This is a genomic window from Lacticaseibacillus thailandensis DSM 22698 = JCM 13996 (genome assembly GCF_001312865.1).
Lineage (GTDB): Bacteria > Bacillota > Bacilli > Lactobacillales > Lactobacillaceae > Lacticaseibacillus > Lacticaseibacillus thailandensis.
Genome location: NZ_BBER01000002.1, coordinates 173,014 through 338,391, shown reverse-complemented (window position 1 = coordinate 338,391; position 165,378 = coordinate 173,014). Strand labels below are relative to the sequence as shown.

Genomic DNA, 165,378 nt, shown 5'->3' with positions numbered 1-165,378 from the left:
CCGTTGTTGTTACTGTCAACACATTATTACGAATAAATATTCGACAACCTGCATCAGCAGTTCAGGAAACCACCGTCCAGGGCGCGACCGAAGTCGCTCGCCCTGAACAACATAAAATATCTTACCAGCCACCAGGCGGACCGTCAAGCACTCTTACGCACTTATTTGAACTTTAGCGCAAAGCCGAACGGGGAACTAAAAAAAACAGATAATCATTCGATTATCTGCATAAAAGTGCCGCTTTTAATTTTCTTTTTCAATAATCGTTTGTCCACCCATGTACGGAACCAGCACATCGGGAATTGTCACCGTGCCATCTTCATTTTGATAATTTTCCAAAATGGCGGCCACCGTCCGCCCAACAGCCAATCCAGATCCATTTAAGGTGTGCACAAATTGCAGGCGACCCTGGTCATCACGGTACTGGATGTGCGCACGCCGTGCTTGGAAATCGGTACAGTTACTGCAGCTAGAAATTTCCCGGTAAGTATTTTGCGCAGGAATCCAAACTTCAAGGTCGTAGGTCTTCGCCGACGTGAAACTAGCATCGCCCGTCGCCAACGTAATGACGTGATACGGCAAGTTCAACTTTTGCAGCAAATCTTCCGCGTCGTGCGTCAAGTTTTCGAGTTCCTGCCAGGAATCTTCCGGCTTCGTCACCTTGACCATTTCCACCTTATTAAACTGGTGCATCCGAATCAAACCACGTGTGTCACGACCGGCACTGCCCGCCTCGGACCGAAACGCCGGCGTCAACGCCGTAACGTTAATCGGTAGCTGGTCCGCATCAACAACTGAATCACGATAGTAGTTGACCAGTGGTACTTCAGCGGTCGGAATTAACGTGAGGTCACTATCTTCGTTGGTAACCGTGTAGCTATCCCCCACAAACTTAGGGAACTGGCCCGTACCGAACATCGACTCATTGTTGACAAGGTATGGTGGCAAGACTTCCGTGTAACCTTCCTTGTTGTGTTCATCCAGGAAGAAGTTATACACCGCTCGTTCCAACCGGGCACCGGAACCACGGTAATACACAAACCGACTACCGGAGACCTTGGCGGCATTCTCAAAATCAAGGATGCCCAGATCTTCACCAATATCCCAGTGGGCCTTCGGGGTGAAACCAAAGTCTCGGATGTGGCCCCACTTACGTTCCTCACGGGCGTCATCCTCATTCAAGCTAGCTGGCGCCGAGTCATCAGGAATATTGGGCAACCGTACCAAGATGTAGTTAGCCTTCTCTTCCAACTCCGCCACGGCTTTGTCCTGAGCACTAATCTCTTGACCCACCTTGCGCATAGCAGCAATCTGCTCGTCAGCGTCTTCATGTTGCCGCTTCATCTGCGCGATGGCAGCCGAGACCCGGTTTCGTTCTGCCTTCAGTTCCTCAACTTTGGTAAGCGCCGTGCGCCGCTGCTGGTCATAAGACAACAACTCGTCAATCTCTTCTGCCTTGATACCGCGCTTAGCCAACTCCGACTTAGCCCAATCTGTTTTCTGCCGCAACAACTTAATATCTAGCATGTTCGTTCCTCCACGTTTACCATCACACCAACAGGTACAAATGTTCTTTCCCACAGGTACGACCTGCTAACATTGCATACCGCTCCAGTCGTCCTCACTCTTATTATAGAAAGAAACGCCTGCCTGGCCGATACCTTTGTATACAAAAAGCCCCTCGTTGATTGGGACGAAAGGCTTTTTCCGCGGTACCACCCAGATTCACTGATCACAGCGACCAGCACGCTCTGTACGGTTAACGGACGTATCCGTGTGGCTCTCACCACCCACTATCACGCTGGACCTAGCAATACGGACGTCACAGCACCTGTCCGCTCTCTGAATTGCCTATATGCGCTTAATCACGTGTTTGCTTATTGCACTTAAAGTACCGCAAACATCCTGAAATTTCAAGTCCTGGCCCCAACCGCCCGCCAAAGTGTGAACCTGAGGCGTAATGATAACACCCACCAAGCTTTTCTGATATAATTGCTGTTGTATAATCCGTGTCAACGAATCATTAATTGGGGGAAGTAAAGCCATGCTGTTTGAAGACGCCTTTCTAGAAAATGCAGACATCCAAAAGCTCCGCATGTTCCGCGTACTCAAGACCATGGACGCCTTTGGTTTTACCATCACCGACCTGGGTAACCACCTACATATTTCGTACCAGCAAAGTTACAATGTTTTTCAAGAACTGCTTAACGACCTCGAGACCATCACGGGTCGTTCCGGTCCCGCCGTCAAAAAGAACGTTCTGGCTGGTGACAACCTCCCTGTGACCATCGACCAATACCGTCTCTACCTATTACAGAGCTCCATTCAGTTTCAGTACCTCGACTACATTACGCAAAACCGCACTGCAAACACCGACCGCTTCTGCCAGGATCACTTCATTTCCCGTTCCACGCTGACTCGGAAAACCACTTTGCTACGGACATTGCTGGAAAACCATGGCCTCAAGCTGTCGTTCACCAAGCCAGGTATTACCGGCGCGGAACCAACCATCCGCCAGTTCCTGTATATTTTCTACTGGCTGAGTTTTCGCGGGGTGGAGTGGCCGTTTACTACTGTTCCTAAAGAACGTATTGCCGAACGCTACGCCCAGATCCAGGAGCCAGGTGTCAACACGGTCAGTCACCTCCACAACTTGCTGATGCTGGCCGTCAATGACCTCCGCATCAACCATGGGGACGCTCTCGGCGCTATGCCTACCCTTGAGCGGCTACACGGTGTCATCCCCCTGCTGGATACTAAATTAATTAGCCATCAGTGGTACCCGCGCCTCAGTACACGGCAGTTGGCCCGCGAAAATCACTTTTTCGTTTTCCAACGGCTCATAGAGTACAACTTTACCCAGGACTATCGGGTCTGGGCGCCTCTGTATGATGCCACAATGCGTAGCGACAACATCATCCACCGCTACATCGACCAGCTGGCTATCCGTCTGGAACAACACCAGCGGCCGGGTGCGGGGTTACGTTTCAAAGATGATCCGCTGTTAGTGACCAACATGGTACGCGTGGCCCTGGCCAACCTCTGCGGTGGCGCCTGCTTCCCTAGCATTACCAGTTTGGATGACCCCGAACAGGACTTGTACATGCATAGCAAGCTTTATCAAATGCTCTTGAGCGCCCAACCCCAAATTATGCAGGATCTAGGGGTGGCGGGCCGGTTCGGCGACCGCGCTTACCAACAAATAGCCACCCAACTGTGCTACCTGCTGGCGCCACACCTAGCCGACTTTGAATGGCACCAGCTGGTTAACTGCCGCATCCTGCTCACCAACAACGACTTCAATAGTCGCCGGCTCGCCACCTTTGTCGGCAACATGAGCTTTGTCCATATTATGCCGGAAACCGAGGCCGCCCAGCATCCGGCCGACCTCATCATTACCGGGGTGGACGACGCCAAATTATTCCAGCAACCAGGCCATACGCACCCGCGCGTCTTTGTGTGGAGCACCGACGTGAGCAGCTCGGACTTTTACCGTTTGTTCCTGACCGTCGAAGAACTGATGTTCAACAAGCTGGGCGTCAAGTTTTCCGCCCACCAGATTCTATAATTGCAACCAAAAATGGTCCCATTACCACACACCGGTAATGGGACCATTTAGCTATTAATCAGCTTGTACGGCTTTGTAAATCCTGCCAATACCGTGTTCCGCATCCATCACGGTCACGGTGAAACCAAACTTTTCAAAAATATGCTTAGTCTTGGCAAACTTGTCTCGATCGAAGGAACTAATGTTACCGTCTACGGATTGCACATCGAACTTTTTGATCAAGTTCATGAGCGCCGTCAACGCCAACTGTGCGAGGCCCAGGTTCTGGTAGTCAAAGAAGGCCAGCCGGCTCTCACTGCCTAACGTTTCCAGCACCGTGATGTGCACCGCGTGGTCCCAACCGTTCAACTCGAACAACAGCTGTGACTGGTAATCGGCTTTGGAGTGGCCATACTTATCGACGTTCTTGTACGGCGTGTAGACAAAGATGGACGCTGTTTTGTGCTTCTGGTCATCACGCTTGATGTCGGTATACACGATATACTGGGTTACACGTTGATCGCCATCGGACATCGGCTGATTCATGCTCGCCAATACCGTATATTGCGGGTTGCCTTCAATCATGGCTAACCGCTTTTGGTATAACTCCGTATATTCTGCCTGCGTGGTCATTATAATTCCCTCCATGTCGCTATTTACGTTCATTATACCATTCTTTCAGGATTTCTCGCGGCATTTTCGCAAACGGTACCATCGCTCCCCCGTTCAAACCATCCACCAGCCAAACAAAGAGCCGCCCGGAAATTGATCTGGACGGCCCTTGTTCGTAAGTATCAATTACTTAACTTCAGTGAAAACCACGCGCTTACGCAGCTTTGGAGAGTACTTCTTCAGCTGCAGTTTTTCTGGTGTGTTGCGCTTATTCTTAGAAGTCAGGTAGATACGTTCGCCGGTTTCGGCGCATGCGAGTAAAATGTTGTTCCGCATTTCGTTCACCTCATTGTGTTTTAGTAACTCATTAAGTTTACCGAATCCGGGGCAAAAGTCAAGTGGCCTGCCTTGACGAAGATGAAGTCATCTGACCCAGTCGCCGGTTAAAACTGTCTGGCACTGGTGCCTGTACGTCGATGTGTTGCCGCGTAAACGGATCGGTGAACGTGAGGCGTTGGGCGAGCAGCATTTGCCCGCCGTGTGCACGGGCACTGCCCCCATACAACGCATCCCCCACTAACGGATGCCCCAAGTACGCCATGTGTACCCGAATCTGGTGGGTCCGGCCGGTCCGAAGTACGCAACGAACCATTGTTGCTCGTTGTCCGCGACGAACCACCCGATAATCCGTACGGGCATACTGGCCGTCCACGTCTACCCGCCGATGAATGCCGTCATCGGCCCGCCCGAGCGGCACCTCGACGCGGCCCCAATTTTGGATCAGCACACCGTCGACCACCGCCAAATACTCTTTGTGCACCACCTGATCCACACCCGCGCGGTCCAAGCGGGCCTGCGCTAGCGGGTGCTTAGCAATCAAGACGACGCCCATGGTATCGCGGTCCAACCGCGTAATGATTGCCGGCTGGACGGCCCCGTAGCCTTGCTGCACAAGGTACCCCGCCGCCATGTTCAACAGACTTGCACCCGGATGACTCGGCCCCGGCACGCTCGCACAATTCGCCGGCTTATTGACCACCAGCCAGTTGGCATCCTCATACAGCACATCCAACTGACCAGGCGCTGGCGCAACGGGCTTATCGGTAGGCAGCGTAAACGTTACTTGATCTCCAGTCACCAGGGGAATATTGCCTACGGGGCGATCGCCCACGATAATGGCGTGCGCCGTCACCAGTCGTTTAAACAACCGGTGACTCACCCCGAAACGGTCCAGGAGGCGCTTAGTGGTTGTGGCCGCCGTCGCGGTGACCCGAAACGTAAATTCCATGTCTGTCTTCCTCCCGTTCACTGCCCTATTTTAACATGGGTAATCACCGACCCCACACTATTACCACTATTTAAGTTGTGCGCGTACCTTAGCCGGAATCTTCTGCCAGCCGACACTGAAGGGACCCTTCGTGACCCGCGTTTTGCTGACCTCTGCCTTCACGTAACTGCCCGGCTTGAAGGGAGTGGGATGTACCCCGGATTGTTCAAAGGCAACCGTGCGCTTTTGTCCGTCTACCATCACCCACTTAAAGGTGTGATTATATGAATACTCTTGGCGTCCCTGGCTATCAGTGATCTTTTTGCCGTCACTGCCCCGCGTAATCGTCTTGCGTGGTGTGGGTGGTACCACCGCGTACGCCGTCTGCGCCCGATAAACGTTTAAGTACTCGCTGAGCCCGACCGCACCGGCACCGCCAATAATCACTACGGCAATGACCGCCCAGATGATCTTCTTCATATTGCGCTCCTCCATTTTTGTGCTACGTAATCAACCATGTTTATTATCACTAAGAACGGGGCCCACCACACTGGACCTGAGACCGATTTGCACAACTTTTTTTTGCTTGCCTCTACGAACACATGTTCGTATAATGAAGAGCAAAGGGGGCGTAACTCTTGGATTACCAATACGAACCACACGGCGTCTTTTTTTTCTGATTGATAGCCGCTCCTTTTATGCCTCGGCCGAGTGCGTTGTCCGTGACCTGCATCCCCTCAAAACTGCCCTCGTCGTCATGTCAGAACAGGAAAACACCAATGGTGGGCTAATTTTAGCAACATCGCCCCGCGCCAAAGAGGAGTTCCACCTGCAAGCCAACGTATCCCGCCAGCGCGACCTCCCGCAAAGCGAAGATTTGATCGTCGTGCCCCCACGGATGAACATGTACATTCAAAAGAATCTCCAAATCAACCAAATTTTTCAGCGGTATGTGGCTCCCGCCGATATTTGGCCATACTCCATCGATGAATCAATTCTCAACCTGACCCATTCCTGGCGCCTCTTTGGCCCCAACCCGTGGGCCGTCGCACGGCAAATCCAACGTACCATTCATGATGAAACCGGCATTTATACAGCCGTGGGGATCGGCAACAACCCGCTCCAAGCCAAAATTGCGCTCGATATTTACGCCAAGCACCAGTACGACTTAATTGCGGAGATCAACTACCAGAACATTCCCCAGCAGCTGTGGACCATCACCAACATGGAGGACGTCTGGAGTATCGGCAAACGAACGGCGAACCACTTACGCCGCATCGGCATTAATAATATGTGGGAACTGGCACACGCCAATCCGTACGCCCTGCGCGCCGAATTTGGCCTGATTGGCGAGCAACTCTACGCCCTGGCGTGGGGTATCGACCGCGCCCACCCCGGACAGGTGGAACCAATCAAATCACCGAGTATCAGCAATTCTCAAGTACTACCACGGGACTATATCCATCGGGACGAAATTCGCCTGGTCGTCAAAGAAATTGGTGAGCAAGTGGCCGCCCGGTTGCGCCACCGCCACTTACTGTGCCACAAGGTCAGCCTGGGCATCGGCTTTAACTATGCAACTGCTACGGCCACCAACCGCGGCGGTTTCGGGGCGGAGATCACCGTCAGTGCCACTAACAGTAACCACGCCATTGCGGCGGCCCTTCTGCGCATCTTTGACCACTACTGGGACGGTGAAGGAGTCCGCAACATTGCCGTTAGTTGCGGCCAATTGGGACCGGATAACGGCCAACAACTCGAGTTATTCCAACCAGTAAAACAACAAATTCAGGACTACACGCTGGAACGCACGGTCGATGCCATCCGCTCACGTTTTGGGTTTACCGCGCTCGTTTACGCTAAAAGCAAGCTGACCGGAGGCACGGCCATTAACCGCGCCAATCTGGTCGGCGGACACAATGGGGGTAATAGTTATGAGTAAAGATGGCGACATTATTAACGCGCGGATCGATCAACTCTTCCTTCGGCGCAGTCATACCCGCTACTGGATCACGCTAGTTGATGACCGCTATAACCACAGCTACAACTTCTTCTTCAACATCATTCCGCAAAAACAGCGGCACCGGTCCATCCCGCTGCACTCGTTGCCTAGTGGTGACCTAGCTCGCCTTGAAGCTACCCTGACGGCGATTCGCCACCACACCCAACTCAGTATTGAAATTCGCGGTTTTCAAGGGTTAAGGTGGCCGAGTGATGGGAACCTCATCCAAAAACGCCGCCGTGCAGACGAGGCCTAGTCACCCCACAAACTTAATTAGGTCGTCACGCACAATTATATTTGGCCTGCCCGCCAACACGTTGTAAACTAGAGCTAGTACAAAAAAACAGTCATGAAGGGCGGCGCTTGCATGCAACCAAACCTACTTAACATTCATCATGGTTTTAATTTTCGCGACCTAGGCGGTTACACCACCACCGATGGTCGGCGTATCCGTAGCCACCGGTTGGTGCGCTCCGGCAAACTGGACCAACTGTCTGATCGGGACGTCCACTTTCTCGGGGAATACGGCGTGCGCCACGACGTCGACTTCCGGTCCCCAGACGAACAAACTAAAGCTCCGGACCGGCCATTGCCAGCGGCACACTACCACTCCTTACCAGTGTTCATCACCGACCAGACCCAGGTGTCTAAAACCTGGGAGGAAGAGCAGGCGGAGTTTTCACAAGACCCACGGGGTGGGTTCAAAAACATGGTGATAACCTACCGTAATTTGGTGATGCAAAAACCGGCCCAGCACGCTTACCAGGAATTCTTCCGGATCCTCCTAACGAGTCCGGACCACGTTACGTTGTTCCACTGCACCGCCGGCAAGGACCGCACCGGGATGGGTGCTGTATACCTACTCAGCGCCCTAGGGGTAGACGCCCACACCATTCGGGCCGATTACCTGGCGGCCAATCAGTTCATCCAGACACCACTAGATGACATCATGCAGGAAACACGGGCGCACGGCGGTAACGCTAACCTATTGCAAAGTATCCACGACCTATGGACGGTGCACGGGGCCTTCTTGGACAGCGCCCTCAACACCATCCAGTCGGAATACGGCAGTATGGACGTCTACCTGCACGACGTTATCGGGCTATCTAATTCAGACCGGCGTGACCTTCAAGAGTTGTACCTGGAAGATGCCAGCTGAAGCCGTCACTATGATTACGCTATTAACTAACACAGCGGGAAGGAATAAGTATGAAACTATACCAAGGACTTACACAAGTAACCGTCAACGACGCAATGATTGACGACGCTCCTAACTTTGATATCACCACCGATTTGGTGGCCCCATTGCACTACACGCCCAGCGAACTGTACCACTACATCGACTCGGTGTTGCGACCAGGCAGTCGCCACGACGAAAACAACCTGCGTTACGTCACTGACGCGCCCTTCATCGCGGAAAACTACGACTTTAAAGCCTTTCCGCCTGACACAAACGTCACGACCTTCGAAGGTAAAATGAAGGTGGCCCGGGCCCTGGTCGATGACCTCAACCGGCACGTTTCCATTAACGTGGATACTGCCAGCCACCATTTTGTCATTATTTTCGTGGATTAATAGCCACCGTCTGTTTGGGCCTGAACACTCCCATGGAGCTTCACGGCCCAATTTGTTTATTAACAGCTTACACACAGGAAAGTGAAACCTCATGAATCAGAAACACAGTCAACACCAGTATCCCGCCATGCGCAACCGGGTTTTACCGAAGCGGCCCACCAGCGGCCTCACTGCCCCTACCGCCATCGAGACTGCCGTCATTAAAACCGCACCCAGTCTGCGTAACAAACGGGTCGCCGTCATTAACGCGACCACACCCTGGCTGACTCAATACGCAGTCAACGCCGGGGCGGATGCAGTCATCGGCATCAGTCAGCATCGCCACCAGATTGACACAGCCCGCCACCAAGCGGATAGTGCGCAACTGCGCTACCAGTTATTGCCACCTAACCGCTGGGCCCTGCTGGGGGGCACCTACGATATTTTGGTTGCCCGCGTCACCAGCAACACTGAACTGACCGGTGCCGCGGCGGCCAGCGGCATTATCGACGCCAAGCATGGTTGTGTCATCATCATCAATGAGGGCCTCAACGTGGCAACTATCCGCCGGGTACTGACCGATCCCCTCGAATGTAACGGCCGGGCCTGGAACAACACCCAGACTACGGGTTCACTGTTAGCATTCCGGCCGCAACGGTGACCAGATAACGGCTAGCGCCGTAATTAAACTAATAATTGAGCTGTTTTTATAACTTAATAGAACGTCAACACTTAATTCATGATAGAATAGTGCCAGTTACCAAAATAAGAAATGGGGAATGAACATATGGATAGTGGCCAAGTCGCCGCGAATTTACTGGTGATGGTCGTTACCTTCGTCTTCGCGGCGTTTTTCGTTGCGAGTGAGTTTGCGTTGGTACAAAGTCGTCCCAGCGCGCTGGAGGAATTATTACAAAGTGGTCAGGGCAACAAGCGGCGCCTGACCCGCGCCCTAAAGATGGTGCACAACCTCAACGAGTACCTCTCGACCACGCAGGTCGGGGTCTCACTGGCGGGCATCATTGTTGGTTGGATCGGTGAGGAAACCGTTGAGTTCCTACTGATCGACCTCATGGGGTTGGTACACCTTCAATTACCTGAAGGTGGCCTCCGTGCGGTCGGGGCGGTGCTTGGTGTCATCATCCTGACCTACTTTGAAGTGGTCCTGACCGAAATCGTGCCCAAAAATATCGCCATCGACTTTTCCATTAAGGTGCTCATGTTTGTGGTCACACCGCTGCACTACTTCCACATCCTCTTCTACCCGTTCGTCTGGTTACTAAACAAGTCGTCCGTCGGAATCGTCAAAATGATGGGGATCAAACCCGCCGACGAAAGCAACGAAGCCTTCTCACAGGCGGAAATCCTGAATCTTAGTAAAAACGCAATTACAACCGGTGACATGGACAAAAACGACGTGGTCTACATGGAACGCGCGTTTGACCTGAACGATAAGACCGCCCGCGACATCATGGTTGACCGTACCCGGCTGATCGTCGTGGACGTCACCGACACGGTACACGACGTCTTGCGGCTGTACCTCAAAGAAGGTTTCAGTCGCTTCCCCGTCGTAGCCAATGGTGACAAGGATAAAATTCTCGGTTACGTGTACGTGTATGACTTGATTCGGCAATCACTGGCGGACGACAGCATCACAATGTCCAAAGTCTTGCGGGCCATCGTCACCGTACCAGAATCAACACCCATCCATGACATTCTGCAACAAATGATTCGGCGTCAAGCCCCGATTGTGGTGGTGGCCGACGAATACGGTGGTACGAGCGGGATTGTCACGGACAAAGATATTTACGAGGAACTGTTCGGCACCGTTAAGGATGAAATCGACGACGTGTCTGATGAATACATCCTGGCCACCGACCAGGACAACGTTTACAAGGTTAGTGGTAAGACCACGATGTACGACTTTGAGCGTTTCTTCCACACCGACATCCCCGACTTTGAAAACTCCGACGTTGTAACGGTTGGTGGATCCATCATTGAACTGTACCCGAACCTCAAACAAAACGACGAGGTCGAGCTGGGGCGGTTCACCTTCAAGGTCATTGATTACGACCCTGGTTTCTTCGACTGGTTTGAAGTGACCGACCATGATCCGGACGGTACCAAAGCCGCCGCGGCATCAGCGCGGCCGCCGATGCCGACGAAGCTGATTAATCAAGTACGTACCCAAACGGCCCCGAGCAATGACTCGAGGCTTTTTTTTGTTGGGTGAATCGCGAGCCTGCTGGCGCCTCCCGACGCGGCAACACTGCCCCGCAATTACGCACGGCACTATTGGACCACACACCAAAGCAGCCGGCATCTTGTCCACAAATACCCAAGTGCAGGCATAAATAAACCCCGGACAAACCAATAATTGGTCCGTCCGGGGTTATTTGACGTCAAAATGTTTAGTTGACCAACCACATTAATGCGCCCTGCGAATGTTCTTTGCACTCCCTGCCTGGCCAGCACCTTGTGACGGCCGTTTTACTCCAAAAACGTACAGGTCGCAACCGTTGCACGCCTACAATATAGATGGAGTGAACCGGATAGGCATCATTGCAGGTATCGGTGTAAGAATTTCAGTACGTGCCGGCGATAGGCAACGGGATGGGTGGCCAGGCTCTTCGCGTGGGCGGCGCCTGGCACCACCCACAGCTGCTTGGGTCCCTTGGCGGCCCGGTAGTTCGCGTACACCATCCGTGTCGGCACAAAGTTGTCCTTGTTGCCGTGAATGAACAGCATTGGTCGATGGTTGTGTGCCAATGTGGCACTAGTCCGGGCGGCAGCAAAGTTGTTGTGGGTAATCAGGCTGGCCGTCGCGATGACCCCGGGTACCAGCGGCCACCGCGGTAGGTGATACATCGACTTGGCCTTTGCGGCTAACTCATCGCTAATACTCGTGTAGCCACAATCCTCAATGAAGGCCTTGACCTGGTGTGGTAGCTTGAGTCCCGCCGTGTACATGGTGGTGGCCCCACCCATGGAAACCCCGAACATGGCAATCTTGCTGCTCTGCCCGTCACGGGCAATCACCTGCTTGATCCACCGGCGGTAGTCAAGGCGGTCGGGCCAACCGTAACCAATATAATTACCATCAGATTGGCCGTGACCCCGGTCGTCGGGTGCCAACACGTTATAGCCCGCTGCATGGAACATGCGAATATAGCTGGCCATATCCTCCTTGGTGTTCATATAGCCGTGCGCAACCACCACCGTTTTGTTCGTATGGTGTGCGGCGGGCACGTAGTCGGCTACCAACTGCCAGCTGCGGTGACCCGTCGCCGTTTCGTGCCAGGTCTGCTTGTGGACGCGTTGTAACCACGCTTTGTCCACCCGCTCCTGCCGGGTATCCCCACTACCAAGAAAACTCTTCTTGCTAGGCACAAACGCGTAATTATAGAAGTACAGGCACGCAGCACAGTAGGCGGCGAGGATGAACACAATCAGGCCACCTAACCACCAACAGAGTCGTTTGTGTCGTTTAAACCATTGCTTCATTGCTAAGTTCCTCCATCTTTGCCACCGTCGTTAACGCCGTGACGGCCACAAAGTGTGGCGCCACTCACTTTAGGAGGCATCATTATGAACACTGATCAAGCTATGACCGCCTTCATCGACAGTTACTTTCACGCCGTGAAGGGATTCACGGCAGCACTACAAGCGGCGGTCAGTCCCTACAAAATTTCGTTTGAACAATATCAAATCATGCGGGATATCGCGACGGGGCGGATCGAGACCCTGACGGACATCGTCAAGCTCCGGGGCGTCACCAAACCAGCAATTGCCCGCCAAATTGGTTCGTTGCTCCGGCTGGGCTACGTGCAGCAAAAAAACCGCGCAGGCTGATCACCGGCGGCGGCTCCTCGCCCTCACCCACACGGGCGCTAACGTGGAACAAACCATCACGACCAGTGCGCGCCGGCGGTTTCAAGCCATCACGCGCCACATGGGTGCCACACCCCTCGCCGAGCTAACGACCTTACTGGGCCAACTCAACGCCGCGCTAGAAGCGACCGCATCCGCATAAGTACGTTACCATTATCCCGCAAGCCACCCGTGACAGACAATGTCCAGGTGTAACGGATACGCCAACCGCAAAAAAAACGGGCCCCACGGCCCGTTTTTTTGTACCACTCTTTGTGATTACTGTTCGTGCGCGTAAATGTATTCACGCGTCATTGGCAAAGTCTTACCCGATGGTCCCTTCGAAACCAGGTACTGGATCACGTCAATGTTACCCGATTCAAAGGAAGCAGCGGCGGCCTGCAGGTACAAATCCCACATCCGGACGAATTCCTTGCCCATCTTGGCACGAACCTCACCACGCTTGGCGTTGAAGTTCTCGTCCCAAATTTCGGTAGTCTTCTGGTAGTGACGGCGCAACGGCTCAAGGTCGTTCAGCTGCAAACCAGCATCCACAAAGTGCTGAGTCATTTCCGTCAAACCAGGAATGTACCCACCGGGGAAAATGTACTTAGTCAACCACGCGTTAGTCGCGCCACCTTGCTGCCGGGTGATACCGTGGATCAAAGCCACACCGTTATCCGTAAGCAAGTCCGCAACCTTCTGCGTGTATAGACCCAAGTTTTCCTGACCCACGTGTTCGAACATCCCCACGGAGGTCACGTAATCAAACTTCCGGTCCAACTCACGGTAGTCTTCCAGGATGACTTCCGCCACGTCTTCGAGACCTTGGTCCTTAATCTGCTGCTGAACGTACTTGTACTGTTCCTTGCTGAGCGTGATCCCAGCAACCTTCAATCCGTACTCCTTGGCCGCCGTCAGCATCAACGTACCCCAGCCACAACCGATATCCAATAGGGTTTTGCCCGCTTGTGGGTGCAACTTGTTGATGATGTGGTGGACCTTGTTGATTTGTGCTTGTTCCAGCGTGTCCGTGTCGTGTTCAAAGTAGGCACAGGAGTACGTCATCGTGGGGTCCAGCCAAGCCTTGTAAAAGTCATTACTGATGTCGTAGTGGCTCTGCACATCCTGCTTACTCTTGGACTTGGTGTGCGACTGCTTGGGCAGGAACTTGATGAACTTCTTGTTCCGCATGAAGCTGCCCGCACTCTCATACGCCGCAGTCAACACTTGCTGAATTGGACGCTCGCTCGTCCCGGTCACGTCAATGTCGCCGGCCATGTAGGCCTCGCCCAACGCCAGGGACGCGTTTTTGGAAAGTTCCTTTAATGAAATGGCCTTTTTGATATCGATGGTTGCCTGGGCGGCGCCATCACCGTAGGTCTCACTAGTACCATCCCAGTAGTTTACCGTCACCGGAATGTTAAACGAGTGGGCAAACATTGTCTGGTACAATTTCTTCTCTAACATAGGATCCTCCGTTTAACAAAATTACTAACTAGTATACAGCAGTACATAACATAATGCACACGCAAGCGCTTTCGTCAACCGCCATTAATCGTCAAAGTGACCCGTGTGCACGTCGGTCAGGTACTCGCCCAAACCGGCAAAGTAGTCATCGGGGTTGTCCAACATTTGCCCGTGGCCCGCATGCGGCGTGATGTGCAACCGGGCGTGCTGGGCTTCCGCCGCCATCCGTGAAGCAGCACCCAGTGGCATGGTCTCGTGCCCACCAAAGGTCAGGTACATTGGCACGTTGATCTTCTGAATGTACCCGCGCCGATCCCAGTTCTTCAGCGCTCCCACCATAACAAACTCGTTGTCGCCCTGGAAATAATTGTATACCGGCGTGGCCAACGTGTTGATCAGGTGCCGCGGCTGGGGATCACTCGCGTGGTGCAGATACTGCTCCCCGAGCTGGGCAACCAGTTCCTGGTAATGCGCATCGCTAAAGTCATGGCGGGCTTCCACATCGTGCATGTAGGCCACCTCGTCAGCACTAAACATTGACTCACGAATCTGGTTGACACTGTCGATGTATTCCTCGAGGTTATCGATCATGGAACTCAAAATCACGCCGGCCAGGTGCTCACCGTACTTGAGTGCATACTCGATGGCAAGCACGCCACCCCAGGACTGTCCGAGTAAGAAGAAGTGCTCGAGGCCGAGTTGCTGGCGGACCTCTTCAACTTCGTCAACGTAATATTCAATGTTGAAGAAACGCTTGCGGTTCTCCGGGTCATTAAAATCGGGTTGGTCTGAGAAGAATGAACCCAGCTGGTCATACCGACTGACCCGGACGTGATAAGGTGCCAGTCGCTCAGCAAAGTTTTCAAACACTTCATTGGTACCACCAGGACCACCGTGCAGGCACAAGAGTTGAATATCGCCCTCACCCTGGGTCTGGGTCCAAAGGTGGTAACCGTTACTTAACGTGATAAAGCGCGTTCCGTTAGGATTTGTTTTCGGCATGATTTTTCTCCTTCGTCTATAGCGTTACTACCATTATCGCACTCACCGCCACAAAGTTTAAGCTACCTGGACTATATGGTGGACCAGCCTACTCGAGTCGGGTGGACAGCGGTTTGGTGAGTCATTCCCCGATGACCATCTTTTCCGAAGTTTGTGTGAAGTCCGCCCCCAGTCTGACGACAATCCTCTAAGGAATCGTTACAATAAGAACAAAGTAACCGTAATCTGACTGATTCGAGGCGAGACCATGCGAACTGACCCCAAAATTGGATTAAAACAGAGCTACGTTGATGCGCAAATCGCCGCGGGCGCCCATAACGTGGAACAAGCCCCGCTGACCCGCACCGTGGGGCAAATTGTCGCCGGCAACACCTTGACCCTCTTCAATTTGATCAACGTCGTCATCGCCGCCTTCATTATCACCACGGGTTCGTACAGTAACCTGCTCTTTCTCGGTGTTGCCATCGTGAACACCGCCATCGGGACCTTCCAGGAAATTCGCGCCAAACACCAGCTGGATTCCCTGACCATCATCAGCGCCCCGCAAGCAACGGTCGTCCGTGACGGCCACGTCACCACCATCCCCGCTGATCAGTTAGTGGTGGGTGACGCCCTACAACTGCACCGTGGTGACCAGGTACCCGTTGACGGTGTCGTGTTGACCCATGGTGGCCTCGAGGTCGACGAAAGTGCGCTGACTGGGGAACCAAACAATATCGTCAAGCAACCGGATGATGCCGTACTCTCAGGAAGCTTCATCGTTGCCGGCAGTGCCACCGTCATGGTCACCAAAGTCGCGGGGGACACCTTTGCCGCTCGCCTCGCCGCCACTGCTAAAGCTGAACGTCCCAACAAAGATAGCAGTAGCCAGCTCCTCAACACCATTAACCGCATCATCAAGGTGCTGACCTACGTCCTCATTCCGTTGGGATTAGCCCTCTTCACCGTCTCGATGATCCGGCGAGGGGCGTACAACCGGGCCATCTTGACCACTAGTGCTGCAGTCATTGGCATGATTCCCGAAGGCCTGGTGCTCATGACTAACGTCGCGCTGGCAGTAGGCGCCCGCAACCTCGGCCAGCGCCGCGTCTTGGTACGCTCCCTCACCGCCATCGAGGCGTTAGCGCGCGTCGATACCATCTGTCTTGACAAGACGGGGACCATCACGACCGGCCGTCTCAAAGTCAACCAGGTAGTGCCAGCGCCGGGTCACGATGAAGACGACTTGGCCACCGCTGTTAGTGCCGTCACCTTCGCCTTAAACGACGACAACGAAACCGCCCTTGCCATTAAGGAATACTACCCGCAGCCACCCCAGTGGGCGGTCACGCACACGGTACCGTTTAGTTCAGCCCGCAAGTGGTCTGGCGCCACCTTCAGTGATGGCGTGAGCTACTTTATGGGTGCCCCCGAATTCACCTTTGGCAACCAACTCGACACGACCGCCACCACAGCCATTGATAAAGCCGCCACGGCAGGACTGCGCATGCTCGCGGTGGGTCGAACCACGGGTGCGTTAACCACCCCACTCATCCACCCCGAGCTCATCGGTTTTGTCCTCATCGCCGACGAAATCCGGCCAGCCGCGGCGGAAACCTTCGCTTACTTTGCCGGCCAAGATGTGCAACTCAAAGTGATTTCTGGGGATAACCCCGTGACCGTAGCCAGCGTTGCCCGGCGTGCCGGCATTGCGGGTACTGACCGGTTGATCAACATGAGTACCGTCGGCAATACACCCGACTACGCCGCCCTAGTGCGGGATTACAACGTCTTTGGCCGCGTCACCCCTGACCAGAAGCAGCACCTCATCGCCGCTTACCAGGCAGCCGGGCACACCGTCGCCATGACCGGTGACGGCGTCAACGACGTCCTGGCCCTACGCCAATCTGACTGTGCCATCGCCATGGCGAGCGGCAGTGAGGCGGCGAGTGCCATTGCCGATTTTGTGCTTCTCGACGCCAACTTTGACGCCATGACCGGCGTGTTGAATGAAGGCCGGCGCGTCATTAACAACATTGAAAGTGTCGCCTCGCTGTTCCTCATCAAAACCATGTACTCCGTGGCGCTCATCATCATCTTTATCTTCCTGAACGCCGACTACCCGATCATCCCCATCAACCTGACCCCCGTGTCGGCGGTCACGGTCGCCATCCCGTCGTTCTTCCTGTCACTGGAACCCAACTTTGCGCGGGTGACCGGTCAGTTTATGAAGAAGGTCATGACCTTTGCGGCCCCGGCCGCGACGGAAGTCGTCCTGTACACCCTGCTGATGACCTGGCTGGAGTCCTTCTTACACCTTTCGTTCTACGCGACCGGTACCATCGTCGCGTTGCTGATTACCTGCGTGTGCTACAACGTGCTGTTTCGCGTCTCGCGTCCCTTTAACCGGCTCAAAGTGGGCATGCTGGCCCTAATTGCCGTGGTCATGTTCGGTGTCTTCTTTGTCACCAACCGCGCCTTCTCGTTGGTCTCGCTGTGGCACTGGCAGTTGCTACTACTTTACGCGCCCCTAGCTGTATCCACGTACCCGGTCTACATCATCCTGCAGGAATTCCTGGGCCGCCGCGTACTCGGACGGATCAACTGGCGGTCGTAACGCCGCGCGGTCGAACCGCCCGATACTGTTATAATGGGTGGTAGGTAATGATTAGAAAGAAGCGAACAAACCCTTATGCACCCACAAATTGGTTCCGTGATCCACAAACTACGTACTGCTCAAGGCTGGTCGGTCGACGACCTAGCCGCGGGCGTCTGTCCCGCGACCACCCTTGCGGCGATTGAGGCCAATACTCACGTACCGAGCATCGAGACCATTATTGGCATCAGCCAGCGTCTAGGTATCCGCCTTAACCGCTTTGACCTGGCCGCCAACTACCCCGTGGGCAAAAATGCGCGCCGGAACCTGGAACTCAGCAGTCATATCGCTGATCACGACTATGGCGCCGTCAAGAAGATGCTCAACTCCGCAGCTTACGCGGATGCCGCCATGTCAGACGTACAGGCGCAAGCGTACTACTTCTACCTGGGCCTAGCTGACCTAGCCGTCGACGCTAACTTGGATGGGGCACGCTACAACCTGCACATGGCGTTAGCCGTGAACCACCAACGCTCGGTGCTGACCGCATTGTGTTACGCCTACGTCGGCTTGGTCGCTGCGCAAGCACGCAAAGTCGCACCGCTCACCGACGCGGTGACGAACGCGACCCAAATGGCGGATACAGTTCCCTTTAACGGTGACGTTAACGCAGTCAACTACGTCGGGGCACTTGCTTACTTCCAAGCTCAGGATGTGTCCCGGAGCGCGGAGTTAGCCGTCGCAACTTTACAGCTCGCCGCCCAGCACCAGCAACCGGCGTTACTAATGCACACGTACACGCTACTCGCCCAACTCATTCGCCGGGTGGCCGGCCAGCCACAAGCACTACGCACCCTCAATACCATCACGGATTGGGACAATATTTTGCAATTCTAAAACCAAATGTGAAAAAAAGCCAGTTAAATTTAACTGGCTTTTTGTTTAATTTTAATTTACACTCAATGTAGGCGGATACAGGGACCGCCAACGTATGAGGGAAGTGATTGCAATGTCAGCAAACTGGCGTCGTGAGTACGATGATGAGGCCCTGCTGTTCGGGTTGTTGACCGGTATCAAGCCCATCCCGGACGTTGTCCCGACTAAGTCATCGTTGCCACAAACGGGAGCACCAAATGCACAAGTAACGCACAAGCAGGAGTCAAAACCAGATGCCAAACAGTCAGTTACCCACAAATAATCCACATTGAACACCCACCGGGAGCCATGCGGTGGGTGTTCAATGTTTTTTTGATCAAGGAGGTACATTATGTCATCAGCCTTACCACCACGCAGTGCCGTTGATCCAGCCAATACGTGGGATCTTACCGCCATTTTTAGTGACGCTAATGCGTGGCGTGCCGCCACGCACCAATTGGTGGATCAAGCCCGCCAATTTAGTCACCGGTACGCACACCACCTCGACACAACTACGAACGTGGTCGCCGCACTTGACGACCTCAATGGTATTGAAACGTTACGCGAACAAGTCGCTTGTTACACGGAATTTCCGCAAAGTGCCGACAGTACCAATCCCGAACTAAACGCGCGCGTTGCCACCAACGCGACTGTCCAAGCCAACGTTGATAGTGCCCTCAGTTTCTTGCACCCAGCACTGGCCCAGTTGCCCACCACCGTCCTGGATACGGTGGTCCGGGAACGACCCCAATACGCCGGTTACATACGCCACCTAGTTGCCACCCAAGCCCACGTCCTCAGTCCGGAGTTAGAAAGCACCCTGGCTACCTTGGCGCCAGCACTCAATACCTTCCGTAACATCCGGCGACAGGCATTGCGGCAGACATGGACTTCGGCACCTTCACCGCACACGGGCACACTTACCCGCTCGACTTTGTGAGCTATGAGGAAACATACCAAAAACACCCCGATCCGGCGGTGCGGCGAGCCGCATTCCGGCAATTTAGTGCGACCCTCGCACGGTACCAACACACCTTTGCCACCGCCTACCTCGGCCAGGTGACCCGTGAAAAAGCCGCAGCCACATTGCGGGGTTATGATTCTGTCATCGACTTCTTGCTGGCCGACCAGGAGGTACCGCGGCCGCTGTTTGACCGCCAAATCGACGTTCTCATGAACCGGCTGGCACCCGTGATGCGCCGCTACGTCCGGCACGTGGCCCAGGTGCGCGGGCTTGACCACTTGGAGTACACCGACCTGCAAATCGACATCGACCCCGACTTTGCACCTCAATACACACGCTGATGCGACCACCATTGTGGAACAGGCGACCGCGGTGCTAGGACCGGACTACCAGCAGCTGATGCACCAGGCCTTGACCCAGCGGTGGGTCGACTGCGCACCTAACGTTGGTAAAGATTCCGGGGCCTACACGGAAATGCCTTACGGTGTGCACCCCTACATCATGATGACGTGGACCGACACGTTGCCGGCGCTGGACACCCTCATCCACGAGCTCGGCCATGTGGGGCAAATGCACTACTCGGCTGACGCCAATCCGGCGTTAACATGGGTCATGCCCATTTACCATTGTGAGGCACCCTCAACCTTTAACGAGTTACTACTCACTCGCTACCTGACCCAGCAGGCAACGGATAATCCGCGCTACAACGTTTTGCACTGTCACGGTTGCTGAGTGACACCTACTTCCACAACTGTGTCACTCACCTACTAGAAGCAGCCTTCCAGCGGGAAGTTTACACGCTGATCGACCGTGGTGAAAGCTTTGACGCCGCCCGCCTCGACAAGCTAAAGTTGCAAGTATTACGCCAATTCTGGGGCGACACTGTAGACTTAACGGGCGCGGAAACCACCTGGATGCGCCAGGATCACTACTACCTCGGCCTGTACTCGTACAGCTATTCGGCCAGCCTGACCATTGCCACGCAGGTGTGGCAAGATCTGGAACACGACCAAAGTAGCACGGTGCAACGCTGGCGAAAGTTCTTGGCCCTGGGTGACAGTGCCGATCCCGTGGCGGCAGCGGCCGTGGCCGGCGTGGATGTAACCACCGATGCACCGTTACAACACATGGTGGACTTCCTCGACGGGACAGAACGGCGCATTGAACAACTATCCACAACCATTGCACAGCAGTAGTTAAAAAAAAGCCGGTTACCCAAAAACTGTGGGTAACGGCTTGACTGTATTATCGTGTTATTGGTGCGAGGCCCTTAAACGTAACGGGCCCGGTTTTCAAAGTTCAGTTTACCGATGACGACGTCGCTAGAATGCGCCCCACCTTCAACCAGGAGACCCTGGTTATCGAGCATTTTGACCATGAAGTTCTGGGTGGCCAGGGTCAGGTTGATCCCCGAGGTGATTTCAACACCCTGGGACTTCGCGTAATCAATGGCACCCTGCACGGAGAGGGTCAGGGAATCATGAAAGGTGGTGTTCAGGCGGTCGTACAAAACATCGAGTTGCTGATCAACGTATTCGCCAATTGCGGCAAAGTAAGTTTTGTGGGCAGCCTGTAGTTTCATGTAGCGGGATACGAGTTGATTATTGTCAATTGTCATCTTAGGGCTCCAATCTAAATTGTGGGAAAGGCAATGGGTTAAGTGTATCACAGAGCGAAGCCCCACGGGTAGAAAGCGTGAGCGTAAGCTACCCTAATGCTCACAATATCACAGCGCTTTGATAAAGAACCGATCCATCTCAGTATGCGGCCCCGCGGCCAGCGGCGCTGATAGCGCCTTGTACCCCAGTTTAGTACAACAGACAAGCCACAGTCAGGACGTGGTGGGTCTCCAAATAAATCCGCCGGTATCCCGCCACGCGCGCACCAGCCTCCGCGCAGGCCACCAACCGGCGACTAGCGCCCTGGCCTTGCGCGGCAGGCGCAATGTACAGCTTTTGCAGTTCGGCTGTATCGTCACAATACTCACCAAAGCCGCAGCCGCCGACGACCTCATCCGCGTCGTTCACCAAGACAAAGTACCCACGCTGGGGTTGTGCGTAAAACGTCGCCAGATCATCCAGTTGCGGATCAAAGTACGCCGTCCCGGGCACATCCAAGCCAAAATGTGCCAAACTATCGCGAATCAGGTGGGCCACCGCCGCGTTATCCCCCGCCCGTATTGGTCGAATCTGCATGTTGTCACCCCACTACACTAAATTTACTCACCATTATACTGCTACCGGACAAGTCAGGAACAACGACTTTGTTACCCCAAACAAAAAGGAGCCAACCACCAACGTGGTGAGCTCCTTGTCGTTAATTTTAGTCTTTAGTCCGAATTGTGAAGCTATTACGCTTCTTGCCGGCACCGGAACGGTTACGGTCATCGCGACGGTGATCATCCCGCCGGCCGCCGTTACGGTGGTCAGCACCATTACGGTCGCGTGAACCCCGATAACCGCCACGGCGTTCGCCACCACGGTTACCACGGTAGCCACCGCGGTTATTCCCACGGTAACCACCACGACCGCCATTACGGCTCCGGCCACCACCGTGACCGCGCCGTGGTAATGGACGTTCTGGTGTGATCTTAACCGGTACGGAGGACGCGTCATCTGGTGCAACGCTCTTCAGCAGGGCAGCCGCAATCTGTTCTGGCGTGTATTCCTTCAACAGGGCTGCAGCGTCATCCTCAAACTTGCTGAGGTCACCGTCCATGATTTCCTTAACGTTGGCCAACGCTGTATTCAACTGACCACGGAACGCCTCGTCGGCAGTTGGTGGCTTCATTGGTAGCATCCGCTTCTTCGTCAGGTCTTCAATCGTCCGCAGGTAGTCAATTTCACCCGGCGTGACGAAGGTTACGGACACCCCGGAGTGACCGGCACGGCCAGTACGGCCAATACGGTGCACGTAGCTGTCGGGGTCCTGGGGAATGTCGTAGTTGTAAACGTGGGTCACACCCGAAACGTCAAGTCCACGAGCGGCAACGTCGGTGGCAACCAGGAAGTCCAGCTCGCCACTCTTAAACTGCTTCAGCACCTGCGAGCGCTTCTGCTGGGTGAGGTCACCGTGAATTCCTTCGGCTTTGTAACCGCGGGCCTGGAGACCCTTAGTCAGTTCGTCGACACGGCGCTTCGTCCGCCCGAAGATCAGGGCCAGTTCAGGACCTGCACGTCAAAGATGCGGGTCATGATGTCAAACTTTTCAAAGTCCTTAGCGCGAACGTAGTACTGATCGATATTGTCGGCAGTCAGCTCTTTGCTCTTGATCTGCACAGTCTCAGGATTGTGCATGAACTTGTTGGCAATGTTCATGATGGGCTTAGGCATCGTCGCGGAGAACAGCAAGGTCTGACGACCCTCCGGTGCGTTCTGCACGATGCTCTCAATGTCATCAATGAACCCCATGTCCAACATCTCGTCGGCTTCGTCCAGGACCAAAGTCCGGAGGTTAGCCAGCTTCAACGTGTGACGGTTGATGTGGTCAAGTAAACGACCTGGCGTACCCACAACGATTTGTGGATGATCTGCTAAGCCACGAATCTGGCGCCGAATGTCGGAACCACCGTACACGGCTTGGACCCGTGCATGCTTGTCGCGACCCAACCGGTAAAGTTCTTCCTGGGTCTGAATCGCCAGTTCCCGGGTTGGTGAAATGACCAACGCCTGAACGGAACGGTCACTAAAATCAATGTGTTGCAGTAATGGCAGACCAAAAGCCGCGGTCTTACCAGTACCCGTTTGGGCCTGCCCAATAACGTCCTTACCCGCTAAGACCAGCGGGATGGTGGCTGCCTGGATTGGGGTTGCTTCTTCAAACCCGGCACGGTCAATCGCCTTGAGCAAATCTTGGTCCAAACCTAATTCTGTAAACTTCAAATGAGTCCTCCTAGTGTGTGCATATGCACACCACAAAACCGGAGTAAATCCACCCATGAAGGTACCGTTTTGTAACGTGCACAATGTGTTATCAAAAATGCGTTCTTACTATTATAGCGTGAATCGGGTCAAAACGCAAAGAAAGGCCCAGACGCCCTAGGGTTTCACAGCCAGTTTTCATAATTGCAACATGCTCAACGACCAGAAATTGCGTCTCCTCGGGTTCGCGGCCACGTGACCGCAATGGTTATCTTCATTAACATCTGCCCATAAAGAAAGGGAGTGTGTGCGGTAGCACCACTCCCAAAAATTGTCATAACGTTATTCTCGTGAACCGTTCAGTAACGCGCTCAACACGTTTTCTAGGTGCATCCCGTGGCTACCCTTGATCAAAACGAGATCATCCGAGTACACCCCATCCAGTAGCTGCGACTCCAGGTGACTTTGATCATCCTCGGCAAAGTAGAACAGGTGCTGGCCGTCATACTTAGCCTGCAGGGCGGTATACAGCGCATGCATTTCCGGCCCGTATAGGTAGACACAGTTAACTTGGTCAGGATCCAAGGCATCGGCCAAACCCGCGTGTAGGTCATGGCTCGCCGTGCCTAGTTCCAGCATGTCACCCAGCACGGCAATGCGGCGCCCCTTGGTGGGCACCTTCACAAAGTCGTGCAACACGGCACGCACAGCGGTCGGGTTAGAGTTATAGACGTCACTGAGGATGGACTCCCCGGCGTCACCCTTCAACCACTCCGTCCGGTTATGCGTGGCCTTGAAGTGCGCCAACGCATCACGCATGGCTTCCGGCTTCACATGGAAGCGCCGCCCAACTAAAATCGCCGCAAGGGCGTTGTTAACGTTGTACTCCCCCATCATCGGAATGGAGAAGTGCACGTCTGGCCAGCGGGAAACATCAAACTCCGTGTGGTCACGGAACGGCTGCACGTGTTCCGCCGCCAGGTCGTTATTTGGTGCTAGGCCAAAGGTGACCTGGTCCTGCGTCACTTTGGCGGCCCGCTCCCGCAATAACGGTTCATCCCCATTATAAACGAACAGGCCATCGTCTTTGAGCCCCGACACGATTTCCATCTTGGCATCCGCAATCCGGTCGCGCGTCTTAAAAAAACTCAATGTGTGCTTCGCCAATCATGGTAATAACCGCCACATCCGGTTCCGCCAGGGTGCTGAGGGCTTCAAGTTCACCAAAGTGATCCATACCCATCTCGACCACTAGCACCTCGGTATTTGGTTCCATCGACAGAATCGTGATGGGGACCCCGATAGCATTGTTAAAGTTATCCTGGGTCTTAACCACCCGGTACTGGCTGGCCAAAATTGCGGCCGTCATGTCCTTGGTGGTCGTTTTCCCGTTACTACCCGTAATGGCAACCACTTTGGGGTTCACTTTAATCAGCAGATAGTAACGTGCCCACGCGTGTAGCGCCTTGAGTGGATCATCCACCACCAGTAGCGGCGCAGTACCCACGCGGCTTTGCGTACTCTCTGCATGCGCGTGGTCACAGAAACTAGCGACCGCGCCACCGGCAAAGGCCTGCTCAATAAACTCATGACCATCACGGTGACCCTTCAATGGTACAAACAGGTCGCCCTGTTGCACCTTCCGGGCGTCAAAACACACGCCAGTCACCGTCACCTGGTCAGCGTTAGCTGGTGCTGTGGCACCCACCACGCTGGCAATTGTATCCAGAGTCATTTTCATGACAGTATCTCCCCTATATAAAAACGTAGGCACATCAACTGCACGTACCCGTTTTTGATTAGATCGTGATCCGCACCACGATCAGGTAGCAACGTGTTACTACCCACAACTGATTTGAACCCATCAATTTTACCGCGAATCGGGCCCCGATGCCACTACTTTATCCGCCGCAGCATGTAAGTGTCGAGCCAGTGCCGATTCCGCCGAATACCAAAGTACCCGACGATGCCCAGCGCCAGGCTCCCCACAAAGTCCATGCACAGGTCGCCCATGGTGTCCATGAGCGCGGCCCGACCAGCCAACAAGTGTCCACCGCTCATGTACCGCTGCATGTCGAGGCCGAACAAACCATCACCGGTAAACTCGTAAAACTCCCAGCAGACACCGACCATTGTCCCGAATGCCACCGCAAAGATGCTCAGTAATAGCGGGCTGACCTGGTCACGCTGGTCGGCGGGCGTCAGGGCCGCAAAGATCATGTACCCGAGTCCGGCTAACATGGCCGCAGAGAAGGCGTGCTCAACTTTGTCCCAGTACGGCACCGAGTACATCCCCATCCCGGTACCTAACAGGATCGACATTAGGATAAACAACTCGTACAGCGCCACCAATAACGGTGGCAACTGCACGTGCAACCACTTGGTCAGTGCAAGCGGCACGGAGGCCAACACCAGCCCAGCGGCAACCTGCCCAATCAGGCCCAGCTGGCTACTGCGCCACGGATGGCCCATAGCTAGCAACGTCCCACAGATAATGACGTACAACAGCATGCCGATAATATTCAGGTAATATAGGTACTGGCTAAATTTACGCATATTCTGCCCTCCAATCAGCAGAGCGGAGCGTTCAGAGACAGAATGGGACGGGCTGGGATGCCCAGGACCACTTTGGCCTCGACATTCCAGCTCGGTACCTGGCAGTTTCAGCCCCGCGCAAATCGACTAACATGAACAGTTTAACAGAAGCATTTCCTCACCGTGAGGATTTTGGCGCGCAAATGGCAAAATGCATTTAGTTTCGCGCCGGGAAAGGTCGCTGATTGTGTAGTTAGCTGTCCTGGCACCGAGATGTCTCCCAGTAAGGACAATGTCCCTAATGGCCATCGGTATTCCTATTCTTTTCCATCATCAGCCATCTAGTCAGCCAACGCTACAGTCTCGGCCATTGTTCCGAGTTAGCTCCCAGTAGGGACATAAAGACAATGTCCTTACCAGGCATCGCCATTCCGCTAGCTTTTCGCCATCAGCGGTCAAACCAGCCAATGCTACAGTCTCTCGCAATGGCTTAGCCATTGCTCCGAGTTAACTCTCAGTAAGGACAATGTCCTAACTGGGAGTAAAAAAAAACCTCCGCAAGCGGAGGAAAGTTTGGGGGAACTTTTTTTGGGGAGTGTAAGTTTAGGTTTGAGATAGGCTGATGCCTCTCTACAAGTTATATAGTACCAAATCTAACAAGCTGTGCTCAGCAACATCAATAAATATATTTTTTTATTTTGGCGAACTTTATAATAATTTATTTATAGTACCATTAGTTAAATAATGCTGTGGCGGACACTTCTGTCACCCTTGTCAATAAACGTTGCAAATACAACGATTATCCCTGTGTAACGTCGACAGCGCCACCAAGAAATCATATTCGTGACGGCCATCCGTCCGTAAACGATACCACAACATTGACACATCTGGCTAGTTATAATAAACGTAAATTTATGTGATTTACTTCACACATAAAAGTAGTCACACCATTAATACCCCGACAAACAGCGCACTGACTGTCTTTAACGACAACCTAACAATCCTACAATCTTGTGTCACCCACCCACAGCGGGGGGCATCATCATCAGTCCTTGGGGTGCGTGGCAGGGATTCAAACTTATCCTCACCTCACCGAGCGATCACAGATAATTTTCCTAGTAAGGACAATGTCCGTACTGGGCATCGCCATTCCGCTAGCTTTCAGCCATCAGCGGTCAAGCCAGCCAATGCTACAATCTCTCGCAATGGCTTGGCCATTACTCCGAGTTAACTCTCAGTGAGGACAAAGTCCTAACTGACCATCGACACTCCGCTAGTTCTTCGCCATCTGCGCTCAAGCCAGCCAATGCTACAGTCTCTCGCAATGGCTTGGCCATTGCTCCGAGTTAACTCTCAGTAAGGACAAAGTCCTAACTGAGAGTAAAAAAAACCTCCGCTAGCGGAGGAAAAGTTTGGGGGAACTTTTTTTTGGGGAGTGTAAGTTTAGGTTTGAGTTTGGCTTGCGCCTCTCTACGCAACTTATAATACCAAATTATTATCCGTGAACGCGCCAATTTATCACAGGATAATTTTTATTTTTTTGGCCGTTCATTAGCAAGAGCTTATTGACATATAAGTAAAGCTAAACGTGATTTAATAGCCAGACGCGCTACCTTTTTTTGCCCAAACAAAAACCCCGGCGCTAACCGGGATTTTATAAGTACATCATTACTTGCTCGTAAAACCGTACTTCTTGTTGAACCGCTCAACACGGCCATCCGCCTTAGCAAACTTCTGCTTGCCAGTGTAGAACGGGTGGGAGTCAGACGTCGTTTCAACACGAACCAATGGGTATTCCTTACCATCGTCCATGGTGACAGTCTCGCTGCTGGTCTTAGTGGAGCCAGCAATAAACTTGTAACCAGTCGTTGAGTCCATGAATACGACCTGGTGATAATCTGGGTGAATTCCTTGCTTCATGATCATTTCTCCTTCGCCCTGAGCCATTGCCTGACCCAGAGATTCTTATTATCTTAACTGTAGTATGTTAACACGAATGCGCACTTTTGGCAATTTTCAGCTGGCGCTGTCCACTAGCTGAACGTCCGCGCCCAAGCCTTGCAACTTCATTACCACACGGTCATAACCGCGGAGAATGTTATCGACTTTGGTGATGGTCGTTTCGCCCTGCGCCATCAACCCGGCCAGCATTAAGCACGCGCCGGCCCGAATCTCTTCAGCCGCAACCGTCGCGCCGGTCAGTTGGTCGCAGTGACGAATCTTGATGTGATCATCCTCCACCCTGATGTTAGCTCCCATCTTGAGGAGTTCCGGCACGTGCCGGGTCCGTTTGGGATAGATGGTGTCGATCACCATCGCCTCCCCGTCGGCTTTCATCAATAACGGAGTCAACGGTTGCTGGAGGTCAGTGGCAAAGCGGGGTATGGCGCAGTCTTAATCGTCACGCCGTGAAGCTCACCGGAAGGGTATACAAAGATGGAATCTTCCCCTACATCCATGACCACACCCATTTCCTCTAACTTGGCCAAAAAAAGAATCCAGGTGTTCCGCAATGATGTTCTTGACCAGGATACCGTCACCCTGGGCTGCCGCAATGGACAAGTACGTGCCCGCCTCAATACGGTCAGGAATGATGGTATGCGCGTTGTTCGCCGCCAACCGACTGGCACCTTCAATGCGAATCACGTCAGTACCGGCACCACGAATCGTCGCGCCCATATTGTTGAGGTACGTAGCGAGGTCAATAATTTCCGGCTCCCGTGCAACGTTCTCAATAACCGTCTGTCCGTGGGCAGTGACCGCCGCAAGAATGATATTGATGGTTGCCCCCACCGACACCATGTCGAGGAAAATATGTGCTCCATGCAGGCCGTCTTCAGGCGCATTTAAAACAATGGCCCCGTTATGGTCCGCCACTTTGGCACCCAGGGCCTCGAACCCCTTAATGTGTTGGTCAATTGGCCGCGGCCCAATGTCATCACCACCAGGCAACCCCACGACCGCATGTCCAAAGCGGCCCAACATGGCGCCCATAAAGTAATAAGACGCCCGCAGGCTCTTGATTTTCCCACTGGGGAGATCGGTCATCACGATCTGCGTCGGGTCAATGCGTAGGTCATTACCACTGAAGTCAGAGGTCACATTCATCTCAGCCAGGATACTCATCAAGTTGTAAACATCCTGGATATGTGGCACCCCAGTTAGCAGTACTGGTGTCCGGGACAGGATGGCAGCGGGAATCAGCGCAACAGTGCTGTTTTTAGCGCCACCAATTGTGACCTCGCCAGACAGTCTCTTCCCCCCATGAATCAGCATTTTTTTCCATCAAAAAAATTCCTCGTTGAAAATCATTTCGTAACGTTTAATTGTTGAATTTATCCGTGAACCCGCTGACGGGCGCGATAACCAAATGAGCAAGATGACGATTCGCCACCCTGGGCGGCCTGCAAGCGTTTACCTGTGGCCGTTCTTTAATGTCAGGTTACCAACTTCACTCATTATTCCAGTTTATAGAAGGGCGGCGCTAAAAGCAAGCGCCGCCCCTCTTAAACAAAACTACAGATTAATTATTTAACTTTCTTTAGAAGTTCCCCGCGGCCTTGATGAACGCCTTGAATAGTGGTTCTGGCTTCGTTGGCCGAGACTGGAATTCTGGGTGGTACTGACTAGCAACAAAGAACTTGTTGGTCGGCAACTCGATGACTTCCATCAGCCGGTTATCAGGACTCGTACCGGAGAACACCAACCCTTTGGCCTCAAGCTGAGCGCGGTACTTCGTGTTGAACTCGTAACGGTGACGATGACGCTTCTGTACTTCCTTAACGTTGCCGTATGCAGCGGCGGCAACTGAACCCGGCTTCAGGTCACATGGATACAGCCCCAAACGCAAGGTACCGCCCATGTTTTCCACGTTTTCCTGGTCAGGCAGAATATCAATAATTGGGGTACCGTGATCCGCAGTTTCGGTGCTGATGGCATCCTTGATTCCAACCACATCCCGGGCAAATTCGATCGACGCCATCTGCATCCCCAAGCAAATGCCCAGGAACGGGACGTCATGCTCACGTGCGTAGCGAATAGCAGCAATTTTGCCTTCCAGACCCCGGTCACCAAAGCCACCAGGAACTAGAATGCCATCCGCATCCCCCAGCAACTCGTCCGCGTTTTCATCGGTCACGTCTTCAGCCTGGAGGGAGTTGAGCTCAATCTTGGTGTTGAAGCTGTATCCGGCAGCCCGCAGCGCTTCAGCCACGGAAATGTAGGCGCCTTTGAGGGAAACATACTTACCGACGAGGGCAATCTTAACGCTCCCCTGCAAGTTCTGCACCCGGTGCTCCAACTCAACAAAGTCGCTAATGTCAGCCGGCTTCGTCTTCAAGCCCAGGTGGTCAACCACGTATTGGTCCATGCCCTGTTCGTTCAGCTTGCGCACGATTGAGTAAATGGTGGGCACATCCCGCGACTCAATAACGGCTTCCGTCGGCACGTCCGTAAACATGGCAATCTTCTGCTTCATTTCGTCGGTGACGGGCTTTTCCGTCCGCAAAACCAACATGTTCGGCTGAATCCCGATGCTACGCAGTTCCTTGACGGTGTGCTGCGTTGGCTTGGTCTTGAGTTCAGCGGCAGCCCGCAAGTATGGTACCAAGGAAGCGTGGATGTAGAAGGTGTTTTCAGCGCCCACATCCGCCTTCATCTGACGAATAGCTTCCAAGAATGGTTCACTTTCAATGTCACCCACGGTACCACCGATTTCGGTGATGATAACATCCGAATCAGTGTGCTTCGCGGCACGCATAATCTTTTCCTTAATCATGTTAGTGACGTGTGGGATTACCTGCACCGTCCCGCCCAGGTATTCACCGTGACGTTCACGCTGCAAAACTTCCGAATAAATTTTACCAGCCGTGAAGTTACTGTATTTGTTCAAGTTGATATCGATAAACCGCTCGTAGTGACCCAAATCCAGGTCCGTTTCGGCGCCATCGTCGGTCACGAACACTTCACCATGCTGGTAAGGGTTCATGGTACCGGGATCGACGTTCAAATATGGATCAAACTTCTGAATGGTAACTTTGAGACCGCGACTCTTCAACAGGCGGCCAAGTGATGCGGCAACAATCCCCTTGCCCAGGGAACTAACAACGCCACCAGTGACAAAAATATACTTGGTCATATCAACTCTCCTATCCTAGACTGCGTGTCGCCACGACAGCCAACAACGACTTTACCGCGGGGAAAAACAAAAACAAAAAAAACAAGCTCCCCATTCACAATGGAATAGGGAGCTTGTAACCGATTGACTCTACATAGGTTCTGCAGAGTGCCCAATAAGTATATTACCGGGATGACATGCCAAAGTCAAGGGATTACCGGCAGGGATATCAAGGACGGTCAACCCCATACCGGGTTGGTCGCCTGCTGCAGACTCACAGCACCAATAACGCCTAACCTGCGCATAATAATAGGGCCACGTCCATTACGCGGCCCCACAGTCATACTATCTAATCATCATAATCAGTATCATCATCGTCATCGCTAAACTCAGCTAACTGACCTTCGATACCATCTGGCAGCTTGTCTGGCGTGTCGTCCGTTTCGTCGGCATCATCATCGACAGCCGCATCGTCGTCGTCCGCATAACCAGCTTCACCGTCATCGTAGTCATCGTCAGTATCGTCAAGATCATCGTCTTCAGGATCATCGGCGTTGTAATCAATGACGTCATCGTCATCAGCAACGTCAGCCAAGAAGGCGTTGACCTTCTTACGCTTCTTGCGCTGGGGCGCCCCTTCTTCGTCTTCGGGGTGGTTAACCTCTTCGTCGACGGATTCGTATGGATACCAGGAGCGCAGCCCCCAGACGTTCTCACCCAGCGAGATAAACTCACCATCTTCGTTCACATCAGTATAAAACTGTGGCAAGCGTTCACGAATTTCTTCGTCACTCCGGCCCAAGTAGGTCTGAATTTGATTGACCAGATCAGCAAACGCAATTGGTTCGCCCTTTTCATTTAAGATTGCGCGTGCAACCTCAATTAAGGACAGCTCGCTTTTGTCGGCGTCTTGGAATACTTCCAGTTTCAAGTTAGTCGCGCCCCTTTCCCGTTTTCGCAGATAGGTTCAATGATACCAGCGAACCATCTACATATCAATAGTAGCATACCACATTTGTGACATTTAGCTGCGCGTTCACGTTAATTTAATTGGCTCCAGTAAAGTTCAGGTGCAGGCGGTAATCACCCAAGTGTTGCTTGTTCGCATCAAGCCGGTACTCGATGTACACCTCACCATTCAGTGGTGCGCTGGTATAGGCCACATCCATCCGTGGCGTAATGGTCTGCACGGGAATTATACCGTACGGGGTCGTGTACCGTGCCACCACGGCTTTTTCGGCTTCGAACTGTAGCTGCAGCCGGGTGTCGGTTTCCGCGTTACCACGGGTGAGCATCACGGAGTCAGCCCCAGCGATCTTAAAAGTAACGGGATGGTGGAATCATCGTCCGCCTGTTCACGGTAGCGTATATATAATGTGTCCCCCATTTGGACGAGTTGTCCGGGTTCATTAAATTCATGGTGTTCATTGTTTCCGTCCTGGTTGACCCACGTTTCAAGGTGAATTTGAACCGGGACGCCGCGTGTCATGTCCATACTTGTCATCCTCTCTGCCCTGTATTATATGCCAAAGCCGCCGCAACGGCTACCGGGGGATGGTGTGACCCCGACAACTGCCTCCGCCACCCATCCGCTCACCAGCTATGAGGCACAACACCCTGCATGGTGACGCAGACTGCTAGTTTGGCTATACTTAAAGTAGTAGAAACGTTTCCAGGAGGGGACTACATGGCAAATAAAAAAAATTACCGCGCGAAAAAGTCTTTCGCGACCCGGTCCACAATTATATCCACGTGCAAGACAGCGTTATTCTCGATTTGATCAACTCACCCGAAATGCAACGCTTACGCCGCATTCATCAGCTCGGTGTCAGTAGCATTGTCTTCCAGGGTGCCGAGCACACACGCTTCACCCACTCACTGGGCGTATACGAAATTGCGCGTGAGATCTGTGACAACTTTGCCGCTAATTACCCCAGCCGCACACCCGGAGATGGCCTGTGGGACAATTCCGAACGGCTGCTCACCCTGTGTGCTGCGCTACTCCACGACATCGGCCACGGCGCTTATTCGCACACCTTTGAACACATCTTCCATACCAACCACGAAGATATTACCCGGGAAATTATTACTAGTCCAGATACCCGCGTGAACGCCATCCTGCGTGGTGTGAGCCCCGAGTTCCCTGACCAAGTGGCTAGCGTGATTGACCACCAGTACCCTAATCCCCAAGTGGTCCAAATGATCAGCAGCCAAATCGATGCCGACCGAATGGACTACCTGCTGCGGGACGCGTACAACACCGGGACCAACTACGGTCTCTTTGACCTCACCCGGATCCTGCGCGTAATGCGGCCCTACGCGGGTGGCATCGCCTTTGAACCCAGCGGGATGCACGCGGTGGAGGACTACATCGTGAGTCGCTTCCAAATGTACCAGCAAGTTTATTTCCACCCCGTGTCCCGCGGGATGGAAGTAGTTCTCACTGGCGTCCTCAAGCGCGCCAAGGAACTGTACGAAGCCGGCAGCGTCAAAAAGGAATTCCGGCCGCGGCTACTGATTCCGTTCTTTGGCCAAGACTTTAATCTGGATGACTACCTCCAGCTGGACGACGGCGTGCTCACCACCTACTTTCACTACTGGCAGCGGTACCCCGATCCGATTTTGAGTGACCTAGCTGACCGGTTCCTGAACCGCCGGCCGCTGAAGTCATTACCGTTTTCGACCGGGACGGCGGACCTCCTGCCCGCAATGCGCCAGGCCGTTGCGGATGCCGGCTTTGATCCCGCGTACTACACGGCCATCAACAACAGCTTTGACTTGCCATACGACCAGTACGACCCGACCAGCGCGAGTCCCAAGACCCAAATCGAGATTATGCAACTCGACGGCTCACTAGAGGAATTATCCACATTGAGCCCGCTGGTAGCGGCCATTACCGGTAAGGTCAGCGGCGACCAGCGGTTCTTCTTCCCCAAAGTCATGCTGACGAGCAAAGACGACCCGGATTGGCAGCCCGCGTACGGCGAATTTCAGCAGTACCTTGCCCACGGACAGATCATTGATCCGCGTATCAACCGACTACTGTAACGGGAGGTAGTAACATGACGATCAAACTCATCGCAACCGATATGGATGGCACCTTGCTCAACCACGACAACGCAGTTAGCCAGCGCAACCGTGAGGCTATTCGCGCCGCCCGGGCCGCGGGAGTCCGAGTCGTGCTGTGTACCGGCCGGCCCCTACCCGGCATTGCCACCTACCTCGAGCCGCTGGGTCTGACCACCGACGATGATTACGCCATCGCCTACAACGGCGCGTTGGTACAAAGTTGCGCGAGTGGAACCGTGCTGCTACAACACGAGGTGACCCTTGCTGACTACGCCCGGTTCTACACCCTGAGCCAACGCTTCCACGTAGACATTCACGCTGAAGACAACCAGACATTGTACGCGGGACAGTCACCAACATCCGCCCTCACCCGGACGGAAGCACGCCTGACGTTTATTAACTTGGTGGTGCGTACCCCGGACGACTTTGCACCGGACACCCGCTTTGCCAAAATTATGTTCATTGACCAACCCGCACAGATTGACCGGTTACAAGCCCACCTAGCCCCCGCCACCCGCGCTGCTTACACCATCGTGCGCAGTGAACCCTACTTTCTGGAAGTGCTGAACCAAAGAGCCAGCAAGGGGCGCGCCCTCGCTGGCTTAGCGGCCAAACTGCATGTTCAACCCGACGAAGTGATGGTGCTAGGTGACCAGGCCAATGACCTGTCCATGTTCAATTATGCCGGCTGGGGCGTGGCGATGGGTAACGCCATCCCCGCGTCAAAGCCCAGGCCAATGCCGTGACCGGCACCAACGCCGAAGACGGCGTCGCTCAGGCCATCGAACGGTATGTATTGCGTTAACCCTCGTGAATATGCGCCTGCAGTTCCAACCAGCGTGCGACCGCCCACCGGTGGGTCGGCCGCTTCAACTGGCCAGCTGCCACGCTAATGGGCATCAACATCAACGTGTTGAAGTTTTCCAGTGGTGGCGCCACCTGTTCGATCCCATGACACGCGTAAAACGTTGCGGGGTGGTAATAGGCCGTTTGCCGGTGATGGGAGTAAAAGTACTCCGCCGCCGCGCCCAGTTTGTCATCAATTGTGACCCGCACGCCAAATTCTTCAAGCAGTTCCCGTTGCAAAGTCGCCTGGTCATCTTCGCCAGCCTCAACGCCGCCCCCCGGCAGGAAAATTGCCGAGTTAGGTGCGCCCAACATGAGTAGCCGCTGGCCCGACGCATCCGGAATAACGGCGTACACGCCGCGGCGCTCGACGTAGTCCAACTTGGGATCCTTAGTACCAAAAACTGGGTCGGTCATTTTTATCACCACTTTCTAATTTGCTCTCATTATAATCTATTCGGCACTCGACTGAAAGGCGGAATGCACATGAACTGGTTTCTTTTTGGCGTCTTCCTGATTGCTGCGGGTTGTTGCGGCCTGGCTACGTACAGTTACCTCAGTGAACCTCGCCGGCTCGTCAACGGGTTGCTGATCAACCTAGCTTTGTTCAGCCTGCTCACCCTCGCCGCCGTAATCGTCATGGTGGCCAATAGTACCACGCTCCTCGTCGTGGCTCTCATCGCCCTCGTAATCGTCGGTGTGCCCGTGATCATGCTGGTGGCCTTCCACCTAGTGTGGTTATTATGGAACGCTTTGCTCGTGTGGCGCCGTGAAGGCCATAGTCTGGGCAACATGCTCACTTTAATGATTGCCGCGGGTTTGGTGCTACTCAGTATTTTGGATACCGTCGGCCACCAACTGTTGCCAGCCTGGTTGGCCTACTCACTGACGGTCTTGGTAAACTGTTGCTGGTTGTACATTGCCATTACCGGCCTGAACTTTCTCACCGCCCTCATCGCTTACAATTGCTGGCGGACCCGTCAGCCGCTCCAGTACCTGATCGTCCTCGGGGCCGGACTACTGGACGGCCACCGGGTATCCCGTCTGCTGGGCGCCCGCATTGACGTAGCCATTGCCCGCTACCAGCGGCAAGTGGCGCAGGGACTGCCAGCACCGACCATCATCTTGTCTGGCGGCCAGGGCCCCGATGAACAGGTCAGCGAAGCCCAAGCCATGCAAGCGTATGCGGTGGCCCACGGCATTCCGGCTACAGCGACCCTCCTCGAGGATCAAAGCCGCACGACCCTGGAGAACATGCGCTTTTCACGCCGCATCATCGATCAACACCAACAGGGACGGCCTTATCACGCGATGTTTTGCACGAATAATTATCACTTACTGCGTGCTGGTATTTTTGCCCGCCGTGCTGGTATCGACGCGAACGGAATCGGGGCCAAGACCCGTCTGTACTTCCTGCCCAACGCCACCATCCGTGAATACGTTGCCATGATGGTCATGAACAAACGCCGCCATTTTGTCGCCGGCGGCCTCATCCTAGCCTACACCATCCTCACCATGATTTTGGGCGCTACCCACACGATAGCCTTCTAACCATGCTAAAATATTCCTTGTAATGGTTACGCTGACTGAGCATCCAGGAGGAGGAGTACTATGCTGAAAGAGTTTCGAGAATTTATTAGTCGTGGCAACATGGTCGACCTAGCTGTGGGCGTTATCATTGGCGGTGCTTTCACCAGCCTGGTGAAATCCCTCACCACTAATTTGATCAGCCATTACTGTCATTGTTTATGGGTAAAGCAAACTTAGACGGATTGTACTTCACCGTGTTCAGCGCTAAGTTCACTGTCGGGACGTTCATCAGTGATGTGATCAACTTCATCATTATGGCGTTCGTCGTGTTCCTGTTGGTCAAAATCATCAACCGACTCACCCACCGTGCTAAACCTGCGCCCGCGGCCCCGTCGGCAGAAGAAACCTACCTCAAAGAAATTCGGGATATGCTCGCCGCGCAGACCCACCAAAATGACTGACAAAAAAAACCACACAATCAAAAAGGAGCAACCACGCGATCGTGGTTGCTCCTTTGCTATCTATACGTACTACTCAGCGTCCCGACGGAACCGATTCTGGAACAATGGGGACACTGGCCGGTTTTCGTGAATGTGCTTGATGGCCCGGCCAATCAGTGGACCAACTGAAACGGTCACCAACTTGTCGAACTTCTTGTCCTCCGGCTGCTGGATCGAGTCGGTCACCACGACCTGCTCAATCGGAGAATTCTTCAACCGCTCAACGGCTGGGCCAGAGAACACGGCGTGGGTTGCGGAAACCAGCACGGACTTGGCGCCGGCTTCTTTCAACGCCGCCGAAGCCAAGGTGATAGTCCCCGCGGTGTCAATCATATCATCGATAATGATACAGTGCTTGTCCTTGACGTTACCGACAATGTTCATGACCTCAGCCACGTTTGGCCGTGGCCGCCGCTTGTCGATGATAGCAATCGGCGACTTCAGGAACTCGGCCAGCTTCCGGGCACGCGTCACCCCACCATGGTCAGGAGAAACGACCACGGTATCGTCACCAACAAAGTGGTTGCTGAGGAAGTAGTCCGCCAGCAGCGGCGCCCCCATCAAGTGGTCAACTGGGATATCAAAGAAACCCTGGATTTGTGCCGCATGGAGGTCCAGCAATAACGCCCGGTCGGCACCGGCACGTTCGAGCATGTTAGCCACCAACTTGGCGGTAATCGGTTCACGGCTCCGCGCCTTGCGGTCTTGACGGGCGTACCCGTAGTACGGCATCACCACGTTAATGGTGTGGGCGGACGCACGCCGCAGGGCATCGATCATGATGAGCAATTCCATCAGGTTGTCGTTAACCGGCGCCGAGGTGGACTGGATCAAGTAAATATCATCCCCACGGATACTTTCCTCGATGTTAATCTGAATTTCCCCATCAGAGAAACGGTTCACGGACGACTTACCCAACTCAACACCAACCTCAGCGGCAATCTTTTCCGCCAACGGCTTGTTGGAGTTCAGGGCAAAAATTTTTAATTTCGGGTCAGCGTAATGCGCAGACATGGTGGCCTCCATATGTGTATTTGTTCGGATTCTGCTTACGTATTAAGTCTAGACGATTAATCACAAAAAGCAAGTGACGTTGACTGGCTCTCATGAAATTATTTCTGAAAGTTCCTTGGTTCAACACCGCAAATGCCATAAAAAGTTGGTTAGGAACGGGCCGGCAAGACATGAAAGTACACCACCAACTGAGGTGTGACAATCAGAGTGTCAGGACGAAGACCGCCCCCACAGCAAACGCGCCCAATTAATGCGATTAGTGGCGCCAGTACGGACATTTAGTGATCAAACTATTGTTTTCTTTACCATCAACCAACTGGCGTAGATAAGAAAGGGTGGCCACAATGCTTAAGGGCCACCCTGTACTTATTTGATTTAACCGCGCTACACACTACCGTAACCACAACGGCCTGCGTTGCGCTCGCTACTGCCAGTCCTCCGAGTCGGACAATGGCAGCCGGTCCCAATAATCTGGCTTCGTCGTCTGCCGTGACCGGGCAATCGCCATGGCGTGGAACGGCACGTCGTTCGTGATTGTCGAACCCGCCGCAATGAAACTGTGATCCGCCACGTCCACCGGTGCCACGATGTTGGAGTTGCTGCCGATAAAGGCGTCATCGCCCACGTTCGTATGCCACTTCTTGACCCCATCGTAGTTGACAAAGACCACGCCACAGCCAACGTTGATGTTCTTGCCCAGGGTCGCGTCACCCACGTACGTCAAGTGCCCCACCTTGGTGCCAGCGCCAATCGTGGCCTTCTTCACTTCACAGAAATTCCCGATGTGGACGCCCTCACCAATATCACTCTGTGGACGTAGGTGGCTGTTCGGACCAATATCACTGTTCTTGTGCATAATACTGTCCTCAATCGTCGAACTCGTGACGGTCACGCCGTCTTCAATGGTACTGTTGACGATGGTCGAACCCGACCTGATGTGGCAATCATTACCAATCACGGTCTGACCCTTCAGGTAAACGCCCGGCTCAATGACCGTATCGTTGCCGATCTGCACGTCCGCATCAATGTACGTCCGCTCAGGGTCAATCAGGGTCACCCCGTCACGCATGTGCTCCTCGTTGATCCGGTCGCGCATCACACTCGCCGCGGCGGCCAAAGCCACCCGGTCGTTCACGCCCATACTTTCGTTGAAGTCTGGCATTTTGTATGCGGCCACCACATCACCGCGCCGCTTCAGGATTTCAATCACGTCCGTCAGGTAATACTCACCCTGCGCGTTATCATTCGTCACTTCGTGCAAGGCCGAGAACAAAGCCTTGTTGTCAAAGCAGAACACGCCGGTGTTAATTTCGTTGATTTTGGCTTCTTCCGGCGTGGCGTCCTTTTGTTCCACGATTTTCTGGACGGTACCCAAATCGCCACGGATGATGCGCCCATAGCCAGTCGGATCTGGCGCTGCCGCCGTCAAAATTGTGGCCTTGGCGCCCTTGTCCGCGTGGTAGGCGAACAACTTCTCAAACGTGGCGGCAGTCAACAGCGGTGTGTCACCACTGACAATCATTGTCACCCCGTCGCGACCACCCAAAATGCTTTCAGCCTGCAAAACAGCGTGCCCAGTCCCCAACTGTTCCTTCTGTTCAGCAAACTGCGTACGGTCCCCCAACTCAGCTTTGACCGCCTCAGCGTCGTGACCAACCACAGTGACCACGGCTTCGGGATGAATTTGCTCTACCTGGGTCAACACGTGGTCGACCATCGACTTGCCCGCAACACGGTGCAACACCTTGTGTAGCTTGCTCTTCATCCGCGTACCCTTACCCGCGGCTAAAATAATCGTGTATTTTGCTGTCATGTATACTCTCGCTCCTGTAAGTTTTGGTTTTGGTGTCACCTGTAATGATAGCATAGTCACCGCGCACTTGCCGTAATTGGTATAGGCCCTGCCATCTCCGTTCTAACGTCCCAACCACACAACAAAAGGGACCCCGCCCAGGTGGTCCCTCACAGTACATTTCAATTATCGTTGCTGAGTATCATTTACTACCATCACTTTGCCGCGCGTCTGGCGTTAGCGCAACTGGTGTTGGTACCGCGGTGCGTGGTTTGAGCGCCACTTGTTCGGTACCCGCCCACGCTTCGTAGAACAACCGCTCCCGACGCCGCAACAACTGCCAGCAAAGGTTCCAGACCACGAACAGCACGCCCACGCTGAGTAGGCCCAACGCTAGCAAGTTGAGCTGCGTCCGGGCACCCACATTAGCCAATACACCAGTTAGTTCGTGCGTCCAGACCCGCAACAGCGGCAGCGTAATCAGGTACAGTACACCCTGACGTAACCCCAGCCGCCACCACGACAGTGACGTCCCATTCACGCCCACGATGCGTATCCGTAACAACTTTTTGCCCAGCGTCTGGCCGTGCAACCACAGCGGAGTCAGGTACATTAAGCACAGGACTGGCACCAGGTACGTCACCAGCCAGCTTGCCGCCAGCCCGGCGTGACCCAACCACCGGAGTACGGCACTCAACAAGAACGCCACCAGACCCCGAATAATCACAAAGTCGACCAGCCACGCCGCAAAACGCCGCAGTGGCCCGACCCGGTCAGCCTGGGCAAAACTTTGAGCATCCATCCGGGCCCGGTTGGGAAAGGCCACCGCAATCAGGGGCGTCAACCCAAAACCGAGGACCCCGCCGGTGGTGTTGATCAACAAGTCGTCCACATCGAACAAGCGGTAAGGCCGGGGGTAGATCAGGTACAACCCCGACAACTGGGTCAGTTCAAAGAAGAGGCTCAGGCCAAACGTCAATAACACTGCCTGCCACCACGAGCGCCTAAAGTAGTAGCGCATGTAGAAGCCAAACGGCACGGTCAGCATTAGGTTAAACGCAGGTTGCAGGAACGACGCTGCTTAAGCGTCGCCAACCAGGTGTGCCAATTAGTGAGCTCAAACCCAGAATACTTCATGAATTCCCGCACAAACATCAACGGTACGAGGTTGTACCGCGGCGTTTGCAATGCCGCCACCACGTGGATGGGTGGCAACGGCAAAATAATCAGGAAGTATGCACACAGCATGTAAAACACGAAGAAAAACAGGACGATAGTACGGCTCCACAAAAAGCTGCCGTAGCGTCGGTACTGCAAAATGACGAACGGTAAACTCAGCAAAGCAGCCAGGAACGGAAAGACGAAGATGGCCGTCTTGATGGGTTCCAAGTAGGATGACATTAATTACCCAACTCCTTGAGCAGATCCTCGTTGCGCTGCAGGTAGTTCCCGGCCGCCGCGTGGATGCTCTTTTCCTTACCGTCGACCGTGTCAACTTTCAATAGCGAGGTGTAATCATCGACCATGTGGTCACCGTTGAACGTCCCTTCGGCAAAGACGGAAACGCCGACCGTTTCAGCATCAAATTCTTCAATCAGACTCTTCATCCCGTTAACGGTGCCGCCGCCCTTCATGAAGTCGTCCACGATCAGGACGCCTTCGCCGGCACGCAAGGAACGCTTGCTGAGTTCCATCTTCTGGACACGGTCCGACGAACCCGAGACGTAGTTGACGGATACGGTGGAGCCTTCCGTCACCTTAGAATCACGCCGCACGATCACAAACGGTACGTTCAAGTACTGACTGACACTTTGGGCAATCGGAATTCCCTTAGTGGCCACCGTCATGACGGCATCCACGCGGGAATCCAGGTACTGGGTCGCAATTAGGCGACCGATTTGGCGCAAAACTTCCGGCGTGCCGAGAAGGTCACTGAGGTACACGTACCCACCAGGTAGTAACCGGTCAGTGTCCGCCAAGCGACCAGCCATCTCGCTGATAAACTCGTTAGCTTCGTCGATGCCAATCATGGGAATGTAGCGCACGCCACCAGCGGCCCCAGGGACGGTCTCCAAAATGCCAGTTTGCCGCTGCTTAAAAGTACGGCGAATGATGGCCAGGTCTTCACTGATGGACGATTTAGCTGATTCATAGCGCTGCGAAAAAAAAGGTTAGGGGCACCAGCGTGTGGGGCCGCTCTAACAAGTAGCGGGTCATATCAATCAGTCGATCACTACGACGGGTTTTCATGTTGTTATCTCCTCTGAGTTTCAATGTTTTACGTATTTTATCAATCGATTATAACCGAATATCCGTCTTTACGCTAGCCATTTCCACCCATTATTCAACAATGTTCGCCTATCGTCGACGGTTTTTTTCCCACTGGCACCCGGTGTAGTGACTAGTAGACTAGTAGTCGTTATCACCGTCATTATTGCCGTACTCGACCTGGATGGTGATGTGGGTGATGCCGCACTGTTCCCGGATTCGTGCAGCGAGTTCGTCCAAGAACGCGTCGTTATGTTCGTGGGTGTTCCGCCGCACGTGTACCGTCAGTGCCGTGTCGGCCGTGCTAATGGCCCAGATGTGCAGGTCGTGGTAGCTCACCACGCTCGGGCAATGCGCAATGACTGCCTCCACCTGCCGGGTGTCGATACTACGGGGAACCGCCGCCAACGCCATGTTGAGGGCATCACGTAACAATCCCCACGTTAATCCGAGCACTGCGCCCGCCACTACTAACGAGGCTACCGGGTCCACCCAGCGCCACCCGGTGACGATCATGATGATACCGGCGACGACCACGGCTAGCGACACGCCGGCATCTGCAGCCATGTGCAAAAAGGCCCCCCGCACGTTGAGGTCCTTGTTGCCCCGACCAAACAGCAGCGCCGTGGCCCCGTTGACGAGGACCCCCGCGCCCGCGATCAGCACCACGGACCACCCCGCGACCGGGGCTGGATGATGCAGTTTATTGACAGCTTCCGCCACGATCAACACCATGGCAATCACCAACATGAGTGCGTTGACCAACGCCGCCAGGATGGTGGTACCCTTCAAGCCGTATGTCCGTCGTAACGTGGGGTGCCGCCGCGTCAACAGCTCCGCGCCCCACGCCAACACGAGGCCCAGCACGTCACTCAAATTGTGCAACGCGTCCGCAATCAACGCCACGGAGCCCACCATGGCTCCCAATACCAACTCCACGATGGTGTAACCCGTGTTCAAAAAGGTGCCCCAGGCAAAATGGTCAGCGGTCGCGTGCCGCCCTGAAGATTCTTTATTCATCTTCTCCTCCACTTCTTCGGCACGACCGCGCCGGTCGGGCGTTAATCTCAATGATACGTTGGTAGTCCCCCACCACCTGCATCATTCAAACGAACGCGCCGTCGTGGCCGCATTACTGGTCCATCAGCGCTGGGCGTGCTAACCCAGTCTCAATGGCCGCACTAAATACACCTCCTTGCAGAAACCACGCATACTGTTGTAGACGCGCTCCGCCCGCGAACGGGTGGGGCACAAGCCAAAGACGGTCGGCCCGGTGCCGCTCATCTGTGCCACACTGGCCCCATACTTAACCAGACGCTGTTCAAGTTCTTTGATCACCGGGAACCGGGTGGCAGTCACGTCTTCGAGTGCGTTGCCCATCCCGGACACCATCAGGTCAAAGTTGCGCTGGGTGATACCCTTAAGCACGCGGTCAGTTTGCGGCCGGTGCAGAACCTGGTCGTAGTCCACCATGCTTAAAATACGGGCCGTAGTGACCGAAATAGCCGGCTTTACCAGAACCACCCAAAAGCTGGGCAGGGTGCCTAGCGGCGTCACCTGCTCGCCACGACCCGTAACCAGTGCCGGTTGCGAATACACACAAAAGGGCACGTCCGAGTCCACTTTGAGACCGATCCGTGCAAGTTGTTCCTGGCTGTAGTGCAGCCCCCACAGTTCGTTCAGGCCGCGCAAAACCGCCGCGGCGTCCGCGGAGCCACCGCCCAGGCCCGCCGCTACGGGAATGTGTTTTTCAATGTAGATTGATGCACCGGCATTAATACCAGCCTCTTGACGCAAAATACGGGCCGCCTGGAACGCGAGGTTGCGCGCATCCTCAGGGACAAAGCCGCTGTCCGTGCTGACCCTGATTTTACGGGCACCCGGGCGTATGGACACGTAATCCGCCAGGTCGATGCTCGTCATGACCATGCGCCACTCGTGCTCACCATCGCCATGGCGGTACAGCGCGTCGAGACTAAGATTGATTTTGGCCGGAGCTTTCTGGGTAATTTCCATAACCCTCACCAGTCTTTACCTGTTCATTGTCGTGCTTGTTAGCATTAGTATACGCAATTATGCACAACTTTGCACGAACCAAGTGCTGGCCCACTGACGGGGTTTACAGTGCGGACACCCCACCATCCACAAAGATGGTCTGGCCGGTGATGAAGTGATTGTGCATCAAGATAGGTAGGCCGTTGCCACCTCGGTCGGTGTGCCCACGCGCCCCAGCGGAATTTGCTGCGCTTGGGCCTCTACCTGCGCGGCGACCTCGGCGTCGCTCAGGTTCCGCCACAAACCCGTTGGCGTCCAGTACGGCGCCACGGCGTTAACGCGTTGGTGCGGCGCAACCTCCACGGCCAGTCCTTGCACCAAAGTCATCAGCGCCTGGTTGCCCACCACGGCGCCCGAGGCATTATACGGGCGACCACCAGCGCCGGCGGTCAGCGTTAAACTGCCCTGCTCGTTCAGGTGGGGCAACACGCGCCGCGCGACCCGCATCCCCGTCGTAAACTTACCCGCCACTGCCGCAACCTCTTCGTCGTCGGTGTGATCCAAAAAGCCGCCACCCATGGCGCCACCGAGAGTCGACACCACGTGGTCAAAGTTGGCCTGATCAGCCAGCCAACTTTGTAACTGGTTCCCATCAGCTACATCCAGACAGACACCTTGCGCTCCCGTGAGTTTGCCCAGTGCGGCCGTTAGGTGTTGCTGCGTACGGCCAATGATTGTCACCTGGGCACCCTCATTGAGGGCAAGTTGGGCAACCGCCTGGCCAAAACCCGACGTGCCACCAATCACCAGCACCCGCTGTCCCGTTACCGTTACCATGTTGTATTCGCTCCTTTCGCGCCACCATGTGGGCGCACCGTTGCACACATTCGGTTAACACAAAGGGCCGACACCAACGAGAATGTTGGTGTCGGCCCTCAGCCGTAATGCATGTTGTTGCTGGCTTCACCACGCCAGGTAGTCATCCTACCTAAGCCGAAGCAGCCTCATCAAACGAAATTTCAATTGACTTAGTCAACAGATCTGCATAACTGTACGAAACCCGCTCAAAGTCGTTTTCTTCTTGATTCAGTTCCACCACGAAAATGGCTGGGAAAGTTTCGCGCAAAATACCGTTGCGCCGGGTGACTTTCTTCCGCCCTGCCTGGGCAACCACGGTGATTGGCTCACCGATTTTAGAGTCAAGTTTGTTCTTGATACTAGCAAGTGTTATTGGCATGTGCTCACCCCTTCGGTTAGTTATGATAGCACAAAAAGGCCTAATTGCAAGTGTGGCAAGGGCCCGGTGCATCCCGGTATGAGTGGGTTTCACTGAAAGATTACAAAATTGGTCTGATTTTTTTTCTGCTCACGCAACATGGTGTTTCTGTAAATTATTGAAGAGTAGCGCAAAGTCGGTGATGGTCAGCCGCTCCGCTCGCACCCCCGGTTCAATACCACTATCCGCCAGGGCCGCGGTCATGGCTGCCTTTACGTCTGGCGCCTTGCCGTACAGCTGCTGGAGGTTGTTCCACAGCGTCTTGCGCCGTGAAGCAAAGCTGCCCCGGACCAGCCGGTCAAAACCGGCCGGATCATTAACCATCGCGAGGGGTTGCGGCCGCCGTTGGAGCACAATGATGGCCGAATCCACGTTGGGCGCCGGCACAAAGGAATGTCGATTGACCGTCATGGCCACACGCACCGTCATCTGATTCTGAATCGCGATGGACAGGCTACTATAATCCTTACTTCCGGGTTGGGCGGTCAAGCGGTCGGCAACCTCCCCCTGCATCATCACGGTAATCGAACTAAAGTCCACCGTCGTGCGCATCAGGTGCATCAAAATGGGTGTAGTGATGTAGTACGGCAGGTTAGCCACCACTTTGACGTCGTGCTGACCATCAAAGTGGGTGTTGATCAACTCCTGCAGGTTCGCCGCCAACACGTCCTGATTCACCACCGTCACGTTGGGGTACGGTGCCATTGTGTCAGCCAGTACCGGCAACAACGCTGCGTCAATCTCCAACGCTAACACTTGGTGAGCCGCTTCGGCCAAGTACTGAGTGAGCGAGCCGATGCCGGGGCCAATTTCAATCACGTCGCTATGGTCATCGATGGCCGCCGCGCGCACGATGCCACTCAACACGTCCAGGTTCGTTAAAAAGTTTTGCCCCAGGTGTTTTTTTAGTGTGGAAGCCGAAACGCTCCATGATGGCATGGGTGCGTGCCGGAGTAGCAATACGGGGAATATCAGTCATGCTTGATCCTTTCATTAACGCGACGGAGGGCCGCCGCAAACTCGTTGGTGGTAATGCCAAAGGCCCGCAGTCGCCGCAACAGCTGTTTACCGTTGGCATAACCAATGTTGAGTTCGTCACCCAACAGCTCACGCCGCCGCTGCGCATCCCGGCCGCCCAACAATCCGGCCGTCCATAGATCCTCACGCGTAATGACCTCGGGGGCCGCGGTGCTCAGGGTAAATAGGTGCCCCAACACCGCCTGCAGGTCAGCTACCCGCGCGTGTTCCACGCCTAGTGACCCACCGCTGCGTGCCGGTACGGCCTGCTCACGCGGTAAAAAAAGCGTGCTGGGCATCCGGCACGGCGGCCATGATCTTCTTGCGGATCCGCTGCCCCTGAAAGTCGGGGTCCGTCAGCACGATCACGCCACGGGTAGCCTGGGCGTGCTGAATCCGCCGCAACGTAGCGTCGTCAATGGCACTACCGTGCGTTTCAATCGTATCAACGTCGCCGAATGCCTCGCGCAACCGCTTGGTGTCGTCCCGACCCTCAACGACGATGATTTGTTGTATACGTTTCATTCAATCTCCTAATTACCTAAACCAAACAACCGGTGGGCGTTGGCCTGCGTGACCGCGGCAATGTGTTCTGGTGTCGTGCCCCGCAACCGGGCCACCGCCTCCACGACGTAACGGGTAAACCCGGGCTGGTTGGTCTGGCCGCGGTATGGCTCCGGTGTCAGGTACGGCGCGTCGGTTTCGACCAGCAGCCGGTCATCGGGCACTACCCGTACCGCGTCATGCTCTGGCGCCGCATTTTTGAAGCTGACAATGCCGGAAAACGAGACGTACATCCCCAGCGCCAAAAACCGCCGGGCCCACACCGCGTCACCGGTAAAACTATGCATCACCCCGCCAAAGCGGCGAATCTGGCTGTTATTCAGTAGCGTGTACGTATCCATAAAGGCGTCACGACTATGAATTGATACTGGCATGTCGAGTTCGTCCGCCAGCGCCAACTGCTGGACAAAGACGCGGCGTTGCACCGCCCGGGGCGATGTATCCCAGTGGTAGTCGAGGCCAATTTCGCCAATCGCTACCGTTTGGGGTAGCGCCAGCTGGGTTCGCAACTCCGCTGCAGCAGCCGGCGTATAGTCCTTCGCCGATTCAGGGTGCCAGCCCACGATGGCGACTAACCCCGGGTAACGGGCCGCTAACTGCACTGCCCCAGCGTTAAGCGTCGTGTCCGACCCCACAATGGCCATTTCGTCGACCCCCAGTGCGTGGGCTGCCGCTACGCAGGCGTCCTCCTTCCTGGCGTAAGCCGGATCATTTAAATGTGTATGGGAATCAAAAATTTGCATAGTTACTCCGCTTCTTTGTACCCCGCTCCGTTCATCTTGACCCATTGTACAGCATTCCCCGAAACCTACCAACTACGGTGACAGCAACTTGGTGAAAAACTCGTCGTTCTGCGTGGTAAACTAAGCGTGTTAAACGTTGGGTTCGAACGAGTGAAAGGATGATCACTGTGAATAATATTCCGACAGATATGGATCAAGTCGCCAGCATGGTGCAGGCCGCAGCTGCAGCGGGCCACCCGACTACGGCAACCGACGTCATCAACAAGGGTTTACAGCAATCCGCCCAGGACTACATGGACGAAGCCACTGAAGGCAGCTACTTTAGCGCACACCTCAGCGGTAACCAGATTACCATTGACGACATGAACGGTAAGCAGGTGGCCACTATCAGGACGCCAGCCGCCTCGTACGCAGAGGCCTTCAAGGCCAACCCACGGCAAACACTGACCAATATTGATAACGACTTGCGCCACTTGATCGACACCCGCCAGATTGCTTTGTAAACCGGATGCGGATAAATAGTCAATCGGCCACGAAAAAAATCCCGTGCTTACGCACAGGATTTTTGTTTGCCTACACAATTAGCCTAACAGTGCCCCGTTGGCAACGCTCGGGTCGATCGTCAGTAAGGTGATCTTCCCCGCCGAGTCCTCACTCGACAGTAACATCCCCTGACTCTCGATGCCCAGCATCTTGCGTGGCTTCATGTTGACGACGGCCATGACTTTCTTTCCCACGAGGTCCTGGTAGTGCGGATAGTACTTGTGAATACCGCTCAGAATCGTCCGTTTGCCCTCGTCACCAGCGTCCAGCGTGAACTGGAGCAATTTGCTGGAGCCTTTGACTGGTTCCACGGCCAAAATTTCAACCACCCGAATCTCGGTTTTATCAAAGTCATCAAAGCTGATTTCCGGTTTGCGGGTCCCAGCAGCCGCAACGGCCGCCTTCTTCTTGTTGCCCTCAACCTTCTTGTCCTTACTCTTGGCCATGGCGCCCTTGATGTAGGCCACCTCGGTCTCCACATCTAGCCGGGGGAAGATGGGCTGCCCCTTCTTCACAACGGTGGCATCCGCTGGTAAGTGACCAAACTCCGGCAGCTGCTGGTCAGCCGCGCTCTGGTCCAATCCCAACTGGTCAAAGATGTCACCTGAGGCCTTAACCAGCACCGGCTTAGCCAGGACCGCGATCACGCGCAGACTTTCAGCCAGGTGCGCCATGACGGACGCCAACTGGTCGCGTTTGCTGTCATCTTTAGCCAGTACCCATGGCTCCGTCTCGTCAATGTACTTATTGGCCCGTGCCACCAGCTTCCACGCGGTATCCATCGCGTCAGAGAATTGCAAGTTGTCCATCTGGGTGGCGTAATCCGCTACCGTCTGCTTGGCGGTGGCCTCTAGGCTATCATCAAAATCAGTCCGACCGGCACTCAACGCAGGAATGTGGCCATCACAGTACTTGTTGATCATGCAACGGTCCGGTTCAGCAGGTTTCCGAGGTCGTTTGCCAGATCAAAGTTGATCCGATCAACAAAGTCTTCCGGCGTGAACACCCCGTCGCGGCCAAACGGAATCGCGCGAATCATGTAGTACCGTAGCGCGTCCAAACCGTAGCGGTTGATCAAAGTCTCGGGGTACACAGCGTTGCCCTTGGACTTACTCATCTTGCCATCCTTCATCAGTAGCCATCCATGCCCGTATACCTTCCGTGGGATCGGAATACCCAACGCCATCAGGATGATGGGCCAATAGATGGTGTGGAACCGCACAATTTCTTTGCCGACAAACTGGACGTTTGCCGGCCAGTACTTCTTGAACAGGCTGTCATCGTCACTACCGTAACCCAACGCCGTAATATAGTTGAGCAGGGCGTCCACCCAGACGTAGACCACGTGCTTGGGGTTACCCGGCACGGGCACGCCCCAGTTGAAACTGGTTCGGCTCATGGCGAGGTCTTCCAGGCCCGGCTTAATGAAGTTGTTGATCATTTCGTTCTTACGGGACTCCGGCTGGATAAAGTCGGGGTGATCCTCGTAGTACTTGAGCAGCCGGTCAGCATACTTGCTCATACGGAAGAAGTAACTTTCTTCCTTGACTAGCTGTACTTCGTGGCCCGACGGTGCTTTGCCGCCGATAACCTTACCGTTATCGTCACGGTAAACTTCGGCCAACTGGGTCTCAGTAAAGTATTCTTCATCCTCCACGGAGTACCAGCCGGTGTATTCACCGAGGTAAACGTCACCCTGATCGATCAGACGCTGGACGATCTTTTGCACGGCTTTGACGTGCTCCGGGTCCGTGGTGCGAATAAATTTATCGTTGGTAATGTGGAGGGTCTGCCATAGCTGCTTGATCCCCACGACCATCCCGTCGACGTACTCCTGCGGTGACTGGTGCAGCTTTTCCGCCTTCTGCTCAATCTTCAATCCGTGCTCGTCGGTCCCAGTCAGGAAGAAGACGTCGTAGCCGGTCTGCCGCTTGTAGCGGGCCAAAACGTCGGCCACGATGGTCGTATAGGCGTTCCCGATGGTCAGTTTGCCGGACGGATAATAAATTGGTGTTGTGATGTAGTACGTTGGTTTTGTAGACATATGAGCCTAGCCTCCAGAGATGTAATTGTAACGCTCTGTGCCGCAAGCGAATGCGCACAGTCGTAATTGTGACCAGTATACCACGCATACCCAGCACGTTCTATGCAGGCCTCACCGGTGGTAGCTGGGTTGGTGTGATGGAGGTGGCTGGGGTGTTGCAGTACAATGGTCGTAACAAAGAATGCAAAGATGAGGGTAACATAATGGCGGATTACGCAGAACCAGTACAAGGATTATTAGATGAACTCAGCCGCGTCCTCGGGCACCAAGTCCAGGTCAACGCGGAAGGCCCCAGCAGTGGTGTCCTGAACCACGACCAGGGTGACCTGACCGTCAACAAGGACGGCCAAGTGGTCGTGCACATTACCGACACCACCGACGTGGACTACACCTTGAGCCACGAACTCGTTCACTTCATGATGAACATGAAGGGCTACCTAATGATGGAAATGCCCCTCCACAGCGACGACCAGGAATACGACGCCATGCGCATCTCCACCGCTAAGCTACTCGAAATGGCCGCACAACACGTGATGGTCGTGGCCTGGCAGCGTGAAAATGGCCTGCTCAACGACGGCGTGGACCAATCGGTCATCGCCGGCTTTGAACAACAACTCGATGATGAGGATCCGCAACACCCTGACGACATGATTGCCTTCCGTACCCTGTTGTTGCTTGACGGCCTCGTTTACGTGCACCAGATGCCGCAACCAGACAACACACTGCGTGCTTGGCGAAACCGGTACCCGGCGGCGATGGCTGCAGCGGAGCATCTCTTTGGCTTGATCAGCGAACATGAAACTGACACCCCGCGGCGGTTACGGGGGGTCGAGGTCAAACTTCTCGCTAGCTTTGAACAATTCCTGATCGACCAGGGGTACGCCCAGCTGAGCTGCCCGACTTTGTGGTCTTGCCACCAGTGCTGTCCAAGCGCCAGTTGCGCCTCGAACTGACCCAGCTCTACACGCTGAGCGAGACCTCGTTAAGCGTCGACGGCGACGACCTGACCGGCTTTATCGCTCAGGGTAACACCGACCATCAAACCGCCTTTGTATTGTCATTACCCAAAGATGCGGCGTCCAGTGAGGCGTTACAAGCCCTCTACCAGCGGCCCGTTAAGGACGTCCTCGATCAGTTCGATATTACCTATAGCGAGCGGTAAGCACCGCTACCAGTGAGGTGTGCGTATGGACAAATCACGTTTGGAAGCCTTCACGGATGGCGTCATTGCCATCATTATTACCGTCATGGTCTTGGAACTCCACGTTCCGCACGGCGATGACCTGCACGCGTTACTCGGTACCTGGCACCAGTTTGTCGTGTACTTGGCCAGCTTTGTCACCGTCGCCGTTTATTGGCACAGTCACCATTACCTCTTCAGCCGTGTACAAACGGTTTCCCGCGCAACGCTGTGGCTCAACACCATGTTCTTATTAGCGCTATCGTTCTTTCCGTTTGCCACGGCCTGGGTTGGTGACACCAACCTGATCGCGCTGGTACCCGAACAGCTCTACGGCGTAGTGCTCCTCATCGCCGACGTGGTCTTCACCCTCATGGTGGCCAGCATACTCCGTAATGGCGCTAACCCGATCCTAACCACGACCCTACGCAAAAGTGAATGGTCCATCACCGGCAACGTGGTCGCTATCGGCGTCGGATGGATTTGGCCACCACTCACCTTGATTATCGACGTACTGATTCTAACCAATTGGCTGTTGCCGGACCGCCTGCTATTACGAAAGGACAACCAAAAATGAAACGTTACACTGTCATTGCGTTACGGACTCCTCAAGGTGTCGTTGGCATTAACCGGCGTCAACCACCATTTCGGGGGATGTGGAACCTCATCGGCGGCAAAATTGAACCAGGGGAAACGGAGCGGCATGGCGCCATGCGTGAGACCTTTGAAGAAACCGGCGCGGAACTCCCCGAACCCACCTTTGACTTTGTGGGTACCCTCGACTGGGTCGTCGACGGTGACCGTATTGGCATCATGTACCTCTACGTCGTTGACACCGATGAGCGCTTGCACCTGCCCTGCGATACGCGGGAAGGCATTCTGGCCGCACTGGACCCGGACTGGGTCACCCTCACCGACAATCAGGGCATCGTGCCCGACCTGAAACCACTATTGCCGCAGATGCTGCACGGCCATAATCTAGACCTAGTCGCCACTTACCGTGGCAACAATTTAGTCAGCGTCATCCCCCGCCCCAGCGCCGATTAACGTGCTCGGCAAGGGCGCGTTCGCATGCTAAAAACGGGTATAATAAAGGTACCGAGTAAAGGAGGTGCACATAATGCACATTGCTGTTGATACACCTAACGGCTACCTACCAGACAAGTACGGTAAGTACGCTACGGGCGATGATATGCGTAACGGCTTTCCCGTAACCAGTTTTCCGTTCCAAGTCACCGATATTCCGGCCGACACTGTGGCGCTAGCCTTGACCCTGACAGACTATGATGCCATCCCGGTCTCTGGCTTCATGTGGATTCACTGGATTGCCGCCGACATTCCGTTAAGTTTGGCCAACATACCCGCCAACGCGAGCCGCGACCTCGCCGGACAGTTCGTCCAGGGCCGCAATTCGAACGCTGGGCGGTACGTGAATAATACCGACCCCGAGATCTACCAGCGCTACACTGGACCAACGCCACCTAACGCTGACCACGACTACACGTTTACCATGTACGCGCTGAACGCCACGTTAGACCTGCCTGAAGGCTTCTGGATGAACGAACTTCGTCACGCCCTGCCAGGACACGTACTGGCGCAGGCTAGTCTTGAGATTACTAGCCGCGTATAGCCAGAGCTGGTTTGCACAAAGACGGTACGGTGACGTCACCTACACCAAAATCACCATGTCGACGTTTGATCGACATGGTGATTTTTATCTACAATTTCATCCACGTTTACCCACTATCACTGGCTACAATTGTTCCCCCCGTGTGGTCCGTGGCGCCGGGGCGGTCGGTCCAGTTGGCGGGTGACCGCGTGCCGGTCGATCAACCCGTCAGCGGTGCCCCACATGGCCCAGCCAGTGAGCACCATCACGAATATGGCCCCAATTATCCACATCCAGATCAACATCACCACCCCATCCCTACGTGTGGTTCTATTCTCCAGCCGGGTCGTCGCCGGGTTGTAACGAAATCAACTTGCCGGTAGCCCGTAACACCGTCAGTTCCGCGATACTAACGGCGCAATCACCGCTTTGGGCCAACAGGCGGGCCACTGCCAGTGCCGGTTCACCCGGCGTGATTGGCCCCAGCAACGCCTGAATGCGGACGTTCAGCCGGTCTACCTCGCGATCACTCAACGCGACCTCTTGTGCCACGCTAGCATCACGGCGCACGAAAGCATGAACTGCCATCCCCAGCGTCTTGCCTACGCGGTTCAACATCGCCGTCAACCACACATCCGCTTGGCTGTCCGTGGGGTGTCCCGGCTGGGTAAAGCTACTGGTGGTGATTGCGGCCAGCACGACGGCGTGGTCGCCTACCCGTTCGAGCGCATCCGTAACTTTGAGTAAAGTGGCCACGTCCTGCCAGTCCTGCCGCATATCGCTCAGCGCCGCCCGTAACGCCGCACGGTCGATCCGGGCCTCCACCGCGTTAAGTTCCGCATCAGTATTGAAAACCAACCGCGCCGCCGCGGGGTCTTGCCGTAAAAACGCACCGCCGGCCAGCACCAATTGGTGGCTAGCCCGCGCCGCCATCCGGATGAGCGCTGCGTTCACGTCGTCATCATCCATCCCCATACTCATCGACCCACATCCTTTCGGGAAACCCAACCCGTCGATTGACTACACTGTTAGTGTAGCTAGCACGTGTAAAGACCCACACAACCTTTGGGTAACCTTTGTATGCAGTCCGTAAAACTTTGGTAAAAATCGGCTGAATCTGAGCCAATACCAAAAAGCCACCAACGCGTTGATTGCGTTGGTGGCTTTTGGTTGGTACCGGTATCGAGTTAGAACAAACTCAATACCCAATTGTAAATGCTGGTAAAAAAAAGTTGACGATGCGCTGCCAGAGGCTACTCCACCAGCTACTATCGTGATTGCCAACCGACCCCTTGATCTTATTGAACAAGCCCTTGGCGGAACTCTGGATACTGTTGGCCAGGTCGCTGGCTTGTTGCTTAAAACCGCTACCCTTCAAGGCCCCCGAATTTTGGATCTTGACCATCAGGTTAATAATCTGGGTCCGCTGGTTGTTGTTGATAATTGTGCCTAAATTATTATTTTTCAACTGACTGTCCACAATGTTCCCAATCTGATTTGAGGAGAGCGTCTGTTGACCGTTGTTGCTGTCAGTCGCCATTTGCTTTTTGATGCCCGCAATGGCGTTATTCAGTTGTTTGTCACTATAACCGTCTTTGTTCTTGTTGGCCTGGGTAATACTACTCAGAGTGTTGACCTCGTCTTGGGCAGCCGTCACCTGTGACTGGCTCAACGTACTGCCATTAGCTGCAAAGGCAGCGTACACCCCCGCCAACGCGCCGGACCCGTCGATTGAGACCGGACTCGTGATGTAAATATTGGCGTTAGTGACCCCCGCCGTAACGGCCGCATTACGGTACTGGTCAGCGGTAATGGTGGTGATGTTGTTCGCCCCGTTATAGTTGACGATCTTGACGTTAATACCGCCGCTACTGGTTTTTTTGTACCAACGCGGACGACCAGACCCCTGAACTGGTGGTGAAGTTATCACCACTCGGGTTCAGGTATTTCACCAATGTCGCCCCGTCAACGGTCAGCGTGTTGTAACTGTCACCCGTCCCTGCGGCGTCGGTCAGGGTGTCAATGACACCCTGCCGCTGACTACTTGTGAGTGATGACCCTAACGTCACCACTGGCTTATCCCAGGCGCTATCGGTGGCAGCCGCTACGTGCTGCGTACCCAAACCAATTACGGCCACGACCACTGCCGCCAGGGCCCAAAAAAAGCTTCTTCATGTTGTTGACCATCCTTTATTATCGGAGTTATGACGCTACCATAATTTTACCAGCACGGGGGCAGGCCGGCCGCCCACCCCTGTTTCTTTACTAAAACACATGTTTTGTGACTAGCCCTCACTGGTATGTGGTGGCTGCGGTGCGTACACCCACTGCTCGAACGTATGGGTCAACTTGGGGTCCGCCGCTATAACCGTCCGCGCCGAGTCACGCCGGTACTGCGACCACGGGAGGAGGACCATCTTGGTATCCCCCTCAAACGCCCCATGTATCCGCGTCACGTAGAGCTTGTCGGGGTTGCCAACCGCGGTTAAAAAGCTGGTGAACACCCCCGCCCCGCCGATAACAAAGGCGACATCGTGGTCGCCCGTGTTAGCGGCATTGAGCGCGGCCTCCATAGAGTGCACCACGACGACCCCATCCGGAGCCTGAAAATCAGCTTGGTGAGTCAACACAATGTTTTGCCGCTGCGGGAGGGCCCGACTGCCCATACCGGCAAAGGTGCGGCGGCCCATGATCACCGCCTGGTTTAACGTTGTTGCCTTAAAAAAATTTGAGGTCATCGGCTAACCGCCACGGCAGTTTGCCGTCACGCCCAATTACCCGGTTGCGGTCCTGCGCCCAAATAAAGGCTGTTTCCATACCCCGTCATCTCCTCGTACTCCGTTGGTCGCGTTATCGCCGTTAATTATACTGCTACCGGAGCCTTGATGGCCGGTAGCGGGTCATAGTTGACCGCTTTAATATCATCCATGCCAAACTCATCGAGGTCATGCTTGTCGGGGTTCAACCACAACTGCGGTGCTGGCCGCGGCGTCCGGCTCAACTGTTCACGCACCTGGTCTAAATGGTTCTTATAAATATGGGCATCCCCTAGCGTGTGGACAAAGTCGCCCACCTGCAGATCCGTTGCTCGCGCCACCATCGAGAGCAACAGCGCGTAGCTGGCAATGTTAAATGGAACGCCCAGGAAGACGTCTCCCGAACGTTGATACAACTGTAGTGACAGCTTGCCATCATTCACGTAGAACTGGAACATGGTGTGGCATGGTGGCAGCGCCATCGTCGGCACGTCCTCCGGGTTCCATGCGGACACGATCAGCCGCCGAGAATCGGGGTTGTGCTTAATTTGTTCGATTACATGCCCAAGCTGGTCGATTGTTCCACCAGTACTGGTACGCCAAGCACGCCACTGACTGCCATACACATTACCCAGATCCCCATAGTGGGCGGCAAAGTCGTCGTCGTGCAAGATACGGTCGTCAAAGGCACGCTTTTGTTCCTGGTACTGGGCGTTAAAATCCGCGTCCACCAGGTGCCGCCGGCCAAAATCAGTCATGTCCGGACCGTGGTACTCCGGCGACTCGATCCACTTTTTAAAGGCCCACTCATCCCAGATGTGATTTTTGTGTTGGAGGAGGAAGCGAATGTTGGTATCACCGTGCAGGAACCACAGCAATTCACTTTTAATCAGCCCGAGAGGTACCTTCTTGGTGGTCAGCAGCGGGAACCCTTCCTGCAGGTTGAACCGCATTTGGTAGCCAAAGATGCTATAGGTGCCAGTCCCGGTCCGATCATCTTTATAATGGCCATCGTCAAGAATGTGGCGGGCCAAATCTAGGTATGCTTGTTCCAGCATGATGGTGCCTCCTCGATGTTATTCATTGCTACCATCATACCGCATCATCTGCACACCGACCACTGGATGATTAGTGGTATGCGTCGTTAGTTGGCGACGCCTGCCCAATGCACGGGAACGCCGGCTGCCACAAAGAGACACCGAACTGGCTCCACGACAATCCACCTACTGACACTCTCGTGACTAAGGCAGCATATCTCTCCATATCCTTTAGGAGCCAAAAAGTTGCCCACCTAATTAGTGAGCAACTCTCGCCGTAATTTACTTATTGTGCTGCGGCCTTCGCCAACTCCTGCTCTTTCAACCGCCGCATCGTCCGCAGATAACTGGCAATCAGAACGGACACCGAGCCAATCCAGCCAACGGGTTGGCCATCGCCGCCCCCGTGAAGCCGAGACTCGTAACCAAAATCACACCCGCAAAGATCCGCATCACCAGTTCGAAGACCCCTGCCAGCGTTGGCACCAACGTCTGACCCAGGCCCTGCAACGTGTAACGGACCGTAAACAGAAGTGCTAGGAACCAGTACATGCTGGCGTTGAAGTGGAAATACGTTTGCGCCAGCGCGGTCACGTGCAGCACCCCGTTACCGAGAAAGAGGTTCACCAGCGGCCGTCCAAAGATGATGATCAACGCCCCGAGGATCGCCGACGTCGTCATGTTCAGGGCCATCGTTTGGTGGATACCTTGCCGAATCCGTCCGAATTCCCGCGCACCTTTGTTCTGCGCCGCGTACGTCGCCATGGTCACCCCAAACGAGGCCGCCGGTAGTGACGCCAACTGGTCGATTCGTCCCGCCGCGGTGTAGGCCGCGACCGCATCGGTCCCCAGCGTGTTGAGCATTACCTGGATGATCACCGCGCCAATGGCAATGATTGACTGCTGAAAGCCCATCGGCAACGCGATGGTCATCTGCTTACGCACTTCCACCAGGTCGAAGGTCATGTCATGCCGCCGCACCACCAGCATCGGGATGCGCCGACGAATGTACCACCAACAGCACAGCGATGAAAAGACCTGGGCCGTCACCGTCGCCCAGCCAGCACCAGCAACCCCCATGTGCAACTTGAGGATAAACAGCAATTCCAGCAAAATGTTAACAATGGTGGACAATACCAGGAAAATCAGTGGTGTGCGTGAATCACCCAGCGCACGAATCTGGTTACTGAGCACGTTAAACGCCATGGAGGCACCGAACCCCATAAAGATGACACGCACGAAGGATGCCGACTGGTGGACGATGCTGGCCGGTGTCTGCATCAGGTGGAGCAGCGGCACCGTGAACGTTACCGACAGCGCCGTGCCGATTACCGTAATGATAATGGCCAGCCAAATACTAGCGACAAAACTCCGCCGCACCCCGCGAAAGTCGCGCGCACCGTACGCCTGGGCGGTGGGAATCGCCAGCCCCGAGGAAGTCCCCTGGGCAAAGCCAATAACCAAAAACGTCAGGCTACCCGTGGCCCCCACGGCCGCGAGTGCGTTCACCCCAATCGTCCGCCCAACGATCAGCGCATCCATGAAACTATACAGTTGTTGGAATACGTTCCCAATCAGGAGGGGGATGGTAAATAATACCACCAATTTGATTGGGTTACCCTTCGTCAATGTGCGCAAACTAATGCCTCCTTTGTCCATATCAACGCCATTATACTCATCCCCAACTACAAAAAAAAGCCCTCGGTTAACAATCACCGGGGACAAAACCAACAACGTTAACGGTGGTGCGGATGCCAATGTATACGCGTCTGGGCAAAGTCGTGGACGCGGCCCTTACTGCCGTGAATTTGTCCATAAAAGTATTCGTAGACACACGCGTTCAGCACGGCGCCCACCATAACGATGAACGAATTCACAAACAGCCACAGTAGCAGCACCACGAAGGCTGCGAGTGTACCGTACGCGCTGAAGCCACTACCAAAGTAGCGCATGTACAGGGAAAAAGCGTACGACACCACGATCCACCCCACGGTCGCAAAAACCGCTCCGGGCATGATGGTCCAGAACCGCATTTTGGCGTTAGGCATGAGGTAGTAACACAAGGTGAAAGCCACCACCAACACCACGATGGTGATCGGCCACTTGACCGACTGAAAGGCACTCACCCAGTAATTACGAATGCTGGTATTTTCTACCACCCATTCGAGCACTTGCCGCCCAAAGGTAAACACCAACACCACGGCCAAAACGACCGCAATTAGGATCACCGTGAGCACCATTGATACCAGACGCGAAATGAAAAAAAATTCTGCACGGTTGCCCGAATACCATACGCCCGGTTGAACCCCGACCGCATGGAGGCGATACACAGACTTGCCGCCCACAACGTAAAGATAGTCCCAATGCCCACCCACGTAGTGTTGGGCTTTGCCGCGAGTGATGCGAGCACGGGTCGAATCGTCGCCATCACGTTGGCGGGGACCACCTGCGTCACGGTCGTGCGTAGGCCAAAACTAGAGACCCCGATTCGGGATACTAGGTTAAACACGATCAGCGCGGCCGGAAATGCCGATAGAATCGCGTAGTACGCCATTGCTGCAGCCGTTTGGTCGATTTGTGCGGCGTTGACCCGCCGGCCCAGCAGGTCGAGTATTGCCGCCCAGCGTTGTTTAGGCGTTAGGTGCTGGCGGTGAATTGGCTGATGTCTTTGTTCATTACGGTCATGTAGCTCTTGCCACGAGGCTGCACTGACCCGATGCCCGAAAACCGTGCGCTTAGGCATGGGCTTCCTCCTTTATCACTGACACGACCGCCACTGCGGCCATGCTTTTACTACCCTCAGTAAACAAATAAACGGCCAACCGGCGCGCAATGGGCAATAACCCACCACCGCACAATTGGCCGCCAGTACCACCACCAAGATGGTCGCGGCACGTTATTTGCTAAAGGTACTTAGCATCATATTCTGGATCTTGGCTAGTCAGGATCTTAGGCCCATCGTTGGTAATGGCAATGGTGTGTTCGTACTGCGCACACAGGGAGCCATCGGCCGTAACGTAGTATTCCCAGTTAGTCTTAGGGTCTTCTTTGGCAACAATTTCCCAGGTGCCGGTAGTAATCATCGGCTCGATGGTAATGGTCATGCCGGCCTTGAGGCGCAGACCATGACCGGGCTTGCCGTAGTGCGGCACGTTAGGTGCTTCGTGCATGGTCGGCTGAATGCCGTGACCAATCAGTTCGCGTACGTCGCCGTAACCATTTTCGACTTCGGTGTACTGCTGGATGGCGTGGCCGATGTCACCGATACGGTTACCGACAACGGCCTGGTCAATACCCAGGTACAAAGCCTTTTTGGTCACGTCCATCAGCTTTTGGGCTTCGGGACTGATGTTACCAACGGCGTAGTTCCAGCAAGAGTCGCTGATGTAGCCGTCTTTGTCCACACACATATCGACGGCCACGATGTCACCATCGTGCAGGATCAGGTCCTTGCGCGGTTCAGCGTGGGCTACTTCGTCGTTAACGGATACACAGGTCGCGTACTGGTAACCCTCAAAGCCCATTTCACTCGCGTGGGCGTGGTGGTCACTGATGTACTGCCGGGTAAATTCTTCAATCTCCCAGCTAGAAATACCGGGCTTGATGATGTTACGCAAGCCACGGTGCACGCCGGCCAAAACGGCGCCAGCGCGACGAATACCGTCAATTTCACGGTCTGTCTTAATGGTAATCAAATTCTCTACCTCCATTTGCTATCTCCACCATGATACACCAAAACATATCCCCATTGCGATGTTCGGGGCGCCCACGTGACTGAGCGGGCATGTTGAACTATCCTTGCTTGCTAAACCACGCCACGATAGCCGCTTTCTGGCGCAGGCTTCAACCCGCGACGGTGCTGCCGTATTGCCCCCCTGCTTGTTGTGACTAAACGCTAACAGTGCACACGCACCATCAATCTAGACGCCACCGGCACGGGTCACACCCCAGCTATCGGAGCCACGCCGGCACCACGCACCGTGTTTGGAGCACACTGTGACCATGGAGCACAAATCTGCTATACTGTTTGGGAACATTTAATAGGAGGTAGCGCACACATGGCTACAGCACGAATTGTTTACGCCAGCATGACTGGTAATACTGAAGAAATTGCCGAAATTATCGAGGAAGAGCTGGAGAAACACAACGTGTCCGTGACCACCACCGAGGTGTCACAAGCCATTGCCGACGACTTTGCCGACGTCGACATCTGCATCGTGGCCACCTACACGTTTAGCGACTCCGGTAGCGGCATGTTGCCTGACGAAGCCGTTGACTTCTACGAGGAACTCAAGGACGTCGACCTCCACGGCAAGGTGTTCGGTTGCGCCGGTAGTGGCGACCACTTCTACACCGACTTTGCACCAGTGTTGATGACTTCGCGGAAGTCCTCGCCGCCGATGGAGCCGTGAAGGGTGCCGACAGCGTCAAAGTTGACTTAGCCCCCGAAGCCGAGGATATCGACCGCCTTGAAGAGTTCGTCAACCAAATCGTTGCCAAGCAGCAAGAAATCGCAGCTCAATAATTGCACCACCTCTGGGGCCAGCTTCTGGGCCCCGTTTTGCTACCCTGGGCGACTTTGCGGGCATTAAAAAAAAGGGCCATGCTAGAAAGCATCGTCCTTAATCGTATCGTACCCTTGAATTAGTTGGCGCGAGCCATGGAAATAATGTTGTCACTATCTGCACCATCGAAACGCTTGTTCTCAATAAAGTCCTTCAGTACCGACTGTAAAATCTCGATCATCTGGCGTGGGAGATGTGGATGAAGCCGGCAGACATCAAGTCCGCAATCCCTGTAGCACGATCCAGGCGCCAGTAATGACGTTGTTCTTCTGAGATTCAGTCAACTGCTTAACGGAGTCGTACTTGTTGAGGCGCTTCAAGGCGGCACTCATGGCAAACTGGCGCATGTCGTCAACACCGAGGTGATCCTCAACGAACACTGACTGGTACAAGCTGTTGTTCTCGATGGCAAAGTCGATGTAAGTCAACGCCATGTCGATCAGCGGGTCATCAGTATAGGTGCGCTGGAACCGTTCCGTCAGTTCTGACTTGATGCGATCAACCACCGCCTGCCGCAAATCTGCCATGTTGGCAAATTCGAGGTAGATAGGTTGCGTGGAGCACCCCATCGATGCAGCGATGTTACGAGCGGTGAACTTCTTAAAGTCCTCCGCAATGACTAAGTTGTACGCAGCGTTCAAAATGTGATCGCGCGTAATGGTTTTCTTTCGTGCCATGTTATGCCTCCCCAAATAAAGTTTGATTCATCAAAAAAAACGATGCTCCCCTAAGCATCAGCAGTTACAAAACACATTGTATCAGAATCGGCAAATAAAACAATAGTCACAAAATAATAAAAATGATTTCTGTTGTTTAATACCTGGTGATAAGGCTATCGGCACGGGCGTTGAGCCCCACCCACCGGTCGGTATGCTAAAATGGTTGCAATAACATGCACAAGTTGTTATGTTCCCGGCCTGCTCCTTAACAATAGGAGGAATGAGTTAGGACCTGACCAAATTTTGCACGTAACTTGGCGAAATACACTGACCTGGCCGTTGAGACCGGCGTCGCGGTTAAACCTAGTGATACCGTCTACCTCCAGACCAACGTCACCCGAGCTCAGCTGGCCCACCTCATCGTCGCCGCGGCCTACCGCGCCGGGGCTGCCAAGGTGAATCTGGCCGACACCCACGTGAACTTCATGATGGGGTCTGCACAAATGAATATTGCTGGCATCGCCCGCGACAGTCAGCGGGTCGCGCTTTTCCGCAACGGCGACTGGGCGTAATCACAAAGAAAGCGAAGGCATACTGAATATGACAACGAACCTGATTTTTGACCTCGACGACACCCTGCTAGACTTTACCGCCAGCGAACTGCACGGCCTGCAACGCGTTTTTGTGCAGTACGGTATCCCCTATACCGATGAAACTCAGCGCACCTACCAGCAGATCAATACCCACCTCTGGAACGAGCTGGCGCGCGGTCACGTCACGCGTGAGCAGATTTTTGCGCGCCGTTTCGCAACGTTTCTGGACGCCATTGGCCGCGACCCGGCACCCGCTCACGATATGGAAGCGGCGTACCGCGTGGAACTCAACCACGGCTACGACCGCGTACCGGGAGCCAAAACGCTCCTGATCGACCTCCACCAGCACGGCTTTCGCATCCTGGCTGGTACCAACGGTCTGGCAACCACGCAACACCAACGATTGCAGCACAGTCACCTGGGGCCGTTGTTTGACGGGGTCTTTATTTCGCAGGAAATCGGGTTCGATAAGCCGTCCCACCAATTCTTTGACGCCATCTTTGCCGCGGAGCCCCAGGCCACGCGGCAAAACACCATCATGATTGGCGACGGCCTCAACTCGGACATCCGGGGCGGCATTAACTACGGGCTACGCACCGTGTGGGTCAACCTGCACGGCCAGCAAAACACCACACCATTACACCCGACCCGCGAGGTGCACTCGTTGCCAGAGCTTGACCAAATTCTTGTACAATCCGCATAAAACGTTGGGAGGAAACGCAATGAATGTTATTTTTCATATTGACGAAATGGCCAAGTGGCCAATGGTACTGAACAACGTGATGCACTACCATGAGTGGCTCACTGCGCACCAGCAGACGGCACACGTCGAGATTCTCGCCAATGGTGACGCCGTAAGGGGCGCCGAGACCGGTAGTGACGTCCAGCTAACGCCAGTAGCCCAAGCTGGCACCGTCGTGGCGGTCTGTGCCAACTCGCTGAACCAGCGCCACATTGATCAGCGGCAACTGCAAGCAGGCGTGACGGTGGTACCGGTCGGCGTTATTGAATTAGCACAAAAACAACAGGCCGGTTACGCCTATATTCGACCATAAATTAGAAAAATAATATTAGCGTAGATTACTTATGGCCCGGACAGAGGATTGTCCGGGCCATTTTTTTCGGTGGGAAACATTATTTTACCAAAATTAGGGGTATACATGGCTGTTGTTTTCTGTTTGATTTTCGGAGTTAGGGAGCAGTGGTACTGGCGTTGCCAAACATATAAACTCCTCACTAATGCGCAATCGAGGGCAGAACCCTACACCTAACACAAAATCGCCTAGCCATCCCTCAAACTAGATGACTAGGCGATTTTACGTTAATCTGCGGATGCTGACCGCCCTTGCTTGCGCTCTGCACCCCATCGGAATCGAACCGATGACCTACCGCTTAGGAGGCGGTCGCTCTATCCTGCTGAGCTAGGGGTGCGGGAAAAGCTCACTAGATAACTGTGCCACAACGCACTGTGAGCGTCAATCAATCCTAAATATTTGCGGCCGCTAACCGTTGGTACACCGCCTGGAACTCCGTTGCGACCGCCTGCATCGTCGTGGCGTTGGTCAAGTAGTTCTCCGCGTGCACCAACAGCAACTTGACCTGAGGTAGTTCACCGCGTGCCTCTAGCGTCAACAAGTGGTTGTGCGCGTCCTGCGCCTGCTGTACAAACCCAGCCACGAGTTTAAGCCGCTTCTCGGCCTGCGCAAACTTACCCGCACGGCTAGCCGCCATGGCTGCCACCGCCGCGTCCCGGGCGTTTGCCCCGGCCGTAATCAACGTCATCATCTCATCCGCACTGGATTGCGCCATCGTCACTACCTCCTCTACCGACCACTACTTCTTGGGCTTACCCTTGTTCTTACGGTTCCGCGCCCGGTTCTTCTTGTGTGGGCGCCGCTTGGGTTCTGATGCTGTCACACCCGCCGTGAGCGTACGGCGCTCGCCATGGTTGCGCGTATTCGTCGCCGCAACACCGGTCGTGGCTGTCTTAGCGGCTGCCGACGCCTTCCGTACTGGCGGCGTCTCACTCACTGGCCGCTCCGTCGTCAATCCGTGGTTGCCCACGTAAGCGCGCTGAACGTTATATTGAGGAACCAGCTTCTTCAAATCACGGAAATCGTGGTCATCCCCCATCGTGATGACCGTCCCCGGATTGCCCATCCGGCCGGTACGGCCAGCCCGGTGGATGTACGCCGTAGCCGTCCGCGGCACTTCAAAGTTGATCACGGCGGGCAACCGGATCAAGTCCAAGCCACGACCAGCCAGATCGGTGGCCAGTAGCAACTTGATTTTGCCCTTGCGGAAGCCGACCATCGCCTGCTTGCGTTCTTGCGCCCGCGCGTTACGGGACAGCACCGCAAACTTGATGTGCTGGTGCCGCAAAATGCTAGCAGTGCGCTCCATGCTGGCATTCTTGTTGAAGAAGACCAACGCCTGGAAGCCTTCGGTGTGGGCTAACCGCCCCAACCAGGCCACCTGGTGTTCACGACCGCCACGCAGGAAGTAGTGTTGCACTGCGCCCTGCGTATGGTCGATGGCCCGTACGTCAATCACTTCGGGCTCGATACCAAACCACTTGTGCAGTTCGTGCAGAATGGGACCGTCCGTAGCCGAGAAAAAGGCCAGCTGCAGTTCACCCGGAGCGTGTTCCAACAGGTCACGCACTTGACCCAAGCCGGGGTCGCGTAACAACTCATCGGCCTCGTCAATGACCATCGTTTCGAGGTTGTGCAGCTTGGCGACCCCGTCGTCAGCCAGTTCCAATAACCGACCTATCGTCGCCACGATGACCTCGGGATGCTTTTTCAACTGTTCCTTTTGTCGCGCCACGTTGGCACTACCAGTAATGGCGGTGACGTGCACGTTAATTGCCTGCGCGTATGGCTGCAGGACATCCCGCGTCTGCATTGCTAATTCCTGGGAGGGCGAGAGGATGATAATCTGAATACCATCACCCGGCGTGACCTTCTCCAGTAATGGTAACCCAAAGGCCAGCGTTTTCCCCGAGCCGGTGGGGGCCAGGCCAATGACGTCCTGATCGTTGCGCAAAGGTGCCGCCACAGCCGCCTGAATGGGCGTTTCGGCCTTAAAGCCGGCCTTAGCCCAGAGTGATTGAAATGGTGTTGCTACTGTCATAAATGCTCCTTATAGACAACGCACGCGGCGTGGCGGATCCCTTCCGCCCGGCCGCGTGCGCCTAGTTCCGTGTTGCTCCGGCTCTTATTCTACCAGAAAATTACTGTTTGTCGCCCGGAAATTTAACGCCGGCGGCTAAGCGCATATCCGTCATCACCTGGTGCACCTGCCGCGCCAGTTGTAACTGCCGGGCTGCCGCCGCGTGGTCGCCACTAGTGATGGTGTCGCCAAAGAACGCCGCTTCGGGAGCCATTGGGTTGTCTTCCTGGGGACCAGCCAGTTGGGCCGTACCTTCCGGCGTGGTGAAGTCCATCTGGGTGATGCTTTCGGGTGCGTCCAGCCGCAGCGTATCCTTGCCAAAGTAGATTTCGGAAGGCAAGTAGCTCTGCGTGGTCTTGCCACAAATCATGTTGACATCAAAGTCAGGGTAGCTCAAGTGCATCACACCGGTACCATCTACCCCACTTTGCAACATAGTCGGCAGGTAGGTGGCGTGCGTCGGAACACCAAACCAACCAATGGCGGCATAGACCAGGTAAACCCCTAGGTCCATCATTGCACCCCCCGCAAACTTGGTGGTAAAGACGTTCGGCTCCTTACCGGCGAGGTAGGCATCGTACCGGGAGGAATACTTCATGTAAACCAGTGTGGCCCCCGTGACCTCGTGGCTATCCACAAATTGACGCACGCGGTGGAAGTTGTCTTCGTAAATGTGACGTGCAGCCTCAAACACAAAGACGTCCGGGTGGGCCGCCATGGCCGCATCCAGCGCGTCAAAGTCCGCCACGTTGGCCACCATCGGCTTTTCCACGATGACGTGCTTACCGGCATTCACCGCCGCCAGCGTCTGCTGTGCGTGCAGACTGTTGGGGCTGGCAATATAAACGACGTCGAAATCAGGGCTACTGAAAAAGGCGTGCAGGTCGTCAAAGAGCCCGACTTCCTGCTCGTACTGGGCAGCAAATTCCTGGGCTTTGGCTAGGCGGCGTGAATATACAGCGGTTAGTTCAAACCGGCCCGTCCCTTGGGCAGCATCAATAAACTGCTTGGTAATCCAATTGGTACCAATGATACCTAAACGTAACATACGTGCTCCTCCTCTAGGTACATCCGTTGTTGTAAACGCATTAATTTTTCTCTTATTGTAACAGTTTACACAACCTCCAGAATAGGCTTAAACAAACAAAGCCGCCGTTTACAACCACCAACTTTCACCGATCACGACGACAGACACGAATCTGTCAAAAATATTTAATGAAATTGCCGTCGCAAATAACGGCCATGGTGCTATCATGATGAAGAAGGAGGTATAAATTCATGGTCAATATCTGGCGCTCTTTACGATCGATTAACGCACATCGGAATCACCACGCTAGTGACGCGGACAGCAATCCCGCGTTGGCGCTAGCCCAGATCTATGAAGGCAGCTTTGATTTTATCGACAGTGCTACTAACCGCCGCCACCGTTTGGCCGTGAACGCAAACCTCGATATCATAATTGATAACAAGCAATTACCCGGACAGATTGTTGGTGTCACCCGGGACGCGCTGACCTTTATTGATCACTTCGGTTATCACCTCATCATTCGGTGCACCGGGGGTATCCCCGAGACCATTTACGATGAGGCCGAGGACGAAACGTACGCCATCATTTACCCGGATGCCGTCGATGAAGACGCCACGGAGTGACGTTCAACCGTAGTACGTTAATTATTTGATTTGTACCCACACCCACTTGATGCGTAGCGTCAGGTGGTTTTTTTATGCCCAACGCCATCCTGCTTTACCCAAAATGTGGTGTTACTAACCGCACCTATCACAAGATAAAAACAAAATTTAATAACGGTGAGTAAAAGATATGTGGCCATTTGGTGCCGTTCAGCGCACAAAACGCATAATAAAAATAACGCCACCCAGCCTTTTCGACCCTTGCAAACACTTACAAAAAGATTCATTATGTACTTGGAATAGTCTACTAATATGTATCTTTGATGGAGGAGGAGCGGTAATGGCAAAACCTGAATCACGAAAAGAACTATTGGTTGCAGCGCGTACAGAATACGACAAAATTTGGAACTTGATCAACTCGCTACCGGAGCAAGGGGCGACGGGCGAATTCAACTTTAACATCCCCGAGCGGAACGTTCGCGACGTTTTGGTGCACCTCTCCACGTGGCAACAAATGTACCTGAAGTGGAGTAACAGTAATCTGGACGGCCACCACGTGCGTTTCCTACCACGGCCATACACGTGGCAAGATTACGCCGCCCTCAATCAGCACATTCTGGCTGAGCATCAGGACGACACGTTAGCCGATGCCAAGACTGCACTGGAGGAATCCCACGCGAAAGTTATCCAGCAGATCGAAGACCTGATCAACGAGCAACTCTTCATCCCTGGCTTTTACAAGTGGACTGGGTCCACGGACCTGGGTGCCTACGCAACAGCCATCACGTACGGAAACTACGTCTGGGCCGTAAAGATTCTGCGCCTCTTTAAACGCCAGAAGCGGGCTACCACCCAAGCATAAGGACTACGTAATAGGGCGTTGCCACTACCAACTATTTACCGGTTGGTAGTGGCAACGCCCTATTTGTTTGTTCAACCAAATTTAGCGTAACTCGCGCCGCTGGTGGTCCACCAAGTCGTACACTTTGCCCCGAGCCTGGTGTGGGCGCCGAGAAAGTACTCGGCCACCGTCGCATTGATCAGCGCGCCGATAATCAGCAGCATGGCGGACAGGTCGAGCCACAGCATCAACACCATGACGGTCCCAATCGTCCCGTAAGAACTGTAGCGGGTCCCAAAGTAGCGCATGTACAACGTGAACAGTTGCGCTACCGCCAACAGCGTCACCACGGAAAAAGCCGCACCGGGGAGGACGAAGCGTAACTTGATTTTCACGTTAGACAACGCGTAGTCGGCGATCACGATCACCACCACGATGGCGACCACGGTGACCGGCCAGCGCCAATCGTTGAAGGCGCGGATCCAAGTGTCGTCCAGGCCCAGCAACGGGATGAGCCACTCCAAGAACTGGTTGCCAAAGGTAAAGGCCAGCAAGACCGCGCCCATGACGACAACCAACGTCAGTAACAGCAGCATGGACACCAGCCGCTTAATGATGAAGTTCTGCGCCGGTTTTACGCCGTACACACGGTTAAAGCCGTTCTTGAGTTCCGTGATGCCCAAACTGGCGGTCCACAACGTGGCGATTGCCCCCACGGACAGCACGCTACCACTGGTGCTCGTCAGTAAACTCTTGATGATGGGATTGAGCCAAGTCATAATGCGCGCCGGCACCACCTGGACCAAGTACTGCGAGATGTTGTTGTAACTCAAGCCAAAGAGGGGCAAGAGGTTCCCCACCGTGATGAGTAACGGAAAGAGACTCAAGACCGTGTAGTACGTGACGGACGCCGAACGCGTACTGATTTCCGCATCGCTATAACGTCGCCACGCCCGGACGAGAAACGCCCAGACTTTGGCCCGCCGCGCCGCTGCTACTCGTGCCAGTGGCTGCGGACTTTCGCGCACCCGTCGCTGGTCATCCGCAGAAATTCCCATTTTACGGATAACGGCCGTGCGCGGAACGCGGCGCAAATGCCACCGTCGCTGCTTACGCATGGATCCCACCTCCCTACCAATTTAATCACTGACTTAATTATATCAGAGCCGCCCCACCATCACAGCCATGACGGACAACACTGGGACCATAAAAAGACGCGGCCCCTTGGCGGGATAACCGCGTCTTTGCGGCACCACCTAATTACAATGGCGCCATTCGTTATCGCTAATAATTCGTGCTGCGGCGAGGCCCAGCGGCAGGGCTACGACCATCAGCGCAGCTTTGATCAACCAGGAACCCCCGACCGCAAAGTTGTTCAGGCCCAGGTTATACACGGCCCGGTACATATACAATCCCGGCACCATGATGACGATGGCCGGCACCGTTAGCGAAATCCGGGGATAACCCATGCGCTGACGGATGAGCGATGCTAGGAGTCCAGCGACCAGTGCGCCAATAAAGGCGGCCGCCGCTGCCGGGACGTGCCCGTCGCTTAGTTCCAGCCGCAGCGTGTTCGCAACAGCCCCAATGCACCCCGCCACGGTTGCCATCTTTACGGGGCTGTTAAACATAATCGAGAAACCAAACACCCCACAAAAGCTGGCCAGCAACCGGAATACCAGCAACGTCCCCGTACTGAGATCCAGGGCGATGAAGTTAGCCGGCTGGAAGTGAACCAGCATCGCGACTACCCAGCCAGTCAGGGTCGCCACGACGATAACGTTAATGGCGTACGCCATGCGCTCAAGGCCCGACCGCATGTCCTGCTTGGCGATGTCCAGCCCGCTGGTAATAAACGGAAAGCCGGGAATTACGAACAACATCGCGCCAATGTAACCAGCTTCATGCGCCGGTGCCACGTGTAGTCCGAGCCGCAACGCGCTAAACAGCAGCAGGTAGGAGATGCAGGCGGCAGCCACGCTGACCGCCGTGCTAGCGATGTAGGTAATGCTGTGCTCGCCCATCAGCCGACGCAGGTAGTTACCGACGCCCGCCCCAACGAAGCAGCACAGCATTTCGATGGGCCCACCACCGAGCAGAAAAACGAAGGCACTACATGCCAAAGCTGAAGCTAACCCTACCTGCCAGGCGCTAAAGTTGCCTGGCTTTTGCTGAATACGGTCCAACTGGAGATGTATCTCATGAGCAGTCAATCCCAGCGATTCATCGCCAAAGTGGGCCACAAACTGGGCCACAGCCGTGAGTTTGTCGGTGTTCACACCACTCTTAGGTAGAGACAGAGTTTGGGAATAGTGGCGGTGGCCTTCAAAACAGGTGTACTGGATGGATACTAACCCGACGTCCGCTGCACACGTGAGGCCAAGATGCCGCGCGATGGTATTCATGGCTTCACGGACCCGCCAAGCCCCCGTCCCACACGACAGCATAATAATGCCGACGCGCCCAACGATGCTGGAGCGCTCGGTCAAACTGCTCTCGGTCACGGGTGCGTGGGGGTTCACCACCAAGTTATGCCAGGGAATCGACATGTGGTGGTGCTGTGAAAGCGGCACGTGATAATGTGGCTCATTATCCGATGAGTGGTCCATGATTAACCTCCGAATGAAAACTAGACTGTGAAAATGGCAATTACTTGTAATTTACCACTAATCGCCCTCATTGGGAAAGCCGCAGTGCCCCAGACCACTCCCCCTACCAGTGCCGGTATACAGTAATCACACAGTTGTGGCGCGGCCGGGGCGAACATGGAGTAGAATGGGGGCATATATTTTTGTTGGAGGTATCACAGTATGACTAGTGTAATGATTCGTCTGGCCGCCACCACTGATGTGCCCGCCATTATGGACATCATCCAGCAGGCGAAGCACCTGCTCGCCGCGGACGGCATCCCCCAGTGGCAGGGCGCCTATCCCACCAAGGACGACGTGACCCGAGACATTGACCGCCAGTACACCTACCTGCTCATCGCGAACCACGCAATCGTGGGCACCGCTACCTTATTCCAGGCTGCCGACCCTAACTACGCCACCATTTACGACGGCGCCTGGCAACCCGGCACTAGTGACCACTACGCCACCATTCACCGCATTGCTATCGCCCCTGGTCACGCGGGTGCCACTTGGGTGACCTCTTTTTCAGCAATCTTACCAGTGAGGCGTACCGCTTAGACTTCCGCGAAATGCGCATTGACACCCACGTTAAAAATAAGCGGATGCAGCACGTACTGCTCAAAGCCGGTTTTACTTACTCAGGCGTGGTGCGCATGGATAACGACCCGCAAGATCTGCGCAATGTGTACCAATTAATGCTTTAATTTCCTACTGATTAGCCGCATCCATTCATTTGCTCGTTTACATACCGCTGGGAACGAGTAGATTTAGAACTAGACACTACATCGTTGCTAAGGGGGAAAAACAACATGCTCAGCATCTGGCTTGGCCACATTTTGTTAGGTTCCTTTTTTTGTGGCTGGGTACATGGCCATGTGCAACGCCCCCTGGTACCGTCGGCTCACCCCCGTTCCGCAGGCGCTGGTCACCATCGTGATTGCGCTGCTGCTGCAAGCCCTCATCATGACCGTGCCCACCGGCCAGCACCTGTACATGAGCTTACAATTACTGATTATTGCGTACCCAGTCTTAGCGGATGATCTAGCTGCACCGCACTACGTACTGCGGTGGCTAGTCATCTTCGGTTTTTGGTGGGTCAACCACCCGTGGTTGGACCCGACCGCATTAGCTGTTGGTACCCTATTGGCACTCACCGCCGCCGTGGTCTACCCCATCCGCAATACGGTGCACTACCGCTGGTGGGCCAACACCATCTTTGCCCTATGGCTCTGCTGCCTGTTCTGGTACCACATGCCTGGGACCACCATCGCCATCCAGGTGCGTTACTCCTTGATGTACCTCGTCATGAATGCTTACGCCTTCATCACGTGGTCCCACGATCAGCGTGAGGCCCAGGCCAAAGAAGCGTTGGCTGCCAAGGTCAACTACGACACTTTGACTAACGCGGGTAGCCTCAGCAAGTTTCGCGCCGACGCCAACCAGGAATTTGCCGACGCCCAACAACATCACGCACCTATGACCATCCTCGCCATGGACATCGACAACTTTAAAAACGTCAACGATACCTTCGGCCACCCCGCTGGTGACGCCGCATTGATCCACATGGCGGCCCTATTGGAGGACTTCTTGCAGGACGTTGACGCGAACTACCGCCTCTACCGTACCGGCGGCGAAGAATTTGCCGTCTTGTTGCCAGGCCAGACTACTGACGAGTTCCTACCAACGGCCCAGCAATGTTTGGAAACCGTCCGCCGCGCCCACTTTGATTACCACGGACGTAGCAACCGCCTCACCGTCTCCATGGGCATGACGGAATGGCACCCCGGTGACCAGTCGGTGAACGATATCATTCAACGGGCTGACCATAACCTGTACCTGTCCAAACAACGTGGCCGCGACTGTATCACCATGAACGACCAAACACCGGAAACCAGTCACCTGCGCGAAGTCACGCTGACGTACGCGTTTTACACGCAGCCCATCGTCAACATCAATACCGCTGACGTCTTTGCGAGCGAATTACGCTTACGGACCTACGATGATGGCGAGTGGCGCAGAGCCGACGACTTCAACGTGGGTGCTTCTACGTTGACCCACATCTTGATGCACGTAGCCGAGCAACTGTCCGTACACCGCCTCAACGGCGACTTCTCGTTGGCCGAGTTACAAACGACCGCCATCCACGACGGACTGATTGAATTCAACCGCGACGCCAACGTGACGTTTACCATCGAGCTAACTGCTATCCCCGACCAAGCCACGTTCCTCCAGGTGGCACGTGACTACCGCCAGTACGGTATCCACATTGCTTTGGCCAACACCGGCTGGGACATTTCCTACGCCGACGCTTGCGCCGTGATCGATCAGGTTGACATGGTGAAGTTCACGATGGACCAACCGGGACCGGATGGGTACTCACCCACGCAGTTCGCCAAGATCAGCGAATGGCGGAACCTGGCGGAAAGTCACCACTTGCCGTTCGTCATGCACGGCATCGATTCCGACCGCGACTTGAAGCTAGCCCGCACCATGGGCATTAAGTACGGTCAGGGTTATTACTTTAGCCGTTCCGTCTTACCACGCATCGTTTAACAATCAAAAAAAAGGTAGTACGTCCACTCAATGAATGAATGTACTACCTTTTTAATTACCCCATAATCGCGTTGTCCCACCGCTCGGCGCCGGCCAACACAAAGCGGCGGTCATTATAGCTACGCAATCGAAACGCCCCTTGCGTGTAACTGACGTGAGCGACGGCCGCATTACCAATGGCGGCACTGTCCATCGGCATGCCCAAGCTAGCCAGCCACAACCAAATCACGGCCCCGTGACTAACTAACAGCACGTTGTCCTGGTGGGTCGCAGCGGCACGTTGGGCGATGATGCCCACAGTGTCGTTAAAACGTTACTGAATAGTGGCGACGCTCTCCGTACCACCCATGCCCCACCGACAGTTAGCCACGTGGGATAACTCGGCCACCTGGTCCACGGTAAACTCGGGTTGCCCAAAGCGGTCGGTGCTCTTGGTCAGCTCGATCATCGCGGCGGCGCGTTGCGCTTCGCTGTGGCCTTCAAATACACCAAAGCTTTGTTCCCGCAGGCCAAACCACTTGTGCACCGTTAGCCGTTGGTGTGCCGCCGTGAGGGCCAGATTGGCCGTCTCCACCGCGCGGCGTAAGTTGCTGCTGTAGGCGGCATCAAAGTTGATGCCCGCAGCCGCCAATCCGCGCCCGAGCGCCATGGCATCGTTGATACCGCTGGTGGTCAGCGGTGAATCCACGATCCCCTGCACAATGCCACGCACGTTGTATTCAGTCTGGCCGTGCCGTGCTACCCAAAGTTCAACCATGCTGCCAACCCCTCTCACTCAAGCAAGTAATTGTGATTACTAGATAGCTTAATTGTGCCACGGCTGGTCAGCCCCGGCCACCCGGTACCGCTTTCTTTACCATTTTTCATAAATTTTGGTCCAGCCCAATTTTGTCAATATGGGCGCTAGTCCCCGGCCTAACGCCATTGCGTATGTACCAAGTAACTAGACCAAATTAACCTCAGCTTGGCACTAAGCACGGGTAGTGGTGGATACCAACCATAAAATCCGCCACGTGGTGCTTGCACCTGGTGTACCCATCCCCGCGCCGAATGTGGTCCATAAAACTAAAAAGGTGCTCCGTAGCACGTCGAAAAAAACGTACTACCAAGCACCTCGGATAAAAACTATTTGAGTGATAAATCCATTACGTCCACGGTCTGGATGTTTCGCGGCGTCAGCGCCGCCCGGCTTTGACCCACCACCTGGAACCCACGTTCTAGCCAGAACGACCGGACCGCTTGGTTAGTGGTCACAACGGCCACCCGCAATTGCCGACGACCAGCGGCAGCAAAATGCTGGGCCAATCCGGTCACCACGCGCGTACCCAGACCCTGGTGTTGGTACTGCGCTGGTAGTAGCAGTAAGCCAATATACACCGTCTGCGCGTCGGGGTAGCCATCCAGTAAGTCCAACACGCCGATATTCGCGCCAGCCAATTGCAAAATACCAAAGTGCTTTTGGTCGGCTGGCACGTTGTCCGGACGGGCAGTCCTATCATGCTCCACCATCGCCCGGTCTGGGTACGGATCACCATTGTTGCGGAAATACTCTGCTGCTCCCTGATACAGGTCCAAAACCGTGTGCCGATCCGCCATGGACCGCACCGGTCGCCATTCAATTTTGCCCATTGCCAATGCCCCCTAATCTACCTGCACTTGCAATAAATCTACCGCCACGTGCACACTGGCTGGTGGCGTCGCCAGGAGCGCGGTTTTGGCATCCACCGGGGCTTGCCACGTCAGCGGCGTCATTGCCACCACGTCAGCAAACAGTGCCGGTGTCACCGCAAAGTCATAAGTAATCGGCGTCACCGTGGCGTGAGGATAGACCTCCAGGAACCGGTCCAATACTTTGGCGTTACTGTAACTGCCTTTGGGCGTACCGGCGTATAGGCCTTGGCGCAGCTCCCGTAAATAATCTGCGTCCGGAATAATCTTGAAGATCCGGCCACCGGGGCGTAACACCCGGTTGAACTCCGCGTAAGCACCAGGCGAAAAGAGGTCGATGATGGCGCTGAACGTCTGCGCCAAAAACGGCAGTCGTGCCAGGTCCGCCACGCAGAAGAACACCGTGCTATCAAGCGCCCCGGCCAAATTGATGGCTGGTGCCGAAATGTCGAAGCCGATACCCGTCGCTCCGTGCGCCGCCAATTTAACGGTGGGCGTCCCTTCACCGCAACCGATATCGAGGAACCGATCGTCCGGCGTCAACGCAGACGCAATGCGCGTCACGAAAGGATCAAAGAACCCCGCCTGCAAGACCCGCCGTCGGGCTGCCAGCATGGCCGTGCCGTACTCGGTGGCCACCGGGGCGTTGAGAAAGTTGACGGTCCCCTTTTTGGCCAGATCAAATTGGTGGTGCTGTGGGCACACCAGACTGGTGCCAACCATCGTCAACGGTGCGTGGCACACGGGACAAGCAAACAGCGGTCCTTGCGCCGCCACCATCTGGGCCTTGCTTTCGATTTTACGCACACTGCTACCTCCGTTCTATCCTGACCGTTCCGTTGGTGCTGCGGGTCGCAGCGTTCAAAGTACCCTGCCAATCACTCATTGGCACCACCATTGCGGCATGCACTCATACTCGCAGTTCATTTTAACATGGGTCAGCTTATCGACCACCCACGATGCGGTCGCGGCCGCCCTGCTTAGCCCGGTACAATTGACCATCGGCGCGGCGGAACACCGCGTTGGCCCGTTCATCACCGGGGACAGTGGCACTAATCCCGAGCGATGCGGTTATGCGGACCACTTGCCCATCATCGGTACGTATCTGCAATTGGCGGATAGCAAACTGGCAGCGTTCCGCCAACCCCCGCGCCGTCGCCAGCGTGGTCTCGGGCAACACCACCATAAACTCCTCGCCGCCCGTGCGGTAGAGCCGTGCCCGGGCATCCACGTCGCTAAGCAGCATCTGCATGGTGCTACTAAAGCTCACCAGGGTACGGTTACCCACCAAGTGCCCGTACGTATCGTTGATCTGCTTAAAGTGGTCAATATCCAGAGCGATAATGACGTACGGCGTGCCACTTTGGAATAATTGCAGGGTATCATCACGAAAACTCATCCAGTTACGGGCTCCCGTCAGCCCGTCCGTGCGAGCATTGCGGGCACTGTCCATGCTGCTGACGTGGTCGTTATGCAACAGTACCGTGAAAACATAGCAGGCAACTACGCTCAGGCCAAAGCTGACGAGCAAAACGAGCAGATTACCCTGCAACCGGTAGGTCGGGTCGGCCAGCACCCAGAAACCTGCGCCCAGGTATACTTGCACCAAGATGGTGACCACGGGGTGCGTGTCAAACGGCACAAACCGTAACTGTTCTAACCATAGCAATAATGCGTACCCGATAAACAGGAGCGTCACGGTCCAACTGATGGTACCAAAATGTACGCTGATCAACGCGAAGGTCCAACCGGTCGCCAGTAATTTGTTCCGCAACGTCATAATCACGTTATTGTACGTCGTCATGATCAGCAACACGCAGTTGGTCAAAATTAACCCCACCGTATGCAGTGGCAACACGTCGACCATACTCAAAATAACCGTCGTCGTTACCGCTAAGAAGGCGGTATACGCCAGTTCGTGACGCCACGGCCAGGTGACCGTTTCTTCAACGTCCCAATCGATCCAGTGCATCAATTGCTGCAATAGAGCGATAAACGCCACGCTGAAAAAGGTCATCACGACCCAAGTAAAGCCAGTTACTGCCAACATCACTTTTCGTCTCCCCGTACCGCGATTGACTGCTCACGGTAAATTATCCACCACATTATAGCGAATCATCGGGACTTATCAACGACAAAAAAACATTAAAAAAACGGCACCACGCGTGCACTGGGCGCGCGCATTAAAAAAGGGGCACCGCCCCGCATGCTACCGGTTAAACCGGTGGCGGAATGGCACCCCTACAATTAACGTTATTATTCGACGGGCACGGTCCGGTGCTCCTTGATTTCAGCAAAGCGCTGTGGAGACAGCTTGCCCAAATCAACCAGCTGCTGTTCGATCTGGTTCAAGACCGTGTTCCGGTCAGCAAGGTCGTTCACAAAGTCGTACTTGTCGCGGTCGACAGTTAAGAGCGTGGAACGCGTGTAGCCCTTAGACCATTCGCGGTACGCCTTGTTGACCCGGTTGTAGTAAGAAACCAGTTCCGGCTTCTCCCGGATGTCTTCCATTTCCCGGCCACGGTGTTGAATCTCGTCAATTTCATGGTCAGGGTCAATTTGCAGGTAAACGGCGAGGTCTGGTAACCCGTTCCACGGGCTCCCGTTGACGTTGGCTTGCATTTCTTGTGACAAGGTCACGTAGATGTTGAAGTCTACGTCATCAATTTCACCGTTCTGGTGTAACTGGGAAGCCATCACGAAGTCTGACTCTAGGGAGGAATCCAGCACGGCGTTTTCCTGCATGACGGCCTTCTTCAACTGCTGATAGCGGAACGTCAGGAACGCAATCTGCAAAATCGTCCCGGTCGTTTTACGACTATCTTCACCAGCTGCGTAAAACTTTTGCAACATCTTGGCAATCATGCCGTTGCCTTCTACGTCTTCATAATAAGCTGGTGTCCCTAAGTCTGCGGACAGCAATTTTGTCAGCGACGTCTTACCTGCGCCGATACTACCAAGAATATAAATCATGTTCTAGTCCTCGCCTTTTTCTTGTTAACTACCAAAAGCGAGCACGCCGCCCGCTTCAAATGTACCTTATTCACTTTACCAGTTTTGCCGTAAATTGGTAGTACCAATTACAGATCAATGAGTACTACTTCAGGGTGTCAAGACCCAGGCGCTTACGGCCGGCGTTAAACCACGGGCTGACCGTGAAGGCCAGGATGTCGTTGATAACGTAGATGCTGGCGTTGATGGCCATGGCCAGGCTGGCGTCGCCCTGAGCAAAGGTGATTGCCCAAAGCACCAGCTGCGCAATCCCACTGAACAACCACCAGAAGTACTGGTTGCTGTAACGCAGGAAACAGACGATCCCACCAGTCAAGGAGATGGAGAAGGCTAAACCATCATAAACGGGACGTGGATCGTTGGTCAGGTGACCGATCAGGTAAGCACTCAAACCCCATACGATCAGGGTAAAGGCCAGGGAGATGACCCATTCCTTGGCCCCAAACTTGCGCAGGTGATTCTTGGTGTCGTCGTTCCAGCTCCGTACACTGATGAGGACGGGCAGGTCCAGCGTGACCACGTACGCAATCTGTTCAAAGATGGACAGGTAATTGCGTGCAGAAAAACCGACGATGATGAAGCAGGCAGCACTGACAAGGCCCAACCAGCCATTGACGGCCTTAGTGGCGTTGATGGCCAGCACACACAACACCCCGAGCATGGTCCCGCAGAACGTAATGACGGTCAACCCCGTAATTTTTCCGTTAACCAAGGTCATGATCTGGCAGCCCAATGCGAACCAGAACAGGTAGTAATTCTGTTGTGGCCAACCCTTTAACTGCTTGAACAACCACTGGAAATAGTTCTCTGATGAATCCATTGCAAAAAAATCCCCTTCGCTATATAAAAATCTCGTTGTTAGAACAACTGCTGATTATTATGCAGCGAAACTTTTTTTTGAATTAAAGTCTTGAATACACTAGATATTGATGTTATGGAGACATCTGACCCACTATATAGTATGGCTAGTGGCCAACACACAATAAACCCGCTAGCTGGCCGCGAGGCGTACATGTTAACGCTTTTCACACGGGGGTGCACCACAAACATTGCACGGTGATGATAAATTTTGGCATATGACTAACTGTGCCCCACCGGCCAGCCATGGTTGCCCCTACCGAAACTTGCTTCTCCCCACAGGCAGGAATTGAATTGCACACGCGCTAACGCCAATTTCAGACTGGTGGTCGAACGGCGCAGTCATGGTGAGACTGTGCGGGTATCCAGCAGTAACAATGCCATCACCCTACCCCAATCAAAACCACTTACCACAAAAAAAATTGCCCCAGGTGTTGCACCTGCGCCGGGGACGTGCTACGATACTGGCAATTAAATAAATTAAAAACAGAGGAAAGACCAGTAAGATTTTAGCGCCCCCGCCAGTGAATTGAGGCTAGTGGAAACTCAATCGGGATGGACAGAATCCGAACAACACTTTCTTAGTTGCTAACCCAAAGGGCACTGCCTGAGTAGGCTTAGTCGTCACCGGGACGTTATGGCCGGCGGAGTATGTTAGTACTCTATGAGGTGGTTTATTTGAAATAAACAACTTGGGTGGTACCGCGGAAACCTTTTCCGTCCCATGATTTGGGACGAAAGAGGTTTTTTTTCTTTGGTCCCGCGTTGAATGTCACAATTGGATTTAGCAAAGGAGCTGCGCCCATGCATTTGATTATTCCTACTGATTACAACCCGAAGCTGTCCGTGAAGGAGACTGAGGCGGCCATTCGTTATATTCGTGAAACTTTCCAGGACGAGTTCGGTGCCGCGATGAACCTATCCCGGATGTCCGCGCCCATGTTTGTTGAACAATCCACGGGCCTTAACGACAACCTTAACGGCGTGGAAACACCCGTTCACTTTAGCATGAAGGACATGCCCGACCAGGATATTGAGGTGGTGCACTCCCTCGCCAAGTGGAAACGCGCCGCGCTGAAACGCTACGGCTTTGGTATGCACGAGGGGTTGTACACCAACATGAACGCCATTCGCAAGGACGAAGATCTGGACAACATCCACTCCATCTACGTTGACCAGTGGGACTGGGAAAAAGTCATCGCCAAAGACGAACGGAACCTGGATACCCTGAAGGCTACCGTACGCCAAATTTTCAAGGTCCTGAAGCACATGGAACACGAAGTTTGGTACAAGTATCCGCAGGCAGTGTACCACTTACCCGACGCCATCCACTTCGTCACCACACAGGAACTGGAAGACCGGTGGCCCGACAAGACGCCGAAGGAACGCGAGGATGCCATCACCAAGGAATTGGGGTGTGTCTTCCTGATGCAGATCGGCGGCCCACTCAAGAGCGGCAAGCGCCACGACGGCCGTGCCCCCGACTACGATGACTGGCAACTCAACGGTGACATCCTGTTCTGGTACGAACCGTTGCAGCACGCTCTGGAGATCTCCAGCATGGGTATTCGCGTTGACGAAGACGCGCTTCGGCGGCAACTCAAAGCTGCCCACGCGGAAGACCGGCTACGGTTCCCATTCCACCAGCAACTCCTGGCCGGCGAATTACCGTACACGATTGGTGGCGGCATTGGCCAATCCCGCGTGTGCATGTTACTGCTGGGTAAGGCCCACGTCGGTGAAGTCCAGGCGAGCGTCTGGCCGCAGGAGATGCTCGACCAGTGTGCGGCGGCAAACATTCAGATTCTTTAACTTGAGCCAACAAGGCGGGGACAGCCACGTTACGACTGTCCCCGCCTTGTTCTATGCTATTTGACCAATTCTGGGTCCTCAATCACGATGCGGTCACGTCCACTTTGCTTGGCCCGGTAGAGGTTGCGGTCCGCCTGCTTGTAGCGTCGTTAAAGCTATAGTGACTGTCGTGCACATTCGCCTGCCCAATGGATACCGTAATCTTAAGTTGGGGGTCAACACTATTAAACCGCATGGCTTCCACCCGGTGCTTAAAGTGTTCCGCGGCGGCGGCGGCTTGGTGTGGATTCAACGCCACGTCCATGATTACACCAAACTCTTCACCGCCCAAACGGTACGCCTTGGCGGGCCACGGTGCCCCCGCGGTACAGTTACTTAAACCGCGCGCGACGGTTGCAAGTACGCGGTTGCCCGCCAAGTGTCCGTAGGTGTCATTAATGCGCTTAAACCAGTCCACGTCCAGTTCAAAGACCGAGTAGCCCTGCTTGTGTTCCTCATACTCGGTAAAGTGTTGCACTAGGGCCTCGTTGAACGTGTTAAAGTTGTTCAGTTGGGTCAACCCGTCCACGCGTGCATTCCGCGCAAGTTCACGGGTATTCTCAAGGGCGTTGATGAGCGTTGTTGAGTACTCGAGGGCCACGACCCCTAGGATAAGCAGTCCGAGCCACTGTCGCAGCCAAAAGCCCGGCACCACCGTAAACGATTCGTTCACCAACATGGCATGATTTAGCATAACGGCGGCGGCCCCAGTTAATAGTAGCAAACCGTACTGAACGAACCGTGATTGTCTGGTCCAGTCACGCCATAAATAATCCACCGTCGTACAGGCCAATACCAGGAGCAAACTAATCCACACAGCCGGCCCATTATGGACCGTCCGCGCCCACGCGTACAAACAAACGATGGCGTCAACACCCACCAACTGCCACCAGCGGCGACTGCCCGTGACCACCAAAAAGATGGTCACCGCTAACATGTTCATGTAGCCCAATGATAGCCGTAAACCTGTGGACCCATGTTGTTGTTGATCCACGACTCGGTGTAAAGGTACGCTAAAAAGACGGCCCCTAATGCAACTTTAATCTGCGGTCGCCAACGCGCCACCCAGGACGGATGCGTCTGCAGATCCACCCAGTACACTGAGGCAATAATACCCAACAACACCGTGACGTTGGTCAGCAGCACCACAATAAACGCGCCCGCCATACGGAACATACCGGTATTCATGCTCGCCTCAACTCCCCTTGAACCAACCGCAACCAGCGCCAATGGTGCACCGCGTCCCCACACGCTAGTTACCTCACCATCTGCTTAAATGATAACGGTTAATTATTCCGTCAATACTTACGGACTGATTGTAACACGCATTACCCTGACTTAACCGCAAGACGCACAAATGTCATGTTCATCAACCAGCCCTAGATAAAAACAGGGGGTGCCACCAGCTAACTAGTGGCACCCCCTTCCCTATTATCTATTCGAGTTTGAACTCCTGGGCGGGCACGTCGCGCGTGCCACCCCCATTTTCCACGTAACGCCGGTCGTTATAGCCGAGCAGGGTGAAGCGACCTTGGCCGTAAACAATTTTGGATACCGCCACGTTCCTGATGAAATCGGCCGTATCCGGCATCCCCAACGAGTTGAGCCACAACCAGATAATCGCGCCGTGGGCGACCACGAACACGTTATCCTGGTGTTGAGCCACCGCCGTTTCGCTGATTGTCGTCATTGCTTGGTTGAACCGCTTCAGGCTCATGTGGCTGTTCTCGGCGTCGCCGCCACCACGATGGACGTCCAGAATGCGCACCAAATCGACGAGCTGCTTCATGTTGAGCCGCTCCACGTTCGGCACCCCGGCCTCCCGCAACATGTCCGCGAGTGCGCCCTGTCGCTGTGACTCCGGCTGACCATCAAACAGACCAAAATTTTGCTCCCGGAGCCCTGCCATCTGGGTCACCGGCAGGTCAATGTGTGCCGCCGCTAAAGCTAGCTGGGCGGTGTCCGCCGCCCGTTGCAAGTCACTAGAATACGCGGCATCAAAGTTCACCCCAGCAGCTGCAAAGCCACGCCCTAACGCTTGAGCATCAGCCACACCACGCTTAGTCAGGTTGGAATTAACCACACCCTGCACCACACCACTCACGTTGTACTCAGTCTCACCGTGACGGGTTAGCCAAAGTTCTACCATAATAAGATACCCTCCTATTGTCCTTGCTCAGTTGTCTACCTCTTCACCTACTATCATGGCATAATCTAGCGCTATAAACCAGCGTGAGCATCATCCCGACCGATCAGGCAAACCGGGGCAATTGCGGCCGGTCGTAGTAATACCCTTCAACATACCGCGCACCCAATACCTGCCGGGCGTAATCAGCATCATGACTGTTTTAATTCCGTTCACAACCACCACCACGTTATACCGGGCCATGGTCTGCCTAAAGTCATCCACTTGCAGCTTAACCTGGCCGGCTTCCACCGCGGCCCGCACCCGCTCGACGTTGAACTTTAACCCGTCCACCACCGGCAGGACCGCCCGGATCAGCTTATCCTCGCCAAAGGGGGCCAGGTCCTCCAACTGAATCCGCAAGCCGTACTCGTGAAATGCCCGCGTCCGCGCCGCAATTTGTGCAGCAGAGGGTAAATTACCTAGTTCCAACACCAACCTTTTGAGGGCGGGGTGGTGAGCCTGAAAGCGTGCCAGGTACGCTGGCGTTTGCACGTCCAAAAACTGCTTCTGGGTCAGGTTCATAATGACGCGGCCACAACACTCCGCCGCCAATAGCCGCTGCACGTAATCCAGCTGCACCGACAGCGGCAGGTCCACGTCATCCGGAAAGTCCCACCGATCGTACGGCTGCGCGTAGGTCGCCAAAATCACCTCGTCGTGTGTCGCGACAATCGGCTGACTTTGGGTATCATATACGCGCTGGGTCAAGATGGTTCGAATCGCAATCGGCCGCCGTTCCGGATCACCGGCCACCGTGCGACCGTTCACCGTAATGGTATTACGCCCGTGGTGCTTACTCTGGTATAAACCTCATCGGCCCGACGGTAGAGGTCCTCAATGTTGCGGTCGGCGTCCACCATGTCCACTACACCCATGGAAATGGTCAACCGCACAATGTTGTCCCCAGCATGAAAGTGGCCCTGGCGCACCGAACGCCAGCAGTCCTCGACGATGGGTTGCGCGGCTTTAACGTCCATTGCTGGCAACACCACGTTAAATTCCTCGCCTCCGGTACGGTACAACGCAGCCCTGTTCCCATGACGGGCCAGGACAGCACTAAGTTGCTGGGCGATGCCCACGAGGACGTCATCCCCGCCCAGGTGACCGTAGTGATCATTGATCTGCTTGAAGTAATCGATGTCGAGTGCGGCCATCGTCAGTGGCTGGCCCTGCTGACGGGCACGGTTAAACGCGGCCGTCACCTCTTCTTCGAACGTGGCGTAACTCTTGGCGTTCGTGAGGCTATCAAAGTGCGCTGTCTGGTCATTTTCTTCGTTGCGCACTTCGGCTAGGTGGTCTGCCCGTAGGTAAAACGCGGTGGCGATAATCATGCTAGGTACATAGAAAAACCCTGAAAGGCAATTAAAGGCGTCATCGTTAAGCCCGCCGAATGTCGTGGTAGCAACGTCCAAAAATCTAACCCGATGACGGTGAACAAACCGACGTTGCGCACCACGTAGTAACGAATATCATTTTTGTGCAACCAAATGATCACCGCTAGGATAGCCAAGATCACCAGCGAGATGGTGTACTTGGGGTCGCTGTAATAACCCATGTGGTGCATATTCCAAACGAACAGCACCGCGACCAGTTGCACGAGGTATTCCCAGAGCGCTTCGCCTTCTACTAGTAACGTAAACGTTAGCGTAAATAGGCCCAAATTATGAAACATCAATCCCGTGGTGTTAGCAAAAACGCGCCAGCCGATCATATGTAACGCAATCCCCAAGACAATGGCGCCCACCAACATGGTGAGCCGAATCATCCAACTCACGACGGGCCGCTGCCCATACTTTTCGTGGGCGTTGTGCCACCCCTGTTGGTAATAGGTGATAAAACCAGTCGCAAAGACCGTGGTAATAAAAAGCTGTGCTAGCCATAGCCAAAAATTTAGGGGTGCCCCACTGGCCGGTAACCCCGTCGCCATATCCATATTCATAAGCCCACTCCCCAAGCACTTGCGTACTTTGAAAAGCCGGTATCCCCATACCCAGTACACCCGTGCTTATTGCTGCTTGCATCAATGTAACTTGCATCGATGTAATATGTTATAAATCAGACTCATGATACCACCAAATGAAAACAATAATCGCCGATAATCAATCGGTAACATTCCGGTAATGCTGCTTGCAGCGAGCAACAAAAAAAACGTGACCATAACGACAACCATTCTGTCGCGACACCACGCCCACTGATACTGTTTTAAAACATCCGTCCCGGTAGTACTGGCCGCCCGTAGTAGAAACCCTGACCGGTAGTAATTCCCAACTGATTGGCCACATCAACGTCCGCATGGCTCTCAATCCCGGTCAACGTGAACCCCAACCCATATTCATCGGCCAACCGCTTCCAGTAACCGACTTGAGCTTCCACGTCCGCGTGGTTGCCCGGCACCCGTACGTTTTGCATTGCGTACTTAATGTCATGTAGGTACGGAAAGAAGTCCTCGACGTCCTCCGTCAGGTTAGCGGCCCCAACATCATCAACCGTGACCCGGATGCCCACACTATTCAGGACCCGTGCCGTACGCTGCATCGCCGCGATGTCTGGTAAAGCAGCCAACTCGACATGCAGACAATCCAACAAGGGCGTATTCTCCCTGAGCGTAACCAGTTGATCAATAAACCGGGCATCGACAAATTGCGCCACGGTCACGTTAAGCGTAAGCCGTTTCAACTCCAGTGACGCCAGTGCTTGCCACATTAGCCGGCGCACGTCACTAAACGACAGACCAAACGAGGACGGCAACCGCCACCCGGCTGCGCACCGCTCCCGTAGCAACAACTCGTACCGCAAAGTACTACCGGTATCGATATCTACAATTGGCTGAACAAAAAAAAGTGTGCTCAACCTGATCAAAATCCGTCATGTATTGCCCCCAATAATTGCGCGGTCTGCTCTCCAATCCAGCGCAACGGTAACTTAAACATCAAACCTAACCACTACAAAATTATCCCAATATGTAAGTGCCACGCTACAATTGTAACTATTATATAACAAATCAAAAATAACTGATAAATATTTTTTTCTTTGGGATAAGCCAAGAAAAAAAACACAATAATTTCAGAAATATATGTACGCACATGGTGTGGTTACACCCCGTTAGCCAGTCAATGCGGCTCAATGTGCATATTACGGGGCCAGCGAGCATTGCCAGGGTCCAGTCTGCAAGTGCGGCTCATTACCATTTTAAAATAACAATTTGCCGTCATTACTATCCGTCCCACCTGGCGCTGACTGCCCGTGATGATCATCAACTACACCACGCGCCCAGTAACGCCCTGGCTGCTGGGTCCGGTTCATCCCGGCGTGACTTGCATTATAATGGAAATAATATGCCATGCACCATGAAAGGATTGAAACACTTGTCAACCGCCACTAACAACCAAAAATCTACCACCAACCCATGTTGGTGGTGACCATCGTTGCCCTGATGTCGTTCATGGGGGTGCTCACGGAAACGTCCATGAACGTCACCTTCCCCACGTTGGAACGCCAGTTTCAAGTCAGCCTCAGTACCGTCCAGTGGGTCACCGCCGGGTACTTGCTCATGGCCGCGCTGGTCATGCTCACCTCCGCGTATATGAAGCGCCGGTTTACTAACCGCCAACTCTTTGTTACCTCCGCGTTGCTTTTCATCACCGGTGACCTACTATGTGCCACAGCCACCATCTACCCCGTCTTGCTTATCGGTCGCTTAATTCAAGCAGGGTGTGTGGGCCTGTGTACGCCGTTAATGGTCAACATCATCCTCGACGTCGTACCGCGGCCCAAACTGGGCACCTACATTGGTCTGGCTAACGTCATTATCCTGATTGCCCCGGCGTTGGGTCCCACGTTCGGTGGTGCCGTCGTGGCCTTTGCCAGTTGGCGGATGATTTTCTGGACCACCCTGCCGTTGGCCGTCGTCCTGTTGCTTTTGGGGCAGGGCCGCATCAAGCAATACGCGCCCACTCAGCACTACGCTTTTGACTGGACCCGCTTCACCGTCCTGGCCATCGCAGTGATCAGTCTGATTGTCGGTCTGAACCAACTCGGAAACGGGGGATGGCTGAGTTTTGCCATACTACTGCTGATTACCATCGTCGGGTTGCTCCTGTTCGTCCGCCTATCCCGTCACCCCACGCGCGCCCTCTTTGAACTCCAGGTTTTCCGCGACCCGGCGTTTTTGTATAGTTTCTTGCCCTACATCTTCCTGCAGTTTGCCAACGTTGGCATCAACTTTCTCGTGCCCAACTACGTCCAGGAGGTGTTTGGTGCTACATCCCTAATTGGTGGGCTGGTGCTACTACCCGGTAGCCTCTTCAACGGTCTTGGGCAACCCGTCTACGGGTGGATGCTAGACCACCTCGGTGGCAAGGCACCCCTCTATACGGGTGACGCCCTCTTCACGCTGGCACTCGCCGCACTGGCAATTGGCGGCAGCCACATGGGCGTGCTGGGAGTCACCATCACCTACATGATTTTTGCCATCGGCCGCTCGATGGCCTTTAGTAATACCGTGGCGTACGGGCTGAAACAAATGGACAAAGCCGTTCAGAACGACGCTAACGCTCTCTACAACACCGGCCAGCAGGTTTTTGGCGCCATCGGGACGACGGTGTTAGCCCTCATGATGGGTATGGTGCACCACTCACACGTGAGCCACGCCGCTAACGTAGCCGCCGGGAGCCGCTGGGCCTTCACCATGCTGGTGGCACTCGGCCTGATCAACTGGTACCTCTACCACCGGTTGTTAACCTTGCCCCACCACCGCGTACAGTAATACTAAATGCCCCCAGTGCTGCACTAGCACGCTGGGGGCATAATTATCGTTCACGTTACCGCCGCCGTGGGATAAATTGCCCGGCAAACCGCCACTTGTAACGGTTGTGCAGGTACAGCCAGCCAAAGATCGAGAACACGACCGCCCCGATAAAGTTCACCATCAAATCCTTCATGGTGTCGACCAACCCTAAATCAAGGTAGCCATGTACCGGCAGCCGCACAACTTTGCCCCCCGCCGTGACGGTCATCCCCGTAATATGGTGCAACGTGACCGGACGGTTAGCGCCCGTGGGGTTGAGTAGCACCGACCGCAGGGTGTGCACCACCACATCTTTTTGCATATCGAGGTTGAACCAGCGGTCCATGGTGAATTCAAAAAAACTCCCAGAGCACCCCGATGGTCATTGAAAACGTGAAGGCCAGCAACACCAGCAGCAGCGGTGATAGCTCAGAATGAAACAGGTCCTTTTGGTTGAGGATCTCCACCAACGACAAGCCAATGGCCGCCGCCAGAAAGCCGTTAATCACGTGCAACATGACGTCCCAATAAGGGAAGGTCCCGTAAAAATTATGAATCTCACCCAAAATCTCGGCTGCAAAGATGAACAGTAACACCAACACTTCCAGCAAGATGGGCAGATCGATCTGCGTGTGCCGGCGAATTAACGTGGGCACAGCAAATAGCCCTAGTGTCAACAGACACATCAGGATACCCTCAAAGTTACCCAGGAAAAACTGCCGCACCATGGTCACCAAGACCAGGACACTAAAGAATAGGTGGACCCGCCGGACAGCCACGGCGGAGTGTTGCCAGTTGGGATTCACACCGTTCACCCCCTTGCCTTTATTTTAACAGGCTGGGGAGTACGTTTGGTTGCCCTAACTACATTTGACGAGACTGTGGGCCAATCTTATGCCCAGCCTGGCACCAGCAGTAGCATGATCCTGCACGTGGTGCGTGTGCAACTATTGGTGTCCACAAAAAAAGTTGCTACTATGCTCCCTTGTAGCGTAGTGACAACTTTAACTTATTTAGTCTGTGTATTACCGGCCGCTAGTCAGATCAGCCTCTCTGAGCCAGTGCGTCACCGCACAGCCGGCCTGGTCGACGCGGTCCCCGCGCACCGGGAGGCCCATTGCGACCACCGCCATGGGGCACAAACGCCGAATGGTCGTGAGGCTGGTGCCAAAACGACTACCAGCGTGCGTGCAAAACGGCAGGATCGTCATGTGCGGTTGGTACACCTGCCGTAGCCACGACGCCACGGGGCGGGGTAAGTCCCCCCCACCAAATCGGAAATCCAAGTAGCAACACGTCACCTTGCAATGGTGCCGGGGTCAAGACATCTGGCCATGACCGTTGCTCGTACTCCCGCCGCGTGCGGTCGATCGTGGCCTGGTAATCGTCCGGATAGGGCTGCTGTGGCACGATAGCCTGTGCTGGCAGCCCCAGGGTCGTCGCAATGTCGTCAGCCAACCGTGCCGTATGCCCGACCGCTAGTCGCTGCGGTTGCCCAGCAACAACGTCCATCCCCGCACGGGAAAAATACGCCAATGTTGTCATGCGGTAGCCACCTCCCGTGTGCGACTCAGGAGGGAACCGTTACTGGTCCTCACCAAAGATGTCCTTGGCCAATCCGAATGTGGACCACGCCTTTGGCCAGCCGGCGTAGAAGGACAGGTGGGTGATCAGCGCGACCATTTCTTTGCGGGTAACCCCGTTTTGCTTGGCGATCCGCATGTGGGCCTCCAGCTGTGGGAACAATCCCTGGGCCATCAACGCTGCACACGTGATGAGGCTCCGGTCCCGCGCAGACAACTCGTCCTCTTTGGCCCACACTTCGCCAAACAGTACGTCATCATTCAAAGCCGCGAACTGGGGTGCAAAGTCGCCCAACTGGTCGCGTCCAGCAGTTTGTTTTTTTTAGCCATGACGTTAGTCCTCCAATGCTGCGTATTCCGCATCGCTGACTGGTTCCAACCACTCCGGCGTGCCCGCCGTGATGGCAATGTGACTGAACCAGCTATCCTTAGTGGCACCGTGCCAGTGCTTGACCCCATCGTGCGTGATCACCACGTCGCCCGGGTGTAATTTCCGCGCCGGCTTGCCGGCTTCTTGGTACCAGCCTTCGCCACCCGTAACGAGTAACAGTTGGTAGCCATTGTGGTGAATGTGCCAGTTATTGCGGCAACCAGGCTCAAAGGTGACGTTGCCGACGCCCACGTTCACGTCCGGATCAGCGACCAGTGACGCCAAGTAACTTTGCCCGACGAAATACTGTGCGTACGAGTCGTCCTTGTCGCCCATCGGGAAAATGCCGTTCTTAACGGCTGCTTCATTGTTAGCCATAAGTTTGTGCCTCCTATGCACGTTTTGATTACAAGGGTAACTCTACACTCTTGCAACTTATTCGTGAAATGCCTAGTTAACATGTATCTATACGCGGTGTGTATAGGTACAAAAAAAGGCGGCTTGACGCCGTCTATAACCGTACTGATTTAACTAAAAGCTTCCCGGAACCGCCGGATATAATCCGCCACCAACGGCGTCAATACCCGGTTACGCCGCCACACTAGCACGCAATGGGTCGATAACGTCGGGGACAACGGCAAAAATTTGAGCCGGTCGTGATCTACGTCGCGGTTGACGCCCTCAATGCTCAACGCCATGCCGACCTGTCGTTCAACTAGTGGCACGACGTTGAAATTGAGGTTAAAATGCCCGATAATGTGCGGCGGTTCCGCCCCCGCCAACCAGTGGTCCAGCATGGTCCGCACAGCTGGCCGTTCCGACATAATCAGGGGTAAGCCGCCCATATCCTGGGGCGTGATGACGTCACGCGTTGCCAAAAAGGCTTCCCGGGCCATGAGCAAGCCCCAACGCTCAACCCGCGGCAGTCTTAGCGATTCGTACTTAGTGGTATCTACGGGCTCCAGCAGGACGGCCACGTCCACCAAGCCTTTGTCCAGCTGATCCGTGATAATAGCCCCATCGCCAGTGGTAATGCTAAAGGTTACTTCCGGGTACTCCGCCGTCATCTCCTCCAGCATCATCGCCATGGTAGCGGAATTATCGGCCTCCACGCAACCAATGCGTAGATTACCGGTCATGACGGCGCGCTGGCGGTCCGTAAACGCCTGTTCAGTTTGCTGGGTGAGGGATAAAATTTCCTGGGCCCGACTCCGCAAAAAGACCCCCGCCTCGGTTAACGTGAGCCGGTTGTGCTCCCGGTCAAAGAGTTGCGTATCCAACTCGTCTTCCAGCGCTTGAATCTGACGACTCACCGTTGGCTGGGTGACGTGCAGGCGTCGCGCCGCTTCGGAAACCGTACCGGCATCCGCCACCGTCCAAAAATATTCGAGTAACCGCAACTCCATGGATTATACCTGCCCTCAATAGTTAATTCCGTTTATACACCATGCGTATATTATACAGCACTGCGGCACCGTGGGGTAACTTCTGACCGACAGGCCGTAATACCGACAAAGACGGCAGCCATCATGATGATGACTGCCACTGATATTACAATTCACCCTACAACGACTTGCCGTACAACGATGCTACCATTGCTAGTCCGCACGTGAACCTGGGCCGTAATATCAGCAATTTTTTTCAATTTATCGTACTGATCCTGCCTAAAGGAAATACACACCATAATTGTGCAAGCCACAATTTGATCCACCTTTCGTGTTTTTCACCCTTGGACACCTACATGGTAGAGACTCAAGGATATTAAGGTAGCACCAAATATGACCGTAAATTGCCCCATCAAAGATGCATACATAAATCTTCCTTTCCCACTCCCACGCAAAAGTCCAAAAATCCTCGCAACTTCAAAAAAAAGTTACGAGGATTGTTGTCTTTATTTAGTATCACATCGATTCACGCCGAATAATCTTATACGGCACGCTCAAATTCTGAGGACGAAAATCGTTATTCGTCAACCTTTCAATAATAATATCCACAACACTGGCCTTACTCAATTCTACAGTGGTCATTGAAGGTGTGATGATGTTAGTAACATCATAGTTTTCGACGCCAGAAAGCAAAATATCTTTGCCTGGAATTATTTTACTTTCCATCAAATAGCGAAAAATACCTAGTGACAGTTTATCCATAGCAGTCACCACTGCATCATACTGCTTAAATTCAATGTCCCTAGCCATCTCATAAGCTTTGTTGATATTGCATTCACATTCAAGATAATGGTAAGTGAGCTTGGCCTCCTCAACTGCTCGCATAAACCCGTCAAAACGTTTGGAACCAACCTCGATATCATCCTTAAAAGTGCCAACGTACAAAATTTTTTTTAGCACCCGCACCAATTGCAATATTTGTCATTTCATACATCATCCGAGAATTATCGTAATTGATATTGATACAATTTCCGTAAACCTGACCGTATGAAAAGATTGGTGTGCTAGTTGTATTAATCACTGCCTGCACATCCTTGCGAACCCGTCGCGGTTTGTAAATAATCGCTTTATAGCCTTTGTTAATGATAAATTGCAACAATTCGGCCTCTGGCCTAGTTGAACCTTCAACAGTGTAGTAATCGACAACGTACCCATTCTTCAGTAGCCGATCATTCAATCGCTGAATAAAGTCCGAAGTGAGGTATGCATTGAATTTAGGAATCAAAACTGCAATTCTATCCAGTAGATTTTCCGAATCCGATTTGCTAGACACAACACTCGTTTTATAGCCTAAACGCTGCGCCGTCTGTAGGATTATCTTCTGATCCTCTTCTTTGATGGCACCAGTGCCACTAATCGCACGTGATACTTTTGAAACAGAAAAGCCAGTTTCCTTCGCAATATCCTTCAACGTGACTTTACTCATACACAACCCCACCTAGTAATTTAGATTAACCGCTTGCAAATCGGCAAATCAACTGATTTTAAAACTTAGTTTGAACAACCTTTAAGGATATTTTACTTGTACTGATATTTTTTTTGCAATTTACTTAGCCACTTATTTGTGCTAATTTTTCAATAATTGCACAACTTTGATTATGTAAAAAAAAGAGGAATGTCGTTACAGGCATTCCCGCATAAAAAGCCACCATATCAAATAGACATCATTTCAAATTATCGATCACATTCTGAGCGGCATGCAATCCAAGATTCTTACTAGACTCAACGGATTGCCCACCAACGTGTGGAGTCCCAATAACGTTGTCCAAAGTCAACAACTTGTTACCAACGGGGGGTTCACCCTCAAAAACGTCCAACCCTGCAGCTTTAACCTTACCAGACTTTAACGCCGCAAAAAGGGCATCTTCATCAATGAGCTCACCACGTGCTGCATTAACTATGATGACCCCATCCTTCATTTTCTTGATAGCGTCTGCATTGATCATGTGATGATTATCTTTGGTTGCCGGAGAATGCAACGTGATGAAATCAGACTTTGTTAGAACTTCATCAAGCGAAACGATGTTTGCATCATAATCCCCACTTTTCGCAGCGCCCAGCTTCAAGAATGGATCATAGGCAATAACCTTCATGTTAAAGCCCATCGCAATCCGCGCAATGGTCCGACCAATTGCACCAAACCCAATAATACCAATTGTTTTACCAAACAAATCACTCTGAATTGCAGTGGCGCCGTAATCCCCATTCTTTGCTTTGAGCTCATGTGCCTCATGGTAGAGGTTACGATTGGCAGCCATGAGTAACAACCAGGCCATTTCAGCGGTACTCTCGCGATTAGCTCCAGGCGTATTTGTAACCTTAATTCCCCGCTCCTTGGCTAGTTCAAGATCGACATTATTCAACCCCACGCCTTGTTTGGAAACTACCTTGAGATTAGGGCAGTTATCAAAAACTACCTGACCAACCTTATCGGAACCGACAATAACCGCGTCAGCATCACCAATCAGTTTAGCAATTTTGTTCTCGTCATAAACATCAAAGTTACGTTTAATTTCGACATCAAAGCCGGCATCTCTCAACATCCGAATTGGCTTGTCGTCCAGCTTTGCGAATGAACGTGCTAAACTTACTACCTTTGTCATGACTAAAACCTCCAATTATTAAGCAACTATATTCAACACTAAAATTAACCAAATAGGCACTGTGGCCGCCGACAGTAACGTAGTAAAGGTGATTAATGATGCAGCCAGCTCCTTCTGAATATTAAATTGACCAGCAAGAATACCCCCCGTAGCAGCAGTAGGCATAGCAGTCATTACAACTGGGATAGCTAGTGTCCAGCTCCGTGCACCGATCAAGTACAAAATTACTAGCATTAAGGCTGGCACGACCAGCAGCTTGCAAGCCGCAAAGTACCAAACTTGAAAATCTTTAAGAACTGCACCAATTTTAGAATCAGCTAGCATGGCACCGATTACGACCATTGACATCGGTGTATTGCAACTTGAAACAGTAGTAAATACGTCCTTAACAGGGTCCAATACTACGTTAGCACTGGCTGGAACAAATCTTTGCAAAATCCACCAAACATACCCCAAAACACAAGCAATAATCACAGGATTAGTTAGAGTGTTTAAAATGCCCTTTTTGTTCATCGGCTGTTTGGTAAACTGAGCGTAACCAATGGACCACAGGTAAATATTGAATGGCAAATTAAATACCGATGCAAAGAACAAACCATTGCTCCCAAAAAGTGCTTGAGCAAATGGATAACCCATGAACACACCATTATTGTAAGTAGTATCAAATTGGAAAAGCCGTTTCTTATCGTCATCTTTGACAAAAAAAGTAAAACAATTTCGTAACTACTAATTGCATCACAGGGTAGAAGAGAATAGCCGCTCCAATAAGAACCATAGACGTCTTTGCCTTAGCCCAATCAAACGGAGTTAAAAAAAAGCTGCAAAAACCGCAAATGGAATAATGAACTTAATCAGAAAGTTATTCAGACCTTTCTGCAATTCCGGGGAGATGACATTGATCTTCTTTAGAACAAAACCAATTGCAATAAGGAGAATGATCGTAACTATCTTTTGATAGCCGGCCAACATGTTGATACCCATTATTTTTCGCCCCCAATCAGTGCTGCAAACGTACTCTTATCCTCATTGACATGGAAATCAGTCGAGTTATAAAAGTTTGCTAGATAGTCGGCCATTTCCTTCCATTCCCCATAAGCATGTACATACTTCATCGTCGGGTTATAAACCCGGTTTAAATACTGACTTTTAGTTGGGTGTTGATCAATTGCTTCAGCGGCAACATATGCGGCACCATAAGAACCAAGAAAATCAAATCCTTCCAGAATTCCCATAGGCACCGGCATAACACCAGCCAGATATTCCATGAGAATTTCAGATTTGGCACCACCACCAGCCACAACAAGCATTTCATTGTTATCGTGGACAACTTTATAAGCCTCGTTAAACATTGAAGCTAATGTGAATGCCACACCACGGAAAATTGCCGCTTGATAATCGTTAAGTGTGGACTTATCATTCCCGCCCAACATAGTTTCCTTTAAGGAGCTTGACCAATAAGGCGTTCGCTCACCATATTTCCACGGGAAGAACTTAATTGTGTTATTTGCTTTATTAGGAGAAACAGTCCAATCTTTGACAACATTAACATCACGAAAGTGATCGAGAACCGCAGAACCATTAGAGCTAATTCCACCCACACACCAAGTATTGTCGTCAACTGCGTACGTCCAAACACGATGAAAATCAATCTTAGAAATATCATTTACAAAAGCACGAACTGCCATAGACGTCCCAATATTCGCCGCTAAAGACGATGTCCCTGCCGACGCATACGAAGCAGATGGGCCATCACCCAATCCGCAAGCAACCATAATAGGGGATTCTTGCTTGACCTTGGGATTAATTACTTCTCCTACCGGCGCATTGAACTTATACAACTCTGGCATGTCCGCTTCATCAAAACCAGCAAGATGCAGTAACTCAGTGTTCCACGTACGGTCCCGAACGTTCATAAATCCGTAAGAGGAAATGTTGCAGTAATCTCCTGCAAGCTTTCCTGTTAAAGCACGAATAATTGCTTCCTGTAAACCATAAGGTTGGATTTCACCGTGAAAATTATTATCCTTTTTCGCAGCTAAAATCTTATACGATGGGAAAAGAGTATCAACGGGGCATCCAGAAATATCAACGTATTTTTCTAGAATTTTCTCAACCTCTGGATCCTTATGCCACGGGACATTCCACTGGTAAACAACCTCTTTACCATCACGCTTGACAACAAATGAATACATCTGTATGGATAACGCTACTGATTTTACTATTAGTTTTTCTGCGACACGATTAATTGAGTCAATAATAGTATCTACAAAGCGATTAACCGTTGAAACACCAACATCAATCGCCGGTTCCCTATAACGTGCAACAAAATTTTCAATTACTTTATCTTGATTAATAGAATACACACTGACCTTCAAGCCTGATGTGCCAACATCAAGACCGAGTGTTGCTTCTTCCATGGGCGAATGCCTCCATATCTACCAAAAAGTGTTGTATTCAGGAAAGCGCTTCCTTTCGAAATTCATACTATCCCGAGTGAAATATTTTGTCAACAAATTTGCTGAAACTTTTTTTCTGAATTTTTTTCAAGTTGTGTGTTGACAACTGAAATATTTTTCACTATCATTCGAGATGTAAGTTGGTAACGATTTCAAAACACATGGAGGCTTTTGTTATGTCAGATATTTCTGGTGTCATTTCACCTTGCATTACGTTGTTCAAGGAAGATGGTTCGGTTGACGAACCAGCCACCCTTGATTTGTGGACATACTTCTTTGCTAATGGTGTAGATGGGTTATTTGTAACTGGGTCTTACGGGTTAGGACCACTGATGACAAATGATGAGCGACTTAGCCTGTTTAAGGTAGCCGTCAAGGCTCGTGAAAAGTTCCCAGATCGTAAACTAATTGCACACGTCGGTGCCGCTGACACAAAGTCGGCTGTAGAGTTGGCAACCCAAGCCGAAGCATTGGGCTTTGACGCAGTAGCCGCAGTTGCACCATGGTACAATAAGTACTCTGAAGACTTAATTTTTGATTACTTCAAGACGATTATTCAGTCTGTCAACATCCCTACTTATGCGTACAACAATCCCAAGACTTCGGGTTTCATGTTCACTCTCGATTTTGTTAAGAAGTTACAGGCTGTTGGCCTTAAAGGCCTAAAAGACGCCTCGGTTGACTTCAAGTTTCTATCCTCAGTGTTCTACGACGCAAAGCTTAATCACAAAGATTTCCATGTTATCCTCGGCACTGAAAATTGTTGGTTGACTTGGTCACAAATGGGCGGTGATACCATCATTGGCGGAATGACTAACTACGTCCCAGATGTGGACTACAAGATTAAGAAGATTTTTGAAACAAACAATTATGAAGCAAAAATCAAGCATACACCCTTGCAACTAACTTCCGGAAGCAAATTTTGTTCACTGACTCCACCATCTCCTCACACGTAGCCCTTAAGGCTGAGGGACGTTACGCTGGGTTTTCGCGCGCGCCAATGGAAGTACCTTACACTGACGAACACATCAATAATGCAAAGAAGCTGATTACTGGCATCCGCCGCGACATTGATGCTTTGATTAAGGAATATAACTTTGATATCCCTGAGCCGGAGACACTGTCGACGGCATCAGCAAAGTAAGTCTGTTTTTAATCGAAGAAGCAAATTTTTTTTACCTATACAATACAGAAAGTGGCAATCACTGCTCCTCAGTGGTTGCCATTTTTTTGTTCGCCAACAATATAATCTGAAGCACTACTTATCTGCAGAATGATCATTAGAACAAGTTTTGCGAACTCACCACATAAAAATTCCCCGCAACGCCACGGCGTCACGGGGAATCATTGTCAATTGGTGTTAGCAGGTCTCGCCAGCAACCGTCAGGCCCTGCTTGAAGGCCGCCAGGATATCCGCACCTTTGGCCATCGTGACCGCACCATCGATGTGGTGAGCGTCATCCTTCAGGTCAATGGCGTAATGCTTGAAATCGAGCACCGCACCATGTTCCAGGAAGAACAGGTCATAATCTGACGTGTACAGGTCTAACCCCGCATCGTTTTCGAGGCGCACGTTGTAGTCAGGGTCCGGTGCATCCAGCTCAATTAAACTGAACTTCGAACCGATGGTGCACGCCCCACCCTGGAGGGAGTAGCGCCCACCACCATCATCCGCAATCAGCAGCAAAGTCTTGTCCGCCAAGCCTTTGCGCCGCATCAGTCCATGAAACTGTCCGTCAACTTAATCTGTGCCATGCTACCAACCTCCTGTGTTCCCAGCAGTAACTTACTATTAATAACCATTTACAGTATGCCACTTTGCTCCCCATCATTCAATGACGGGTGTAATTATCTGGAAACAAGGGCCATTAACGCGAACCGACTACTTTTCTGGCTGGTCAGCGGAGGCCGACAGGTCGTGCAGGCGCTTGAAATCAGCCAGGGTCTGCTCGTACTTGTTGATGGCCGTGTCACTAGCAATTTTGCCTAGGGGCAGGCGTAGTGGCAAGCTGTCCCGGTGGTTAGTCACCTGGTCGTAGATAATCTGTGCAGCTTTGTCAGGGTCACCAGGCTCGTGGTGCGCACCCTCTTCGTTACCTTCAATGAAATCGGCAAACTGCTTGTAGTCATCAATCTTGGGCATTGCTTTGTTGGATGAACGACCAGCCCAGTCGGTCCGGAAGCCACTTGGCTCGATCAACATCAGCTTAATGTTCAGGTCAGCAACTTCCTTAGCCAACGACTCCGTCATCCCCTCAACGGCATACTTGGTACCGTGGTAGAAGGACAAAGTAGGGAAGGAGAACAAGCCACCAATGGAAGAGAAGTTGACGATGGTACCTTCATGCTGCTGCCGCATCGTTGGCAAAGCGGCACGGGTCATGTCAACCAAGCCCCAAACGTTCACATCAAACATGTACTTGACCTGGTCACGGTCGCTTTCCTCAAACGTACCAAAGTAGCCCAAGCCGGCGTTGTTAATGAGTACGTCCAACGCACCAAACTTATCGACGGTGGCTTTGACTGCGGCGGCAATTTCGTCGCGGTCAGTTACGTCGAGGCGTTGCTTCAGAATCTGACCGTGATCAAATTCATCCAGGTAGGATAACTGTTCTGGGTGCCGTGCTGTGGCCACCACGTTGACATCTGGCTGTTTAGCCAAGAACGTCGCCAAGGAACGACCAAAACCGGTGGAAGTACCGGTAATTAACCATGTTTTTGCTGTCATATTATTACTCCTTTGTCATGTGTCCTAATCAACAAAACTGACTCTACGACTTAAACACGAGTTTAAGTCAACACTTATTTTAAAAAAAGTGACATTTTTCTGGAGATAACTAACATTACCGCTAGTTATTACCCATATTGCGACCACAATCAAAGCGACCCCCACCAGATTATGCATCCAGTGCGAGCCGCTAAACCGATCAATAATAATATGACGCGCTGTGTTCGTGCCGACTACCCCTGCACGTACCGATCCTCCTGGGTCCGACCGCCGTAACCCCAATCAGCCGAATCCACCGTATGCACCACTACGTAGCTAGTCTCGGCAACATCGCCAAAGATGTCTTGCATGTGTGCAAAGGATTGGCGGATGAAGGCGGCCTCCTGGTCACGTGTGTTCGTCCCCGCGGTCACCTTAATTTCGACATAAAACCCCGTTTGGTGCGCCGCGGCCATTGATTGTCCACCCACAAACACGTGTGCGGATCCCGAAACTGCACGTCAGCCACGGCGGCAGCGGCGTTCTTACCCAGCGTGTTCACTGCCAATTGTGTGACCATAGCGGCGACCTGATCTGTGGGGTGATCCTATTGGTTAGTAGCAATACGTACCCGAATATATGGCATATTAATTCCTCCTCAAATCATTCTGCTTAACTTACCTTTAGTTTGAGTGTACGTGGTTTCAAGCGCTGTGCATATTACCAAAATGTGTTAGGGTTATCGTAATTAGTGATAGGGGGTACGCAAACCATGCAACTTAATGACCTCGAGATTTTCCGCCAACTCTATGAATTGCACTCCATTAACGCTACGGCCCGCGCACTCGGCTTTGCCCAATCAAACATCACTGCGCGGCTGCAAAGCCTGGAGCGTGAATTTAACGTGCAGCTCTTTCACCGTAGTCACCAGGCATTACCCCCACCAAGCTGGCACCGAGTTTTACGCGTACGCCACCGCAGCGCTCAAGGCGACCGCGCGGCTGCGGGCCCACCTGCATCCGGACAATGCCCGTCCCCAGGCCATCATTTCCACATTGCTCTTCAATTACCTCACTAGCTACCGCCACGTACTTAGCCTGCAGGATTATCAGTACCAGTTGCTCAGTTCAACGGCTATCCATACGCTGACCAATACCAGGGTAGCCACCGTGATCACCTACGCCCAATTTCAGCAACCGGATTACCAACCCGGCCCGTTGCACTACCTACCCGCGATGTTCTTACGGGCACCATCCGCGACCCCGAGCCTACCACTGCTCATCAATAGCGACCAGCAGTGTCCTTTTCGCGCCCGCTCGTTGCACTTTGCCGCACACCACCCGGTAACCACTCAGGCCATTGATTCATGGGCCGCCATCATTAACCTGGTGCGGGCTGGTCAGGGGGTAGCCTTGTTGCCTGCATACCTCACCCAAGACGATACGTTGACGCGCATCCCCGGTACTCCCGGCTACCGGGTGCCTTACCGCACCTACACCCGCCAATAAAAAATCCGGTTGGCACCGTATGTACCAACCGGATTTTTTATGTGCGTTAACCTTGTGCCACTTTAATAAACATTAGTTGATTATGCAAAGGTAGCCACTACTTTGCCCACAACCTTATCCGCAGCAATCATTTGTAGTCCAGTCACAATGTCGGCCGCCGGCACTACGCGTTCCACCTGGGGGTCCACCTGACCCGTTGCAATCAGCGCTAACAAGGCTTGGGCCATCCGTCCTAAGTCAGCGACCTGCCGGGGATCACCACTACGATGGGCGCCACCAAGATTGAGGTCACTGATGGCGAGGGCCTTGGCCCCCGGGGCCGTATCCGGCGTATCCAGAACACACACCAACTGGCCGTTATACGCCAAGCGGGACAAATCAGCAGCAGGCTGCCCAATCGTGTTGATGATCAGGTCCACCCCGAGACCATGTGTCCAGTCGGCCAAGCGTTGATCCACGTCTTCCGTACGGTAGTCAATCATCAAATCCGGGTGCAACCGGCCCACGAAGTCCTGTTTGTGGGCGGACACGGTCGTTGCGACCTGCTTACCAGCGGCACGCGCCAACTGAATCGCCATACTACCAACGCCGCCGGCACCCGCATGCACTAACACCGTGTCCACCGCAGTCAAGTTGGCTTTCCGGTACAACGCCTGGTAGGCCGTCAACCCGGCACAAAGACTACCAGCCGCCGTGACCCAACTGACATTGGTCGGAATCACCGCAAGCGCGGCCGCGGGCATGATCGCACACTCCGCAAAGGTGCCATCCTGAGCCAAGTCACCATGTCCGGCCACACGGTCGCCGACCCGTACGCGGGTCACGTTGGCCCCGACCGCCGCCACGGTGCCAGCAATATCGACCCCCACGGTGTGCGGAAACCGCCAAGCGGGGTTACCCGCTTGCACTACTTTATAATCGACCGGGTTTAACCCCACCGCCGCAGTACGTACCAATACCTGCTCTGGGCCTGGTTGCGGCACCGGCCGGTCGGTCCACGTTAACGCTTCAATTGTCCGTTGGTCTGACGCTGTTACTACTAATGCTCGCATTATGCCTCATACCTCCCTGGCCGGATCGATCTGCAGAGCGTGCCCACGTCAAACAGCGACTCGACCAAGCCGTCATTCAAAGTCACCCGTGCGCATTGTATGCCCGCCAACCAAAGTTAACTTATTTTAGCACGCATCCACAGGGATGGGGGTAACGCCAAGCGCCACGACCGCTGGGGCTGACCGCATAGTAAATACCGACAAGATTCCTGGGCAACCATAAAAATGCCCACCAATTAGTTAAGTGATTGGCGGGCGTTGTCCCTGAACTAGGCACCGATATTAAACTTACTTGTTCGTAGCCGTGGCTACTGCCGCATTAACGGCTGCCTGCTCATCGGTTACGAGCGCCACACGACTAGCGATCACCTTTGTATCCATGGTGATTTCACGCGTCAGGGCCGTGTCGCTGATCTTAGGTTCAAAGAAGGCCTTGAACTCGGCCAAGCGGGCCGGCGTCTTGAAGATGCCCGCGATGACAGTAATATACGTTGGGAACTCCATATCGCCGCCGACGGTCTCTTCCAGCCAGGACCACTCGTTGCGCAACCAGTCCCAAGCCGCTTGCTGGCCAGCGTCATTCGCTAGTAAACCGCGGAACCAAGACCGCAAATCCTGCGGCTTGATGATGTTAGCATCCTCAAACATGTCCACTAACCGCTTGATCAGTACCGAATCAGTGGTCGTCGTCAATGCCTGGGCAATGTCAGCCCGGTAAATAGCATCCGCGGTGGCGCGGGAAGCGGCCACCAACTGGTCGAAGAGCGCCGCGCTACCAAAGTGCTTCACTTCGTTAGTCAGCACAAACACACGCGTTGCGGCCGGCAAGGCCCCAGGATTGTCCGCGTACTGCTGGAACAAGCTGTGGGCCGCCGCAATGCTATCTGGGTTCTCCGCGTACAACGCGGCACTCAGGACGTACGGCCGGGTCAACTCATCGTCGTTAGACTCGCCAGCTCGCGGCGTCCAGCCCAGACGTGCGACCTGATCAGCACTCAGCTGGTCGTAGAAACGCTTGAGTTGCTGTTCAGCTGCCGACTCTGGCGCCACAAACTTCTTCAGGTTGCTTGCAACTAGGTAGAGGGCGTCATTAACTACCGATGCTTGGCTGGCTGCAAACCGCGGCAGTAACGGCACTACGTCGGCATATGAAATCTGCCGACCCTCAGCCAACAGCCGCTGATCCTGCAACAACTGCAACTGACTAATTGGATCGAGCTGGTCCGCTTCCCGAAGAATGTCCTGCAGCAGCGTGTCGTCGTAACGTACGATGAAGTGGGAGTTATTGCCCACGTTCAGGCGGAACGGCTGACCGTTAGCCTGCCGTAACTGGGCGTAATCGCCCAACGTAATGGTGGCATCCTTCATGATGGTTGGTGCCGCGTCGTAGTTGGCGTTCAACGGAATCTGCCATAGCCGGCCGGCATCCTGACCGGCACCGATAAAGAACTGCTGCTGACTCAGGGTCAGCTGGCCGTTTTCGACGCTCGCCGTCACGACCGGGTACCCCGGCTGGTTCAACCATGAGTGCATGATAGCCCCAACGTCGAGCCCGGAGGCAGCCCCTAGCGCAGCCCACAAGTCGTCCCCAGCCGCGTTACCGTAGTGGTGCGCTGCAAAGTAGGCCTTCAAGCCGGCGCGCATGGCGTCGTCCCCCAACAAGGCACGTACCATCACGAGCATCCGCGCCCCTTTGGCGTACACAATCGCACTATCAAAGAGGGCATCGATTTCCGCCGGGTTCTCTACTTCGACGTGCACGGACTGCACGCCATCAGTTGCGTCACGCTGCAGTGCCAATGGGGCTTCGGAAGTCTGGAACAACTCCCACACGTGCCACTCCGGTTCCAGCGCGTCGACAGCCACGTACTCCATCATGTTGGCAAAACTTTCATTCAGCCAGAGGTCATCCCACCACTTCATGGTGACCAGGTCGCCGAACCACTGGTGGGCTAACTCGTGGGCAATGACGGTCGCCACATGCTGCTTGGTACTCAGCGAAGTATTATCCGGATCTACGGTCAGGTAAGCTTCCCGGTAGGTCACCAGCCCCCAGTTTTCCATTGCGCCGGCCGAGAAGTCGGGTAGCGCTAACTGGTAGGAGTGTGGCAACGGGTATGGCGTCTGATAAAAGTCTTCATAGAATTCAATGGACCGCTTGGCGATGTCCAGGGCAAAATCGAGCTCCTTGGCGGCGTGGGCCTTGGTGGCAAAGACGCCGATTTCAACGCCACTCTTGGTATGCGTCAGCTTACTTTGCAGTTCGCCAAACGCAAAGGCAATCAGGTACGTGGACATCCGCTTGGTCGTGTCAAAGTAGTGCACGCCATTTTCGGTGTGCGTTTCGGGCATATTACTAATGATGGTCTCACCCGGGTGCTCGTCGAACTTGATCGCCAGGTTAAATGTAGCCTTGGCTTCCGGTTCGTCCACACACGGGAACGCCTGACGGGCGGCAGTGGTCTCAAACTGCGTGCCAATGATTTGCTTCTTCACCCCATCAACTTCGTAATACGACGGGTAGATGCCCATCATGGAATCAGTCAGTGGTGCGGCATAGTCGATGGTCAAAGTGGTTGCCCCGGCAGCGGGCAGCTCAATACGGATGGCCTCCGCGTCCTCGTCCAGCGTAAATGGTACCTTAGCACCGTTACTCTTGACGGCACTGATGGTCATGCCCTTTTGGTGGATCGCAATGGCTTGCGCCGTTGCGTTTCCTTTGATGACGGACTGGCCAGTGATTTGCTTGGTGGCGCGGTTCACGTCAATGTAGAGGTCGTAATGCTCAGGTTGAAATAGCGTGTAAAAATGTGTTAATGCCGGCATGTTTCTCTCCTCCGTTTAATGTTGTTCAGAATATCCTCATTATACGCCACCTTGCGCGCAATGACAGCTGGGCGACGTTGGCAATATGGGTTGATAAGTACTTTACCCTAACCGGGCCGGTTTGTGTGTGCAGGGCGGACCCCGTCGCCCCGGATGCCAGTACCAACTAGCGGCAACGCAACAGTTACAACTTTGGACCCACGACAGGGACGACAGATTTTGCCAAAATGAAGGTGGAATAGCGGTGGAAGCCTACTTTTTTTGTTAAAACTGGGTCGAGACCGTGTCGAAACCCCATCGGCAACCGATAATAGTCCTATCAAACCACGAAGGAGGTCAGAACGCATGGAGAGTTCCACCAAAGTTCAACGCGTCAGTCAACTGTGCGGCCTGGCCGTCATCATTACACTGGCTATCATTTGCTACCGCTTTGGCATCCTCTCATCGGTCGAACGCATCCAGGCGTTGGTGCACACCGCTGGTATTTGGGGACCCATCCTCTTTATCGGGCTCCAAATTATCCAGGTCACCTTTCCCATCATCCCTGGTGGTATGACGACCGTCGCTGCCGTCAGTATCTTTGGCCCGTTCTGGGGCTTTGTCTATAACTACGTTGGCGTGGGCCTGGGCTCAGTCATAGCGTTCCTCATCGTGCGTCAGGTGGGTCAGCCGTTTATCCACGCCGTCATCCCCCCCGAAGTTTGTCCACAAGTACGAACACTACCTGGACAACCAGCCGCGGTTCGACCGTCTCTTTGCCATCGCCATCCTGCTCCCTGTTGCACCCGACGACTTTCTCTGCATGCTCGCAGGGTTGACCAAAATGTCCCTGCGTAAGTTCGTGTGGATTATCGTACTGTGCAAGCCGTGGACGATTCTCGCCTACAGCATGGGGATGAATAAATTGATCATGCTGATGATTCAACACTTTTAGCCATATAAAAAGCGCCCACGTTGCCGTGAGCGTTTTATTTTGCCCTAATAAGTGGCCGGCATCCCCGCGGATCTACCCACCAAGCCAATTGACGCTAGTCCACACAGAATCATTACCGCGGCCATGCCCCAGTTGTCCAGCAACCCCGAGACGCTGACGAGTAGTCCCGCGATTACTGACGCCAACGGGTTGACCGCCATCATCGCGCCGGAATACACCCCGATGCGCGCGGGATTCATCATGTCAGCCCGCAGCGTTTGGCTGGATGGTACCACAAACATTTCCCCCAACGTCAGAATCACGGCGCTTAAAATGAGGGGCCAGAACCGGTCGCCAACAAAAGCCGACGCAAAGCCGAGGGCACTCAACGTCACCCCCAACGTATACGTGCGGGCGAGCCGCCACCCGCGACTGATGCGGGTAAACACGCCCATCAGCACCACAATCATTACGGTGTTCGTGATGGTGACCATTGATAGCATCCGTTGTCCGTAGAGGTGCAACCCCATGATGGTAGTCGGGTGAAAGTCTGCCCCGAGGTGCACCGCCAAGTAGTAATCCGGCTGGCTCGAGATGATGCACGCAAAGACCCAGCCAATCAAGAATAGGAGGTACCGTTGGTCGGTCATGACTTCCCGGTACGCGTGCACCAGCGACCGTAGGGAATTGGATACCGCCGCCGTGGCGTGCTCAATTTCCCGCATCCCCAGGCTCACGATGCCCAGGTTTACGATCGACACCACAATCATGCCGGTGAGTAATTCAAAGAGGTAGTCGCGAAAGAACCAGCCGCCCAGCGCCGACCCAATCATGACACTGATATTGACGATCCAGTAGCTAAGTGAGTATACGTACTGCCGGTTAGCCGGCGTCGACGCGTCAATAATCATCGCCTGTTCGGCGGGATTGGCCCCTGATGAACCGACCCCGGCAACGAGAAAACCAATAAAGGTCACCTGTGGGTCATGAATCCACGGACTATTCATGGCCGCAGCCACGGCGTACCCAACCGCAATCAGCAGGCCGCCACCGATCATGACCGGCTTGCGGCCATACACATCAGCTAAGTGGCCACCGTACAGCCCCGCCAGAAAGCTCGCTACCGAGACCGCAATCAGCAGGCCCCCAGTCACCAGCGTACCAAAGTAATGTGAGTAATAAATAGTCATGTTGGGTAAGACGGAACTATTCAAAATGGCGACCAGAAACATGGTCAGCATACGCAGCTTGAGGTTGCGATCCAACTGCAAGAATTCTTTCATCATACCCTCCCGTAATTCTAATCCCAGGCCAGTATACACGAAATCATGTACCGGGTGGAACCTGGCTGCGACGATTGATCCCGGTTGGCGTCCGCATCATTGCCACCAACGGTACTCCAAGTCTCAAAAGGGAGTTGCCATCTAACCCATCGGTCAGTTGACAACTCCCTTAATTTTTATCCCTGATAATACTCGTCCGCTTGTCGCTGCCAGTACTGGCGGTCGCGTCGGTGATCTTGCGTAACACCCTAGCAGGAGTACCGACGACCACCACGTCGTCCGGCACGTCTTTGGTCACCACGCGCCCGCGCCAACGACCACGTTATTACCGATCGTCACGCCGGGCAACACCGTCACGTTACCCCCCAACCAGGTATTATCGCCAATCACGATGGGTTGAGCAAATTCCAAGAGGCTCGTCCGCACACCCGCATCGATGGGGTGCCCCGCCGTCAACAAGTTAACCCGCGGCCCAATTTTTACGTTGTCGCCGATGATGATCCAGTTGGTATCCAGAAAGATGGCGTTGACGTTGCAATAAAAGTTTTTGCCCACCTTGATGTGCCGGCCGTAATCGACCTCAAACGGTGGCTGGACAAACACGTTATCGTGTTCACCCTGAAAAATTCGCCGCTCCAAGGCAATAATTTCCTGTACGTGGTCGGCTGGCAACTGATTGATTCGCTGCACCAAGCGCTTGCCGGGCCACTCGCGGTTAAACGACTTGATTTTATCCGTCACGTACAACTTGCCCGCCAACATGCGGTCATATTCCTTGTCAGTACTCATTTTGTGCTCCTCAGTAAACTATGTTGCCTTTTATTATACCGTAGTCGCACGTCATTGCAGTACCATAGCTATTCTTGTACGTATTCAGCCTTAACATCAAACTGATCTTCAGTAACGTTACCCGCAAAGTTGGGTGTCGCTAAGGAAAGCGTACCGTGTACATTGTAAAACAGGTAAAAGCGCTCACCAACGTAGCGCGCCCCATCATCCGCTGGCCCGTTGTCAGTAGCAATGGCTGTCACAACGTTAACCTGCGTATTGGCCTTCACGGTGCGAATTTCCTCATCATTACCGTGACCGCTAAACAACCTAAACTCCGTCGTGGGACCTTGTTGTATTTCAGCCCCTACTTTGGTAACCATGGGCGGATCTGGCGAATCTTGTGGGTACACAATGGTCAGAATATGGTTGTAGCTTGCCCCCTGTGCGGCGTTAATAGTGATGGAAGCCGGCTCGTCAACCCCATAACCGCGGTAGGTCGTATCTTCAAAATCGCCAACCCCAACGGCATACTGGTAAGTATCTTGGCTTGATGTGGCATCAGTTGCACGTCCAACACGCGGCTGAGTACTACTGGCCGCCGCATCGGCATTACCACTACTAGTTGTCTTGCCCGCACCGTCAGACATGCGCGACGACTTAACGGTCACCCGTGTTTGCGACGCCACATTGCGTCCCCGTTGCTGCGCCAGCATCGGGCCCAGAATAACTACCAATGCCACTACCACGACAACTACCACAGCCGCTGTTACCCACAACCAACCAAGCCGACGCCGCTGATGCCGGCTCCGACGCGTATCATTACCCATCTTTTCGTCCTCCTCTTCTCGGGTAATAATAACATACTAACTAAGCCAAAATGAAAATAATTGTAAGCGGTTGCTTTACATACGGTTGCCCCCGTACACTGGAATTAGGAGGTGAACCACATGAGACAACCACGCCCACTAGGAACAGCGCCTGCCGCCGTAGAACGACCGGCGCGCTGGCTACACATCGACGACTTGAACCGCACCCAAGCAAACGCGTTGGCACAGCGATACGATGTCCCCACGACCTGGCTAGTCGACGTGACCAACAGTCACGCTGACCCCCGAGTGGAGGATCTAGCTAACAAGGAAGATGGCCAAGCGCTGATCCTCATCCGTGCTCCGTACCAAACAACCACTGCCAACGGCATTACCGCTTACGAGACCATGCCGGTGGCCTTCATCCTGCACGACGACTTACTAATCACTGCCTGTGCCGCCCCGCTGCCCATCCTGACTGAATGGGAGCGGCTCGCCGAAGTGCACGGTACCGTCACCACCTTTGCCGCGGCCGCCATCCACGCCGTCTGTGATGCATTCACCGCGACGGCCGATACCGTTGATGACACTACCCGCAAAATGGAAAAACGGGTGACTAGTTCATCCCACAACGACCTGCTGCTCGAAATTATGGCGATGGAAAAGAGTTTGGTTTACCTGAGCGCCGCACTCGGCCACATGCAGTCGGTCATGGCGGAGTTACGCAAAGTTGACTACCTGTTCACGACCGATAGTACTGCTGGTGAGCTCCTTTACCGGGCTAACATCGAGTTGAACGAGGGGTTGACCCTGGTTGAGAGCACCGAACAAATTTTGGAGCAGTACAACGCGGCCATCTCGGCCATCGTGGGCAACAACTTGAACCTCATCATGAAGATGCTGACCAGTGTCTCCATCTTGCTGGCAATTCCACCCATCATCAGTGGTATTTGGGGCCAAAACACCTGGATTCCTTGGCAACACGGTGCCAGCGGCTTCTGGATCGTATTCGCTATTTCAGCCGCATTAACCGGCATGGTGGCGTGGTGGCTCAAGCGGCGCAAATACTTTTAACGACCAATACAAACAGGGCGGCCCGTCAATGGGGCCGCCCTGCTGTGCGTTTACTTAAATTGCGGTTCGTTAACGGGAAAGTCTGGTCGCTGTCCTGACAGCACCTGGTCGATCATCCGCGCCGCCGTCATCGCCATAGTGCGGTTAGCTTCCTCCGTGTTGGCGCCAATGTGTGGCGTCACCAACACGTTCGGTAGATGCCACAGCGGGTTGTCCGCCGGTAGGGGCTCTTCAGCAAAGACGTCCAGTGCCGCGCCACCAATTGTGCCGTTCTGCAAAGCGGCAATCAGCGCCGGTTCATCCACGATACTACCGCGGGCCAGGTTGATTAACCCCGCATGTTCAGGCATCAGCCCAAACTCGTGGGCGCTAACGCTATGAATGGTGTCCGGTACCGCCGCCAGGTGCAGGCTCACGTAATCCGACCGCCGGAACAGCTCGTCCCAGGTCACAAAGCTACCATAGGGCGTGGGCCGCGGGTGCCGATCATAGATCAATACGCGCGCCCCCAATCCCGTCAGTAATTGCGCCAGTAACTGGCCGATGTGCCCAAAGCCGACAATACCGACCGTCGCACTGCCAACTTCATGTCCCAGCAACCCGTACGCGGCCGCCCAGCCGCTTTGCTGCATGCATGCCTGCGTCTGCGGGATGTTCCGGGCTAACAACAGAATGTCCATCAACGCGGCCTCAGCCACCGCCCGGGCGTGGCCCCCGGTGTGTTGGTGACCCACACACCACGACTGGCAGCGTAGGCAACGTCAATATTATCGTAGCCGACCCCGCGCCGCGCTAACACTTTCAGATTGGGCATCTGGTCGTACAAATCGTTGGTCAGGCGCTTGCTGATCATCATCACCGCGGCCGCATCGGGCGCCAACCGCAGAATGTCCTCCTGCGACGGGTTAGCCACCGTCAGCACCTGGTACCCGTGATGCGCTAAATAGTGATCCGTTAATTTATCCGCGACGGTTGGCACAATTACCTTTGCTTGCATCCATTCCACCTACCCATTACTTATTCGGCCGCACCGGACTGAACGGCCCGGTTGTGACCACGTACCTGCTCAAGGTACCGCTGCGCTTGGTCAGCGTCAAACTCACCTTCCGATTTGGCCACCACTACGGACGCCAGGGAGTTGCCAAAGACGTTGACGGCGGTGCGGCCCATATCAACAATCCGGTCGATACCGGCGATAAACGCCAGCCCCGAGGTTGGCACGCCAATGCTGGACATGGTCGCCAGCAAGACCACAAAGACGGCGCCGCTGACCCCCGCAGTACCTTTGGACGTCAGCATTAAAATCAATACCAACGATAACTGCTGCATCAGCGTCAGGTTAATGTTGTAGCCTGCGCCAGGAACAACGCGGCCAACGACTCATAAACCGCCGCTCCATCGAGATTGAAGGAGTAACCCGTGGGGATGACGAACGAGACAATGCTGCGGCTAACACCATAATTTTCCATTTTGTCCATTAATCGTGGTAACACGGTTTCGGAACTAGACGTGGAAAACGCTAGGATCACTTCGTCCTTGATCACGCTGAAGATGTGGCGAGACGTAAGCCAAACAACCGTGCAGTCAGCCCCATGACCACCACAATCAGGAGGCAAAGGCCACGTAGGTTAACAAGATGAAGTATCCCAGGGGTTTCAACGCGGACAGGCCCATCTGCGCAATGGTGGCACCAATCAGGCGCACACCCCAATGGGCGCCGTCTTCATGACCCAGTTGGTGACTTTGAACATCACCTGGGAAACGGCATCCAGAAAATCAATAATGATTTGTCCCTTACTGCCGAGCGACGCCGTACCGAGCCCAAATAGCACGCAGAAGAAAATGATGGGCATCATGTTACCGGCGCTGAGCGAGGCAAAGATGTTGGTGGGGATGATGCTCTTGACCAACGTCCAGAGGCTGCCATCCTTAGCTACCGTTTTGGCGCTGGCTACGTACTGGCTAATGTTGGTCGCCGTCAGTGACTTGATGTTGACCAGGGTTCCCGGATGGAACACGTTGGCAATGACGAGCCCGAGGATGATGGCGATGGTGGTGATGATTTCAAAGTAGACCAGGGTCTTCACGCCAACGCGACCCAGTTTGCGGACATCCCCCATGCTGGCGATACCCACGGTCAGGCAGGAGATCACGATGGGCAAAACAATCATTTGGATCAGGTCGATAAACATGGTCCCCACGTTGTTCATGGCGGTAATTGCCGTTTTATTTTGGTAGAAAACGGTTCCCAAGATGAGGCCCAGAATCAGGCCAATGAGGATTTGCCAACTGGTAGAAATATGGAGCCGTCTATGTGTATGCATCGCCAACACCCCGCTTAATAGAATGATTTCATTATAATGGTATTAGTTAGTGAATGGTGGACTTTTTTTTGTGAAATTGCGCAGCGCGTAGCCCTTCAGGGCGTACGCGCTGCCACTCGGAGGCTGCGCGTCAGCTCAGCCGAGAGACTGAAGCCCAATACCACTAGGCCTTCAGATCCAGCGACATGACAGGGCAGTACTAACCCCTCCAGGCGTGCGCGCTGCCACTCGGAGGCTGCACGTCAGCTCAACCGCGAGACTGAAGCCAATACCAATTAATCAAGTCCAACAAAAAAAGTGGCTGTACCTACCACAACCACTTTGCCACCTCAATCATCATCCTTGACCGTACGGATGCGCCAGCGCTCATAAGCATACATTACAATACCCAGTATGATGACAAACCTCAAGGCTGGATGTAATTCGCGCCAGCTGAACATCAACCGCCAGAAACTACCATGGTCGTAGTCCATCGCCGTGTTCAGCAACCACTCCGCAATGAAAATAATGGGCAGTAGGTAGGCATACCGCCGTCGGAGCTTCCGCACGGCCTGCTTCTGCTGCGCGGGACTGACTTCTTGCCAAAAGATATCAGTGCGCTCCAACGGTAATAGCACCACCGCCACTACCACCACGAATAGACCCACCATCTGCGTTATTAATGCAACGTAAAACAGGTGTTCAAAGTTAACTTGCTCAGCTTTGACCGCATACAAGCTCAACGCAAAGCTACTGAGTAAGTCAAAGAGAAATATTGACACTAAGCCCCAAACTGCAGTGCGACCAACCGCGGCCCGAATGTGCTCGTCCACCACACCCGGGATACCAAAGAACCACTTGATCAGCCGGTCGTTCCAACTAACTTTGGTCTGCTTCATCTTGCTGCCTCCAAAATAAGGTGTTCAAATCCGTCCCCAACACCCACGCTAACCGCAAACAAAGGTCTAGCGAGGGGTTATACTTACCGTTCTCAATCAAGTTAACCGTCTGCCGGGCAACCCCAATTTCGTTAGCGAGTGCTAACTGCGATAAGTGCCGTGCACGACGATATTCACGTACATGATTCATTCTGCCACCTCGCGCTTAACTGTCATATATATCTGACACCAATAAGATACTACCTGTACTTGCTTATGTCAATTATATGTGACATTATCCGCCATTTGCCTTATTGGCGGGTAAGCCCTATACTAATCTCAATCGTGCACGACTGATACGGAGGAAATCATGTCTACTCATGTTCATTTAGCGGACCAACTGTGCTTCAGCGTCTACAACGTTAACCGACTCTTTAACAAGTTCTACCAGGAGGCGCTGAGCCCATACGGCCTCACCTATCCGCAATACTTACTGCTCACGGCGTTGTGGGAACACGACCACCAGGAGCTACGGGAACTGGGCGTAACTTTGCACCTCAGCTCCAACACGCTGACGCCCCTCGTTCGTCGGTTGGCCCAAAGTGGTTGGGTCAACCGCACCCATCCGGCTACAGATAAGCGGCGGTTGATCGTCAGCCTCACCGACCAGGCCCGTGCTAACGAGGACCCGATTCACCAAACGTTAGCGGACTGCTTGGGTCACTACGCCCTGACACTGGATGATTACCGCGAGGCGCTCGCACTGAACGAAAAATTGATTGCCGCCCTGAACAACTAGGGCGGTTGCTTTCCACCGTATCAGTCGTGCACGATTAATAATTATTAGGAGGAAACAACTTTGGATTATGACGTAATAATGATTGGCTCGGGTCACGCAACCTGGCACGCCGCAGTGGCACTACTACAGGCGGGTAAACACGTGGCCATTGTCGAACGCGACCTCGTTGGCGGTACCTGCACCAATTATGGCTGTGACGCAAGATTGCCCTAGATGGCGCCTTTCAGCTCACCGAGCAACTTCACCGCTTTGCTGGCAGCGGTGTGACCGGTACAACTACCATCGACTGGCCGGCCTCATGACCTACAAGCACCAGGTCATCGACCCGCTCGCCCCGACCATGACACAACTATTTACCCAAATGGGTATCACCATGATCACCGGTGACGCCACCCTCGTCGACGCACATACGGTCAAAGTCGGTGGGGACACCTACACTGCCGACAACTTCGTCCTGGGAACGGGTCAGCGTCCCGCCACGCTAGATATTCCGGGTAAAGAATACATTCACGACAGTCGGGCCTTCCTGGACTTGCCAGACATGCCACAGCGCATCACCTTTATTGGTGCTGGCATCATCGCCATGGAATTCGCCGCCATGGCCGCCACCATGGGCCGGGACGTCCACATCGTTGAATTTAGTGACCACGCCCTGAACGGATTTAACCCGGACTACGTGGCCAAACTGCAAGCTAAGCTGACCCAGCAGGGCGTGCAGTTCCATTTTGGTGAAGCCGTCACCAGCATTGCCCACAGCCAGCAGGGCTTGACGGTCACCACCAAGAGTGGCCTGACCATTGAGACCGACTACGTGCTGGGTGCAACCGGACGCGTGGCTAACGTAGAGAACCTCGGTCTGGAACAGTTGGGCATTGAGCTTCGCGCCGCGGCATTACCGTTAACGACCACCTGCAGACGGCTGTACCGAACATCTACGCCAGTGGCGACGTCATCAATAAAGTACAACCAAAGTTGACCCCAACGGCCACCTTTGAATCCAACTACATTGCCGGTACTATTTTGGGTAACTCCACCCCGATTGCCTACCCGGCCATCCCTAGCGTGGTCTTCACCATGCCCCGGATCGCACAAGTCGGCGTCACACCGAGCGCTGCTGCGCAGGATACGGACAACTATCGCACCCAGGTCATTCCGTTCGGCCAACAACTCGCCTTTGAGTACAAGCACGCGCTGGACGCCGAAATGACACTGGTGTTCGACCATGAGGCTACCTAGCCGGCGCCAGCGTGTACGCTGACGATGCCGAGGAGCTGATCAACCTGCTGACACTGATTATCAACGGGCACTACACCAGCACCCAGCTTCAACAACAGATTTTTGCCTTTCCGAGTGCGAACAGCGGCATTATCGACCTGTTAAGCACGCAGTTGCCGCGCGCATAAAGTCCTCCATGACACACCACCATGCCGAAACAAGGTGGTGCATGTGTCCACACAAAAGAGCCCCTACCTTTGCCCAAGCAAGGATAGGGGCTTTCGCTTATCATCAATCGTTGACTGTACGCATCCTGTGCCAAACTGCACGTACCAGCAATGGCATGCCCATAAGGACCAGCATCATTACTAACACTAGTAAGCCTGGCGTTCGGTATTGCCCACCCGTTTGCAGGATGTGCGCTCCTTTGTGAAGATGACCACCGTTCCCAACGGGCTCAAAGGTGTTCGGCAGCCGGTGCTCACTGGGAGTAGTGGGCACCATTAAGCCTGACTTGGGAGTGTAGGTGTACATGAGGTGCGTCGTGTTAAACACTAGCGCTACCGGGCCTGCCGGTGTAACCACTCCCGGTCCACTTAGTTCCTGGACTAAATAAGTGGCATTCAGGGCCAACCCGTCAACTTGAGCCATACCCTCCGCATCCGTGGTCACCACTATACTAAAAGCTTGTCTACCAGCCAAAGCGCGATAAGTCCGTGGCTGTTGCGCGTTAATGGGAACACTACTGCGTGCGACGATGCGGGTCACCTGGTAACGGGCACCGCCCAACGGCACCGTCTGTTGGGACACACCCTCGCCACTAGCGGCCACGCGCTTGTTGATATTTAACGTACCTGTATCTGTGGCTGCACTCACCACCTGACCGTGCGTCCAGCACACAATCCCCAGAAATGCAATGAGCACCAACACTAGTTTCTTCAAAGGGGTCCCTCCTTTCTCATTGAAAAATCAACAATTGCCACGCAGTAGCTAAGCACGCCGCCGCGCCAGCATGCCGGTCGTGCCCAACACGACTGCTAACGCTCCGGCTACCACAGTCAAAAACGTACCGTGCCCGCCAGCGTGGGGATATTGCTTAATCAAGTTGCTGTCGTTTTGCTTGTCCACCACCAACGTGACGGTGACATCATCACCATTAATTGTCGCGGTGCGCGTATCCGTGACAGCTTCGTAGCCACCCGGCAAATCACCTAGTTTAACGGTATAGTCACCATCAGTCGCATTAATGGGCACCGTGACCGTTCCGTCGGCCCCGGTCGTGCCACGCATGACTTCCTTGCCATTACTATCCTGCACAATGATCGGCACACCGGCTAGCTGAATTGGGTTGCCCTGGTTATCCTCCAGTTTTGCAATCACGTCGTAAGCAAAGCGGAACGTATCGGTGCGGGCGCTTGCGTCAGTTGGTGGCTGGTACGTTTCTTTGACGGTTCCCGCACCGCTAACGTACTGCTTGTCATGTTGCTCACCACGCCAAGTGCCGTATTCCGTTGCGGAGAGCTGGAACGTAGGCAAGACTACTTTGCCAGTCCATCCTGAACCAAACTTGATCGATTTTAATTGCGATTGTGCTGCGCTATTAGTGTAGGTATAGGTCGGAAACACCTTGTCACCGGCTGACCACGCACCCTTCACGCGCCAACTCGATAAATCCAGGGTGGTTAAGGCATAATCCTGGTAAAAAAAATCTGGGTAATGTTGGCATTCCCGTTCGTACTTAATTGCCATTTAGCTACTGGCAAGTTCTTAATACTAGTCATACCTTGAAACATACTTGTCAGGTTCGTAATGTTAGTCAATGTCCAGTTGGCAATCCCAGGCAAATCCGTCAGTTTAGCATCGTCCTGGAACATGTTGCCAGTATTCGTCACCGCGGTTGGTTGCCAGCCGTGATGTCCAGACTAGTCAGGTTTGTCATACCTTGAAACATGCTGGGCATCAGGGTTGCTTGAGCCACATTCCACTTGCTTAGATCCAGTGACTGGACGGCTGTATCGTTATGAAACATACCACTAAAATCTGTGACCTGCCCGACATTCCAATTGAGCCGGCCATTAAACTTGAGCTGGGAGTCATTTTCAAACATATAGGACATGTTGGTCGCCAGTTGTGTCGGCCAATTTTGAATTGACGCCAAATTAGTGAGCTGGTACATATTCGCAAACATGTAGTGGAAGTCTTGCCCCTTTGCGGTGTTCCAACCACTCAAGTCCGGAAGAGCTGCCAATGCGTTATCATCATAGAAAGCGGAATTAAAGTTGGTGACGTTCGCGACGTTCCACTTGTCAATGCCGGGTACGCTTAACAGGTTCTTTTGCCCGGCAAAAACATGATCCATCGTCGTCACGTGGCTAACATCCCAACTGCCTAAACCTTCAATATCCGTCAACTTGGCATTGGTGTTAGTGCTCCCAACAACACTATTACTTTGGTAGGAAAAGAAGTATGCCAATGAGGTTAACTGCGAAGTATCCACGTTGTCTAACCCCGTAATTTTGGTGAGGTTAGCAAACTTCTGAACGAACCCTGCGGAATTGTCGTTAAAATAGTTTTTACCCTCAATGCTGACGGCAGTCACACTTTTTAGGTCAGCTAAACTGATGTTGCCATTCAACGGAGTGCCTGAAGCGTCCAGTGCCGACGCGGCGTTGGCTGCTGACATGTGTAAGGTGTTGTTACTATCAATATAAATCTTGGCGTACTCCTGACCGTTGCCACCTTGTAGGAGCCACTGCCCCTTCTTGGTTGCTGCGTTATAGGCACTGTTATTGAACGTCGACGCCGCGTGCACATCCTGGGTATTATTACCTGCCCACAGGCCTAAACTAACAAGCCAGGCCAGCAAAAGGATTACGGCCAGTTGCCACCACCGGCTTGATTGGTGTCTTGTTGCTGCTGGTGCCATCTTTCCGCCCCCTTAGGTTAGCGTGAACCCATTTCTACAAAGAGGCGTGGCGATTCCTCGCTACGCCCGTCGTGTAGTTTTACCATATCAATTAGGCGTTACGCTGACGCCGCTTCATAACGTAGACCCCAGTACCACCGGCAACAATCAGTACGGTCGTGAAGGCGTAGAGGAGAATCCGGCCCTGCGCACCAGTCAGTGGCAAGTTTGGCAGCATGTTGTCGTGGTCAACAACAGTAGCATCGTTCTTTTCATCCTGCGTCGCGGTAACTTCGTGAACCTGCTGGTCAACGTCATAACCTACAGGTGCGTCTGTTTCAACTAGGTAATACTTCTGAGTGTGATTCCCATCCTTGCTAACCTGCAAGCCTGTAAATTCAGCTTTACCTTGGTCATCGGTCGTCACCTTTAGCGGGTCACCGTTGGCATCCGTAACGGGGTTAGTCCCGGCTTTGGCGTCGGCTTCACTGTTGTACAGTTCAAAGGTGGCGTTTGCCAACGGCTTGTTGTCCTCATCAGTCTTAGTCAGGTCAACATTACCAAAGTAGACCGTTGGCACTGGCGTGTTATCTGTGCCTGGCTCGCCAGGGGTAGTTGTCTGGTGCTGTTCTTGACCTGGTGTAATAGTTCCCTTGTAGTAGGTATCAAAGTGGTTTTCAATCTTGGCATCGGAATTAGCTTGACAGTCGTCTCCAGTTTGGCGGTCAACTTGCTACCCTTTGGTGCGGCGGCCAGCTTTTTGATCCCATCATCAGTCAATTCAACCGTGACGGTGGTACTACCGTCGGCTTTGGCCGTGGTGACCTTGTAATCCGTGTCGGCTGTTAAAGCGGTGTCCGTCATGCCACCATTGGAGTTAGGCGAGCTAATGACCACTTTGGAAACATCCTTGTAGGTCATCAGGTCGTCATCCAACTTATCGGTCATCTTCAACTCACTGGCATACGTTTTGTACGTCGTGGTATCCGTAGTGGTTGTACTCCCATCCGCGTTCGTGACGGTGCTGCTGGTATTACCAGCCGTTTCCACCCCGGAACCGTGGATATCGGATGGCCGGTCAATCGACAAGTCCCAGGATACAGCGGCGCCGCTCTTGACGCTGTCTTCAGTGGTGCCGTCGTCAAAGGTCTTCGTTGGGTTCAAGTTCATGCTGTCAGTGTCGACTTCGTTCTTAGGATAGATGTTCACATCGTACTGCAATGACTTGTCCCCAGTCGTAGCGTCTACGTGGGTCATTGGTACATGCACGATGAATGGTGCGGCTGCCGTCTTGACGGCGTCGCTCGGAAGTTCAGTAACCAGGTAGTAACCATCCGCAGACGTCCCCACACCCAGATCAATGTTCGCGGTACCATCCCCATCAGTCGTAGCCGTCTGTTTAGTAAAGCTGCTATCCACGGTGTAAGTCGATGCATCGCTGGCATCAAAGGTCTTGCCGGCCACCTTGGTGACTTTCTGAACCGTAAAGCTGATCCCTGCCAGCGGTTTGGCATCGGCTGGGACATCATCGGCGCTGGGTTCCTTACCATCCGTGTTCTTGGCTGGCTGACCGGTGTACTTGTGCAACGTGATACTACGTGTAGATGTGTCATCGGCAACCACCGCGTTTTTCGTGGTCGCTGCGGTCACAGTTGCAAAGTGACTTTCAATCACTGGGGCGCTCGCTGCACCCAACGCGCCGAGGGCTAACCCGCAAACTCCGACAATGTGGACAATTTTCGACTTATTCATAATTTTCTTCCTCCAACAAAGTAACCTGAATTTCGCTAGGCGACACCCCCATGACGTCTAACATTATGGGTTCATAGTAGCACCCAACATTTACCTGGTGTGGAAAGTGGCCGGTTCTGTCCTGGCCACTTCTGACCCCTTATTTTTAATTAGAGCGGCAACTAGCAGTACCTATTTATGACAGGCAAATTTGCGCCCAAATATCGCGCTAAAAACAGCCACACAGGCGTGTGGCTGTTCCGTTGACACACTATTTAGTTGGGGCAGCGTGGCGCCGTTTCATGAAGATTACGCCGAGACCACCAGTGCCAATAAGCAAGGCCGCCACCTCATAGAGAAGTAGCCGCCCGTCCCGCCCCGTTAGTGGAAGGTTGGGTAGAACGTTATCGTGATCCTTAACGGTTGCGTCTACTGTGGTATCACGTTTGGCGGTTACCTCGAAGACCTGTCCGTTGAGGTCGTAGCCCACCGGAGCATCCGTTTCTACCACCCAGTAGGTTTGTTGCTGAGTAGTCGGGTCAACTTTAAGTCCGGTAAATTCAGCAATACCTTGTGCATTTGATACCGCCGTCAGGTCGTGATCCGGTACGGACGGATCCGCACTCGGCCCGGTTTGCACCGGATTCTTACCAGCCTCAGCGTCAGTTTTACTGTTATATAATTTGAAGGTGGCGTGTGCCACATTATTTCCGTTCTCATTCGTCTTATGAATATCGACGTTTCCGGTATAAATAACTGGTGCCCCAGTATCCGCGTTCGTTGGCAGAACCGGCTTGTCCACATCCCTTGCGCCGTCCTTGAGTGGATCCGTGGTACCTGAATGCTCATGAATTATAGTATTGGTTGCCGTCCCCTGGTAGAAGGTATCAAAGGTATTGATGATTTTCCCGGTGACGTCTGGATTAACCGTGGTACCAATTGGTACCGTCAGCTTGGTTCCCGCCGGCTCGGCAGCAAATTTCTGAATGCCTGCTGCCTTCAACTTAAACGTCAATACAGAATACTTACCATCCGTCACCAAACTATTGAGTTGGGCGCCGCTATCGTCGTAATCACTCGTGTCCAAATTGATCTTTGTACCATCAGGTTCCTTGAAGTATGGCGTATTGTAACCTAGATACTTGAGATTGCTAGTCACGAGCGGATCCGAAAACGCAACCTCCTTGGCGTAGGTGATATTACCATTGTCGTCTGTGGCCTTGATATCGGCTGGCCGCGTCACTACCAAGTTCCAAATGGCAAAGCACCCTGCATGACCGACGTCGCAGTCGTGCCGGTGCCACTAGTATCATTCGTCACAAATTTTTCTGGATTGAGCGCCACCGCGTTGTCGTCCACCTTATTCTTAGGGTACACGTTTACATCGTAGAGTAGGGTCATATCCCCTGTGCTGGCATTCTTAGTAGTCTGTGGCAAGTGCACAATGAACGGAGCAGTAGCCGTTGCCACCAGCTTGCTGGCAACTTCCGTAACCAGGTAATACCCATCTGCGTCTTTGCCCGTCCCGACCGTCAACTGAGCCTTGCCATCGCTACCCGTCGTGGTAGTTTTGGCGGGAAAGCTATTATCAACGGCATAGGTGCTACTATCACTAGCATCGAGTGGCTTGCCCGCCACTTTGTCCACCCGTTCGACCCGAAACTGGATGCCCTGCAGTGGCTTGCTATCCGCGGGTACGTTGCTGGCATCGGCCGTAGTACCAGTCGCCTGTGCTGAGGTAGGCGTCGCACTTTCTGTATACTTGTGTAAAGTAATGGTGCGGTCCGAAGTGTTGTCCTCCGCCGTGGCGGCCACTACGGGTATAGCCGGTTGGTTGGTACCGGCTGTAAGGATTGTGCTCACCAAACCCAAAGCCAAACCGAGCGCCAACAGCCCCCGAACAATCGTTATCTTCTTCATTCTCTAGGGCTCCTCAAGTTACCGAATTTCCTATATGAGGCTAATGTAGCATGTTTAGTGCAGGATAACGCTGGACCGGACAGAAGTGGCCCGGTCAGAAGTGACCACTAATCATGCGTAGTATTGCTGCCAGATGGTATGCTTAACACATCAATACACTAAGAAAGGTAAGAATTGGTATGCAACCACGACGGCGACAGGACCATTGGGCCATCAGCATTTACATTGGGTTGATTATTGTGGGCTTCGCACTGCTTCTGGCACCAACTGTATACTCCCACATGGTGCAGCAACACTACCAACGGCAGGTCACCGTCTACCAGCATCAACAGTCCAACCAGACACGACAAACGCGGACCTTGCGCCAGTATAACCAAGCACTAGCACGACACCAAGCTCCTGTGTTACCGCTGACCCGGGCCCAACAACACCACGTGATTGGCTACGTGTCGGCCCCCCGCATCCACCTCATTAACCAGCCTATCTACTACGGTGATGACGACACCACCCTTAGCCACGGCGTTGGAGTGATGCCAGGTACCAGCCTGCCCATTGGTGGCCGGTCAACCCTGAGCGTAATTTCTGGACACTCTGGCTTCAATAACCAAATCATCTTTGACAATATTCGACACCTACACAATGGCGACCGGTTCTACGTCACCGCACTGGGCCAACCACGCCACGCCTACCGGGTGTACAAACGAATCGTTGTGGACCCCAACAGTCATCACGCACTGGCACCAACGACAATCCAACCGGGTCGAGACATCACGGTACTGCTGACGTGCACTCCCATTTTTATCAACTCGCACCGCTTGTTAATTTTTGGCCGTCGTGTCCCAATCACGGCGCGAACCACTATAAGTACCAACGCCAACAAACATGTAACTGCTAACCTTCCCCATTGGTTCACAATCGTTGTGGCAATAGTGACCCTCTGTGCTGTCATTGCCATTACCTGGTGGGTGGTGCGTAACTGGTCGCACCAAAACAACCAAAGGACGCACTAACTATGAAACACTTTATTCGCTGGTTCTGGAGTCCACTTTTACTCCTCTTGTTGACCGCCGCTGCAGTGTGGCTTGGCGGTCTGATCATTACCCAGGACGTCCCCATAACCGTGCAGCAATGGCAGGCCCAGGCAGCCATTAACGCGCACAAGCAGGCAGGCCACTACACCAAAATCAATGATGTCGACACCGCAACTTTGGCCCACGCACAAGCCCACGCCAGTGCGCTGCAACGGCGATACGGCATGGGCGAACTGCGAATTCCCGCCATTAAAACGGACCTGACCATCTACTCAGTAGTCAACAACGCCACCCTGTCGACCGGGGTTGCCCGCTACTTTCCAGACCGCCGCATGGGTAGTGGCAACAACGTTTACGCGTCCCACAACCTGGTGGGGGCAGATATCCTCTTAAATCGCACTAAGGACTTACATCACGGTGACGAGATTGCGCAAACTGACTTTCAACACGTTTACCATTACCGCGTAGTCTACAACCGGGTCATTCGCGAAACCGAAACGACGGTGTTGAACCAGACCAGCGAGCGCCGTATCACCCTTATCCACTGTGAAGGCCCGCTCAACACCCCGTTTCGCCGCGTGGTGATTGCTCGCTTGAGCAAAGTCACTCGCTACCACGCTCCACGCAAACAAGCGTCACAAACCTTGCTCCGCCGCGGCCAACGGCTAACAGGTGCACTAGCTAATAACCACCTCAACCGACCACTCATCGCCACACTCTTGATTGTGTTTATCATACTCTTGGCCTATGCCTACCACGGATTTTACGCCACCAAGCGGTAATGATCGTCATGACAGTCAAACAGCTCCTGACCAACTGGGTATGTAATTACCCAGTTGGTCAGGAGCTGTTTGCTTGCTCTGAACATGAACGTGTATTTTATTCAGTGGCGCCAGCCCGCAGGCGTTCCACGTTGCGCCACAATTGCTCAATACCATCATGGTCACGCTGAAAAATGTTGTGTGGAATGAACCCACCGACGCTGGCCAGCAAGTCATCCTTCATCTTAACGGCCTGCTGCTGGTCGCCCGTGAGCAACTCCACAATGGCAACACACAACCGTTTATACATTCGGAAATAGTAGTTGCTCCATAACACCACGCGCTGGCGAATCAGGTCACAAACCTCCAAAACATTGTCCACCTTACCCGAATCCACGGCGCTATCGATCAAACCAATGTAGAAACTATCCAGTACAGCGTCAGCTTGGTCATCCAACCGCGTCCAGCCCAACGCCCGTTCATTAAGTTCGTGCCCCTTGAACGTGTCGCGTAGTTCAGCATATGGTACGTAACTGACGACCCGACTCACCACGCGGAAATCAAAGGCCGTCCACTGCTCGTAGTTAGCCAGCTGGTGAAACAGGCGGTTGGCTGCCTGGTGGGCGCCATCATCATCCCCACGCAGCTCGCACAACATGATGTCACAGGTCAAAATCTCGCTTTTCATCCACGGCAGGTATTCCTTCTTCATCGCAGCGGTCAATTCCGCCTTGGTGGCTTCAAGCTGCTTCGTGTCACCCGTTGCCCCCGCGTTGATAATGTGACCGTCAACTTGATCAAACGACCAGGTGTGACCTTCTACTAAGCCATCGACTTCCTCTGGTTCCGCCGTCAGGTAGGACAACAGGTGGATGAACTGGCTCAGCTTCATGTCCACTTGCCCCTGCGCGATTCGTTGCAGGGTCTTTTGCGACCAGCCCAAATCCTGCGCTAAGCGGTGCCGCGGAATGTGCTTAGCTAAGCGTAACTCCTCGATATACCGTCCTACCGCTTCAAAATCAACAGCCATGATTGGCCCCCCAATATTTACCGTTCGCCACGCTACCTGTAAACCATTAATCACCAAGTTGTACAACCAGTGATTTTGTGCACCAGGCTGTCTTCGTAGCCCCCTCTAATACAATTATTATAGCAAATGGTGGTCACTTGTGTCCTTATTATGAAGCGCTTCTCACCAGATTGACGTAAACTTGTGCGACGATGAGCAAGTTGATATGGTTGGTGCATCGGTAGGCACTACAAAATAGTCACCCATCACTTAGCAGGATTAGTAGGGGTTAACAGGTCAGTTCTGTCCAGGTCACATTTGTCCCCTTTGCTCACAGCCACCATCAAAATGATTATGATAGTTTTTGACGGTACGACGCGTTCCCAAAATGTTGCGTACATGCGCGTCGTGCATCATACTTAGTGGTGCCCAGTATAAACCCCAGTATGTGATTAGACGCCGCCCGCCCCCCAAGCTGTGCATTGTCTTCACCAAACGTTGCCGGGTTAGTACTGACACCACATTTTTGTACATATGTAAAGGAGGGAAAACCGTGTCCACCAAGCCACGTACCACCGCAGTACCCCAAGGCCCGACAATCCAGTCGCATCGACACGGTTGGTTGAAGTGGTTCTTCGGGACCATGGTCGTTTTGGGAGCCATCATTTTCTTCGCCCCCATGATCTACGAACACCAACAGGCCAACCAGCGCATGCACTTGGCAGAAGCCTACCGCAAGCATCTCTATCCGGCCGACGCAAAACGTGATGAACTAATTCGTCATTACAACGCTAACGCATATGCTACCCAGCAACACCGGGTGCGGCCTTACCACCAAGTCACTATCAAGCAGATCATGAATGGCCATCCCCACGCCGCAATTGGCAACATCACCATTCCCAGCATCAAGTTAAAGGGAATGCCAATTTACTATGGGGATAGCGACCGGGTCCTGGCAAAAGGCACTGGTGTTATGCCGTTTACCTCGCTTCCTGCCAAGGGCCACTACGTTACCTCATCAGTTACTGGACACACCGGGATGGCTAATAAAATCTTCTTTGATAACATTCGTTACATGAAGAAAGGCGACGTATTCTACCTAGACGTCTTTGCCCACCGCCTCGCCTACAAGGTTTACCGCAAGCAAGTGATTGACCCGCAAAGTCCCGACGCCGTGTCACACTTTTACGTCCAGGGACGACAGAATCGCGCCATCCTGATGACTTGTACGCCAATTGGTATCAACGACCACCGCTTGCTGGTATATGGCAAACAGGTACCCATCAAGGAAGCAGAGCAAACCCACACCATTCCGCGAGACGCCTTTAGCCCAATGAACTTGTGGCGGGACGCAATCATTCTGTTACTGGTGCTACTGCTACTGTGGTGGCTCTATCGGTGGTACCAAGACCACAGGGACAAAAAGCGACAACAAGGCGCAGCAACAAACACGGAAGAATCAGCCGACTAGTTACAAATAGACACCAAAAAGCTCCAGCGACCGTTACCCGGTTACTGGAGCTTTTTGAATACGAACGGGCAGATGCCTGTACTAACCGACTGGGTGCTTACAATTGTTACCCAGCAATTGCAACCCCAGCTTCAAGTACCGCCCGTCTCAGATGGTTCTAACTACACTACCCATGATCTTACTCCATAGACTGTCTGATCCCTCAAACTCAACTAGACCAAGACTACCTTATAGTTACATTATGCAAAGTAATAATGATAAAGAGAAGTAAATTTGCATATCTGCCTCTTCGTTAATACGTATGACCATTATTAGTTGCTTTTACGCGTGGTCGTGCTCCTCAACCGCCGCGTCATCAAACGTACCAGCCGGCAACTTGTCAGCCCACTCTGTTTTCAGGGAGGCCAAAGTATCAGTGTGACCCGTCAGGACGGTCTGGTGCACGAACAATTCCAGTTGCTGATAATGTTCTTGCGTCGGTTCCAACACGTAACGGGCGGCGTACCACATACCTACTGACTGCCAGCGCATCGGCGTCGGATCAGCAATTTTGGGCAACCAATCAAACGTCCGTAAAAAAATTCTTCGCCGCCTCAGCATCGAAATTACGCACGATCCGCCTGATGGCATCGCTCATACCCCAGAAATAGTAATTCGCCCCCACTGTGTACGGATGACGGGCCAAAACCCGCCAACCTTTCTTAAACAGCAAGGATAATTGGGCCGGTGGCAGTATGGTCGCCAACGGAATGGTGGCATGAGTCTCCAAAGAACCCCACAAATTCATTTGCAACATGCCTTTAGCCAATTCGGTAGCCTCCTGCTGGGTCTCGGCATCATCAACTAGCCCCTGCTTGGTTGCCGCTAACAGGATCAGCCGTTCAGCGCGTTCAGTCTTCTGCGGCATGTACGGTTGTTGCTGCAAGAATTGCTCAATAATTGGTAGTGCCCGCGCCCGGTCCAAACCATTCACCCGCTTAAACGTTGTGCGCAGCGTAAGAAGTGCCGGACTACCATCGCCTGCTGGCACGGGCGTTGCAAGTACCTGGGAGACTAACAATCCGAGTTCGCCGGTCAGCCGCACCAATGACCCAAAGGATAGACGCGTCTGGCCGCTCTCAAAGCGACGAATGGCGGAGGTGCTGGAAGCACGGGCTACTTCACGAATACTGAGGTGCAACTGCAGCCGGCGATTGTGGACCACCGCGGCCGCCGTGTCTCCGTGCTGAATGTGCACCCCGTGATCAACCAAGTGCTGGTTGTGGTAAACTTTGCCAACCTGAACCCGGTTAAACATTAACTCAAACCAGTGGGCGTCGGTTTCGACCCCTAAATCCCGTAGCGCTTGGATGATCTTCACCACGCGCTGGCTATTGTCGGCAGTGGGTACGTGCAACCAACGGTACACCGCCTGGCCGAACTGCCAGTTGGGCAGAAACTCCGTGAGGGCTGCCTTGACTCGGGGTACCTTAAAGCTACTGGTTAATTCAGGGGCGATGGCGTCAGCCAAGTCCATATCGCGGTCCATCAAGGCACCGAGCCAAATCATCAGTAACTGCATTTCCCGCGCACCACTCCAATTTTGTGATACTTAGCGCGCTCGTTGTGCGAGTAACACGAGTAATTCATGACTCGCCGGACCCACAATGGCCTTGAAGAACTCCGCCTCGATCAGCCCAAACTGCCCAGGATTGTTGAGGTAATCCGCCAAACGCTGCTCCTCCTCATCGGTCAGGCGGCAACGGGCCCGGGGCCAGAACTTACCGGCACGGAACAAAATTGCCACCAACTCCGTGACGTTCGTTGTCTGCGGTTGGTTCGCAAAGTACTCCTGTTCACGTTTCCGCAATTTGGGGACATCATTCAGCTGTATGAGCTCTTGCAGATCCAACGGTAAGTTACTCCAGTCGGTAATGTAATAGCTGATGAAATCCAACTCGTCGATCCCCAAACGGGCCATTAACCCCAACACTTTGTCCGTACTAATATCCAGTTCACCACGTTCAAAGCGCGACAGTGTGGCAGCAGACCATTCGCCGCTAACTTCGTTCAAGGTTAACCCACGACCAACGCGGTACTCGTGGAAGAACTTCCCTAACGCCTGTAGATTGTTGTTACCTGTCGTACTACCCATATTGACCCCTCCATACGTCATTGCCGCATACCGCTACCCGGCGGCCGTACCCATTCTTGTCGATGCAATAACGTTAGTGTTGCTACAAAGTCATTATGTTGGGCGTTAACTATTAACGGAAGCAAATTTGCATATCTGCACTTTTGCAAGGGACGCGTCAATTTGCTGGCAACTCCAGAATTTGGTATGGGAGGCACATTAAAATACCGTCGATGCTTGACCGGCTAAACTCACTAAATCGCTATTGGCCTGTTATTGCACGCACGTATCACTACATAAAATAACTAATCAATGTGGAAACATGATAAAATATCAGCAAATAGTCGAGGGGGAGACAACAATGGAGTACCTGGCCCTACTACACGGAATCAACATGGGTAACAAGCACCGTATCAGCATGACAGAATTGCGTACTGCCTTTGTGGCCGCAGGGTTTGACCACGTAAGTTCATATGCCCGCAACGGCAACGTTGTTTTCACTAGCAGTCGGCCGCAAGCGGTCGTGATGGCCCGTTGCCGGGAGGCACTAGCAACCTGGCACCTGTCCGTGCCATTGCTGGTCACCCCCGCAACTCCCGTCGTGGACGCCGTGGCGGCAGCACCGCCCTGGTGGCTCCATCCAGCACCAAATTGCGTCAGTGAAGCATTCTTCATGGGCCAACCGCAAACCGCCCCGTTCATTCTCCAAACGCTGACACCAGCCGCAATGCGGATCCGTAGCTCGATGGTGGGCCCGCTACTGCTAGTAACAGCAGATAGTCCGCACCTAGCCCAGGAATATTGGGCACTCGTGCCTCGCGCCCGGCGTAATCAAGCAATCATCCGCAATCAGTTGATCACTACTAAGCTGGCGGAGCTGATTACTGCACGAATTTAAGTAAAGAAAATCCTCTGGTTACTGCAAATTGGCAGTAACCAGAGGATTTATTTATATCAACTAACCATGTAGACGGCGATAACCCAAAACGCTGACAGTAGCGAGGAACAGTAGCCCCACCACTGCGGCCGCCCGAGCAATTTCATCACCTGTAGCTGGAAATACCCGGTGCTGCGGGTTAGCCTGGGCTCGCGGTGCTTGCGGTACTGCCGCTGGCGTGACTGATGTCGTTGGTGTCGCCGGATTGAACGGCTGTCCCGGCGTCACCGCTTTCGTTGAAGTCGTTGGCGTTGTCGTCGGTGTCGTCGGTGTCGTCGGTGTCGTCGGTGTCGTCGGCACGAGTGTATTCGTAATATCGAATCCGTCAACACTGGCCGTGTAGCCCACAGGCACTTTCAATTCTTGCACCGTGTATTCGACTTTGGCCCCAGCTTCGAACTTTGGTAAGTCCGCAAACGTATACCGCCAATTATGCGTAGTATCTAATTGGTGCGTAGCCACCGGCTGACCATTAGCCAACAATGTGACCGTAATGGCTGTCGGGCGCATACCATTCTGGTTGTTGTGATCCTGCCAAATTTTGTTAACGGTCACTGCAGTTGTGGCTGGCGTGTGTACGTTCGTAATGTTGAACCCATCAACCTTAGCCGTGTAGCCGGTGGGTACATTCAGTTCCTTGACCGCGTACTTAATGTTTTGGCCGGCACTCTTTGTGGGCAAGTTGTCAAAACTGTACTGCCAGTGGCTGGCAGCGGTTACCGTCCGCGTGGCCACCTGTTCACCATTCGCGTAAAGCCCCACCGTGACTTGGTTTGGCCGCAAACCATCCTGGTTGTTGCCGTCGTCCCAGGTCTTGGTGCCCGTAACTTTTGTCGTCGCCGGCGTATGGGTGTTCGCGATGTTGAACCCATCAACTTTGGCCGTGTAACCCTTAGGCACGTTCAACTCTTTGACCGTGTACAGCACTGACTGACCGGCGGCATTCACCGGCAGGTTGCTGAACTGGTACCGCCACCCCTGCTGGGCGTTCGTCGTCGTTGTAGCCAGTTGCTGGCCGTTGGCAAAGAGCCCCACCGTGACCTGGCTTGGCCGCAAGCCGTCACGGTTATGGTCATCATTCCACGTCTTCATCCCGGTTATCGTCGTGGTTACCGGGGTGTGGGTATTAACGATATCAAACCCACTGACCTGATCCGTATAGCCCTGCGGAACGTTAACTTCTTGAACAGAGTAGTTGATTTTTTTTGACCCTGGTCATACTCCGGCAACTTGGTGAAGCTGTACTGCCAGTGATCAGCTGCGGTGATTGTCTGCGTGGCCACTTGCTGACCGTTGGCATACAGACCGACCGTCACCTGCTGAGGCCGCAAACCATCCTGATTGTTACCGTCGTCCCAAGTCTTGGTGCCCGTCACTTTCGTCGTCGCCGGGGTGTGCGTGTTTGTAATGTTGAACCCATTCACTTGAGCCGTATACCCTTGGGGAACATTTACTTCTCGTACCGTGTACTTAATGGCTTGACCATCTTTGTTAACCGGCAACTTATCAAAGCTGTACTGCCAATGATCCGCCGCCGTCACCGTCTGCGTCGCGACCTGCGAACCGTTAGCATACAAACCAACCGTTACTTGGCTGGGCCGCAAACCATCCTGATTGTTACCATCATTCCACGTCTTCGTGCCCGTGACTTTCGTCGTCGCCGGGGTGTGCGTGTTCGTAATGTTGAATCCATCAACTTTGTCAGTGTAACCACCCGGGACGTTCAGCTCCTTCACGGTGTACTTGATGTCCTGACCATTAGCTTTTTGCGGCTGGTTGGTAAACTGGTACCGCCACTGTTGCGCAGCCGTCACCGTCTGTGTTGCCACTTGGATGCCGTTAGCGAATAGCCCCACCGTAACCGCATTCGGCCGGATGCCATCCTGATTATTATGATCAGCCCACGTCTTGGTACCAGTAATGGTCGTCGTCGCCGGGGTGTGTGTGTTCGTAATGGTATTGGTACTATTGTCCACGGTGCTGGTATAGCCAGTCGGGACGTTCAGTTCCTTCACGGTGTAATGAATGCGCGTCCCGTTGGCATCAACTTCCGGCAAGTTCGTGAAGGTAAAGTCGCTGGCGGGAGTCGTCACGGTTTGTGTCTGTACTGGTGTAGTTCCACCGTTGGCAAAAACACCCACTTGAATGGTCGCTGGGCGCAACCCATCCTGGTTATCGTTATCGGCCCACACTTTGTGGCCAGTCACAGTGGTGCGCCCTTCAATGCCGCCGCCAGTGGCACTACCACCAACGCGCACCTGTGCGGAACCAGCGTACGAACCCGTGGTGTTATCGAAGGGGACATCCCCATTTGCGGTCACCAATGAACCCGTCATCGTAAAACTGTTGTTCATGATGGCGGCCGCACCGCTGGCAATGTAATCCTTATCCGTAATGTTCGTAGCATAAAGTAGGTTCAGGCTCTGGGTCACATCCTGATTGAACGTCACCGTAATCTTCCCACCGTTGACATTCACCGTATAATCGCTAGTCGGGATTGTCTGCCCTGAATCTGCCGCGGTGACGCGAATGGTATCCGTCGCAATCGTTTGGTTGGAAGTATCTACCGTATCGACCAGCTGCACGTTCTTCAGGTGTTGTGCGTTCGGATCAATGGCTACCTGCCACTGCACCTGTTGGTAACGCTGAGTCTGCTGATCAAACGACTCGTCGATCAGCCAGCCTAACTTGCGCGCGTAGTCCTGGTTGCCCGCCGCGGAACCGCCAGTATTCTTTTCGCCACGCGCCCAGAATTCCAGCGTACCCGCTTTGCCGTATTGGTGGGTTTGGTAAAAGGTGTTAAAGGTGATGCGGCCCGTTGTGGCACCCTTGGCAGCGTAAAATGAGCCACTGTCTCACCCGTTTGCTTATCGACAATCGGGAAGGACTGGACTTGATTAAATGCTACGCCGTCTGGTAGCGTTACGGTCACATAGTCGCCTGACTGGACTTGAACATTATCAGCGAGCGACCACTTATACTGGACGTAGACATTGTCCCATAACGTTAACTGATCGGGATTCTGCACCACCGTCCCGTTTTGGTCCTTCACGGTGGCGTCGTCAGCCGTTAGTCCCTGCGCCGGCAATTCCCGGGCGGTATCAACCGCCCCAACGTTGGTCGGGGCAACCATCAACAACTGTCCCACAATCAGCAACAAACTCATGACGGTAGTAAACAGTCGGCGCCAACCATTAATGTGCTTTTTCATTATCGATAACCCCCAACTTACCAATATTCATGCACCCACAAGTTATACCCAGGAAAATGTGGGCTTATCTCTGATATCATTATAGCATTGGTTACCCGGGTTAACGGCTGACGTTTTGGCGAATTGCTTGGGCATTAGGGTCGATTTTCCGACGTTCGCACTGGCGACCACCGCCACCGGCTAAAATTGCGCCGGTCGCTGCGTTCATCTACGTGGTACGCGTCTTTGAGCGGCAAAGAGTAAACGCAAAAGGGCTACGGTGCTCAGCACCGTAGCCTTTCTAAACTGCAATTTACTTAGGATCTGCATCCAACAAGGTCACGCCTTGCGCCGGATTGTGGTCAATGGCACCCACCACTTTGTGTGGCACGTATGGTTCCTCAAGATAGCTAATGTCCTCAGGGGTGAGGTGCACATCGAATGCGCCCGCCGCATCATCGAGGTAACGACTCTTTGTCGCCCCAATAATCGGTGAAGCCACACCCTTGGCCCACTGCCAAGCCAAGCTGATCTGCGCCATCTTAACGCCGTACTTATCGGCCAGCTCGTGCACGCGCTCAGTGATCTTCACGTCGTACTGCTTAGTGTGGTCATACTTGCCCCGCGCCACGCGGTCCGTCTGACTGCGCTTAGTGTTGGCCGTCCAGTTAGGCCGGGCCAACCGCCCTGAAGCTAGGGCACTGTACGGCATCAACGAAACGCCCATCTGCTTGCAAATCGGGATCAATTCGCGTTCGTCTTCCCGGTACAACAAGTTGTAGTGGTTCTCCATCGCGGAAAACTGCGTCCAGCCGTTGTCCCGCGCCGCCAGCTGCATGTTGTAGAACTGGTAGCCATACATTGCGGACGCCCCGATGGCCCGCACCTTGCCGGCTTTGACCAAACCGTCCAGCGCTGCCATCGTTTCCTCAATCGGCGTATCGTAATCAAACCGGTGGATGATATACAAGTCCAGATAATCAGTGCCTAGCCGCTTCAGCGAACCATCAATTTCACGGTTAATGGCCTCCTTGGACAGCCGCCCCGGATTGAAGTACACCTTGGATGCCAGCACAACTTTGTCCCGGGTCGTGTGCTGTTTCAACGCGCGACCTAGGTACTCCTCACTGGTCCCCGCTGAGTAGGTATTCGCCGTATCAAAGAAGTTGAAGCCATCCGCCAACGCGTGGGCCACCACGTCGTCAGTCTGGTCCTGGTCCAACGTCCAGTCATGCATCGTACCCGCCTTGCCAAAACTCATGGCGCCGACACACAACTTGGCGACCTTAATGCCGGTATGGCCAATTTCTGTATACTCCATACTTAATTACCACCTTTCATCATATCCTGCCAATTACCAATTAATATGCGTCGCTGATCCACCGGAGACAAAGACGTGGCCGCAATGGCCGCCCGAATCGTGGCCCCCGCACCATTGGGCGCAATCCCCAGCGGTGCATCGGTCCCGTACAATACGTGGTCAACGCCATAAAAGTCGACCGCGAGCGCCCCAACGCACGTGTAAACCGCTGAATGCCCATCAGCTGGTCGTTAGTGGCGACGTCGTCCTCGATCATGCGTACCGCCGCGGAAATTACCTGCCGTTCGTCAGCTGGCACCGCTACCGCTCGTGCCGCCATGTCCGTTAATAACGGGTGCCGCATCCAGGCATTACGGTCGAGGGCGTCCGGCGCTAGTTGCAACATCTGCGCCAGAAACCGGGGCGGCAATACGTGGGCAAACACATCAATTTGGTTAACCCCCATACAGGCACCCCTTCCTTATGGTGATCAATACCAACAGTGCTGTTTGCTTTCAGTATAAGCCCGGCCATCACCAATTAGCATTACCAAATACGCATACCTCCAGGCCTCCAGGCCATACTAATCGAGGCGAATTTGTACCATTTGTAGGTGCGGCAACGGTATCGGAATCAGGATCCGGTCACCATCACGTCGTAACGTTACCCGCAGCGTGCCGGGCACGGCTGACCACCGTGGCGGTCAGCGCTGCCACCGGTGCGGCCGGCTGCCAAACCAGCTGGTCATAGTCGTCAAGCGTAAAGTTTGCCGCCCATAACGTTAGCCGGTCGTCTTGGGTGACCACAAACTTCACGTTCGGTGCCCCGACCAGGTAGTCGACTTTGGTCACCCGCGCCAGCATCTGCTGGTACAAGCCCTGCTTGAACCCGACAAACTGTGACTCCCAGCCGTACTTGGGATCCGCTGCCATTGGCATCACGATGGTCTGGCCGTTAATGATTACCATCACGTTACCCAGCTGGTCGCCGTGGGCGTTGTACGCATGACTCCAAACGTCCACCTGCGCGTCCGACGCGTACGTGAGCTGCAGGTAGTCACCAGTGTGTTGCAGCATCGTCACCCGCGGCGCCACGACGCCCTCAACGGTGTGCCCGTCGGCCGCTTCGTAAGATTGGTAGCCGGTACGCACCCCGTGCCACTCGGCATTGGTGATACCCAGTAAACTACCCAGTCCCTGATCCAGCACCACTTGCACAGCTTCCCCGTCGAGCAACGTGACGTTATCCGTCAGGAGCTGCCGCGTGGTCGCCGGATCAAAGTTGCGCAGTAACTGGCCGCTGATGGCTAACTGCCGTCCGCGAAGATGCACGTCCGGCCCCACCGGCGTAATCGTGGTCGCAAATCCCATTGTACCCAGTAGCGCCGCCCAGTTGGTTTCGTGCGGCAACAACTCAGCCGGATCTTGCCCAGCGGTGGTGTGGATGGTGTACGCCGAATCTTGGTCCACCAACACCTGAATGCCGCGGGCGTGGCTCATCCGTAGCCGGTGGTCACTCACCTGGTTCAGAAACGGTTTGCTTTGCGCCAACATTTCGGCATAGTGGTAATCGTCATCAATACCGTTGCCCATCATGTCAAAGAGGTTGAGCAGGATGCCGCGGGCACCCACTAACGCCGCGGTTTCAATTTGAAACTGCGTGAAGGCGACCGACTTCGCAAACGGCGAGTACATGTAGTTCTCTAATTCCGGAAACAACTCCGCGTCATCCCCAAGGTACGCGGCCGTCGTCCGGGTGTAGTCCTCAAAGACGCGGCTGTACCTCAGGGGGGCAATTTCGTTATACGCGGGCAGGTGGGGCCGGGCCACGCGGGGATGACCGGCACCGGACAGCGCGTCGAATTGCGCCGCCCAGTCGCGCCCCTCCACGGCGTGCCAGTTAGGAAAGGACGTCATTTGCGCCAAGTTCGTCGTCGGTGAAACCGCGTGGACCCGCTGTTCGATCAGACGGACAGTCGTCTGCATCTCCGCCCGCGCGGTATCCAGGTAAACTTTGCGTTCCGGTGTCGGCGTGCCGGGTGCCAACATGGCGGCGACAAAGTCCGCCCGGCTTTCCCGATGCCCCAGCTTGGCCTGGTAGATGGCCATGTGGTGGTCACAGAAGCAACCCAGTTTAAGCGGCGTATGGTTATAATGGCGGAAATCGTCCTCCAGCCACAGTTCGCGGGGATGCAGGGTGGCGTACTGTGCGTACCGGTCGGCTAGGTACTGGCGCCACCCCGAATCATCGGGGCACGCAATCTCAGTGGCCTGGCGTCCGTTGATATCAACCAACGTGTGGATACCCAAGGCCGGATCCACACTGTGCCCCCGGTCCGAGTGCATGATCGTCGTCCACGGGTTCAGGCTCGTGCTGACCCCCAGCTGGGCCAGCCGGGCTGCCACCGGGCGAATCGCGTCTAGCCACACTTGTGTTTGGGCAGCGTTGAGGTGGCTTTCGTTGAGTTCCTCCGGATTGATAAAAAAAGGCCACGTTGTCGATCTGCGCCGCCTGGACGAAGGCGTATAACTTGGCGTCTTGGGTCGGCGTGTTGGTCCGTGGGTCAAGGGTGTAACGGAGCGAATATTGAAACATGGTTGTCCTCCCAGCAATATGTATTTGTGAAGCGCTTCCATTGTAGCATACGTTGGTTATTAACCACTGACCCACTGCGGTACCGACAACTGGTGGTGCCCGTGCCCGACACCGTGGGCCTTACGCAACCCCGGACAAGACGCGCATCCATATTGATAGCAACTCCTGCCTACACACAAATAGCTCCAAGCAATCCGCACGCACCGACGTGGGCAGATTGCTTGGAGCTATCTTGGTATTACTGCTTTGCTACTGGGGGCACCATCGTCAGTTGGATCCGCTCGCGCTGCAAATCGACCGACTCGATCCACACCGTCACGATGTCGCCCACCGCCACCACGGTGTTCGGGTCGCGGACAAACTGCTTGGCCATGCGCGATACGTGCACCAACCGTCATGCTTGACGCCGATGTCGACGAACGCCCCAAAGTCGACCACGTTCCGCACCGTACCCTCGAGCCGCATCCCCGGCTGAAGGTCAGCCATCGTTAACACGTCGTGCCGTAAGAGCGGCGCCGGCATGTCGTCACGCAGGTCGCGTCCCGGACGCTGCAGGCTCGCCACAATGTCAGCCACCGTGGCCGGGCCCACGCCCGCCGCCACAATCGGCGCGGTGTCTACTGCCTGGATGCGGGCGTTAGCGGCCGGCGTGCCTAACTGGTCACCCGTTACCCCCGCCGCAGCCATGATCTGCCGCGCTACCGGGTAGCTTTCCGGGTGCACATCGGTATTGTCCAACGGTTGGTGCCCGCCAATAATGCGCAGGAAGCCGACTGACTGCTCGTAAGCCTTGGGCCCCAACCGCGGCACGTGCTGCAACTCCGTGCGCCGATTGTAACGCCCGTGCTCGTCGCGGTACCGCACAATGTTGGTCGCAATGGTCGCCGACAGCCCCGAGATACGCGTCAACAACGGCACACTCGCCGTGTTCAGGTTGACGCCCACCCGGTTGACCGCCCGCTCCACGACCGCGTCGACCTCCGCCGCCAGGTCTTTGGCTGGCAAGTCGTGCTGGTACTGGCCCACGCCGATCGCGGCCGGGTCAATTTTGACCAACTCTGCCAGGGGGTCCTGCAACCGCCGGGCGATGCTGATGGCGCTACGCTGCTCCACGTGCAGGTCCGGGAATTCGTCGCGCGCCACCTGGCTAGCGGAGTACACCGACGCGCCCGCTTCGTTGACAATTACGTAATAGACGTCGCGATCCAGGTGCTGCAAAGTTGCGGCCACAAACTGCTCCGACTCGCGGCTGGCCGTACCGTTACCAATGGCGATCATCGTCACCTGGTACTGCGCGATGAGGTCCAGCAACTGTTGCGTGGCGGCCGCGCGCTGGGCGGCCGGAGCCGGCTTGTGCGGGTAAATCACGGCCGTGGTCAGCAACTTGCCGTTAGCATCCACCACTGCCAGCTTGCAGCCGGTACGGTAGGCCGGATCAAAACCTAGCACTACTTGGCCCTGCATGGGTGCTTGCATCAACAAATTGTACAGGTTTTGCCCGAACACCTTAATGGACTGCGCCGCCGCGGTAGCGGTCAACGCACCGCGCACCTCACGCTCGATGGCTGGCCCAATGAACCGTTTGTAAGCATCAGTGTACGCCGCTTCGATGAGCGCCGTAGCCGCGGTGTGGGGGTGCTGGCCCACCAACTTGAAGTGGCAATAATTCATGATGGCGCCGGTATCCACCGTCACTTTGACCGACAGCACCTTCTCCCGCTCGCCCCGGTTCAGCGCTAATGTGCGGGTCGCGGTCATTCGGTTAATGCGTTCAGCAAAGTCGTAGTATTGCTGGTACACGCCCTTCTCGTCTAGTGCCCGACCCTTAGGACGCACCCGGGCCTGGATGCTCCCGGTCCGCTGCGTGTACCTGCGAATCCACGTTCGCATGGGCGCCAGCTCACTGAAGGTCTCGGCCAAAATTTCGTGCGCCCCGGCCAGCACGTCCGCCACCGATGTGACCGCCTGAGCGGGATCAACGTACTTGGCGGCCTCAGCCTCCACTGACCCCTGCGGAAACTGCAGGAGCCACTCGGCAAACGGGGCCAGCCCGTGCGCGCGAGCCATCATGGCCTTGGTCCGCCGCTTCTGTTTGTACGGCAAGTACAGGTCTTCCACGTCCTGTAGTTGGGTCGCCGCCGTTACCTGGTGCCGCAACGCGGGCGTCAATTTGCCCTGCTCGTCGATGCTCTTGAGGACCGCGGCTTTGCGTTCTTCGAGCTTCACCACGCGGGCATGTGCGGTTTCAATGGCCTGAATTTGTACTTCATCCAGGCTACCAGTCATTTCCTTACGGTACCGCGCAATAAACGGCACGGTGTTACCATCCGCCATCAGGGCCAGGACCTGCTCAATTTGGTGAGCACTGATACCTGGCAAGTCTGGCCGCATTAACGTAATGGTTGTTGGTTGGTTTGTAGGCAATGTTGAACTCCTTTGATGTGAAAACTGATTTTATCTTACCATGGTCGGTAACATCAATATAGGCTAATGGTCACCAGCCGACCAAAGTATTTGCGCTGGATTATTAGGCTAAAAGTTTGTTTGGTATAGCCGTTTCATTCACCAAAAAGGCTGTTTATCAGCAGCCTCCAAATACATATATAGCTGGTGGGAATGAATCGGTTAGTTACGCGGACGGCCAATGGTGACGAAGCAAGTCGACCACCGACGCGACGCTGTTCGCATTATCGCGTAAGTAGTGGGCGTAGACCGTTACCCGCGCCTGAGCATCACTGATGGGCACGGCGACCCGGTCATCCACTGAGCTCACGGACGACATCGTGACGTTGGTTGAAAAATACGGAAAGTGTGAATGTGCGATCAGTTCCGTAAACGCATCCCGACTTTGATACATAAACTTGGCGTGGGGAATGTCGGTTTGGATTAGGTCACGCCATGGACCAATCGCACCGAGCACGATAAAGCTCTCACCCGCCAAATCAGCAAAACTTACACTGGTCTGGTTGGCTAGGGACGAAAATTGGTCGAGGTGTACACGCAAGGCCTCCACGCCGATCGTAGTCGTGTCGATGTCCGTGGCCGTGATTGGTGCCGTGCTCAACATCACGGCGCACTGACGCTGACGCAACACCGTGGTTACTGCCGTCGGAGCAAATAGTGTGTCCACGACCTCCACGTTGTCCGGCAAGGTCAATCGTCGCAGCACCGCCAAGGGGCCCGGAATCGTCATCCCCACGCGCACCCTGTGCTGCTGATGCGCAAAGTTAACCACCGTGGTCGCAAAGTCACGCTCGCGTGCCAACAACTCTTCCGCTTGGTGGACGGCAAACCGACCGGTCGTGGTCAGAACCAAGCGGTTAGGTTCGTGCCGAAACAACGGCACGCCAATCATGGTCTCCAGCTTGCGTAAGCCACGGGACACTGACGGTTGCGTAATATTGAGTTGAGCGGCAGTGGCTGCGAGGGTGCCCACCCGGGCAAACACCACCAATTCCTCCAGTAAGTAGGCATCAATCATATGACCATCCCCCCCCTTTTTTTTAGCTTGCGTTATGCGTATACTAACATGCTTATTGGACAATTTTCAAACCGACGCGACCGCACTACACTGTCATTAGGAGGTAATTTCATGACAAGTATTCCGACCATTAAATTGAATAACGGTGTCACCATGCCCACATTAGGCTTTGGTGTTTTCCAAATTGCTGACGCTACCGCCGCCGAAGCTGCCGTTAGCGCCGCTTTATCCGCTGGCTACCGACTCATCGATACCGCCACCGCATACCACAATGAAACGGCGGTCGGCGCCGCCATTGCCAAAAGCAGCGTCCCCCGTGACCAGATTTTTGTGACCTCAAAGCTGTGGGTTTCCGATTACGGTTATGCCCGGGCCAAAGCCGGGATCGACGCCTCGCTGCAACGCCTGGGCCTTGATTATTTGGACCTATATCTACTCCACCAGCCGTATGGCGACGTGATGGGGGCTTGGCGCGCAATGCAGGAAGCCCAGCAAGCCGGTAAGTTGCGGGCAATCGGCGTGTCCAACTTTTACGCCGACCAGCTAAAGAACCTCGAGTTAAGCATGCCAGTTCCTCCGGCCATCAACCAAATTGAGGTCAACCCGTGGTACCAACAGCCACAAGAAGTGACCTTTAACCAAAGCGAAAACGTACGCGTGGAGGCGTGGGCACCGTTCGCAGAGGGCAAAAATGGTATCTTCCACAACCAGAAGTTGCAGACCATTGCTGCCGCTCACGGAAAAACCACCGGTCAGGTCATCTTACGTTGGCTCTTGCAGCGTGACATCACCGTGATTCCCAAGACCGTCCACCCCGCGCGGATGGCGGAAAACTTGGACGTCTTTGACTTCACCCTGCAACCCGACGAAATGACCACCATCACCGGACTCGACCAGGGTGTCAGCCAGTTCTTTGATCACCGCGATCCCGATACGATTGAACAAATTTTTGGTAGCAGTCTGCGCCAAGCTCAACAAGGAGGTAATTAGTATGCCTGAAACATTGACATTGAATGATGGTCACCAAATTCCGGCCATCGGTTTTGGTACGTTCCAAATTCCCAATGATGGTAGTACCTACAAGGCCGTCACCGCGGCTTTGCAAGCCGGTTATCGGCACATCGACACCGCGGTCGCGTACTTCAACGAAGCCGAAGTGGGCCGGGCCATCCGCGACGCCGCCGTACCCCGTGACCAGATCTGGGTGACGAGTAAGCTGTGGCTGCAGGACTACGGTTTTGAAGCCGCCAGCAAAGCCATCGACAAATCTTTGCAGACTCTGGGTATCGATTACATGGACCTATACCTGTTGCACCAACCATATGGGGATGTTACCGGTGCCTGGCGTGCTCTGGAAGCGGCTCAACAAGCCGGTAAAATTCGTAGCATTGGCGTGTCCAACATGACCCCCAAGCTGTGGCAACGCTACGTGCCGCAATTTGCCACCAAGCCAGCAATCAACCAGGTCGAGTGTAACCCCTTCTGCCAGCAACAACCGCTGCGGCAACTGTTGGCATCAGACCACGTCGCCATTGAAGCTTGGGGGCCACTGGGTCATGGCAACACTGACCTGCTCACTAACCCCGCCATCACCACATTAGCTGAACGCTACCACAAGGATGCAGGCCAAATTATTCTGCGCTTCTTGAACCAAGAGGGTATTGTGGTGCTCCCTAAGTCGGTTCATCCTCAGCGCATGCGAACCAACCGCGAGATTTTTGATGTCTCGCTCACCGCTGCAGAAATGACCAGTCTACGCGCCCTGGACACTGGCAAAGGCAGCCATGATCCGGAAGCCCCCGGTGTGGAGCAAATGCTGCTCAGTGCCTTTGATGTGCACGCCAACGACTAGACTAGTCGCTGGTCTGACCTGACAGTGTAGAAACAGAAAAAGAACCTTGCAGATCCGCATAACTGGGATCTGCAAGGTTCTTTTTATATTGGTACTTACTATGAACGTTGTACCCACCACTAACCTAGATGCAATTACTGCAACAACTGCTGACTGGAAAAAGCGTACTGCTGGAGCGCCTGACTCAAGAAGGCTGGCGTGTGCTGAAACTGAAACGAAGCCAAATCGTTCAACTCAAATTGCCCGTCACCACGTAACCATTCCACAAATAGGCCCATCATGCCGTACGAATGGTATGTCACCGCCAGTTGGCGCTGATTATCAAACGGAATTCCCGCTGCCCGACAGGCGTTGGCTGCCAGATCGACGTTGAAGGCCTGAATATAGCTGTTAATATCATTTTGCCCATTTTCGGCGTAGGCGGCCCGGTAAAAATCGCGGTGTCGTGCCATAATGGTCAAAACCTGCTTGATGCGCGTGACCGAATACGCCGGTGCCTTGTCCGCAAAAGCTTGGGTAAAGTCGCCCATAAACACCCACGCTACCACCTCATACTTATCGTGGAAATAGTAGTAAAACGTGGGCGGTGTCACCCCGCAACGTTGGCACAAGGTGACCACACGCACTTTGCTTAACGGCATTTCTGTCAACATTTGTTCTAAACCGTCCGCTAACACCTGCTTCATCTGCTTTGGCATCATGTCCACCCCCACAATGTTGTTGCCATGGACATTGTATAAGGTATCCTTATAAAATGCTATTTTTATAAGGTTACGCGTGGCCGACTATACGGATTACGACGCTATGGTCGCCGCGTTACGGGGAATTGACCGACTTTTATTCGTCTCCATCTCCAACCCCGCGGCTCAGCAAGTCGTCATCAACGCTGCCAAAGCTGCCGGCGTGCAGTTTATCGCGTACACGAGTATCGCTGACCCCCAGTACAATAAATTTGGCCTGCAAGACAACCACCACCAAACGGAAGTGGCCATTGCCGCTTCCGGCATTGCGCACACCTTTCTCCGCAATGGTTGGTACTTGGAGTTAATGCAAGACTACTTGGCCGCCGCCGCTAAAAACAACACGGCACCATACTTTGCCACCCACGGCCAAATTGCGTGGGCCCTAAAACGTGAGTACGCCGAAGCCGGCGCACGCGTGATTGCCACGGCCACAACACTAGAAGTTGTCACGCTCACTGGGGAACCGATCACCTACCAGCAGCTCGCCGAAGCCACTAGCACCGCCGTGGGCCGCGACTTACAGTCAACCGCAGTCAGCCGGAAGGAATTTACGCACATCATGGCGCAATGGGACATCAGTGAACAGGGAGCCATGTTAGCCACTTCGTACCAGGATTACACGCTGCAGGGCAACAACGGTGAGGCGTCACTATCACCCATCACCTTTGAAAAAAATTCTCGGCCATCCGCTGACCCCAATTGCGGACGCCATCAAGGAATTGCTGCAATAGTCGTCAACCAATCCAACTAGCCGCATTACTAGTAAGAACGACACAAAGGGCCACCAATCGCATGTTGGCGCGGACCAGCGCCCCAATGGGGTATCAGCCCCATTGGCGATTTTTTTGGTTTTCTATCCGTGTTCCTAGGATCTGGGTCAGTACGGTTAGCATCGTTGTCTAACCATACTGACCCAGATCCTTTAGTGCTGGGATAAGCCCGCGAAAAAAAATTCGTTTCACTGCACCTGCAATCACAGCACCACAACATGCTTGCCAACATCCTGGCTGGATTCCAGATCCGCCTGCGCCTGGCCAGCCTCAGCTAGACCATGGTACACCTTAGCAATCTGCACCGGTATCTGCCCTGCTTCGACTTTGCTCAGCACAGCCGCCAAAACTTCTACCGGCAGGTCGCTGGCTGCACCACCATAGCTAGTGAGGAAAGTACCGGTTGGTATCGCAAAGGGGGAGAAGTTTGGCAACGTCCAGCAGCCGTCCAGCGACCCCGTCAAGCAAGCACGTCCGCCTTCCTTCAGCAATTGCATGTCATCAATCAGTTTGTCGGCCCCGACCAGCTCTAACACCTTATCGACGCCGTCTGGAGCCAGTTGCCGAACCGTCGCTGCCAGCTGCGCGTCATCAAGTACCGCGTGATCTGCCCCGTCTTTGGTGATCGCGGCTAACTTCTGCCGGTTGCGGGTGGTCGCAATCACCGTAGCGCCAGCCTGTTTAGCCAAAGCGGTCGCCATCAACCCCACCGTTGAAGTACCACCGTGGACCAGTAGCACATCCCCAGTGTGCAGGTGTAGCCCTCGCCGCAGCGACCCGTAAGCGGTCTGCAATGTCTCCGGCAAAGCACCCAAAACATCCCAGTCCAAAGCACTGGTAAACGGAATCACACCATTTTCCCTGGCCAACGTGTATTCCGCGTAGGTCCCGTCGATTTCACGACCCAGGCCGCCCATTAAGGCCGCCACTTGCTGACCGACTTTAAACATGCTGCCAGAATTGGCGGCCGCGACCACACCGACGCCTCGATACCCAGGATTCGGGGGTAGGAAAAATCCGGATCTGACTGGCCCCTGCGACTGATGACCTCAGACGGATTAATGCCAAAAGCCTTGATTTTGATCAAAACATACCCGGGCTTCAACGTCGGCCGCGCGACGGTGACGGGCACCATTTGCGCGGTGCTGCACGGCTGCGTGAGCCGAATAGCTTGCATTGTTGGCATAATCGAACCATCCTCCTTGACGAAATTCCACCAAGCTTCAAAAAAATCTTGCACAAATTCCAAATGCGGATTACACCGGGTAGCAGTTGCCGCACCTACTTTGCACTAATCAACGCCCTGGTTGTTCCGCAAAATAGTGCCTCGTTGCGTAGTCAAAACTGGCCATCATTAAGCGATGCGCATACTGCGCCTGGGGCGAATTCGGGGCGATGATGTCAAATCCGTGATAGCACCCTTTCAGCACGTGGCATTCAGTCGGCACACCAGCGGCATACAGTTTTTGCATGTAGGTCACCGTCGCGTCGCGGAAGGACTCAATGCTACCAACGAAGGTAAACGCTGGTGGCAGGCCCCGAAAATCTTGTTCCCGTGCCGGTGCGGCGTCAGCAGGCACCTGGTCCGTGCCAAACAAATCACCCAGATAAAGTTTCCAGCCGTTGTCGTTCGATTTATAATTCCAAACCGGCGCATCGTTGTCCTGCATAGAGGCCGTGGTCATGCGGTCATCAAGCATCGGGTACAGTGGCATCTGGTAAGCAATGGCGACCTGTCCGCGGTCCTGGGCACGAATGGCCACGGCGGCGGTGAGCCCACCGCCGGCACTATCACCGCCGACCATCAGCTGGTTGGACCTGATGTTCAGTTCGGTTGCGTGTTGCTGCGTCCAGACCAGCGCGAGGTAGCAATCTTCCAAAGCCGCCGGGTACGGTGCCTGCGTGGAGAGGCAATAATCGGGTGCCACCACCGTACAACCGCGTTCAACCACAAATTTGCGAATAAAGCCCGTTTCCGTTTCCGGCGCCCCCAGCGCAAACCCACCACCATGGATCCACAGCATCCCCGGTTGCGCGGTCGGTTGCAGCAGCGGCCGGTAAACGCACAGACGCAAATCTCCAGAAACACTGCTACCAGCGGGCCGCAGAATATCAACCTGCGTTACCCGCATGTCGTGACTAAAGAGGCCTTTCAGCGGTTTGATCAACAAGTTACTCAACTTAAATGCCCTGGGGGTAAAATACGGCACCAAATGCCGGAAAACCTCTCCAGAATGCCTGAGTTCCGGTGCAATCATCGTGGTTGTGACTTTCATATTAATCTCCGCCTCGATGTTAACTATAACTATACCGGTTATTATGGCTAGTCCACCGGGCTGATGTCAACGGTTACAAAAGCTAGGTAATCACTGCGCAAAATTGGCGCAAAGAAGTCCGCTAAAATTGAAATGCCCCACAATCGCTAGGCAAATAAGCCAGCAATTGTGGGGCACTTTACCACTTCCAGCCAAAAGCAATTGTTTCTGACCCCGGACGGCCAAATTTTGGTCCAGTCTGTGCACGAAACCTTTGTTAACCTGGAAAAACGCGTCAGTGCACCAGTTACCCGAGAAGAAAAGCAAACGTTGCTGACATTGCTCGATAAAATTCAATCCAGGGCTAATTTTAACCCGTAATAACCTCGCTTTCGATTCTGCTCGACTGGTTGAGAACTGGTCCGGTGCACAATGGCTAATTTACCCCCACAACAAAAATGGCTTGAACCCAAGTGAGTATCGGGAACAAGCATGGTTGTTTAATTCAAAATCTAGATTGCTTAACTTCTCTATTGCACTTCATCTGTCAGTGATACATATGCTTACCACCACAAACAGAACAGTTAGTCGGTCGCCACAAGGTCGGCGCCGCTCCTCAAGGCGATGACGTCCTTGCTACTCTTCGCTCAACTGCCGAATTGGCTTGGCCGGCACCGACAGATTCGGACCGTAACTGCCCAGAATCTCCTGCATCTTCTTGGTTTGTTTTTTTCGGTTCCGTGGCGGGAATGGCGTTGAACTCCTGACAGAGCTTCGCCGCGTGGGCTTTGCGTGCGGCGACCTCTGCGTCGGTAAAGCAAAACCACTCCCCGGCCCTCAATTTATCTAATTCTGATGGCATCTAATCATTCCTTTCGCCGTTAAACCTAGCATACGAACCTATGTTTAAGTCAAGAACGCTGACGACAAAAAGCTTAGGAGGGTGCCCGGGTATCAACGCCTAGTATTGACGCAATTAGCAACCAGCTTTTGAGAATCAGATTATCCCGGTGAGGAGAATGAGACATGCGATTCAATCCCTTCTTACGCGACCGCTTGCGTCAACTTTTCAATTAGTTTAAGGCAAAAATCTAAATCAAATTTGTTCGGGGATTTACGATGATGCCCCCATAATCAGCAGGTAAATTATTGTATTTTATCTGACAACCACAAAATGATTATTGCATAGCGCGGTTTTTGTCACCGATTCATCATCCTTCCTGCTTAGTTGGGCGAATCAAGACTTCATTTACGGTTGCGCCAGCAGGTTGATTGATTGCAAATGCGACAGCATTGGCAACAGTTTCTGGATTTAAGCCCAGCCCATCGATCTTCGCTTTCTGCTTGAGGTAGGCTTGCGTCTCGGCATCATCAACCGTCGTATAAAGTTCAGTATCCACCAAGCCTGGTGAGATGATGGTCGAACGAATGCTTGATCTTTTTCCTCTTGACGTAAGCCTTCCATGATTGCACGCACTGCAAATTTAGTGCCGGCATATACCGCAGAAGTTTGCTCAACCACATGGCCGGCTACAGAATCAGTTGCCAGAATCTGTCCACCGCCTTGCTTTTCCATGATCGGTAATACCGCGGCAATTCCATTCAATACCCCCATAATATTGGTATCAAGCATTGCCCGCCATTCGTCTAAGCGCAATTGTGATAAAGGATTGAGCGGCATGATCCCGGCGTTATTATATAAAACATCAACACGACCATACTTTGTCATGGCCAGTTTAACTACTGATTGTACATCTTCGAACACCCGGACATCGGCAACCTGATAGTTGACCTCATAGGCTGATAATGACGCTGCTATTTTTTTTCAATCGATCTTCTCGACGCGCGGAAATGATCACTTTGGCACCATCTTCAGCTAATCGACGAGCTGTTGCTTCCCCAATACCGCTTGAGGCCCCCATGATGATCACAACTTTGTTATTAATATATTGGTTAGACATCTTCGACACTCCTTTACGCAATAACTTGTGGCAACACTTCAACCGTCGCTTTCACTGGACCATCAGGCTGAGTTAATAACATGTGCGGCATATATGGACTCGAAGCATACTTTTTTTCGATAGGCGCTGTTAACAGCATCGTCAACACCATCATTGCCAGCTGCTCGAAACCCGCATAAATAATCCTTGCCATCGATCCTGATTTTGCCTGCTTATTGCGTCACCGCTGATCGATACCAACTAGAATGTGTACCATTGTACGGGCGGATATAGAAATGTCCATCAACCACGACACCAGAAATCCTGGTCGGGGTCCCGAAAGTCTTGCCATCACTATAAAATGGGGATACGAAAATATCTTTTGATGTCGAAAAATCATTTAACTCAGAATCACTCCATAACTTCAAAGCAGTCGCTCCTTCCAAAATTCAATTCATTTACCAAAAATAAGTGTACTCCACATTAAATACCATGTAAACCAAAAATGCCTTTTTGGTCTATCCTGTTCACTTATTGTGTTTGCTAAGGTAAAATTGAATGTAGAGGAGTGATTCCAATGACAAACGTTAGTCGTGATATGGGACGCTATAAAACAGATGCGTCAAAACAAGAATTAACTGATACGTTGATGGCTTATTTTCGAGTAGATGGGTTTCAAAAGAGTCGGATCACTGATATTACGAAGATGATGCATATCTCAAAGGCGACGTTTTATAAGCATTTTGATTCAAAAGAATCTGTGTTGACATTGATGGTTGATCAAATTAGTAAATACATTGGTTCTGAAATCGAAATTCCAGTGAACGCTTCTTATCCAGATCGATTCCAACGAATATTTCTCAAAAGTTTGACCATCGCCACCTACGAGTTCGAACCGTTCATGGCTGATTTGAGCGTAACTTATCCTGCATTGGCCGAAATAATCGATAATGCAAACAAGATGCGTCGGCGTAAAATTGTAGAAGTTTTTGAAGCAGCTTCAAACGCCGGTGAGTTCACCCAACAAAACGCGGAATTGTTTGAACTAGAGATTGAATTTACGATTTGCAGGCTGATTGACTCTCATTTCTTGATGCAAAATAATCTGAGCGCAAAAAGCATTGAAGACTATTACCTCATGAAAAAGCAACAACTTGTTGTGAATCCTAGCCATTATCCTGACGATTGGATTCTGACAAACATTCGCAATGTGATCAATAGTGTGCTGTAGTGGTCTCGTTTCAGTAGGTCGCACTTAGCTGTTACCATGAAAAATTCTGACGATTACTCCACCCCCTTTCACCACAGCCACCATCACGTTATAAAAAGGGATTTAATCGCGTCACGAATAAAGGCTATACTCCTTCTTGGGTAGACAAGCAAATAATTAAAGCTTGCCTTCCTAGGAAGGAGTTTTTGTATGGGCCGGAAAGGTTCAAGATACACGCTTGAGGAGAAGCTCTTCTATATTGGCCTAGTTCAAGCAGAAGGCTGGAGCGCAAGGGCAGTTCAACGAACGTATGGGGTCAAAAATAGTCAAGTAAGTAAAAGTTATACTCGCTTGGTTCAGTGCTACCTATCACGCATTTTCCAACGTGCAATCGCACTTGGTTTCATGGACGAAAACCCAGCCAAGACCATTGGCAATGTTCGCAAAGAGAAAACCGAAGTTGGGTTTTGGACGAAAGAAGAATTCGAGGCCGTCATCAAGACGTTTTACATTGAAGACTACTACCAACACTTCTGCTTCATGATTCTCTGGCTTCAATTCATGACCGGCATGCGTATCGGCGAAGCAACTGCGCTTCAATGGGAAGGCATAGATTTTGAAGAAGGCACAATCCGCGTTAACAAGACGCTATGGTTGCGCAGCTACGAGATCTACACCTTCTCGGCACCAAAGACCCCTGCCGGCAACCGCATTATCCCGCCAGACGCAAAGACGCTTGAGATCCTCTCCAAATGGAAAGAAGCTCAAGCGTCTGAATGTAAGACGGATTCTGTTGTTTCGTACAACGGGATGCCAGTTCGTCGAGACTTAGTGGGTCGCATTATCGACCGGCATGCAGCACTCGCCAAAGTACACCGCATCCGGGTTCACGCATTGCGCCACTCACACGCCTCGCTATTGATCAGCTTGGGTGAAAACCCGCTGGTGATCAAAGAGCGGTTGGGCCACGAAGACGTTCAAACCACGCTAGGCACATACGGACATTTATATCCGAATATGAATTTAGCAGCGGCAAAACGACTGAATGTCTAGTTGCAATAGATTTTGCAACTGACGACGTGGCCAACGTGCAACCCAACGGAAGCGTTCATGGCACCCTCCCAAAAGTTGCAAAAAAAGTTGCAATCCGACAGTGACAAGGTGTCGCAACGTTGACATATCAACGTTTGTATCCTCTAATCTGCTATTCCCACTCAATCGTTGCCGGCGGCTTGCTCGTAATGTCATACACGACGCGATTGACGTGCCCGACTTCGTTGACGATGCGAGCCGAGATCTTCTGCAGTACGTCCCAGTCGATACGGGCAAAGTCGGCGGTCATACCGTCCACGCTGGTGATGGCCCGGATGGCGATGGTGTAGTCGTACGTCCGGCCATCCCCCATGACGCCAACACTACGGAAGCCTGGCAGGACGGTGAAGTACTGCCAAATGCTTTCCTGCAGGCCGGCCTTCGCGATTTCGTCGCGCAGGACCCAGTCGGATTCGCGCACGATGTCCAGTTTGTCCTCGGTAACTTCACCCAGGACACGAATACCCAGGCCAGGGCCAGGGAATGGCTGACGCCAAACCAGGTCGTGCGGGATCCCCAGCTTTTCGCCGAGTTCACGCGCTTCGTCTTTGAACAACTTATTCAGTGGCTCGATCAACTTGAACTTCAGGTCATCCGGCAAGCCGCCGACGTTGTGGTGACTCTTGATGGTCTGCGCCGTATCCGTGCCGCTCTCCACCACGTCGGTGTACAGCGTGCCCTGCGCCAGGTAGTCGATGCCATGCAACTTGCGCGCCTCATCGTTGAAGACCTCAATGAAGTCCCGCCCGATGATCTTCCGCTTCTGCTCGGGGTCGGTAACGCCCTTGAGGTCACCCAGGAAGCGGTCGGCTGCGTCGACTTTGATGATCTTCACACCCAGCTTACCGCTGAGGCTGGCCATGACCTGGTCGGCCTCGTTTTTGCGCAGCAGGCCGTGGTCAACAAAGATGCACGTCAACTGGTCGCCAATCGCCTTGTGCAACAACGCCGCCACGACGCTACTGTCGACCCCACCGGAGAGGCCCAGCAGCACCTGCTGGTCGCCCACTTCGGCGCGGATGGCATGCACCTGGTCCTCGATGAAGTCCGACATGTTCCAGTTAGCTGTAGCCCCACAAACGTCGAAGGCAAAGTGGCGCAGGATCTGCTCACCATACTGAGTGTTACGCACCTCGCGTGGAACTGAATGCCGTAGAACTTGCGGTCGTCATCCGCCATGGCCGAAATTGGGCAGTTCTTACTGGTGACGGTGGTGACAAAGCCATCCGGGACTTCGCGCACCAAGTCACCATGGCTCATCCAGACAGTCTGGTGGGCTGGCAAATTGCGGAACAACACGGGGTCCGTGTCGGTCAGGACATCAATGTCGACGTGCCCGTACTCACGCTCGGTCGCCGGTTCAACGCGGCCGCCCAGTTCCTTAGCCATCAGCTGCATGCCGTAGCACACCCCGAGAATCGGGATGCCCAATTCAAACAGCTCAGGGTCCACGCCCAGGGCACCCTCATCGTAAACCGAGTTGGGGCCGCCAGAGAAGATAATCCCCTTTGGTGCCAAGGCCCGCACCTCCGCCGCACTAATTGTGTGCGGTTTAAGTTCGGAATAAATGCCGAAGTCACGAATCCGGCGGGTAATCAGCTGGTTGTACTGGCTACCGTAGTCGAGCACGATAATCTTGTCGTAGTCCTTATTTTGCGCAGTTGCCACCATGTCACACTCCTTTGCTATTAACGTCTTAATCGTTGTAACAATTCTACCGGTATTTACAAAGCCGGTCAATCACCTAGAATCGGCGGACCGAGACCTGATCAATCGTGTGGTCTGCGCGCTTGTGCAAGACGACGTCCGCCCGCGCCCGGGTCGGCAGGATGTACTCCTCCAGGTTCGGCAAGTTGACCTCGTTCCACGCCCAGTGGCACAGGTCCGCCGCCCGCTGTGGATCGCCGTGCGCGTAACTATAGTAGTAATCATCCGGGTCGTCCTTGGCCAAACTGAGTAACTTGTAGAAACGCTCCTCGTACCAACGCGCAATATCATCCGCAGCGGCGTCAACGTAGAGGGACAAATCAAAGAGGTCGGAGTAAAAGATGGCTCATCACCGCCCGTCTGCAGGACGTTAATGCCCTCCACGATGACGATGTCCTGCTGGTCCACGGTCGTGAACTGACCGGGCACCACGTCGTACTCCTCGTGCGAATACACCGGTGCTTGCGCCGCGCGCCCCAACTTGATGTCGATCAAAAACTGGAGTAAAGCGTGCATGTCGTAACTTTCGGGGAACCCTTTACGCGCCATGATGCCGCGCCGCTCCAACTCGGCATTGGGGTACAGGAAGCCATCGGTGGTCAGCATCTGTGTCTTGAGGTCCGGCATCACCCGGTTCATTAGCAGTTGGAGCAAGCGCGCTGAGGTGCTTTTGCCGACCGCGACCGAGCCGCTGATGCCGATGATAAACGGTGCCACGCGGTCGTCGGTGCCCAAAAAGTTAGCTTTGGCCTGCTCAGTATGCAAATAATTGTCCCGCCGCATACGTAGGTACCGGACCAGCGGCATGTAGACGTCGCGAACATCATCAATGCTCAGCTTATCGTTGAGGGACCGGACCCGTTCGATTTCAGCCGGCGTAATGTCGGTGCCGTTGGCGGGACCCATTGCGGACCACGTTGCCCGGTCAAACGTCCGGTACTGTCCTGCAGCTTTTTCCACTATTCTTGCCTCCAAATTATCGTCCCGTGTCTTAATGGCAGTATTCTACCACAATTATTGCTTGCGGCCGATGACACTACCAACAAGTAGCCAGTGGCCTGCATTGCTTGGCCAATCAGCGCGACAATTGCCAAAAGCGGCCACCTCACTGGTAGTCGCTCGCAATATTACTGTTCGGTTGTGTACAGCTTAGGGTCCACCGCCGTGATCAACGGAGATACCGCACCCGTGGCAATCACCGTCAAGCGGTGCATCGCCCGAGAGCAGATGGTGTACAAAAGTTCCCGGTCCGTATCCGCGCCAAAGTTTGCTGGCGTCACGTTCCACGCCACCACGGCGTCAAACTCGAGCCCTTGGCCAAGAACGACGGTACCACGAGTACGCCCGGCACCAGCCGCTGGTTCTCTGAGCGAATCAACGTCGACCGCTGACCCGCATCGTGGAGCTGCTGCTGCAGCGCCGCAGCGTCACCCAACGACCGCGTGATGATGGCCGTCGTGTCGTGATCCTGCGCGTTGGTAGCCAACTGCTTGGTCAAAGTATTAAAGGCGTCCGCCGACGTCGCGCGGACCAAGACCTGTGGCAAGTCGCCCTGCCGGTTGAACGCCACGATCTTCTGGCCACTCTTGAGCAGGGCCTTCGTGAACTCGGTGACCTGGGCCGTCGAGCGGTATGACTGCGTTAACTGCACCACGCGCGTCTTGTCCGGATCGAACAACTTGGTGACCGAACCCATCAGGTTCCGGGCGTTGCTACCGGTAAAGATGGCCTGGTTTAGGTCACCCAGCAAGGTAAACTTGGCCCGCGGGAAGTTCTTCTGCAGGTACGCCAGTTGGTACGGCGTGTAGTCCTGAATTTCGTCGATGAAGACAAAGCGCATCTTGCGGTCACCATGCCGACCAATCATCAAGTCGTACAGGTGCAAGTATGGCGTCGCGTCGGCCATGGTCAGCTTGCGTTGGCGGAATTGTTCAACAAATTCGTCGACACTTTGGTTCCACTCACTCGGCGTAATACCAAACTTGGTCACATCCAGCAGGTCCGGCACGGCGCGCAAGAACGCGACGTACTGGGCCCGAACGTTCAGGAACCGGTTGCGCACGATGGCTGCATCGATTTCGGCAAAGGCCTCCGTAACGATGTGGCGCGCGTAGAACTGGAACTCACTGTTGCTATCCTGAAATTCACCAGGATGACTTTGTGCCTGCAGGTCCCGAATTTCTTCCTCGGACAAGTTTTCAACGGCCTCGCGCACCCACTTGGCCCGGGTTTCGGAGCCTACCCGGCGGTTCAGCATCGAGGTCAACCGTTCCTTAGTGGCCTGTACCCGGTTATTCATGTTGTAATTCTGGTTATAACTATAGAAGATTTCCGCAATTTTCTTGCGGCTAAAGAAGACGCCACCGTGAAACCGAATGTCCTTGAACCGCACCCCGGCGCTACGCAAATGCTCAGCGTACGCTTCAGTGGCGTGGAAGAAAGCATCACTTTCCTTCAGCGCCGCAACTTTGGCCTGCAAAGGCGTCTGGTCGGCTTCAAACTGCTGGAACAGGTTCTGCACGTGCATCCCCGGCGTCCGGCGCGTCACGTACTGGTAGTAGGTAAACTGTACCATGTTCTGCTCACCCATTTCGGGCAGCACGTTGCCGATGTAGTCAGAGAACAGTTGGTTGGGCGAGAACATGATCACCTGGCTGGAGGTCAGGTTGCCCCGATACCGATACAACAGGTACGCCACCCGCTGCAGTACCGCGCTGGTCTTACCGGAACCGGCTGCCCCCTGAACAAACAGCAGGTCAGCCGTGGTGTCGCGAATAATCTGGTTCTGCTCACGCTGAATCGTGGTGACGATGCTCTTCATCTGGGTGTCAGACTTCTCCCCCAGCACTTCCAGCAGCATCTGGTCACCAATCGTTTCGGCGGTGTCGAACATGGTCTCGATCTTCGTCCCGTCTTTGATCACAAACTGGCGCTTCAAACTCAACTCCACCCGTTGCGGGCCGTCCGGGGTCTGGTAGGTGACCTGCCCCAGCTTGCCGTCATAATAGATGGAACTGATTGGTGCTCGCCAGTCGTAGATCAGGAAGTGACCGTTGCGTCGGTAAAGCTACCCAGCCCAATATAAATGGTTTCGGGTTGTTCACCAGCTTCTTGAAAGTCAATCCGTGCAAAGTAAGGATTCCTCAACAAGCGCTTGACCGTACCCAACTGAACGGTCGACTGCCGGTGAGCGTTGGCCCGTTCATCAAGCAGTTGCTGCTGTTGCTGCACGGACGCGGCCGTTTCGATGATTTCGTCATCGTTGGTCAGGTTAATGGAAAAGTCGCTGAAGAAGTTGTCACTGATATTCTTTTCTTCGGATTGTGTCTTGGCAATTTCCTGCGTCAGCCGCTTGTCAGCGGCGTGCAGCTCCCACACCGTATCATCTAGGTGCTGTTGTTCGTACTGCTTTTCTGAGTCCTCCAAGGCCCAACCCCCTTAACCGTATTAAAAAATTATCGTTGTAATATGTTACCACTATTAGAAATGTTCTTCAAGCGCTTCCGCCCGTTCTCATCGCCGTTAGCGCGCGATAATTGCTGGTGTTTTGGTTGTTTCTGTTGCTCCGATAATTGTAGTTATATTGTAATTTACTTAGTAGTGAGCATCCTAGGCCTGTTGACGATGACTACAGCTTGCGTGACCGACGCCATAAACCCGCCACTCCCGATTGTGATAGAATGAAACTATCTTATTTAGGAAGCTAGGTGACCCACACATGAAGCAAGGCACAACTATCATCACGCTTGATAACGGGTACCACCTGTGGACCAACACGCAAGGCGAGGGTGACATCCACCTGCTTTGCCTACACGGTGGCCCCGGTGGCACGCATGAATACTGGGAAAACTTCGGCGAAGAACTCGCTGACCTCGGTGTACAAGTACATATGTACGATCAGCTCGGTTCGTTCTACTCGGACCAGCCGGACTACTCCGACCCAGAAATTGCCGCTAAGTACCTGACCTACGACTACTACCTGGACGAAGTCGAAGAAGTACGCCAGAAACTAGGCCTGGACCACTTTTACCTGATCGGCCAGTCTTGGGGTGGGGCCCTCACCCAGCTGTACGCCCTAAAGTACGGCGAACACCTCAAGGGTGCCATTATCAGTTCCATGACCGATAACATCGAAGAATACGTGGAACACATCAACCTGGTCCGCGAAGAAGCCCTGCCACCTTCAGCCGTGAAGTACATGAAGGAACAGGAAGCTGCTGGCAACTGGGACGATCCCCAGTATCAGCACTACGTTGACATCCTCAACGCCGGCTACGTGGACCGCAAGCAGCCGCCAGCTATCAGCCACCTGATCAGCACGATGGCTACCGACGTCTACAACGTCTTCCAGGGCGACAACGAGTTCGTTGTCACCGGTAAGCTGAAGGACTTTGACCTGCGTGACCAGATTCACAACATCACCGTGCCCACCCTGTTGACCTTTGGGGAACACGAAACGATGCCAATGAAGTCCGCCCAGCGGATGGCTGAAGTCATCCCCCACGCCCGGCTCGTCACCACGCCTAATGGTGGACACCACCACATGATTGACAATGCCCCGGTCTACTTCAAGCACCTGAAGCAGTTCATCCGCGACGTTGAATCAGGCAATTTTAACGACTAACTATGATAGAAACCGGCCTGGTGGGGCGTAAAACCCCAGCACGCCGGCTTTTTTTTGTGAGCAGCATTCCCAGCAGGTGTGGTCGCCGTGTCCCACAGTGCGAGAAACTGCAGCCCGATGCATATTGGCAGTCAGAGGGAGAGCGATAACAGCACACCACTAACTGCTTCAGGCGCCACCGCCTATAAATAGTAAACATAAAGGAGTTCCATATTATGCAACACGTTGAACCAACTACCGTTCCCACTAGTACCAAACTCGCCATTGCGGCGGTCGGAATGCTGTCGTTCGTCGGCATTCTGGTTGAAACCTCAATGAACGTTACCTTCCCTACCTTGATCAAAACGATGGGGGTTTCCCTCGACACCGTCCAATGGCTCACCACCGCCTACTTGTTGGTGGTCACCATCGTCATGAGCACCACCGCGTACATCCTTAAACGTTTCAACCCGCGGCCACTCTTCCTTTGCGCCGTCGGCATCTGCCTGGTTGGTGGCCTGATGTGCCTGTTCGCACCCACATTTGCCATGCTACTAACGGGACGGCTATTGCAGGCCGTCGCTACCGGGATTTCCACCCCGCTGATGTTCCAAATCATCCTGACCCGCGTCCCGCGCACCCAACTGGGCGTCTACACCGGTTTTGCCAGCGTCATCGTGTCGCTAGCGCCAGCGCTCGGCCCGACGTACGGTGGTGTTCTTACCAGCCTCTGGTCTTGGCGTGCGATCTTCATTGGCATCGTACCGCTGCTCGCCATCATTGCCATTCTGGGTGGGACCACGATCAAGGGCAAAGCCGCGGGGGTCGGGTCGTTACGGTTCGACTACCTCGGTATGATCATCCTGGCCGCCCTGTTCGCCGGCATCGTCTTTGCATTTAACGGTGCCGGTACCAATGGCTGGGCTAACGGTCACTTTTGGTTTTGGGTGGCCGGTAGTATCGTCGTGGCCGGCGTGTTCTGGTTCTACGCGCGGCATGGTGCCCGCAAGCTGCTCGACTACCGCATCCTGCGTCGGCCGGTACTACGACTACGACTGTTCACCTACTTTGGTCTGCAGTTCATTAACATCGGCCTCTCCCTCGTCCTGCCACTATTGGCCCAAACCGTGCTGGGGGCTTCAGCGATGAGCGCGGGCCTCATGTTACTGCCGGGCGCGTTGGTCGGCGCCGTCTGCGCCCCAATCGCTGGACGTGTGTACGACCGCGTGGGCGCCACGATTCCGTTGACGTTCAGTAGCGTCATGGCGTGCCTCGCACTCGTATTACTGTGGGTGCTGACCGACAGCTTAACGGTCGTCGGCATTGCCATCCTCTACGTGATACTGCGAATCGGCTTTAACTCCGGCTTTGGGGTTGCTATTTCCGACGGTAGTATGCAGGTCAGCGGCCGGCAAAAGGCCGACCAAAACTCCCTCTTCAGCATGATGCAACAGTACGCCGGCTCCCTGGGGACCAGCGTGATGTCCGCCATCATCGCCGCGTTTACGTTAACCATGACGGCCACCAGGGCTACGGTTTTAGGGGCCAAAGTCGACTTTGCCTCCTACTCGTGCTCGGATTCGGGCTGTTCTTGGCGACGCTGTATGCACACTTCGCCTACCCCGTCCAGGCAGATCATAAATAAATAGACACAAAGTGGCCCTAGGATAACCAAAGTTACTGGTCGATCCTAGGGCCATTTGTATACCCTCAATTACCGTGCATCATGACGCCGGCGCTTCCAGCCGAACAAACCGAGAGCCATCGTCAACAGACCTAACCCGGCGACGGTCCAAGCATTTTGCTGCTCGCCCGTCTGTGGGAGTGTCCGGGCACCAGTGCCCGGAAGCCGGTGCGCAGCCGCATGGCCGGTCGTCGGCAAGGTCCGCATCGCCCCCGTGACGGTTGTCGTCCGGGCGGCGTTAGTCGGCGCTCCACTTGTCGGTGCAGTCCGTTGCGGCGTAGTCATCATTGGGTTGCCACCGGTGGCTGGCAGCCGGTGGGTCGGTGTTGGCGTTGTGCCACCGTTGTGCGTCGTATCGGTGGTCACTAATACGTTGATGGCTGCCGCGTTGCTTTCCGGTAGCGTGATCAGCCCGGCATCCCCATAAACGAAGTGGTAGCCAGCGGGCGCACTGACCGTGAAGCGGTCGCCCGGATCACCAACACGGTTGAGCGTGCCGACCACTTTGCCCGTCGTAGTGACAAAGTTGACCATGTACTTGGCCGCGTAGACCGGTTCGCCAACCCGCGCAATCGACTTGGTGATCGGATCATCCGTGTCGACCTGCGCGTATGGCTGGTACGTAACGGTAACGTTCTCCGGACTGGCTGGCAGTTTGGTCAGTGGCGTGAGCGTCATGCCCGCCACCGTCGCAATATCCGGCCGCCAACTGGTTTGGGCGCCATCGGCCGTGGTTACGGGCACGTACGGCGAGGTGACACTAGCAAAGCTGCCTTGCGGGGTGGCAACCACGTGACCCGTAACTAAGTCGGTAGTCGTCTTCCAGGTGACCGTCTGCGTCACTGGCGCCGGGGCTGTGAAGGCATCCCCATCAACTTGGTACGTAATCGTCCGCGTAGTTTCGGTCTGACCGTCAACGACTTGGTGCGTCAGGTGAATGACCACCGGCGCGTTGTCCGTTTCGGCAAAGACGTACGTGCCACTGGCGGCTTGATTGTCGGCCAAACGGTAGTTGGCTGGTACCGTCGCCGCCCAATCAAACGTCTGTCCCGGCTCACCCACATGCACTGTGGCTGAACCAACTTGGTCACCCGTAACGTCATCCACATACTGGACCGTCGTTTGCACCGCATGTAACGGCACGCCAACCTGCGTCTTGGTCTGGGTGGTTGGGTCGCCCGTGTCAACCTGCGCGTACGGCTGGTAAGTAACGGTGACGTTCTCGGGACTGGTTGGCAGCCCGGTCAGTGGCGTGAGCGTCATGCCCGCCACCGTCGCAATATCCGGCCGCCAGCTAGTTTGAGCGCCATCCGCCGTCGTTGCGGGAACGTACGGCGAGGTCACGGTGCCAAAGGAGCCCTGCGGCGTGGCAACTACGTGACCCGTAACCAGGTCGGTAGTCGTCTTCCAGGTGACCGTCTGTGCCACTGGTGCTGGTGCGGTAAACGCATCACCTTCAACCTGATAATCAATTGTCCGTGAGGTTACGGCAGTGCCATCACTAACTTCATGCGTCAGGTGGATGACGACGGGTGCGTTGCCCGTTTCAGCAAAGGTGTACGTCCCACTAGCCGCCTGACCATCTGCCAAACGGTAGTTGGCTGGTACCGTCGCCGTCCAGTCGAAGGTCCGTCCCGGCTCACCAACCTGGGTTGTAGTGGCACCAATTTGTTTGCCGGTGACGTCGTCCAGGTAACTGACCGTGGTTGCACTGCGTGCAGCGGTTCGCCGACTTGCGTCTTGGCCTCAGGAGTCGTGCCGGTGGTGTCAATCTGTGCGTACGGCCGGTACGTCACGGTAACATTATCCGGATCGGTTGGTGTGCCCGTAACTGGCGTCAGCTTAATACCCTCAACTGTAACCACATCTGGCTGCCAGCTAGTCTGCACACCATCACTGGTAGTTGCTGGCGCATATGGTGAGGTGACGCTCGCAAAGTTGCCTGCAGGCGTAGCGACCACGTCACCCGTGACGAGGTCAGTGGCCGTCTTCCAGGTCACGGTCTGCGTCACTGGGGCTGGTGCCGTAAACGCGTCACCTTCGACTTTGTACGTAATCGTCCGGGTGGTCTCGGTCTGACCGTCAACAACTTGGTGCGTCAGGTGAATGACAACGGGCACATTATCTGTTTCGGCAAATGTGTAGGTGCCACTAGCCGCTTGACCGTCTGCAAGGCGATAGCTGGCTGGCACCGTTGCCGTCCAATCAAACGTCCGTCCGGGTTCACCGACGTGAGTCGTGGCGGTCCCAACCTGCTCACCCGTGACGTCGTCCAGGTAACTGACCGTGGTTGCCACTGCGTGCAGTGGTTCGCCGACCTGCGTCTTAGTTTGGGGAGTTGTTTCAACCGTATCAATCTGTGCGTACGGCCGGTACGTCACGGTCACACTTGCCGGATCGGTTGGTGTGCCCATGACTGGCGTTAGCTCAATACCAGCAACCGTGGCCACATCCGGCTGCCAACTGGTCTGCACGCCATCATTAGTGGTTGCCGGCGCGTACGGTGAGGTGACGCTCGTAAAGTTGCCTGCAGGCGTAGCAACCACATCACCCGTGACCAAATCTGTTGCCGTCTTCCAGGTGACCGTCTGCGTCACCGGGGCTGGTGCGGTAAACGCGTCACCCTCAACTTTGTACGTAATCGTCCGCGTGGTTTCAGTCTGACCGTCAACAACTTGGTGTGTCAGGTGAATGACAACGGGCGCATTGTCCGTTTCGGCAAAAGTGTAAGTCCCACTAGCCGCCTGACCGTCTGCCAGGCGATAGTTGGTTGGCACCACTGCCATCCAATCAAACGTGCGTCCTGGTTCACCCACATGAGTCGTAGTGGTTCCGACCTGCTCACCCGTCACATCATCCACGTACTGCATCGTAGTGGCCACTGCGTGCAGTGGTTCGCCGACCTGCGACTTGGTTTGCACCGCTGGCGCCGTGTCCACTTCCGCGTACGGCTGGTACGTGACAATCACGTCATCGGCATCCTCGGGCATGCCAGTTTGTTCGGCCAGGGTGACACCAGGAACGGTCGCCACATCCGGACGCCAAGCTGTTTGGACACCATCAACGGTAGTTGCCGGAACGTACGGCGAATCAACGCTCGCAAAGTTGCCCTGCGGCACCGCCGTGATAACCCCCGTGACCAGATCCTTGGTCGTGGTCCACTCCATCGTCTGCGTCACTGCAGTGGGAGCAGCAAAGGCATCGCCCGCCACTTTGTACGTAATTGTCCGTGTCGTCGTGGCGGTGCCGGTCTCCTTAGCCGGAATAATGTGAATCTGGACCGTGGTGGTAGCTACCGGCGTCATGGTGTAGTCGAGTTCATTGCCATTGATATTCACACCGGTATCTTGCTTGGTTGCCAGCGTGTAACCCGTTGGTACATCAAGGTCATAGGTCACTTGCTGGCCGGCTGGTGCCCGGACAGTCGTCCCCGGTGTCACCGTGCCGGTCGCGTCATCAACGTATTCGAAGGTCACCGTGTACTGACTTTGCAGTTCGTACTGGATGATGTCACCGTTCATATTGTGATTGACCACGGCCCCAGATACCGCTTGGCCAGGGGTTTGCCCGTCAGCCGCTAACACGGTGTACCCATCGACCATTTCGTAACCGTCAGGAATCAGGTTCTGGTCCAGCGTAGACATATCAGCCTGCGTCGTTGGCAAAACCGGCACCGTATCGGTGTCGTTGACCAACGTCTTCGACAGGTCGGGTAAGTTGATGTACTGATCTTGCCCATCACTGTCAACGTAGTGGTACCGCGCCTGAATGTCCGAGTAACTTTGCACCGTTAGTTGTGCGGTCGTGCCCTTGCCCTGCACCGAGTACGCACCGCCATCAACGGCAAACGCCGTTTCTAGGTAGCCGGTGTCGCCTAAGTGATTCACCGCGTCGGCCACCTGGCCCGCCAGGTCAATGCGCCCGGTGGACGTCAAACTGGCAATGTCGTTAATGGAAATGGCGACGGAACGCACGTCAGCCAGGCAATACCTGCCGCTGCGAGCTGGTCGGCCGTCATGTAACCACTGAGGTCAACCGTCGTCTGGTTGTTAACTACCTGCGCGCGCTGTGTGGAGTACAAGACGGTGGCGTCAATCGGTCCACCGGTCCCCTCCGTAACCGTATAGTTGGCGGGAACGGTAATAGGGCCGGACAGTTCAAAGGTGAACTGTGAGCCTTGGTCATCACCCACTTCAGGCAGGTTAACAATCACTTGACCATCATGCTGGCCATTATCCTTGACCGTATTGACCAGCGAAACGTAAAAGTGTGAGTCGGCCGTAGCGTACGCATTGGTCGTCCCGACATTGGACGCATCACTGTCCTGAGTACCTTGCGCGAGGGTATAGTCGGTGAAGGTGCCCACCGAACTAATGTGCCAAATCCAGCCACCCAGGTCCTTAATGTACGCAACCGCATCGGCATTACCATCCGTGAATGACGTGTCCTCTACCGGAGTATTATTCGTCAGTACCGTTGTTGGCGAATAAATGTACAATGCCAACGGATAGTCTCCTGGTAAGGCATCAATTTTATTGTTCAGCTTAATCTCGTAACCAGTCAGTGCGGTGTTGATCGACACACCGGTGTGCGAGTAGTCAATTTTAACCACCGTGCGCCCATCATCCGCAGTAAATTCGGACACTTGGGCGTCAGGTTCATTCCAATTGAGCCCGTCAAAAGTAGCAGCCGCAGGTAGGACGTAGTAGAGAATCGGTTCAAAGATGTTGTCCGTCGTATGCTGGTAACCGCCAGAACCAATCGTCCCCATCACGCCAGCGTCTGTTACTCCTGGTGTTTGGTTAGGTTGGTACAAATAGCTATGGACCGTATCATACGGAATCGTGACCGTCTCCCCGATGCTAGCCTGACTCAATGGGGTAACACTCCCCGCCAACGCCAGGGCAGCATCAAAGGTCAGGACATCCCCTTCAGCAATCGTGGTACCGTCATCAAGGGTGTCATTGAGACGCCCAAAAATTGTAAACGTATCGTGCTTATCCAGCTCACCATTAGTATCCCAAGCCGCCCCAGCAGCCAGATTATTGATGGTAATGTCAGCCTGCCGAATAGCGCTACCCGACTGGCTGGTAATCGTATCACCACTAGCCGCAGTACCGGTTTCCGTGGTGCCATCAGCAAGGGTTAATGTGTAGCTGTACGATATCGTCCCCGGCAAATAGTTAATCGGTGTGACCTCACCCTTGGGTAGCAAGATGGACGTGTCCACGATGCCACTTGGAATGGTGATTTGAAATTGCGGGTGATCTAGGGCAACCACACTGTTGTTACTAAATTTGATTTGCGCCAGGAAGGTCGGATCATCCGTTGTATCTTGGTCGAGGACCAGCTGGTCCCCCGCGGTCGTGCTGTTACCGTCGACGGTGATCTGCGCAGCCGGCGTGATGGCAGTGTTGGTGCCCGCAATCGAGACTGCCCACGGGTTTTGGCCCACAGCCGTGAAGAGTGTTCCCGCATCATCGATCTGCTGCGTCAGGGTTGCTACGCCACTAGCGGTGTACTTGGTCGTATCGGCTGCGGGGGCTACCGTAAACTTACCAGCGAGGCGATACCCACCAGCATTTTGAAAGCCCTGATTACCGGACCCACGCGGGACCGTAATAACGATATCGGTACCCGCACCGCCCGGCTGGGTAATGGTGGTTTCATCTTCAAAGTCGTTCAACGCACTGGTGGTATCTGGATCCAGCACAAAGCCAGCGGGTACCGGGATAGTTAACGTCGAACCATAATTGTCCGCTGAGTTGACCCGTTCCGACTGATATTGGTTATCGAACACCCCGTTGGATTCATCCACGCGGTAGGTATAAACGTATTCTGTACCGCTCACCACTGGCGTATCGCTGTTTCCCTCCGGATAGGTCATGTACATATCATTCATAACGGCCGCGGGGGTGACAATTTGGGTAATGGTCTGTGGCGCCTGCTCGACACCATTAACGGTGTAGCGAATCGTTTTCGTGGTTGTCCCAATATCCGCCATTGGTGTGGCTTGAGCGCCATAATTACTATTTAAACCAATTGTGATTTGTTGTACCAACACCCCCGAGTAACTAGCGGTCATAGTGTCCGTGATGGTGCGGGTGCCGTCCGCGTTAATGGTGTTGTCCGTCACCGTCCCGTAGGTAGTACCCCCAGCAATCAGCGCCGCAGTACGTTGGTACTTAAAGACGGCCCCGTCACCCGGAATGGTGATTGTGTACACATCCCCCGCTGTCGGGTTAGTAATATTAACGCTTAAATCCAATTCACTTAAGCCTGACCCGTATCCCACAGTGTCCGCCGACTTCGTCACGGTGACCTTCGTGGTGTCACTTGGGAGTCCAGCCACGGCACGGATAGCTTGTGTCTGACCGGTAGCCTGATATTGGGCGGTCGCACTGGACTTAGCCGCGGCTAACGAAGCTGGTGACGGATCAACAAGCGTCGTCGCCGCACTCGAAGCGGCGGCGGAACTTGCCACCTGGGCCGCACTACTAGCTACAGTACTAGTGGCCACACTCGCACTGACCGCAGCACTGATCGTAGTCGCGCTGCTTGCGACACTAGCCCCACCGCTACCGTTACTCGAGGTGGCAACACTAGCACTACTGGACCCTACCGCTGGGGATGACTGACTAGTGCCCGCACTCGTCGTGTTATTACTGCTAGCCACGCTGCTAGTTGCCGCGGTGCTGCTAGATGCAGTACTATCAGCAGCACTCGTACTACTACTCTGCGTCGCAGCAACCTGAACCGTCCCGTGGGTAGCATTCGTAGCAGCCCTGCTGGTAGCCACCGCACTGGTATGACTATTGACATCCGCCCGCACGGTGGTGTGACCCAACGACGTGGCGCCCGCCCCTAAAGCAAACGTCGTGATTAGGGCGAAGGCCCACATTTTGCCTTGTTTATACATCTTATAATGTTCGCGCTCATTTACTGCATAGCGCGCCACATCACGTTTATTCATTGCAAAGTCCCCCTTTAAATTGGCCCGATTACTCCAGCTAACCTATAGTGAACCTTTGCTTACACGCTCCCATGGCCCTGCGTCTTACGACCCCCAATCCCCAAATACTGACGGTACCAACGTACGACCCTCTTGCCCAAATTTTAACATATTTCCGCATGCAAAAAGTATTCTATCCGTGCAACTTCGTATAGAATATTTTATTTCGTAATGTTATTAAACTCTCCAGGGTGAATAAAAGGCAGTGACGCCGTTAACACGTCACTGCCAAAATGTTATTTTCTAGTCTAAGATGAGCTTGTGAATCATTTCCGCAACACCAGATTCGTAGTCGGCCTGCGTCACTAACTTTGCGGCGGCCTTAATTTCGGGCCGGCCATTGGCAACCGCCACCGGCATCCCCACTTGCTGTAACAATGCCAGGTCGTTGAGATTATCACCGATGCCAATGATTTCGTCACGTTTGATGCCGAGCGCCGCGCCCAACTGCAGTGCCGCAACACCTTTGTCCACTCCCAGCGGGTTGAACTCGGTATAAATGCCGCTCGAGAACGTCAGGTTAAGCCGCTGGTCGAGCGCCGACATCACCTGGTCGGCAATCGCCTTCTGCACGGCGGGGTCCGGATTCATCGCGATGACCTTCATGATCTGTAAGTTCTGGAAGCGGCTAAAGTCGTCATCTGGCATCACGGTGTACGCCGCCCCCCGCGTCTGCATGTACTGAATGTCGTCGGCCCGCGGCTTGTACAGGAACACCTCGTTCAACGTGTACACGTGGGTATCGGTCTCCGGGAAGGTCTTGGTAATCGCAAAGATGCGCCGGGCCACATCGTACGCCATAGGGTTGACCGCGACCACGCGGTTGTGGTCGTTGCTGACGGTCGCCCCACCATTGTAAGCAATCACGTACTGGTCATCGCGCCCCGCCAGGCCCAGCGTGTGCAGCAAATCCTGTACGGACGTAAAGCTGCGCCCCGTGTTGGGAACAAACTTCACGCCGCGGTCCCGCGCTGCCTTGATGGCCGCCACGTTAGCCGCCGAAATCGTCCCGTCTTCACGCAACAACGTTTCGTCCAGATCACTCACAATTAACTTGTACATATCCCTGCCCCACTTTCATCATGCCTCCCCAGAATAGCATAGAAAGCGGTTGCGGTGAAGACGTGCTGGGGGACCATCTTTGCACCCTAATCGTCGACCGCTTGCTCGCCGCCATGCCACCATTGGGCCACCAAGTGCCGCTGATTGAACAGGACCGGAATCAATAATACTAACGCCAGAATCCCACAGGCTGGGAACCCCCAGATGCCGCCGGCGATGTCCATGACCCCACCGGAATACAGGCTACCCACCGGCGTAGTCCCCTGATTGAGCAGGACGTACACGCTCATCACGCGGCCACGCAGTTCGTTAGGAATCTTGAACTGAAATCCG

General features: G+C 54.0%; 145 protein-coding genes, 1 tRNA gene, 31 pseudogenes and 1 other annotated feature (1 of these 178 only partly in view). Of the genes and pseudogenes, 55 read left to right on the top strand and 122 right to left on the bottom strand.

Annotated elements, in window-relative coordinates; all coding sequences use genetic code 11:
• Nucleotides 1-243: 243 nt before the first annotated feature.
• Nucleotides 244-1,527: a serine--tRNA ligase gene (gene serS / locus JCM13996_RS05210; RefSeq protein WP_054750202.1), complete on the bottom strand. Its 1,284-nt coding sequence runs from the start codon at nt 1,525-1,527 to the stop codon at nt 244-246.
• 517 nt (nt 1,528-2,044) lie between these two features.
• On the opposite strand from serS, the gene JCM13996_RS05200 reads away from it, so the two are divergent.
• Complete coding sequence (locus JCM13996_RS05200) at nt 2,045-3,568, top strand: helix-turn-helix domain-containing protein (RefSeq protein ID WP_054750198.1); 1,524 nt, start codon at nt 2,045-2,047, stop codon at nt 3,566-3,568.
• Nucleotides 3,569-3,622: 54 nt separating this feature from the next.
• Here JCM13996_RS05200 and JCM13996_RS05195 read toward each other — a convergent pair whose 3' ends face one another.
• The 4 genes from JCM13996_RS05195 to JCM13996_RS05180 form a co-directional block, all read right to left on the bottom strand.
• Nucleotides 3,623-4,180: a hypothetical protein gene (locus tag JCM13996_RS05195; protein ID WP_054750196.1), complete on the bottom strand. Its 558-nt coding sequence runs from the start codon at nt 4,178-4,180 to the stop codon at nt 3,623-3,625.
• Nucleotides 4,181-4,345: 165 nt separating this feature from the next.
• Nucleotides 4,346-4,495: a 50S ribosomal protein L33 gene (gene rpmG, locus JCM13996_RS05190; protein WP_054650238.1), complete on the bottom strand. Its 150-nt coding sequence runs from the start codon at nt 4,493-4,495 to the stop codon at nt 4,346-4,348.
• Nucleotides 4,496-4,553: 58 nt separating this feature from the next.
• Nucleotides 4,554-5,447, bottom strand: a complete 894-nt coding sequence (locus JCM13996_RS05185) for an RluA family pseudouridine synthase (RefSeq protein WP_054750194.1) — start codon at nt 5,445-5,447, stop codon at nt 4,554-4,556.
• 66 nt (nt 5,448-5,513) lie between these two features.
• The gene (locus tag JCM13996_RS05180; RefSeq protein WP_054750192.1) at nt 5,514-5,906 is read right to left on the bottom strand and encodes a DUF1093 domain-containing protein; all 393 of its coding nucleotides are present in this window, start codon (nt 5,904-5,906) and stop codon (nt 5,514-5,516) included.
• Between the two features lie 158 nt (nt 5,907-6,064).
• Here JCM13996_RS05180 and JCM13996_RS05175 point away from each other — a divergent pair.
• The 6 genes and pseudogenes from JCM13996_RS05175 to JCM13996_RS05150 all read left to right on the top strand — a co-directional run bounded on the left by JCM13996_RS05175 (nt 6,065) and on the right by JCM13996_RS05150 (nt 11,215).
• A pseudogene (locus JCM13996_RS05175) lies at nt 6,065-7,368 on the top strand (Y-family DNA polymerase).
• Entirely contained in the window at nt 7,361-7,684 is a 324-nt protein-coding gene (locus JCM13996_RS05170; RefSeq protein ID WP_156321873.1) for an acetyl-CoA carboxylase, read from the top strand. The pseudogene JCM13996_RS05175 and the gene JCM13996_RS05170 overlap by 8 nt, the downstream one beginning before the upstream one ends.
• Before the next feature lie 111 nt (nt 7,685-7,795).
• On the top strand, nt 7,796-8,587 hold the full coding sequence (locus tag JCM13996_RS05165) for a tyrosine-protein phosphatase (RefSeq protein ID WP_054750186.1): 792 nt from the start codon (nt 7,796-7,798) through the stop codon (nt 8,585-8,587).
• A 50-nt stretch (nt 8,588-8,637) separates the two neighbouring features.
• Entirely contained in the window at nt 8,638-9,003 is a 366-nt protein-coding gene (locus JCM13996_RS05160) for a hypothetical protein (protein WP_054750184.1), read from the top strand.
• Nucleotides 9,004-9,094: 91 nt separating this feature from the next.
• Nucleotides 9,095-9,643: a hypothetical protein gene (locus JCM13996_RS05155; protein ID WP_054750182.1), complete on the top strand. Its 549-nt coding sequence runs from the start codon at nt 9,095-9,097 to the stop codon at nt 9,641-9,643.
• 126 nt (nt 9,644-9,769) lie between these two features.
• Nucleotides 9,770-11,215: a hemolysin family protein gene (locus JCM13996_RS05150; protein ID WP_082383837.1), complete on the top strand. Its 1,446-nt coding sequence runs from the start codon at nt 9,770-9,772 to the stop codon at nt 11,213-11,215.
• Nucleotides 11,216-11,541: 326 nt separating this feature from the next.
• On the opposite strand, the gene JCM13996_RS05145 is transcribed toward JCM13996_RS05150, so the two are convergent.
• On the bottom strand, nt 11,542-12,486 hold the full coding sequence (locus JCM13996_RS05145; protein ID WP_054750180.1) for an alpha/beta hydrolase: 945 nt from the start codon (nt 12,484-12,486) through the stop codon (nt 11,542-11,544).
• 84 nt (nt 12,487-12,570) lie between these two features.
• Between JCM13996_RS05145 and JCM13996_RS05140 the strand changes: the two genes are divergently transcribed.
• Both JCM13996_RS05140 and JCM13996_RS10840 read left to right on the top strand, forming a co-directional pair.
• Nucleotides 12,571-12,834 (top strand): helix-turn-helix domain-containing protein, encoded by a 264-nt coding sequence (locus JCM13996_RS05140; RefSeq protein WP_054750178.1) that lies wholly within the window; start codon nt 12,571-12,573, stop codon nt 12,832-12,834.
• A gap of 43 nt (nt 12,835-12,877) precedes the next feature.
• Nucleotides 12,878-13,015: a hypothetical protein gene (locus JCM13996_RS10840; RefSeq protein ID WP_156321872.1), complete on the top strand. Its 138-nt coding sequence runs from the start codon at nt 12,878-12,880 to the stop codon at nt 13,013-13,015.
• 116 nt (nt 13,016-13,131) lie between these two features.
• On the opposite strand, the gene JCM13996_RS05135 is transcribed toward JCM13996_RS10840, so the two are convergent.
• Entirely contained in the window at nt 13,132-14,322 is a 1,191-nt protein-coding gene (locus tag JCM13996_RS05135; protein ID WP_054750175.1) for an SAM-dependent methyltransferase, read from the bottom strand.
• A gap of 84 nt (nt 14,323-14,406) precedes the next feature.
• Nucleotides 14,407-15,324 carry a proline iminopeptidase-family hydrolase gene (locus JCM13996_RS05130; RefSeq protein WP_054750173.1) on the bottom strand — a complete coding sequence of 306 codons (918 nt, stop codon included), beginning with the start codon at nt 15,322-15,324 and terminating at the stop codon, nt 14,407-14,409.
• A 247-nt stretch (nt 15,325-15,571) separates the two neighbouring features.
• Between JCM13996_RS05130 and JCM13996_RS05125 the strand changes: the two genes are divergently transcribed.
• From JCM13996_RS05125 to pepF, 4 genes and pseudogenes are all read left to right on the top strand, one after another.
• Nucleotides 15,572-17,920, top strand: a complete 2,349-nt coding sequence (locus tag JCM13996_RS05125) for an HAD-IC family P-type ATPase (RefSeq protein ID WP_054750170.1) — start codon at nt 15,572-15,574, stop codon at nt 17,918-17,920.
• 75 nt (nt 17,921-17,995) lie between these two features.
• Nucleotides 17,996-18,796 (top strand): helix-turn-helix domain-containing protein, encoded by an 801-nt coding sequence (locus JCM13996_RS05120; protein WP_054750168.1) that lies wholly within the window; start codon nt 17,996-17,998, stop codon nt 18,794-18,796.
• A gap of 112 nt (nt 18,797-18,908) precedes the next feature.
• Complete coding sequence (locus JCM13996_RS05115; protein ID WP_054750165.1) at nt 18,909-19,097, top strand: hypothetical protein; 189 nt, start codon at nt 18,909-18,911, stop codon at nt 19,095-19,097.
• A gap of 69 nt (nt 19,098-19,166) precedes the next feature.
• Nucleotides 19,167-20,974, top strand: a pseudogene (gene pepF / locus JCM13996_RS12895) (oligoendopeptidase F).
• Between the two features lie 74 nt (nt 20,975-21,048).
• Here the strand turns inward: pepF and JCM13996_RS05105 are convergent.
• From JCM13996_RS05105 to JCM13996_RS12890, 10 genes and pseudogenes are all read right to left on the bottom strand, one after another.
• A complete protein-coding gene (locus JCM13996_RS05105; RefSeq protein WP_054750163.1) occupies nt 21,049-21,396 on the bottom strand; it encodes a hypothetical protein in 348 nt (115 codons plus the stop codon).
• A 190-nt stretch (nt 21,397-21,586) separates the two neighbouring features.
• Nucleotides 21,587-21,973: a GNAT family N-acetyltransferase gene (locus tag JCM13996_RS05100; RefSeq protein ID WP_225353477.1), complete on the bottom strand. Its 387-nt coding sequence runs from the start codon at nt 21,971-21,973 to the stop codon at nt 21,587-21,589.
• Nucleotides 21,974-22,100: 127 nt separating this feature from the next.
• Nucleotides 22,101-23,659, bottom strand: a pseudogene (cshA, locus tag JCM13996_RS05095) (degradosome RNA helicase CshA).
• Between the two features lie 321 nt (nt 23,660-23,980).
• Nucleotides 23,981-25,379, bottom strand: a pseudogene (locus JCM13996_RS05090) (UDP-N-acetylmuramoyl-tripeptide--D-alanyl-D-alanine ligase).
• 155 nt (nt 25,380-25,534) lie between these two features.
• Nucleotides 25,535-26,194: a DUF2238 domain-containing protein gene (locus tag JCM13996_RS05085; protein WP_054750161.1), complete on the bottom strand. Its 660-nt coding sequence runs from the start codon at nt 26,192-26,194 to the stop codon at nt 25,535-25,537.
• A gap of 1,647 nt (nt 26,195-27,841) precedes the next feature.
• A complete protein-coding gene (locus tag JCM13996_RS05080) occupies nt 27,842-28,093 on the bottom strand; it encodes a type B 50S ribosomal protein L31 (RefSeq protein ID WP_054750159.1) in 252 nt (83 codons plus the stop codon).
• Between the two features lie 96 nt (nt 28,094-28,189).
• A pseudogene (gene murA / locus JCM13996_RS05075) lies at nt 28,190-29,449 on the bottom strand (UDP-N-acetylglucosamine 1-carboxyvinyltransferase).
• Between the two features lie 265 nt (nt 29,450-29,714).
• On the bottom strand, nt 29,715-31,310 hold the full coding sequence (gene pyrG, locus JCM13996_RS05070) for a CTP synthase (protein ID WP_054750157.1): 1,596 nt from the start codon (nt 31,308-31,310) through the stop codon (nt 29,715-29,717).
• A gap of 328 nt (nt 31,311-31,638) precedes the next feature.
• Nucleotides 31,639-32,220, bottom strand: coding sequence for a DNA-directed RNA polymerase subunit delta (gene rpoE, locus JCM13996_RS05065; RefSeq protein WP_054750155.1), 582 nt, complete (start codon nt 32,218-32,220; stop codon nt 31,639-31,641).
• Between the two features lie 115 nt (nt 32,221-32,335).
• Nucleotides 32,336-32,784, bottom strand: a pseudogene (locus JCM13996_RS12890) (YwiB family protein).
• A 251-nt stretch (nt 32,785-33,035) separates the two neighbouring features.
• On the opposite strand from JCM13996_RS12890, the gene JCM13996_RS05055 reads away from it, so the two are divergent.
• The gene (locus JCM13996_RS05055; RefSeq protein ID WP_054750153.1) at nt 33,036-34,337 is read left to right on the top strand and encodes an HD domain-containing protein; all 1,302 of its coding nucleotides are present in this window, start codon (nt 33,036-33,038) and stop codon (nt 34,335-34,337) included.
• A 14-nt stretch (nt 34,338-34,351) separates the two neighbouring features.
• Nucleotides 34,352-35,104, top strand: coding sequence for a Cof-type HAD-IIB family hydrolase (locus JCM13996_RS05050; protein ID WP_054750152.1), 753 nt, complete (start codon nt 34,352-34,354; stop codon nt 35,102-35,104).
• 55 nt (nt 35,105-35,159) lie between these two features.
• Here the strand turns inward: JCM13996_RS05050 and JCM13996_RS05045 are convergent, their stop codons facing one another.
• Nucleotides 35,160-35,621, bottom strand: coding sequence for an NUDIX hydrolase (locus JCM13996_RS05045; RefSeq protein WP_054750150.1), 462 nt, complete (start codon nt 35,619-35,621; stop codon nt 35,160-35,162).
• A 69-nt stretch (nt 35,622-35,690) separates the two neighbouring features.
• Between JCM13996_RS05045 and JCM13996_RS05040 the strand changes: the two genes are divergently transcribed.
• Both JCM13996_RS05040 and mscL read left to right on the top strand, forming a co-directional pair.
• Complete coding sequence (locus JCM13996_RS05040) at nt 35,691-36,755, top strand: YdcF family protein (protein WP_225353476.1); 1,065 nt, start codon at nt 35,691-35,693, stop codon at nt 36,753-36,755.
• 60 nt (nt 36,756-36,815) lie between these two features.
• Nucleotides 36,816-37,195, top strand: a pseudogene (mscL, locus tag JCM13996_RS05035) (large conductance mechanosensitive channel protein MscL).
• A 69-nt stretch (nt 37,196-37,264) separates the two neighbouring features.
• Here the strand turns inward: mscL and JCM13996_RS05030 are convergent.
• The 12 genes and pseudogenes from JCM13996_RS05030 to JCM13996_RS04980 all read right to left on the bottom strand — a co-directional run bounded on the left by JCM13996_RS05030 (nt 37,265) and on the right by JCM13996_RS04980 (nt 47,903).
• Nucleotides 37,265-38,248: a ribose-phosphate diphosphokinase gene (locus JCM13996_RS05030; RefSeq protein WP_054750145.1), complete on the bottom strand. Its 984-nt coding sequence runs from the start codon at nt 38,246-38,248 to the stop codon at nt 37,265-37,267.
• A gap of 424 nt (nt 38,249-38,672) precedes the next feature.
• Nucleotides 38,673-40,061 carry a bifunctional UDP-N-acetylglucosamine diphosphorylase/glucosamine-1-phosphate N-acetyltransferase GlmU gene (glmU, locus tag JCM13996_RS05025; RefSeq protein ID WP_054750143.1) on the bottom strand — a complete coding sequence of 463 codons (1,389 nt, stop codon included), beginning with the start codon at nt 40,059-40,061 and terminating at the stop codon, nt 38,673-38,675.
• A 181-nt stretch (nt 40,062-40,242) separates the two neighbouring features.
• On the bottom strand, nt 40,243-41,061 hold the full coding sequence (locus JCM13996_RS05020; RefSeq protein ID WP_263848868.1) for a VanZ family protein: 819 nt from the start codon (nt 41,059-41,061) through the stop codon (nt 40,243-40,245).
• Between the two features lie 26 nt (nt 41,062-41,087).
• A complete protein-coding gene (locus tag JCM13996_RS10835; RefSeq protein WP_156321870.1) occupies nt 41,088-41,441 on the bottom strand; it encodes a hypothetical protein in 354 nt (117 codons plus the stop codon).
• A pseudogene (gene purR / locus JCM13996_RS05015) lies at nt 41,441-42,290 on the bottom strand (pur operon repressor). The gene JCM13996_RS10835 and the pseudogene purR overlap by 1 nt, the downstream one beginning before the upstream one ends.
• Nucleotides 42,291-42,449: 159 nt before the next feature.
• A complete protein-coding gene (locus tag JCM13996_RS05010) occupies nt 42,450-43,328 on the bottom strand; it encodes a cation diffusion facilitator family transporter (RefSeq protein WP_054750141.1) in 879 nt (292 codons plus the stop codon).
• Between the two features lie 138 nt (nt 43,329-43,466).
• On the bottom strand, nt 43,467-44,324 hold the full coding sequence (gene ispE, locus JCM13996_RS05005) for a 4-(cytidine 5'-diphospho)-2-C-methyl-D-erythritol kinase (RefSeq protein ID WP_054750139.1): 858 nt from the start codon (nt 44,322-44,324) through the stop codon (nt 43,467-43,469).
• A 165-nt stretch (nt 44,325-44,489) separates the two neighbouring features.
• Nucleotides 44,490-45,140 carry an SDR family oxidoreductase gene (locus tag JCM13996_RS05000; RefSeq protein ID WP_225353475.1) on the bottom strand — a complete coding sequence of 217 codons (651 nt, stop codon included), beginning with the start codon at nt 45,138-45,140 and terminating at the stop codon, nt 44,490-44,492.
• Between the two features lie 151 nt (nt 45,141-45,291).
• Nucleotides 45,292-45,540, bottom strand: coding sequence for a Veg family protein (locus JCM13996_RS04995; protein WP_054750137.1), 249 nt, complete (start codon nt 45,538-45,540; stop codon nt 45,292-45,294).
• Between the two features lie 129 nt (nt 45,541-45,669).
• A pseudogene (gene rsmA / locus JCM13996_RS04990) lies at nt 45,670-46,558 on the bottom strand (16S rRNA (adenine(1518)-N(6)/adenine(1519)-N(6))-dimethyltransferase RsmA).
• Nucleotides 46,551-47,121: pseudogene (rnmV, locus tag JCM13996_RS04985) on the bottom strand (ribonuclease M5). The pseudogenes rsmA and rnmV overlap by 8 nt, the downstream one beginning before the upstream one ends.
• An 8-nt stretch (nt 47,122-47,129) precedes the next feature.
• Entirely contained in the window at nt 47,130-47,903 is a 774-nt protein-coding gene (locus JCM13996_RS04980) for a TatD family hydrolase (protein WP_054750135.1), read from the bottom strand.
• Between the two features lie 158 nt (nt 47,904-48,061).
• Between JCM13996_RS04980 and JCM13996_RS04975 the strand changes: the two genes are divergently transcribed.
• The gene (locus JCM13996_RS04975) at nt 48,062-48,406 is read left to right on the top strand and encodes a hypothetical protein (RefSeq protein ID WP_054750133.1); all 345 of its coding nucleotides are present in this window, start codon (nt 48,062-48,064) and stop codon (nt 48,404-48,406) included.
• A 78-nt stretch (nt 48,407-48,484) separates the two neighbouring features.
• Here JCM13996_RS04975 and metG read toward each other — a convergent pair.
• Nucleotides 48,485-50,490 (bottom strand): annotated as a pseudogene (gene metG, locus JCM13996_RS04970) (methionine--tRNA ligase).
• A 203-nt stretch (nt 50,491-50,693) separates the two neighbouring features.
• Here metG and JCM13996_RS04965 point away from each other — a divergent pair.
• The 5 genes from JCM13996_RS04965 (at nt 50,694) to JCM13996_RS04945 (ending at nt 53,300) form a co-directional block, all read left to right on the top strand.
• Nucleotides 50,694-51,443 (top strand): hypothetical protein, encoded by a 750-nt coding sequence (locus JCM13996_RS04965; protein WP_156321869.1) that lies wholly within the window; start codon nt 50,694-50,696, stop codon nt 51,441-51,443.
• A complete protein-coding gene (locus tag JCM13996_RS04960) occupies nt 51,395-51,652 on the top strand; it encodes a hypothetical protein (RefSeq protein WP_156321868.1) in 258 nt (85 codons plus the stop codon). The genes JCM13996_RS04965 and JCM13996_RS04960 overlap by 49 nt, the downstream gene beginning before the upstream one ends.
• A 25-nt stretch (nt 51,653-51,677) precedes the next feature.
• Nucleotides 51,678-52,247 (top strand): TMEM175 family protein, encoded by a 570-nt coding sequence (locus JCM13996_RS04955; protein ID WP_054750127.1) that lies wholly within the window; start codon nt 51,678-51,680, stop codon nt 52,245-52,247.
• Complete coding sequence (locus JCM13996_RS04950; RefSeq protein WP_054750125.1) at nt 52,244-52,717, top strand: NUDIX domain-containing protein; 474 nt, start codon at nt 52,244-52,246, stop codon at nt 52,715-52,717. The genes JCM13996_RS04955 and JCM13996_RS04950 overlap by 4 nt, the downstream gene beginning before the upstream one ends.
• A 73-nt stretch (nt 52,718-52,790) precedes the next feature.
• The gene (locus JCM13996_RS04945; protein WP_054750123.1) at nt 52,791-53,300 is read left to right on the top strand and encodes a YbhB/YbcL family Raf kinase inhibitor-like protein; all 510 of its coding nucleotides are present in this window, start codon (nt 52,791-52,793) and stop codon (nt 53,298-53,300) included.
• 309 nt (nt 53,301-53,609) lie between these two features.
• Here JCM13996_RS04945 and JCM13996_RS04940 read toward each other — a convergent pair whose 3' ends face one another.
• The 8 genes and pseudogenes from JCM13996_RS04940 to map all read right to left on the bottom strand — a co-directional run bounded on the left by JCM13996_RS04940 (nt 53,610) and on the right by map (nt 60,767).
• On the bottom strand, nt 53,610-54,260 hold the full coding sequence (locus JCM13996_RS04940; protein WP_054750121.1) for a phosphate signaling complex PhoU family protein: 651 nt from the start codon (nt 54,258-54,260) through the stop codon (nt 53,610-53,612).
• Between the two features lie 217 nt (nt 54,261-54,477).
• Nucleotides 54,478-55,432, bottom strand: a pseudogene (locus JCM13996_RS04935) (DUF1002 domain-containing protein).
• A gap of 132 nt (nt 55,433-55,564) precedes the next feature.
• The gene (locus tag JCM13996_RS04930) at nt 55,565-56,017 is read right to left on the bottom strand and encodes a dihydrofolate reductase (protein WP_054750120.1); all 453 of its coding nucleotides are present in this window, start codon (nt 56,015-56,017) and stop codon (nt 55,565-55,567) included.
• Nucleotides 55,998-56,096 carry a dihydrofolate reductase gene (locus tag JCM13996_RS12370; RefSeq protein ID WP_263848861.1) on the bottom strand — a complete coding sequence of 33 codons (99 nt, stop codon included), beginning with the start codon at nt 56,094-56,096 and terminating at the stop codon, nt 55,998-56,000. The genes JCM13996_RS04930 and JCM13996_RS12370 overlap by 20 nt, the downstream gene beginning before the upstream one ends.
• A 46-nt stretch (nt 56,097-56,142) precedes the next feature.
• On the bottom strand, nt 56,143-57,093 hold the full coding sequence (locus JCM13996_RS04925; RefSeq protein ID WP_054750118.1) for a thymidylate synthase: 951 nt from the start codon (nt 57,091-57,093) through the stop codon (nt 56,143-56,145).
• A gap of 265 nt (nt 57,094-57,358) precedes the next feature.
• A pseudogene (locus tag JCM13996_RS04920) lies at nt 57,359-58,710 on the bottom strand (MATE family efflux transporter).
• A gap of 98 nt (nt 58,711-58,808) precedes the next feature.
• Nucleotides 58,809-59,626 (bottom strand): annotated as a pseudogene (locus JCM13996_RS13280) (YihY/virulence factor BrkB family protein).
• Between the two features lie 349 nt (nt 59,627-59,975).
• Nucleotides 59,976-60,767: a type I methionyl aminopeptidase gene (map, locus tag JCM13996_RS04905; RefSeq protein WP_054750112.1), complete on the bottom strand. Its 792-nt coding sequence runs from the start codon at nt 60,765-60,767 to the stop codon at nt 59,976-59,978.
• Between the two features lie 363 nt (nt 60,768-61,130).
• Here map and JCM13996_RS04900 point away from each other — a divergent pair.
• A pseudogene (locus tag JCM13996_RS04900) lies at nt 61,131-61,597 on the top strand (flavodoxin).
• Nucleotides 61,598-61,716: 119 nt separating this feature from the next.
• On the opposite strand, the pseudogene JCM13996_RS04895 reads toward JCM13996_RS04900, so the two are convergent.
• Nucleotides 61,717-62,314, bottom strand: a pseudogene (locus JCM13996_RS04895) (TetR/AcrR family transcriptional regulator).
• A 296-nt stretch (nt 62,315-62,610) separates the two neighbouring features.
• On the opposite strand from JCM13996_RS04895, the pseudogene JCM13996_RS13165 reads away from it, so the two are divergent.
• The 4 genes and pseudogenes from JCM13996_RS13165 to JCM13996_RS04880 all read left to right on the top strand — a co-directional run.
• Nucleotides 62,611-62,760: pseudogene (locus JCM13996_RS13165) on the top strand (aminopeptidase); the annotation flags it as partial.
• Entirely contained in the window at nt 62,752-62,868 is a 117-nt protein-coding gene (locus JCM13996_RS13160; RefSeq protein WP_439646470.1) for an aminopeptidase, read from the top strand. The pseudogene JCM13996_RS13165 and the gene JCM13996_RS13160, both read left to right, overlap by 9 nt.
• A gap of 28 nt (nt 62,869-62,896) precedes the next feature.
• Complete coding sequence (locus tag JCM13996_RS04885; RefSeq protein WP_054750100.1) at nt 62,897-63,592, top strand: YjjG family noncanonical pyrimidine nucleotidase; 696 nt, start codon at nt 62,897-62,899, stop codon at nt 63,590-63,592.
• Nucleotides 63,593-63,611: 19 nt separating this feature from the next.
• On the top strand, nt 63,612-63,944 hold the full coding sequence (locus JCM13996_RS04880) for a DsrE family protein (protein WP_054750098.1): 333 nt from the start codon (nt 63,612-63,614) through the stop codon (nt 63,942-63,944).
• A gap of 302 nt (nt 63,945-64,246) precedes the next feature.
• Here JCM13996_RS04880 and JCM13996_RS04875 read toward each other — a convergent pair.
• The 4 genes from JCM13996_RS04875 to JCM13996_RS04860 all read right to left on the bottom strand — a co-directional run bounded on the left by JCM13996_RS04875 (nt 64,247) and on the right by JCM13996_RS04860 (nt 67,111).
• Nucleotides 64,247-64,320 (bottom strand) — tRNA-Arg (locus tag JCM13996_RS04875).
• A 54-nt stretch (nt 64,321-64,374) separates the two neighbouring features.
• Nucleotides 64,375-64,698 carry a PTS lactose/cellobiose transporter subunit IIA gene (locus JCM13996_RS04870; RefSeq protein ID WP_054750096.1) on the bottom strand — a complete coding sequence of 108 codons (324 nt, stop codon included), beginning with the start codon at nt 64,696-64,698 and terminating at the stop codon, nt 64,375-64,377.
• Between the two features lie 24 nt (nt 64,699-64,722).
• Nucleotides 64,723-66,024 (bottom strand): DEAD/DEAH box helicase, encoded by a 1,302-nt coding sequence (locus JCM13996_RS04865; protein ID WP_054750094.1) that lies wholly within the window; start codon nt 66,022-66,024, stop codon nt 64,723-64,725.
• Nucleotides 66,025-66,124: 100 nt separating this feature from the next.
• Complete coding sequence (locus JCM13996_RS04860) at nt 66,125-67,111, bottom strand: Gfo/Idh/MocA family protein (RefSeq protein ID WP_054750092.1); 987 nt, start codon at nt 67,109-67,111, stop codon at nt 66,125-66,127.
• Nucleotides 67,112-67,341: 230 nt separating this feature from the next.
• On the opposite strand from JCM13996_RS04860, the gene JCM13996_RS04855 reads away from it, so the two are divergent.
• Nucleotides 67,342-67,713, top strand: a complete 372-nt coding sequence (locus JCM13996_RS04855; RefSeq protein WP_054750090.1) for a DUF4828 domain-containing protein — start codon at nt 67,342-67,344, stop codon at nt 67,711-67,713.
• Nucleotides 67,714-68,032: 319 nt separating this feature from the next.
• On the top strand, nt 68,033-68,554 hold the full coding sequence (locus JCM13996_RS04850; protein WP_054750089.1) for a ClbS/DfsB family four-helix bundle protein: 522 nt from the start codon (nt 68,033-68,035) through the stop codon (nt 68,552-68,554).
• Nucleotides 68,555-68,635: 81 nt separating this feature from the next.
• Here the strand turns inward: JCM13996_RS04850 and JCM13996_RS04845 are convergent.
• Both JCM13996_RS04845 and JCM13996_RS04840 read right to left on the bottom strand, forming a co-directional pair.
• Nucleotides 68,636-69,591: pseudogene (locus tag JCM13996_RS04845) on the bottom strand (YihY/virulence factor BrkB family protein).
• 198 nt (nt 69,592-69,789) lie between these two features.
• Nucleotides 69,790-71,142 carry a threonine/serine exporter family protein gene (locus JCM13996_RS04840; protein WP_054750087.1) on the bottom strand — a complete coding sequence of 451 codons (1,353 nt, stop codon included), beginning with the start codon at nt 71,140-71,142 and terminating at the stop codon, nt 69,790-69,792.
• A gap of 201 nt (nt 71,143-71,343) precedes the next feature.
• Between JCM13996_RS04840 and JCM13996_RS04835 the strand changes: the two genes are divergently transcribed.
• The 3 genes from JCM13996_RS04835 to JCM13996_RS04830 all read left to right on the top strand — a co-directional run bounded on the left by JCM13996_RS04835 (nt 71,344) and on the right by JCM13996_RS04830 (nt 73,716).
• Nucleotides 71,344-71,721, top strand: a complete 378-nt coding sequence (locus tag JCM13996_RS04835; RefSeq protein ID WP_225353472.1) for a hypothetical protein — start codon at nt 71,344-71,346, stop codon at nt 71,719-71,721.
• Between the two features lie 11 nt (nt 71,722-71,732).
• The gene (locus JCM13996_RS12355; RefSeq protein ID WP_263848859.1) at nt 71,733-71,867 is read left to right on the top strand and encodes a hypothetical protein; all 135 of its coding nucleotides are present in this window, start codon (nt 71,733-71,735) and stop codon (nt 71,865-71,867) included.
• 163 nt (nt 71,868-72,030) lie between these two features.
• Nucleotides 72,031-73,716 (top strand): GGDEF domain-containing protein, encoded by a 1,686-nt coding sequence (locus tag JCM13996_RS04830; protein ID WP_054750084.1) that lies wholly within the window; start codon nt 72,031-72,033, stop codon nt 73,714-73,716.
• Nucleotides 73,717-73,771: 55 nt separating this feature from the next.
• Here the strand turns inward: JCM13996_RS04830 and JCM13996_RS12885 are convergent, their stop codons facing one another.
• From JCM13996_RS12885 to pnuC, 7 genes are all read right to left on the bottom strand, one after another.
• Nucleotides 73,772-74,014, bottom strand: coding sequence for a histidine phosphatase family protein (locus JCM13996_RS12885; protein ID WP_054750082.1), 243 nt, complete (start codon nt 74,012-74,014; stop codon nt 73,772-73,774).
• A 15-nt stretch (nt 74,015-74,029) separates the two neighbouring features.
• A complete protein-coding gene (locus tag JCM13996_RS12880; RefSeq protein WP_054750080.1) occupies nt 74,030-74,473 on the bottom strand; it encodes a histidine phosphatase family protein in 444 nt (147 codons plus the stop codon).
• Nucleotides 74,474-74,841: 368 nt separating this feature from the next.
• Nucleotides 74,842-75,345 (bottom strand): GNAT family N-acetyltransferase, encoded by a 504-nt coding sequence (locus JCM13996_RS04815; protein WP_054750078.1) that lies wholly within the window; start codon nt 75,343-75,345, stop codon nt 74,842-74,844.
• Nucleotides 75,346-75,357: 12 nt separating this feature from the next.
• Nucleotides 75,358-76,191, bottom strand: coding sequence for a putative RNA methyltransferase (locus tag JCM13996_RS04810; protein ID WP_054750076.1), 834 nt, complete (start codon nt 76,189-76,191; stop codon nt 75,358-75,360).
• Nucleotides 76,192-76,327: 136 nt separating this feature from the next.
• Nucleotides 76,328-77,434, bottom strand: coding sequence for a GGDEF domain-containing protein (locus JCM13996_RS04805; RefSeq protein WP_054750075.1), 1,107 nt, complete (start codon nt 77,432-77,434; stop codon nt 76,328-76,330).
• Nucleotides 77,435-77,640: 206 nt separating this feature from the next.
• Nucleotides 77,641-78,357 carry a deoxynucleoside kinase gene (locus JCM13996_RS04800; RefSeq protein ID WP_054750073.1) on the bottom strand — a complete coding sequence of 239 codons (717 nt, stop codon included), beginning with the start codon at nt 78,355-78,357 and terminating at the stop codon, nt 77,641-77,643.
• 124 nt (nt 78,358-78,481) lie between these two features.
• The gene (gene pnuC, locus JCM13996_RS04795; protein ID WP_054750072.1) at nt 78,482-79,216 is read right to left on the bottom strand and encodes a nicotinamide riboside transporter PnuC; all 735 of its coding nucleotides are present in this window, start codon (nt 79,214-79,216) and stop codon (nt 78,482-78,484) included.
• A 518-nt stretch (nt 79,217-79,734) separates the two neighbouring features.
• Nucleotides 79,735-79,982: a binding site (T-box leader), on the top strand.
• A 76-nt stretch (nt 79,983-80,058) separates the two neighbouring features.
• Between pnuC and asnA the strand changes: the two genes are divergently transcribed.
• On the top strand, nt 80,059-81,066 hold the full coding sequence (gene asnA, locus JCM13996_RS04790) for an aspartate--ammonia ligase (RefSeq protein WP_054750069.1): 1,008 nt from the start codon (nt 80,059-80,061) through the stop codon (nt 81,064-81,066).
• An 82-nt stretch (nt 81,067-81,148) separates the two neighbouring features.
• On the opposite strand, the gene JCM13996_RS04785 is transcribed toward asnA, so the two are convergent.
• From JCM13996_RS04785 to JCM13996_RS04755, 7 genes are all read right to left on the bottom strand, one after another.
• Nucleotides 81,149-82,042 carry a GGDEF domain-containing protein gene (locus JCM13996_RS04785; protein WP_054750067.1) on the bottom strand — a complete coding sequence of 298 codons (894 nt, stop codon included), beginning with the start codon at nt 82,040-82,042 and terminating at the stop codon, nt 81,149-81,151.
• A 2-nt stretch (nt 82,043-82,044) separates the two neighbouring features.
• Nucleotides 82,045-82,356, bottom strand: a complete 312-nt coding sequence (locus JCM13996_RS04780) for a hypothetical protein (protein WP_156321866.1) — start codon at nt 82,354-82,356, stop codon at nt 82,045-82,047.
• Between the two features lie 184 nt (nt 82,357-82,540).
• A complete protein-coding gene (locus JCM13996_RS04775; RefSeq protein ID WP_054750063.1) occupies nt 82,541-83,254 on the bottom strand; it encodes a histidine phosphatase family protein in 714 nt (237 codons plus the stop codon).
• Between the two features lie 90 nt (nt 83,255-83,344).
• Entirely contained in the window at nt 83,345-84,061 is a 717-nt protein-coding gene (locus JCM13996_RS04770) for a hypothetical protein (protein WP_054750061.1), read from the bottom strand.
• Nucleotides 84,058-84,624, bottom strand: a complete 567-nt coding sequence (locus JCM13996_RS04765) for a GGDEF domain-containing protein (RefSeq protein WP_054750059.1) — start codon at nt 84,622-84,624, stop codon at nt 84,058-84,060. The genes JCM13996_RS04770 and JCM13996_RS04765 overlap by 4 nt, the downstream gene beginning before the upstream one ends.
• Entirely contained in the window at nt 84,621-85,232 is a 612-nt protein-coding gene (locus JCM13996_RS04760; RefSeq protein ID WP_054750057.1) for a hypothetical protein, read from the bottom strand. Before JCM13996_RS04760 ends, JCM13996_RS04765 begins: the two co-directional genes overlap by 4 nt.
• A 263-nt stretch (nt 85,233-85,495) precedes the next feature.
• Nucleotides 85,496-86,143 (bottom strand): EAL domain-containing protein, encoded by a 648-nt coding sequence (locus tag JCM13996_RS04755; protein ID WP_054750055.1) that lies wholly within the window; start codon nt 86,141-86,143, stop codon nt 85,496-85,498.
• Between the two features lie 556 nt (nt 86,144-86,699).
• Here JCM13996_RS04755 and JCM13996_RS04750 point away from each other — a divergent pair.
• The gene (locus tag JCM13996_RS04750) at nt 86,700-88,058 is read left to right on the top strand and encodes an MFS transporter (protein WP_054750053.1); all 1,359 of its coding nucleotides are present in this window, start codon (nt 86,700-86,702) and stop codon (nt 88,056-88,058) included.
• A gap of 55 nt (nt 88,059-88,113) precedes the next feature.
• Here JCM13996_RS04750 and JCM13996_RS11655 read toward each other — a convergent pair whose 3' ends face one another.
• The 12 genes from JCM13996_RS11655 to JCM13996_RS04700 all read right to left on the bottom strand — a co-directional run bounded on the left by JCM13996_RS11655 (nt 88,114) and on the right by JCM13996_RS04700 (nt 96,497).
• The gene (locus tag JCM13996_RS11655) at nt 88,114-88,425 is read right to left on the bottom strand and encodes a hypothetical protein (protein ID WP_225353471.1); all 312 of its coding nucleotides are present in this window, start codon (nt 88,423-88,425) and stop codon (nt 88,114-88,116) included.
• Nucleotides 88,426-88,432: 7 nt separating this feature from the next.
• A complete protein-coding gene (locus JCM13996_RS11650) occupies nt 88,433-88,885 on the bottom strand; it encodes a DUF2238 domain-containing protein (RefSeq protein ID WP_225353470.1) in 453 nt (150 codons plus the stop codon).
• Between the two features lie 370 nt (nt 88,886-89,255).
• The gene (locus tag JCM13996_RS04740; RefSeq protein WP_054750050.1) at nt 89,256-89,624 is read right to left on the bottom strand and encodes an NADPH-dependent FMN reductase family protein; all 369 of its coding nucleotides are present in this window, start codon (nt 89,622-89,624) and stop codon (nt 89,256-89,258) included.
• Between the two features lie 39 nt (nt 89,625-89,663).
• On the bottom strand, nt 89,664-89,957 hold the full coding sequence (locus JCM13996_RS04735) for a carboxymuconolactone decarboxylase family protein (RefSeq protein ID WP_054750048.1): 294 nt from the start codon (nt 89,955-89,957) through the stop codon (nt 89,664-89,666).
• A 39-nt stretch (nt 89,958-89,996) separates the two neighbouring features.
• On the bottom strand, nt 89,997-90,410 hold the full coding sequence (locus JCM13996_RS04730) for a cupin domain-containing protein (RefSeq protein WP_054750046.1): 414 nt from the start codon (nt 90,408-90,410) through the stop codon (nt 89,997-89,999).
• A 149-nt stretch (nt 90,411-90,559) separates the two neighbouring features.
• Nucleotides 90,560-91,438 carry a LysR family transcriptional regulator gene (locus JCM13996_RS04725; RefSeq protein ID WP_054750044.1) on the bottom strand — a complete coding sequence of 293 codons (879 nt, stop codon included), beginning with the start codon at nt 91,436-91,438 and terminating at the stop codon, nt 90,560-90,562.
• Between the two features lie 495 nt (nt 91,439-91,933).
• Complete coding sequence (locus JCM13996_RS04720) at nt 91,934-92,377, bottom strand: substrate-binding domain-containing protein (protein WP_162205185.1); 444 nt, start codon at nt 92,375-92,377, stop codon at nt 91,934-91,936.
• Nucleotides 92,343-92,903, bottom strand: a complete 561-nt coding sequence (locus tag JCM13996_RS04715) for a LacI family DNA-binding transcriptional regulator (RefSeq protein ID WP_054750040.1) — start codon at nt 92,901-92,903, stop codon at nt 92,343-92,345. The genes JCM13996_RS04720 and JCM13996_RS04715 overlap by 35 nt, the downstream gene beginning before the upstream one ends.
• 238 nt (nt 92,904-93,141) lie before the next feature.
• On the bottom strand, nt 93,142-94,080 hold the full coding sequence (locus JCM13996_RS04710) for a phosphoglycerate dehydrogenase (RefSeq protein WP_054750038.1): 939 nt from the start codon (nt 94,078-94,080) through the stop codon (nt 93,142-93,144).
• An 18-nt stretch (nt 94,081-94,098) separates the two neighbouring features.
• Nucleotides 94,099-94,716: an AEC family transporter gene (locus tag JCM13996_RS04705; protein WP_082383831.1), complete on the bottom strand. Its 618-nt coding sequence runs from the start codon at nt 94,714-94,716 to the stop codon at nt 94,099-94,101.
• Between the two features lie 171 nt (nt 94,717-94,887).
• Entirely contained in the window at nt 94,888-95,049 is a 162-nt protein-coding gene (locus tag JCM13996_RS12875) for an AEC family transporter (RefSeq protein WP_369395696.1), read from the bottom strand.
• Nucleotides 95,050-95,060: 11 nt separating this feature from the next.
• Nucleotides 95,061-96,497 (bottom strand): FGGY family carbohydrate kinase, encoded by a 1,437-nt coding sequence (locus tag JCM13996_RS04700; RefSeq protein ID WP_054750033.1) that lies wholly within the window; start codon nt 96,495-96,497, stop codon nt 95,061-95,063.
• Nucleotides 96,498-96,712: 215 nt separating this feature from the next.
• On the opposite strand from JCM13996_RS04700, the gene JCM13996_RS04695 reads away from it, so the two are divergent.
• The gene (locus JCM13996_RS04695) at nt 96,713-97,492 is read left to right on the top strand and encodes a dihydrodipicolinate synthase family protein (protein ID WP_054750032.1); all 780 of its coding nucleotides are present in this window, start codon (nt 96,713-96,715) and stop codon (nt 97,490-97,492) included.
• A 44-nt stretch (nt 97,493-97,536) separates the two neighbouring features.
• The gene (locus tag JCM13996_RS10830; protein ID WP_156321865.1) at nt 97,537-97,680 is read left to right on the top strand and encodes a hypothetical protein; all 144 of its coding nucleotides are present in this window, start codon (nt 97,537-97,539) and stop codon (nt 97,678-97,680) included.
• A 216-nt stretch (nt 97,681-97,896) separates the two neighbouring features.
• Here the strand turns inward: JCM13996_RS10830 and JCM13996_RS04690 are convergent.
• From JCM13996_RS04690 to JCM13996_RS10430, 3 genes and pseudogenes are all read right to left on the bottom strand, one after another.
• Nucleotides 97,897-98,291: pseudogene (locus tag JCM13996_RS04690) on the bottom strand (iron-sulfur cluster biosynthesis family protein).
• A gap of 127 nt (nt 98,292-98,418) precedes the next feature.
• Nucleotides 98,419-99,264: an oxidoreductase gene (locus JCM13996_RS04685; protein ID WP_054750030.1), complete on the bottom strand. Its 846-nt coding sequence runs from the start codon at nt 99,262-99,264 to the stop codon at nt 98,419-98,421.
• Between the two features lie 233 nt (nt 99,265-99,497).
• A complete protein-coding gene (locus tag JCM13996_RS10430; protein ID WP_082383829.1) occupies nt 99,498-99,719 on the bottom strand; it encodes a tautomerase family protein in 222 nt (73 codons plus the stop codon).
• Nucleotides 99,720-100,015: 296 nt separating this feature from the next.
• Between JCM13996_RS10430 and JCM13996_RS12870 the strand changes: the two are divergent.
• Nucleotides 100,016-100,114, top strand: a pseudogene (locus tag JCM13996_RS12870) (LysR family transcriptional regulator); the annotation flags it as partial.
• A 22-nt stretch (nt 100,115-100,136) separates the two neighbouring features.
• The gene (locus JCM13996_RS04675; RefSeq protein ID WP_054750028.1) at nt 100,137-100,751 is read left to right on the top strand and encodes a LysR family transcriptional regulator; all 615 of its coding nucleotides are present in this window, start codon (nt 100,137-100,139) and stop codon (nt 100,749-100,751) included.
• Between the two features lie 80 nt (nt 100,752-100,831).
• Here JCM13996_RS04675 and JCM13996_RS04670 read toward each other — a convergent pair whose 3' ends face one another.
• Together JCM13996_RS04670 and JCM13996_RS04665 are read right to left on the bottom strand one after the other, a co-directional pair.
• Complete coding sequence (locus JCM13996_RS04670; RefSeq protein WP_054750026.1) at nt 100,832-101,803, bottom strand: alcohol dehydrogenase catalytic domain-containing protein; 972 nt, start codon at nt 101,801-101,803, stop codon at nt 100,832-100,834.
• Nucleotides 101,804-102,091: 288 nt separating this feature from the next.
• Complete coding sequence (locus JCM13996_RS04665; RefSeq protein ID WP_054750024.1) at nt 102,092-104,629, bottom strand: M1 family metallopeptidase; 2,538 nt, start codon at nt 104,627-104,629, stop codon at nt 102,092-102,094.
• 345 nt (nt 104,630-104,974) lie between these two features.
• Between JCM13996_RS04665 and JCM13996_RS04660 the strand changes: the two genes are divergently transcribed.
• Together JCM13996_RS04660 and JCM13996_RS11640 are read left to right on the top strand one after the other, a co-directional pair.
• Complete coding sequence (locus JCM13996_RS04660) at nt 104,975-105,466, top strand: TVP38/TMEM64 family protein (RefSeq protein WP_225353469.1); 492 nt, start codon at nt 104,975-104,977, stop codon at nt 105,464-105,466.
• Nucleotides 105,390-105,563: a VTT domain-containing protein gene (locus JCM13996_RS11640; RefSeq protein ID WP_225353487.1), complete on the top strand. Its 174-nt coding sequence runs from the start codon at nt 105,390-105,392 to the stop codon at nt 105,561-105,563. The genes JCM13996_RS04660 and JCM13996_RS11640 overlap by 77 nt, the downstream gene beginning before the upstream one ends.
• Before the next feature lie 44 nt (nt 105,564-105,607).
• Here JCM13996_RS11640 and JCM13996_RS04655 read toward each other — a convergent pair whose 3' ends face one another.
• The 3 genes and pseudogenes from JCM13996_RS04655 to JCM13996_RS04645 form a co-directional block, all read right to left on the bottom strand.
• Nucleotides 105,608-106,828, bottom strand: a complete 1,221-nt coding sequence (locus JCM13996_RS04655) for an MFS transporter (protein ID WP_225353468.1) — start codon at nt 106,826-106,828, stop codon at nt 105,608-105,610.
• Between the two features lie 173 nt (nt 106,829-107,001).
• Nucleotides 107,002-107,614: pseudogene (locus tag JCM13996_RS04650) on the bottom strand (DapH/DapD/GlmU-related protein).
• A gap of 68 nt (nt 107,615-107,682) precedes the next feature.
• Nucleotides 107,683-108,423 (bottom strand): hypothetical protein, encoded by a 741-nt coding sequence (locus tag JCM13996_RS04645; RefSeq protein WP_054750020.1) that lies wholly within the window; start codon nt 108,421-108,423, stop codon nt 107,683-107,685.
• A gap of 120 nt (nt 108,424-108,543) precedes the next feature.
• Between JCM13996_RS04645 and JCM13996_RS04640 the strand changes: the two genes are divergently transcribed.
• On the top strand, nt 108,544-109,476 hold the full coding sequence (locus JCM13996_RS04640) for a magnesium transporter CorA family protein (protein WP_054750018.1): 933 nt from the start codon (nt 108,544-108,546) through the stop codon (nt 109,474-109,476).
• Between the two features lie 50 nt (nt 109,477-109,526).
• Here the strand turns inward: JCM13996_RS04640 and JCM13996_RS04635 are convergent, their stop codons facing one another.
• From JCM13996_RS04635 to JCM13996_RS04615, 5 genes and pseudogenes are all read right to left on the bottom strand, one after another.
• Entirely contained in the window at nt 109,527-110,210 is a 684-nt protein-coding gene (locus JCM13996_RS04635; protein ID WP_156321864.1) for an NAD(P)-dependent oxidoreductase, read from the bottom strand.
• Nucleotides 110,156-110,473 carry a Rossmann-fold NAD(P)-binding domain-containing protein gene (locus tag JCM13996_RS04630; RefSeq protein WP_054750014.1) on the bottom strand — a complete coding sequence of 106 codons (318 nt, stop codon included), beginning with the start codon at nt 110,471-110,473 and terminating at the stop codon, nt 110,156-110,158. The genes JCM13996_RS04635 and JCM13996_RS04630 overlap by 55 nt, the downstream gene beginning before the upstream one ends.
• Before the next feature lie 20 nt (nt 110,474-110,493).
• Nucleotides 110,494-111,800, bottom strand: a pseudogene (locus tag JCM13996_RS04625) (dicarboxylate/amino acid:cation symporter).
• A 329-nt stretch (nt 111,801-112,129) separates the two neighbouring features.
• The gene (locus JCM13996_RS04620; RefSeq protein ID WP_054750012.1) at nt 112,130-112,678 is read right to left on the bottom strand and encodes a DUF3278 domain-containing protein; all 549 of its coding nucleotides are present in this window, start codon (nt 112,676-112,678) and stop codon (nt 112,130-112,132) included.
• Nucleotides 112,659-112,868: a helix-turn-helix transcriptional regulator gene (locus tag JCM13996_RS04615; RefSeq protein ID WP_054750011.1), complete on the bottom strand. Its 210-nt coding sequence runs from the start codon at nt 112,866-112,868 to the stop codon at nt 112,659-112,661. Before JCM13996_RS04615 ends, JCM13996_RS04620 begins: the two co-directional genes overlap by 20 nt.
• 159 nt (nt 112,869-113,027) lie before the next feature.
• Between JCM13996_RS04615 and JCM13996_RS04610 the strand changes: the two genes are divergently transcribed.
• Nucleotides 113,028-113,456 carry a MarR family winged helix-turn-helix transcriptional regulator gene (locus tag JCM13996_RS04610; protein ID WP_054750009.1) on the top strand — a complete coding sequence of 143 codons (429 nt, stop codon included), beginning with the start codon at nt 113,028-113,030 and terminating at the stop codon, nt 113,454-113,456.
• Nucleotides 113,457-113,534: 78 nt separating this feature from the next.
• Nucleotides 113,535-114,859 (top strand): annotated as a pseudogene (locus JCM13996_RS04605) (dihydrolipoyl dehydrogenase family protein).
• Between the two features lie 103 nt (nt 114,860-114,962).
• On the opposite strand, the gene JCM13996_RS04600 reads toward JCM13996_RS04605, so the two are convergent.
• The 8 genes from JCM13996_RS04600 to JCM13996_RS04565 all read right to left on the bottom strand — a co-directional run bounded on the left by JCM13996_RS04600 (nt 114,963) and on the right by JCM13996_RS04565 (nt 121,227).
• Nucleotides 114,963-115,613: a hypothetical protein gene (locus JCM13996_RS04600; RefSeq protein WP_054749998.1), complete on the bottom strand. Its 651-nt coding sequence runs from the start codon at nt 115,611-115,613 to the stop codon at nt 114,963-114,965.
• Nucleotides 115,614-115,661: 48 nt separating this feature from the next.
• Nucleotides 115,662-116,420, bottom strand: a complete 759-nt coding sequence (locus tag JCM13996_RS04595; protein WP_162205174.1) for a SpaA isopeptide-forming pilin-related protein — start codon at nt 116,418-116,420, stop codon at nt 115,662-115,664.
• Entirely contained in the window at nt 116,354-116,545 is a 192-nt protein-coding gene (locus tag JCM13996_RS12865; protein WP_369395695.1) for a BspA family leucine-rich repeat surface protein, read from the bottom strand. Before JCM13996_RS12865 ends, JCM13996_RS04595 begins: the two co-directional genes overlap by 67 nt.
• Before the next feature lie 14 nt (nt 116,546-116,559).
• Nucleotides 116,560-117,597, bottom strand: coding sequence for a BspA family leucine-rich repeat surface protein (locus JCM13996_RS04585; RefSeq protein ID WP_054749992.1), 1,038 nt, complete (start codon nt 117,595-117,597; stop codon nt 116,560-116,562).
• Nucleotides 117,598-117,688: 91 nt separating this feature from the next.
• Nucleotides 117,689-118,222 carry a SpaH/EbpB family LPXTG-anchored major pilin gene (locus tag JCM13996_RS12350; protein ID WP_263848866.1) on the bottom strand — a complete coding sequence of 178 codons (534 nt, stop codon included), beginning with the start codon at nt 118,220-118,222 and terminating at the stop codon, nt 117,689-117,691.
• Nucleotides 118,123-119,328: a SpaH/EbpB family LPXTG-anchored major pilin gene (locus JCM13996_RS04575; protein WP_054749988.1), complete on the bottom strand. Its 1,206-nt coding sequence runs from the start codon at nt 119,326-119,328 to the stop codon at nt 118,123-118,125. Before JCM13996_RS04575 ends, JCM13996_RS12350 begins: the two co-directional genes overlap by 100 nt.
• 250 nt (nt 119,329-119,578) lie before the next feature.
• Entirely contained in the window at nt 119,579-120,550 is a 972-nt protein-coding gene (locus JCM13996_RS04570; protein ID WP_054749985.1) for a SpaA isopeptide-forming pilin-related protein, read from the bottom strand.
• On the bottom strand, nt 120,550-121,227 hold the full coding sequence (locus tag JCM13996_RS04565) for a pilin N-terminal domain-containing protein (protein ID WP_054749983.1): 678 nt from the start codon (nt 121,225-121,227) through the stop codon (nt 120,550-120,552). Before JCM13996_RS04565 ends, JCM13996_RS04570 begins: the two co-directional genes overlap by 1 nt.
• Nucleotides 121,228-121,406: 179 nt before the next feature.
• Between JCM13996_RS04565 and JCM13996_RS04560 the strand changes: the two genes are divergently transcribed.
• Together JCM13996_RS04560 and JCM13996_RS04555 are read left to right on the top strand one after the other, a co-directional pair.
• Nucleotides 121,407-122,237: a class C sortase gene (locus JCM13996_RS04560; RefSeq protein WP_054749981.1), complete on the top strand. Its 831-nt coding sequence runs from the start codon at nt 121,407-121,409 to the stop codon at nt 122,235-122,237.
• Between the two features lie 2 nt (nt 122,238-122,239).
• Nucleotides 122,240-123,040 carry a class A sortase gene (locus JCM13996_RS04555; protein WP_054749979.1) on the top strand — a complete coding sequence of 267 codons (801 nt, stop codon included), beginning with the start codon at nt 122,240-122,242 and terminating at the stop codon, nt 123,038-123,040.
• Nucleotides 123,041-123,137: 97 nt separating this feature from the next.
• On the opposite strand, the gene JCM13996_RS04550 is transcribed toward JCM13996_RS04555, so the two are convergent.
• Nucleotides 123,138-124,049, bottom strand: coding sequence for a helix-turn-helix domain-containing protein (locus tag JCM13996_RS04550; protein ID WP_156321862.1), 912 nt, complete (start codon nt 124,047-124,049; stop codon nt 123,138-123,140).
• Between the two features lie 532 nt (nt 124,050-124,581).
• Here JCM13996_RS04550 and JCM13996_RS04545 point away from each other — a divergent pair.
• Entirely contained in the window at nt 124,582-125,499 is a 918-nt protein-coding gene (locus JCM13996_RS04545; RefSeq protein WP_054749975.1) for a class C sortase, read from the top strand.
• Between the two features lie 321 nt (nt 125,500-125,820).
• On the opposite strand, the gene JCM13996_RS04540 is transcribed toward JCM13996_RS04545, so the two are convergent.
• The 3 genes from JCM13996_RS04540 to JCM13996_RS04530 are packed head-to-tail and all read right to left on the bottom strand — an operon-like array spanning nt 125,821 to nt 127,633.
• Nucleotides 125,821-126,057 (bottom strand): hypothetical protein, encoded by a 237-nt coding sequence (locus JCM13996_RS04540; RefSeq protein ID WP_054749973.1) that lies wholly within the window; start codon nt 126,055-126,057, stop codon nt 125,821-125,823.
• A gap of 4 nt (nt 126,058-126,061) precedes the next feature.
• Nucleotides 126,062-127,060 (bottom strand): helix-turn-helix domain-containing protein, encoded by a 999-nt coding sequence (locus JCM13996_RS04535; RefSeq protein WP_054749970.1) that lies wholly within the window; start codon nt 127,058-127,060, stop codon nt 126,062-126,064.
• A 30-nt stretch (nt 127,061-127,090) separates the two neighbouring features.
• The gene (locus JCM13996_RS04530) at nt 127,091-127,633 is read right to left on the bottom strand and encodes a helix-turn-helix domain-containing protein (protein WP_054749968.1); all 543 of its coding nucleotides are present in this window, start codon (nt 127,631-127,633) and stop codon (nt 127,091-127,093) included.
• A gap of 340 nt (nt 127,634-127,973) precedes the next feature.
• Here JCM13996_RS04530 and JCM13996_RS04525 point away from each other — a divergent pair, with 340 nt between their 5' ends.
• Nucleotides 127,974-128,510 (top strand): DUF1697 domain-containing protein, encoded by a 537-nt coding sequence (locus JCM13996_RS04525; protein WP_054749966.1) that lies wholly within the window; start codon nt 127,974-127,976, stop codon nt 128,508-128,510.
• 60 nt (nt 128,511-128,570) lie between these two features.
• On the opposite strand, the gene JCM13996_RS04520 is transcribed toward JCM13996_RS04525, so the two are convergent.
• From JCM13996_RS04520 to JCM13996_RS04485, 8 genes and pseudogenes are all read right to left on the bottom strand, one after another.
• Complete coding sequence (locus JCM13996_RS04520) at nt 128,571-129,749, bottom strand: Cna B-type domain-containing protein (protein ID WP_369395694.1); 1,179 nt, start codon at nt 129,747-129,749, stop codon at nt 128,571-128,573.
• Entirely contained in the window at nt 129,659-131,182 is a 1,524-nt protein-coding gene (locus JCM13996_RS04515; protein WP_054749962.1) for a Cna B-type domain-containing protein, read from the bottom strand. The genes JCM13996_RS04520 and JCM13996_RS04515 overlap by 91 nt, the downstream gene beginning before the upstream one ends.
• A gap of 50 nt (nt 131,183-131,232) precedes the next feature.
• Nucleotides 131,233-131,760 carry an Ig-like domain-containing protein gene (locus JCM13996_RS04510; protein ID WP_054749960.1) on the bottom strand — a complete coding sequence of 176 codons (528 nt, stop codon included), beginning with the start codon at nt 131,758-131,760 and terminating at the stop codon, nt 131,233-131,235.
• Nucleotides 131,761-132,052: 292 nt separating this feature from the next.
• A complete protein-coding gene (locus JCM13996_RS04505) occupies nt 132,053-133,060 on the bottom strand; it encodes an aldo/keto reductase (protein ID WP_054749958.1) in 1,008 nt (335 codons plus the stop codon).
• Between the two features lie 40 nt (nt 133,061-133,100).
• Nucleotides 133,101-133,505, bottom strand: a complete 405-nt coding sequence (locus tag JCM13996_RS04500; protein ID WP_054749956.1) for a hypothetical protein — start codon at nt 133,503-133,505, stop codon at nt 133,101-133,103.
• A 184-nt stretch (nt 133,506-133,689) separates the two neighbouring features.
• Nucleotides 133,690-135,444, bottom strand: coding sequence for a hypothetical protein (locus tag JCM13996_RS04495; RefSeq protein WP_054749954.1), 1,755 nt, complete (start codon nt 135,442-135,444; stop codon nt 133,690-133,692).
• 428 nt (nt 135,445-135,872) lie between these two features.
• Nucleotides 135,873-138,025, bottom strand: a pseudogene (locus JCM13996_RS04490) (Tex family protein).
• A 238-nt stretch (nt 138,026-138,263) separates the two neighbouring features.
• The gene (locus tag JCM13996_RS04485) at nt 138,264-139,115 is read right to left on the bottom strand and encodes a LysR family transcriptional regulator (protein WP_054749952.1); all 852 of its coding nucleotides are present in this window, start codon (nt 139,113-139,115) and stop codon (nt 138,264-138,266) included.
• A 111-nt stretch (nt 139,116-139,226) separates the two neighbouring features.
• Here JCM13996_RS04485 and JCM13996_RS04480 point away from each other — a divergent pair, with 111 nt between their 5' ends.
• Nucleotides 139,227-140,105 carry an aldo/keto reductase gene (locus tag JCM13996_RS04480; protein WP_054749950.1) on the top strand — a complete coding sequence of 293 codons (879 nt, stop codon included), beginning with the start codon at nt 139,227-139,229 and terminating at the stop codon, nt 140,103-140,105.
• A 1-nt stretch (nt 140,106) separates the two neighbouring features.
• The gene (locus tag JCM13996_RS04475; protein WP_054749948.1) at nt 140,107-140,967 is read left to right on the top strand and encodes an aldo/keto reductase; all 861 of its coding nucleotides are present in this window, start codon (nt 140,107-140,109) and stop codon (nt 140,965-140,967) included.
• A 134-nt stretch (nt 140,968-141,101) separates the two neighbouring features.
• On the opposite strand, the gene JCM13996_RS04470 is transcribed toward JCM13996_RS04475, so the two are convergent.
• On the bottom strand, nt 141,102-141,668 hold the full coding sequence (locus JCM13996_RS04470) for a TetR/AcrR family transcriptional regulator C-terminal domain-containing protein (protein ID WP_156321861.1): 567 nt from the start codon (nt 141,666-141,668) through the stop codon (nt 141,102-141,104).
• Nucleotides 141,669-141,744: 76 nt separating this feature from the next.
• Between JCM13996_RS04470 and JCM13996_RS04465 the strand changes: the two genes are divergently transcribed.
• Complete coding sequence (locus tag JCM13996_RS04465; protein ID WP_054749946.1) at nt 141,745-142,461, top strand: NmrA family NAD(P)-binding protein; 717 nt, start codon at nt 141,745-141,747, stop codon at nt 142,459-142,461.
• A 222-nt stretch (nt 142,462-142,683) separates the two neighbouring features.
• Here the strand turns inward: JCM13996_RS04465 and JCM13996_RS04460 are convergent, their stop codons facing one another.
• From JCM13996_RS04460 to JCM13996_RS11625, 7 genes and pseudogenes are all read right to left on the bottom strand, one after another.
• Nucleotides 142,684-143,430 carry a zinc-binding dehydrogenase gene (locus JCM13996_RS04460; protein ID WP_225353467.1) on the bottom strand — a complete coding sequence of 249 codons (747 nt, stop codon included), beginning with the start codon at nt 143,428-143,430 and terminating at the stop codon, nt 142,684-142,686.
• Entirely contained in the window at nt 143,397-143,666 is a 270-nt protein-coding gene (locus tag JCM13996_RS11635) for a hypothetical protein (protein ID WP_225353466.1), read from the bottom strand. The genes JCM13996_RS04460 and JCM13996_RS11635 overlap by 34 nt, the downstream gene beginning before the upstream one ends.
• A gap of 109 nt (nt 143,667-143,775) precedes the next feature.
• A complete protein-coding gene (locus JCM13996_RS04455) occupies nt 143,776-144,756 on the bottom strand; it encodes an alpha/beta hydrolase (protein WP_054749944.1) in 981 nt (326 codons plus the stop codon).
• 645 nt (nt 144,757-145,401) lie between these two features.
• Nucleotides 145,402-145,597: pseudogene (locus JCM13996_RS04445) on the bottom strand (maltose acetyltransferase domain-containing protein); the annotation flags it as partial.
• Nucleotides 145,598-145,946: 349 nt separating this feature from the next.
• A pseudogene (locus tag JCM13996_RS04440) lies at nt 145,947-146,696 on the bottom strand (SDR family oxidoreductase).
• Nucleotides 146,697-146,709: 13 nt separating this feature from the next.
• Nucleotides 146,710-146,889: a hypothetical protein gene (locus tag JCM13996_RS11630; RefSeq protein ID WP_054749938.1), complete on the bottom strand. Its 180-nt coding sequence runs from the start codon at nt 146,887-146,889 to the stop codon at nt 146,710-146,712.
• 19 nt (nt 146,890-146,908) lie between these two features.
• Nucleotides 146,909-147,103: a DUF2255 family protein gene (locus tag JCM13996_RS11625; protein ID WP_225353465.1), complete on the bottom strand. Its 195-nt coding sequence runs from the start codon at nt 147,101-147,103 to the stop codon at nt 146,909-146,911.
• Between the two features lie 149 nt (nt 147,104-147,252).
• On the opposite strand from JCM13996_RS11625, the gene JCM13996_RS04430 reads away from it, so the two are divergent.
• Nucleotides 147,253-147,906 carry a TetR/AcrR family transcriptional regulator gene (locus JCM13996_RS04430; RefSeq protein WP_054749936.1) on the top strand — a complete coding sequence of 218 codons (654 nt, stop codon included), beginning with the start codon at nt 147,253-147,255 and terminating at the stop codon, nt 147,904-147,906.
• A 276-nt stretch (nt 147,907-148,182) separates the two neighbouring features.
• A pseudogene (locus JCM13996_RS04425) lies at nt 148,183-149,042 on the top strand (site-specific integrase); the annotation flags it as partial.
• Between the two features lie 47 nt (nt 149,043-149,089).
• Here JCM13996_RS04425 and guaA read toward each other — a convergent pair.
• The 3 pseudogenes from guaA to helD all read right to left on the bottom strand — a co-directional run bounded on the left by guaA (nt 149,090) and on the right by helD (nt 154,110).
• Nucleotides 149,090-150,648: pseudogene (guaA, locus tag JCM13996_RS04420) on the bottom strand (glutamine-hydrolyzing GMP synthase).
• 73 nt (nt 150,649-150,721) lie between these two features.
• Nucleotides 150,722-151,590: pseudogene (coaA, locus tag JCM13996_RS04415) on the bottom strand (type I pantothenate kinase).
• A 221-nt stretch (nt 151,591-151,811) separates the two neighbouring features.
• Nucleotides 151,812-154,110 (bottom strand): annotated as a pseudogene (helD, locus tag JCM13996_RS04410) (RNA polymerase recycling motor HelD).
• 292 nt (nt 154,111-154,402) lie between these two features.
• On the opposite strand from helD, the gene JCM13996_RS04405 reads away from it, so the two are divergent.
• Both JCM13996_RS04405 and JCM13996_RS04400 read left to right on the top strand, forming a co-directional pair.
• Entirely contained in the window at nt 154,403-155,308 is a 906-nt protein-coding gene (locus JCM13996_RS04405) for a proline-specific peptidase family protein (RefSeq protein WP_054749934.1), read from the top strand.
• 215 nt (nt 155,309-155,523) lie between these two features.
• Nucleotides 155,524-156,936 (top strand): MFS transporter, encoded by a 1,413-nt coding sequence (locus tag JCM13996_RS04400; RefSeq protein WP_225353463.1) that lies wholly within the window; start codon nt 155,524-155,526, stop codon nt 156,934-156,936.
• Between the two features lie 65 nt (nt 156,937-157,001).
• On the opposite strand, the gene JCM13996_RS11285 is transcribed toward JCM13996_RS04400, so the two are convergent.
• The 5 genes and pseudogenes from JCM13996_RS11285 to JCM13996_RS04375 form a co-directional block, all read right to left on the bottom strand.
• Nucleotides 157,002-158,561, bottom strand: a complete 1,560-nt coding sequence (locus tag JCM13996_RS11285) for an LPXTG cell wall anchor domain-containing protein (protein ID WP_054749932.1) — start codon at nt 158,559-158,561, stop codon at nt 157,002-157,004.
• On the bottom strand, nt 158,486-160,945 hold the full coding sequence (locus JCM13996_RS13155; RefSeq protein ID WP_054749930.1) for a hypothetical protein: 2,460 nt from the start codon (nt 160,943-160,945) through the stop codon (nt 158,486-158,488). The genes JCM13996_RS11285 and JCM13996_RS13155 overlap by 76 nt, the downstream gene beginning before the upstream one ends.
• On the bottom strand, nt 160,903-163,944 hold the full coding sequence (locus JCM13996_RS04385; protein WP_054749928.1) for a KxYKxGKxW signal peptide domain-containing protein: 3,042 nt from the start codon (nt 163,942-163,944) through the stop codon (nt 160,903-160,905). Before JCM13996_RS04385 ends, JCM13996_RS13155 begins: the two co-directional genes overlap by 43 nt.
• A 282-nt stretch (nt 163,945-164,226) precedes the next feature.
• Nucleotides 164,227-165,045, bottom strand: a complete 819-nt coding sequence (locus tag JCM13996_RS04380) for a Cof-type HAD-IIB family hydrolase (protein ID WP_054749926.1) — start codon at nt 165,043-165,045, stop codon at nt 164,227-164,229.
• Between the two features lie 86 nt (nt 165,046-165,131).
• Nucleotides 165,132-165,378, bottom strand: a pseudogene (locus tag JCM13996_RS04375) (MFS transporter); it runs 1,003 nt beyond the window's last position.

Coding starts and splice junctions, on each gene's coding strand:
- JCM13996_RS04805 (WP_054750075.1), bottom strand. CDS start 77,434: ATGTTGGCAGTAACTGGCTTTACTTGGGTCGTGATGACCTTTTTCAGC.
- pyrG (WP_054750157.1), bottom strand. CDS start 31,310: ATGACCAAGTATATTTTTGTCACTGGTGGCGTTGTTAGTTCCCTGGGC.
- JCM13996_RS04525 (WP_054749966.1), top strand. CDS start 127,974: ATGGAGTACCTGGCCCTACTACACGGAATCAACATGGGTAACAAGCAC.
- JCM13996_RS12875 (WP_369395696.1), bottom strand. CDS start 95,049: ATGTTGGCCGGCTATCAAAAGATAGTTACGATCATTCTCCTTATTGCA.
- JCM13996_RS12370 (WP_263848861.1), bottom strand. CDS start 56,096: ATGGAAACAGCCTTTATTTGGGCGCAGGACCGCAACCGGGTAATTGGG.
- JCM13996_RS05030 (WP_054750145.1), bottom strand. CDS start 38,248: ATGTCTGCGCATTACGCTGACCCGAAATTAAAAATTTTTGCCCTGAAC.
- JCM13996_RS04850 (WP_054750089.1), top strand. CDS start 68,033: ATGGCAAAACCTGAATCACGAAAAGAACTATTGGTTGCAGCGCGTACA.
- JCM13996_RS04655 (WP_225353468.1), bottom strand. CDS start 106,828: ATGATGAAAGAATTCTTGCAGTTGGATCGCAACCTCAAGCTGCGTATG.
- JCM13996_RS04500 (WP_054749956.1), bottom strand. CDS start 133,505: ATGGGGGTTAACCAAATTGATGTGTTTGCCCACGTATTGCCGCCCCGG.
- JCM13996_RS04980 (WP_054750135.1), bottom strand. CDS start 47,903: ATGCAAATTTTTGATTCCCATACACATTTAAATGATCCGGCTTACGCC.
- JCM13996_RS04585 (WP_054749992.1), bottom strand. CDS start 117,597: ATGGCACCAGCAGCAACAAGACACCAATCAAGCCGGTGGTGGCAACTG.
- JCM13996_RS04430 (WP_054749936.1), top strand. CDS start 147,253: ATGACAAACGTTAGTCGTGATATGGGACGCTATAAAACAGATGCGTCA.
- JCM13996_RS04885 (WP_054750100.1), top strand. CDS start 62,897: ATGACAACGAACCTGATTTTTGACCTCGACGACACCCTGCTAGACTTT.
- pnuC (WP_054750072.1), bottom strand. CDS start 79,216: ATGGATTCATCAGAGAACTATTTCCAGTGGTTGTTCAAGCAGTTAAAG.
- JCM13996_RS11635 (WP_225353466.1), bottom strand. CDS start 143,666: ATGCCAACAATGCAAGCTATTCGGCTCACGCAGCCGTGCAGCACCGCG.
- JCM13996_RS04930 (WP_054750120.1), bottom strand. CDS start 56,017: ATGACCTCAAATTTTTTTAAGGCAACAACGTTAAACCAGGCGGTGATC.
- JCM13996_RS04955 (WP_054750127.1), top strand. CDS start 51,678: ATGGACAAATCACGTTTGGAAGCCTTCACGGATGGCGTCATTGCCATC.
- JCM13996_RS05050 (WP_054750152.1), top strand. CDS start 34,352: ATGACGATCAAACTCATCGCAACCGATATGGATGGCACCTTGCTCAAC.
- JCM13996_RS04665 (WP_054750024.1), bottom strand. CDS start 104,629: ATGCCGGCATTAACACATTTTTACACGCTATTTCAACCTGAGCATTAC.
- JCM13996_RS05105 (WP_054750163.1), bottom strand. CDS start 21,396: ATGACAATTGACAATAATCAACTCGTATCCCGCTACATGAAACTACAG.
- JCM13996_RS04470 (WP_156321861.1), bottom strand. CDS start 141,668: ATGATGCCAAAGCAGATGAAGCAGGTGTTAGCGGACGGTTTAGAACAA.
- JCM13996_RS04860 (WP_054750092.1), bottom strand. CDS start 67,111: ATGTTACGTTTAGGTATCATTGGTACCAATTGGATTACCAAGCAGTTT.
- JCM13996_RS05195 (WP_054750196.1), bottom strand. CDS start 4,180: ATGACCACGCAGGCAGAATATACGGAGTTATACCAAAAGCGGTTAGCC.
- glmU (WP_054750143.1), bottom strand. CDS start 40,061: ATGACAGCAAAATACACGATTATTTTAGCCGCGGGTAAGGGTACGCGG.
- JCM13996_RS04630 (WP_054750014.1), bottom strand. CDS start 110,473: ATGCAAGCAAAGGTAATTGTGCCAACCGTCGCGGATAAATTAACGGAT.
- JCM13996_RS04660 (WP_225353469.1), top strand. CDS start 104,975: ATGGAGAGTTCCACCAAAGTTCAACGCGTCAGTCAACTGTGCGGCCTG.
- JCM13996_RS05115 (WP_054750165.1), top strand. CDS start 18,909: ATGTCAGCAAACTGGCGTCGTGAGTACGATGATGAGGCCCTGCTGTTC.
- asnA (WP_054750069.1), top strand. CDS start 80,059: ATGCATTTGATTATTCCTACTGATTACAACCCGAAGCTGTCCGTGAAG.
- JCM13996_RS05135 (WP_054750175.1), bottom strand. CDS start 14,322: ATGTTAGAGAAGAAATTGTACCAGACAATGTTTGCCCACTCGTTTAAC.
- JCM13996_RS04530 (WP_054749968.1), bottom strand. CDS start 127,633: ATGGGTAGTACGACAGGTAACAACAATCTACAGGCGTTAGGGAAGTTC.
- JCM13996_RS04485 (WP_054749952.1), bottom strand. CDS start 139,115: ATGATTGATGCCTACTTACTGGAGGAATTGGTGGTGTTTGCCCGGGTG.
- JCM13996_RS04455 (WP_054749944.1), bottom strand. CDS start 144,756: ATGAAAGTCACAACCACGATGATTGCACCGGAACTCAGGCATTCTGGA.
- JCM13996_RS04975 (WP_054750133.1), top strand. CDS start 48,062: ATGATCACTGTGAATAATATTCCGACAGATATGGATCAAGTCGCCAGC.
- JCM13996_RS04815 (WP_054750078.1), bottom strand. CDS start 75,345: ATGGGCAAAATTGAATGGCGACCGGTGCGGTCCATGGCGGATCGGCAC.
- JCM13996_RS04830 (WP_054750084.1), top strand. CDS start 72,031: ATGGCCATGTGCAACGCCCCCTGGTACCGTCGGCTCACCCCCGTTCCG.
- JCM13996_RS04695 (WP_054750032.1), top strand. CDS start 96,713: ATGTCAGATATTTCTGGTGTCATTTCACCTTGCATTACGTTGTTCAAG.
- JCM13996_RS04460 (WP_225353467.1), bottom strand. CDS start 143,430: ATGTTTAAAGTCGGTCAGCAAGTGGCGGCCTTAATGGGCGGCCTGGGT.
- JCM13996_RS05100 (WP_225353477.1), bottom strand. CDS start 21,973: ATGCAGATTCGACCAATACGGGCGGGGGATAACGCGGCGGTGGCCCAC.
- JCM13996_RS04405 (WP_054749934.1), top strand. CDS start 154,403: ATGAAGCAAGGCACAACTATCATCACGCTTGATAACGGGTACCACCTG.
- JCM13996_RS04940 (WP_054750121.1), bottom strand. CDS start 54,260: ATGAGTATGGGGATGGATGATGACGACGTGAACGCAGCGCTCATCCGG.
- JCM13996_RS10830 (WP_156321865.1), top strand. CDS start 97,537: ATGGAAGTACCTTACACTGACGAACACATCAATAATGCAAAGAAGCTG.
- JCM13996_RS04380 (WP_054749926.1), bottom strand. CDS start 165,045: ATGTACAAGTTAATTGTGAGTGATCTGGACGAAACGTTGTTGCGTGAA.
- JCM13996_RS05125 (WP_054750170.1), top strand. CDS start 15,572: ATGCGAACTGACCCCAAAATTGGATTAAAACAGAGCTACGTTGATGCG.
- JCM13996_RS04560 (WP_054749981.1), top strand. CDS start 121,407: ATGCAACCACGACGGCGACAGGACCATTGGGCCATCAGCATTTACATT.
- JCM13996_RS04760 (WP_054750057.1), bottom strand. CDS start 85,232: ATGAATATGGATATGGCGACGGGGTTACCGGCCAGTGGGGCACCCCTA.
- JCM13996_RS04705 (WP_082383831.1), bottom strand. CDS start 94,716: ATGGGTTATCCATTTGCTCAAGCACTTTTTGGGAGCAATGGTTTGTTC.
- JCM13996_RS04840 (WP_054750087.1), bottom strand. CDS start 71,142: ATGGACCACTCATCGGATAATGAGCCACATTATCACGTGCCGCTTTCA.
- JCM13996_RS04880 (WP_054750098.1), top strand. CDS start 63,612: ATGAATGTTATTTTTCATATTGACGAAATGGCCAAGTGGCCAATGGTA.
- JCM13996_RS04550 (WP_156321862.1), bottom strand. CDS start 124,049: ATGGCTGTTGATTTTGAAGCGGTAGGACGGTATATCGAGGAGTTACGC.
- JCM13996_RS04535 (WP_054749970.1), bottom strand. CDS start 127,060: ATGCAGTTACTGATGATTTGGCTCGGTGCCTTGATGGACCGCGATATG.
- JCM13996_RS10430 (WP_082383829.1), bottom strand. CDS start 99,719: ATGGCCGCGGCGCACCAAACGGGGTTTTATGTCGAAATTAAGGTGACC.
- JCM13996_RS05150 (WP_082383837.1), top strand. CDS start 9,770: ATGGATAGTGGCCAAGTCGCCGCGAATTTACTGGTGATGGTCGTTACC.
- JCM13996_RS05010 (WP_054750141.1), bottom strand. CDS start 43,328: ATGAATAAAGAATCTTCAGGGCGGCACGCGACCGCTGACCATTTTGCC.
- JCM13996_RS04610 (WP_054750009.1), top strand. CDS start 113,028: ATGTCTACTCATGTTCATTTAGCGGACCAACTGTGCTTCAGCGTCTAC.
- JCM13996_RS04620 (WP_054750012.1), bottom strand. CDS start 112,678: ATGAAGCAGACCAAAGTTAGTTGGAACGACCGGCTGATCAAGTGGTTC.
- JCM13996_RS11630 (WP_054749938.1), bottom strand. CDS start 146,889: ATGGCAAGGATTATTTATGCGGGTTTCGAGCAGCTGGCAATGATGGTG.
- JCM13996_RS04945 (WP_054750123.1), top strand. CDS start 52,791: ATGCACATTGCTGTTGATACACCTAACGGCTACCTACCAGACAAGTAC.
- JCM13996_RS04565 (WP_054749983.1), bottom strand. CDS start 121,227: ATGAAGAAGATAACGATTGTTCGGGGGCTGTTGGCGCTCGGTTTGGCT.
- JCM13996_RS04710 (WP_054750038.1), bottom strand. CDS start 94,080: ATGACAAAGGTAGTAAGTTTAGCACGTTCATTCGCAAAGCTGGACGAC.
- JCM13996_RS04865 (WP_054750094.1), bottom strand. CDS start 66,024: ATGACAGTAGCAACACCATTTCAATCACTCTGGGCTAAGGCCGGCTTT.
- JCM13996_RS10835 (WP_156321870.1), bottom strand. CDS start 41,441: ATGTCATCCTACTTGGAACCCATCAAGACGGCCATCTTCGTCTTTCCG.
- JCM13996_RS05040 (WP_225353476.1), top strand. CDS start 35,691: ATGAACTGGTTTCTTTTTGGCGTCTTCCTGATTGCTGCGGGTTGTTGC.
- JCM13996_RS04555 (WP_054749979.1), top strand. CDS start 122,240: ATGAAACACTTTATTCGCTGGTTCTGGAGTCCACTTTTACTCCTCTTG.
- JCM13996_RS05130 (WP_054750173.1), bottom strand. CDS start 15,324: ATGCCGAAAACAAATCCTAACGGAACGCGCTTTATCACGTTAAGTAAC.
- JCM13996_RS04505 (WP_054749958.1), bottom strand. CDS start 133,060: ATGGAGTATACAGAAATTGGCCATACCGGCATTAAGGTCGCCAAGTTG.
- JCM13996_RS04645 (WP_054750020.1), bottom strand. CDS start 108,423: ATGGGTAATGATACGCGTCGGAGCCGGCATCAGCGGCGTCGGCTTGGT.
- JCM13996_RS04385 (WP_054749928.1), bottom strand. CDS start 163,944: ATGAATAAACGTGATGTGGCGCGCTATGCAGTAAATGAGCGCGAACAT.
- JCM13996_RS12880 (WP_054750080.1), bottom strand. CDS start 74,473: ATGGTTGAACTTTGGGTAGCACGGCACGGCCAGACTGAATACAACGTG.
- JCM13996_RS04750 (WP_054750053.1), top strand. CDS start 86,700: ATGTTGGTGGTGACCATCGTTGCCCTGATGTCGTTCATGGGGGTGCTC.
- JCM13996_RS04950 (WP_054750125.1), top strand. CDS start 52,244: ATGAAACGTTACACTGTCATTGCGTTACGGACTCCTCAAGGTGTCGTT.
- JCM13996_RS04670 (WP_054750026.1), bottom strand. CDS start 101,803: ATGCGAGCATTAGTAGTAACAGCGTCAGACCAACGGACAATTGAAGCG.
- JCM13996_RS05020 (WP_263848868.1), bottom strand. CDS start 41,061: ATGCGCTACTACTTTAGGCGCTCGTGGTGGCAGGCAGTGTTATTGACG.
- JCM13996_RS05185 (WP_054750194.1), bottom strand. CDS start 5,447: ATGGAATTTACGTTTCGGGTCACCGCGACGGCGGCCACAACCACTAAG.
- JCM13996_RS04725 (WP_054750044.1), bottom strand. CDS start 91,438: ATGGAGTTGCGGTTACTCGAATATTTTTGGACGGTGGCGGATGCCGGT.
- JCM13996_RS04785 (WP_054750067.1), bottom strand. CDS start 82,042: ATGTTAGCGGTGACCATCTTTTTGGTGGTCACGGGCAGTCGCCGCTGG.
- JCM13996_RS04575 (WP_054749988.1), bottom strand. CDS start 119,328: ATGAATAAGTCGAAAATTGTCCACATTGTCGGAGTTTGCGGGTTAGCC.
- JCM13996_RS04775 (WP_054750063.1), bottom strand. CDS start 83,254: ATGGTAGAACTTTGGCTAACCCGTCACGGTGAGACTGAGTACAACGTG.
- JCM13996_RS04740 (WP_054750050.1), bottom strand. CDS start 89,624: ATGACAACATTGGCGTATTTTTCCCGTGCGGGGATGGACGTTGTTGCT.
- serS (WP_054750202.1), bottom strand. CDS start 1,527: ATGCTAGATATTAAGTTGTTGCGGCAGAAAACAGATTGGGCTAAGTCG.
- JCM13996_RS04730 (WP_054750046.1), bottom strand. CDS start 90,410: ATGGCTAACAATGAAGCAGCCGTTAAGAACGGCATTTTCCCGATGGGC.
- JCM13996_RS05080 (WP_054750159.1), bottom strand. CDS start 28,093: ATGAAGCAAGGAATTCACCCAGATTATCACCAGGTCGTATTCATGGAC.
- JCM13996_RS11655 (WP_225353471.1), bottom strand. CDS start 88,425: ATGGACCGCTGGTTCAACCTCGATATGCAAAAAGATGTGGTGGTGCAC.
- JCM13996_RS04870 (WP_054750096.1), bottom strand. CDS start 64,698: ATGGCGCAATCCAGTGCGGATGAGATGATGACGTTGATTACGGCCGGG.
- JCM13996_RS05085 (WP_054750161.1), bottom strand. CDS start 26,194: ATGCGTAAATTTAGCCAGTACCTATATTACCTGAATATTATCGGCATG.
- rpmG (WP_054650238.1), bottom strand. CDS start 4,495: ATGCGGAACAACATTTTACTCGCATGCGCCGAAACCGGCGAACGTATC.
- JCM13996_RS05170 (WP_156321873.1), top strand. CDS start 7,361: ATGAGTAAAGATGGCGACATTATTAACGCGCGGATCGATCAACTCTTC.
- JCM13996_RS05145 (WP_054750180.1), bottom strand. CDS start 12,486: ATGAAGCAATGGTTTAAACGACACAAACGACTCTGTTGGTGGTTAGGT.
- JCM13996_RS04765 (WP_054750059.1), bottom strand. CDS start 84,624: ATGATTATCGCCACCGCGTTTTACCTACGGGCAGACCACCTAGCCGAA.
- JCM13996_RS04925 (WP_054750118.1), bottom strand. CDS start 57,093: ATGCTGGAACAAGCATACCTAGATTTGGCCCGCCACATTCTTGACGAT.
- JCM13996_RS04595 (WP_162205174.1), bottom strand. CDS start 116,420: ATGGCAATTAAGTACGAACGGGAATGCCAACATTACCCAGATTTTTTT.
- JCM13996_RS04995 (WP_054750137.1), bottom strand. CDS start 45,540: ATGCCAATAACACTTGCTAGTATCAAGAACAAACTTGACTCTAAAATC.
- JCM13996_RS04475 (WP_054749948.1), top strand. CDS start 140,107: ATGCCTGAAACATTGACATTGAATGATGGTCACCAAATTCCGGCCATC.
- JCM13996_RS05000 (WP_225353475.1), bottom strand. CDS start 45,140: ATGGTAACGGTAACGGGACAGCGGGTGCTGGTGATTGGTGGCACGTCG.
- JCM13996_RS05120 (WP_054750168.1), top strand. CDS start 17,996: ATGCACCCACAAATTGGTTCCGTGATCCACAAACTACGTACTGCTCAA.
- JCM13996_RS04835 (WP_225353472.1), top strand. CDS start 71,344: ATGACTAGTGTAATGATTCGTCTGGCCGCCACCACTGATGTGCCCGCC.
- JCM13996_RS05140 (WP_054750178.1), top strand. CDS start 12,571: ATGAACACTGATCAAGCTATGACCGCCTTCATCGACAGTTACTTTCAC.
- JCM13996_RS05160 (WP_054750184.1), top strand. CDS start 8,638: ATGAAACTATACCAAGGACTTACACAAGTAACCGTCAACGACGCAATG.
- JCM13996_RS04715 (WP_054750040.1), bottom strand. CDS start 92,903: ATGAGTAAAGTCACGTTGAAGGATATTGCGAAGGAAACTGGCTTTTCT.
- JCM13996_RS04400 (WP_225353463.1), top strand. CDS start 155,524: ATGCAACACGTTGAACCAACTACCGTTCCCACTAGTACCAAACTCGCC.
- JCM13996_RS04855 (WP_054750090.1), top strand. CDS start 67,342: ATGGTCAATATCTGGCGCTCTTTACGATCGATTAACGCACATCGGAAT.
- ispE (WP_054750139.1), bottom strand. CDS start 44,324: ATGGAAATTACCCAGAAAGCTCCGGCCAAAATCAATCTTAGTCTCGAC.
- JCM13996_RS05200 (WP_054750198.1), top strand. CDS start 2,045: ATGCTGTTTGAAGACGCCTTTCTAGAAAATGCAGACATCCAAAAGCTC.
- JCM13996_RS05165 (WP_054750186.1), top strand. CDS start 7,796: ATGCAACCAAACCTACTTAACATTCATCATGGTTTTAATTTTCGCGAC.
- JCM13996_RS05180 (WP_054750192.1), bottom strand. CDS start 5,906: ATGAAGAAGATCATCTGGGCGGTCATTGCCGTAGTGATTATTGGCGGT.
- JCM13996_RS12355 (WP_263848859.1), top strand. CDS start 71,733: ATGCGCATTGACACCCACGTTAAAAATAAGCGGATGCAGCACGTACTG.
- JCM13996_RS04615 (WP_054750011.1), bottom strand. CDS start 112,868: ATGAATCATGTACGTGAATATCGTCGTGCACGGCACTTATCGCAGTTA.
- JCM13996_RS05155 (WP_054750182.1), top strand. CDS start 9,095: ATGAATCAGAAACACAGTCAACACCAGTATCCCGCCATGCGCAACCGG.
- JCM13996_RS04700 (WP_054750033.1), bottom strand. CDS start 96,497: ATGGAAGAAGCAACACTCGGTCTTGATGTTGGCACATCAGGCTTGAAG.
- JCM13996_RS12865 (WP_369395695.1), bottom strand. CDS start 116,545: ATGTTCCAGGACGATGCTAAACTGACGGATTTGCCTGGGATTGCCAAC.
- JCM13996_RS04685 (WP_054750030.1), bottom strand. CDS start 99,264: ATGACAGCAAAAACATGGTTAATTACCGGTACTTCCACCGGTTTTGGT.
- JCM13996_RS04640 (WP_054750018.1), top strand. CDS start 108,544: ATGAGACAACCACGCCCACTAGGAACAGCGCCTGCCGCCGTAGAACGA.
- JCM13996_RS04480 (WP_054749950.1), top strand. CDS start 139,227: ATGACAAGTATTCCGACCATTAAATTGAATAACGGTGTCACCATGCCC.
- JCM13996_RS04965 (WP_156321869.1), top strand. CDS start 50,694: ATGGCGGATTACGCAGAACCAGTACAAGGATTATTAGATGAACTCAGC.
- JCM13996_RS04800 (WP_054750073.1), bottom strand. CDS start 78,357: ATGATTTATATTCTTGGTAGTATCGGCGCAGGTAAGACGTCGCTGACA.
- JCM13996_RS04510 (WP_054749960.1), bottom strand. CDS start 131,760: ATGAAAAAGCACATTAATGGTTGGCGCCGACTGTTTACTACCGTCATG.
- JCM13996_RS05045 (WP_054750150.1), bottom strand. CDS start 35,621: ATGACCGACCCAGTTTTTGGTACTAAGGATCCCAAGTTGGACTACGTC.